We start from the raw sequence: 230,686 nt of genomic DNA, 5'->3' as shown, positions 1-230,686 counted from the left end.
TGAACATCACCCTGGCCAACAACGCCGACAACCTGGATTTCGGGCTGGTCGGCTGCCGGCGCAGCGTGCCGCATCTGCAGCGGATGCTCAGCCATCTGGAGGACTCGCTCAAGGCGCTGGAGGTCGCGTCCGGGGTCTGACGCCAAAAGGCGTAATGGGTAGACCAAATAGGGTTCGTCGCGCAAAATGGTCGCCGTGGCGGATGACGGCGGTGCCTACCTCGGCAGGATGCGGATCCTCGACGCGAAGCCGGTGAACCTCGACGGGTTCAGCGTGACCAACCCGGACCTGGGTCTGGTCGCGATGCGCAGCCCGCACGATCCGGAACCTTCGCTGGTGTTGCGTGACGGTCAGGTCGTCGAGATGGATGGCAAGTCCGCCGCCGACTTCGACGTGATCGACGAGTTCATCGCTCGTTACGGCCTGGATCTCGACATCGCACCCGAGGCCATGGCGATGTCCGATGTCGAGCTGGCCCGCAAGACCGTCGACCCCAATGTGCCGCGTGCCGAGGTGGTTCGGCTGATCGGCGGCACGACGCCGGCCAAACTCGCGCGCGTCATCGCGGTGCTGACACCGGTCGAGATGCAGATGGCCATGTCCAAGATGCGGGCCCGCCGCACGCCGAGCAATCAGGCCCACGTCACCAATCAGCTGGACGATCCGATGCTGATCGCGGCCGACGCGGCCAGCGCGGTGGCCTACGGGTTCCGCGAGGTCGAGACGACGGTGCCGGTGCTCGGCGACGCGCCGTCGAATGCGGTTGCGCTGCTGATCGGTTCGCAGGTGGGGACGCCGGGAGCGATGGCACAGTGCGCGATCGAAGAGGCGCTGGAACTGCGGCTCGGCATGCGTGGGCTGACCAGCTATGCCGAGACCATTTCCATCTACGGCACCGAGCAGGTGTTCGTCGACGGCGACGACACCCCGTTCTCGAAGGCGATCCTGACCAGTGCCTACGCGTCGCGCGGTTTGAAGATGCGGGTCACCAGTGGCGGCGGGGCCGAGGTGCTGATGGGTGCGGCCGAGAAATGCTCGATCCTCTACCTGGAGTCCCGGTGTGTGTCGTTGGCCCGGGCCCTGGGCTCGCAGGGCGTGCAGAACGGCGGCATCGACGGGGTCGGCGTGGTGGCCTCGGTGCCCGACGGCATGAAGGAGCTGCTCGCCGAGAACCTGATGGTGATGATGCGCGACCTGGAGTCCTGTGCGGGCAATGACAACCTGATCTCCGAATCCGACATCCGCCGCAGCGCGCACACCCTGCCGGTGCTGCTGGCCGGTGCGGATTTCATCTTCTCGGGGTTCGGTTCGATCCCGCGCTACGACAACGCCTTCGCGCTGTCGAACTTCAACTCCGACGACATGGACGATTTCCTGGTCCTGCAACGGGATTGGGGAGCCGACGGTGGGTTGCGCACGGTGTCGCCCGAACACCTCGCCGCAGTCCGGCGGCGGGCCGCGACGGCCGTGCAGGCGGTGTACCGCGATCTGGGCCTGGCCGATTTCGACGACGGCCACATCGAGGAGGTGGTGGTCGCCAACGGGTCGCGCGATCTGCCGCCCGGGGACCCGAAGGCGGTCGCGGAGGCGGCCAACGCCATCGAGGCCAAACAGCTCACCGTGTTCGACGTGATCGCTTCCTTGAAGCGCACCGGGTACGACGATGAGGCCGAGGCCATCATGCGGCTCACGGCCGAACGCCTTCGCGGTGACCAGTTGCAGACGTCGGCGATCTTCGATGAGCAGTTCCGGGTGCTGTCAAAGATCACCGACCCGAACGATTACGCCGGTCCCGGAACGGGTTACACGCTGACCGAACAGCGCCGGGCCGAGATCGACAACATCCGCCGGCAGCGCAACACCTCCGAGCTCACCGCGGACCAGGCTGCGCATGCAGGCCACATCACCGTCACCGACCTCGAACCCGCCCGGCAGGGCAGTGATCCGCGAGAAGTGGTGATCGGGTTGTCGCCGGCGCTGGGCCGTAGCGTGTGGCTGAGCCTGTGCGGCCTGCCCATCGGCGAGGTGATCCGACAGCTCTCCGCCGGGCTGGAGGAAGAGGGCTGTGTACCGCGGTTCGTGCGGGTGCGCTCGACCATCGACGTCGGCCTGATCGGACTGACCGCCGCCAAGCTGTCCGGATCGGGGATAGGAATCGGCTTGCAGGGCAAGGGCACTGCCCTCATCCACCGTCGGGACCTGGCGCCCCTGGCCAACCTGGAGCTGTTCAGCGTAGCCCCGCTGCTGACCGCCAAGAACTATCGCGACCTGGGCCGCAATGCCGCCCGCCACGCCAAGGGCATGGCGCCGGTGCCGATCCTGACCGGCGGCACCGACGAGTCGATCTCGGCGCGGTACCACGCCCGCGCGGTGGCTCTGGTGGCCTTGGAGCGTGAGTCCAGTGAGCCGGGCCAGGCGCCCGTCACGGTGGAGGTGAGGAGAGCATGACCGAGAAATTCACCGTCTCCGCGGCTGTCGACGGCAAGCTGGACTTGTCAGATCTTCGGATGGATCCGGCGGTGCTGGCGCACCAGGCTGTGGTCGCCGAGGAGAACGGCAATCCGCAGCTCGCCGAGAACTTCCTGCGCGCAGCTGAATTGGCGATCATCGACGATGAAGAGGTGATGGGCCTGTACGAGGCGCTGCGTCCGCATCGCTCCACGGCTGCTGAACTCGACGCGCTGCAGGCGTCGCTGGAAACCCGCGGGGCCGCGCGCTGCGCCGAACTGGTGCGTCAGGCGGCCACCGTCTACGCCCGGCGGGGCTTGTTGCGGTGAGGGTTGTCGCCGGGATCGACGTGGGCAACCACACCACGGAGATCGTGGTGGCCCGGATCATCGGCGGCACCGTCGAGCCCATCACTCACGGCCAGGCGCCGACCCGGGGCCGCAAGGGATCCCGCGACTCCTTGGAGGGTGCGGCGACGTTGCTGCACCGCATCGAGATCGACGCTCAGGTACGGGCTGATGAGCTGGTGCTCTCGAAGATCCGGCCGGTCGACACCGAGACAGCTCCGCTGGCACCCGCGCCGTCACCGCGTTCACCGGTGCGCAGCCTGCGCAAGCCCGACGCCAGCACCCCCGCCGGTGCCGGGTATGCGGTGGGCCGGCACGTGCCGCTGGGGGAGTTGGCTTCTGAACCCCAAGCAGATCCGGTGATCGTGTCCGTCGACGGCGACACCGATTTCGAGGACGCCGCGGCCGCGATCAGCGCCGGAGCAGCCCGTGGCTGGACCATCGTGGGCGTACTGGCCGCCCAGGACGATGCGGTGTTGATCCGCAACCGGATTCCGCTCGACATCCCCGTGGTCGACGAGGTGATGCTCGCGGGACTGGCGCCCGGCGCGCTGGTCGCGGTGGAGGTGGTGGCCGAGGGACGCGCCTACCGGGCGCTGGCCGATCCCATCGCGCTGTGTGCCGCACTGGAACTCGGCCATGAGCAGATTCACGATGTCGCCGAATTCACCAGGGAGCTTGCGGATTCGCCTGCCATCGCGGTGACGGCGCGGACCGAGGCGCCGGAGCCGCCCGCGGTGGACGACGACTATGTCGAGTTCCGGATCGATGGGCAGGTGGTCCGCTACTCACCTGCCGAGGCCCACGCCATCCTGCGGCGCGAGCTGCCGGGCAGCGTCGTGCGGATCCGGTTGCGCACCATCCCGACCGCTGACCATGAGATCGCCGTAGACGACGCCTTTTTCACCGATCTCGCCGCTCTCGACAGCGGCACGTGGCTGCGCCGCGGAGTGGCCGATGCCCGCGGCACGGTGGTGGCCCTGCTGGCAGCCGATCATGTCGAGGACGCCGCGACGACGCTTGCCGAGTTGACCGGACGTCCGGCCCGCACGATCTCGACCGAGCCCGACGCCGCCGCCCGCGGTGCCCGCACCACGCCGGGGCTGCCGCCGGACTCGGTGGTGTGCGACATCGGCGGCGGCACCATCGATCTGATCGGTGCGGATCGCACGGTCACCGCGGCGGGTGCTGGGGAGACCATCACCGTTGCGGTGGCCCGCATGCTGAACATCCCGCGGGCACTGGCCGAGCGGGTCAAGCGCACCCCGGCGATCCGGGTCGAGGGCCCACACGTCGCGCACGAGGAGGACGGGCGGCGCCTGTTCCTGGACTCACCGGCCCCGGCCGACGCGATCGGCCGGCTGTGCACCCGGGGCACGGCCGGGTTGGTGCCGTTCTCCACGAAATTGGCGGCCGAGGAATGGCGCAGTCTTCGCTTGGCGATCAAGCAGGAAACGGTGGCCGCGAACATCGCCCGCTGCCTCGCCGCGTTCGAGAAACCCCCGACCGCGTTGGTGCTGGCCGGCGGCGGGGCACTCGATGACGAGCTGCTGCGCACGGTCGGTGAATCCCTGCGCGGTGTGGGAGTTGTGGTGGGGCGAGCAAACATCGACGGCGTGCACGGGCCGCGGTTCGCGGTCGCGTCGGGGCTGGTGCACCGGGCCGCCGAATCCGCAAGCTAGCCGCGTCTGGCTGATCAGGCTCGCCCTGGCGGGTCAGACGCCTCGAGGCACTTAAACCTAGACCTAGAGCTCTGATCAATGTGAACGGTCTTGCCGCCCAACCAGATACCTGAACAGGCAGACACGACCTAGCCGGCCGTCGCCGGGCGCAGGAAGTCTCCGGAGATCTTCACCGCGGGCGCCGACGAGTCGCCGCCCACCACCAGAGTGGCGAACGCGATGTCACCGGCGATCCCGGCGAACCACCCGTGGGAGTGCGTGTTGTCGCCGAATTCGGCGGTACCGGTCTTGCCGCCGAGGTCGGGGATATCGCTCAATTGCCTTGCGGTGCCCTCGGTCACGGTCTTGCGCATCATGTCCCGCAGCGCCCCGGTGACGGCGGCAGGCAACTGCTCCGAGGGGGTATCGGCGGTCACCTTGTCGCCGTCGACCAGGTTGGGCAGGATGGTCGAGCCGTGCGCCAGGCTGGCCTCGGCGACGGCGAGCCCGAATGGGCTGACGGTCACCGTGCCCTGGCCGATACCGTTCTCCACGCGTTGTGCGGCGGTGTCGGCGTTGGGGACCTTGCCGGTCACCGTGGTCAGTCCCGGGATGGTGAAGTCCACCCCGATACCGAATGCGCGGGCCGTGTTGGTCAGCGCGTCGGCGGGCAGCTTGTCCGACAACGCCGCCATGCTGGTGTTGCACGAATGGGAGAACGCCGACGTCAACGGCACTGTGCCCAGGTCGAAGTCGTCGTCGTTGGGAATGGTGCGGTTCTCGATCGTCAACTGACCCGGGCAGGCCACCGGGGTATCCGGGGTCGCCAGGTTGGCTTCGAGCGCCGCAGCGGTGGTGATGGTCTTGAACGTCGAACCCGGCGGATAGAGCCCCGAAAAGGCAATGGCGCCTTGCGGGTCGGCAGCGGCATTCTGCGCGGCGGCCAGGATGCCGCCCGTCGAGCCGGAGATCGCGACCACCACGGAGGGCCGCGCCTCCTGGGCGACGGCCTGCTGAGCGAGCAGCTGCAACCGCAGGTCCAGGGTGGTGCGCATCGGGTCGGTGGGTGCCGGTGGTTGTGCGGCCAGCTTCTGTGCGGGTGCGCCGTCGGCATCGACCAGGTACACCGACCACCCGGCGGCCTTGGTGATCCGGTCGTGCCACAGCTGGGCCAGCCCGCCGATGGCGGGGGAGGACAGTTGGCGGTCGGTGGTCAGCAGGTCACCCTGCTCGGCCACGGTGACGCCGGGAAGCTGGGTCAGTTGGTCGCGCACCGCGTTGAGATCGTCCTCACGCAGCTTCATCACCGTCACCCGGTCATCGGTGTTCGACGCGAACTGCGCGTTGATCGATTCGGCGGTGGTGGTGGCATCGAACGGCGCGAGCAGCGCGGCGAGCGGGGCGGCCGAAGCCAGGTGGGCGCGTTCCAGGGTGATCACCCCCACCGTCTGCCACGTCATCAACGGCTGACCGGTCCGGTCCAGCACCGGGGTCTGCAGGTCGCTGTCGGTGCTGTACTGAAACCTCAAGCCGTCCCGCAGATCTCGGTGTAGCAGCGTCGGTGCCCAGGAGATGCGCCAGTCCTCACCGGTCTTCGCCGCGGAGCCGGTGGTGTCGTAGGCGAAGTCGTGGCCTTCACCCCAGGACCATTCGTACTTCAGCGTCGCACCGGCCTCGTTGCCGTCCTCGGGTTCGGCACTGACCTTGACCGAGGCGGCGTCGCCCATACCGTCGAACATCGACTTGATTGCCGCCTCTGCCGCCGCGGGGTCGCTGGTCTCCGCCGCTGCGGCGGGAGCGTCTTTGCGTTGCAGGGCATCGGCAAACGCCGCGAAGCGGTCAGCCGGGTCGGGAGACGACGAACATCCCACGAGCGGGAGCAACAGGCACAGCAGCAAGAACCAGGCGCGCCATTGAGTCATGCCCCCAGCATGACATCAGAAACTATGCGGCCTTGTCCGTGCCTGACTCGGTGTTGGGCTGGGCCTCGTGTTTCGGCCTGGGCTTGAGCGAATTCCTGACGTTCTTCGCGACGTCCGAGATGGCGTTGCGTACGTCGTCGCGCCGGTGGGCGGGCGTGCGCTTGACGGGCTTCTTGGGGACATCGGTCGCGTCGCTCGTCGTCTCGACCTTGGGGTCGGCGAGCTTCGGGGTGTCCTTCGCCGCGTTGCGGTCGCTGGGTCCCGACGTCGTCGAAGGTGATGCGGTAGAAGGCAATCCGTTCCGGAAGTTGTCCGCGCCCTGCTGGAAGGCGTCGGGCAGCTGCTCGATGGTCTCGGCGATCCGCTTGGGCGGCGTGATCAACGAGAAGCGGGTCGGCGTAGCGGGATCGGAATAGTCGCGGTCCGTGTAGCCCATGTCGACGCCGAGCTTGAGGGTGGGTTCGATCGCGCCGAGCACGGGCTCGCTGAATGCGGTGGTGTTCAGCGCCGTCGACACGTCCCGGAACGGCTGCAACAACGGCAGATGCTCGGTCTTGACCAGGATGTAGGTGTCATGGCCGCCACCCGGCTGGTCTACCGGCGTCACGATGATCGCGTCGGGATCGTTGAGGTCGGTAGCGTCGGGCGTCGGGTCACCGTGCAGGTAGATGAACCCTGCGGCGGCGTTGGCCAGTGACAGCGGGTTGGCGTAGGCCGGGAAGTCGCCGATCGGGTCGTATTCGATGGTGATGAAGGTTTCGTCGTAGGGCGACTGCTCCGCTGCCCCGGTGCTGGTGAATCCGAGTAGCCCGAGCGGTCCCGTATTCGGGAAGCGGGCGTAGATTCCGCCGTTGGGCACCGTGGGCGCCGCGATGTAAACGAACTTCAGGGTGTCGGCATTCTGGGCGCCGCCGGCATCGAGTTCGCGCTTGTACTTCTCGGCGACGATCGTTCCCTCGGAGTAACTGACGATGTAGATCTTTCCGCCCTCGCCGACGTCGTCGCGGGCAATGCCGACCTGCTCGATCAGCGGCGCGCGACCGTCGGCCACGCTCGAATCGATCGGCAGCGTGGCCGAATAGTGGACGGGGTAGTACCGATCGCCCGCCGGCCCGGCGTATCCGCTGCCATAGGGCACGTAGTTGCCGCCGAACTTGTTCGGGATCCGCACACCTTCGGTGTCGTCTTTCCCGCCCACCCCGACCACGGCATAGTCACCCGGCAGGGTGGCAGCGAGCGCGTCGGCAACGTGTCCGAAGGCGAGCACCGCGGTCATCCCGGCGGTGGCACTGGCGACCGCGACAGCCGATGAACGTGCGTGCTTCCGATGACTGGCCACTGTGCACCTCCGGGTCGTGCGGGTGAAGCGACTGAGAACGGAGTGTGGGCCCGGGTCAGTCCGGGCCCACACTATGCCAGATGTTTGCTAGATGTGAGTGTTTTGTTACGGGCAGGCCACCTCGAGCTCGAAAGGTTTGGTCACCTGGTTCATTCCGTCCATACCGGTGGCGTCGCCCTTGATCGTGTACTTGTTGCCATCTTTGGTGGCTTCTGCGCTGCCGCCGGGTACGCCGGGCGTGTAGGCGAGGCTGATGCCGTCGACATTGCCCAGCGCCACGGCGCTCACCGACGGCTTGTCGCCCTCACTGACGGTGGCGGTGACGGCGCTCATTCCCTGGCCGACTGTCAGGCTGACATTGCCCGCGACCGTCGCGCACACAACAGTGCCCTCCAGCTTGTGGTCCTTGCCGTCGATGGTGACCCGGGCGGTGCCCGAGCCGGTTGTCGCTTGGGCACCTCCGGCCTCGGCCGAAGCTGTTGCCGACGCCGTTGCCGTGGCCTTCGTGTCGCTGGAGGTGTCTTTCTTGTCGCTCGACGAACAGCCAGACAGGCCTGCGACGATGATCGCGCCGCCGCCGACGGCTACCAGGAACTCACGCTTCACCACTGCTCTCCTCACGGTTGCGCAGCCAGCCATGAGCGGCGGGCTGTCAGGCAGAAGTATGGAGTTTGCGCAGGTCGTGGACGTGGGTTTGGGCGAATTGTTCGCCACGGGCCCGGGGCAGCCGTAAGTTCAGCGTCATGCAGACGTTGCGTACACCGGAAGACCGTTTCTACGATCTGCCTGAATTTGCTTATCCGCCAGCATATTCCGATATCGATGACGCGGACGGCGGCCATCTGCGCGTGGCCTGGGTGCAGGATGGTCCGGCCGAAGCCGATCCCATCTTGTTGTTGCATGGGGAACCATCGTGGTCGTTTCTGTACCGCCGGATGATCCCGATCCTGGCCGGCGCGGGGTATCGCGTCGTCTGTCCGGATCTGGTCGGCTTCGGCCGGTCGGACAAGCCCACCCGCATCGAGGACCACAGTTATGCGCGGCATGTCGAGTGGATGCGGGCGCTGGTCTTCGACGTGCTGGACCTGCGGCGGGTGACGTTGGTCTGCCAGGACTGGGGTGGTCTGATCGGGCTCCGGTTGGCTGCCGAGCACCCGGACCGGTTCGCAAACATCGTCGTCGCCAACACGGGCCTGCCCACCGGGGATATCCCGATGCCGGAGATCTGGTGGCAGTTCCGCACCGCGATCCAGAACCTGCCGACGATCGACGTCGGGCGGTCCGTGGAGTCGGGATGCCGGCGCCCGGTCAGCGCCGAGGTCCGGGCCGCTTACGACGCCCCGTTCCCCGACGACTCGTACTGCGCGGGCCCTCGCGCGATGCCGGGCCTGGTACCCACCTCGCCCGACGATCCGGCGTCGGCCGCCAATCGGTCAGCGTGGAATGTGTTGGCGGCCAGCGAAACTCCGATGCTGGTGGCATTCAGTGACGGTGACCCGATCACCGGCGGCATGGCGCCCATCCTGAAGCGGGAGATGCGCGGCGCGCACGGCGTCGACCATCCGGTGATCCGCGACGCCGGTCATTTCCTGCAGGAGGATGCCGGCGAGGAACTCGCCGAGGCGATCGTCGAGTTCCTGGCCGACCGTTCGGCTACGGGCAGGTGACCGCGATGTCGAACGGCATGTCCACCGGTGCACCCGGCTGGTTGGGGTCGATGCCCATGCCGGTGCCGGTGATGGTGTAGCCCTTGCCGTCGCGTGCGGCCACGACCGGCGCGCCCGACAGGCCGGCGAGGTAGGTCAGCGACGACCCTTCGCCGTTCACGTCGCCGATGTTCACCGACTGCACCACCGGGGCCTCGCCGTCGGTCAGCGCCACCGAGGCCGGCATCTTGCCCTCGATGCCGATCGTGGTCAGCCCGTCCTTGGTCTCGCAGCTGACGCTGGTGACCGGGCCGGCGTCGTTGGGACCGAAGGTGACCCGGCCCTGGCCGGACTTCGTGGAAGAACCCGAATCCTGCGACGAGCATCCGGCGACGGCAGCCAGACACACAGCAAATCCGGTGGCGATGACAATGGGGCGGCTCATGACCAAATTCACGTCCGCAGTATGGTCGCGTCCGCCCCCATGACGGAAATCGGACGCGCATCCGGTTGAATACACAGTGTGGACCAGCCGTATTTCACCGTGGAGGCCGAATTGCCCGGCCGATTCGGCCGGGTCGGCACCATCCACACTCCGCACGGCGACATCCAGACCCCGGCGTTCATCGCGGTCGGCACCGCGGCCACCGTGAAATCGGTGCTTCCCGAGACCATGAAACAGCTTGGTGCCCAAGCGATTCTGGCCAACGCCTACCACCTGTACCTGCAGCCGGGCCCGGACATCGTGGCCGAGGCCGGCGGGCTCGGGGCGTTCATGAACTGGCCGGGCCCGACCTTCACCGACAGCGGCGGCTTCCAGGTGATGTCGCTGGGTGTCGGGTTCAAGAAGGTCCTGGCAATGGACACCGAGCGGCTGCAGAAAGACGACATCATCGCCAAGGGCAAGGAGCGCTTGGCTGTCGTGGACGACGACGGCGTCACGTTCCGCTCCCATCTGGACGGCTCGAAGCACCGGTTCACTCCCGAGGTCTCGATCGGTATCCAGAACCAGCTCGGCGCCGACATCATCTTCGCGTTCGACGAGCTCACCACCCTCGTCAACACCCGCGGCTACCAGGAGAGCTCGGTGCAGCGCACGCACGAGTGGGCGGTGCGGTGCCTGGCCGAGCACCACCGGCTGCAGGGACTGTCGCCGGAGCGGCCCCGGCAGGCGCTGTTCGGCGTGGTGCAGGGCGCCCAGTACGAGGATCTGCGCCGGCAGGCCGCCCGTGGGCTGGCAGAGATCGGGCAGGAGGCCGGTCCCGCCGAGGGACTGAGCTTCGACGGCTACGGCATCGGCGGTGCGCTGGAGAAGCAGAACCTCGCCACCATCGTCGGCTGGGTCAGCAGCGAGCTGCCTGCCGACAAGCCCCGTCACCTGCTCGGGATCAGCGAACCCGATGACCTGTTCGACGCGGTGGCCGCCGGAGCCGACACCTTCGACTGTGTGTCGCCGTCGCGGGTGGCGCGCAATGCGGCGGTGTACTCGGCCACGGGGCGGTTCAACATCACCGGTGCCAAGTACAAGCGGGACTTCACCCCGATCGACTCCGAGTGCGACTGCTACACGTGCGCCAACTACTCGCGCGCCTATATCCGGCATCTGTTCAAGGCCAAGGAGATGCTGTCGGCGACGTTGTGCACGATCCACAACGAGCGGTTCGTGATCCGGCTGGTCGATCAGATCCGGGCGTCCATCGTGGCCGGTGAGTTCGACGAGCTGCGGGCGCACGTGCTGGGGCGGTATTACGGGGTGCCCGCCGATGAGCGCTTGCGCGAAGAGCGAAAAGCCTGAGTGAACTGTCCTCATTTTCTACGCGTGCACAATAAGTAGATGGAGACCGTCACCGACGATCAGGCCCCGCAGGCCCTGCTCATGCAGCTGCTGGACCCGGCCTGCCGGGCCGATCCTTACCCGTCGTTCAACCGGATCCGCGAGCTCGGGCCGCTGCACCTGCCCGAGTCGAACCTGACGGTGTTCTCGTCGTTCGCCGACTGCGACGAGGTGTTGCGGCATCCGGCGTCACGCAGCGACCGGGCCAACTCCACCATCGCCCAGCGGCAACTGGAGGCTGATCCGGGACCGCGTCCCCGCGGCACGGCCAGCTTCCTGTTCCTCGACCCGCCCGATCACACGCGGCTGCGCAAACTGGTCAGCAAGGCTTTCGTGCCGAAGGTGATCCACGCGCTCGAACCGGACATCACCGAGCTGGTGACCGGGCTGCTGGACGACGTCGAGCGACGCGGCTCCTTCAACGTCATCGACGACCTGGCCTACCCGCTGCCCGTCGCGGTGATCTGCCGGTTGCTCGGTGTGCCCGTCGCGGATGAGCCGAAGTTCAGCAGTGCCTCGGCCCTGCTCGCCTCGGCGCTGGACCCGTTCCTGGCGTTGACCGGGCACACCTCGGATCGGTTTGACGAGCAGATGGCGGCCGGGATCTGGCTGAACGATTATCTGCGTGAGCTCATCGACGCCCGTCGCAGCGCCCCGGGCGAGGACCTGATGTCGGGGTTGATCGCGGTCGAGGAGTCCGGGGATCAGCTCACCGAGGACGAGATCGTCGCGACGTGCAATCTGCTGCTCGTCGCCGGGCACGAGACGACGGTGAACCTGATCGCCAACGCGACGCTGGCGATGTTGCGGCACCCGGCCCAATGGGCGGCACTCGGTGCGGACGCCTCCCGGGCCTCGGCGATCATCGAGGAGACCATGCGGTACGACCCGCCGGTCCAGTTGGTCGGCCGAATTGCCGGTGAAGACATGACAATCGGCGACATCACGATCCCGGCCGGCGACACCATGCTGCTGTTGCTGGCAGCCGCTCACCGCGACCCGGCGGCCAACGAGCGACCCGACGATTTCGATCCGGACCGAGAGAACATCCGGCACATCGGATTCGGGAAGGGGCCGCATTTCTGCCTGGGTGCTCCGCTGGCCCGACTCGAGGCCTCGGTGGCGTTGTCAGCGGTCACCGCCCGGTTCCCGCAGGCGCGTCTGGCTGCCGATCCGGTGTACAAGGCGAACCTGACGCTGCGGGGGATGTCGACGTTTCCGGTCGATCTGCGGCGCTGAGCAGTAGCGCGAGAGCGATCGTCGCGGCCGTCACGGCTGCGGTGGCCGGCCATCCCAGCCATCCCACCGCGGCTGTGCCGAACGCGGTGCCCAGGCTGCCGCCCACGAAGTACACCACCATGTAGGCGCTGTTGAACCGGGCGGGTGCGGTCGGGTCGATGGCCAGGACCGTGCTCTGATTGGCCACCTGGGCAGCGAACAGTCCGGCGTCGAACACTGCCAGGCAGACCAGGGTCAGTACGGGATTCGACAGGCAGCCCGCAAGAACGCTCGCACTGACGGCGGCCAGGACCAGTCCGATCGCTGTGACGCGTCGTGCGCCCACCCGGTCGGTCCACACCCCCGCGATGCGCGTCGCGACGATGCCAAGGAGACCGGCGAGCGCGTACAGGCCGATCCGTTCGGCCGAGTACGCGTACGGCGGTTGCGCCAAGGCGACGGCGAGTCCGGCCCACACCGCGCAGAAGGCGAAGAACCACAACGCGCCGCGGAGCGCGGCGAGGCGTAAGGTGCGGAATCGCAGGTACAGACCGGGCAGACCGCGCAGCGTCGCCAGGTAGCTGCCGGTCGCCGAACCGGCCGTGCCGGGGAGTACCCGGAATACGACGAGCGCGGTGACGGCGAATGCGACAGCGAACACAAGCAGACCGCCTCGCCATCCGAACGTTTCCGTCAGCCAGCCACCGGCGATGCGGCCGCCGATGATCCCGGCTGAGATGCCCGCCGTGACGATGCCCAGTGCGGTTGCCCGGCGGCCGTCGGGGCTGAAGCGTGCGGTGATCGAACTCAACTGCGCGCCGACGGTGGAACAGGCACCGATCACTCCGATGGTGAGCGCCAGCATCCACAGCGAGCCGGCGGCGGCGTTGGCTGCCATCGCTGCCGCCAGCACCCCGAACTGCGCGGCGAGTACGTGTTTGGGCGCAAATCGGTCGACGAGCGGCACCAGCAGCGCGAGCCCCGACAAATAGCCGATGGGTCCGCAGGCCAGTGCGATACCGACCTGGGCGATCGAGATGTCAAGGCCGCCAGCGACATCGGCTATCGCCGGTTGCAGTGGATAGATCGCTGCGGTACCGAGGGCGGCGGCAATCGCCATGAACCACACGGTGATTCGATGCAGATCGGGTTGTGCTGTCATGGATGTGACGTTATGAGTGCTCAGGTCAGCGTGCTGGCGGAAATCGGACCACGCGGTGTGGGAGAGTGACGGCATGCCGTTGTTCGCCCGTTCTATAGCGCCTGTGCGCCCGAGAGGTCTAACTTACAAGATGTAAGTTATCCGACGGAGGGGGCTGCGACGTGGGTGAGCGCTATGTGGTGATCGGTGGTGGGCTGGCGGGATTGGCCGCAGCGGTATGGCTGAGCGAAGCCGGAAAGAGCGTCGTCCTGCTGGAACGACGGGGTCAGCTCGGCGGGCGCACTCATGCGATGCGGGCCGAGATTGCCGACGACACACCTGACAACGGTCAGCACGTGGTCGCCAGCGGGTATCAGCACCTGTGGCGCTATCTCGCCAGTGTCGGCACCCGGCAGTTCATCGAGTTTCCCAAGAGTTCGACACTGCGCTGGCCCGATGGACGCAGCACCACCATGCAGACCACCGGCCTCGGTGCGCTCCGCGCTCTCTTCGGGGTCCATCCCGATGCCGGCGTCGCCGACCGGTTGCGAGCGGCACGCGCCACGCTGCGGTTGGGTTGGCAGGCGTTGCATCAACCGGCCGACCTGGCGGATCTCAGCACCGAGCAGTGGTTCCAGCGGGTGGGTATGCCTGCTCCGGCTCGAGAGGCATTGTGGGACTGGCTCGCGCTGGGGATCGCGGCCGAACCGGTGGCTCGTGAATCGGCCAAGGTGTTCGCCAACGTGATGGCCACCGGCTTCCGGCTCGGTGTCAAGCACCGCACCCCGGTCACGATCGGCTATCCCACGGTGGACCTCGACACGCTCTACATCACCGGGGCGTTGCGGGTGTTCGAGGAGCGCGGTGTCGATGTGCGGTACCGCTCGGTGGCCCGGAAGATCGTGATCGACGAGGGCAGGGTCACCGGCGTCACCCTGTCCGACGGCACACAGGTCCCCGCCGACGCCGTGGTCTGCGCAGTGCCCAACTCCAATATCGGCGGGCTGCTCGATGATCTCCCTGAGCATCCCGAAATCTATGCCGCGGCAGACAAACTCGGTTACACACCGATTGTCAGCACCAATCTCTACCTGGACCGGCCACTCGGGACCGAGTCCGCGTTCGAGGGTCTCATCGGCGGCACCGGGGTGATCGACGAGGTCTTCGACCGCCAGATCATGCATGGCCGCAGCACCGAGCGGGCCTGGCTGTACTGCCTGACCACCAGTGGGGCCTACGAGCAGATCCACAAGAGCAACGACGAGATCGTCGACGAGCAGCTGGCACTCCTTCGCCGGTACTACCCGGCGGCGGGTGAGGCCCAGGTGGTTCAAGCTCAGGTGGTCAAGATGCCCAAGGCGACCTTCTCGCAGGTGGTGGGAACCGATGCGCTGCGCCCGCCGCAACGAACCTCGGTGCCCACCTTGGTGCTGGCCGGCGACTGGACCGCCACAGACTGGTCGGCCACCATGGAGAGCGCCGTGCAGAGCGCCGCGAAAGCTGTCGACCTGTTACTCGGCCGGAAATGAGCCGGCGCCGCATGTCCGGTGCCGACCGCCGGGCCCAATTGCTCGATATCGCACGCGAGATCGTCGCCGCGGACGGTTACGCCACGTTGTCCATCGAGCGCGTTGCGAGCCAGTCCGGTGTCACCAGAACCGTGGTGTATCAGCAGTTCACCGACCTGGCCGGGCTGACTACCGCACTGCTGGACCGGGAGTCGGCGATCGCGTTCGCCGGTATGGGCACGGTGGACCAACCGGATCTGGATCCCGAGCAGCTTGGCCGCGGCATTCTCGACTACCTGCACGCGGCGCCGACTAGTTGGCGCATCATCCTGCGGCCGCCCGAAGGGGCACCGGCCGAGGTCCGGGAGCGCATCGAGCTGGGCCGCGCCTACGCCAGGAAGGTCAGTGCCAGACACTTGGCCGCCGCGGCAGGCGTGGACCTCGACGCGGACGGGACGACGGTTCGAATCCTGTTGTCCGCCATAGAAGAACTTGCCCGATTGCATCTGGAGGACCCTCATGGCCATCCCGACGAGGAAGTGCTGACCTATCTGCGGTCGCTGGTCGGGTGGGCGGTGGGAACCGCGCGAGAGACTACAGCGGGTTGAGGATCCGCTGCAGGAATTGGCGGGTGCGTTCTTCCTTGGGATCGCCGATCACCGCGGCGGGTGGGCCCTGCTCCAGGATCACTCCGCGGTCGGTGAACAGCACCTGATCGGAAACCTGCCGGGCGAACTGGATTTCGTGCGTGACGATCACCAGCGTCCAGCCCTCGACGGCGAGGTCGCGGATCACCGCCAGCACCTCACCGACCAGTTCCGGGTCCAGCGCCGAGGTCGGCTCGTCGAACAGCACCACCTTCGGTTTCAGCGCCAGCGCCCGGGCGATCCCGACGCGCTGCTGCTGGCCGCCCGAGAGTTGATACGGATACTTGTCCTGCTGGTCGGCCAGCCCCACCTGGCGCAGTAGCTCGGCGGCCTCGGCGAGCACCTCCTCGCGCGGGCGCTTCTGTACCACCAGCGGGCCTTCGGTGACGTTCTGAATCACGGTCTTGTGGGGAAAAAGGTTGTGGGACTGGAACACAAACCCGCTCTGCGCCCGGTAGCGGCGCAGCTGGTCCTTGGGCACCGGCTTGGAGAAGTCGAGTTCGGTGTCGCCGACCCGGATCACCCCTGAGTCCGCGACATCGAGGGCGTTCAGGGTGCGCAGCAGGGTGGTCTTCCCGGAACCCGACGGGCCGATGACGGTGGTCGCGGTGCCCCGCGGGACGGTGAACGAGACGCCCTTGAGCACCTGGAAGTCGCCGAAGGCCTTGTGCACATCGGTGGCGACGATCCGGTCTTCGCGTTCTGTGGTCATCGCGCAACATGCCTTTCCAGTCGGCGTTCCAGGCGACTCTGGCCGAACGACAGCACCAGGCAGATCACCCAGTAGTAGATCGCGGCGGTGCCGTAGAGCGCGAAGAACTCGAACGTCGGCGCCGCGACGATCTGGGCCTGTCGCAGGAGTTCGGTCACCAGGATCGTCGACGCCAGTGAGGTGTCCTTGACCAGTGAGATCAAAGTGTTGGACAGCGGCGGGACCGCGACCCGGGCGGCCTGCGGCAGGATGATGCGCCGCAGCGTGCCGGTGTAGTTCAGCCCGATCGTCTCGGCGGCCTCCCACTGCCCCTTCGGGATGCTCTGGATCGCCGAGCGGATGATCTCGGCGGCATAGCCGCCGACGTTGAGGCTGAACGCGATCACCGCGGCCGGGAACGGGTCGATCTTCACCCCGAACTCGGGCAGCGCGAAGAACACGATGAACAACTGCACCAGCAGCGGGGTTCCGCGGATGATCGAGATGTAGAACCGGGCGATGTTGCTCAGCACCACATTCGGCGACAGCCGGGCCAGCGCCACCGCCAGGGCGATCACCAGGCCGATGGCGAAGCTGATGATGGTCAACGGGATGGTCATCGTCAGCGCCGCTTTGGCCAGCGGCCACAGATTGTCGGCGATGAGCTTCCAGGTGGAGCGTGGGGCCGGAGCGCCTTCCGCGGGCGCGCCGGAGGCGTTGGCCTTGAGGTACTTCTGGGAAATGGCGGCCAGGGTGCCGTCGGCCCGCAACTCGTCGAGGGCGGTGTTGAGCTCGGGCAGCAGGCCGCTGTCCTTGCGCGCGGCGAAGCCCTGTTCGCTCTTCTCGCCGACGGTGCCCGCGATCTTCACCGACTTGTCGTTCGTCTCGGCCAGATACGCGTAGACGGCGATGCTGTCGTTGACCACGACATCGACCCGGCCCTGGTTGAGGAGCTTGATGGCCTGGGTGAATCCTTCGACCGCCTCCACGCGGGCCCCGGCATTGCGGGCGATCTCGGACCAGTTGCTGGTGGCGTTCTCCGCGGCGACCTTGCCCTTCAGATCGGCGAGGGACTTGATCGAGTTGTCGTCGGCGCGGGTGACGATGACGCCCTCGCCGATCGAGTACGGCTGGGACAGGTCGTATTTGGCCTTCCGCTCGGGCGAGATGGTGACCTCGTTGGCCACCACGTCGAACCGGTTGGCCTCGAGCGCGGCGAAGATCGAATCCCACGGTGTTTCGACGAATTCGACTCTGACGCCGATCTTGTCGCCGACCGCGCGGGCGACGTCGACGTCGTAGCCGACCAGTTGACCCGTGGCGGTGTCGTGGTAGCTGAACGGGGAGTACACACCTTCGGTACCGACCCGCAGCACACCGGCGGACTTCAGCGGTTCGTCGGTATTGCCGGCCTTTCCTCCGCACGCGGCCAGTATCACCGTGACGATCAGCAGAAGTCCGAGCAGCGGAATTCGTCGGGAGCGCACCGCCGGACGCTAACAGGGGCACGCCGGATTCGGCAGGCTTCTGCTCAGCCCGGGTGATAAATCCACGGATGCCGGGGCAGGGCGGTCGGATCGAACCGGGAGAGCATGCCGTCGAGATCCAGCGCCGGCCAGCCCAGTGAGCCGCTGATCTGTTCCAGCGCCCGCTCGACGCCGATCTCGGCCAGGGTGACCGCCCCGTCGCGTTTCGCCAGGCGGGCACCGTCTTCGTTGAGCACCAGCGGAACGTGCGCGTACATGGGTTCGGGGTAGCCGAGCAGCCGGGCCAGGTACGCCTGACGCGGGGACGAGCTCAACAGGTCGTCGCCGCGCACCACCTGGTCGACGCCGCCGGCGGCGTCATCGACGACCACGGCCAGGTTGTAGGCGGGCACCCCGTCGCCGCGGCGCACCACGAAGTCGTCGATGATTCCGGTGTAGCTGCCGTGCAGCAGGTCGGTGACGGTGCCGACGAACGTGTCGGTGCGCAGCCGCAGCGCGGGCGGGCGACCGGTTTCGGCGCGGCGCTGGGCGCGTTCGGTCTCGGTGAGGTCGCGGCAGGTGCCCGGGTAGGCGCCTTCCGGTGCGTGCGGCGCACGCGGAGCCTGGGCGATATCCTTTCGGCTGCAATAGCATTCGTACAGCAGTCCGCCCTCGAACAGCTCGCCGATCACCGCGTCGTAGCGGTCCTCGTGGCCCGTCTGCCATTGCACCGGCTCATCCCAGGTCAGCCCGAGCGCGGCAAGATCGGCCACCTGACGGTGCCCGATCTCGGGAAAGGTGCGGTCATCGAGGTCTTCGACCCGCAGTAGGAAGCGTCGCCCGGTGGACCGGGCGAACAACCAGGCCAGCACCGCGGTGCGCAGGTTGCCGATGTGCAGGTCGGCCGACGGGCTCGGCGCGAACCGCCCGGCGGGGGTTGGGCTCACGCCCGCAATCTAGCTAATCGCGGTTCCAGGGCGCCGTCTCGCCCATCTTCTCGTAGTACTTCGCCAGGTGGCTCTTCACTCGGTCGATGTCGCCCTTGGGGAGGTCGACGCCGCCGCGGGCACCGTCCATGATCCCGCCGGCCGCCATCACGCCGCGGGGCACGGCTTCGAGCTTGCCGCCGATCACGTCGGCGATCAGCAACTTGTAGGCGGTGAAGTTGTCCTTCTGGTCCTTGTCGTACCAGACGTGTGCGTCGCGGTACTTCTGGTTGGGTTCGTCCTGCGCACCGGCCCATTTGCGGACCCGTTTGTCGGCGGCATCGCCGTCCCACTCCCGGTCCCGGTCGGCCAGTGGCAGATCCTGAAATGCGGTTACAGACATGCTGTTGGCGTGCCCGAACCGGGCGGCCGGTAAACCCGCCACTCACGCAGTACACCGGCGCTCCAGCGCCTCGATCACGGCCGGGCAGATGTCGACTCCGTACAGATGCTCCATCGCCTGCAAGCCGCCAGGACTCTCGGCGTTGATCTCGATGACCTTGTCGCCGATCATGTCGATGCCGACGAAGAACATCCCATCTTGCTCGAGCTTGTCGTGCATCGCCTCGATCACCGCGCGCTGCTTCTTGGTGACCTCTTCGGGCTGAACCCGGCCGCCCTTGCAGATGTTGGCTCGCGGGTCGTTCCCCTCTGGCACCCGCCGGAAAGCGGAGGGATGTCCGTCGACCTCGATGAGCTCTCCGTCGAGCAGGAAGATCCGCATGTCGCCGTCCTCGGCGCCCTCGACGTACCCCTGGGCGTATATGTAGCCGTCTTCCAGCACCGCCTCCATCATCTGGTTCAAGTTGGGCTCGTCGTCGCTGACGATCATGAACACGTTCCGTCCCTGCGCGCCGCACAGCGGTTTGATGATGGAGCGGCCTTCGGACGCGATGAAGTTCCGGACGTCGTCCACGTTTTGCGTCACCAGAGAGCGCGGACGGATCTGCGCCGGAAACTCGTCGAGGTACACCTTCAACGCCGCACGCATGAGCACCGCTGGGTTGTTGACCACGGTGACGCCGTGAGCCACGAGTAGCTGCCCGAACATGGAACCCAAGCTGCTGGCCCACGGCCGATCCTGCCGATCCTCGACCGAGTCGTTCCGCAGAAACACGGCGTCGAGTTCGTCCATGCGGATGTGCTTGGCCGAACTCTCCTTCATGCGATCGATGAACGCGGTCAGCGTGTCCCTGTCCCGGGCGATGCCGGGACGTGCGTGCGCCCCGATCTCACCATCGGGCTCGCCGATACTGACGTCGCTCAGCCCGACGTACCAGACCTCGTGGCCCATAAGGGCGGCCGCCTTCGCGAGGCGGGTGGTCGCGTACTCGTCGACCTCGGTCTCCGCGCGATTGACCAGAAATGCAATCCTCATGCGGCCACATCCATTTCGAGTAGGTCGGCGGCGCTCATTCCGCCACGCATGTGTTCGAGTCGCACATCTGCCTTGGGCGCAGACAGCCAGCGTGGCCGCGCCCGCGGAGGTTCGAGAATCCCTTGCTGAATCAATTCCTCCACCAGCGGCGCATGGTCGAGTGAGAGCTTGCCGGCGAGTAGGGGATCGATGCTGCGTCCTTGGGCGAAGTATTCGAGGACTCGTTCGATACCGCGCAGGTAGATGATGTCCTTCGTCGACCCTCCGGCGTAGGTAACGCGGCTCGTCACCGACCACGCCGTGCGAGGCGCGAAGGCATGAGCCTCGGTCAGGTGTTTGAAGATCTCGATGAAATCCGCATGAGCCAACATCATCGATGCCGCCTCGACTCGCGCAGCGAGGACGCGCATGCGGCGGGGATCGAGTCCTCCTACGACGTACTCGGCCAGCACCGCAAGGCCTTCCTGCGTCTCCTCGTACAGCGGTAGCCCGACGGACAGGAGACCCAAGGGCTGCGCCTCGCCGTTGCGATAGGTGAGCACGTGGGTCCCGACCTCGTGCTGGATCAGTGGCTGTACCCGGTTCGCGCGGAAGGAGGCAGTGGCAGGAATGTAGAGCCTCCCGAACGACACCATCAGATCGGCGACGTCGTCCCGCACTTCGACCGCAACCGGAAACTGTGGATAGGCCGACTCCAGTTCCGCGCGTGCCGCTTCCGCGAAATCCGTGGCGGTGACGCTGGTCGACGTGATCGGCGGCGGATCGATGAGCTCGAGCAGTGAGCGAGCCGTGGTACACAGTGAGTCCCCCGGTTCTCCGTAGAGCTGAAGCGCGCCGTACCGAAACCGCGACGTGTCTCGGTCCTCGAGCAACGTGATCTGCCGGGCCATCTCGTCGCGTTTTGCACGGAAGAGAGAGTTGAGCGCCGGGTTCTCCACCAGCTCGATCTCCACGTCGTAGAGCTCGCGCCTGACCAGATCCGGGTCGAAGGCCAGCGGCCTGGACTGCAGCGTGGGTGATGACACGAACCCTGAGGAGGCGAAATCCCGCCACGCCTCCGCTCCATTGGTGGGCGTGACGTTGAGCAGGAAGTTGAGCTCGCGCTCGATCTCCGTCAGATGTGCATCGACGTCCAAGGCTTCCTGCGTAAGGGGCGAAGTTCGACCCACCTGCTATCGATACCCAATTGCCGCCCTCGTCAATCCGGTGTTCGAAGCTGTTCCCACTAACGTTCAGGAGATGGCAGAGCGGAGAATCGCCGGCGGCACGATCCAGGTTGAGCATCGAGACGGGCTGGTCCGCGCACGGGGCGTGCGCTACGGCAGCGCCAGACGATTCGAGATGGCCGTACCGCCTCCGGCCTGGTCGGGGGTTCGGGATGCAACCCAATCGGGCCCGGCGTGCCCGCAGCGGCCGTCGCGTCTGGCGTGGGTAACCGGTGACGCGCTGAAGGGCTTGTCGACGGACGAGAACTGCCTCGTGCTGTCTGTCACCGCACCGGCCGATGCGCGTCGGCTGCCGGTCATGGTGTGGTTCCACGGCGGTGCCTACGTCGCGGGCAGTGGTGAGTCGGCCAAGTACGACCCGAGTGCCCTGGCCCGCGCCGGGAATGTGGTGGTGGTCAACGTGAGCTACCGGCTCGGGATCTTCGGGTATCTGGCGCCACCCGGGGTCGGCGCGGACAACCTCGGACTGCGCGATCAGATCCTGGCGCTGCGGTGGGTCCAGGACAACATCGCGGCGTTCGGTGGCGACGCGGCCAATGTCACCGCGTTCGGTCAATCGGCCGGTGCGCATTCCGTCTGGTCGCTGATGTTGGCTGACGAGGCCGAGGGCCTGTTCCACCGCGCGATCCTGCAGAGCGCGCCGCTGGAGTTGGACGACGGGCGTGACGACATGGCCCATGCCATGGGCTCGGCGATGGCGACCTCGTTGGCCGGCGCCGACCCGGCCGAGGCGAGCGTCGAACAGCTGCTGGCCGCGGAAGGTGCCGCCGTTGCCGCTGCGCAGAGCTTCGGTTTACTCGGGGGACTGGCATTCGCACCGCGGCTCGGGCGGGGGCCGCTGCCGGCACCCGCGGACGTACCCGATGCCGTCGCCGCGGCCGCGGGCCGCATCGAGCTGCTCATCGGCTACACCAGGGACGACGCGGCACCGTTCGTCGCGATGGACCCTCGGGTGGCCCGGCTCAACCGGGTGCCCGTCCTCGGGCGTCTCGCGGTCCGGGCGGGTTCGAAGGCGATCACCAAACAGGCATTCTCCGGCCCGGCCGAGCGCCTCGCGCAGGCCTGGCGGACCCACGGCGGCCGGGTGGGAACGTACCGATTCGACTGGGCACCGTCCAACGCCCCGCTGGGTGCCTGCCACTGCATGGAGTTGCCGTTCCTGTTCGGCTCACCACAGACCTGGGCGGACGCCCCGATGCTCGGCCCACAGCGAACGATCGACCCTCAGCTTTCCGCCGAGATGCGCACTCGCTGGACACAATTCGCCTACCGCGGTGTCGACGCGCTGCCGGCGCCGACGCTGCGGTTCGGCTAGCGGGCGGGCGCCATCCCCGGGTTGAACACCGGTGGGGGCGGCGCCACGGACGTCTTGCCGGTCGGCGGGGGAGCGCCCTTCTCGATGTCGATCGTGCCGGTGTACTCACCGTTCACGTACTGATCGCTGTGCCAGCCGCCGTCGATGTCCTTGTAGTCGCAGCTGGAGTATCGCTGTCCGCCGGATGTCGAGGTGTTGTACGTGCCGCCGGCATCCTTGCACTCGGCCTTGATGGTGCCCTCCGGGATCGCATTCGCCGCCGGCGCGGTGAGCACGAAAGCGCCCAACATGACAGGCATCGCGGCCCATCGGAGTCGAGTTTGCTTGATTCTGCAAAAAGTGCTCGGTCCAGTCATGGTTGCCGCCCTCCGGCTTGTTACCGAACTGCTCAAACAGGCCGCCATCCGGCGTCGCTGCACAGGTAACCAACTATCGCACTGAATTTGCTCAGTGTTACCGGATGGATCAGTAATCGGCCGGATCGGGCCGTTCGACACTGCGTGGGGTCAGGCCCAGGCCGCGCACGTGTTGGGCGATGGCACCCAGGCTCGTCACCCACACGTCGTCGAATCCGCGCACGTAGGCGATCAGCTCCTCCAGCGCTTTGGCCCGGGACGGCCGGCCGGAGACGAACGGGTGGTTGGTCAGCACCCAGCAGGCCCCGGCGTCGCGCATCGCGTCGAACTCCAGGCGCCACACCTCGGTCGCCTTGACCGGGCTGTCGATCACGCCGGTGTCGTACAAACCCGGTACGAAGCAGTATTGCTGTATGTCGTCGAGGCCCCACCCGATGGGGATCTCGACCAGCGGTCCGCCGCCGTCGACCGCCAGCTCGTACGGATGGTCGGTGTCCATCAGGCTGCTGTCATAAAGAAAACCCTTGTCCCGCAGGAGCTTCGGTGAATGCCAGTTCAGCTCCCACATCGGGGCTCGATACCCGATGGGGCGCACGCCGGTGATCTGCTCCAGGGTGTCCGACGCCCGGTCGAGAATCGCGGCCTCCTCAGCTTCGCTCAGGCCGCGCAACGGCTCGTGCAGGTAGCCGTGGTGGGCGATCTCGTGGCCTGCGTCGACGATCGCCCGGGCCACGTCCGGGTAGCGGAACGCGGTGTAGCCGGGCATGAAGAAGGTGGAGGTGATGTTCTGCCGGGCAAGTATTTCCAGGAGGCGGGGCATCGCGGTCAGCGGTCCGTAGGCCTGGTGGCTGATCGCCGACATGCGGTCGGCATGGGCATGCGAGACGCCCAGCATCGCGGCTTCGGCGTCGACGTCGAACGTAAACGAGGCGGCGCATCGGGCACCGTCGGGCCACGGAACGGGTGCTGCTGGCGTGGTCATGGCGGCACAGTACCGGAGCGCCGAACATGTGCCGTATTGGTAAGGTTTCGGCAAAAATCGGACGCGGTGGTGTGATGGCGATGACGGGCGAAGGCCCACCCTTACGCGGGCGCGTCAGCGAATGTGCGGCACTCCGACAGCTGGTGTCAGCGGCAGGCTCGGGTGGCAGCGCGGTGCTGGTGGTTCGCGGTGAGGCGGGTGTCGGCAAGACGGCGTTGCTCGACTATCTGGTCCAGCAGGCGCCGGGCTTCCGGGTGACCCAGGTGGCCGGGGTCGAATCCGACATGGAACTCGCCTTCGCCGGATTGCATCAACTGTGCGCGCCACTGCTCGACCGTCTCGACCGGCTTCCCGAGCCGCAGCGCGACGCGCTCTCGGTGGCGTTCGGTCGTGGCGTCGGCCCGGTACCGGACCGATTTCTGGTCGGCCTGGCGGTGCTGAGCCTGTTGGCGGCCGCCGCCGACGACAAGCCGCTGCTGTGTGTGATCGACGACGCGCAGTGGCTCGACCAGGTCTCGATACAGACCTTGGGCTTCGTCGCGCGGCGGCTGCTGGCCGAGCCGGTGGTCCTGGTGTTCGGGGTCCGCGACAACCACGACGGAGCCGCCGCCGACGTCCTGCCCGGACTGCCCGAGCTGCGGGTCGAGGGCCTGTCGGACAGCGACGCCAGGGACCTGCTGGACTCGGTGGTGCTGGGCCGGCTCGACGAGCGGGTCCGTGACCGGCTCATCGCCGAATCCCGCGGCAATCCGCTGGCCCTGCTGGAAGTGCCGCGCAACGTCTCGGCCGCTGAGCGGGCCGGTGGCTTCTGGATCGTGGGGACGCGGCCGTCGGTCGGACAGGTCGAGGAGGGCTTTGTCCGCCGAATCCAGGCACTGCCCGCGGACACTCGTCAGTTGGCGCTGCTCGCGGCGGCGGATCCGGTCGGCGATCCGGTGGTGTTCTCGCGTGCCGCAGGGTATTTGGGTATCAGCATGGATGCGCTGGCGCCTGCCGAGGCCGCCGGGGTGATCGAGTTCGGCGCCCGCATGCGGTTTCACCACCCGCTGGTTCGGTCCGCGGCTTACCGCGCGGCGGACGTGGCCGACCGCCGTGCGGTACACCGGGCGCTGGCGAGGGCCACCGACCCGGTGTCGGATCCCGACCGTCGCGCCTGGCACGCCGCCAACGCCGCGGCCGGGCCCGACGACGCGGTGGCCGCCGAACTGGAGGCCTCGGCGTGGCGCGCGCACAGCCGCGGCGGAATAGCTGCCGCGGCAGTATTTCTCGAGCGGGCGGCGGTGCTGTCCGACGATCCGGCCCTGCGCAGTTCCCGGGCGATCGCGGCTGCCGAGGCCAAACGCGAAACTGCCGCTCCGGCAGCTGCTTACGAGCTGCTGTCCCTGGCCGAGCTGAACCCCTTGACCGACCTGCAGCGCGCCCAGGTGGACCGGCTCCGCGCGCAGATGGAGTTCACCCGCAGTCGGGGTGGGCAGCCAGGGGCACCGCCGGTTCGTCATGCCGCCGCGTTACTGCTCGACGCCGCCATGCGGCTGGAGAACCTCGACGACGAGTTGGCCCGGGAGACCTACATCGAGGCGATGGCTGCGGCCATGTTCGCCTCGCGCAGCCAGCCTCAGGCCCTGGTGCACGCTGCTGAGGCCGCACGTGCGGCGGTCGCGGGGATCACCGCGCCGACCCGGCCCATCGACTATCTGCTGATCGGCATGGCGAAGCTGGTCACCGAGGGACTGCCCGCCGCGGTCGACCACCTGCGTACCGCGCTGGAGCTGTGGGCTGAGCAGGCGCGCGGGCATGACGGCAGGGCGCTGCGCTGGCTGGCCCTGGCGTTCCCGATCATGCACGAATCGGTGGCAGGCGAGCTGTGGGATTTCGAGTCGAACGATCAGCTGGCAACCGCCATGGTCGGCTACGCCCGTGCCACGGGTGCGCTCGCCGTCTTGCCGTCGGCGATCGCCCACCAGGCCGGCGTGCATGTGATGGAAGGCGAATTCATCACGGCGGCAAGGCTTATGGAAGAATCCGACACGATCTCGACAGCCATCGGTCACCACCCGATGAAGTACCACAAGCTGGAGCTGGCGGCGTGGCGTGGAGATCTGTCCGAGGCCGGCGACCTCATCGAGGCGGGCATGGCCGAGGGCACCGCCAAGGGTGAGGGCCGGCTGCTCGGGATCAGCGGGTATGCCGCTGCAGTGCTCTACAACGGTCTGGGCCGGTACGAGGAAGCGTTGGCCGCGGCCCGGAAAGGCTGCGAATACGACGATCTCGGGTTCTACGGTTGGTCCCTGCTCGAGCTGACCGAGGCCGCCGCGCGCGTCGGCGAGCGGGATCTCGCCGAGGACGCGGTGCGCCGGCTGGAATCGGGTGCGGGCGCCAGCGGAACCGATTGGGGGCTGGGGGTGTTCGCCGGCGCGCGGGCCCTGGTGGCCGACGACACCGAGGCCGATGCGCTGTTCAAGGAGTCTCTGGAGCGCCTCGGCCGCACGCGCGTCAGGGTGCAGTTGGCCCGGACCCACCTGCGCTACGGGGAATGGCTGCGTCGGCAGAAGCAGCGCACCAGCGCGCGGGAACAGCTCACCATCGCGTACGACATGTTCACCAAGATGGGCGCGCATGCGTTCGCCGAGCGGGCCCGCCGCGAGCTGACCGCCACCGGAGAGAAGGTACGCAAGCAGCCGCTGGCCTCCGGTGATGAGTTGACCGCCCAGGAGGCGCAGATCGCGCAGCTGGCCCGCGACGGGCTGACCAATCAGGAGATCGGCGCGCAGTTGTTCATCAGCACCCACACCGTCGAATGGCATCTGCGCAAGGTCTTCGTGAAACTGGGAGTCCGCTCGCGCAGGCAACTGCGTTCTGTGTCGTGGAGCAGCTGAGACCACGGGTTTTCAAGGGTCCCAACCCTCACCGCGACGGCGAGGCTGGATCGCATGGCGACGATCCTGTTGCAGACCACGATCACGGCGAATCCCGACGACTGGGATGTCAGCCGGTTCTCGATGCTTGCTGCCGAGCTACGTGCGGACGGCCACGATGTGCTGGCCCGCAACCGGGCCGATCACGTTGATCCGGTGCTCAGCCATCTCGACGAACTCGGGTTCGACCAGCTGTGGTTGATGGCCGTCGACGTCGGCAATGGTCTCACTCCCGAGGAATGCGCGGCGATCGGCAGGTTCCGCGCGCTCGGTGGCGGGGTGCTCACCGCCCGCGATCACCAGGACCTGGGCAGCTGCCTGCGGGGGCTCGGTTCGCTGGGGCAGGTCAACGAGTTTCACGACGCCAGCCTGGCCCCGGTTTCGCGGTGCGACGACCAGGACAACCCGGACATCTCGTGGCCGAACTTTCACTCGGGGGCCAACGGCGACTACCAGCCGGTGCTGGCCGAGGCGCCGGTGCACCAGCTGCTGCGCACCTCCAGGACCGCGACGGGCCGCATCGAGTGGTTCCCGGCTCATCCCCATGAGGGTGCGGTCTCGGCCCGGGTGCCGTTCGCGACGGCCGTGGCGCGGGGCCGCAGCACCGCGACCGGCAGACAGTTCAATCTCGCGGTGGCCCTCGACGGTGAGCGCACGCCGGAGGGCAGGCCGATGGGACGGGCCGTGGCCGAGTCGACGTTTCACCACTTCGCCGACTACAACTGGGATCTGGGGTGCGGGGCCCCGTCCTTCGTGACCGATCGGCCCGGCCGGCAGATTGGCGCCGACCCATCGCGCCTGGGCGTGTTCAAGGATTACGTCCGCAACCTGGCGAGTTGGTTGCAACCACGGGACCACCACTAGTCGGGGAGCAGGCCCGGAACGATGTCGTTGAGCCGGAAGGTGACCGGCTGTTCCAGTTGGGCGTATGTGCATGACCGCGGGTCGCGGTCCGGCCGCCAGCGATTGAACTGGGCGGTGTGCCGGAAGCGTCTGCCCTCCATGTGGTCGTAGCGGACCTCGACGACGCGTTCGGGGCGCAACGGCACGAAGGACAGGTCCTTGCCGGCGTTCCAGCGTGAGCCGCCGCCGTATCGGCGGGCGAGGTCCGGGTCGGCGGCCACCTGTGCGGCCCAGTTCCAGGGGTGGTGGTCGAAACTGGTGACCAGGGGCTGCAATTCGCTGAACAGGGCCCGGCGTCGCGCCATCGGGAAGGCACCGATGACGCCGACGGAGGCCAACTCGCCGTCGTCGGTGTACAGCCCGAGCAGCAGCGAGCCGACCGCATCGGGGCCCGACTTGTGGAGGCGGTAGCCGACGACCACACAGTCGGCGGTCCGCTGATGCTTGATCTTCACCATGACCCGCTTGTCGGGCTGATACGTGAGTGCGAGCGGTTTGGCGATCAGCCCGTCGAGCCCGGCTCCCTCGAATTCGTCGAACCAGCGGCGCGCGGTCGCCAGGTCGGTGGTCGCCGGCGTGACATGGAACGACGGCCCTGAACCCAGCGCGCCGACCAACGCGGCGCGCCGTTCGCTGAACGGGCGGCCTGTCAGGTCGTCGTCACCCAGCGCGAGCAGGTCGAAGGCGATGAAGCAGGCCGGTGTCTGTTCGGCCAGCAGGCGCACCCGGGACGCCGCGGGGTGCAGCCGCAGTTGCAGGGCCTCGAAATCCAGGTCCCGGTCGGTGGGTAGCACGATCTCGCCGTCGACCACGCACCGCGGCGGAAGCTCTCCCTTGGCCGCCTCGACGAGTTCGGGGAAGTAGCGGGTCATCGGGCGTTCGTTGCGGCTGCCCAGCTCGACCTCGTCACCGTCGCGGAACACCACCGCCCTGAAGCCGTCCCACTTGGGTTCGTAGGAAGCGTCCGGCGGGATCGTCGCCGCCGGCTTGGCCAGCATCGGCGAGACGGGCGGCATCACAGGTAGCAGCATGGATCCGGATCTGGGGTGTGGATTGTGCGGGTTGCGGCTACTCAGTATGCGCGACACAGTCCGGCCGAGTCGCGAGACAAGAGCGGGAGCACCGGGTTTCAGGCGGCCCATCGGGTATGCGTCAAGCAGAGCGTGACTGGTCCCACCCGCCGCCGGCGTGCTGCGATGACTTTGCGGCCGCGCGGCGGTCTAGCTCCATGTCACCCCGATGAACCAGGATGGAGCCCGTGGACCTGCCCGTAGTGCCGCCGATCGAACCGATGCTCGCCAAAGCCCAGGTGAAAGTGCCCGACGAGGCCGGGGTGTGGTCCTACGAACCCAAGTGGGACGGCTTTCGCGCGCTGGCCTTCCGGGATGGCGACGAGGTGGTGTTGCAGTCGCGCAGCGGAAAGGAACTCGGGCGTTACTTCCCGGAGCTGCTCGACGCGCTGCGGGACGAACTCGCCGACCGCTGTGTCCTCGATGGCGAAGTGGTGGTGCCCCGCCCGATCGACGGCCGCGTGCGGCTGGACTGGGAGTCGTTGTCGCAGCGCATCCATCCCGCCGAGTCGCGGGTACGCATGCTCGCCGAACAGACGCCGGCGCACTTCATCGGATTCGATGCGCTGGCCACCGGTGACCGCTCACTGCTGGCCGAGCCGTTTGGGGTGCGCCGCGAGGCACTGATCGAGGCCGTCAACGCCAAGAAGTGGTGTCACGTCACGCGGACCACCACCGATCCCCAACTCGGCGCCGAGTGGCTGCAGACCTTCGAAGGGGCCGGGCTCGACGGGGTGATCGCCAAGAAGCTCGACGGCCCCTACCTGCCGGGCAAGCGCGAGATGGTCAAGGTCAAACATCACCGCGACGCCGACTGCGTGGCGATCGGCTACCGCATCCACAAGAGCGGTGAGGGCGTCGGCTCGATCCTGTTGGGCCTCTACCGCTCCGATGGTGAACTGCAGATGGTCGGTGGCGCGGCCTCGTTCAGCGTCAAGGACCGGCTCAAGCTGCTGGCCGACCTGGAGCCGCTGCGGGAGGGCGATGAAGTCCGCGAGGGCGACCCGAGCCGGTGGAACTCGGCGGCGGACAAACGCTGGATTCCGGTGCGGCCCGAGCGGGTGTGTGAGGTGGCGTATGACCAGATGGAGGGCAACACCGTGCACGGTAGGCGTTTTCGGCATGCGGTGAAGTTCCTGCGCTGGCGCCCGGACCGGGAACCGTCGAGCTGCACATTCGACCAGCTCGACGTGCCGCTGAACTACGACCTGTACGACGTCCTGGCGGGGGAGAGCTGAAATGGCAACACCGGCAACCGAACTCGACGTCGACGGCATCAAGGTCCGGTTCACCAACCCGAACAAGGTGTACTACCCGAAGCTGGGTAAGGACGGCACCAAGGGCAAGCTGATGGAGTACTACCTGTCTGTCGCCGACCGCATGGTCGCGCTGCTCAAAGACCGTCCCACCCATCTGCAGCGGTTCCCCGACGGCATCGAGGGTGAGGAGATCTACCAGAAGCGGGTGCCGCAGAAGCATCCCGACTATCTGGAGATCTGCGTCGTCACCTTCCCGTCGGGCCGGACCGCCGATGCGCTCAAGGTGACCCATCCGGCATCGATCGCTTGGGCCGCGCAGATGGGCACCATCACGTTGCACCCCTGGCAGGTTCGGTGCCCGGACACCGAGCATCCCGATGAGCTGCGTATCGACCTGGATCCGCAGCCGGGCACCGGATTCGCCGAGGCGGCCGCCGTCGCCTGCGATGTGCTCAAACCGCTGCTCGACGAGCTGGGCCTGGTCGGTTACCCGAAGACCTCCGGCGGCCGTGGCGTGCACATCTTCCTGCGGATCAAGACCGACTGGGACTTCATCGCGGTGCGCCGGGCCGGGATCGCGTTGGCGCGCGAGGTCGAACGCCGCGCCCCCGACGCGGTGACCACGTCGTGGTGGAAGGAAGAGCGGGGCGAGCGGCTGTTCATCGACTACAACCAGAACGCCCGCGACCGCACCTTCGCCTCGGCCTACTCGGCCCGTAAGACCCCGATCGCGACCGTGTCGACGCCGCTGTCGTGGGATGAACTGCGCACCGCCAACCCCGACGACTACACGATCGCCACCGTGCCGGATTTCCTCGCCGGACGCGAGGATCCGTGGGCCGCCATCGATTCGAAGAAGCAATCCCTGCAACCTCTGCTGGATCTGGTGGCCGCCGACGAGGAACGTGGGCTGGGCGATCTGCCGTACCCGCCGAACTACCCGAAGATGCCGGGCGAGCCGCCCCGGGTGCAGCCCAGCAAGAAAGTCGCCGAGCACTGGGACGAGGACGGCAACCGGCGTGCCTGAACGCGATCGGAAGTGACACAAACTCAGGGTTGATCCGGGTGTGTGGCGCACGCGCCGTGGACCCACACGCGCACCTTGTCATCGGCCCGCATCGAGGCTGCGAGGAACACCAGACCGATCAGAAGCGACGCCACCATCGGCGTCCACTGGGCCTGCAGACCGAATGCCGCTACAGCGCCGAACGTGGCGCTGGCGAAGGCGCCTTGCCGCTGCGCGGCGTGGAACAGGAGATCGAACTCGTCATATGTGGGCATCGGATCGGATTTCTGTCCACGTACGGCGCACCGGGCGCGCGGGTATCAGTCGCGGCCACCAGAAGAACGGGCCGAGAAGTCTGGCGATGGCGGGAGTGATGAACGAACGGACGATCAACGTGTCGAGGAGCAGACCCAGACCGATGATCGAACCCAGTTGGCCGACCGACGTCAGGTCGCTGGCAAGCATGGCCAGCATCGTCGTCGCGAACACCAAACCAGCTGTCGTGACTACCTTTCCGGAATTCGCGACTGCTCGGATCAAGCCGGTGTTCAGCCCGGCTTTACTCTCCTCCAGATAGCGGGCGATGAGGAGAAGGTTGTAGTCCGAGCCGACCGCGACCAAGATTATGAAGGTAATCGGCAAGTTGAGCCAGCTGATCGGAATGGCAAGGAAGTGCTGCCACACGAGTACTGACAGCCCGAAAGCTCCAGCGTACGAGAATGCAACAGTCCCGACGATGACGATCGCGGCAACGACGCTGCGGGTAATGAGCAGCATGACGAGAAAGATCAGGGCGAACGCCGCGATCGCGGCAATCAGGAGATCGATTCTGGTGGCATCCTGGATGTCCCAGTAAGTCGCGGCTGCCCCGCCGAGATACACGCGAGCGCCTGCGAGGGTGGTGCCTTTCAAGGCTTCTTTCGCCGCCGGTAGGTACGCCTGGCTGTGTTCGATACCTTCCGGCGAAAGCGCTTCGCCGTCGTGATAGACGATGAACCGGGCCGACTTGCCATCGGGGGCGACGAAGAACTTCAAGTCGATCTGAAACGATGGATTATCGAAGGCTTCTGGTGGGAGATAGAAGAACTCGTCGTTCTTGGAGCTGTCGAACGCCTGGCCCAGGTCGATCATCTGACGACCAAGTTCGTCCATCTGAGTGAGCATCGGCCAGGTGGTGCTCTGCTGGGCAAGCATGACTGCGCGCATCGACTGCAGCGCATCGGCGCTTTGGCCGATGAGTTCGGCCAACCGGGGCGTGACCGTGGCCTGGATCATCGAGGCCTCCACGTTGGCGTTCATCTCGTCGGCCATCTTGTCGAGTTGGTCCGTCATGTCGAACAGTGAGCGAAACGCCTGGCACATCGGAATGTCGAAGCAGTGCGGCTCCCAATAGAAGTAGTTCCGTATCGGCCTGAACTGGTCATCGAAGTCGGCGAAGTCATCGCGCATCGTGGCGGTGATGCCCTTCATGTTCTGGGCGAAGGTCGCGAGAATGTGGGCTGCGTTTGCCTGCTGGTCTGTCAACTCTTGTTGCCTGCGAAGAAGATCGGTCATCCGATCGGTTATCGCAACCATGCTGGTGACGCGGTTGTTGTAGTCGGTGAGGAATGGGATCAGCTCCTTGAGCTTTGTGCCCATGGCGCCCATTGTGAAGGTGAACGACGAGTGCTCGAGGGGGGTTCCCAGAGGGCGAGTGACACTTTGGATCATCCCGACACCCGGGGTGTGGAAAATGCTCCTGGCAACTCGGTCCAGAGCGATCATGTCAGTGGAATTGCGCATGTCGTGGTCGGCTTCCACAAGCAGCATGTCGCTGTTGAGCTTGCTCACCGGGAAGTGGCGATCGGCGGCCTGGTATCCCTGCTTGGCCGGCGTGCTATCCGGAACATAAACGCGGTCATCGTAATTGGGCCGGTAAGTGGGAATCATGGCGGCCCCGATGAGCATTACGATGCTGCTCGCGGCGAGGAGGCGCCCGGGCCAGCGAACGACGGAAGTTCCGACCTTTCGCCAGACGCCGGTGCTGCCCTTTGATTTCGGTTCGAACAGCCCGAAGCGACTTCCGATCGCCAGAAGTGCCGGCCCGAAGGTGAGGGCGGCGGCCACGGCGGTGAGCATCGCGACCGCGCAGGGAATTCCCATGGTGTTGAAGTAATTGAGCCGGGTGAAGGTGAGGCAGAACGTGGCCCCGGCGACGGCCAGGCCGGAGCCGAGGACGACGTGTGAGACGCCCTGTACTGCGGTGTAATACGCCGCCTCACGATCCTCACCCCCGTTTCGTGCCTCGTGGTATCGGCCTATCAGGAATATCGCGTAATCGGTTCCTGCCCCGAGGATCAACGACACCAGGATGTTGGATGCGAAGACGGATATGCCGATCAGCTGGTGGAAGGCGAGAAAGGAGACGATTCCGCGTCCGCAGGCTAGCTCGATCATCACCATGAACAGGCACAGGAAGGCAGTGCTGACCGATCGGTATACGACGAGCAGCATCACAGTGATGATGACGATCGTCGCGTACATCATCTTGATCATGCTTTCGTTGCCGACCTTGAGCATGTCCGACGACAACGCCGCAGCACCGGAGACGTAAACCTTCAGGCCGACCGGTGTTTTCGTGTCGGCAATCAGGTTGCGCACAGCCTTGATCGACTCGTCCGAGTGCGTTGAACCTTGATTTCCGGCGATCCGGACCAAGGTGTACGACGCCTTTCCGTCACTGCTCTGGACCCCCGCGGCGGTCGTTCCTTCGCCCCACAGATTCATGACGTACTGCACGTGCTCGGAATCCTGTTGGAGTTTGGCGGTCAGTTCGTCGTAGAACCGGTGGTCGTCGTCGCCCAGCGGTCGATCAGCCTCCAGGATGATCATGATGAGGCTGTTGCTGTCGGACTCGTCGAACCTGTCGCCGATGTGTATCAACGCTGCCGACGACGGCGCGTCAACGGGCACCATGGGCCCCTGGTTCGCGTCGGTGACCGGTTCTAACTGCGGAGAGATGACATTCACGACAACCGTGAGCGCGATCCAGGCCAGGATCACGGGGACCGACAGTTTCCGGATAGACCTGGCGAATATTGGCTTTCGCACGTGCTGCCCGGTCACGCCGACAGCACCTGACACCAGACAGCGGCATGCTCACCCGTGGCGGTTCGCTCAGATCGGATGATGCCGTCGACGATGATGCGGCAGCCGATGCTGTTACCCGCGGCTTGAGCGGTGATGTCTGCGATCGCGGTGGTGAGCACCGTCGTCTCGGTGTGTGACCACGGCAGGGCGGTGAGTACGACGTCGACGGCGTTGATGTCTGCGTCCCAATAGCTCACCCGCCCCCACCCGGCGAAGTCTCCGAACACCTCATACGTGATGCGCTTCGGGTTGAACTGAACGATCGCGAACTGCCCGCCCGGGCTATGGGTCCGATCCTCGGAGCCGAAGACGCCGTGAGCTGACTTGATGGCAGCGCCTGCGGTGGCTACGACGACGAGGCAGAGCATGGGCAACCACAGTCGGCTCGCCAGTCGATGGCTCCATGAAATTCCCATGTCCGGTCCCCTCCGCAGCAGTAGATTGCACAACAGTGTGCATGATTGCACAGCAATGAGCAATAGTGCTCAACACTGTGTGAGACACTGATCAGGGGGTATCGGGGTCCGTACGATCAGGAAGGCAGTGCGGCAGTGATCGAAGGGCAGTCGTTGCGACGGGATGCGGAATTACCTGCGTTAGGCGTTCGTGAGCGCAATCGCGTGCGAATCGTCGACGCTGCTCGCGAACTCTGGGCGCACAACCCTGATGCGACGATGGACGATGTCTCGCGGGCGGCCGGAGTGGTGCGTCGTACCCTCTACGGCTACTTCGCGACCCGTGAGGATCTCGTCATCGCGGTGGCGGAGCGCACCGCGGAAACCGTCAACAGCATTGCCGCTGAGGACCGTTCGGAATCCGGTGCGACGGAACGACTAGCGCGGATCCATCTCGATCTGTGGTCGGTCGGGCACCATGTGGGATTTCTGCAGATTGCTGCCGCCCAGGCCGACGCGAACAGTATTGAAGCGCTGAGACGGATGCGTGACACGGTTGCTGAGGTCATCGCCGACGGTCAGCGCACGGGGGAGTTCAGCAACCATCTGCCGCCGGAGGCGATCGCGCGATTGATCGAGTCCTCGGCGATCGGGCTGCATGCGGCAATCGCCGAAGAGAACTGGAATCTTGATTCCAGGCGGGTGGCTGCGGCCGCCTTGATCACCGCGGGGGTGGCACCGGCGACGGCTTTGGCTGTGGTGGAGAGCGTCTGAGGCGGGCCCGCGGCACCTCACCGAACTGTCCGGGCGTGAACCGGCGCGTAGCGGTCGCCGGCGATGCGCCCCGGTTCGAAGATTCCGGCCAGCAGGGCCACCTCGTCTGCGCTGATCGCAACGTCGGTGGCGGCGATGTTCTCTCGGACGAACGGGATCCGTTTGGTGCCGGGGATCGGCACCACATCCAACGGCTGGGCGAGCAACCAGGCCAACGCGAGTTGTCCTGGGCTGCAACCTTTCTCCGCTGCCAACGCCTGGAGTTTCTCGACGGGCTCGAGGTTGACCGCGAGGTTCTCGGCAGAGAATCTCGGGTTGGTGGCGCGGAAGTCGTCCGCAGCGAACGTGCTGCCGGATTTCAGGGAACCGGTGAGCGCCGAGCGGCCCAGCGGGCTGTAGGGAACCAGGGTGATGCCCAGCTCCCGGCATGTCGAGGTGATGCCGCCCTCGACCCGTCGTTCCCACAGTGAGTACTCGGATTGCAGCGCGGAGATCGGGTGTGTGGCGTGGGCGCGGCGGATCTGGTCCGGGCCGACCTCACTGAGCCCGATGGCACGGACCTTGCCCGCCGCGACGAGTTCGGCCATGGCTCCCACGGTTTCCTCGATCGGCACGCTCGGGTCGAGGCGATGGTAGTAGTACAGGTCGATGACGTCGGTACCCAACCGCCGCAGGCTTGCCTCACAAGCTGCCCGTACATACTCGGGCCGGCCGTCGATGGCGATCCCGTTCTCGGCGTCGTTGATCTTCGCCGCGAACTTGGTCGCCAGCACGATCTCGTCCCGGTGCCCGGCGATCGCGCCGCCGATCAGTTGCTCGTTGTGGCCGAAGCCACGAATCGGCACACCGAAGGTGATGTCGGAAGCGCCATAGACATCGGAGGTATCGAGGAAGTCGACCCCGAGTTCGAGGGCCGCGCGAATGGTCGCCACCGACTCGCTGTCGTCGGCGGGTCCGTAGAACTGCGACATTCCCATGCAGCCCAGGCCGACTGGGCGCACCGTCAGTTCGGAGTGTCCGAGGGTGACGGTCGCCGAGCCGAATGCGGGGCTTTGAGTCGTTGTTGTCATTTCACGGCTCCCAGCGGGTTGACCTGAGCGGCGGTGACGTCATCGGCTGCGGTGGAAAGGCTGAGGGCCTCCCACTTCTCGTCGTCGGCGAGTAGGTCGCGTCCCGCGGCGGTGGCGTAGCGGTAGGCATCGGGGCCGACGAGCAACCGCTTTGGGGGATCAGGCATCTCGGCGATGGACAGGACGAGTTCGGCCACCTTGGCCGGGTCGCTGGCGCCCAGGTTCTCCGGGGTGCTCTGGGCTATCGACGCACCGACGGTGTCGGCGTACTCGTCACGGACCGTGGCGACGCGCATCGACGACCCGGCCCAGTCGGTGCGCATGCCACCGGGTTCCAGGACAGTGACCTTGATTCCGAGCGTTGCCACTTCCTGCGCCAGCACGCCGGAGAATCCGGTGACTGCCCACTTGGCCGACTGGTAGGCGCCAAGGCCGGCGCGCACGAGTCGCCCGCCCACTGAGGAAATCTGGACGATATGGCCCGCACGTTGGGCGCGCATGACGGGTAGTGCGGCTTGGGTGAGTCGCACGACGCCGAAGAAGTTGGCATCGATCTGGGTGCGGAAGTCGTCGAAGTCGAAGTCCTCGATCGCGGCCATGTTCGCGTAGCCCGCGTTGTTGACCAGGACGTCCAGGCGTCCGAACCGCTCGACCGCCGTGGCTACGGCGGCACGCACCTGGTCGTCGTCGGTCACGTCCAGTTCGACGACGGCGAGGCGATCCGGTTGCTCGGCGGCGAGGTCGGACAGCGCCGTGGAGGAGCGGACGCCGGCCACGACGCGGTGCCCGGCACTCAGTGCGGCCTCGACGATCGCGCGGCCCAGGCCGCGGGACGCGCCCGAAACGAGAAATACAGATGAGGTTGCCGATGACTCGATATCCATGATGCGCTCCTATGTCTACGTACGTATACATCCGATGGGTATACATATGTAGACTTGTGGCCGGATATTCCCTAGCGTTCTTGGCATGGGTTCCTCCCGACCACGCAATGCGGCTGCCACCCGCGAGGCGATCCTGCAATCGGCGATCCGCCACTTTGCCCTGTCCGGGTATGACGGCGTCGGCGTTCGTGAGATCGCACGAGACGCCGGGGTCACCGCGATGCTGGTGAATCGCTACTTCGGGTCCAAGGAGCAGCTGTTCGCCGAGGCGGTCGAAACGTCGTTCGCGCCACCGACGATCGTGGCCGAGAAACCAGCCGCCCTCGCGCGCGACGCTGCCACCGCACTGGCCGACCGCTCCGATCCTGATGCCGACCCGCTGGAGCCTTTCCTGATCATGCTCCGCTCGGTTTCGAACCCGGTTGCGGTGAACATCGTGCGCGACGCGATCGCGCGCCACGTCGGCCGGCGGTTGGCCGGCCAACTGTCCGGGCCGGACCGTCAGCTCCGCGCCGACGCCATGTTGTCGGTGATGAGCGGGGTCCTGTTGATGCGCCGGGTGATCCGTAGCCCAGGCTTTGCCGACTGCGACACCGACCAATTGACCGATCTCTTCGAGCGCGTGTTCTCCGCGATCATCGAGCCAGCATGAGGTCCAGGAAGCGTTCGTAGCGGTCGGCGGCCGTCAGCGCGTCAGCTGAGTCCATGAGATGCAGCACGCCGATACCCGTGGCGAAGGTGGCCTGGCCGCGCAGGGCCGCGTCCTCGGGGGTGAACCCGTAGTCGAGGTAGGCCTTGGTGACGGCGACCAGAACCCGGTGATCGGCTGCGCGCACGTTGGCCGCGGCGATGTCGTCGGAGCGGGCCCACTCCCGCATCGCGCGCTCCAACGTCCAGTGCCGGGGGCTCAGCAGCTGCCTCATCATCTGCGACAGCCGTTCGCGCGGAGGCAGATCCTCGAGCTCGGCCAGCGCGCGACGGTCCTGCTCCAAGAACGCATTCCACGACGCCACCAGCGCCGCCCGGTAACCCTTCATGTCGGTGAAGTGCCAGTAGAAGCTGCCTCGGGTGGCGCCGATCTGCTCGCAGAGCCGCTCGATCTTCAGCGCCCGCATTCCGTCGGAGGCCAGCAGGGCGTACCCGGCTTGTATCCAGTCGTCGGCGGTCAAGCTACCGGGCGTGCCCTTGCGTTCGCCTGCCATTCACTCAGGTTAAGGCGCGGACCTCATGCATCCCGAACGGCACAGCGCTGATCAGCGTGACCGGCACGGCTTCGCCGCTGGGCACCGCGTACTGGCGCTGCTCGCCGGGGCGTGCGCCCACGATGGCCTCGCCCAGCGGCGAGTTGACCGAATAGACCTCCAGATCGCCGTATTCGGCGCCGCGGATGCCCAGCAGGAACGTCTCGATCTCCTTGGTCTGGTCGAAACGCACGGTCAGCACCATGCCCGGCTCGGCCACTCCGTCGTCGGGCGGATCCTCACCGACGACCGCGTTGAGCAGCAGATCGTGGATCTGCTGGATGCGCGTCTGGCGGGCCCGCTGAATGGCCACCTCGTTCTCGTCGGAATCCGATGCGGCCTCGGTCGAGATCAGTTCCCGCAGCGTCGACAGCTCGGTCTGTAGTCGTTCGTATGCCTGTGGAGACAACCAAACACGTTGGCTGACAGTCATTGTCGTTTCCTTCCGATATGCGGAGATGCCGTCAGGGGCGGGTTCGTGCGCCGCCCCTGACGGCTTGATGGCCCGTTAGGGCGATGTCTTGAGCCCTCAGCGCAGCGGGTCGAACTCCCGCAGGACCTCAGGCTGTTTTCCGGTGGTGATGTACTCGGCGAGGAGGCGGCCGGTGACCGGGCCATGGGCCAGGCCCCACATGCCGTGACCGCCGGCCACGTAGATTCCTTGTGCCACTTCACCGATCAGCGGACGTCCGTCGGGGGTGACCGGACGCGCACCCACCCACACATCGGTGCGGGCATCCCAGTCCACACCGTCGAGCAGTGGGGCGGCCGAAGCGATGATCGCGTCGACGCGCGCCGGCTGCAGCGGATCGTCGGGGGAGCGGAACTCCATGGTTCCGGCCACCCGCAGCCCGCCCTGGTACGGCGTGCAGGCCACGCGGGCGTCGGGCAGATAGATGGGCCCGAGGATCGGGCGCTGCACCGGCACGGTGAACGAGTAGCCGCGTCCGCCCTGGACCGGCGTGCGCACCCACGGCTTGGCGAGTTTCGACAGCCAGGCGCCGGTGGCGATCACGGCGGTGTCGGCCTTGAGGGAACGATCCGCCACGTCGACGCTGACGCCGGCGCCTTCGGCCCGCACATCGGTGACCTCGCCGATGACCAGCTCCGCGCCCCTGGCGACGACAGCCTCGCCGAGCGCATGCACGAACCGGCCCGGGTCCACGAAGCGCTGGCCCTCCACACTGATGCCCGCGGTGATGGCCGCCGACGCCAGCGGCACGTGCTCGCGCAGCGTCTCACCGGACAGCCCGGTGACAGTCACGGTCTGGCCGACGGCGGCCATCCGGCGCAGTTCGGTCATCAGGTGTTCGGCCTGGTGCGCGGTTTCGAACAGCGCCGTGATCGGTCCGTCGGTGGTGGGCACCGATACACCGTTGGCGGTCAGCACGTCGTAGGCCTCGAGGCATTCCTCGTTGAACGGCACGTTGGCCCTGGCGGCCCGCGTCCACGTCGAGAGCCGGCAGTTCATGGCGAACCGGGCCAGGAACGCCAGCAGCCGGGGGCCCGAGGTCAGCGGGATGTGCAGGGGCGCGGCCGGGTCGAACATCGACCGCAGGCCGTAGCGCAGCACCGCCGGATCATTGAGCGGGATGGTCAGCGTCGGCGAAATCCAGCCGGCGTTGCCCCACGATGCGCCCGCCGCCACTCCGCGGCGGTCGACAACGGTGACCTCGACTCCGCGCTCCTGAAGAAACCATGCCGTGGACAGGCCGACAATGCCTGCACCCACGACCACCGCTGACCGCGGTCCGCCGTCAATGCGCTCGACCCCATTCATGCTCCCATGGTGAGGCTGACCACGTGCTCCCGGTTTGCACGTTCTCGACAATCGGAAGGGTGGTGATTGTCGGCCTACGACAATTCCTCGGTGGCGGCCAGTTCGATCATCATCGCGAGCCGCTTGCGCGCATCGGCCAGATCGAGTTGCGTCAGCTCGATCATCTTGCGCAGCCGGTACCGCACGGTGTTCTCGTGGACGCCGAGCGTGCGTCCGGCCCCGGCCAGGTCGCCCTGGGCCTCCAACCAGGCCCGCAGCGTCGCCGCGTACTGCGTGCCGTTGGCCTGATCGTGGGCCCGCAACTCGGCGACCGGGCCGCGCTGCGGGGCGCGGCCGGAGCGGGCCGCGATCCGAAGCCGTTGCAGCAGGATCTCGTCCCAGGCCTCGTCGTACACCGGTGCCGGACCCTCACGCCGCACCTCGTGCAGCGCCAGACACTCGTCGGCCTCACTGCGGGCCAGTGCCAGCTCAGCGGCGGTGGCTGGACCGCTGATCCCGGCCAGCACCGTCACACGCTCGGGCAGCGCGGCGCGCAGTCCGGTCACCCAGCTGCCGGCGGCATCGGCCTCGGCGCCGGGCAGCACGGTGTACACGGTGTTGCCGGCCAGGGCGCTGCGGCCGGGACGTGACCAGCCGAAGCCGGCGGTCGCCCGCTCGAATGCCAGCAGCAGCGCGGCATGCCGTTCGTCGGCGGTCTGGGCTCGCAGCGCGATCACCCGCAGGGGTGTCTGCGGCAGCCCGAGCCGGCTGGCGGCTGTGGTGGAGTCCGCGGCGCCCTCGAGCAGGCGGATGACGAGCTCCGATTCCACCTGGCGTTCCAAGTCGGCGCTGGCGCGCGAACGCAGCAGGTGCAGGGCGACCATGCGGGCACCGTCGGCCAGCGCGGCTCGGCGGGCGTCGGGCAACGGCTCGGCGCACGTCACCCAGATCGAGCCGAGCAATTCGCGACCGGCCCGGGCAGCCACGACCATCCGCCCCGTCAGGCCGCGCTCGTCGTCGCCCTCGACGAACATCGGCTCGTCGGATTCGGCCAGATGCCGGAACACTCCGCGGGCTTCGAACAGGGCACGCAGCCGTTCCGGTGCGCCGCGGCTGAGGATCGTCTCGGCGCGGGCCGGGTCAGCGTGCTGTTGCAAGCGCGAATACGCCAGGACCGCGCTGCGCCGGTCCTCGATGGTGACCGAACCGCCCACCGCGTCGGCGACGCTGTCGGCCAGTGCGAACAAATCGGTTGGGCCGCGCCCGGACTCGGTCTCCCGGCCTTCCAGCACCACGCCGTAGACCACGGCCGCCAGCTCGCTCCAGGAGACTTCGGGATCCACTGTCATCACCGCGATGCCGTCGTCGGCCACCGACCCGTCATCGGTCGGCTCGTCGAACCCACGGACCAGCACCGCCACGGCGCGCGCCGCCGCGGCCCATCGCACGGCCTGGGCCACGGACTCGGCCCCGACCGCCAGCAGGACGTCGCCGATCACCTGACCGGGTTCGTGCATCACGACGCTGCGCAGCTCGGTGGAGCGTGGCGCCGGGCAGGCGCCGTTTGCCTGGGTGCGAAGCCGCACCCCGTAGCCGCCCAGAACGTTGATCAGGCGGTCCAGCGTGACCACGGATTACGGCCCAGCGGCCAGCGTGGCCTTGCCGGTGTGCTGCTGGCCGGCCTGGTCCTGCCAGGTCAGGCCGACGACGTCACCCGGGTAATGCTGGTCCAGCACCAGCGTCAGCGTGCGAGCCGAATTCAGCGGGGTGCCCTCGATATTGGTGAGCAGATCGCCGGACATCAGGCCGGCCGCTTCGGCCGGGCCGCCGGGGATGACGTCCTGCACGATCACGCCGCCGCTCTGGCGCTGCGCGGTGCGCACTCCGACGCCGAGCATGGTCGGCGGCCCGATGTGCACCGTGGCCGACGGGGTGCGGGCCCGGATCTGCCCGGCGATGCCCATCGCGTCATTGATCGGGATGGCGAATCCCTTGCCGCCGGGCCCCATCCGGAAGTTCACCGACGCGGCCGTCGTCATGCCGACGACCTGGCCCGCGTCGTTGACCACCGGGCCGCCGGAATCACCGGCGCGTACCGGTGCGGCGAACTCGAACAGTCCGTTGATCTCGTCGCTGGTGCCGGTGAGTTCGTCCTCGGCGTTGACGGTCCGGTTGAACGCGCTGACCGTGCCGATCTCCCGGGTCAGCGGCGCGCCGCTGCCTCCGGCGTTGCCGAGCGCGACCACCGGCTGGCCCGGTGCCAGCGCGGCCGAATCGCCGATCGGTGCCGGCGGCAGCCCGGCCGCACCGTGCAACTGCAGCACCGCGATGTCGTTCTGACGGTCATAACCGACCAGCTCGGCCCCGAACCGCTGCCCGCCGACCGTGGCACTGATCGAGTTCGCGCCCTGAACGACGTGATAGTTGGTCAGCACCTCCCCGCTGGGGGACAGCACGATGCCGGTGCCGATGCCGTAGGCCTGCTGGTAATCCACCCGAGTGTCGATGCGCGCCACCGAGGGTTCGATCTGAGAGGCCACTGTCTCCGGGTCACCCGGTGCGGCGCCGGCAGGCGCGGACGGGACGACGACGGCAGCCGCGGCGGTCAGTGCCGCCGCGAGAATCACTTTGAACGGATGTGAGCCCACTTTGCTCATATACCCATCTTGGCTGGGCAAGAACCCGATGTCGACGCGATCGGCGTTGCGTCAGTCTTCGGTGGCGACTTCGCCGCGTGAGCGCCAGCCCCGCCGCTTGGTGCCGCTCTTGCTCGACGGTCGCCGATTGCGCAGCGATGTGCCCGCCGATTCCTCGTCTTTGTCGTCTTCGGCAGCTTCTTCGGAGTCTGCCTCTGCCTCTTCGGCGTCGGTGTCTTTCGCGTCGGCCTCGGCAGTCTCCTCGACTGCTTCGGTCTCTTCGGTTTCCTCGGCGGCGGGGGATTCCTCCGCGGCCTCCTCGTCGGCAGCCTTCTTGCGTCCGCGGCGCTCGGCCTTCTCGCGGGTCTTGACCGGCTTCGGCGGCGGGGGCGGCAGTTCGGCGACGAAGGCCAGGTAGAAGGCCAAGATGCCGAGCAGGGCGATCGCTGCGGCGGCGCCGTAGATCCCGAACAGCCACGGCCCGAAGCTGTCCAGCGACAACCAGATCTCGGAGACCGCGGTGCCGACGATCAGCACGGCTGCCACGACGTGCAGGGAGATCGAGGCGGTCCGCAACCGCAGCGCGAGCTCCGGGGTGGACAGCTCGGGACGCTTGGTCCGCTGCAGGGTGAATACCACCGGCAGGGCCGCGACACCGATCAGTACGCCGGTGACGATCCGCAGGATCAGCCCCAGCGTCGGCGATGTCTGGCCCATGAGTTCGGGCCATCTGGGGAGGACGAAAAAGAAGAAGAGGCCGGCGGCCACGATCGAAAACGAAACGTGCCAGATCACCGCGACGGTGCGGCCCATACTCCTCCTCGGGTACTGAAATTGGGCCGGGGTGCGAACCGCTGATCAGGGTTGATTCAGCAGGTCGCACCCCGGACCCGAGCGCGGAGGATAGGGGATTTGAACCCCTGAGGGCTGTTAACCCAACCCGCGTTCCAGGCGAGCGCCATAGGCCACTAGGCGAATCCTCCGTCGGCAATCGTAACCGACGCTCGAACCACTCCCGTAAACGCCGGGGACAGGCGGGGTATTACACTCGCCTTCGGACCCCGCGCGGCGTCCATCCTGTGAACTCCCCCAGGGCCGGAAGGCAGCAAGGGTCAACGGGCTCTGGCGGGTGCGCGGGGTCCCCTTATGTCCAGCTCTCCGCTTCTGTGAAAGGCGCGCGGTGTCGTTCCAGTCTCTCGGCCGCGACGATCTGCTCGCGCAGCACGAAGTCCAACAGCGCAACTACGCGGAGCTGCAGGCCAAGAAGCTGAGCCTGGACCTGACCCGCGGCAAGCCGGCTCCCGAGCAGTTGGACCTGTCCAACGCGCTGCTGTCGCTGCCCGGCTCGGAAAAAGACTCCTTCCGGGACCGCGAAGGCACCGACACCCGCAACTACGGGGGCCTGCACGGCCTGCCCGAGCTGCGGGAGATCTTCGGCGAACTGCTCGGCATCCCGGTGCAGAACCTCATCGCAGGCAACAACGCGAGCCTGGAGATGATGCACGACGTCATCGTGTTCTCGCTGCTGCACGGCGGGGTGGATTCGGTGCGGCCCTGGATCCGGGAAGAGCAGGTCAAGTTCCTCTGCCCGTCGCCCGGGTATGACCGGCATTTCGCGATCACCGAGTCCTTGGGCGTCGAGATGATCCCGGTGCCGATGCGTGAGGACGGGCCGGATGTCGACCTCATCGAGGAACTCGTCGCGGCCGACCCGGCGATCAAGGGCATGTGGTGCGTTCCGGTGTACGGCAACCCCACCGGGGTCACCTATTCCTGGGAAGTTGTCCGGCGTCTCGTCCAAATGCGCACGGCGGCAAACGATTTCCGGTTGATGTGGGACAACGCCTACGCCGTCCACACCCTGACCGACGAGTTCATCCGTCAGGTCGACGTGCTGGGCCTGGCCGAGGCGGCCGGTAACCCGAACCGTCCCTTGGTGTTCGCCTCGACCTCCAAGATCACCTTCGCCGGCGCGGGGGTGAGCTTCCTCGGCGGCTCGCTGGGCAACATCGCCTGGTACCTGCAGCACGCGGGCAAGAAGACGATCGGGCCAGACAAGGTCAACCAGCTGCGCCACAGCCGCTTCTTCGGCGACGCCGACGGTGTGCGGCTGCAGATGCAGCGTCACCGCGAGCTGATCGCCCCCAAGTTCGCCTTGGTCGCCGAGATCCTCGAGGACCGCCTGGGGGAGTCGAAGATCGCGTCGTGGACCGACCCCAAGGGCGGATACTTCGTGAGTCTCGACGTGTGGCCCGGCACCGCCAAGCGGACCGTCGCACTGGCCAAGGACGCCGGGATCGCGGTCACCGAGGCCGGTTCGGCTTTCCCGTACCGCAAGGACCCCGAGGACAAGAACATCCGCATCGCGCCGACGTTCCCGTCGCTACCAGATGTGCGCGAGGCGATCGACGGCCTCGCCACCTGCGCTCTGCTGGCAGCGACCGAGTCGCTGTTGCGTTGACTTTGAACTGACGCCGCATTTGTGCGGGTAGCGGTGTGCGTGGGTTCAAAGTCAACAGCCGAGTTCCAGCGGCGGACCGGCCAGCGGTGGCCGGCGCGGCATGATCCCGAGCTCTGGCCGCCAAAGTCGGTCCCATTCGCGCTCCACCCGGGCGATGATGGCGGGTCGTCGGTGTCCCGCGGCCACTCTTACCTGGGTCCAGCCGACTCGCGTGATGTAGTCGGCACGCGAGATGTCATAGCCGAGCTGATCGGCGTGCTGCACACCTTCGTATTCGACCGCCAGCATCAGTTCCTCCCAACCCATGTCGAGGAAGTACCTCGGGTAGCCGTCGGGCCCGAGCACCGGTATCTGTGTCCGCGGCCGTGGAAAACCCGCGTCGATGAGCATCAGCCGCAGCCAGGTTTCTTTCGGGGACTGGCCGCCGGGGTCGAACAGATCCAGCGCCCGGTCGAGTTGCCGCAGGCCACGGGTGTGGCGATGGTGTCCGGCGAGCGTCATCACGTCGTCCGCCTTCAGCCCGGTGGCTCGGGCAAGAGCGTCGAGTCGCGCGACGGCCGCACCGATCGGCCCGCGGCGTCCGAGGTCAAAGGCAGTGCGCTCGACGCTCGTGACCGGCAGACCGTCGATGCGCATGACCTCGCCGTCGCAGATCAGATCCTGTCGAGTGATCACCTGCTCGGGTGGTTTGGTCTTGGCGCTGATCAACTCGATCGGAATGTCATCGCCCACCCACTTCGCGCCATGGAGCGCCGACGCGGCGGCGCCCGCGATCACCCCGTTACGACCCGACCACAACCAGGCCGCCGTGCTGCGTTGCCGCAGCGACACCGCAGTTCGCTTGTCCACGTAGATGTTCGGCAGGATCGCGCGGTGATGGCGGCTGAGCTGGTAGCGGTTGACGACGCCGGCCGCCAGGGCTTCGGTGCCGATGAAGGGCTCACTCATGCGGCGACAGTCGCCGGTGGCGGGGACACGGTCGGGCGGGTAAGCCGGTCTCGGCGTCGCCACCTGTGGATGAATCGTGCTCTGTGGAGAACTCTGCGTTGACTCGGAACTGACGCTGAATTTGTGCGGGTAGCGGTGTGCGTGGGTTCAAAGTCAACGGGCACCGGCGCGGCGTCAGACGCAGTCGGTAGCCTTCTTCCGTGGCTCTCTACCGCAAATACCGGCCGGCAACCTTCGCGGAAGTCGTTGGCCAGGAACATGTCACCGAGCCGCTATCAACCGCGCTGACCGCGGGCCGGATCAACCACGCGTATCTGTTCTCCGGGCCGCGCGGCTGCGGTAAGACGTCCTCGGCGCGCATCCTGGCCCGCTCGCTCAACTGTGAGCAGGGGCCCACGCCCACGCCTTGCGGGGTGTGCGCGTCGTGCGTCGCGCTGGCCCCCAACGGCCCGGGCAACCTCGACGTCACCGAACTCGACGCGGCCAGCCACGGCGGCGTCGACGACACCCGCGAGCTGCGGGATCGTGCGTTCTTCACCCCCGCGCAATCGCGGTACCGCATCTTCATCATCGACGAAGCGCACATGGTCACCACGGCCGGCTTCAACGCGCTGCTCAAGATCGTCGAGGAGCCGCCCGAGCACCTGATCTTCGTGTTCGCCACCACCGAACCGGAGAAGGTGCTGCCGACCATCCGGTCGCGCACCCACCACTACCCCTTCCGGCTCCTGGCCCCGCGCACCATGCGCCCGCTGCTCGAGCGCATCTGCGCCGAAGAGAGCGTCAACGTCGACGACGCGGTGTACCCGTTGGTCATCCGGGCCGGCGGTGGTTCGCCCCGCGACACGCTCTCGGTGCTCGATCAGCTGCTGGCCGGCTCGGAACAGAGCGACAGCGGCAACCACATCACGTATCAGCGGGCGCTGGCCCTGCTGGGGGCCACCGACATGGCGCTCATCGACGACGCGGTCGAGGCGCTGGCGGCCGGGGACGCGGCCGCGTTGTTCGGTGCGGTGGAATCCGTGATCGACGCAGGCCATGATCCGCGGCGGTTCGCCACCGATCTGCTGGAACGCTTCCGCGACCTGATCGTGCTGCAGGCCGTGCCCGACGCGGTCACCCGCGGTGTCGTGGACGCGCCGGCCGATGTGCTGGAACGGATGCGGGAGCAGGCTGCCCGCTTGGGCGCAGGCACCCTGACCCGCTACGCCGAGGTGGTGCACGCGGGCCTCGGCGAGATGCGTGGTGCAACCGCACCTCGGCTGCTGCTGGAGGTGGTGTGCGCCCGGCTGCTGCTGCCGTCGGCGCATGACACCGAATCCGCGCTGCTGCAGCGCATCGAACGCATCGAGACCCGGCTGGACCTGTCCATCCCGGCCGGCGAGGCCGCGGCCGCCCGCCCCGCCGCCGAGCCCGCCAAGACGTTCGTGCGCCGCAGTCAGGCCGCACCGGCCGCGGAGGCTCCTGCCCCGGCGCCCACCCCTGCTGCTGCGCCCGCCCCGCCGCCTGTGGCTCCCCCCGCGCCTGAACCACAAGCCGCGCCGGTGGCCGCTCCCGAGCCGGTGGCCGCGCCTGAACCGGTGGCCGCCCCCGAGCCGGTGTCCGCGCCGCCACCACCACCCGCTCCGGCCCCCGAGCCCGAGCCGCCGCTCCCGCCCGAGCCCGACTTCGAGCCCGAGCCCGCTCCGGAACCGGAGCCTGAACCCGAGCCGGCACCGGCCTCGGTAACCCCCGGCGGCGAGCCCAGCGCGGCCGCCGTGCGCTCGATGTGGTCGACGGTGCGGGAGAAGGTGCGGGAGCGCAGCCGGACCACCGAGGTCATGCTGTCCGGGGCGATCGTCCGCGCGGTCGAGGACAAAACGCTTGTGCTCTCCCATGATTCGCCGCCGTTGGCCAAGCGGCTCACGGAATCGCGCAACGCCGACGTGATCCGGGAGGCGCTGAAGGATGCGCTCGGCGTGGATTGGCAGATCCGGTGTGAGGTCGGCACGGCGGAGGCCGCGCCGCCGCCCCCGCCGAAGGCCGCGAAGCCGCCACCACGGGTGCCCACCCGACCTGGCCGCGTCATTCCCGAGCCGGAGCCGGAACCTGTTCCGGAGCCGCCGTCATCCCCGGAGCAGGAAGAGGCAGAGATGCTCGCCGAGGCTTCGCAGAGCGAGGCCGGGCCGCGTCGCGACCCCGAAGAGGTCGCCCTGGAGCTGCTCCAGAACGAGTTGGGTGCGCGAAAGATCGAGGGCTAGGGCGTCCACCACGGCCGCAGCGGCAGGCCGCCGTCGTTGCCGCGGTCGTCGAGTTTGACCGCCAGAACCTGGTGCAGCTGAACCACATTCGTCTCGAAGCCCAACCGGGACCCGGCCATGTACAGGCCCCACACCTTGGCGGTGGGCAGCCCGACCTCGGCGACCGCCTCGTCCCAGTGCTCGACGAGGTTGGCACACCAGTCGCGCAGCGTCATCGCGTAGTGGTTGCGCAGGTTCTCCTCGTGCATGACCTCAAGGCCGACGTCCTGCACCTCGGTGATGATGCGCCCCGAGCCGGTCAACTCGCCGTCGGGGAACACATACCGATCGATGAAACCTCCGGCGGCCGCGCCGCTTCGGTTGTCGTGGCGGGTGATGCAGTGGTTGAGCAGGAGCGCGCCGGGACGCATCTTCGACTTGAGGAAACCGAAGTACGACGGGTAGTTGTGCACCCCGATGTGCTCGGTCAGGCCGATCGAGGACACCGCGTCGAACCCGGTCTCGGTGATGTCGCGGTAGTCGCCGTGACGCACCTCGGCCAGGTCGCTGAGACCCTCCTTGGCGATGGCCTCCCGCGCCCACCGGGCCTGCTCTGCCGACAGCGTCACTCCGAGCGCCTTGACCCCGTGGCGGGCCGCGTAGCGCACCATGCCGCCCCAGCCGCAGCCGACGTCGAGCAAGCGGTCGCCCGGTTGCAGACGCAGCTTCTCGAAGACCAGCCGATACTTGTTGTCCTGCGCCTCTTCCAGGCTGGCATCGGCGTCCGGATAGCACGCGCAGGTGTAGGTCATCGACGGCCCGAGCACCCATTCGTAGAAGGTGTTCGACACGTCGTAGTGATGGTGGATGGCCTCGGCGTCACGGGTCTTGCTGTGCCGCAGGCCCTCCATCATCCGGCGCCACCGGGGCAGGGCCTCTTGTGGGGGAGGTGCGATCGGCTTGAGGTGTTCGATGCCGATGGAGCGGACGATGTTGGCGAGTACCCGGGCCGGCGGGCGCTTGAACGCCATCTTCTCCGCCAGCGCGCACAGCAGCGGGTACGGGTCGCCGGGATGAACGCCGTGCGGTTCCAGGTCGCCGGAGACGTAGGCCCGGGCCAGACCAAGATCACCAGGGGCGGTGGCGAGATACGTGGTGCCGCGCGGGGTCTTGAGGTCCAGGCCGAGCGTGGCGTTCTCGGGGCCGGCGCTGCTGCCGTCGTAGGCGGTGAATTTCAGTGGCTGCGAACCTGATGCGAAGATCTCCAGGATCTCGGCCAGGTTGAGCTTGTGATCGCTTGCGTGCGTCGAGTGTTCTTTGAAGGTGGTCATCGCTGTTCTCCGTTCATCGGCGCAAGACGGCTTTCGAATACAGGTCAAACAGGCGCGAATCGGGGTCGTAGGACTTCTTGACGGTCTTGTAGGTCTCGCCGCCGTAGAGCTCGTCGAAATCCTCACGGCGATAGTAGGAATCGGAATACAGGGACTTGTGTCCGTCGAGTTCGCCGACCTTGGCCTCGATCAGCTTGTTGGTGTGTCCCTCGACCGGGCCGACGGGCACCGACGACCAGAACCCGACGTTGACGTAGGTGTGGTGGGCGCGAAGGGGATACAGGGGCCAGGCCCCAGATATATCTGCGTCGTTGCGGCGATGCTCGCGTAACCGCAGCGGGCACAGCCAGATCGGTTCGATCGGGACGTTTTCCAGGAACCAGGTGAGGAACCGTTCGCAGTTCTCCAGGGGCACCTCGATGTCCTGTACCACCCGCTCCCGGGGCGGGCGGCCGTTCCGGATCTCGATCCGGTCGGCGATGTTGAACCGCTGGTCGTAGCCGACGAGTTTCCAGTAGAAGCTGCTGCGGCGCAGCCGGCGCGGCCAGAACCGCCGGATGGTGGGGTTCTGCGCGCCGAAGGCCCGGGAACACCAGAACCAGTCGGTGTCCCACCGCCACAGGTAGTCGTGAATGGTCAGGCGGTCGTGCTTTTCGCCCTGCGCGTGCTGGATCGAGCGGTAGTAGATGTCCTGACCGGTGTAGTCGCTGACCGGGCCCGGTGTCGTGGTCTTGAACCCGACGCACAGGTAGCTTTCGTCGGTGCTGAACACCACGCCGTCGAGATAATCGACCGGTTGGCCGTCGAGACCGCCCGTCTCGATGATTCGATCCATCGCCGCGATGAGTGCGGACAGCGAGTGAAAGCGCAGGTGGCGCAACGCCACAAAGGGGGTGACGGGTTCCAGCTCGATGCGGAGCCGGGTCGAATAACCCAGCGTTCCATAAGAATTGGGGAAGGTCCGGAAAAGGTCGGCATGCTGCTCGGGTGAGGCGGTGACGATCTCGCCTGCTCCGGTGAGAATGTCCATCTCCAGCACCGATTCATGCGGCAGACCGTTACGGAACGAGGTCGATTCGATGCCGAGCCCGGTGACCGCGCCGCCCAGCGTGATGGTCTTGAGTTGGGGCACCACCAGCGGTGCCAGAGCGTGCGGCAGCGTCGCGGCGACCAGGTCTTCATAGGTGCACATGCCCGCCACGTCGGCGGTGCGGGCTTCGGCGTCGACCGCGATCACATTGGTCAGGCCCGATACGTCCAGACCCTTGACATCGCTGCGATCTCGCGCACGGAAGAGGTTCGACGTGGGCTTGGCAAGCCGCACCGTCGAACTGGGCGGAATGGCGCGGTAACTGTCCAATAGGCGCTGCACGCCGAGGGCATGGACAGCTTGTGCGTCAGTCGTAACAACAGACACACATATACGCTAGTCGGAGGTTGCCACCGATGCGACCGCAGACACGAGCAACACGAGTAAAAGGAGTTTCAGACATGGGACAGGTCAGTGCGGTCAGCACGGTTCTGATCAACGCCGAGCCGGCCGCTGTGTTCGCCGCGATCGCGGACTACCAGACCGTGCGCCCGAAGATCCTTTCCTCGCATTACCGCGACTACCAGGTGCTCGAGGGCGGTCAGGGCGTGGGAACCGTGGCCAGCTGGAAGCTGCAGGCCACCGAGTCCCGGGTCCGCGACATCAAGGCGTCCGTGGATGTGGCCGGTCACACGGTGATCGAGAAGGACGCGAACTCCAGCCTGGTGACCAACTGGACCGTCGCCCCGGCGGGCACCGGCTCGTCGGTCAACCTCAAGACCAGCTGGACCGGCGCCGGCGGGGTCAAGGGCTTCTTCGAGAAGACGTTCGCGCCGCTGGGCCTGCGCAAGATCCAGGACGAGGTGCTGGCGAACCTGAAAAAAGAAGTCGAGAGTTAACGAGCCGGGGTACCGCCCTGGCTGCCCAGGTAGGCCGTGACGCCCCGGACGATGGCCTCGGCATACTTCTGCCGGCCGTCCGGGGTCTTCATCAGTGACGAGTCGACCGGGTTCTTCATGTTGCCGCACTCGACGAGGATCGACGGGAACTGCGCCAGGTTGAGCCCGGCGATGTCCGAGCGGGCGTCCAGACCGCCCGAACCGATGTAGGTGGCGGGCGGGATGCCCGACGCGGACAGCTGGTCGCGCATGGTCTTGGCGAACTGCACCGACGGTCCGGCCTGCACGTTGTTCAGCGGCGGGGACGAATAGAGCACGTGGAAGCCGCGGCCGTTGGCCGGGCCTCCGTCGGCGTGGATGGACACGATGGCGTTGGGCCGCAGGGCATTGGCCATCGAGGCCCGCTCGTCGACGCAGGGCCCCAGCGCGTTGTCGTTGCCGCGGGACATGGCGGTGCGCACGCCCATCTGGTTCAGGAGGGCGCGGACCCGCAGCGTGGTGTCCCAGGTGAAGGTGTGCTCGGGGAAGCCGTCCTCGGTGGAGGTGCCGCTGGCCTGGCAGTCCTTGGTGCCGCCGCGGCCGGTGGGCACCTGGCGGCTGATCGACGCGTCGTTGGCGCCGTTGTGGCCGGGATCGAGGAACACGATCATTCCGGCGACGTTCGGGGCGGCGGTGGCGTGGGGAGCATCGACGACGGCGGGGACGGCAGCGGCGATGAATACGCTGCTGACGAACGCCGTGCCGACACGCACGCAGGCTGGGACTCGCACGGGCGCCACGCTAGCCCCCGCGCCGACTAGGCTGAAAGTCCGAATCGCGCGCCGACAGGCGAGAGCAACCAAGTCGAGACCAAGACGCAATCAACACGGCAAGGGGACCACTCATGCAACCCGGAGGCACGCCCGACATGTCGGCCCTGCTTGCGCAGGCACAGCAGGTACAACAGCAGCTCATGGAGGCGCAGGAAGCGCTGGCCAATTCCGAGGTGCACGGCCAGGCCGGCGGCGGGCTGGTGCAGGTGACGGTCAAGGGCAGCGGCGAGGTGATCGCGGTGGCGATCGACCCCAAGGTCGTCGATCCCGAGGACGTCGAGACCCTGCAGGACCTCATCGTCGGCGCCCTCGCCGATGCCTCCAACCAGGTGACCACGCTGGCGCAGAGTCGCCTGGGCCCGCTGGCCGGCGGGTTGAGCGGGTTCGGACTTCCGGGGCTCTGAGTGTTCGAAGGCCCGGTACAGGATCTGATCGACGAGCTCGGCAAGCTCCCCGGGATCGGGCCCAAGAGTGCGCAGCGGATCGCGTTTCACCTATTGAGCGTCGAGCCGCCGGACATCGATCGGCTGACCGCGGTGTTGGGCCGCATCCGTGACGGCGTCACGTTCTGTGCGGTGTGCGGCAACGTCTCCGACGAGGAACGCTGCCGGATCTGCAAGGACCCCCGCCGGGACGCCTCCCTGGTGTGCGTGGTCGAGGAGCCGAAGGACGTGCAGGCCGTCGAACGCACCCGCGAGTTCCGGGGCCGCTACCACGTGCTGGGCGGCGCACTGGACCCGTTGTCCGGCATCGGGCCCGATCAACTGCGCATCCGAGAACTGCTGAACCGCATCGGAGAACGCGTCGACGGCGTCGACGTGGCCGAGGTGATCATCGCGACCGACCCCAACACCGAGGGGGAGGCCACGGCCACCTATCTGGTGCGGATGCTGCGCGACATCCCGGGCCTCACCGTCACCCGCATCGCGTCGGGTCTGCCGATGGGCGGTGACCTGGAGTTCGCCGACGAGCTCACCCTGGGCCGGGCGTTGGCCGGCCGCCGCGCCATGGCCTGATTTTTTTCGCCTGTTCGCCGAAACGGTATTCCAGCAGCAGAAGTACGAGTAGCTGCCTGCCGGAATACCGTTTCGGCGAGTTTGTCGCACCCCCCCGGCCAGGATCGGCACATGGGGGAGGTACTCGTGGGCAGCGAAGCCGTCGCCAACGGCGTCGTGACCCGACATGAGTTGCAGCGTTGGTATCGACCGATTTACCCGAATGTCCACACCCCTCGAAATCGTGTGCCGTCGCTGCGGGACAGGACTGTGGGTGCATGGCTGTGGAGCCATCGGGAAGGCGTCGTGTCAGGGGTTGCGGCGTCAGCCCTGCACGGAGCTGAATGGGTCGACGACGATGTCGAGATCGAACTCGTCTGGGACTGCACTCGTCCACCCGACGGCATCGTCGTCAGGAACGAACGCATTGCTGATGACGAGGTGACCTGTGTCTCGGGCATACCGGTGACGACACCTGCGCGCACGGCGTTCGACCTTGGGCGATTCCTGCCGCGGAGGAAGGCTGTTGAACGGCTGGACGCCCTGATGCACGCGTGCCCGTTCTCCGCTGAGGACGTCCTCATGCTTACCAAGCAGTACCGAGGTGCCCGCGGGGTGGCAAAGCTGAAAGCCGTGCTTCCGTTGGTCGACGGAGGCGCGCAGTCACCTCCGGAGTCTCGGCTGCGGCTGCTCTACATCGATGCCGGGTTGCCGCGGCCGACGACCCAGATCGCCATCGCCGACGAGTGGGGACGCGTGGTTCGCACAGTCGATATGGGCTGGGATGACTTCCAGGTCGCCTCGGAGTACGACGGTGGCCAGCACCAGACAGACCGTGCCCAGTACGTCAAGGATCTGCGAGTGTTGCCGAAGCTGGAGCAACTCGGTTGGGATGTCATGCGAGTCATCAAGGAGGACCGCGAAGCTCAGGTGGTCCAGCGGGCTTACCGGGCGTTGAAGGCACGTGGATGGGACGGCACCCTCCGCGAAACTGTATTCCAGCCGAGAAAGTGCGGGTAGGAAGCTGCCGGAATACAGTTTCGGCGGCTCCCGTGGCGAGCCAGTAACGTCGAGTCATGCCCGACCTACTCCAGATGGCGCCCTCGCTCTACCGTCTGCGCATCCCAGGTGGCCAGGCTCATCTACTCAACTGCTACCTGTGGACCGAACCCGACGGCGTGACGCTGATCGACGCCGGCTGGCCGGACAGCGCCGATTTGATCGCCGACGCCCTCACCGAACTCGGCCTGCGGCGGATTCACGTCAAGCGCATCGTCCTCACGCACTTTCACGAGGACCACAGCGGTGCGGCCGCCGAGATCGCGGACTGGTCTGACGTCGAGGTCATCGCCGGTGCGGCCGACGCCGGGTACGTGCGTGGCGAGCCGGGTCCGATTCCGGTGCTGACCGACTCGGAGCGGACGCTCCGCCCGGATCTCGTGGAACCGCCGAACGGCCCGGCATGCCAGGTGGACCGGGTGGTCGGCGACGGCGACGTTCTCGACTTCGCCGGCGGGGCAAGGGTGATCGGTGTGCCCGGCCATACTCCCGGCAGCATCGCGCTGTATCTCCCGGCGGCGGATGCCGTGCTCACCGGAGACACCGTCGCAGAGTTCAACGGTCAGGTGATCGCGGGTGTCTTCAACGTCGACCGCTCAGAGCTCACCGACTCGGTGTCCAGGATCGCCGCCACCGGTGCACAGATCGCCGGATTCGGCCATGGCGAGCCGATTCTCAGTGATGCCGCCGCCAAGATCGCCGCTGCGGTCGACGTTTTCGCCTGACCGCTACACCCGGCGCGGGGCGGCCAACCGCTCGCGACGCAGCAGATCGACCTCCGGCAGCTGCAACGGCGGCAGCTCGCCGACCACCTGCGACAGCAGATGATCGGCCAGTTCCGGGTTGCGGGCCAGGCACGGGCCGTGCAGGTAGGTGGCCACCACACTGCCTTGCACCGCGCCGTCGTAGCCGTCGCCCAAACGGTTGCCTGCCCCTTTGGTGACGGCGGCCAGCGGTCTGGCGTCCGGACCCAGAACCGTTCCGCCGCGGTGGTTTTCGAAACCGGTCAGCGGCTGGGTGAGGCCCTCGAGCAGGGGAGTGGAAGCCACCTCGCCGATGGTGCGGGTCTCCTGCGGCGACGTCGTGACGTCGAGCAGCCCAACACCTTCGACCCGCTCCCCGGCAGAGGTCTCGTACCAGTGGCCGAGCACCTGGATCGCCGCGCAGATCGCGAGCACCGGCGCACCACGCGAAACCGCTTGCTGCAGACCGGGATACCGGATCAGATGCTTGGTCGCCAGCCGCTGCGCGTAGTCCTCGGCGCCGCCGAGGGTGTACAGATCCAGCGAGTCGGGCACCGGATCGGCGAGCGTGATCTCCACGATCTCGGCGTCGATTCCGCGCAACCGCAACCGCTGCTGCAGCACCACGGCGTTGCCGCTGTCGCCGTAGGTGCCCATCACGTCGGGCAGCACCAGCCCGATCTGCACAGGGGCCTTGTTGCTCCTCGCGTGCGCGCCACTCATGAGATCCGCCGATTCAGTTGCAGGAAGGCCGTGTAGTTGGCGATCACCTCGACGTGCCCGGGCGGGCAGGAGTCGATCGCGGCGACGGTGTCGTGCACCAGGGAATGCTCGACGCCGGCGTACCCGAGCCGCACGGCCAGATCCGTCCCACGCTCCCCGGCGGCGACGACGACCGTGTCGTCGAAATGCTCGAACCGCACGTCCCACAGCCAGGACAGGTCCTCACCGTCGGGCACCTGCCCGTTGACCGAGATGACCACCCCGGCGCCGTGCTTGTCCACCATCGACAGGGCCTCCTGCCAGCCGGCCGGATTCTTGGCCAGCAGGATCCGCGCGGTGTGCGAGCCGATCTGCACGGTGCGGTACCGCCCGGCCACCTCGTCGACGCCGGAGACCGCGGCCACCGCGGCGGCGGGATCGGCGCCCAGCGCCACGGCCGCCGCGACCGCCTGGGTGGCGTTGCCGCGGTTCACGGCGCCCGGCAGGGCCAGAGTCATCGGCAGCGTGAGGCCGTCGGGACCGTAGATGTGGGTGTCGTCGAACCACCACTGCGGGCTGGGACGCTTGAAGTCGCTTCCGGTGGAGTGCCAGTCGCGTCCGTTGCGCTCGATGATCTCGCCGGACCGCGGGCAGCTGACCGAGTCGCCGGACCAGCTGCCGCCGGCAGCCACCCACACCACGTTGGGGCTGTCGTAGGCGGCCGAGGTCATCAGGACGTCGTCGCAGTTGGCCACGATCACCGCATCGCGATGACGGGCCAGACCGCCGCGCAGGGTGCGCTCGATGTGGTTGATCTCACCCACCCGGTCCAACTGGTCGCGGGACAGATTGAGCAGCACGATCACCGACGGGTTCACCGCATCGCTGACGTGCGGGACGTGCATCTCGTCGACTTCCAGCGCCGCCAGCGTGGCATCGCGGGCTCCGGCCAGTGCCGCCACCAGGCCGGCGTCCATGTTGGCGCCCTCGGAGTTGCTGGCCACCGGGCCCAGCGTGGCCAGGGCGGCCGCGGTCATCCTGGTGGTGGTCGATTTGCCGTTCGTGCCGGTCACGACGACGCTGCGGCGGTCCTGGCCCAGTTGACGCAGGATCGAGCGGTCTAGCGTCATCGCCACCAGCCCGCCGATCATCGCGCCCGCGCCGCGTCCGGTGACCCGCGACGCCCAGCGCGCGGTTGATCCGGCGGCCAGTGCGGCACGCCCGCGAAGGGTCAGCATTCCGGCGATTTTAGGGGCACGACACGCGTGTGTGCCGCCCGAGGTTGTCGGGCTCGCGTGCCATCCTGGCGATTATGAGCAGCGCGTGGGGCAGGCCGGCGTCCGAGCCGGGCACGGGCTGGGCCGTCGTCGACGTGGAGACCACCGGGTTCCGGCCCGGGCAGGCCCGCATCGTCAGCGTCGCCGCCCTTGCCGTCGGTGATGACGGCAATGTCGAGCGCAGTGTGGCTTCCTTGCTGAACCCTGGGGTCGATCCCGGGCCCACCCATGTACACGGACTGACGGCCGAGATGCTGGAGGGTCAGCCGACCTTCGCAGACGTCGTCGACGAGGTGAGCGACATTCTGCGAGGACGCACGCTGGTGGCCCACAACGTGGGCTTCGACTACAGCTTCCTGGCCGCAGAGGCCGAACTGGTCGGCGCGGAACTGCCGGTCGACAGCGTGATGTGCACGGTCGAGTTGGCCCGCAGGCTGGCGCTGGGCACCGAGAACCTGCGGCTGGAGACGCTGGCCGCGCACTGGGGCGTGAGCCAGATGAAGCCCCACGATGCCCTCGACGACGCGCTGGTGCTGGCGCAGATCCTCAAGCCCACCTTGGCCCGGGCTCGCGACCGCAAGGTCTGGCTGCCGCTGCGGGAGGTGAGCAGGCGCCGCTGGCCCAACGGTCACGTCACCCATGAGGAGCTGCGGCCGCTGAAGGTTCTGGCCTCGCGGTTGCCGTGCGAGTACGCCAACCCCGGCATCTACGTGCCGGGGCGGCCACTCGTCCAGGGCATGCGGGTGGCGCTGTCGGCGGAGGTGGCCCGCACCCATGAGGAGCTCATCGAGCGCATCCTGCACGCCGGGCTGGCCTACACGGACCTGGTGGACCAGCAGACCTCGCTGGTCCTCTGCAACGAGCCCGCACCCGATCAGGGCAAGGGCTACCAGGCCGTGGAGGTGGGGGTGCCGATCCTCGACGACGAGACGTTCATGGGCCTGCTGGCCCACGTCGTCGGCGGGGCGAACATCGAGGAGTTCGTCGACACCGCACCTGAAAGCGATCAGTACACGCTGTTTTAGCTCAGTGCCTTGGCCTTCAGCCCGTCGAACTCGGCCTGGCTGATGGTGCCGGCATCCAGCAGAGCCTTGGCGTCGGCGATCTCCTGAGCCGGGGACCGACCCGCGGCCTGGCGGATGTAGTCGTCGGTCTCTTTCTTGGCCGCCAGCGCAGCCGCCTGTGCCCGCTCGGACATGCCCTTGCCCCGGGCGATCAGGTACACCAGCGCGGTGAGCCACGGCAGCAGGATCAGGAAGACCACCCACACGGCCTTCACCCAGCCGGAGGTCTTGTGATCACGCCAGAACAGGTCGGTGAGGATCTGGAACAGGACCAGCAGGTATGCGATCCAGGCGAAGATGATCAGGAAATGCCAGAGGAAATCCCAAGTCGAACCCCAGTCCATGGACTGCTCCTTGTAGTTGACCGTGGCGTAGTGATCTACGCCAGCGTCAGCTAACCACGCGCCGCGCGGTTGACGGCAGATACGACGGCGCGAAGTGATGCAGTTGTGATCGAAGTCGCGATGCCGACGCCCCAGACCGTCCTGCCGCCGATCGACGCCTCGACATAGGCCGCGGCCTGCGCCTCTTCACCCGAGGACATGGCGTGCTCGGAGTAGTCCAGCACATTGATGTCGTAGCCGATGGCGCCGAGTGCATCGACGAAGGCCGCCAGCGGGCCGTTGCCTGCACCGACGATCTCGCGCTCGACGCCGTCGATCTTGACGATGGCGGTGATGGTGTCGGTGCCGCCGTCGATCTCGGAGGCCACCACCTTCTGGCGGATGCGTTCCAGCGGGGTGATCGGGGCCAGGTACTCCTCGGAGAACGCGTCCCAGATCTCCTTGGGCGACACCTCGCCGCCCTCGCCATCGGTGATCTGCTGAATGGCCTGGCTGAACTCGATCTGCAGCCGGCGCGGCAGCGACAGGCCGTGGTCGGCCTTCATGATGTAGGCCACGCCGCCCTTGCCGGACTGCGAGTTGACCCGGATCACGGCCTCGTAGGTGCGGCCGACGTCCTTGGGATCGATCGGCAGGTACGGCACCTGCCACAGGATGTCGTCGACGTCGGAATCTGCCTCGTCCGCCGAGATCTTCATGGCGTCCAGGCCCTTGTTGATGGCGTCCTGGTGGCTGCCGGAGAACGCGGTGTAGACCAGGTCACCGCCGTAGGGGTGACGCTCGTGCACGGGCAGCTGGTTGCAGTACTCGACCGTGCGCCGGATCTCGTCGATGTTGGAGAAGTCGATCTGCGGATCGACCCCGCGGCTGAACATGTTCAGGCCCAGGGTGACCAGGCAGACATTGCCGGTGCGCTCGCCGTTGCCGAACAGGCAGCCCTCGATCCGGTCGGCGCCGGCCTGGTAGCCCAATTCGGCTGCGGCAACGCCGGTTCCGCGGTCGTTGTGCGGGTGCAGGCTCAGGATGATCGAGTCGCGCGGGGTCAGGTGCCGGCTCATCCACTCGATCGAATCGGCGTACACGTTCGGGGTGGCCATCTCGACGGTGGCGGGCAGGTTGACGATCAGCGGCCACTCGGGGGTGGGCTTGACGATGTCGGCGACTGCGTTGCACACCTCGACGGCGTAGTCCAGCTCGGTGCCCGTGTAGGACTCGGGGGAGTACTCGAAGCGCCAGCGGGTCTGCGGGTACTTCTTGGCCTCCTCGACGCACATCTGGGCGCCGTCGGTGGCGATCTTCTTGACGGCGTCGCGGTCGGCGCGGAACACCACGCGGCGCTGCAGGATCGACGTCGAGTTGTAGAAGTGCACGATCGCCTGCGGGGCGCCGGCACAGGCCTCGAAGGTGCGCTCGATCAGCTCGGGCCGGCACTGGGTCAGCACCTGGATGGTCACGTCGTCGGGGATCGCGCCGTCCTCGATGATCTCGCGGACGAAGTCGTAGTCGGTCTGGCTGGCGGAGGGAAAGCCGACCTCGATCTCCTTGTAGCCCATCCGGACCAGCAGGTCGAACATGCGGCGCTTGCGCGCGGGGCTCATGGGGTCGATCAGGGCCTGGTTGCCGTCACGCAGGTCGACGGCGCACCACATGGGTGCCTTGTCGATGACGCGGTCCGGCCAGGTGCGGTCGAACGGGACGCCGGTGCCGAAGGCCGGGCTGCCGCCGGGAACCTCGTCGGCGAAGCTGCGATAGCGGGTGACCGGCATGGATGAGCCGCGCTGGGTGTTCCACACGGGCTGTCCGGGGTTGGGGGTGCCTGCCGGCGTCTTGATCTCGCGCACCGAACTGAAGGCATCTACAGAGATGTCGGGGGTGGTCATGGTTTTGCTCCGGGAGTTTGAAGGGGACCCGACCGGCGCATCGCAAAAACCCGCGACAGGAAGCCGGTCTGATCAGACCCCGTCGCGGCGTCCGAGAAGGAGCACCCGCTGCACGCGCTCAACTGTACTCCGCGGCAATCCCAGGCCAAAACTCGCGGTTGACGTGCACTGCCTCCGATCGGGGGAACGCAACTTCAGCAGCCTCATCGCCCGATCGCCGGACAGACCCGGGACCGTCTGGATCGCATTCTTGTCTCAGCGGCCGAACAAGCCGCAACAACAATCGAAAACCCAACTGAGACAGAAGGATTCACGATCATGACCAAGTTCACCAAGGCTCTGGCACTGCCCATCCTGTCCGCGGGCGTCTTCGGCGCCGTCGCGCTCGGCCTGGCCGGTACGGCCGCCGCCCAGGAGCCGCACGGCTCGGGCAACCTCTACAGCCCGGATACCTACGCGACCCCGGCTCCCGGCATGAAGCCCGGCTGGCACAACCACCACGGCCCGCAGCGGATTCTCAGCGTGTACGAGTGATGCCCACGGCGGTGTCACACCTGCGAATCGGGGAAGGCGATCACCGACAGGAACCGGATCGGCAGTTCGATCAGGTCCACCGGTCCGTGAGCGCCTTCCCCGTCGATCTGCAAGGAGTCGCCCGGCTGCAACCGGTAGACCGAGCGGCTGTGGCTGTAGTCCATGACGCCCTCGAGCATGTAGATGAACTCGGTGCCGGGATGCTGGAACAGCGGGTACGTCTGGCTCTTCTCGGTCAGCGTGACATGCAGGCATTCCAGCCGTTTGTGCTCGCCGCGCAGCGAGCTGAGCAGCTGATATTCGTGCCCCTGCTTGGTGCCGTTGCGCACGATCTCCGGACCGGTGCCCGCCTTGACGAAGGCCGCCGGACGTTCGACGTCGGCCCCGCGGAACAGGCTGGTCACCGGAACGTCGAGGCCTTTGGCGAGCAGCGCGAGGGTGGACAGACTGCAGGAGGTCTGGGCGTTCTCGATCTTGGAAAGCATCGCCTTGGAGATGCCCACCCGCGCGGCCATGTCGGCGACGGTGAGCCCATGTTGCTGGCGCAGTTGCCGGACGTTGCGCCCGATCGCTGCCTCGAACTCCAGTTCCTCGACGGGCGCGTGCGGATCGCGATCGCGGGCTGTGCCGGCATTGCGGAGCAGGTCGCTCACTGCACTCCCGTCTATCGCATCTCCCCGGCACCGACGTACGGATACCGGCTTGTGAGCAAATTGTCCTCTGCGAACCGGGTGAGCCGGAAATCTGACTCGGGGATCCGCGGGTCGCGGCTGTGTCCCTCGGTCACCAGGTCGGCGACCAGCCTGCCGACCGCCGGCGCGATCTTGAACCCGTGCCCGCTGAATCCGGCCGCCAGCAGCAGGCCGTCGATTCCGGTCGTGGAGATCACGGGATTCCAGTCCGGGGTGACGTCGTAACAGCCGGCGTAGCTGCCGGTGATCGCCGCGTCGGGGAATCCGGGAAATCGAGTGCCGACCTTGTCGACGGTCAGGTCGATGAAGCCGTCGGTGGCCCGGTTCAGGTAGTTGTCCGGGTCGGCGGGCTCCAACTCGGCCAGATCGGAATTTCCGAACAGCAGCTCGCCGTTCGGCTCGGGCCGGATGTACTGCAGCGATACCAGGTCGGAGAAGACCGGTACGGGGCCGGTGTCCAATCCGGGTTTGATCGTCACGATCTGTTCCCGGTGCACCCGGATCGGGACGTCGACGCCGTAGGGCGCCAGGAACGGCCGGGTCCAGACACCGGTGGCGACGACGACGGTGCCTGCCGTGACCCGGGTGCCGTCGACCAGCTCGACACCGGTGACTCGGTCCCCGTTGACGATCAACCCGGTCACGGTGGCGCCCTGGTGGATTCGTACCCCGGCGGCTCTGGCCGACACCGCGAACGCCTGCGCGGTCTGGTAGGCGTCGCCGTACCCGCCGCGGGCCTCCCACCCGAACGCCGCGAACGGTTCCAGATCGGCCCACGGCCACATCTTGGCCACTTCGGCAGCGTCGATCTCCTCGGTCTGCACCCCGACCTCGCGTTGGGCGGCCAGGCTCTTGCGCAGGTTGTCGACGTTGGGTGCCCCGACACCGACGACATAGCCGGGCTGCCGGAACCCGATGTCGGTGCCGAAGTACTCCTCGGCGTTCTCGAACACCTCTAGGCCGACGGTGGCCATCGCGGCCAGTGAGCTGACCCCGTAGTGGCAGCGCACGATCCCGCTGGATTTCCCGGTCATCCCGGCGCCGACGGTATTGCGCTCCAGCACAGTCACATCGGTGACGCCGCGCTGACTCAACGCCCACGCGGCCGCCGCGCCCTCCAGTCCGCCGCCGACGATGACGACGTCTGCGGTGGCGCTCACTGGCCCGGAATCCAGTTCGTGCCGGCCAGCGGTACCCGAGCCATCGCGGCCGCCTCGATGGTGACCGCCACCAGATCTTCGGGCTCCAGGTGACACACGTGGGCCTTACCGCAGGCCCTGGCGATGGTCTGGGCTTCCATGGTCAGCACTCGCAGATAGTTGGCCAGCCGGCGGCCGCCCTCGATGGGATCGAACCGGGCCGCCAGCTCCGGGTCCTGGGTGGTGATGCCGACCGGATCGCGGCCGTCCTGGAAGTCGTCGTAGAAACCGGCTGCGCTGCCGAGCTTCTCGTACTCGGCGGCGTAGCGGGGATGGTTGTCGCCCAGCGCGATCAGCGCGGCGGTGCCGATCGCGACGGCATCGGCACCCAGCGCGAGGGCCTTGGCCACGTCGGCCCCGGTGCGGATGCCACCGGACACGATCAATTGCACCTGTCGGTGGACGCCGAGCTCCTGCAACGCCTGCACGGCCTGCGGCACCGCCGCCAGGGTCGGGATGCCCACGTGTTCGATGAACACCTCCTGGGTGGCCGCCGTCCCGCCCTGCATCCCGTCGACCACCACCACGTCGGCCCCGGCATGCACAGCCAGCTTCACGTCGTAGTAGGTACGGGTGGCCCCGACCTTGACGTAGATCGGCTTCTCCCAGTCGGTGATCTCCCGCAGCTCGTTGATCTTGATGGTCAGATCGTCGGGGCCGGTCCAGTCCGGATGGCGGCATGCGCTGCGCTGGTCGATGCCTTCGGGCAGCGTGCGCATCTGGGCCACTCGCGGGGAGATCTTCTGCCCCAACAGCATTCCACCGCCGCCGGGTTTGGCGCCCTGGCCGAGCACCACCTCGATGGCATCGGCCTTGCGCAGGTCGTCGGGGTTCATCCCGTAGCGCGACGGCAGGTACTGGTACACCAGGTGCTTGCTCTGCCCGCGTTCCTCGGGGGTCATGCCACCGTCGCCGGTGGTCGTCGACGTGCCCGCCTCGCTGGCCCCGCGCCCCAGGGCCTCCTTGGCCGGCCCGGACAGCGCACCGAAGCTCATGCCCGCGATGGTGACCGGGATATCCAGGTGCAGAGGGTGTTTGGCGTGGCGACTGCCAAGGATGACGTCGGTGCCGCAGCGTTCCCGGTAGCCCTCCAGGGGGTAGCGCGACATCGACGCGCCCAGGAAGAGCAGGTCGTCGAAGTGGGGCAGGCGGCGTTTGGCGCCCCAGCCGCGGATGTCGTAGATGCCGGTCTCGGCGGCCCGTTGGATGTCGGCGATCGTGGATCGATCGAAGGTGGCGGATTCACGCATCAGTAGGCACTCGCATTGTCGACGTGGAAGTGGTAGAGGTTTCGGGCCGAGCCGTAGCGGGTGTAGCCCGCGGTGTCGTCTTCGCTGAAGCCGCTGGCGGACAACAACTCCGCGAGCTCGGCATGGTGCTCGGGGCGCATCGGTTTGGCGACGCAGTCGGCTCCCAGCGAGGCCACCTCGCCGCGCACGTAGATGCGGGCCTCGTAGATCGAGTCGCCCAGCGCCTCTCCGGCGTCGCCGCGCACCACGAGCCGGCCGGCCTGGGCCATGAACGCGCTCATGTGGCCGATGTTGCCGCCCACCACGATGTCCACGCCCTTCATCGAGATGCCGCAGCGCGCAGCGGCATCTCCCTCGATGACCAGCAGGCCGCCGTGCGCGGTGGCACCCGCGGACTGCGAGGCGTTCCCGGTGACGCGCACCGTGCCGCTCATCATGTTCTCGGCTACGCCCGTCCCGGCGTTGCCGTTGATGGTGACCTCGGCGAGCTGGTTCATCCCGGCGGCGTAGTAACCGACGTGGCCTTCGACCGTTACCCGCACCGGGGCGTTGAGGCCGACGGCCACATTGTGGGCGCCGTCGGGGTGGGCGATGACGTACTCACCTTCGACGCCCGGCTGATGCAGTGCGGCGTTGACCTCGCGCAAAGGCGTTGTGCGCAGGTCATATCCGACTAGCGTGGCTGCTATCTGGTCCATGCGTAGACCACCTCCGGTTCCGGTTCCCAAATTCGTGCCTGCTCGACCCCGGGCAGCCCGGCGAGGGCGCGGTACTCGCTGGCCATCGCCACCCAGTCGGCGGTTTCGGCGATCACCGCGGGCTTGCAGGCGATGGCGTCGCGGACCACCGCGAACGAGTCGTGATCGGAGACCAGCAGCGTGTAGAAGCCGTCGAAGGTGGCGCAGAGCTCCTTCAACGCGGTGGCTACGTCACGGCCGGCGGCCAGCTGTTCGGCGACGAACCGGGCGCCTACCTCGGTGTCGTTCTCGCTGTCGAACACCACCCCGGCCCGGCGCAGTTCGCGGCGGATGGTGGCGTGGTTGGCGAAAGATCCGTTGTGTACCAGGCATTGTCCGGGGCCGACGGTGTAGGGATGGCAGCCCGACGGCGTCACCGCCGACTCGGTCGCCATCCGGGTATGCCCGACGCCCTGCCAGCCCTGTGCCTTGGAAAGACCCCACGCCTCGGTGAGTGAGCGGGGATGGCCGACCCCCTTGAGCACCGCCAGATCGGGGCCGAACCCGGAGATCAGCGCGGTCGGGTAGGCAGCGCGCACGAGGGCCAGCAGCTCCTCGGACTCCATGTCTGCCGACAGCAGGTAGGTCGAATCGACCTGCACCACATCCACATCCGGGCCCAGATCGGGCTTCTCGGGAACATCGGTGACCGAGACGCAACCCTGCCCGTAGGGCGACCATTCGGGGTCCCCGTAGACCGCGATGCCCGCCGAGTCGGCGCCGCGATCCGACATCTCGCCCAGCATGGCGGCGAGCAGCTCGCCGAGGCGCGGATACAGCTCCGGTGTGCGCAGGTGTAGTCCCACGATCCCGCACATATGTTGTCTCCCTTCTAGAAGGCCGTCAGGTACTGGTCGATTTCCCACGGCGTGACGGTGCCGTGGTAGGCGAAGAACTCCTCGCGTTTGACGCCGGCGAAGTAGGAGGCGACGCCCTCGCCGGCGACGTCGAGCACGCCGGTGACGATCGGATCGGTCTCCAGTGATTCGACCGCGTGCAGCAGGGTGGGCGGCAGTGCCGCCCGTCCCTGGGCGCCCACCGCGCCCGGGTCGAGGCTGCGTTTGACGCCGTCGAGCCCGGCGCCCAGGGCCGCGGCGATCGCCAGATACGGGTTGGCCGAGCCGTCGCCGCCACGCAACTCGATGCGTTGACTGTCGGGCACCCGGATGTAGTGGGTGCGGTCGTTGCCGCCGTAGCTGGGCTTGCGTGGCGCCCATGACGCGCCCGATGCGGTCGAGGTAGCCCCGGTCCGCTTGTAGGAGTTGACGGTTGGGGCGACGACGGACTGCAGTGCGCAGGCGTGGTCGAGGATGCCGCCGATGAACGCGTAGGCGGTCTCGGACAGGCCGAGGCCCCGCTCGTCTGCCTCGGCTGGGAAGACCGGGGTCCCGCCGCTGGTCAGTGACAGGTGCAGATGCAGGCCGCTGCCGGTGCGGTCGCTGAACGGCTTGGGCATGAAGGTGGCCACCATGTCGCGCTCGGCGGCGATCATCGACAGCAGGTAGCGCAGCGTGATCACCCGGTCGGCCGTGGTCAGGGCGTCGGAGAACTCGAAGTTCTGCTCGAACTGGCCGTTGCCGTCCTCGTGATCGTTGGCGTAGTTGGACCAGCCGAGGGTGTTCATCGCCGTCGAGATCGCCGTCAGGTGCTCATACATCCGGGTGACGCCGCGCGCGTCGTAACAGGGCTGGGCGGCGGTGTCGGCCGCATCGGCGGTGGCCAGAACGCCATCGGCGTTGCGTCGCAATAGGAAATACTCGACCTCGGCGCCCACCCAGGGCTCGAACCCGGCGTCGGCGGCGCGCTGGATCAGGCCCTTCAGGATCACCCGCGGCGCATACGGCCACGGTGCGCCCCCGACATGGGGGTCGCAGTGCACCAGGGCCAGGCCCTCCTTGATGAACGGTATCGGGGTGAACGAGGCCGGATCGGGGATCGCGATCAGGTCGGGGTCTTTGGGCTCCTGGCCCATGGCGCCGACGGCGTAGCCGGCGAAGCCGACGCCCTCGGTGGCCAGGAGTTCGACGGATTCGACGGGAACCAGTTTGGCGCAGGGCTTTCCGCGCAGGTCCACGAACAACGCGAGGATGAACTTGGTGCCGGATTGTTCGGCGAGGGTGGCGAGATCGGAGGGCATAGCACCAGCACTTTCGTCTCTTGTTGAGAATCACGGTATCACGGTAGGAAACTTCGGCAAGTCGAGAAAACCCCGGTGACCGGCTGCCGTGGGAGCGGTCCACGGCAGCCGGGCCGGGGAATCATGGTTCAGATCAGGCGAATTCGAGCTCGTAGGCCGAATCGCGGTGGAACGCGGTGTCGATACCCTTCTCCTCTTCCTCGGCGGAGATCCGAATGCCGATGGTCTTCTTGAGCACGTAGGCGATGGCGAATGCGACCGCGAACGAGTAGGCGGCCACCGCACCCGCGGCGATCGCCTGCTTCCACAGCTGGTCGAGTCCGCCGCCGTAGAACAGGCCGCTGACCTTGCTCGGCATGGCCTCGCTGGCCAGGAAGCCGATCAGGAGAGTGCCGATCACGCCGCCGACCAGGTGGACACCCACCACGTCCAGCGAGTCGTCATAACCGAGCTTCTCCTTGAGGCCGACGGCCAGGATGCAGACCGCGCCCGCGATGGCACCCAGGATGATGGCGCCGACGGGAGTGACCGCGCCGCAGGCCGGGGTGATGGCGACCAGGCCCGCGATGGCCCCGGACGCGGCGCCCACGCCGGTGACGTGGCCGGTCTTGAGCTTCTCGACCGAGATCCAGGCCAGGGTGGCCGCGCAGGTGGCGACGAAGGTGGTCACCATGACGATCGCCGCGGAATTGCCCGCGGCCAGGGCGGATCCACCGTTGAAGGCGTACCAGCCGGCCCACAGCATGCCTGCGCCCAGCAGTGTCAGCGGGACGTTGTGCGGCTTGCGCAGCTGGCCGAACATGGCCGACTTGCCGAGCACGATGGCCACCGCCAGCGCTGCGGCGCCGGCGTTGATGTGCACCGCGGTGCCGCCGGCGAAGTCGATGGCGTGCAGCTTGTTGGCGATCCAGCCGCCCACGGAGTCGTCCGAGAACGTCTTGTCAAAGGCGAAAACCCAGTGTGCGACAGGGAAGTACACGAGGACCGCCCAGACGCCTGCGAAGATCATCCAGGCACCGAACTTCATCCGGTCGGCGACCGCTCCCGAGATCAGTGCCACGGTGATGGCCGCGAACAGCGCCTGGAAGAGGGAGAACAAGCTGACGGGCAGGCCGTTGACCGAGGTCATGGGCTCGACCAGATTCTTCATGCCGGCGAACTCGGTGATGCTGCCGAGCAGTCCGAGGTCGCCGTAGGACGTCCCGAACGCCATCGAGAATCCGAACAACACCCACAGCACGCCCACCAGGGCGACCGCGCCGAACGTCATCATCATCATGTTGGTCGAGCTCTTGACCGAGACCATGCCGCCGTAGAACAGGGCAAGTCCCGGGATCATCAGCGTGAGGCCGATGATGCAACACAGCATGAACGCCGTGGTTCCTGTATCCATCAACATCTCCTGGGGGTGGCGGCCCGGACGGGCCGATCACCGGCAGTAGATGATGTTTCTGTTACGTGGACCGACGCGTTGTGTTGCGGCGTCGTTAACGTCGCCGAGCGGCCGGTGAGGACCTCGTAACCCGAGCTTTATTTGCTGAAACGCAAGGGAAATCCGTATACCGCACCGTATACAGCCATGGATACAGCGTCATCCGCCCTCGGCGAGGAGTACGAGAACGAGCCCGTCCCGGTGTCCGCCCGCAAATCGCTTTTCGCGGTGTCGGCGGTGTGGGTCGGGTTCCCGATGATCATGACCTCGGCGGTGTTCGCCGGCATCGTGGTCTACAACCTCGGCTTCGTCACCGGGATGGCGGCGATCCTCGTCGGCGACCTGATCCTGATGGGCTATGTGGGCACGCTCAGTTACCTGGCCGGGCGCTCCGGCAAGAACTTCGCGCTCACTGCCGCGGACACCTTCGGCACCAAGGGTTTCCGCATCGTCTCCGCATTCCTGTCGGCGCTGGTGATCGGCTGGTTCGCGTTCCAGACCGGGATGGTGGGTTCGACGCTCAACCTGTCGATGGGCTGGAGCGCGCCGTGGATCACCTTGCTGGCCGGCGTGTTGTTCGTGGCGCTGACCTTCGTCGGGATCCGGGCGATCTCGTGGATCGGGGTGGTGGCCTCGGTGCTGTTCATCCCGCTCGGGGTGGTCGCCGTGGTGCTGGCCGCAGGCAGTGCCGGGCTCGGATCGGCCCTCAGCTATGGCGGCGGAGCCGGTGCGAGCGCGTTCAGCTTCGGCGTCGCCGTGACGATGGTGTTCGCATGCTTCGCCGATTCGGGCACCATGACAGCCGATTTCACGCGGTGGGCCCGCAACGGCAAGGAAGGTGCGCTGGCGGCGTTCGCCGCCTTCCCGGTCGCCTACTTCATCGCTCAGCTGGCCGGCGCGCTCGTGGTCGCACTCGGTGCCGCCGCCGCGCCTGGCACTGCCGGCGGCGATTTCCTGCATGTCCTGGTCAGCGCCGGGGGAGTCCTGGTGCCGCTGGCGATCGTGTTCGTCTTCGTCAACCTGGGCAGCGTATGTGCGCACTGCCTCTACAACGGGGCGGTCGGATTCGGCAATATCACCGGAAAGACCATGCGCCAGTTGACGATCGTGCTCGGCATCGTCGGTACCGTCGCCGCCGTCGCCGGCATCTGGTCGTACTTCGCGACCTGGTTGAACATCCTCGGGGTGCTGGTGCCCCCGATCGGCATCGTATTGATCCTCGACCAGCTGGTGTTCGCGCACCGGCGGGTCACCGCGGCACTGGCCTGGAAACCGTTCGCCGCGTGGGCAATCGGTGCAGGCGGAGCGCTGCTGACCCACTTCTACGCCCCTCAGCTGTCCGACGCGGTGGTGGCGATGGTGGTCGGCGGGCTGGCCTTCACCGTGCTGACGTACCTGCCGGCGCGCGCGTCGCAACCCGTCCTGGCGGGAGAGACCGCGTGATCACCATCGACGCCAACCCGTATGTCTGGCCCTACGACGGTGACATCCCCGCCGGCCACACCGCGTTGATCAACATCGACTGGCAGGTCGACTTCTGCGGCACGGGCGGATACGTCGACACCATGGGTTACGACCTGTCCCTGGTGCGCACCCCGCTCGGCCCTGCTCAGGAGGTGCTCGCCGCGGCCCGCGCCGCGGGGCTGTTCGTCATTCACACCCGCGAGGGTCACCGGCCCGACCTGTCGGACCTACCCGCCAACAAGCGCTGGCGTTCGGCTCAGATCGGGGCCGAGATCGGTTCGGCCGGACCATGCGGACGAATCCTCACCCGCGGCGAGCCGGGATGGCAATTGGTGCCCGAGATGGATGCTCTACCAGGCGAACCCGTCATCGACAAACCGGGCAAGGGCAGCTTCTACGCGACCGACCTCGACCTCGTACTGTGCAGCCGCGGCATCACGCACATCATCTTCACCGGCATCACCACCGACGTGTGTGTGCACACCACCATGCGCGACGCCAACGACCGCGGATATGAATGCCTCGTCGTCTCCGACGCCACCGGTGCCACCGACTACGCCAATCACGTTGCGGCGCTGAACATGATCACCATGCAGGGTGGGGTGTTCGGGGCGCATGCCGCCAGTGCCGACGTGGTGGCAGCGCTCAAGGAACTGCAATGACGTCGGTGCGGGTGGAGGAACCGGTCTCGCTGCGCGACCGCGTCTACCTCGACCTGGGCAAGAAGCTGATGGTCGGGGAGATCGACCACCGCACGCGGCTGGTCGAGTCCCAGCTGTGCGAGACGCTCAACGTGAGCCGGACGCCGCTGCGGGAGGCGCTGGTCCGGTTGCATGCGGACGGCATGCTCGAACGCAGGCCCGACGGGTACTACCCGATCGCGCTGGACATCCCGGGCGTCCGCGACCTCTACGAGCTGCGCATCACCATCGAGCTGCGCGGCATCACCCGGATCCTGGAAACCGGCGAGCTGCGCTACGACAAGGACCGGCTCGCGGCGTTGCGCGCAGAGTGGCTGGGGCTCAAGGCCAGCCCGCCCCCGCCGGACGGTGACATGGTGCTGCGCGACGAGTCTTTCCACGTCGAACTGTGCGCGGCATCCGGGAACAAGGCGATGGTCGCCACGCTCGACAACATCAACCGGCGGATCCGGTTGATCCGGATGTATGACTTCGTCACCGAGGAACGGGTGATCGCCACCATCGACGAGCACCTCCAGATCGTCGACCTGCTGCTCGACGACCAGCTCGACGCCGGCCGCACGGCCCTGCATGAACATGTCGGGGCGAGCTTCGAGGTGGTCGAACGTCGTGCCTTGCGGGCATTGAGCGCCAGGGCCCTTGGCCAGTCGGTCACCTCACTGGAGGCGCTCTGGAAGTAGGGGTGGCTTCAGCTACGGCCCTTGCAGTCGTTGGGGACGGACGTCGATGTGAATCGGTCGTTGATCCAAGTCATCGTCGTGGCGGAATCCAGCTGGGGTTGTGGGTCTTTGCGGATCGTGATGGTGTCGCCTAGCTTGCATGCCGCGTTGAGTGCCCGGTCGGTCCAGGCGGCCGGGCTGACCGGTTCGGTGCCGCTGTACGCGACCAGCATTGGAGCCCGTGTCGGCCCCTGCGGCAAGTTGACCTTTTGTAGGAATCCGCGCAGGGTGTCCAGGGCTTCTGCGGAGGTGGGTCGCAGATCTTCGGGTGGGATTTGGGCTGCGACCTGAACGGCGGTGGGTGCTGGTTGGCAGCCGAGCAGGTTGTCCCATTGCTGTTGGGCGACGCCGCGCCGGAAGTCGTCAAGGTCGATCGCCTCGGGATATGCAGCTTCCAGTCCGGCCAGGAATCGAGCGAGGACCACCTTCTGCTCGTTGTTCAACGTGGCGTTCTCCGCGGCGTCGGCGAGACCGTCGAGGTCGGTCATGGGCGACACGCTCACTGATCCCGCGAGTTCGAGCTCGTATGAATAGTTGTCGGCGAGCTCATTGGCGGCCCACGCGGCCTGGCCGCCCTCGGCTATACCCATCGTGAGCCATGCACCTGACGTTTGTGGGACTGCGATGCGCGCCGCCTGAGCTCCGTCGACCAAGTTGTACGCGGCCGTCGTCGAGTCCAAATATGGGTGGTACTGCGGTTCGGTGTCATCACCGGTGGAGGGATGGCCCAGCCCCTGGAAGTCCGGAACTGCCACGACGTATCCGGCTTTCAGCAACGCCACGACAGTCGGGACAACGCCGAGGAGGCTAGCGGAGAGAGACGGGGCGCATTCAGGAGCAGTCCCGGTGGCTCCGGGTGCCAGAGCGACGATCGGGAATCCGTCTTCTGGCGCGTCTCCTTTTGGGGTAAATACGGAAGTGGTGACCGTTGATTGGGTGTCGTCGATCCCCGATCGCGAGATATGGGTGATCAGATCGATCGACGCGGCAGCATCGCGGAGGGGTTCGGCAGCGTTCGTCGCAGGAACGGAACCGAGGTTATGGGGCGCTTCTTCCTCGGGCTGCTCGGTCTTGTCTGACGTTCCACACCCGGCGAACACCAGCGTGGCAGCCGAGAGTGCGACCAACCCTCTGTACCCCTTGCGCATCAGCAGATCTCTCCTCGTCCTAGGTCGACACAACAACATTCAGCGATGTCGACTGGTGCAGTCCTACTAGCCGGTGGCGCCGGGCAACTGCCGATCTCGCACACCCGGGGTGCCGAGCGTACTTGCCAGCCACGGCAGAGCTGCATCGAAAGCCGCGCTGGCCGATTGGAAGTCATGCGCGCCCTTGTAACCGACCACCGAGCATTCGATGTTGTAGCCGCTGAGCAGCGCACACAGCTTGTTCGCGTTGGGTGCGTGTTCTTCCGAGTAGGTGTCCCAGTCGGCGATCGAGTCCTCGGAAGGCGGCGTCGTGCTGGCGTCGCGGTGGACGGTCGGTGTGTCATCTGCGACGCCGAGCCATGCCGACAAGTCGTCGTACGGGCCGTGGCGGGTGATGATCGTCTTGGGGTCGAACGATTCCCAGGCATGTTCGTCGCCTCCGAAGAGCCGTGCGACAGTCTGGTCCTTCGTGCCCGCATTGGGACCCAATGTGCCGTCGAGCCAGACGAACGCACTGAACATGTCGGGGTTACGGACTGCGGTGAGCAGGGAGCAGGTAGCCCCCGTGGACCAGCCCACCAGCCCCCAGTTCTCCGGCTTCGAGCTGACCCCGAACCGGGAGATCATGTAGGGCACCACGTCTTTGGTGAGATGTGCTGCGGCGTTGCCGCGCACGCCGTCGACGCATTCGGTGTCGTTGTTGAATTTCCCTGAGATGTCCGGGAACACCACGATGGGAGCATTGCCGTGATGCAGTGCCGCGAAGTCGTCCAGCGTCTGAAGCGCTTCCGTGGACTGAAGCCAGTCGTTGGGATGGTTGAACTCTCCACCCATCATGATTACAGCGGGCAGTTGCGGTGGTGGGTTGCTGGAGAACCACGCCGGCGGGAGGTACACCACCTCGGTCCGGTGTGCGAAGCCCGAAGCGTCGGCGGGGATGTTCACCCGCACGACCGTGCCGCGGGTCGGTACCTCCCCCTTCTGCTGCAGCGCCGCGATTTCGGCTTCGTCGATCCATTGTTCCGGCTCAGTCTGGGTTACCCGCAGCCACGCTGCCCGGACGGTGGGAAAGTAACCGGTCGCCGTATTGAGCGCTGCGAACCCGCACACGACCACCAACACCACCGACAGAACCGCCACCAGCCGTCGCCACCATTCAGACCCGCGCCATCCTGCGATCAAGACCGTTGCAGTGAACCCGAGCATGGCAGTCCAGAACACCGTTCCGAACGCGATGGCGTCGGCCGACCAACCCTGATCGCGGACGATCAGTCGTGCGGCCGCCGCCAGGCCCACCCCAGCGAGTACCGCGACGAGCAGCCATCGCCGCAGCCATTCTCGGGACCGTCCACGTCCGATCGCGACCACGATCGCCACCAGTGCGAGAAGCTGCAGGGTTATCGGAATCAGACCGCTGGTCAGGGACAGGTTCATGAGATATGGCCCTCGCAATCACTTGGGGCGGGTGTCGATGTGAATCGGTCGTTGATCCAAGTCATCGTCGTGGCGGAATCCAGCTGGGGTTGTGGGTCTTTGCGGATCGTGATGGTGTCGCCTAGCTTGCATGCCGCGTTGAGTGCCCGGTCGGTCCAGGCGGCCGGGCTGACCGGTTCGGTGCCGCTGTAGGTAACCAGCATCGGCTTCATCGCCGGTGCCTGTGGCAGATTGACCTTTTGTAGGAATCCGCGCAGGGTGTCCAGGGCTTCTGCGGAGGTGGGTCGCAGATCTTCGGGTGGGATTTGGGCTGCGACCTGAACGGCGGTGGGTGCGGGTTGGCAGCCGAGCAGGTTGTCCCATTGCTGTTGGGCGACGCCGCGCCGAAAGTCGTCAAGGTCGATCACATCGGGATATTCGGCGTGCAATGCGGCGACCAAGCGAGCGAAGGCTACCTTCTGGTCGTTGTTCAACGTGCCATTCTGTGCGCTGTCTGCGAGACCGCTGATATCCGACAACGGCGAAACGCTCACCGAGCCTACGAAGTTCAGGTGATAGTCGTAGTTGTTGGCCAGTTCGTTGGCGGCCCAGGCGGCCTGCCCGCCCTCGCCGATACCGATTGCCAGCCACGAATCCGAGGTCTGCGACACCGAGGTACGCGCTGCCTGCGCCGCGTCGACCATGTTGTATCCAGCCGTCGTGGAGTCCAGATACGGGTTGTACGTATTCTTTCCGCCGCTGTTTGCGTCAGGCTTCCCCAGCCCTTGAAAGTCAGGAACGGCCACGACGTAACCGGCTTTCAGCAACGTGGCCACAGTCGGTGCCAAGTCGAGAAGAGTCGGTGAGAGGGACGGTGCGCAATTTGGCGTGGTTCCGGTGGTTCGATGCGCCAGTGTGACGATCGGAAACCCTCCTTCCGGAGGATTCCCCTTGGGGACGAAAATCGACGTATTGAACCGAGATTCGGTGTCATCGATGCCTGATCGCGAGATGTGGGTCTCGATGTCCATCGAGGCCGCGGCATCGCGTAGCGGCGCGGCGACTGTGGCCAAAGTGTTGGGACTGACGCCGGCGAGCCAGTCTTTGCCTGGGTCGGTGGTAGATGGGTCAGAATTCGCTGAGCCGGCTTTGGGGTCGATTCGTTGAGATTCTGTTCCGCAGCCGGTGAACGCCAACGCGGCTGCGGTCATCAGAGTAAGACTTCGACGCACGGCAGGTCCTCTCATGCTGTTTCCGGCTGATGCAACTAATTACGGGATCGGCGCCTCCACAGGAAAACTCCACCGATTGCTGCCGCCACTGCCAGCACGATGGCTCCCGCGATCTGGAGCCCGTGGCCACCGTCTGACTGTGCTAGTCCAGACTCGTTGGCGTCACTGCGAATTGACACATTGACGGGCGTCCCCGCTGCACCGGCTGCGACTACATCCCCGGTCAGCTGTGCCCAGTTGATGTCTGGCCTTTCGAGATAGTCGACCAATGGATCGACCAGAGACCATGAGTCGGTGGTCGTGACCAGTGCAACGGTACGGTTGCGTGGAGTGTCGGCGAAGACCTGAACTGATCCGAGGCCCTTGGATATGTCGGCGCGCAATTGCGTCGGCAAATCGACCGTGACGGCGGAGCCGGCACCGTTGAGTGGTGGGTTCAGGGCCGTGTGTTTGAGGGTGTCTGCGTTGGCCACGATCAGCGCAGCATCGGACGCCTCGGCCGCGGCTTTGACGTCCACGACCTGTGGTAGCAACTGAGCTTTCGTCTGGCGTGCGATGTCAGTGATGAGCCGCGTGGCGTAGCCGAGCTGGTTTGGGCTGGTTCCGTCAAGCGCGACATAGAACTTTGGGCTGAACTCTGATGGCAGAGCGCTGAATCCGCCAGGAGCTGATCCGCCGCGCTTCACGGTCAGGGTCGATCGAGGGTCGACCTGGAAGGTGAGTGGCGCGATCATGGGCCCGCATAGCTGACGCGGAGTGTAGGTGAGGGCGAAATCAAGACTTACCTGTTGTGTGAGTGCCTGCTTCGGTAGGTCGAAGGTTGCGTCGAGTCGGCCGGTCTGGTCGAGCGCCTGGGTGTGTACGACGATGCCGTTCGCGCGGACCATCACCGTTCCCGCATCGTCCTTCGCCACCGGTGTGTAGTCGGCAAGTAGGTGAACTTGGGCGTCCTGGATGCGACCGGCCCCCAAGGCAGCTCGATCGGTGCTGACGGACATTTCTCCGGATCGCAGCACCTCTGCCCGGCCTTTCATGCCGAGCTGGTCAAATGTCAGGGTGTCGCCAGTGGGAGTGGGGCCGATGCCGGCCTGGTACACCCTGGCAGTGTCTACCTGCGCCAACGACTGCAGGTCATTGACGATCAGCGAAGTCTGTGCGGTCAGTTCGTCGCCGCGACCAGAGAGTCGGAGATACGCACCGGGAGCCCCAGCGTTCGCTACGTTGAGGCCGGCGGGTCCGCGTTCGACGACGACCGCACGGGTCAACAGTCCGGTTGGCGGCGGCGTCGTTCCTCGCGGTTGATTCACCACGGCGATTCCGAGAGGTTGGGGCGCATACTCCCTCACCAAGGCCGATGCCAATGTGAGCACTGCTTGCTGCTCGGATGCGTCTGCGTCGTTGGGGGCGTAGATGACAACACGCTGTAGCACTGGGGGAAAGAACGTGCCAGCCGTCGCCGGCGCCGGCTCCGTTCCGGTGAAATCCACATCCAGATCGCTGATTTGAAGCTGCTGCATCGGCCCGCAGATCTGGCCGGTGCTGTCTACTTGTCGCGCTGTGAATGACAAGCCCACTGCCGCGGCTCGAACGCGGGCGGCCGAAATATCAACTGTGAACGGGGTAACCGCCTGATTGGCGGCCACCGGCGGCAGGTTCACCGCCCCTAGGAATCCGCCGCTCGGGTCCGAAACCTCCAAGAACCCGGGACCGAGATTCACGGGAGCGTGAATAACTCCGTGCACTCTGACAGGGTTGAGTCCTGTGGGCACCGGAACCGTGAAATCTTGGTTGCTGTTGGCGGCGTTGAGATTGATCGTGCGTGGTAAGCCGAGGGATGGCCACGACAGGTTGAGGGTGCTGGTCTCGGGATCTGCCGAGGCCGGCGCGGCAAGTGCGCTTGCCGCAACTACCAACGCTAATAGCAAGCGAATATTGGTTACTGCGAACATTAATCGGCGCCCGCGGTAGCGCCTCACCCGCTGCGGGTAATCCGAATCGGGTGAGGTCGGCGTGCTGACCGGATTCACGAAATTCCACCTTCGGTATCGCAGTTTGCGGACACCCACACTGGCGTCGGACTATACCGGCGTGTACGGGTGCGAGTGGGCGGGTTGCAATCACATTGCAACCATGGATAAGTGAGTCTGGGAGGCCAAACCGTTGTCCCGCCAGTACCTGGGCGCCATAATCACGGGGACACACGTGAGGATGGGAAGACTCGGTGGCCGTGATGCTAGCAAACACGCATCCGTCTGGATCGCGGGTCAAGATGAGGGACCTGCTCACGAATATGTCGGCTTCTCTGGTTCTGACCCGCTTACTGTGGAGCGCCTAATGAATAAGCGTCAGACTACGTCCACCGAAAAGAAGCCTGGCTCTTTTGGGGGCACGGATGTTTCACCCGCAATGGCACACGCTCAAGCCCGCAGGTGGCGAACCGCGTACGCCCGGCGCGTCTTGATCGCCGACGCCGTGACGCTCGCGGTGGTCATTGCGTTCGCCGAATGGGTAGGCACTTCGCTGGCGCACCGCCATTTCGCCAGCTTTACCACCGCTACGGCGTTTTCGATTGGGATTTATATCGGTTGGCTGGTAGCGCTGGGGTACGTGCATTCGCGCGATCTGACGCTAGTAGGGCAACAGGCTGAGGAGTACCGACTCGTCGGAATGGCGACCGCTTGGACGTTTGCGCTCGCTGCAGCTGCCGAGGTTTTTCTGGACATGCCGATATCGCGGATCCAGTTCGGCGTCACCTTTGGCCTTGGGCTGATCGGTCTGTTCGTGGTCAGGCACCTGCTGCGGGCCGACGTGCGTCGACGTAGGAAGCGGGGGAGCTACATCTCCCGTGTCGTTGCGCTAGGCAGTGTCGACGCGGCGCGCACGTTGTCGGAGTACTTCCAACGCTCACCGAGCGCTGGATACCAAGTGGTCGGCGTCTGTTTGCCGGATGCCGGCGACATGATCGGGCAGAACGTCGACCTGCCCACCGGTCCCGTCCCCGTTCTCGGTTTCAACAACGACAGCGAGGTCGAGGCTGCTGTGAAGTCATCCGGTGCGGACGCGCTGGCGGCGGTGTATGCCGGGGACTTCGGACCTGAGAAGGTCAAATTCCTGGCATGGCGAATGCAGGCAATCAACACCGAACTCATCGTGGTTCCGGGTTTGACCGAGGTCGCGACGCACCGGCTGCAGCTGCGGCCGCTGGAGAATTTGCCGCTGTTTGTGATCGAAGCACCTACTCACGATCGGGTGTCGATGATCTCCAAGCGGATACTGGACCTTGTGCTGGGAACCATCGGCACCATCATCGCGTTGCCGGTCATCGCGCTTGCGGGTTTGGCCATCAAACTCGATGACCGGGGTCCGGTTTTCTACCGGCAGGAACGGGTCGGCCTCGACCAGAAGACGTTCAGGATCTTCAAGTTGAGGACGATGCATGTGGGCACCGACAAATTGCCGCAAACCAATGAGCAGCATGCCGAGAGCATGTTCAACAAGCGCTCGTCGTCGTCCAGCGTCACCAAGGTCGGAAAATTCCTGCGGGCCACGAGCATCGATGAGTTGCCTCAGTTGTTCAACGTGCTGGGCGGCTCGATGAGCGTCGTCGGGCCGCGTCCACTTGTGCCGGGCGAAGCTGGCACGGACGTCGCATTCCTGGAACACAGAGAGCATGTAAAGCCTGGCATGACGGGGCTATGGCAGGTGTCCGGGCGTTCTGATCTGGAGGACAAGGACCGAGTCCGGCTCGATCGGTCCTATGCCGGCAACTGGTCCGTGATCGGCGACCTGGTGATCATCTGGCGTACAGTTGGCGCCGTTCTCAAGAGAAAAGGCGCCTACTGACGTATTTGCTACTTGGCGACTTGGCTAACAAAGTGGAAGGGCGGTGAATACCAGTTTTGCCCGGGAACGCGACGGCCTCACACACTGCTCTGACTGCCATTAAGAGGGTCGAAGCGCGCAATTGGATCACGCAGTTGCTCGCCGGAGCTCTTGTCGGTGCTTGTGTGTGCGCAGGACTTGGCAGCGTCCTGTTCAGCATGATGGCTGCGGACACCACTGCGACCGCGCTCGTGCGCATCGTCGAGCCGCCGGATCTGGTGGCGATAGCGGGTGGAGCTAGCCAAACTACGCCGCAGACCCAGGACAACACGGGTCGATATGTCGCAGGCGAGGTGGCCTATCTGTCAGGTGACGGGTTTGGCCAGGCTGTCGCAGCCCGGTTGGGTAAGAACAAGCCGCCAAAACTGAAGGTGGTGCAGGACGGGCAGTCGTCGGTTGTGGCCATCAGCAATACCGACTCTTCTCGTAGTGACGCGATCCGCGCCGTGCAGATGACTATCGACGTGTACGGACAGCAGCTTGCCGAGCGCACGGACCGACAGATGCAGTTGATTCTCCCGGCACTCTCGCAGTGGCAGCAGGCCGCGGACGGTCCTGGAGCAGTCGCGATTCAGGCGCTGCGGGACAGGATCCGTCTGCAAGCCACACAGTCGAGCAAGCTGCCAGTGCTGCAGGCCCCGACACCCGATTACGTCAGTTCTCATCGCGCGACCATCGGTGCGGCACTGGGGATTTTCCTGGGCGCCACTGTCGTGCCGTTGATCATGATGGCGCGTCGCAAGCGGGCCGGGCTGGTTTCGCTTTCGTCGGATGGCCCGGATATCAGCGACGCCGTCGACCGCATCCTTGTGCCGGTGATTGATCTCCGACAACCACCGCGGCCGGCCTGGGGGGACGATCAGATCGCGCTCGGCCGCAAGCTATACGCGCAACTGGGCGCACCCGACGCGGGCCGGACGATTGTTGTCGTCGGGGCCTCGCCCTCCTCGGGAGCATCGACCGTCGCGGCACTGCTCGAGCTGGCTGCTTCAGAGCACGGCCCTGTGCAGGTGACAAACGAACCGATCGTCAAACCCGATTCGTCCACCACCGTGATTGTCAAGGCCGGCACCGTTGGTTCATCTGGGTCGGTTCCGGCGGCGATCGCGTCGGCCACCGATCTTGTGCTCGTATGCCGCCCTGGTACTGACACCTCCGAACAGGTTCACCTCGCCTGTTCAGCAATGGCATCGAGTGCCGCGACGCGCAACGCGGTCTTCACGTCGCTTCCGTGGTGGAGATTCGGCCGGCACTCCGACGAGAAGCCGGAACCGCATGTAAACGGCGCGGACGTGACTTCAGCGGATGGCAAGACGATGACGAGGGATGCCATTGTCTGAAAGCCGGGCTTTGCATGCGGTGGTGCAGGTTATCGCCGGCCTGGGGTTGAACATCTTCCCCGCGATATTCATCGCCGTGTACGCCCGAATCGCCCCGATCGAGGTGCAGGGTTTCCTTGCCGTCGCGTTGACGGTCGGCGTATACGTGGCGCAGTTGATCAACGCGTTCATCATCGAAGGGCGACTCGCTACCCCCGGCGCGGATCAGGACTTCTGTCTGCCCGTGTGGATCGCGTTGTTGAGCCTAGGGGCAGGCGCCTTGCTCATCTTCGGCCCGACGGTCTCGTCGCCGGTCGTGTTGATGCTCAGTGCAACCGGGCTGATGACCGGCATGCTGGTGGGCCGCTCGATCGGGATGGTCAGCGGCAGGTGGCGGCGGGAAGCGGTGGCCTCCACGATTCTGATCATCTCTGGCGTGATCGCGCTCGTGCTGGCGGTCCAACACAGCGGACACAGTGTTCGGGTTCTGGCGGTGGGCGCCGTCGCCGCGATACTGATGCGGTACCTGCCGCGGACGCAGTTCGGGCGTTCGGGCATGCCGCCTGACATCGGCAAGGCGAGTTGGGTCACTGCGGAAACTGCGGTTGTCGGTGCCGTCATGCCGGCGATGACGTCGGTCGTGTTGTACGCGATGGGGCCGGCTTCTTCGGTGGCATTTCGAGTCATCTCGACGGTGTCTGGTGCGCTCGAGCCGATCATCTCGTACGGCAGATATCGACTTCTCGCGCGGGCGAACAAACGCGAGGCCGCAATTGTCGGAGTGATATTCCTGCTCGGGTTGGTGGCAGTCCTTGTCGCTGCGTTCGGTGGATTCGGACAGCTCGTTTTCGGACCGGCCTGGAGCAACGTCGGCGTGGTCGCCCTGTTGCTCGCCTGCGTCTGGAAGGGCTTGATGCTCCTCTCCACGGTTCCGTTCGCGGCTCTGCGCGCAGCGGGGGAGACCACGGCGGTTTTCTGGGGCCGTGTGGTGAGCACATTGGTCTACCTTGCACTCGGATTGGGATTCCTGTTCATCTGGCACTCGACCATCGCGATATTCCTCTCCTTCGTCATCGCCGAGATCTTCACCGGGATCCTTTACCGGACCGTGGCGCGCAGATACGTCCCCGACTTCGAGGGAGTTGTCGACGTGGCCGCCCGCCGACTGCGCAACGGCCGGCGGTCCACAGATGGCGGCAGTGGTGCTGCTTAGCGAGACGGAGTCGGTTTCAGTGACTCCGAGTCGGCATCGGAAGGCACCGATGCCTCCGTGGTTTACCCCGGGCCTGTTCATATTGGTTCCCGTCACGATGTCTTTCGTCGCGTGGTCGGCACTGGCTGCATGGCGGAACCGCGCATTTCGGAGCGGGCCGTTCGAGAAGCTCGCCGGATGGCCAGATCCGTCTCCAGTTGAACCGAAAGGCATTGTCTTATTGGTGATCTGGTATGCCACGATGGTCGCGGTAGCCACCATCGGATGGCGGATCGGATCAGCGGGTCGGCCACCGACTTCGAAGGTGATGGAGACGACGTCCACCCCGCAATTCGAGAAGCGCTATTTCCTCTTGATACTGGCGATCTCTCTGGTCGGTGTCGGCTACACCTATGTCCAGATCGCGAGCGCTACGTCGATCCTTGGTGCGCTGGGCTCTCAGCAAGCAAATGCGTTCAGCCAGTCGATATCCCAGTCTGCTGGTATCGGAACACTCCGTTATGCGCCGATTCTCGCGGCACCGCTGGGTGTTTACCTGTGGAGGAAGAAGACCGTCCGGTGGCCCCTGATGGTGGCCGGCGTACTCCTGCTGTTCTTGGACGCGGTGATTTCCAGCCGGCTCTCCTTGTTGATGGCAGCTGTCGTCTACCTGGTGATATGGGCAAAGACGGCGGTACCCTCCCGGCGTCCCGGTGCGCGGCGACGCCGATGGATGGCGATCATTGCGATCCTGCTGGTGGGATTCTCACTCTTGGCTGTGCTCAATTACTTCCGCAATGCCAACTACTACCGCGATGTCGGGGTTACGAGCCCGATCGCGATGAACTTCTTCCAGATGGGCGCATATCTTTCGGTACCGGCTCAAGTGCAGCTGGGTGCGTCGGGCGCGATCATGGAGGGGTCCTGGGAGAAGGACGGCGATCCGGTCGACTCGATCAACGCGATCGAACCCACCTTCCTCCAGTTCAACAAAGTGACCAAGGACAACAGCTGGAAAGGCGCCGAGGTGTACGGCTACTCGGCATCGTTCGGGTCCAGCTTCTTCACCAATTCCGTTTTCGCGGATATTTATTCAGACTTCGGGGCATGGGGCTGGTACTACACCTTCCTGCTTTACGGGTTGTGTGGATTTCTGCTGGCCAAGATTGTCCGGTACAACGTCGTGATCGCCGCTTCTGGCGGTGTCCTGGCCTATTGCTTCGCCGAGGTGTGGCGTATCCAGATTGTGAGCTACGGCTTCGTAATATTCCTCTTGTTGTCGACCCTGGCCTGCGCTGTGCTGGCAGCTCGGTGGCCATTTGGGAGGAAATCCATCTCAGACGCCCGAATAAGCGCAGTTGCCGGTACCTCGGACTAGGACCGGATCTCTCCGTGCGACCGCATTATGAGATGAGTAGATGCGACACTGTTTTTGACGGGGAGGGGTCCGTGATGAAATGCGGTTTTTGCCGTCACGCGCGTCTTGCCGGTGCGCTGTGAGTATTTCACGACGGTCTGCATTGTCAGCGATAGTCCTGGCGGGATTGGCGGGGTGCACGCGGGCAACAAAGGCACCTTCGATCAACGTGCGTGACTATGGCGCAACGGGAGACGGCAAGACCGACGATTCAGCTGCCATCCAGGCCGCGGTCAAAGCGTTGCGGGCGGGCGACACTCTGTACTTCCCGAACGGGAAGTACAGATTCGCCGAGCAGTACCCCAGCGGGGAGGCGGCGATATCGATCACCGGAATGTCGGATGTTGCCATCGAGTTCGATGGCAACGCGGAACTTGTCATGGACAACATCGACGAGGAAGAGGCCACCGGTACCAGCCACGGAGTCCTGATTCGCGGTCCGGCTTCGCGTATCACGTTGCGCAAGGTGAAGATTCGATGGGCGTCTCGGCCGCCGCGCTCATTGGGTGACGGCATCAGGATCGTCGGTTATCCGACGGGATTGAGCAGCGTGCTCCACGGGTGGCTCGGTTCGCCCGCACCGGTCAGCAACGTGGTCCTGTCCGACTGTGAGGTCCGGTCCAGCCCGCAGGCAGGTGTCATTCTCGTCGGCGTTTCCGATATCGATGTCACCAATCTTCAAGCACATGAGACGGCGGCCGACGGATTGCATTTCAACGCATGCCGACGCGCCAGCGTCAGCCGCCATACCGCGACCGACAACGGAGACGATGGTCTTGCCTTGGTTACGGAATATTCCGATCGACCCACGTTCGACGGGGATGCGCAGACGTTCGCGTTCCCTGACCTGACGGACTGGTCGAACTCGGATTTCGAAGTCACTGATGTCAGAGTTGCCGGCGGTCGGGCTAACGGCGTTCGGCTTTCAGGCGCGAACCGAGTGCTCCTGCGCAGGGTCGACGTGACAGGCAAGCGATCAGGTGCCGGCGTCATGGTCGACTCGACGGCGCAGATCACATCCGAAAGCGAGTGGCTGCACGTGGCATCCCGCGGCGTGCGACTCGAAGACGTCACCGTCGCTGATTGTGAGTTGGGTATCCACCTGCTGGGGCGTCCAGATCCAAAAGGGGACAATCGTTTCACCGATTTTGACGTGGCCGTGAGCGACGTGGGCATACGTAACTGCACGAACTGGGCCGTGCGTGTCGAATCACTGACCACACGGCCTGTCACAGGCTTCGAGCTCTCCGGATGTGATGTCGCTGCAACATCGATATCAGAGGGAAATGGTGGCGTAGGTTTCGGCAACACTCACGATCTGAACATCGACAAGGTTTTCGTCACTCATGCTCAACTCGCCGTCGTGTTCCTGGCGGAGAACTCACACCGGCTGAACGTCGGCGCCGTGAAGCTCTCGATAGACCAGACGAACGAGGCGGATGACGACTCGATACCTTGTGCGTACTTCGATAACAGCGATGGCACGATCAATGCGATGGACGTGAGTTGGCCTCAAGCCCCCGAGACGTGGGTCCCGGTGCAGTTCACCGCCGAGACTTTCAAGGCGCACTCACTGGCCATTCGGAAACTGTCAGTGACGCCGGATTCGGTCGTCAACCATATGGGTGTGGGCTAGGACCGACGGAACGGTTCGTCACCCCAGTACTTCGTCTAAAACTGTCTGCATCTTCGCGCGGAAGTTGGCTTCGGAAAATCCTTCGGCCCACTGCCGGATGCGAGACCCGTCGTATGCTGACGGGTCGAAAGCCTTTATGGCCGAGACGAATCCATCAATGACCTCCGGATCGCTGCCCAGCGGGACCAGCACACCCGTCGACCCGGGGACAACGCTGTCGAGTGCGCCCCCCGCCCCGAGTGCGATCACGGGGGTTCCGGTTGCCATCGACTCCACCGGGACGATCCCGAAGTCCTCGATACCGGGCATGAGCAATGCGCGCGCTCGCCGGTGCAAACTGAGCAACTCGTCATGAGTGACCCGGCCCAGAAATGTCACGTTCGGACCGGCCAGATCCTGGCATTGCTTCATCGATCGTCCGTCGCCGGCGACTATCAGTCGCACACCGGCTTTGGTGGCTGCGGCAATAGCGAGATCTGGTCGCTTGTATGGCACGAGCCTGCCCGCGAGGAGGAAGAAATCCTCCCGTTCGACCGATGGATCCGGGGTGAATCCGTCAGTGTCGACCGGCGGGTGCACGACAGTCGATTCCCGGTTCCACCACTCGGTAATTCGCTGAGCGACGGCCGTCGAGTTGGCGACGATGCGGCGCAACTTGGGGGCAGCTGCGCTCTCGCCCTTTTTCGCTATCCGGCCGAGCACGGCGAGCGCTGCGGCGCCCGCCGGCCCTCCGGCTTCTTGGGCCCGCATCGACGGTTCCCATGCCCATCGAGCAGGGCTGTGCACGTATGCGATCACCGGAGCATCCGTGGCGAAGACTGCCTGGGTGGCAAAGGCGTGATGGCTCACCACCACGACGTCGAAGTCGTGAAGATCCATGTGCCGGAACGCTGCTGGTATCAGTGGCGCCAACGGCGCATAGGAGCGCTGTCCGAGAAGGCGATAGCCGTAGTTCAGCCACGTCGCATGCGGAGGGTGCGTGATGCCGTCCGGGATGCTGCCAGGCTTGGTGATAGCCGCAAAGACCTCTGCGTCAGGCCATTGCAGTGCTAGTTGTTCGACGACGTTCTCCGACCCGGCGATCTCGGTGAAGCGTTCGTGGACTATGGCGATCCTGCTGTCCGACATCACCTGTCGCCTCCGATCTCGTGCGCAATCGTATGAAGCAGTGGACCCTCGAGCTGGCTGGCGAGATCGCGGAGCACCGGACCGTATTCGGGGTGGGCCAGGGCGAAAGCGAACTGGGCGACCAGGTAATCGGACGGATTGCCTGTATCGCACCAGTGGCCCTGGATGACTTGGCCGTAGACGGCATGGTCTTTGGCGTAGGCGTTGATCGAGTCGGTGAGGTAGATCTCGCCGGTCTGGGTACCCTCATGCCAGCGTCTGGTTTGTTCAGCCAGTTCGTCGACGACGCCCGGTGTGATGACGTAGCCACCAATCGCGGCGTAGTTGGAAGGGGCCTCGTTCGGTTGGGGTTTCTCGACGATTCCACTGATCCGCAGGAGGCCGCCATCCCGATCCTCCTTGATGACCGGCACTCCGTACCGGCGTGAATCTTCCGGGGCCATCGGCATCAATGCCAGCACCGGGGACGATGTCTGCTCATAGGCGTGGATCAGCTGCTGGGCCCGAGGCACTTCGGCGACGAACACGTCGTCTGGCCAGAGCACCAGGACCGGCTCGCCACCGAAAGATCGAGAGGCGTTGAGCACCGGAGTGCCATTGCCGTACGGACCGTGCTGGTGGAGGTACGTGATGTGTCCCCGCGCGGACAGTTCCCCGACCTCCTCGACGGCGTCGGCATACGCGTCCTTGCCGTCCGCGCGAAGTTGGTCGACGAGTGTGGTGTTGGGGCGAAAGTGTTCCTCTATCAGGTTCTTTCCACCAGAAACCACGATCGTGATGTCGGTGATGCCGGAGTTGACGAGCTCACGCACAGTGTGCTCGATGACCGGCTTGTCGCCGACCGGCAGCATCTCCTTGGGAATGGCCTTGGTCAGCGGCAGCAGGCGCGAACCGATACCGGCCGCGGGAATGACGGCTTTGCGGATGCTCTGTTGTGCCATGGGTCCCTCTCCGTCAGGTGCGGCCAGCAGGTCCTACACCGTACGCATGTGTTCGATGATTGAGCTCGGCTTCACCGAGAGCTTCCGGATTGCCACCGGTTGTGCCTTTGCCGTGATGTGAACCGGTGTCCAGGTCTCAGGGGCCTGTGGCCAATTGACATGCATTGCATTGATCGCGCCTTCACAGTTGTCGAAAAGTGCGCTCGGCGTCGAGTCGTCTTGTACCCCGTCGGTTTGCGTAACCGACAAATTCAGCGCGGAGATCGAGAGGTTTCTTGTGTCGGAGGCGCTGAAGGTGACGACTGGCTGAGAATGCGTTACCGAAATCTTGCCGAAGCTCAGATTCTGGGTGTTGCCCAGGCCAATGCCACCGTTTCCGCCCGTCGTCGAGGTGGCGTCAACAGTGCAATTGTCGAGCCGTAGTCCACTGACCGGTTGGGATGTCAGCGACTCCGCTCGGACGGCCCAGTTGCTGCAACTACGGATGTTCACGTCGGCTGCGGAGATGCCGAAATCGGTGAACTTGCGGTCGCCGTCGGCTCCCGGCCGTGCCAGCAGTTGGATGCCCATTTCGCAGTCGGCAACAGTGATGTGCTCAAGTCGCAGGCCGCGCGACGCCAGATATCGCCAATCTGCGCCGGAGTCGATATCCGCGGTCGAATCGACGACAATGCCTGCACCGGTTTGTTTTCCAGCCACGGTCAGGTCGCGGAGCGTGACGCCATCGGCGCCTGCGAATCGGACGCCGTTGGCCCGCCCGCCCGAAACAGTGATGTTTGTGATCGTGAAATCAGTATTGGACCAGGCGGTCAGTTCAGGGAATGCGAAGGTCTGTGCGGCGCTGTCGTAGGTTGGGCGGTCGGAATAATAGGTGACCAATGCCAAGCCGTCGTCCCCGTTGTCTGTGACCGTATAGCCGTCGACGTTGGCGCGCCGACACGCATTGAAGTGCAGCCCATCGGCCGCGGTGTCATACACACGCAGGTTGGTCACCTTGATATTGGAAACGCCCATGAGGATGACACCGGCCTGCGGACTGGAGCCAACCTCACAGTCGGCGATACGGATGTCGTTGACCGGTGCCGGCGGGCCGCTCCAGCCCGCAGGTGGATCGTCGGTGATTTTCGCGGGATAGCCGACGATCCGTATGCCGTCACCCAGCGATCGCGGTGCTTTTGTCGCCCACCGCAGTCTCACGCTATCCAGACTGATGTGCGACGCTGGACCTTGTATCAGGATTGCGTGGCCCGCTCCGACGCCGTCATCGAGGTTGTCCATGAGAAGTTCAGCGCCGGTGTCGAATTTGATGTCCACGTGCGAGATTCCGGTGATGGACACAGCGGCCCCGCCCTCCGGGTTCGGTGCGGCGAAGCGATAGCTTCCCTTCGGAAAGTGCAACGTCGCGCCTGACCTCAATGCCCGGACAGCGGCTTGGATCGCGGCTGAATCATCTGTGCTGCCGTCACCTTTGGCGCCGAAATCACGCACGTCGACGATGGACCGCACTGCGGAGGCTCTGGGCGCCAAACCCGCCATCGCCGTGAGGACCGGCAGTACTGAGAGCACCGACCGCCGGGGAATACTCACCGCCCTGCCCCGAGAAGCTCCGCGCATATGGTGTCCGCCGCGGTTGTGGACTTGATCTGAGACTGCCTGCTGTTCACGTGGGCCCACCCCCGGTCGACCAAACCTGACCTGGCGGTGTCGTCGCGACAGAATGTGCGGAGAAGCTCGGCCAGTGTTCGATAGTCGTAAGGGTCGAAGTACTCGGCGCCGTTGCCACACGTTTCCCGCAACGACGGGATACTCGATGCCAGAACGGCTGTGTGGGAGGCCATCGCCTCGAGCGGAGGCAACCCGGCGCCCTCGTACAGGGACGGCATCACCAAAAGATCTGCGCCTGCGACCATCGCCCGAAGCGTCTCGAAGTCCAATCGCCCGATCATCTGAACCCGGTCGGCCAGCTCGGTCGCGTAGCCCGCAAGGCGGTCATCGAAGTTGCGGACCGACTCGCCTGCGCCCGCGATCACCAGCTTTTGCGGGATCTCCGAGGCGATCTCTCGAAACGCCTCGAACAGGACCGGAAGGTTCTTGTGCCATTTGGCATTGCCGACGAAGAGGACGTACCTGCCGTCGATAGGTGTAAAAGCGGTGTCCGCAGGGGTGAGCCAGGCCTCGCCTACCGGGATCGGCGTCACCACGGTTTGCGCTTTTGGCGATACAGCGGCCAGCGCATCCGCCGTTGCCCGTGAAGGTGTGAAGATCTTGCTGCATCGGCGCGCATCCATCGTGATCATCGCGCGCGCGTATGCGCGGTAGGCGAATCCCTTGCCCGAGACGCTCTGCGGCTGGAGGTGCAAGATGTCGTGAATCGTGACAAAGAGTTTCGTGTGTTTGTTGCCAGGGCCGAGGATGGAAAGCGGAAAAGGGTAGTGCGGCAACCACAGTGCCCTCGGCCGAAGCCTTTTCAAGGCGTGGCGCCACACCTGCTGCTCACTCGTCGAGTACATCCCCGCGTTGGACGGACGAGCGAATGCCACTGTCGTGCTGTCGTCCAGTGGTGGCGCTTTGCCCTCGTCGACCAGTACACCGAACGAAAGTCCTTGCTGGGCCAGCGTCTTTTCTACGGTCGGCAACTCGGTCCGGATATATGTACCGATACCGCTCTGATTGATATGCCGAGCATCGAGCAATAGGTCGATGTGCTCTGCCATGGCCCCAACGGTAGCGTCATTTTCGTCTGAATTTGTCAGACGAGCGGAATTCCCCAGCGCCCACCAAAAGCAATCTGCTCCAATGGCAACCGTTCCCGGGGCCGACCGTCACGCTCGGCAATTTCCTCACCCATTTCGGAGTAGTCCCCGAGCATCCCCACGGCGATGACGGCCAGCGGCCGCACGCCGGTCGGGATACCGAACGCCGACCGGGCACCGTCGACGTCGAAGCCGGCCATCGGATGGGCGATCAGTCCACGGGACACCGCCTCGACTGTCATCTGCGCGATCGCGGCTCCAGCGTCGACGGCTGCGTACAAGGCGGTCCGCTCGTCCTCGCCTTCGTCGGCGCACACCAGGATCAGCGCCGAGGCCGCATGGGCGTAGCTGTTGCCGCGTTTGAGCAGGCCGGCGAGTGTGGTGAATGTCTCGTCGCCTCTCACACCGACGATGAACCGCACCGGTTGGCGGTGGCCCCAGCTGGCGGCCCACCGCGCGGCCTCCAGCAGCGCGGTGAGTTGGTCAGCGGTAATGACGGCATCGGGGTCGAACGCCCGGGGACTCCAGCGGGCCGCGAGATCGGGATGGATCGGCACGCTGGTGCTGGCCAGCCGGCCGTTCGGCGTGTCAGGCACGCCAGCCAAGCTACCGGCGGGGAAAATCCCGTGCGCGTCTCCCTTATCCTTGGTTCGACTCATTCCAGCGTTCTGAAGGGTTAGATAGTGGCGCTCGTCGTACAGAAGTACGGCGGATCCTCGGTATCGGATGCCGATCGGATCCGTCGCGTGGCCGAGCGCATCGTCGAGACGAAGAAGGCCGGCAACGACGTCGTCGTGGTGGTCTCGGCGATGGGCGATACCACCGACGACCTGCTTGACCTGGCCCGCCAGGTCTCCCCGGCCCCGCCGGCGCGCGAGATGGACATGCTGCTGACCGCCGGTGAGCGCATCTCCAACGCCCTGGTCGCGATGGCCATCGAGTCGCTCGGCGCGCAGGCCCGCTCGTTCACCGGGTCGCAGGCCGGCATCGTCACCACCGGCACCCACGGCAACGCCAAGATTATCGACGTCACCCCCGGTCGCCTGCGCGATGCGCTGGACGAGGGCGTCATCGTGCTGGTCGCCGGTTTCCAGGGCGTCAGCCAGGACAGCAAGGACGTCACCACCATGGGCCGCGGCGGCTCGGACACCACCGCCGTCGCATTGGCCGCCGCGCTGAAGGCCGACGTCTGCGAGATCTACACCGACGTCGACGGCATCTTCACCGCCGACCCGCGCATCGTGCCCAACGCCCGCCACCTCGACACCGTCTCCTTCGAGGAGATGCTCGAGATGGCCGCGTGCGGCGCCAAGGTGCTGATGCTGCGCTGCGTCGAATACGCCCGCCGCTACAACGTGCCGATTCACGTGCGTTCGTCGTACACGGACAAGCCCGGCACCATCGTCAAAGGATCGATCGAGGACATCCCCATGGAAGACGCCCTGCTGACCGGAGTAGCCCACGACCGCGGGGAGGCCAAGGTCACCGTCGTCGGCCTGCCCGATGTACCCGGCTACGCAGCCCAGGTGTTCCGCGCGGTCGCCGACGCCGACGTGAACATCGACATGGTGCTGCAGAACATCTCGAAGGTCGAGGACGGCAAGACCGACATCACCTTCACCTGCCCGATGGACAACGGCCCGACGGCCGTGGAGAAGCTCACCGGGCTCAAGGACGAGATCGGGTTCAGCCAGGTGCTGTACGACGATCACATCGGCAAGGTCTCGCTGGTCGGCGCGGGCATGCGCAGCCATCCCGGCGTCACGGCGAAGTTCTGCGAGGCGCTGGCCGAGGCGGGCGTCAACATCGACCTGATCTCCACGTCGGAGATCCGGATCTCGGTCCTGGTCAAGGACACCGAGCTGGACACCGCCGTCCGCGCGCTGCACGAGGCCTTCGACCTCGGCGGCGACGACGAGGCCGTGGTCTACGGCGGAACGGGGCGCTGAGATGGTCAACATTGGTGTAGTCGGCGCGACCGGCCAGGTCGGCCAGGTCATGCGCACCCTGCTGGAGCAGCGGAACTTCCCGGCCAGCTCGGTCCGGTTCTTCGCCTCGGCCCGGTCCGAGGGCAAGAAGCTGACGTACCGCGGCCAGGAGATCGAGGTCGAGAACAGCGAGACGGCCGATCCGTCCGGTCTGGACATCGCGTTGTTCTCCGCCGGTGCGACGATGTCGCGTGTGCAGGCCCCGCGCTTCGCCGCGGCCGGCGCCGTCGTCGTCGACAACTCGTCGGCCTGGCGCAAGGACCCCGAGGTCCCGCTGGTGGTCAGCGAGGTCAACTTCAAGCGCGATGCGGGTCAGCGGCCCAAGGGCATCATCGCCAACCCGAACTGCACCACCATGGCCGCCATGCCGGTGCTGCGGCCGCTGCACGAGGAAGCCGGGCTGACCCGCCTGATCGTGTCGAGCTACCAGGCCGTGTCGGGCAGTGGCCTGGCCGGTGTCGAGGAGCTCGCGTCGCAGACGCGCGCGGTGGTCGACGGTGCCGAACAGCTGGTGCACGACGGCTCCGCGCTGACGTACCCGGAGCCGGTGAAATACGTTGCGCCCATTGCGTTCAACGTTATTCCGCTCGCTGGGGCACTCGTTGATGACGGCTCCGGTGAGACCGACGAGGACCAGAAGCTGCGCAACGAGAGCCGCAAGATCCTCGGCATCCCCGAACTCCTGGTGAGCGGCACCTGCGTGCGCGTTCCGGTCTTCACCGGGCACTCGCTGTCGATCAATGCCGAGTTCGCCCAGCCTCTTTCGGTCGAGCGGGCCAAGGAACTGCTGGCCGACGCCCCGGGTGTGAAGCTGGTCGACGTGCCGACTCCGCTGGCCGCCGCCGGCGTCGACGAGTCATTGGTCGGCCGGATCCGCCAGGACCCCGGCGTGTCCGAGGGTCGTGGCCTTGCCCTGTTCGTGTCCGGTGACAACCTGCGAAAAGGTGCTGCGCTGAACACGATTCAAATCGCTGAACTGCTGGCCGCCGAGCTCTGATTCGCGGGTGAGCCCGGCCCGCAGGTTCGCCGTTGTCGCGATGCTTGCTGCGGCGGTGTGGCATGCCCCGGTCGCCCAGGCCACCCCGGGCTTCGGCGATCCGACCGTACCTCCGCTGGCTCCCGGCCAGGTATTGCGCATCGGGCCGAGTGCCGGAACCGGCACGCCCACCCGCGATTACGGCATCGGCGCCACCGACCTGTGCGAGTTCATGGAGTTTCCCAGCCGGGTACTCCAGGTGTGCGGTGACAGTTTCGCGGGGCAGGCGGTGGGCTTCGGTGGCTGGCACTCGCCGGTGGCGCTCCATGTCGACGCCGACTCCATCGAGGACGCGGGCGGTGTGCGCTACCGGGGCGTGACCGGAGTGGACAAGCCCCTGCTGGCCGACCCGACGCCTGCCGGTGCATCCCAGCTGCCGGCCGGTGTCATCTCCATCAACCGCGAGAACTACATGATGGTGACCACCACCAAGGATCTCCGGCCGCAGAGCTCCCGGTTGGTGAAAGCCGATGCGGCCCGGCCGAATTGGCCGACAGTGCCCGGGTCGGTGCGCGATGCCAAATACCAGGGCGGCGCCCAGTCGCAGATCACGGGTTATTACGACCCGGTCCCGGCTCCGGATTCACCGAGCGGGTGGGTCTACATCCTGGCCAACAATTTCGATCGCAGCAGTCCGCCGTTTCTGTACCGGGCCAGCCCGAAGACCTTCACCGACCGGGCCACCTGGCAGGGCTGGTCGGCATCGGGTGGCTGGGGCAAGCCGCCGACCGCCCTGTTCGCCGACCGGGTGGGGGAGATGAGCATCCGGCAGATCGACGGCAAGCCCGTGCTGTCGTACTTCAACGCCACCAACGGGAACATGGAGGTGCGGGTCGCCTACGACCCCACCGGTCTGGGCTCGGCGCCGGTGACCACGGTGGTGTTCGCGAGCGAGTGGCCGGACCCGGTCGACGCGTTGCCGCCGCCGGAGGTGAACCAGTTGGCCCAGCCCTACGGCGGCTACATCTCCCCGGGCTCGACGCTGGATCAGGTCCGGGTCTTCATCAGCCAGTGGAACACCATGGCCCGCGGCGGCACCCCGTACCGGGTGATCCAGTACGCGGTGAACCCGTTCAAGCCGTGGGAGCAGTAGCCCCGATTCGTCTGCGCGCCGTTTTCCCGTCCCGTCCGGCGCCGCTTTCCACCGCAGGGCTGTGGCTCGTGCGTGCGAGCAACCGTGGTGTGGAAAACGGCGCCGAGGGAGCGTCGTCCGGGCCTTTCACAGCTGATTCATAGCCAATTCTTGATCAGCACCTCACCAGCGCTCGCATGCTCGTGTCATGACTGAAACACCCCCCGATCCTGCGACGGAGCCCGTCGCTACCCCCGAGCCTGTGGCCGCCCCCGCCCCTGCCGCCCCCGTGGCCGCTCCGCCCGCCGAGAACAAGCCGAGCCGCCTCATGCAGGCGCTGGCCTGGGTCGGCATCGCGGCCGGCACCGTCTTCATCGTCGCGGTGGTCTTCGGCACTGGGTTCTTCCTCGGCGCGCATTCCGGTGGCGATGGCCATCACCACCGCGGCGGCCATGATCGCGGCGGCATGATGATGTTCCACCGTGGTGGACCGGATGGCGGGCCGGGGCAGATGGGCCCGCGGCACGGCATGATGCCGCCGTGGGGTCCGGGTGGGCCGGGCTCGTTCGGTCCGGGTGGTCCGGGTTGGGGACCTGGCCCGGGAAACGGCCCGGAGCGGCCTGAGACTCCGACGACACCGGCACCGCCTGCGCGACCATAATCACAGCCCGCTCTTTTGGACTGACTCCAAAGAGCGCGCATACTGGAGCCGTGACCACGGTGCATGAACACGACCCCAAGGCCCTGTTGCGGGCTGCTGGGCTGCGCGTGACGGCACCGCGGGTCGCGGTTCTCCAGGCGCTGGCCGACCATCCGCATTCGACTGCGGACGATGTGGCCGGCCTGGCTCGCGAGAGCCTCGGCTCGGTGTCGACCCAGGCGGTCTACGACGTCCTGCGGGCCTGTGTGACGGCCGGTCTGGTCCGTCGTATCGAACCCGCCGGTTCTTCGGCACGCTATGAGACCCGCGCCGGCGACAACCACCATCACCTGGTCTGCCGGGTGTGCGGTGCGGTTGCCGACGTCGACTGTGCAGTCGGGGAGACCCCGTGCCTGGAACCCTCTGACCTGGCCGGTTTCGCGGTTGACGAAGCCGAGGTCGTGTTCTGGGGAATCTGCGCGGATTGCCAGGCGGCAGCCCCCAACTAGACCACTCTGCAGCCCAATGGACGCCCCGGCCACTTCCCCTTGGTGGCCGGGGCTCCTTGCTTTTCGCCCAAGCATCGGGTGGGGTCCGGCGAATCGTGAGATTCTCGCTAACCATGACCCGCAATCGGCTGCTGGTTGCCGCACTGCTCGCAGTGCCGGTGCTGGCCGCCGGCTGCGGCACGGCCGCCGAACCCGGGCGCAGCGCGGCGATGGTCTTCGCGGTCGGCGATTGCGTCAGCGTCCCGGCCACCACACCTGCTGCCCCCGAAGTGACTCGGGCCGGCAAGGTGTCCTGCGACGTCGACCCGAGCTATACCGTCGGCGCCATCGCCGATGACACCGGGACCTGCCCGAGCGCCGAGTACCAGCATCTGCCCGCCCAGCTCGCCGATCCGTCGACGGCGCGGCTGTGCCTGGTCCCCAATCTGGTCGCCAGTCACTGCTACGAGCTCGGCATGCCCGCGGGCATGGTCGAACTCGCCGACTGCGCCGTGCGCACCGAACGCGGCCCGGGCGTGACGGTTCAGGTGACCCAACGGCTGGATGTCCGGGACGGGTCGGCCTGCCCTGCCGAAACAGGGCACTACGCCTGGCCGTACCCGTCGCCTGCGCGAACCTATTGCACGCGGACGGTTCACTAGCTGGCATGATCGAGGTCATGCGTGCCCTGACTGTCGGTTTCGGGCTGGCCGGTCTCGCACTGGCATTGGCTGCACCTGCGGGTGCGCGCCCCTCAGATCCCGGTGTCGTGTCCTATGCCGTCATGCCCAAAGGTTCGGTGGGCAACATCATCGGCGCTCCGATGACGTGGGAGTCCGAGTTCACCGCGCCTTTCCAGGGTTTCTCGGTGGAGAACCCGGTCTGCAACAACTGGGCTGACATCGGCCTGCCCGAGGTGTTCAACGATCCGGACCTGGCCTCGTTCAACGGCGCCACCACCCAGACCTCCGGTGACGACCAGGCCCATTACGTCAAGCAGGCGATCGGGGTGTTCGCGACGCCGGAGGCTGCCGACCGTGCCTTCCACCGCGTGGTGGACCGCACCAACGGCTGCTCGGGCCAGACCACCGCGATGCACCTGGACAACTTCGTGACGCAGGTGTGGACGTTCACGGGCGGCCCGGCGAGCGCCACCGACGCGGATTGGGTGAAGCAGGAGGCCGGCACGGACCGCCGGTGTTTCAACACCACCCGCAAGCGGGAAAACGTGCTGCTGCAAGCCAAGGTGTGCCAGTCCGGCAACGCGGGTCCAGCTGTCAACGTCCTGGCGGGTGCCATGCAGAACACGTTGGGTCAGTAGAACTTGTCGGTCCTATCTGGATGATGGAACAGAACCGAGCCGTTTGATCCGGTGAGGACCGGGAGGGGTGGTTGCCATGGCAGTACCCGTCAGGGCTGATGCGGCCCGCCTAGCTCCCGTCGAGTTCATCAGCGCCGAGCATGCCGCGGCGTACATCGAAGCCCGCTGCCTGGATGACGGGCCGGTCGGTCCGGTGGGCCTGGAGATCGAGGCGCACTGTTTCGACCTCGAGGATCCGCTGCGGCGTCCGGGCTGGGAGGAAATCTCAGAAGTCATCGCCTCGGTGCCCACGCTGCCCGGCGGCAGCCGGATCACCGTCGAACCCGGGGGCGCGGTCGAGCTCTCCGGCCCGCCGACCGACGGACCGTCAGCGGCCATCACTGCCCTGATGGCCGATCGGGCCGTGCTGCGCGCGGAGTTCGAACACCGCGGTCTGGGCCTCGTGCTGCTGGGCGCCGATCCGGTGCGGCCCACCCAGCGCATCAACCCGGGTCCGCGGTATCAGGCCATGGAACAGTTCTTCGCGGCCAGCGGGACAGCCGGTCCCGGCGCGGCGATGATGACGTCCACCGCCTCGGTTCAGGTCAACCTCGACGCCGGGCCGCGGGACGATTGGGCGCGGCGGGTACGGCTGGCGCACGCGCTGGGCCCGACGATGATTGCCATCACGGCGAATTCGCCGATGCTCGGCGGGCGGTTCACCGGCTGGAAGTCCTCGCGGCAGCGGGTGTGGGGCCAGCTGGATTCCGCGCGCTGCGGCCCGGTTCTGGGCGCCGACGGCGATGATCCGGCCAGTGACTGGGCGCGCTACGCGCTGCGGGCGCCGGTGATGCTCGTCAACAGTCCGGAGGCGGTCCCCGTGACCAACTGGGTGCCCTTCGCCGACTGGGCCGACGGACGCGCGGTGCTCGGCGGCCGTCGTCCCACCGATGCCGACCTCGAGTACCACCTCACCACGCTGTTCCCTCCGGTGCGGCCGCGGCGCTGGTTGGAGATCCGTTATCTCGACAGCGTGCCGGACGCCCTGTGGCCTGCGGTGGTGTTCATGCTGACCACGCTCCTCGATGATCCCGACGCCGCCGCGCTCGCCACCGAGGCGACCGCACCGGTCGCCACCGCATGGGACCGGGCCGCCCGAATCGGGCTCACCGACCGACGGCTGCAGGACGCGGCCATCGTGTGCGTGGCGGCTGCCGCGGAGCGAGCCCCTGCCGACCTGACGGAATCGATGGAGCGGTTGACGCGTTCGGTCCAGGAGGGACGCTGCCCGGCCGACGATTTCGCCGACCAGGTGGTGAGCCTTGGAATCGCTTCAGCGATGAGCCAACTGGTGAAGGGCGAGCTTTGACCACACGCGAGATGCTGGCGCAGCAGCTCACCCGGGCGCGGGAACGAACCTTGGGCCTGGTCGATTTCGACGATGCCGAGTTGCACCGCCAATACAGCCCGTTGATGAGTCCGCTGGTCTGGGATCTCGCTCATATCGGCCAGCAGGAGGAGCTGTGGCTGCTGCGGGGCGGCAACCCCGACCGCCCTGGCATGCTCGCTCCCGAGGTCGACCGGCTCTACGACGCCTTCGTTCACTCACGCGCCAGCCGCGTCGACCTTCCGCTGCTTCCGCCCACCGACGCGCGTACCTACTGCGCGACGGTGCGATCCCGCGCGCTCGATGCTCTCGATTCCCTTGACGCCGATGACTCCGGGTTCAACTTCGGATTGGTGATCAGTCACGAGAACCAACACGACGAGACCATGCTGCAGGCGCTGAGCCTGCGGACCGCGCCGCCCCTGTTCGACGCCGGAAGGGCGTTGCCTGCCGGTCGTCCGGGCGTGGCAGGCACCTCGGTGCTGATCCCGGGTGGCTCGTTCGTGCTCGGGGTGGACGAACTCACCGAACCGCATTCACTCGACAACGAACGTCCGGCGCACTCCGTCGAAGTGGCCTCCTTCTATATCGGCCGGGTGCCGGTCACCAACGGAGAATGGCGCGAGTTCATCGACGATGGCGGCTATCAGCAGTCCCGCTGGTGGTCGGAGCGTGGTTGGGCCCACCGGCAGGAGACAGGGCTGACCGCGCCTCAGTTCTGGGGGCCGGACGGCACCCGCACCCGGTTCGGTCACATCGAGACGATTCCGGCCGACGAGCCGGTGCAGCACGTCACGTTCTTCGAAGCCGAGGCCTACGCCGCCTGGGCCGGGGCCCGGCTGCCTACCGAAATCGAATGGGAGAAAGCCTGCGCGTGGGATCCGGTGGCCGGAAGCCGGCGCCGATTCCCGTGGGGCACTTCCGAACCCACCGAGGCGCTGGCCAACCTCGGCGGCGATGCGCGCCGTCCCGCCCCGGTCGGGGCATATCCGGCCGGCGCGTCGGCCTACGGCGTCGAGCAGATGTTGGGTGATGTCTGGGAATGGACCACGTCCCCGCTGCGGCCCTGGCCCGGCTTCACCCCGATGGTGTACGACCGCTACACCGAGCCGTTCTTCGACGGTGACTACCGGATCCTGCGCGGCGGCTCGTGGGCCGTGTCCGCCGACATCCTGCGGCCGAGCTTCCGAAACTGGGATCACCCGATCCGGCGGCAGATCTTCTCCGGTGTGCGTCTGGCCTGGGACGCCTGATGTGCCGGCATATCGGGTGGCTCGGCGCCCCGCGATCAGTGGCCTCGCTGGTGCTGGACCCGCCGCAGGGTCTGCTGGTGCAGTCCTATGCGCCGCGGCGACAAAAGCACGGATTGATGAACGCCGATGGTTGGGGCGCAGGGTTTTTCGACGGCGGCGTGCCCCGTCGGTGGCGCAGCGACAAGCCGCTGTGGGGTGACGCCTCGTTCGCCTCGGTGGCGCCGGCGTTGAGCAGTGGGTGCGTCGTCGCGGCAGTGCGGTCGGCGACCATCGGTATGCCCATCGAACCCTCGGCCTCGGCACCGTTCACCGACGGGCAGTGGCTGCTGTCCCATAACGGGGTCGTGGACCGTGCGGTGCTGCCGTTGACCGGGTCGGCCGAGTCGGTCGTCGACAGCGCTGTGCTGGCCGCACTGATCTTCCGGCGGGGTCTGGATGCGTTGGGGCAGACGATCGTCGAAGTCGGCGCGCTGGACCCGAATGCCCGGTTGAACATCCTGGCCGCCGATGGTGCTCGCATGGTGGCCACCACCTGGGGCGACACCTTGTCGATGCTCCGACTGCCGGACGGCGTCGTGCTCGCCAGCGAACCCTACGACGACGATCCCGGCTGGGCCGACATCCCGGACCGGCACCTGGTCACCGTGGCCGGCTCTGATGTCGAGCTCACCCCGCTGAAAGGTTCGGTATGACGCTCACCTTGTCCAATTATCTGGCGGCCGACTCGGCTGCCACCGCGCTGCGGCGCGATGTGCGCGAGGGGCTGACCCGGTCACCGAAGATGCTGCCGCCCAAGTGGTTCTATGACTCGGTGGGCAGCGACCTGTTCGATCAGATCACTCGGCTGCCCGAGTACTACCCGACGCGCACCGAGGCGCAGATCCTGCGGGATCGGTCGCCGGAGATCACCGCAGCTGCGGGTGCCGACACCCTCGTCGAGTTGGGTAGCGGTACCTCGGAGAAGACCCGCATGTTGCTCGACGCCATGCGCGACGGCGAGCAGTTGCGCCGGTTCATCCCGTTCGACGTCGACGCCGGTGTGCTGCGTGCTGCCGGCGACGCGATCGGCCAGGAATATCCGGGTATCGAAATCGATGCGGTATGTGGTGATTTCGAGGAACACCTTGGCAAGATCCCGGCGGTGGGGCGCCGCCTGGTGGCGTTCCTCGGGTCGACGATCGGCAACCTCACACCCGGTCCGCGAGCGGATTTCCTGGCGTCCCTGGCCGAGACCCTGCAACCCGGCGACAGCGTGCTGTTGGGCACCGACCTGGTGAAGGACGCGGGCCGGTTGGTTCGCGCGTATGACGACAGTGCGGGGGTGACTGCGGCGTTCAACCGCAACGTGCTCTCAGTGGTGAACCGCGAGCTCGACGCTGATTTCGATCTCGACGCTTTCGAGCATGTGGCGAAGTGGAATGCCGACGAGGAGCGGATCGAGATGTGGCTGCGCGCGGACTCGCCGCAGCAGGTCCGGATCGCCGCGCTGGATCTCGACGTCGCATTCGACGCCGGTGAGGAGATGCTGACCGAGGTGTCCTGCAAGTTCCGCCCCGACGGCGTGGCCGATGAGCTGGCGAAAGCCGGCTTGCAACAGACACATTGGTGGACCGATGAAGCCGGTGACTTCGGCCTGTCGCTGGCGGTGAAATGAGCCTCGCCCAGCAGTGGGCCGACGCCCGCCCCAAGGTCGCCGGGCTGCACCTCGACAGCGGCGCCTGCTCGCGGCAGAGCCTCGCCGTCATCGACGCCGTCGCTGCCCATGCCCGGCATGAGGCCGAGGTCGGCGGCTACGTGGCCGCGGAGGCGGCAGCGCCGGTACTCGCGGCGGGCCGGGCTGCCGTCGCGGCACTGACCGGGCTCGACGCCGCCGACGTGGTCTACACGTCGGGTTCCAATCATTCCCTGGATCTGCTGCTCGGCAGCTGGGCGGGGGAGCGCACGCTGGCCTGCCTGCCCGGGGAATTCGGTCCGAACCTCGCGGTCATGGCTGCCAACGATTTTCAGGTGCGGGCCCTGCCCGTCGATGGCGATGGCCGGGTCGTGGTCGACGACGTGGCCCGCCAGTTCGCGTCTGATCCACCAGCTTTGGTGCACTTCACGGCACTGGCCAGCCACCGTGGCGTGGCCCAGCCGTTGGCCGAGATGGTTGCGGTGTGCCGCGCTGCGGGTGTGCCGATCGTGGTCGACGGCGCACAGGCGTTCGGGCATCTGGACTGCAACGTCGGTGCCGATGCCATCTACTCATCGTCACGCAAATGGCTCGCCGGACCGCGTGGCGTCGGGTTCCTGGCGGTGCGGCCAGAACTCGTTGCGCGGCTACGGCGACGGATGCCGCCGGCCGAGTGGGATGTGCCGGTGACGGTGCTGCAGAGCTTCGAACACGGTGAGCACAATGCCGCGACCCGCATCGGGTACTCGGTTGCCCTCGGCGAACACCTCGCTGCCGGTCCGGAAGCGGTCCGCGGCCGGCTTGCCGAGGTGGGCCGCACGGCGCGGCAGGTGCTGGCTGAGGTACCCGGCTGGCGCGTCGTGGAAGCCGTCGACGAGCCCACCGCGATCACCACACTCGAACCCGTCGACGGTGCCGACCCGGTTGCGGTGCGGGCCTGGTTGATCGCCGAGCGTGGAATCGTCACCACCGCATGTGAATTGGCCCGGGCGCCGTTCGAGATGGCCAAACCGGTGCTGCGGATTTCACCGCACGTCGACAGCACTGCCGAGGATCTGGAGCAGTTCGCCGGGGTGTTGCGGGACGCGTCTTAGCCGTCCTCGCGGGTCGGGGCAGATTCACTCGCCGTTGATTTCTGATTCACCTTTGGCGGGAACCGCCGCCACCGCCTCCGCTGGACCCGGAGGACGCACCGTTCTGAATTGAACGGTTAGCCCAGGGTTGGAGTACTCCCTAGACGTTGGATGAGTCGAATGCTACGGTCGTGCCGAATCGTTTCGGCAGACGTAGAGAAAAGTGAGGAAACCATGACTGAAGTGACCGCGGGCTCATTCGACGAGACGATGTGGAGCGGGCTCCTGCACGGAGGACACGGCGGAACGTTCATGGGTGTGCCGAGCATCGAACTCGACCGCGACGTGATCAGGGCGTCCGGCACCAAGGCGGTGATCTACGGATTCCCGTTCGATGCGACGACGATCAGTAGGAGCGGGGCGAACTACGGTCCTCGCGCGATCCGCGAGACTTCGGTGCAGTTCACCAACTTCCAGGCGACCTACGATTTCGACCTGTTCGCGCATCTTCCGCTCGCCGACGGGGGCGACTGCAAAGTCGCTCTCGGCAACACCGTGAAGACCTTCGAGCGGGTGGAGGCCGATATCGCCGAGATCGTCGCAGGCGGAGCCATTCCCGTGGTGTTCGGTGGCGACCATTCGGTGAGCATTCCGGTCGGCAAGGCGGCCAAGCGGCCGGGTACGAGCCCGGGATGGGTGCAGTTCGACACGCACCTCGACGCCGCGCCGAACGTCGGGGGCGAGGAGCTGAACCACTGCTGCACCATCACCCGCGCGGTCGACAACGGCTACGACCCGTCGAAGATCGTGCTCGTCGGCATCAGCGGATGGATGAACCCGAAGACCGAGTTGAAGTACTGCCGCGACCACGGCATCAGGGTCATCTGGCTGGAGGAGATCTGGGAGCACGGTGCTGCATGGGTGGTCGATCAGATTCTTGAGCGGATCGGCGACGAAGGGTTCTACCTGACGTTCGACGTTGATTCGCTCGACGCCGCCTACGCGCCCGGGACCTGCGCCCCGACGCCGGGTGGCATGACCATGCGCGAGGCGCTGGAGATCACCCGCGGAATCTCGCCGGCGGGGCTGATCGGCGTCGATGTCGCGGAGGCGCTTCCGGCGCACGACCATTCGACCCGAACCCAGCTGATCGCTGCGCGTGTCGTACTGGAGGCACTGGCATTCCACGCGGGGTCGCCCCGCACGCCGGTAAGGGTCGGCTGAGGTCACGTGAGCGGGTGCGGGTTCGGGCGAGCTGGCCCGGGCCCGCACCCGTGTTTGTGCGGCCGGCTCCTACGGCTCGTACAGTTCGGGGCGACGCTGACCGAGCATGTCGATCACTCCGTCGCTGCGCAATCCGACTTCCACCTCGGCCGTCAGGCTGCCGGTCTCAACGCAGTCGAGTGATGCGAGCACGGAGCCGTCCCGGTCGATGATCCGGCTCGATCCGCAGAAGCTGTGTCCCGACTCGCTTCCGACCCGGTTCGCGTATGCCACCGGAACGCGGTTCTCCAGCGCGCGAGAACTGCTGGCGATGACATGGTCGCGCTCGTAAGGGTGCATGTTGGCCGACCCTGCGACCAGCAGGGTGGCGCCGCGGAGCACGAGTGTGCGGGATACCTCCGGGAACTCGAGCTCGAAGCAGTTCAGGACGCCAATCCTGGTGTCGCAGAGGGTGACCGGTTCGAGCACATCGCCGCTGAGAAATGCCTCGCGTTCGCTTCCGAAAAGGTGTGTTTTGCGAATGGATTTCTTGATGGCGCCGTCTCGGTCGATGGCCAGATAGGCATCGAAGAACCCGCCAGGGGCACGTTCGACGAATCCGGTCAGCAGGGCTGTTCCTGAGGAGCGGCACAGGTCCGCGAGCTCGGTGATACTCGCATCATCGAGCTGCAAAGCGATCTCGTCGAGGGCGGTGGTCTGGTACCCGGACAGGAAGAGTTCGGGGAAGACGACCAGGTCTGCACCGCGCGTCGCAGCAATGCTCTCTCCGACCCGGGAGATGTTGGCTTGGAGATCCCGTGGCTGGGGAGCCTCCTGAATGACGTTGAGGCGCAGTGTGTTCGGCGGCATCATGATGCTCTCCAGTATGTCTGAGGGGTCGGTGGGACCGTCGAGCATGAATCGTTTCGATCAACAATCACACTGTCACCAGCATTTTAACTTGGGTTGCCAAAACGTTTCGGCGCTCGTAGTGTGAGCGCCGTTACATGCCTTCACCTGTGAATCAAGGGAGCCCCATGGCCGAGGCGCCGATGGTGATGAAGAGAGAATTCACCACGTTTTCCGCTCTGTCTGTCGCGTTCGCATTCGTTTCGCCGATCGTGGCGGTCTACAGCGTCCTGGGTGTAGGGCTGGCGACCTCAGGGCCTGCGTTCATCTGGGGCGGCCTGATTCTCTATGCCGGCCAATTCGTCGTGGTGCTCACGCTGGGTGTGCTTGCCTCGAAGTGGGCGGATTCGGGCGGCATCTATCAGTGGTCTCGCCGGCTCCTGGGATCTCGTTACGGCTGGTTCGCCTCGTGGACCTACATCTGGACGCTGCTGATCACGCTTCCCGCTGTCGCGTATGCCGGTGCGGTGCTGATGCCGCCCATCTTCGGTCTCTCGGGCGTCGATCATGGGCTTGTCACGTGGCTCGCAGTAGCGATCCTCGCGTTCAGCACGCTGGTGAATCTCGCCGGTCGAGTGTTCATCAAGATCCTCATGGTCGCCGTGATCGCCGCCGAGGCGGTGGGATCCGTCGGGGTTGCGATCTGGCTGCTCGTGTTCGAACGTCACCAGAGCCTCGGGTACCTGTCGCCGGCGGCGCTTCCCGACCACCAGGGGGTGCTGTTCTCGGCACCACTCGTGATGGCCATCGCGTTCTCGAGCTACTTCGCGATCGGCTTCGAGAGCGCGAGTTCGATCGCCGAGGAGGTCAAGCGCCCGAAGCGGGCTGTGCCCCGAGCGATGGTGGTCTCGTTCTTCGCCATCATGGCGATCGTGGTGTTCAGCACGCTCGCGTTCACGCTCGCGGTGCCGAGCGACGACTTCCTGCGAAACCCCGAGAATGCCGCGGATCCGGCCGTCGCCATCATGGCCGGCGCGCTTCCCGAGCCGGTGTTCCGTGGCGTCCTGGCCCTTTTCGTCATCGCTTTCGCCGCGAGCCTGATGACCATTCAGATCACGGTCTCTCGCATCGTTTGGGCGACGGCGCGGAACGGGGAGCTGCCGTTCGCCCACACCCTCACGAGTCTTTCCGGAGCGACCGGGCTGCCGAGGAAGGCGGTGGTCGTCACGGCGATCATCGCGGTGCTGCTCTTCATCCCGTTCCAGAGCGAGGGCATCCAGATGGCGCTGATCTCCTTCTCCTCGGTGGGATTCTTCATCTCCTTCCTCTTCCCGATCCTCGGACTGGCCATCGCCCGCGTTCGCGGCCAGTGGCGCGAGGAGCCCGGCCTCTTCCTGGGGCGTGCAGGACGTCTGATCGGGTGGATTGCACTCGCGTGGCTGGCATTTCAGATCGTGAACGTCGCGTGGCCGCGGGAGACCGGCGGTGGCTGGGCCAGTGACTGGTCGACGATCATCGGGGCGCTGGCGGTCGGACTACTCGGTGTGGTGGTGGAGAACTGGGTACATCGGAGGAGACTGCACGCGGCCTCGACGGGGCAGACGATTGTGATCTTCGAGCGTGACGAGTCGGCCGACGAAGAAACCGACCTCGACCCGGAGTCAGAGTCAGGACGTGAGCCGTTGCGGAACTACAGCGCCAGCCCGGAGACGGTGTGAGCGGCTCGTCGACTCAGTCGGCGAGCGTCGACTCTCGAACGGTCAGCGACGCATTCACGAGTTCACGGCGACGGCTGGTTTCCCCGTCAAGCGCCGCGACCAGCAGATCGACTGCGACCTCGCCCAGTCGAACGGGGTGCAGATCGAGTGCGGTGATGGGTTTCTGCAGGCCGTAGTCGAGGTAGCGGCTGTCCGTGAGGCTGACCACCTGAAGGTCTTCGGGCACGGCCAGCCCCAGCATGTGCGCGCTGCGCTCGGTGGCGAATGCCAGAGTGTCGAGAGTGGCCAGCACCGCATCGAAACGGCGATCGGGAGAGGTGAGCGCGGCCCGGATCACCGGCTCGGCCTCATCGACCCGCGGGCCCGGAGAGCGAATGATGATCGGGTCGAGCGAGACGGTCGAGCACCAATCGAGATACGCGGACAGCTCGTCGCGCACGTAGGAGGAACTCGTCTCGCTCAGGAACAGTGCGGTTCGCGAACTGCGGACCGTGTTCAGATGGGCCAGAGCCGTTGTCGTGCCGGTGGAGAAGTCGTTGTCCACCCAGCTGAACTCGCCAGAGTTCCGACCGATGGTGGCGCAGGCCAAGCCGGTGCGGGCGACCTGTGTGAGCAGTTCGTCGTCATCGCTCGGGTCGACGACGATGAGGCCGTCGGCTGCGGAGAGGAACGCCTCCGAAGACAGGTGGGACGGGAGCATGGACAGGAGGAACCCGCGTTTGAAGGCTTCGGCGCTGGCCCCGTTGAGGACCCTGAAGTAGTACTCGATGTCCCATTCGGGCTGCAGGTCCGTGGTCGAAGACCTTACGGCCATGGGGGAGACGGTCAGCACGAGCGAGCCGGTCCTGCCCGCATTCAGGCTCTTGGCGATCCGGTTTGCCGTGTACCCCAGGCGATTCGCGACATCGATCACGTTCTGACGAGTGGCCGCGGCGACGCGTCCCTTGCCGTTCAGCGACTCTGACGCCGTGGCGATCGAGACGCCGGCTTCATTGGCGACGTCCTTGATGGTGATGCGGCGGGGTTTCACGGAGCTTCCGACTCGCAATCGGTGCTTGAGAACTGGTCAAGATTGGCCAGGACCGTGTCCACCGTGAGGTCGAGTGCCCCGGGTTGCTTCGCCGGGGGCAGCAACGTCCGGAATTCTTCGACCAGAGTGCCGATTCGCTTCTTCGTGTAGCGCAGTGTGCGATCCGAACCTGCTTCGTCGGCCAGAGCCTCTCGCAGCGAAGGGTCTGAGGCGGAACGCGTTTCGCCCAGGTCGACGAGGCGCCGATACGCGCTCCACAGGGGCAGCGTCGGAATTCCGTTGCGGAGATCGGCTCCGTGATCTTTGCCGAGGTTCAGCGCGTCGTCCCTGACGTCGAGAAGATCGTCGGTGAGCTGAAATGCGAGGCCGAGCCGCTCGCCCGACTCGCGGAAGCGATCCTGGAGTGCCGGGTCGTACGAAGCTGCCATGGCACCCAGTTCGAATGCCGCTCCGAAGAGGGCGCCGGTCTTGAGTGTCGCGTAGTCCTCGATCTCGGGTCGAGCCTCGTCACCCCATCCGAGCGCAGGTTCGAGAAGCTGGCCCTTGCAGAGCTGCCCGAAGGCGCGGGCGAGGGGGAGGACGGCGCGCTCTCCGAGGACTGCCGCGGTTTCGAACGAGACAGCGATGAGCAGATCTGCGACGAGGATGGCGGTGGCCTCGTCCGCGGCGGAGTGCAGTGATGGCAGCCCCCGGCGAAACTGAGACCTGTCGATGATGTCGTCGTGGACCAGTGAGGCGGTGTGCAGCAGCTCCAGGGCGACGGCGGCATCCGCGGCGAACCGCGGATCAGGCCCGCCGAACGAGTGCGCGATGAGTAACAGGGTGCGGGCGCGCAGGTGCTTCCCACCGCAGAGGGCGTCGATGACCGGCGATGGATCCTCAACCGGGAGCGGGATATTCGCAAGGCGCTCGGAGATCCGAGCCCTGAGACCGGCGGCCACGGAGGACACCTGGTCATCGATCGACTCAGGGGAGAACGGTTCCGTGTCTCCTGCGAGCGTGATCGGCGTCGTCACTCGGGTCCCTTCTCCGGTGGGTACGAGGAGTCCCACCAGGATACGGACCCGTGTGACGGGTGCCAAATCGATTCGGCACCGGGGTGCCAACCACCGTTCTGGCGCGTCGGCCTAGCTCAGCCCGCCTTGTGCGCGGTCAGCAGGAAGGCCGGGAACTTGATCCGGCCCTTCTCGTCGACGTCGTGCTTGGGCAACTCGACGGGCGCATCCACCGGCAATCCAGCGGCATTCGCGTGGATGAACGCCGGCCGGATCTCGTCGACCTCCCAGTACTTCGACACCGCCGCCCGCAGCTCGTCCTCGTCGACCTCGTTGGGCTTGGTCTCCAACTCGGCCGGGAACGCGCCCTTGGCGAACACCAGCACGTAGTAGTGCGCGCCCGGTGCCGAGGCGCGGTGGATGGATTTCAGGTAGCCGTCGCGACCTTCGACCGGCAGTGAATGGAACAGGGTCGAATCGATCACCGTGTTGAACCGGCCGTCATAACCGGTGAACGAAGTGATGTCGGCCTGGGCGAAACTCGCCGTCGACAACCCGCGCACCTGTGCGGCGTTGTTGGCCGCGGCGATGGCCGTCGGACTCAGATCCAGCCCGACAACTGTGAGGCCGTCGGACGCCAGCGCCAGCGACAACTCGGCATGTCCGCAGCCCGCGTCGAGCACATCGCTCTCGAACTTCCCGGCCCGGTGTAGCGCGGCGAGTTCAGGCTGCGGCTCCCCGATATTCCACGGTGGCGGGCCCTCGAAACCTGCTTCCCCCTTGTATGCGCCATCCCAGTCCAGGACCTGTTCAGATGTCATGGTTCCAACGTACGCGCCTCAATCCCAGGTATGGACGGGCTCATTACTGTGCATCCGCTGGACATACTCCCGCAACATTTCCGCCAGCGCTTTGGGCCTGGTCATCCCCTGTGACTGCAGTTTCTGCACCGTTGCCACCTGCCAGGTCGAACCCGTTTTTCCGGTCTTCGCGCGGCCTTCGATCACCCCGAGGTAGCGGTCGCACACTTCGCCGGCCACGCCCCAGCGGCGCAGCCCGTCGTGCGCCATCGGGAGCAGCTTGCGCAGCACCAGCTCATCGGGGGTCACCTCGCCCAGGCCGGGCCAGTACAGCCGGGCGTCCAGACCGTGCTGGGCGCCCTCGACGAAATTGTGGTGGGCCGCGGCGAAGCTCATCTTGGTCCACAGCGGCCGGTCCTCTTCGGACAGCGTGCGCAGCAGCCCGTAGTAGAACGCCGCATTGGCCAGCATGTCCACCACGGTCGGACCGGCCGGGAGCACGCGGTTCTCCACCCTCAGATGGGGAACGCCGTCGACCACGTCGTAAACCGGGCGGTTCCAGCGGTAGATGGTCCCGTTGTGCAGCCGCAGCTCGGCCAGCTGGGGTGCCCTGCCCGCCGCGAGTTCGGCGACGGGATCCTCGTCGGACAGCTCCGGCAGCAAAGACGGGAAGTACCGCACGTTCTCCTCGAACAGGTCGAAGATCGAGGTGATCCAGCGCTCGCCGAACCAGACCCGCGGTCGCACGCCCTGGGCCTTGAGCTCGTCGGGGCGGGTATCGGTGGACTGCGCGAACAGCTCGATGCGGGTCTCGGCCCACAGCTGATGACCGAAGAAGTACGGCGAGTTGGCCCCGATCGCGAGCTGCGGGCCTGCCAGCACCTGGGCGGCGTTCCAGTTCCGGGCGAAATCGGCGGGGGAGACCTGCAGATGCAGCTGCATGCTGGTGCACGCGGACTCGGGCGCGATGGACGCGGACTGCAGGCTCAGCCGCTCCGGCCCGGAGATGTCGATCGGCATGTCCTCGCCGCGGGCGGTGAAGATGGAATCGTTGAGGGCCTGATAGCGCGTCGACTCGCTCATCCAGCCGTCGGAGAGGTGCTCGGGCATCAGCGTCGGCAGGATCCCCACCATCACTATGTGTGCGCCGTCCTCGTTGGCCTTGATCTCGGCGGCATTGAGGCTGAGCCGCACCTCGTTCTCGAGGTCCAGCGCGGCCCGGCCCTGCAGCGGGCGCGGGGGGACGTTGAATTCGATGTTGTAGGCGCCCAATTCGGTCTGATAGGCGGGATCGGCGATGGATGCCAGTACCTCTTGGTTGGTCATCGCGGGCTGATATTCGTTGTCGACGAGGTTGCATTCGATCTCCATGCCGGTGAGCGGACGCTCGAACTCGAAACTCGACTGCGCCAGCATGGTTTCGAAGACGTCCAGGCACAGCTGGACCTTGCGCCGGTACTCCTGCCGGTGCGCGCGGCTGAACTCGGTGTTCTTGACCTCTTCACCCACACCGCGATGCAACAACGCGAATGGCGGTGCGCGCAGCAGAATGGCCAAATGGCCACGGAGGCGAGCCGACCAAGGAGCACGGCGGTGGAGGACGATCAGGGCGGGCTCGAGCAGATCGGGCACGCCGACCGGGTCGCCGCGCTGACCGGAGTGCGTGCGGTGGCTGCGATGACCGTGATGGGAACGCACGCCGCGTACGGCACCGGGCTGCTCTCCCAGGGCTACCTGGGCCTGATGAGCGCCCGCCTTGAGGTGGGGGTGGCGATCTTCTTCGTGCTCTCGGGTTTACTGCTGTTCCGTCCCTGGGTGCGGGCGGCCGCCTCGGGGGCCGACGCACCGAGCAGCCTGCGGTATGCCCGAAATCGGTTCCGCCGCATCATGCCCGCCTACGTCGTCACCGTCCTGCTCGTCTACGGCATCTACGAACTGCGGCCCGTCGAACCGAATCCCGGGCACACCTGGATCGGCCTGCTGCGCAACCTGACCCTCACGCAGATCTACAGCGACAACTACTTCACGGAATATCTGCATCAGGGACTCAGCCAGATGTGGAGCCTTGCGGTGGAGGTGGCGTTCTACGCGGTCTTGCCGCTGCTGGCCTATCTGCTGTTGGTGGTGTTGTGCCGCAGGCGTTTTCGTCCGGTCTTGCTGCTGGCCGGGCTGGCCGTCCTGGGCGCGGTGAGCCCGGTGTGGCTGGTGCTGCTGCACACCACCGACTGGATGCCGGTGGGCGGTGGCGCCTGGTTGCCCCATTACCTGGTCTGGTTCGTCGGTGGGATGGTGCTGGCGGTGCTCGGTGCGATGGGCGTGCGCTGTTATGCGCTGGCGGCGTTACCGCTGGCCCTGGCCTGCTACCTGGTGGTCTCGACGCCGATCGCGGGCGTCGTCACGGCTCCTGCCCTCAACCTGAGCGAGGACCTGTCGAAAACCCTGTTCTATGCGGTCATCGCGGCCCTGGTGGTGGCCCCGTTGGCGCTGGGTGGGGATGGTCTCTATGCAAGGGTGATGGGCAGCAGGCCGATGGTGGCCCTCGGCGAGATCTCCTACGAGGTGTTCCTGCTGCACGTGGTCGCCATGGACCTGGTGATGGAGTTCGTGCTGGGCTGGAACGTCTACACCGGTTCGGCCACCGTGCTGTTCATCGTGACGTTGGTGGCCACGGTGCCTGCGGCGTGGCTGCTGCATCGGCTGACTCGGCCGCGCGGTTAGTGGCCGGGCCGGCGCCCGCGCGTCCGGGCGGGGCCGCCAAGCCGTCGGACGGGGCCGGAGCCGCGGTGCCGGCCCGGCCGTAATCCTGTTGGGGTGAAAGCAGATCGGCGTAGTCGCCGTACTGGGGCGCCTGTTGGGTGGCCCGGGACTGGGCTTGAGAATGTCCGTAGCCCTGGGCGTGAGCCTGGCCGTAGGCACTGCGCTGCGCCGAATCCGGTTGCGCCACCGCGGCCTGCTGGTAGTACTGCTGCACGGCTTGGTTGTAGTAGTCGAGGTAGGCCTCGTATCCGCCGGCGGCGGAGGTCGCGGCGGGCGCTTCCGGTGCCAGCCACAGCACCGCGATCGCGGCCGCGGCCTGCAATCCGTTGAGCACCGCGATGCTGGTCAGCACCCACCCCGAGGCCTCTGACGCGGAAGTCAGGGCACTCGACAAGGCGTCGAGGAAACCCGCGGCGGCCAAGAGAGCGGGCAGCCACGGACGGGCAGTCTGCTTGGGCAGCAAGCCGATTGCCGCGGCAAGGCCGGCCAGTACGGCGAACCTGACATGCCAGTCGGTGCCGCCGCCGTCGGCCGCCGGGCCGAAACTCACGCCGTAGGCGGCCAGGCCCAGCACCACCACCGCGATCGACAGGTTGCGGTGAAGCGGATTGACCACGATCACTCCTTCACATCAGTCAATGCTGTTCGCGGATGCTCGCAGATAACGCATCTCATCGTCGGTGGCGACCATCGTGACCACCGCCGAGCCGGCCTGGGTGCTGACCTTGACGGTGTCGTGCTCCAGCGAGATCAGGTCCAGCACCACGTCGGCCTGGCCGGCGGGGGTGTTCGGCGGGGCCAGCACCATGGAGGTGACGCCGATCCGGACCGACTGCTCGGGAACACCGTCGAACATCTCGACGGTGTAATTGCGCTCGGCACCGGCCTGGATGGCTCGCCGGTTGAAGTCGGCTACCCACAGCAGGTCATGGCGTCCGACCACCTCGACCATGTCGCGCCAGAACGCCGGCCGCCGGGTGTGCACCAGCACCCGGGCGCCAAGGGCCAGCGAGCGCAGCACCACCTGCTGGGCCAGGTGCAGCGTCCCTACGATCTCCACCCGGCGAATCTGCGGGCCGAACACGGGGAGAGCGACGGCCCGCCCCTGCTCGTCGGCGCCGATCACCTGACCGCAGCCCGAGGCGGGCAGGGCCAGCTCACTCAACGCATCGCCGCGAAGGCCCGACGCCCAGTGCTCGATATGGTCGGCCCCGGGCACGGTCGGGATCGGAAGGGTGGCGGCGAGCGCGGCGAACTGCTGACCGTGCAGCGGAACGAGGCCGCGCAGTTGGGTGGGGACGCGCAAGTCGCTGTCGAAGCGGACCAATCCGCGAACCTGAACCAGGTCTTCCTCGGCAGCCTCCCGCAGTGACAGGCACACCGTGGTGGAGTAGCTCGGCACCGTCCACAACAGTCCGAGGCCCGGCGTGGTCAGCATGTCAGGTTCCACGGCGAAGCTGGACAGCCGGAAGTGGCCCTCGCGGCAGTCCTCCCAGGTTTCTTCGACGGTGCCGAGATTGACGCCGTCGCTGAGCTGGTTGGTGGCCGCCGCGATGCCGCTCGCGGACAGGAACTGGGGCTGCAGGCCGGCCTCGGCCAGCCGGTTGGAGACCCGGCGGGTCGCGGTGGTGGCGGCGCGCAGGATGCCGTCGCGGTCACCACCGCGGCGACGGACCGCCTCCGCGCAGCGTGACGGATTGAACCGCACGGCAATCCACACGGTGCGCTGGGCGATCGCGGGCAGCGGTCCCAGCACGGAGTCATAGACGGCGGCGACGTCGGTGTGACCGGCCGAGCGGGCGCCCTGGCTGATGATGTCGATGGACTCCAGGGTGATGTCGAACTGGCGCAGGGAGTCCAGCAGGGCCTGCACGGGAACCATCTCGCCGGAAACGGTCGCCCCGGGCTCCAAAACGGTCAACGCCCTGGGGTTTTCGTCGATCTTGAGCAACGACAGCAAAGTTGCGCCGTTCCAACGGAATCCGATCTGCAGACCGTCGGGGGTGGGGACGTCGAACGGTTCGGCAGGCAGGGAGCTCGACGCGGCCTTACCCGTGCGTCGCCGCCGGTTGCGCACAAATCTGCCGCGCAGCGCCAGCGCCCGGGGCGCCGTCGTCCCCCGCACGACCGGAGCAACCAGCAGCAGGGCCACCACCAGGCCCACGGCCGCGCCCTGCCAGCCGGGCCGGTCCAGTAACTGGGCGGTGACCATTCCGACGACGACGATAATTTGCAGGACGACCAGGTCGACCAGTGGGAAGACCCGCTGCGGGCCGGTATCGCCGGCGGTGCTCAGCTTTGCTGCGAAAGTCAATGGACGCATCGCTTTTCGAATAGGCGCTCGGACGTCATGTCGAGGTGGTGCGGACGTGCTAAACACTACGCATGCCAGCGCAAGTTACCACTCGCGCACAGGTGAACGGCTACCGTTTCCTGATCCGTCGCCTTGAGCACGCACTCATCCGGGGCGATTCGCGGATGATCCACGACCCGATGCGCGGTCAGATGCGGGCCCTGATCGTGGGGGTGGTGATCGCTGTCCTGATCACCGGGGCCTCGGCGGTGATGGCGTTCTTCAAGCCCACGCCCAGTATCGGCGACGCACAGATCGTGCTGAGCAAGTCCAGTGGTGCGCCCTTCGTGCGGATCGGCGAGCAGATCCACCCCGTGCTGAATCTGGCCTCCGCGCGGCTGATCGTCGGAAAGAACGACAGCCCCAAACAGGTTGACGACAAATTCCTCGACGCCGTACCGCGCGGGCCGATGGTCGGCATCGTCGGCGCACCCACGAGCATCAACCGCGGCGACGACCTGGCGATGTCGTCGTGGACCGTCTGCGACACCCTGCTCACGCCTGCCGTCACCGAAACCACCGGTACGTCGAGCCTGCAGACCACGGTGCTGGCCAACGATCCGGTGCTCGACGGCGGCATCCGCCCGGCCGAGTCCGACGAGGCGATCCTCACCGAAAGCGGCGGCACCACCTATCTGGTCTACCGCGGTACGCGGGCCCCGATCGACATGTCAGATCCGGTTCTGGTCAACGGGCTTCACCTCCAGGGCGCGGCTACCCGGCCCATGTCGTTGTCCGTGCTCAATACCTTCCCGCTGGTCGACCCGATCACTCCGGTGACCATCCAGGGTTCGGGGGAGCCGGGGCCGCTCGGACCTGAGCACCCGGTGGGCGCCATCGTGAAATCCGTCGACTCCCGCGGCGAACAGCTCTACGTCGTGTTGCGCGAGGGCCTGCAGCCGGTATCGCAGGCCACCGCCGACATCATCCGCTACGGCGCCTCCGGCGAGGAGACCACCGGGCAGGCCGCCGAGATCGCCCCGGCGACGCTGGCCGAGGTGCCGACCGTGCACCGGTTGGCGACCGACCATTACCCCATGCAGGCGCCCCGCATCGTGCCGCCCAATCCGGATCGGGTGGTGTGTATGGGCTGGCAGCGGTCCAACACCGACGCCCGCGCGAACGTGCGGCTTCTGGTGGGGCACCGGTTGCCCACCGCCGAGGGCGCGCAGATGGTCCGGCTGGCCAGTGCCGACGGCGGCGGTGCCGGGGCCGACTCGGTGTACCTGACGCCGGGGGCCGGGGAGTATGTGCAGGCCACCGGCAACGACCCGGACAGCCGCTCGACGGGGCAACTGTTCTACGTCTCCGATACCGGAGTGCGCTATCACATCAAGGATTTGCCGACGGCCGAGGTGCTCGGCGTCGCCGGCGTCAAGGTTCCCGACGGCCCGGCCAACGCCCCGCAGTGGGCACCGTGGCCGGTGCTGTCGCTGCTGCCGGCCGGGCCGGAGCTGTCCCAAGAAGCGGCGCTCGTCGCCCATGACGGCATGGCGGCCGACCCGGACAGCAGCAAGGTGGCGACGGGCAAGCCGTAGTCAGAGGCGCATCTCGCGGAAGAACGCGTAGACCCGGACGATCCAGAAGCACAGCGGGAAAAGCGATCCCACCGCGATGTATTCGAGTATCTCGACCTGGCGCCGCGCCACCGGGGAGAACTCGCGCAGGGGTGCGACCAGCCCGCAGGCCAGGATCAACACCATCAGGACGAGCAGCACCACCACGGCACGGGTCTGCCACCCCTCGACGTTCAGTGCGGTCTTGAGGACCACGGCGACGGCGATGGTCAGCCCGCTGCCGATGAGCGTGGCCGATTGCACCAGGTCATGGTGGCCGCGACCGCGCAGGCACAGTACCGTCGCCACCATGACGGCGAAAACGGTGCCCTGCCAATAGAACCCGTCGCTGACATCCACCGCCAGGTAACAGCCGACCAGGGCCGCGAGGGCGGCCGCGACGAGAATCCCGGTGAGGTGCTGATTGGCCCGCCGGACCCGCCTGATCAGGTCTTCTTCGGTGGGGATGATCTGCTTGCCGATCGCGTTGACGCCCTCGACAGTCGGACCGCCCTGGGTCTCGATGTCGTCGAGCGGCTCGCCGGCCGTCGGCACCCGTGGGATCGGGAGTTTCGAGAGTCCGATGGTCACCCGCGGGGCGAGGTAGACGACGATAACGGCGACGGTGGCGAGCAAAGCGCCCACCGCGCGGATGGGCGCGTGCCACAGCAACATCGCCGTCGAACTGACGCCGCCGAAAGCGCATGCCGCGATGATCGCGGTGTACACGGCCGATCCGGTGCCCGAGACAAGAAGCACCAGGAGCGCACCGAAAGCGGTCAGCGCGAAGGCCATCGGCAGCGATGTCGCGCCGGAACCGCCGGGCACCAGGTACAGCGAGCCCGCGAACACCAGCGGCGTCGACACGGCGGTGATCCAACCCGGCGCCGCGGCGGGCGCGGGCCGGTGCGCCACCAGGCAGGCCAGCACCATCCCCATCACGCCGAGGGCCAGCACCGCCGCGGGCACCGCGGGCTGGGCCGCCCAGTGCGCCACCACACTGGCCAGCGTGACCGCGGCGGCCGCCGTGACGCCGAAGCCCGCGAGCGCGTTCGCCTTGTCCGTGAGCCAACTGCGGACCGTGCCGGCCTCGGTGGCATGGGTGTCGTCGACGTCGTCGAACAGCAGTGGGCTGACCGGCTGGCCCACGGCGCAGATCATCAACAGGTCGCCGTCGTGGACCCCCGCCTCTCCGAGCGACAGGTGCGGGGCGATCGGTGCGCCGCCGAGCGGGGCCAGCGTCCACCGGCCGTCGGCGGCGTCGAACTCGACGATCGCGTCCTGGGTCGTGATCTGTTCATTCGCGATATCGATGACATCGGGAATGTATTGGGCGATGCTGACGTGTGCAGGCAGCCCGACGTCGATGTTCAGTTCGCCGACCACCAGGGTCAATCGGCTCAGCTCGGGTTCGGCTTCGGCTTCGAGCTCTGGCTCAAGTAGGGTCACAATCCAGTCGGCCTCCTGCGCAATGGGATTGCTCGACACGAACAATACCCAGCATCCGGCTCCAGCAGCTTCCGGGGAGGGAAGGTTGAGTACGCAGGGGTTCGTCCGCCGCTTACGGGTGGCGCCGCCGCGGATGCCCGGAGGCGAGGTCAACCTGGCCCCACCGCCCGAGGTGCCGCGGGCCATCCCCGGCAACCTGATGATGCGGCTGATGCCGTTCGTGATGCTGGTCGCGGTGATCGGCATGATCGCGCTGATGGTCACGGTCGGTGGCCGGGACATGGCCAGAAGCCCAATGTTCCTGTTGTTCCCGATGATGATGATCATGTCGATGGTCGGCATGTTCATGGGCGGCGGGAACCGCAATGGCAAAGCCGCCGCCGAGCTCAACGAGGAACGCAAGGACTACTTCAGCTATCTGGCGAATCTTCGCGAGGAAGCCGACACCACCGGCGCCGAACAACGCACGGCGCTGGAATGGAGCCATCCCGATCCGCGGGCGCTGAGCGACGTGGTGGGCACCCGGCGGATGTGGGAGCGACGGCCCAGTGATGCGGACTACTGCCACATCAGGGTAGGGATCGGGACCCACCGGCTGGCGACGCGGTTGATGGCGCCCGAGACCGGTCCGCCCGAAGACCTGGAACCGGTGTCGACGGTGGCGTTGCGCCGGTTCGTCAAGACCCATTCAGTAGTGCACGCACTGCCCACCGCGGTGTCGCTGCGGGCGTTCCCCACCATCACCTTCGAAGGGGAGCGCAAGCTCGCCCAGCAGCTGGTGCGCTCGATGGTGTTGGAGCTGTGCACTTTTCACGGGCCCGACCACGTGCAGGTGGCGATCGTCACGGCCAACCCGGACGGCGAGAACTGGAGCTGGGTGAAATGGCTGCCGCACGCGCAGCATGCGTCGACCCGTGACGGCATGGGTTCGATGCGGCTGCTGTTCCCCACGCTCGAGCTCATGGAGTCGGCGATGTCGGCCGAGCTGGCCGAACGCGGCCGGTTCACCCGCAACGCGCAGCCGACGCAGGGTCTCAAACAACTCGTCGTCGTGTTGGACGACGGATTCGTCACCGGCGACGAGCAGCTGATCACCGACGCCGGGCTGGACAGCGTGACACTGCTGGATCTCAATGGCCTGCGTGCCGGGGCCTCGGCCCGCCGCAGCCTGCAACTGGTCCTCGACGGTGACGACGTGGCCGCCCGCACCGCGGTGGGTGTCGAGCGGTTCGCGACCCCGGACACGATCACGATTCCCGAGGCGGAGACCACGGCGCGGCGGATCGGCCGCTACCGCCCGGCGAACGCCGCGCACATCGTCAGCCTGGAAGCCGATTCACGGGCAGTCGATCCCGGCCTGATGGCGCTGCTGAAGATTCCCGACGCGGCAGGCATCGTGCCTGAACAGGTGTGGCGGCAGCGGTCGCCGCGGGAACGGTTGCGGGTGCCGATCGGCATCACGCCGAACGGTCAGCCCATCGAACTCGACATCAAGGAGGCGGCCGAGGGCGGCATGGGCCCGCACGGGCTGTGTATCGGCGCCACCGGCTCGGGTAAGTCGGAATTCCTGCGCACCCTGGTGTTGTCGATGATCACGTCGCACTCACCCGAGCAGCTCAACCTGGTGCTCGTCGACTTCAAGGGTGGCGCCACGTTCCTCGGCCTGGACGGGATCGCCCACATCGCGGCCATCATCACCAACCTCGAAGACGAGCTGACGATGGTGGACCGCATGCGTGACGCGCTGTCGGGTGAGATGAACCGCCGTCAGGAGTTGCTGCGGGCCGCCGGAAACTTCCCGAACGTCACCGAATACGAGCGGGCCCGCGCGGCCGGGGCCGACCTCGAACCGCTGCCCGCCCTGTTCGTCGTGGTCGACGAGTTCTCCGAACTGCTGTCCCAGAAACCGGATTTCGCCGAGTTGTTCGTGATGATCGGCCGGCTGGGCCGCTCGTTGCACATGCACCTGCTGCTGGCCTCGCAGCGCCTCGAGGAGGGCAAGCTGCGCGGTCTGGACTCGCACCTGTCCTACCGGATCGGCCTCAAGACGTTCTCCGCGGGCGAGTCTCGCAGCGTGCTCGGCGTGCCCGACGCGTATCACCTGCCCAGCGTCCCAGGTTCGGCGTTCCTGAAATGCGACGCCTCCGAGCCGATCCGGTTCAATGCCTGCTATGTGTCGGGGGACTACGTCAAACCCAGGATCTCGGCGCGTACCGGGCGGGTGACCCATTTGGGGGCCCTGGCGCCCAAGCTGTTCACCGCGACGCCGGTCAAGAAGGATCCGGTGCCCCAGCGCGTGCCGCTGCCGCACGAGATGCCGGAGACCGAGCCGGAACGGGCGAGCTCCGGACCCACCAAGACGACGCTGCTCGACATGGTGGTCAGCCGGCTGCGCGGGCACGGCAGGCCCGCCCACGAGGTGTGGCTGCCGCCGCTGGACGACAGCCCTGCCGTGAACGAGCTTCTGCCCGAATCGGATTGGTCGTCCCCGCAGAACCTCAACGGCCGGTTGTGGATGCCGATGGGTGTGGTGGACCGGCCCTACGACCAGCGCCGTGACGTACTCATGGTCGACCTGTCCGGCGCCCAGGGCAACGTCGCGGTGGTCGGCGGGCCGCAGTCGGGCAAGTCGACCACGCTGCGCACCCTGATCATGGCCGCGGCCGCCACCCACACTCCCGAGCAGTTGCAGTTCTACTGCCTGGACTTCGGCGGCGGCACGCTGACCAGCCTGGCGAAGTTGCCGCACGTCGGCGGGGTGGCCGGCCGGATGGATGCCGACGCCATCCGGCGCACCGTGGCCGAGGTGGCCGGGGTGCTGCGCAGCCGGGAGCAGCTGTTCCGCGAACTCGGCATCGAATCCATGCGCGACTTCCGCCAGCGCAAGGCCCGGCTGGCCGCGCTACCGCCGGAAGAGGCCGCGCAGGATCCGTTGAGCCAGGACAACTTCGGCGACGTGGTGCTGGTCGTCGACGGCTGGGCATCGATCAAGAGCGACTTCGAGCAGCTCGACCCGGTGATTCAGTCGCTGGCGATCCAGGGCCTGTCCTACGGCGTTCACGTGGCGATCACCGCATCGCGGTGGATGGAGATCCGGCCGGCGGTAAAGGACATGCTCGGCACGCGCGTCGAGCTGCGCCTCGGTGACCCGATCGACAGCGAGGTGGCCCGGCGGTCGGCCGAACTGGTCCCGATCGGGCGGCCCGGTCGCGGCATCAACTCCGAGCGCCTGCACATCCTGATCGCGTTGCCGCGGCTGGACTCCAGTTCCGGCGTGGAGGATCTGCCGGCCGGGGTGGCAGGTGCCGTCGAGGCGGTGCGCGCCCACTACCAGGACCGCGAGGCGCCGAAGGTGCGGATGCTGCCGCACGACGTCAACCGCGACGACGTCGTCCGCGTCGCCCGCGATGCCGGCCAGCTCAGCAAGGCGCGAATCGCCATCGGCATCAACGAAGAAGAGCTCGCGCCCGTCATCCTGGATTTCGATTCGCAACCACACCTGGTGGCCTTCGCCGACACCGAATGCGGAAAGACCGGTCTGCTGCGCAACATCGCTGCCGGGGTGATGGAGAACGCCACCCCGGTGGAAGCCAAGATCATCCTGGTCGACTTCCGTCGCTCGATGCTCGGTGTCGTCCCCGACGAATACCTGGGCGGCTACGCCACGGCCCCGCAGTCGTGCACGGATCTGATGACCGCACTCGCGGGCGCGCTCAAAGATCGTCTGCCCCCCAACGACATCACCCAGCAGCAGCTCAAGGAACGGTCGTGGTGGTCGGGGCCGGATCTGTTCGTGATGATCGACGACTACGACCTGATCCCCGGTGGTTCGCTGAGCCATCCGCTCGGACCGCTGGTCGAGTATCTGCCGCAGGCCCGTGACATCGGCCTGCGCGTCATCATCACCCGGCGCAGCGGCGGTGCCGGACGGGCGATGATGGATCCGATCGTCGGACGTCTGAAAGACCTGTCCTGCAACGGTTTGGTGATGAGCGGAAGCAGAGACGAAGGCGGCCTGTTCGGCGGATACAAGGCCAGCGCCATGCCTCCCGGCCGCGGCATGCTGGTCTCGCGGACCACCCGCAGCGGCGTGGTTCAACTGTCGAGGATGCCCGACCTGTGACCGGGGTCGAGGAGCTTCGCCCGGTGCACGTGGTGTCCGCGGCACCCGAGGCGATCCGGGTGTCCGTGGTCGGCGGACGCACCCAGCTCGATGTCGCGTTGCCTGCCGACGTCCCGGTGGCGGCGTTCCTGCCCGAGTTGGCCCGGTTGATCAAGTCCCGCGACGACGAGCGCAGTGATGACCTGGCCGACCGCGACGAGCGGCGGACCTTCTGGGAGCTCAGTCGCGAGGGGCGGGCCGGCACCGGTGTGCTGCAGCCCGACCGCACGTTGCGTGAGGCCGGGGTGAAAAACGGCGAGCTGTTGCGCCTTTCGGCTCGTCGGGCGCTGTCGCCGCCCGCGTTGTACGACGACGTGGTGGACGCGGCGGCCCGGCTGAACCGGGCGTCATATGCGGCCTGGAGTGCCACGGCGGCGCGGATGATGGCCTTCGCCGGGTTGTGGCTGTGCGCGGCGGTGTGGGTGGTCCTGCTGCTGGCGCCGGCGTTGTCGGCGCACCGGGCGATGATCCTGGTGGCAGCAGCACTGATGCTGGTGACCCTGGTCGCCGGTGCGGCGCTGGCCCGCCGGGTGTTGGCCCGATCCGACATCGCCGCGGCGGCGGGTCCGCCGGTGATCGCCGTCGGCACCGCGGCGGGCTGGGTGCTTGCGGCCCCGCACGGTGCGGTCGGTCTGGCCGCTACCTGCGCAATATTGTTGGGGCTCACGGTGATCTGTCACCGGGTGATTGCCGCGGGTCATTGGACCTATGTCGCCGCGGCGGTGCTGCTTGGTTTCGGCACGGTGGCGTTCGGGGCCTACGCGCTTGGCGTACCGGTCCCCGTGGTGGCCACCGTGACCTCCGTGGTCGCGGTGTTCGCGTGCCTGGCGGTGCCGGCACTGACGGCGCGGCTGGACCAGTACCCTGTGGCATCCGTGGTGGCGTCCCGCGGGGACGATCCCTTCGCGGCGTCTGCCGCGACGGACGAACCTGGCACCCCGATGCCGAGCGCTGAGCAGGTGTGGGACCGGGTGCATTCCGCGGTGCTGACCCGCTCGGGGCTGCTGGCCGGTGCGGCGACGACCGCGCTGATCGGCACCGCCGCAGTGCTGCGGGTTGACCCTGACTGGGCGGCCTTCGCTTTCGCCCTCGGCTGCGGTGCGGTGCTGGCACTGCACAGCCGCCGGGCGGCGACCTGGCCGGAACGCGCCGCGCTTGCCGTACCCGCGGGTGCGCTCGTGCTGGCGGCCTGCGTGCAGGCCCAGTCCGGGGTGTGGCCACTGCAGCTCACCGGGGTGGTCGTGCTCGCGGTGGTGGCCGTCGGCGGGGTCGCGGCCCCGTACCTTCGCCGGTTCCGGGCGGCCGCCGGCTACCTGGAGTATCTGGCCGTGGCCGCGGTGATCCCGCTGGCCCTGTGGCCGCTCGGACTCTACGAACGGCTGGCCGGCTAATGACCGCCCGGCGGTACGCGGCGGTGGTGACCGTTGTTCTCACGGTGGCGCTGGCCGGCTTCGGCGCGCCCCCGGCCGGTGCGGTCACGCCGCCCGTCGTCGAACCCGGTCCGCCGCCGACCGGCCCCGTCGCACCGACACAGCCGACCGAGCAGAAGTCGATCTGCGGCGTCCCCACCGGCGTGCTGCCCGGTACCGACTTCACCAAGCAGACCAGCGCGGAGGCCATGCTCGAATACCGTAAGGCCTGGCGCTTTTCGCGCGGCGCAGGGCAGAAGGTGGCGGTGATCGACACCGGCGTCAACCGTCATCCGCGACTGCCCGCGCTCGAGCCGGGCGGCGACTACGTGTCGAACAGCGACGGACTGGTCGACTGCGACGCACACGGCACCCTGGTCGCCGGCATCATCGGCGCGGCGCCTGCCGACGGCGACAGCTTCGCCGGCGTCGCCCCCGAGGCGACGATCCTGTCGATCCGGCAGAACAGCGGGGCCTACAGCGTCGCGGGCACGAGCAGCGGCCAGAACGACGACCCCAACGCGACATCGGCCGGTTACGGCAACACGCGCACGCTGGCACTGGCGATCGCCCGAGCAGTCGACCTCGGCGCCACGGTGATCAACCTCTCGGAGGTGGCCTGCGCTCCGGTGGCGGCCGGAATGGACGATCGCGAACTCGGGCGTGCGGTGCGCTACGCGTACGAACGGAACGTCGTGGTGGTGGCGGCCGCGGGCAACTTCAACTCCCAGAGCATGTGCAGTGCGCAGAACAACATGAACGACCCGAACCAGCCGTTGCACACGGGCTGGAACAGCGTCAGCACCATCGCCAGCCCGGCCTGGTTCTCCGACTACGTGCTGACCGTCGGCGCCGTGACCACATCGGCCACCCCGGCCGACTTCAGCCTGCACGGGCCGTGGTTGGCGGTCGCCGCCCCCGGCGAGCGGGTCACCTCATTGGATGCCGGCGGGCCAGGGCTGAGCAACGCACAACTCGGCCAGCAGGGCCTGGCCCCGTTGAACGGCACCAGCTTCGCGGCGCCGTTCGTCTCGGGCGTGGTGGCGTTGATCCGCTCCCGCTACCCCGCGCTGACCGCCGGTGAGGTCAAGGATCTGGTCGAACGCACGGCCCGCACCCCGGGGAATGGACCCAACCAGGCCACGGGTTATGGAGTCGTGGACCCCGTCGCGGCACTGACGTACCAGCTCACGCCCGGGACCACCGAGCGCGATGTCACCGCCGGGTCACCGATCAGCGGGCCACCGCAACCTGATGCGGGTAATGTGCGGGCGCGCAGGATCGTCTTCACCGTCACCGCGGCGTGTCTTGCGTTGATGGTGGCGGCGGTGGCGGTGGCTGCTGCCCGGCGGCGGACCAGGTGAGTTAGGGGGAAGATGCCGGACGAGAATCGGCCGAACGTCGAGCCCACATCGCTCGATGACTTGGCTCCTGGGGAATTGGACGAGGTGGAGGCCCGGGCGGCCGCGCTGCTGGAACAGATTGCGGCGCAACGCACAGCCAGGCAGAACCACACCGCCGCGTCGCCGGCAGACGACACCACCGATGCGTTCGTGGTGTCTCCTCCGCCTCCGCCTCCGCCTGCGGCTGAACCGGCTCCTGAGCCGCCCCCGGCCGCGCCGGTCCGCCGGCTCGCCCCGCCCCCGTGGCAGATGCACAGCGCGATCGGGTCACGGGAGTTCGCCGAACGATTCGAGCTCGACCAGCCGGAACCGCAGCGCAGTCCGGAACCTGAGCCTGAGCCTGAGCCTGAGGCGGCGGCTCCTGAGCGCCCGGAACCGCCGAACGGCTTGATCCCGATTCCGCCCCTGCGGCCACGGCATGCCCTGCCGCCGGATGCGGGGCCTCAGCTGCCCGCGCCGTTGCCGCCGCCCCCGCCTCCGCCGCTGCCCCCGCTGCCGTTTCCGCCGCCGGGATTCATGCCTCCGCTGATGCCCCCGCCGGGCACGGCTCAGCCGCCGCAGTATTCGCCGGTACCGCCGTCGCTCGACGACGCCGGGATCATCAACCGGGCTCGCAACGCACCCCATTCGGGATGGCGCCGGGCCGTGCACCTGGCGAGTGCTGGCAGACTCAACCCCGGTGAATCACGCAAGGAGCGTGAGCGGGACGATCTGCTGGGCCAGATCCGTCAGCCGATCGCCGGCGACTTCCGGATCGCCGTGTTGTCGATCAAGGGCGGGGTCGGCAAGACCACCACCACGTTGGGGCTGGGTTCGGCGCTGGCGATGATGCGCAACGACCGGGTGATCGCGGTGGACGCCAACCCGGACCGTGGGACGTTGGCCGAGCGGGTGCGGGATGCGTCGAGCCAATCCACTGTGCGAGATCTGTTGTCGGATCCGGACATCCAGCGTTATGCCGACGTCCGCAGCCACACCCGCATGGCGGGCAGCCGACTGGAAGTCCTGGCCAGCGAGCAGGAACCCGCGGTGTCGGAGGTGTTCGGCGAATCGGACTACCGCCGCACCGTCAGCATCCTGCGTCGCTACTACAACATCATCCTCACCGACTGCGGCACCGGCATCATGCATTCCGCGATGGCCGGTGTGCTCGACCTGGCGCATGCGATCGTGCTGGTCAGTTCGCCTGCCATCGATGCGGCGCGCAGCGCATCGGCGACGCTGGACTGGCTGATGCAGCACGGTCACTCCGCGCTGGTCCGCGAAGCGCATGTGGTGCTCAGTGCCTCACGACCAGGATCGGCGAAGCTCAAACTGGACAAGGTCTACGAACACTTCGAAGCTCGGTGCCGCTCGGTGCACATGATCCCGTTCGATCCGCACCTGGCCGAAGGTGCCGATGTCGACTTCGACCTGCTGGACCCCGCCACCCTCCAGGCGTATCTGGAACTGGCTGCAGCAGTGGCGGAAAAGTTTCCGCGACTGCGGGGCGCGCCCCAGTACCGCTGACCGCACCGGTACTGATCGTGTGTGGAGGCAAAGAACGCGCGCCCCGGTGCAGGGTGTGAGAGCTATCGGCGGCCGACACGGACTGTCGAGTAAACCTTGGTTATCTACGCGCGGGTGGCAAATTGAGGCGTGAGTGCCATTGCAACGATGGCAATTTCGCAAACGTAATTGTTCGTGCACTCAAATATGGTCGGCCATAATCGAATTCGGCAAAGAACGTGGCGGGGCGTTTGTGAATCTGGAACACTGATCGGAATGAGCAACGATGCCCTCCGGCATCAGATGACCGAGGTGCTCGCCTTGGTCTCGGAGCAGATGGCCGATATTGCTGCGGTGCAGCGCGAGCAGGCGCAGCTCACCGCAAGTGCTGAAGAGGCCGATGGCTTGGTCGCGGTGACGGTCGACGCCCGGGGCCATGTCATCGAGACCGTGATCGACGAGTCGTATCTCGAAGAGTACGAACTCGAAGAACTCGGTGGCCATGTCACCGCCGCCGCGCAGGCCGCGGCGCAACTCGTGGCGCAACGGTCGGCTGCCCTGATGATGCCGATCGAAGAACGCCGCAAGCAGTTCCCGTCGTTTTCGGACTTCGTGGACGGCGCGCCGGATCTGCGCGAGATGACGCAGGCGGTATTCGACCATGCGACCGCGGTTCCCCAGACAGACGACCGCCCGGATCACGACGGCGCGGACGAGGCTGCGTTCCCCACCGTGAGGAGATGATCGATGGCTGACGAGTTAGGTGTCGGACCTTCTGACCTACGGGCGACCTCGAGGAACCTCAGCGATGTCAGCTCCAGGATGAAGAACGTGCTGTCTACACTCCAAGCCAATCTGGCGGCTGAGGGTGCGCCGTGGGGTGACGACAAGATGGGGGATGAATTCGCCAAGGGGGAATCTGGTCACCTGTCTCAGCGGCACTGGGTCGATGGTTCCGTAGCGGCCAAGACTGACCTGCTCGATTACTACTCGGGTGGCCTTCGGGGCGCGGCGAACTCCTTCGAACAAGACGACCAGGCATAGCGTCCCCTCCTCCGGACGACGGTACCCACACATCCTTCATGGACATCGAGATTCCGCCTGGGCTCCAATGGGTCTCGTATCTGGCTGGCGGGGAATGGCCGCAGGGCAGTGAAACCCGGACGCGCCGCCTGAGTGAGTATTACCAGAACGCTGCTGAAGAGTTGGAAACCCTTATCCCGGAGCTGAACCGGGTTCGCGGGGAGACACTGTCGGTGCTCTTCGGCGACACCGCCGACGCCGCCGACAAGCAATTCGCCATGTTGTTCGATGGTGACTACGCGGTGGACAAGCTTGTCGACGGTTTGGCCGCGATGGGCGACGGCGCCAGCTACTTCGGCACCGAGATCGAATACAACAAGCTGTCGATCATCGTCGGTCTGATTCTTGCGGCAGCCGAAATCAGCTGGTGCCTGGCCAATGCAGGCCCGACAGCGGGAGCTTCATTGTCGGCGATCCCTGCCGTCGAAATGACGACCGCCGCGTTGATACGCCGACTCATCATGGAGGCGTTGGAGCGCATCTTGATGCAGATGCGAGCGATGCTCACCCGGACCGGGATCAAAACCCTGCTGCCGCACATGCTGAAGGAAGGCTTCAAGGAAACGGGCCAAGAGCTCGCCCAGGGTTTGCTCCAGGAGGGAATCGTCCAGGGCATCCAAGCCCAGGAGGGACATGCCGACTACCGATGGGATCGGTTCCGGCAGACCGCGATCGCTTCGGCGGTGGGTGGTGGCACGGGCGGAGCATCGGCAGTGCCGGTTGCCTTCGGGCTGAGTGGGTCTCGCACCAAGCTGGGCAATCGCCTCGCTGGAGTGACGACGATGTTCACCGCCGGGATCACCGGGAACATCGCCGGATCCCTGTCAGTGGGTGGCGGATTGGACACGGTGTCCATCCTCGCCGGTGCAACGTCGACCAGCATCGGCGGCATCAAAGGTATGGGCGGGGGGCGTACCAATGGCACCGACCCCGAAAACGGGCCGAATAATGCGCCGAATGACCCGACCTCGCCAGCTGAACCATCCGGGCCGACGCCAGACGACTTGGCCGATGTTGACCCGGATGCCAAAGTCGACGAGTCGACGGACACGACCGGCGAACAAGATGACACCCGTGACGATACCGAAGGCCGGCAGTCGTCGGGTGGTGCTCGGGCCACGCCCACTTCTACCAACACGACTTCCGTCAAAGGTGCTGTAGCCCAGCATGATCCGTCGGCATCGGGACAGGGTGAAAGCGCCGATCAGAGGGCTGCTGTCGACGACAGTCCAACAACATCTTCGCCCGAATCCAGTGCGCCGCAAACTGGCGAGGTCGGCGACAGAGCCAACCAGGAGCCAGACCATGCAGCTCCCGACGATTCCCATCACGCCGAGCCGTCCACTCAGTCGCCCGACCACGCTGCGCCCACCCGCGAAGCCAACGACCAACCTCAACAGCCGCCAGAACACGCTGCGCCAGATAATCCGGTAACCGACAGTCCTGCAGCGCAGAACGGGCATGTGCCGGAAAGCCATGATCCGGCTACGTCCGATCCGTCGACGTCCGATCCCACAACGGTCGCCGAGACCGGTCCTGAAACCACGATTGAACCGGCCGCCGACACTGTTATATCGGGCGACCTGTCAACCGACACAACTGTCGACACCACCGACGCTGCGCAGATTCAGCATCCAGTCACCCCGGCTGCGGCGACACCGCCGGCTCCTGCGAATGCCGCAGCGCCGATACCGGTCTCTAATCCACCCATCGCGCCGACGACGCCGACGCCGAAGCCGGCCGCTGCATCGGGCCCAGTCCAATCCCGGGATTCGACGGCGGCGGAAGAAACGCCCGAAGCGAGTGGTGACACACCGGTTGCGGCAGCATCGAGCACAATCGCGTCGCCCTCCGAGAATGCCGGAATTCCTGCCGCGCGCATTCACGACAGCGCGGCCACACCAGAGCAGTCGACAGCCCAGCAAGACGGAGAGAGCAGGGTTGCGGCGGCCCGCGCCGATGGCACCGACACTGCCACCGACAACCCGAACGGCGAAACGCGATCCTCGCCGCCAGCAGAACCGGCGACCGACAATCGACCACCACCAAACGCCAACTGCGCCAACAATGTCGCCGACCGCTTGACCAACAGATATCGCCGCTTCGGTCGCATCTTCCGGATCAGGGCAGAACCCACTTCGCGAGGTGTACGGGCCAGGGCGTTGTTCGAGGCAGCCGGCTCGAGCGCGGAGTTCGCAACGTACGCCGATATCGAGGCGAAGCTGAAGAGCGATGAGCTGGGGCCTGGCTCGGCTGCCATCATCACTTCCGCGTGGGCCGGTGGGCCGAATCAAGGCGGGCACGCCTACCTCGCAGTGAATGACGGTGACGGGATCTACCTGCTCGACGGCGAGACGGGTGAGCGATTGGGTTGGCCACCGTCGTGGGGTAGGTCCGCGGTGTCGCTGACGGCGGTCGGCTACCTGGACGCGCACGGTGAGGCAGTGTCGTCGGCCGGCAACGGCCCGACAGGGCTGGCCGCTGCGGATGCGGTGGGCTACGTCCGCGGCCATCGAGATGATGGTGACACCTCGAACGACGGTGGGCGTGACCCAGGGGACCGCTGGCGTGACGCGGTGCCGCCAGACAGGCGGGCCGGGGGGGCGCTGGGCCGGCGAGTGCCGCCGTTGGATGCCGACCACGTCGACCAGTTGCGCAACCCGCTGGGCTCGATGGAGGCCGCCGACGCGCGGGCCCGGAGCAACGCCACCTGGTGGGCCAAATTGACGGGTGACGAACAACGTGCGTTGATCGACACCTACCCTCGGCACATCGGCAACGCCGAAGGCATCCCGGCAGATGCTCGCCACGAAGCGAACAAGCGCTCGCTCGACCAGTCTCGACGCCAGTTGCAGGCCTTGCGAGACGATGGTCATCGGCTGAGCCGGAGTCAGCGCAAGCTGCTGGCTCGCCTCGATCGAATCGACCAGGCGCTGAACCGGTCTGACCATCTTGCCCAGCAGGCCGGTGTCGGGGGCCCGCGACTACTTGCCTTTGATTCCACGGCATTTGGCGGCGACGGCCGGGCGGTGGTCAGCTTCGGTGCGGACCCGTATCGCGCACAGTCGGTGTCCTGGCACATTCCCGGCCAGGGCATGACGATCGATCAGCTCGGCTACTGCATGGGCGACGCGCTCAACCATCTGCGGTCGACCATGCAAGAGAACCCAGAGTTGAGCGCGGCGTCGATCGCCTGGATCGGTTACGACACGCCGAGCGGCCTGAGCAGTTGGCGTGCAGCCGGTCACAGTCTTGCCCGGCAAGGGGGCGCGAACCTCTACAGCGACATCCGTGCCTTCAATGCGGCTCGCGACACCTGGGCCGGGGATGACAGTCATTTCAGTGAGAACCACGTGTTCGCGCATTCGTACGGATCGACAGCAGCCAGCTATGCCGGACGAGATGGGCGGCTGGCCAACGATATTCGCACCATCTCCCTCGCGGGATCTCCGGGAACCGGTCCAGTGCGGACGGCGAGCGAGTTCGGTCTGGGCGACAACGTCTACGTCGCATCATCGTCGCGGGATCCGTTCACCGCCCTCGGTGGACGAACTCCCGGTTCACGCGGCCGCATCTTCGGTATCGGTCTCGGTGTCGATCCCGCGATGGATACCTTCGGCGGCCAACGTGTTACAGCCGAATTCTCGTCGGATATGGACCGAAGACAAAGCCGTGGCACGCACAATTCCTACTACCGATTCGCCAACCGCGGAACAGACCCGCCAGTTCGCAGCGAATCATTGGCCAACTTCGGCCGAATCGCGGCCGGGCACGTTGACCGCATCGATACCGAACAACACCGGACCGCCGACGAGCAGCCCCGGCGGTTCTTCGGCACACGCCAGCGCACAGTCGAACCAGCGGCGGGCCGGCCGCTGCGGCTTGACGGTGAAGCGAGTACCCGGGGTGACCGTGAAACCCGGCGGTGGTGGAATCCACGATGGGCCAATGAGGTTCAGTCGACGGACGCAGCGCAGCTCGAACCACGTACTCCCGAACAGGTCGCGCAGGACGCACTTGAACAGCGAGGAGTGGCAGCTGCCGCTGACCTGGTGAGCCCGGCTGATCACGACGTCCCGGTGCGTGAGGCGGTGGCCCGCGCGCGCAGGAACGCTCAGTGGTGGGCGAGTCTGTCGCGTGATCAGCAGCAGGCGTTGATCAACACATATTCGCGAGAGATCGGCAATGCCGAGGGAATTCCTCCGATGGCCCGAGATGAGGCCAATCAGAGGATGTTGCGGAGGTACCTGGCGCATCGCGATCTGCTCGTGTCACGACGTGACAACGGCGTGGCGCTGAGCCCCGGACAAGAGCGCTATGTCAAGTTGATGAACGAAATCGATGCGGCGATGCGCACGGCTGAATGCAATGTCGAGAAGTTCGGTATGCGCGACCAGGGGCCGTATCTCTTGGCGCTCGATCCGCAGGCGTTCGGCGGCGTGGGCCGCGCGATCGTGAGCTTCGGCGCGGACCCCTATACGGCACAGTCGGTGTCATGGTACGTACCGGGTATGTCGACGACGATCGACAAACTTTCGCTGATCACCAGTCGGGCATTCAATCAGCTTCGCTCCGTACAGCAGGAGAATCCGGATCTGTCGGTCGCGTCGATTGCCTATATCGGATATCGAGCGCCCGGCAGCTGGGATGCAAAGGTGCTGTCACAGCGGTTGGCCCGCGAAGGCGGCGAGATCTTCTGCAGCGACATCTCGGCATTCAACGCCGGCCGTGACGTATTCACCGGGGACGGTAGTCATTTCAGCGGCAACCATGTGTTCGCCCATTCCTATGGCTCGAGCACGGTCAGCCATGCCGGGAGCGGGCGTCGGCTGGCCGACCAAGTGCGGACCATCACTCTCATCGGTTCGCCGGGCGCCGGGCCGATGCGCCACGCCAGCCAGTTCGGTATCGGGGACAACGTCTTCGTTGCCGCATCTTCGCGCGACCCGGTCACCGGTTTCGGCGGTGAGCGTCCGGGTCTGCGAAGTCGATTCAGCGGTCGCACTGGGCAGGGAATGGACCCGGCCATGCATGAGTTCGGCGCGAGGCGGATCACCGCGGAGTTCCCCGTCGCGGTCGACCATCGTGGCGCAGGGTCGCGTATGACCCATAGCTTGTACTGGGCGTACATGGACCCGGGTACAACGCAGGTTCGCAGTGAATCGCTGACCAATTTCGGGCGCATCGCCGCCGGGCGTACCGACCAGGTCGACACGGAAGACCATCGCACCATCGACCGACAGCCGCGGCGCTTCTTCGGCGGTTCTCGTGAACGGACTTTCGAACCGGCGATCGGACGACATCTCCGGCTCAGTGACGACCCGAACGCTCACCATCCTGTCGACGGCCGACATATCTGGAATCCGCGGTTCCGTAACTCACCGGAGACAGCCACCACACTGACGGAGGCCCGCGCAGCCGCGGCCGAACCGACCTTGCTCGGGTTGCCCGACAACGCGTTGAGCGATGTCGAGCAAGAACGTGCACGGGATAAGGCTCTGGCCACGGCTGCACTAAAGGCCGGAAGACTCAACCCGAGCGATCTGGTGAGTCCGGCTGATCACAAGGTTCCGGTGGCTGACGCAGTGGCCCGGGCGCGCAGGAACGCTCAGTGGTGGGCGGGTCTGTCGCGTGATCAGCAGCAGGGGTTGATCAACACATATTCGCGAGAGATCGGCAACGCCGAGGGAATTCCTCCGATGGCCCGGAATGAGGCCAATCAGAGGATGTTGCGGAGGTACCTGGCGCATCGCGATCTGCTGGTCTCGCGACGCGAGAACGGCGTGGCGCTGAACTCCGCCGAGGTGCGCTATGTCAAGCTGATGCACGAGATCGACAACGGCCTGCTGGCTGCCGAACGCAGACTCGCGCAGTTGGGCTTGCACGACCAGGGTCCGTACCTGTTGGCCCTCGATCCACGCGCGTTCGGTGGTGCGGGCCGTGCGATTGTCAGCTTCGGCGCGAATCCCTATACCGCGCAGTCGGTATCGTGGTACGTGCCGGGCATGACGACCAACATCGAGAAGATGCGGGCGATGGCGCTGCGTGGAATCAACCAGCTGCAGTCCACGTTGCAGGAAAACCCCGACCTGTCGGCTGCTTCGATCACCTACATCGGGTACCGGGCGCCGGGCAGCTGGGATCCTCGTGTTGGATTCCAGCGGATGGCCCGTCAGGGTGGCAATATTTTCTGCAGCGATCTGTTGTCCTTCAACGCAGGTCGTGACGTATTCACCGGGGACGGTAGTCATTTCAGCGGCAACCATGTGTTCGCCCATTCCTATGGCTCGAGCACGGTCAGCCATGCCGGGAGCGGCCGACGGTTGGCCGGTCATGTGCGGACCATCACCATGATCGGCTCGCCCGGTGCGGGGCCGCTACGCACCGCTCGCGATTTCGGCATCGGCGACAATGTCTTTGTTGCCGCGTCATCGCGGGACCGCACCACAGGGCTGGGCGGCGACCGTCCGGGTGCACGCGGACGGATATTCCGGGGGATGGGCCAAGGGATAGACCCAGCGATGGACATCTTCCGTGCCCGCCGGATCACTGCGGAATTCCCTGCGGTGCTGGACCATATGGGTGCGGGTTCGCGGATGACTCACAGCCTGTATTGGGCGTACATGGATCCGGGAACCACTCGGGTTCGGAGTGAGGCGCTGACGAATTTCGGGCGCATCGCGGCCGGACGTGCCGACCAGGTCGACACCGAGGGACATCGCACTCTGGATCGGCGACCGCGGCGCCTGTTCCCGGGCCTGCGGGAACGCTCGGTCGAACCTGCACTCGGACGGCCGCTACGACTCGCCGATGATCCCAACACGTACCATTCGGTTCACGGGCGAAACCGCTGGAATCCAAACTTCCTGCGCAGCAACAACTGCGCTCAGTTCGTCGTCGACGAGCTCAACCGGCGTTATCCAGACCGCAATTTCGCACTGCCTACCGAGCCGTCAGCACGGGGAGTGCCGGCGCGCAGCCTGTTCCAAGCCATCGCGTCGAGCGCCCGGTTCACCACTTATGACGAAATCCCGTCCATGCTCGAAGGACTCGGCATCGGCTCATCCGCGGTGTTGGTGTCGCGCTGGAGCGGCCGAAGCCAGGGCGGTCATGCGTACTTCGCGGTCAAAGTCGGCCCGGAGATCAACGACATCATCGTGGTCGACTCGCACAGTGGTGAAACAACTGGTTGGCCCCCGAAATGGGGTGAAGGCGCGGTCAGGCGGACAGCGGTGGGTTACCTGCGTGCCGATGGCTCCGCACTGGAAACCCTCACCGGTGACACCGGGTTGTCTGCTGCCGACCGCATCGGTCACGTGCAGGGGTCGCCCGCCGTCGACGACAATCTGTCACCGGCCGAACAAGCATTGGCACTTCGGGTCCCACGCGTGCAGCCCGACGAGTTGCGCAACCCGCTAGGGAACGCCGAGGAAGCCGCGGCCCGGGCCCGCAACAACGCCACCTGGTGGCAGCGCTTGTCCCCTACTCAGCGCCAGGACGTCATCGATGCCTATCCTGAGCACATCGGCAATGCCGAAGGCATACCAGCCAAGGTTCGCGACGAAGCCAATCGCAATGTGGTGAAGCAACTTCGAGACCGCGCCGACCGGATTCAAACCAAGATCGATGAATTCGAACGGCCGACCCGTGCGGAACGGCAGTTCCTGGCCAAGTTCAACCGTCTCGACCAGGCCCTGCAGAAGGCGACGACTGACGCGCAGCAGGCCGGGCAGGACGCGCCGCTGTTGCTGGCGTTCGACCCCGTGGAGTTCGGTGGGGACGGACGCGCGGTCTTGAGTTTCGGCCACGACCCATACACGGCGGATTCGGTGTCCTGGCATGTGCCTGGCGTGCAGACGACGCTGAACTCGCTCTTCGGGTTCTACACGCACTCCGCGCTGAACCACCTGCAGTCCGTTCAACAGGAGAACCCGGGACTGAAGGCATCGTCGATCGCGTGGATCGGCTACGACACGCCCAGTGGCCTGAACCTTTGGCGCGCGGCCGGCCACAAGCTCGCACGCGTGGGCGGTGACACTCTCTACAGTGACATCACCGCATTCAACGCGGTCCGAGAGGCTGCGGATGGCAGCGCATTCACCGGTAATCACGTGTTCGGCTACTCCTATGGGTCGACCACCACCGGCTACGCCGGCCGTGACGGGAGGCTCGCCGGTCACGTCAGCACGATCTCGCTCGTGGGATCGCCGGGTGTCGGCCCGGTGCGACACGCGTCGGGATTCGGCATCGGTGAACACAACGTCTTCGTCGCGTCCTCGTCGCAGGACGTGGTGACCATGCTGGGCGGTCGGACCCCAGGTTCGTCCGGCCGGATTCTCGGCATCGGGCTCGGAATAAATCCGGCGATGAATTCTTTTGGCGCGGTGCGGATGACGGCCGAGTTCCCGTCGACGATGAGTCACCTGCGTACCGGTGGTACCCATCACGCTTACTATCTGCGCACGGGTACCTCGGAACGCACCGAGTCGCTGGCCAACCTCGGCCGGGTCGCGGCTGGGCACCCCGAACGGGTCGATGTCGAACAACACCGCACCGCCGGTCGTTGGCGCACCGTCGAACCCGCAACCGCACGTCGGGTTGACGGGCAGCTCACGTCACGGCAGACCTCGGAGACCGAGCAACCATCTCGTGTCGAAACCCGCCCCGAACCACCGCCTCCTGAAAGCTCGCCACCGCGTGCCGACGGCGCGACCGTAGCCGAACGCGCGAAAGCCGCTTTGGCCCAACGGGGTGTGCGAGCAGCCGATCTGGTCAATCCGTTGGGTAAGGCGGAGCTGGCCGAAGCCCGAGCGGCCGACAACGCCACCTGGTGGGCCGGGCTGGAGGAACAGCAACGGCAAGATCTGATCGCGACGTTCCCTCGGCAGATCGGCAACGCCGAAGGTATCTGGGCGGCGCATCGTGATCAGGCGAACCGCGCTATGTTGGACCGTTATCGGGCTCGGGCCAACGAGATTCAAGCAAGGCTGAATCGCGGTGAGCGCATCAACGAGGCGGAGCTCGACTATCTGCGGCGGATCAACAAGATCGATAGCGGGTTGAATGATGCGGCTGAGGCCGCCAAGAAGGCGGGTGTGGGCGGCCCCTTGCTCCTTGCCTTCGACCCGTTGGCATTTGGTCGTGATGGACGTGCCATCGTCAGCTTTACCAGTGATCCCGACAATCCGAAGAATCCGGACCCGTACCAGGCGAAGTCGGTGTCCTGGATTGTGCCCGGCATCCGGAGCACGATCGAGACTCTCAGCGGCTTCTATATCCAGGGCGCGCTCAACCACTTGCTGTCGACGATGCAGGAAAACCCGACGCAATCGGCGGCCTCGATGCTGTGGATCGGATATGACGCGCCCAACGACGCGCATGAGTGGCGTGCTGCCGGGCACAAGTTGGCGCGCGAGGGCGGTGACATTCTCTACAGCGACGTCCGGGCGTTCAACGCCGCGCGCAATACGTGGACCGGCGAAGGCAGCAAGTTCACCGGCAACCATATCTTCGGGCATTCCTACGGATCGACCACGACGAGCTACGCGGGGCGTGACGGGCGTCTGAAGGGCTACGTCAGCACAGTCACACTCATCGGGTCTCCGGGGGCCGGACCACTCAGCAACGCAAGTGAATTCGATATCGGCGATGGAAACGTCTTCGTCGCGTCGTCGTCGTACGACTTCATCACAGCGCTGGGTGGACGAACTCCCGATCAGGACGGTCGGGTGCTCGGTCGCGGTCTGGGTATCGACCCGGTGATGGACGCCTTCGGCGCAGTCCGGGTGACCGCCGAGTTCCCGGCTGCGATGAACACCTGGGAGAGCTACGCGACGCATCGCGACTACTTCGCCCATGTCGACGCTGGTCAAACGATCCGCACCGAGTCTCTCGCGAACTTCGGTCGGATCGCCGCGGGGCATGCGGAACGGCTGGACCTCGAATCGCACCGGACGGACGCCGGCAGGTCCGGCCGCGGACTGCGTTTGCGCACCCGAGAACCAGCGGCAGGGCGGGTACTGCGCCTCGAAGGCGACACCGGTGCCGAGTACTCGGGCAACCGTTTCAGTCTCGAACGTTGGAACCCACGCTGGCTGCCCGGTGCAGACTGTGCACTGCAAGTCGCGCATGCGTTGTCAGTGATGTTCGGGCGCAGTATCACTATCGACGCCGAGCCGACGTCCAGGGGTGTTCCCGCCAGAAGCCTGTTCGAAGCGATCAATTCGAGTGCCCAGTTCGCCACTTACGAGGAAATCGAGAACGCATTACTCGACCCGGATAACCCCGCCACAGTGGCGGTGCTGGCGTCGAGCTGGACCGGCCGAGGTCAGGGTGGCCATGCGTATCTCGCGGTCAACGAGGGTGGCAAGGTCTATCTGGTCGACCCGCACAGCGGCAAACGTTCTGGGTGGCCGCCCTATTGGGGTGAGGATGCCGTCAAGCGCACGGCGGTGGGTTACCTCAGGTCGAATGGCAAGCCCGTCGTCGAGCTTCACGGCGATACCACTGGTCAGCTGGCCGACGCCGACAAAATCGGCCACGTCCAGGGACACCGCGATACCTCGGACTTCGCGCGACTGCAGGCGGAGTACCGCGCGCAGAATCCCACTACTCGTCATGTCGACACCCGTTATGCCCAACCGGTCGGCGAGGTGGTGGACAACACCGGGGACCTGGCTTCGGCCCGGCAACTCGCCGAGGACCTTTCGGGTGTCTATGGCCCGTACCGGATTGAATTGGAGGCCTTGAGGTTCGGCAGCGAAGTCAGGCTGACCGGCAAGATCTTCAACGGCGATACCGAGATCGGAACCATCCAGCGGATATTCGACCGCGACGGAAATGGGAAACTGGTCGCCTATCACACCGGACTAGTCATCAAGGACACGCAACTGCAGGGCCAGGGTTTCTCCCGGTCGCTGTCCTCGGAGCTGGAACGCTTGTACGTGGACTCCGGTGTGGACCGCATCGAATTGACGACCCATGCGCAGGGGGGCGCGGCTTGGGCCGACCGTTACACCTGGAACCCTGATCCGGGCCAGCTCCAAGAATCGCTCGACCGCGTCAAGATGGCCGCCAGCCGGCTCTCCCATACCGTCAGCGACCAGGCCAAGGCGTTGCTGGGTGAGATCGTCCAGCGGTTGGAGCCCAATCACCCACGTTTGCCCGAACCTGTTGAGCTGCGACGCCTTGCCACTGCCGCCGAACCGAAACTGGGCAGGCGCCTGTTGGCGAGCGTCGGAAATATCAGGGGCAATGACAATCTGCATTACGTCCGATACATGCCGGTCGCAGAGGAAACCCCGCAGCCGCGCACCGGCTTCTTGGCTCGGCTGAAGGGCTCGCTCGGATTCGGGAACAAGTCGCAGAACTGTGCGCACCGTGTCGCCGCCGCGTTGTCGACCAGATATCCGGGACGCGACTTCCGGGTCGCTGTGGCGCCGTCGCGCACGGGGGTGCCGGCCTGGGCCCTGTTCCAAGCCGTCGGCTCGCGCGCCGAGTTCACGTCGTACGACGACGTGCGTCAGGCGTTGCTGTTCGACGAGGAACTGGGTGATGGTTCGTCGGCGGTACTGACGTCGAGGTGGGCAGGCGGACGTCAGGGCGGCCACGCCTATCTGGCGGTCAACGACGGCGGCGAGGTCTATCTGCTCGATCTCGAGACGGGGCAGCGTTCGGATTGGCCACCGTCTTGGGGTGAAGGTGCGGTCGATCGAACGGCGGTCGGGTACATCCGCCCCAATGGAACCGCCTTGCACGGGCTGGACAACTCGCCGCTGCAAGTGGCGCTGGCCCACGCCGACGCCGTCGGCGATGTCCAGGGCGTGCCGTCCGATCCGGATTTCCTTGCCAGACAAGCTGAGTACCGGGCGCAGGATCACAGAACCCGACGGGTGGACACCCGCTATGCCGAACCGTTGGGCGAGGTGGTCGACGGCCTCGACCCGGCTAGGGCCCGGCGGTTCGCCGACGACCTCTCGGGCGTTTACGGACATCACCCCGTCGAGATGTTCCGCGCGGAAGTCGACGAGCAGTTCAACGAAATCATCGTCGGCGGTCACATCATGAGTGGTGACGAGCCCATCGGGTTCGTGCAGCTGACCTTCAACCATGACAGCGACGGCAACCGGGTCGCGCACGTGAATGTGGTCGAGATCTTCGACAAGAACCTACGCCGCGCAGGATTCTTGACGGCGCTGATGGCGGAACTGGAACCCTGCCTGACGCGCAACGGGTTCCATCGCATCGAATTGCGCACCGAGCAAAACGGCGGCTACGCATTCGCCCGGCTCGACTTCACCTGGAACCCCGACCCGCAGAAGCTGCAACGGTCGCTGGACAGCATCAAGAGCTCGGCCGATCAACTGCGGAATCAGGTCAGCGCCGAGGGACAGGCCGTTCTCGATGACATCGTGCAACGGCTGGAGCCTGGACATCCGAACCTGCCGAAGCCCGCCGAGCTCGCGGTACTCGCTACCCGGGACGAGCCCGATCTGGGCCGAGATCTGCTGACCGGCACTTACTGGAACGGCGTCAAGTACCTACGTGCCGATGACCAAGTCGCGCGCTATCCCTCTCCGGATGACGTGGAGCTGGCGGGGTTCTGGGACCGGATCGGCGGCTTGGACTCGGCTGCATTGACACCTGAGATGCTCGTCGACGCGGTCTATCAGTCCGTGCCAACGGATACCGTCACGGGCTTTTACGAAGGGCGTATCTCGGGGTTCAAGACCGGTGAGGTGGTCCGCGCGCAGCAGCATGTCGCCGACACCCTCGACAACGCATTCTTCCTGTCCGCCGACATCGCCAACCTTCGTGGCCTGAATCAAGCCTGTGCGGACCGCGCAGAGGCCAATGCGCACTTCGCGGGCCTGTCCGCCATTTTCCGTGCAGTACTGGAGGAATCAGGGCTTGTCGTCGTACCGATGCGGATCGGCGGCGACGAACTGGGCGCGGTGGTCGTCGGTGATGTGGACGAGACGCTGATCGAATCTATGGTGGCCCTGACCCGTGCTCGGGTTGCCGAATACGCGCAACGGCACAACCTGGCCGATATCGCCCACCCGAAACATCCAGGGCAGCCGCAATACAACGGTGTCGGGCTACATATCGGCTATGCCGAGGTGCTGCCCGGCCTAGAAGTCCGTGACATCGTCGATGCCGCGGACTTGGGTGTGGATCGCAGTAAGACAAGGAGCAGTGATGTCACAGGAGGACAGGGACGAGCGACTGGGACTGACGGGGCTGAGTCCGGAAGAACGGGCACGTCGGATCGAGGAGCTGGAACGCGAACTGGCCGAGAAGCGGCAGGCGGCGAAAGCGAAGTTGCAGGCAGCACGGGCAGAGAAGATCAAGGAGCGCGACAGCCGCTGAGCGGCAGTGGGTACTCGCAGCCGGATGAGGTCAAACGCGCAGCGTTCGCGGCCGAGGCGGAACGGGTCTGCGGCCAGGGCACCCAAGCGTTGGCCGGCCTCTTTGAGCCACTGCGCCGTGATGAGGTCTCGGGGTTCTATGACGGTCGTAGCGCGCACTTCAAGACCTCAGAGGTGGCGCGGGCACGTGCATGGATGGCCGAGACCGGTCAGCCCGGGTTCTTCGTCTCGGCCATGCTGTCCAATCTGTCGGGGCTGAATCAGCATGTGCAGAACCGGGCCGAGGCCGCCAACGGGCACTACCGTGCTATCACCGAGATGTTCCTCGCGGCCCTCGAGGCGACTGGGGCGGCGATCGTCCCGATACGGACTGGTGGTGACCGACTCGACGCCGTCGTGGTAGGCGAAATTGACTCTGCTGCAATAGATGACGCGATGACCGCGGTCGCCGAAATGATCGCAATCTACACTCAGGACGAGGGCCTGGCCGACATCGCCAACCCGTCAAATGCCGGTCGGCCCGGTGTCCACTTGAACTTGGGGTACGCCGACATCGCGTCGCACGGCGATGTCGAGGACGTCATCCAAGTCGCCGAACAACAGATGTTCAACGCCGCTGACTCCGCAGACCTGGCGGACCAGGCCTTGGCGCAACGAGATTCGCAGTTCGAAGGCACAGATTTGGTGCATTCCGTCGGCGACGCGGAGGCGGCGGCCGAATCGGCCCGAGCCAATGCGGTGTGGTGGAACGGGTTGAGCGACGCCGAGCGGCAGGCGCTGATCGACAAGTATCCCGCACAGATCGGCAATGCCGAGGGAATCCCACCGCTCGACCGCCACGAAGCCAACACCCGCGCACTCCAGGACTGGCTGCGTGACCGCGACGAGTTGCAGGCCATGAAGGACCGCGGGGTCCGCTTGGGCCACGTCAAGTCTTCGCAACTGGAGCGCATGAACCGGGTCGATGACGCGCTGCAACGAGCTGCCGATGCGGCCCGAGAGGCACAAGTCGAAGGTCCGTATCTGTTGAGGTTCGACCCGGATGCGTTCGGCGGCGCGGGAATGGCCATGGTCAGCTTTGGCGCGGATCCGCACCTGGCGGAGTCGGTGTCCTGGCACGTTCCCGGGCGGGGCACGACGCTCGATCACCTCGGTGCCTGCATGGGTTCCGCGCTCAATCATTTGCGGTCCGTACGGCATGAGGACCCGACGGTGGCGGCGGCCTCGATGGCCTGGATCGGCTACGACACGCTGGCCGACGACGCGCCACAAGCGGGTGGCCACGCCCTGCACCGTGACATCCGTGCATTCAATGCCGGACGCGACGCGCTGGCTGAAGGCGGCAGCCGCTTCAGCGCTAACCATGTATTCGGACATTGCCAAGGTTCGACGGTCTCTGGTCATGCGGGCGAAGGCGGTCGGCTGCGAGGACAGATTCGCACCGTTACGCTGATCGGCTCACCTGGTGTGCCGATGGATCACGCGAGTGAGTTCGGTCCGGGAGTAGACGTCTATGTGGCGGCCTCTTCGCTCGACGATTTCACTTGGGACGGAGGTAGAACCCCGGGTGCGCGCGGCACGTTCAGGGACGGTTATGGCGTCGATCCGACCATGGAGTTCTTTGGTGCACAACGGATTACCGCTGAATACCCGCTCAGCCTTGTCGCGATGGGGCACGAATTCGACGCCCACAACTCGTATTACCGGTTCGTCGACAAGAGCACCGGTCAACGCAATGAATCGCTCGCCAATTTCGGTCGCATCGCCGCGGGGCATCCCGGGCGCTTGCAGTTCGAGGCCGACCGTTCCGTTGCCACCAGGGCCGACGGAACGACATCAATCGACGACCCGGCAGCGGTCCGCGCGGTTGAAGTCGAGGATCCTGGTCCGCCCGCTGCGGAGGCGAACCACAGCGACGATCGCGATACTCTGGCGGCCCAACAGGAGTACCGCAACCAGGCCCGTGCCACTCGCACGGTGGACAGCCGCTACGCCGAGCCGTTGGGCGACATCATCGACAACCTTGATGAGCCGCGGCTGCGCCAACTCGCCGAGGATCTCTCCGGGGAGTACGGGCCGTATCGAGTCGAACTGTTCCCCGAATTCGACAGTGAGGGGCGTGCTGGGTATCTCCACGGCGTGATCTATAGCGGCGACACGGAAATCGGCTATGTCGATCGGTCGTTCTACCGGGACGATGACGGGAAACTGGTCGTCTACAACGGCCTGCTGGAAATCACGAATGAGGATTACCGGGGCAAGGGTTTCTCCAAGGCGTTTGCAGCCGAACTCGAGCGCTATTACATACGCAGTGGTGTCGACCGCATCGAGCTCACCTCGTCGTGGCAGGGGAGCAACGCGTGGGCGCGTCAGGGCTTTACCTGGAAGCCGGGTGATACTCCGCTGCAACGGTCACTGGATGCGGTGAAGAGATCGGCGGAGCAGTTGCGTCCGCGGCTCAGCGCTGAGTCTCAGGCTGTTTTGGATGAGATGGTGGCACGGTTGGAGATTGGGCACCCCCGGTTGCCGGAGCCGATTGATCTAGCGCTTCTGGCCACTGCTGATGAGCCGAAGCTGGGCCAGCGTCTGCTCGACAACACCTCGATCTATTTCGTGAAGTATCTGCCTGCACCGGTTGATGTTTCGTCGGGTCCGTTCGAAGGGGACGTGCAGGAGTCCGCGTCGCAGAACTGCGCTCATGGGGCTGCCGATCTGCTGTCGGAGCGGTACCCCGGGCGCGATTTCACGGTGGGGGCGGAGCCCTCGCGCACGGGTGTGCCTGCGCGGGCGTTGTTCGAAGCGGTTGGCTCGGCGTCGCGGTACGCGACCTACGCCCAGGTCGAGGCGACGTTGAAGCACGAGGAGATGGGCGATGGTTCGTCTGCGGTGGTGGTCTCGCGGTGGCGGGGCGGCCGGGCGGGTGGTCACGCGTATCTGGCGGTCAATGACGGCGGCGAGGTCTATCTGCTCGATCCTGAAACGGGGGAGCGATCGGGTTGGCCACCGCACTGGGGTGAGGACGGAGTCGACCGGATCGCGGTGGGCTACCTCGACTCCGACGGTAACCCAACAATTCCGCTCGACGATGTGCCGTTCCGGCTTAACGCCGCCGATGCCGTCGGCGATGTGCGAGGGATGCCATCGCAGGATCCGGATTACGTGTGGCAGCAAGAGGATTACCGCGATCAGGATCGTTCTACCCGCTGGGTGGATACCCGATACGCCGATCTCCTGGGCGATGTGGTCGACGCGGTATCTTCGGACCGGAGCCGGCAGCTGGCCGAGGATCTGTCCGGCATGTACGGGCCGTATCGTGTTGAGCTCGAGGTGCTTTCGCATGGCCGGCAGCGAGTCGTCCTGGAAGGCGACATCTTCGTAGGAGATCGCAACGCCGGCGCCATGACATTGACGTTCGATCGCGACAGCACGGGCAACCTGGTCGTACATGACGACATCCACATCCTCGACGGCGAGGCGCACGGCAGAGATCTCTACGACGCGCTGAACTCGGTGCTGGGGCCGCACTACGCGGACTCTCACGTCGATCGCGTCGTGTCGACCACCGACGCCACGAGTGCCTACGGCGCTGTCAACATCGATGGGACCTGGGATCCGGATCCGGCAAGATTGCAGGAGTCGCTGGACAATCTCAAACTGTCGGCTGACCGCTTGCGACCGACCGTCAGCGACGAGGCCAAGCGCGTTCTTGACGATATCGTCGCTCGGTTGGAGTCCGACCATCCCCGGCTGCCGGAGCCCAGTGACCTGGCGGCGCTCGGCACCCGCGACGAACCCGATCTGGGCTCTCGGCTGCTCGACGGAATACCGGACGACGGTGCGCAGATGAATTACGTCAAGTACCTGTGGGACACGGGAATTCAGCACACCCAGAACTGTGCCCACTGGATTGCGGGAGCCGTGTCGGCCAGGTATGGCCTTGAAGTCGCGCTGGACGCGGAGGTGTCGGAGCGCGGTGCACCGGCTCGCGCGTTGTTCGAGGCGTTCGGGTCTCGCGCCCAGTTCGCCGACTACGCCGACATCGAGCGGGAATTGCTGGCCATGGACTTGGGCGAACCCGGGGAGCCGGGTCCGGCGGCGATCGTGGTGTCGTCGTGGACCGCCGGCCGGTCCGAGGGCGGGCACGCCTATCTCGCGGTCCGTGACGGCGACCATGTCTTCCTGGTGGATCCGTTTACCGGTGAGCGTTCGGGCTGGCCGCCATTTTGGGGCGAGGGTGCGGTGGCGCGTACCGCGGTCGGCTATCTCGATACTCGCGGCGAGCCGACACAACGACTCGATGGCCGCCCGGACGAGTTGAGTGCCGCCGACGCCGTCGGCCATGTGCAAGGGGGCGTGCCCGGCGATCCGCTCGCCGCTCTCGGCCTGCCGGACTACACGCCGGGCTCGCTGTCCGAGCGGGAAGCCGTCACGGTGTTCAGCCACGGCGAGCACGGGATGCGCGAGCTCAACGAGCAGTTGATCCGCGAGGGCGTCGGTGCCGAGGAACGAGCCAGGCAGCTGTCCGATATCCGAAATTCGCTGCGGGCCCGCACGTATGAGCTGATGAGCAACCGAGCCGCGGCGGATTGGCTGGCGGCCCACACTCCCAATCCGACCTTCGAGGAACTGGTCGGCCGGAACCAGGAGAGGGGCCTCGTCGGAGACGAGGTCTTTGAAGCGATCATCGAGACCGCGACGCACAGCCACTTTGCCCCCGGCACCCTCTCGGATATCGAGACGACCGAGCTGTACTCGCAGTTCGAGCTCGGCTTGCGCGCGCTCAACGAGCAGATGATCCGCGACGGGCTCAGTGCCGAGCAGCGGGCCAGAGAATTGTCCGGGCTGCGCAGCTCGCTACGTGCCTGGACGCGTGAACTGATGGAGAACCGGCCCGCTGCGGAGTGGATGGCGGCCTATGAAAGCAACCCGACCTTCGACGACCTGGTGGCGCGGTATGAGCGCAAGGGGTTGTCCGGCGATGCCGTCTATGAGGCCATCATCGACGGTGCCACCCACAGCCATTACGCGACCGCCACGCTGTCCGACGAGGAGACCCGCACCGTCTACACCACATTGGAACTCAAGATGCGGGAGATCCGGGACAAGCTGCTGCGCGATGGTGTCGGCGCGGAGGAGAGAGCCAGGACGATGTACGGGCTGCGGGCCACCATACGCAGCTGGACGCGTGCGTTGATGCAGAATCGCGAGTTGGCGGACGACCTCAACGCGAACGAGCGCAACCCAACCTTCGAGGAGTTGGTGGAAAAGAATCGGGCAAGAGGAAAGGTTGGCGACGAAATCTATGAAGCGATCGTCGAGAGCTCGACCCGCAGCCGTGGCAGTGTGAACGAGTCGTTGGGCATCGACCCGGAGAATCCACCCGATCTGCCTCCGATGCGTGGGCCGGCCGACCCTGATGGAGATACCGGAGAGGACAGCTATGACCGATGATCTGAGACCGCTGCGCTACGACCAGTCCGGTTTGCGAGGTAAGCGGGCTCGCGTGCTGGTCGACGAGCCGACCGACGAGATCGACTGGCCGGCCGACCTGCCGGCCGGGATCAAGACCGTGGTTATCGTGGACGACACTCCGAACCCACATCACACGCTGCGCGTGCACCCGCCGGACGACCCGGAAAGGGTGGCTTTGGTGGTGTTCGACCAGCTCGCCCTTTGCGAGGATTAGGCATGGACCCACGACGGATCGAGCTCAACCGCAGACACAGCCGTGAGATGGGCGCGCTGTTCTCGCGGTTCCTCGCCGACCACCCGGATGTGGAATCCGAAGTCAGCGATGCCCAGATGACACCGGAGCAGGACGCGGCTTGGACCGCCTACAGCGCGGAACTGCTGGCACGACAACAAGCCGAGCGCTCCGCGCTGGCCGATCAAATCGAAGCCGAACAGCGGCAGGGCACGGAAAGGCAGGCGTAATGGAAGCGGCACAAGCGATTTCATTGGTGGCGGATTGGATCCGGTCGCGCAACTTGGACTATCCGACTGACGGATTGGAGGCAGATCGCTTCGAGGTCGGCTGGAGCGTGTACGCACCGGTCGACGTCGACGAGAGCGACCCGATGGCCTTTCTGGACATGCCGGTCGGGCGGTCGATCTTCCTGGTGGGCGACTCCGGCCGTATCCAAGAGGTGACGTCGTCTGTTCCGCCCCAACAGGCCCGCGACCAGTTCGCCGCGCAGGAACTCGCCACGGCGCCCAAGAACACCGCCGCGCCCGATGACGCGTCCGATGAGGCTGCGTTCATGGCGGAGTTCGAGCGGCAGTTCAACGAGGCAGCGGAGGGCGGTGCGCCGGCGATCGCTGATTTCACCGTTGTCGACACTCCGCCCGAGCAACCGGCCGATGAGGACTTCGCTGACGACGACAGGATTGCGGAAGAAGCATCGCAACTGCTGGAGCCGATCGCGCAGCAGCTGGCTCAGCTCGGTCCGACCGGCTGGGAGGAGTTCACGGCTGAGTTCGCATTCACGGTGTCGTCCCAGATTGCCCAGTTGCAGTTTTATTCCGGTGACCGATCCGGCCTGGTGCCGGTGCCGCAGTCCATCGCCGATCTGGTCCAGCACCAACGAGAAGTCTCGGCGCGGATGTCGGCGGGCCCGTGGTGGCGGCTGCTGTTGAACGTCACCAACGCCGGCGAGATGGCGGTGAGCTACGACTACGGCGACGAGCCATTTCCCGAGGACCAGCTGGTTGCCCCAGAGGCATACCGCAATGATCTGGAAACCTATCCTCGTCCACAGCTGCCGGTCTGGCTGGCCGGCTATGTGGCTGGGGCCGACGCACAGGGCCGCGATGCGCGGCAGGCCGCGCAGGCGGCGACCGCGGACTCCATCTCCGGCCGAACCGCGACGCCTAGCGAGGATGTCCCGCCGCTGCACGATCTGCTGGCGCGGTGGGCGGTGTTGTCGGCCGCCTATGCCGGCGCCGGCTCCGGCTGGGGACCGCGCATCTATCCGGGCTACTGCTGGTACGAGAGTGATCGCCGCAGTGGGTCGACATTGTTCCTGCTGCCCGGCGACCGCGCGGTGCTCTCCGGCGGCAAGTGGAACTCTGAGCTGCTGGAGGCCGCTTACAACGGCGATGGCCAGCTGCCCGACCTGTACACCGGAGCTCCGGCGTGGGTCAACGACGCCGTGCTGAACACCCGAAATCGCAACGGTCTGCTGAGCTTTTGCTTCTGGTGGGCGGACGGTCAGTGGTACCGGGGCGGGACCGACACATCCGGCGAACTCGACGTGCCGATTCCGGCCATCTGGACGCCGGAGGAGACCGTCACCGCGATGGCCGATCAGATCGATCCCGGCGTGACCGATCAGTGCCGGGCGCTGCTGACGGCCGCCACCCAGCGCAACGCCACCATCGACGATGTGGCGGCTCTGTTCAGCGGACAACCTGACGCGAAGGTATACGACGCGGCCAACCAGCTGAGCTTGGCGGGTCTGCTGACCTAGAACTGGCGGGTAGCTGAACTCTCGGCGAACAAGGCCGTCAGAAATGGCGGTCTGCGGTATCGCGCAATAGCGTGAATTGCGATGCTGCATGGAAGTTTTCGTCGATGGGGGATCGCGTGACCCTGCAGATTCCCGGTCCATTGCAATGGGTGTCCTATCTCGTCGGCTCGCAATGGCCGAAGGGCGACGAAGATGCCATGTACCGCATCGGCGGTGAATGGGGGGATCGCGCCGAACAATTGAGAGATCTGATACCCGAACTGAATCGGATGCGGGCCAGCACGAGTGCTGTCCTACAGGGTGTGACCGCCGGCACCGCCGACCAGCAGTTCGCGTTGCTGTTCGACGGTGATGCCACGGTCGACAAACTCGCCGATGCGATGGCGGCGCTCGGTGAGCTCGCCGAAAGTACCGGCAAGAACATCGAATACACGAAGCTGCAGATCCTGACATCGCTGGCGATCGCGGCGTTCGAGATCTCCTGGGCACTGGCTCAGACCTCGGTCACCTTCGGCGCATCGGCGGCTGAGATCCCGCTCATCGAGGCTTCGACCTCCGCCGCGATCCAGCGGATGGTGTCGGTGGCGCTCAAAGACCTCATGACGGACCTGGGCAAGGCGATGACGAAGACGACGGTGCACCGCATCATCAAGAAGTCCGGCGTCGAGGCTGCCGAGGCTCTCGGGCAGGAACTGTTCATCCAGAACATCCAGCAGTCCAAGGGACACCAGAACGGCTACGACTGGAACCGGCTGGGAACCGTCGCACTCGCCAACTCCGTCGGCGGGGCCACGCAGGGCACGGTCAGCATCTACGGCCAGCGGCTAGTGGGTAATTCGACGGTCAAGGGGGCGGCCGTCGGATACGTCGCGGGCATGTCGAAGAAGGTGACCGGAGCACTGGCCACCGGCAGCGAGATCGACCCTGTTTCCGTCCTCGGATCGGTTCCCACCGCCGTCACCGGTGGGGTGCGCGGCCGAGCCGCAGCGCACAGCAGCAAGGCGTCGACGGCGGACGGGGGCGGTGCCGCGGCGGCGTCCAGCGGGGGAGACGGGGACTAGACGTGGACAACGACGCGGCACGCCACGAACTCATCGATGCGCTTGCGCTCGTGCAGGAACAGTTCGCCGATCTGGCTGCGGTCGAGGAGGAGCGGGCAGCCTTGTCATCAACGGCCACGAGCGCCGATGGCAGCGTCACGGTGACCGTCGACTGCGACGGCGTCGTCATTCACACGGCGGTCGGCGAAACCTATTTGGACGACCACGATCTGGCCGATCTCGGACGGCACATCACCGACGCCGCCCAGGCCGCCACCCGCGACGTCGAGCAGAAGGTGGCGGAACTGCTCGCCCCGCTGGCGCAGCGCCGTGAGCAGATGCCCTCGTTGTCCGACATAGTCGAGGGCGCTCCCGACATCAGAGATCTGCTGTCGACCCCGGCGGCCGGGCCGCAGGGCTGTATCCGATCAGGACGGGCCGAGGATACCGACGACTATCCGACCGTGAGGAGTGTGCGATGACCGTACCGCTGGGCGTCACGCCGGCAGACTTGCGTGGCACCGCGCGATACCTCGCCTCTGTCAGCAATGACATGAAAGCCGTGCAGTCGGCGCTGATGCAGATGCTCAGCGGTGAAGGTGAAGCCTGGGGGCACGACAAGATCGGCAAGCAGTTCGCCGACGGCGCCAAAGGCTATAAGGCGCAGTTGGACTGGGTCGACGGATCGATCACCGCGAAGACCGACCTGCTTGACTACTACGCCGACGGTCTGCACCTCACCGCCGACGCTCTGGAGAAACAAGACAAGCCCTGAGTCACTCTGAGCGACCCGGTGTGAAATGCGGCGACTGGGGCTGTCGCGCCGGACTGGGCTGGACGGCCGAATCGGGCTGCCAGGTGGTGCCTCCGCGCTGCGGAATACGGCGACGGGGCTCGGCCTTGTCAGCAGGCGATTTCTCCTGCTGCTCCGCTTCCTCGTCGGCGCCGACCACCGGCACCGCTGCCTCGGCGTCACCGATGACGTCCTTGCCGTTTTTCTTCCGTCGCAGTGCCTTGTTGACCTGGTGGCCCTTGCCGTTCTGATCGCCGGCGCGCTGGCCCGCAGCCGGAGCTCCTGCGCCGGGGCTGCCTGCCCCTGAGCCGAGACCGGCACCGGCCCCGGCCGCCGCAGCAGGCATCTTCGCCGCGGCGGTCGCGGGTGCGCTGCTTGACAGACCACTCGGCATGCCGCGCAAGGGAATTCCACCACCGGCCCCGCCTGCGCCCTTGCCGGCGCCTGCCCCGGCGCCGAGGCCCTGCGGCCCGAGCCCGAGGACACCTTCAGGCGGCCCCTTCGGCATGTCGCCCAGCGGGTTCTGTTGAGCGGCGTTCTTAGCGGCATCCATCGCCTGGCCGATCGCGTCCTTGGCGGCGTTGGTCGCCGTGTCCATCGCCGACTTGGTGGGATCGGTCAGACTGTCGAGAGCATCCTTGGTGGGATCAGTAGTGAGATCCTTTTGGTCGATGGGCTTTTGGTCGATTGGTTTGAGCTTGTCGAAGTCGGTCGGTTTGTTGGCGTTCAGCTTGTCGAGGGCCGACTTGTCGAACGGCTTGATGCCTCCACCGCCGCCACCCGGAGTGAACGGGCTCGTACCACCCGGTCCGCCTGGCCCGCCTGGGCCGGTCGGATCGGTGGGAGCTTCGAATTTCATGTTCGGCAACGGAGGAAGATTGGGGAAGCCTTGGGCTACCGCTACGATGGCGGGCTGGTACGTGCCTTCAAAGAGTTGCACCGCGTCGGTGTAGTCCCTGATCGATTGTTCGACGCGCTGCTTGTCCTTGACTGCGGTGTCGACGTTCACATACTGTCCATTGTCGAGCCTGAGGGCGCCGTCGGAGTCGAAATGGTATCTGTTGTTGTATGCATCGACCTCGGCATTGACACCCTGCAAATTCTTCGAATCAAAATCCTTGACCACGTCGTCGCTCGCCGAGTTGGGGAAATGTTGTTGGACGTAGTCGAATGCAGTGTGGAGCACCCCTAGCCGGTCCGCGATCTCTTCCGACGACGGCGTGAAATCGTAGATCGAGGTCTTGGTGACCTGTTTGGATGCGGCCTCCGCCGCCGTCGCGCTGTCGCCGGACCACTTACCCTCGATTGCCTTGTCGACTTTGTCCCTGAAGGTCTCGGCCGTTTCTTTCAGGTTGGACCCGTGAGTTTTCCAGGCCTCGGCCAGGTTATTGATCGCGGTGAGGTTCGACTTCAACGTGGACTTTTCGTCGCGGAGTTCTTTGAAGGTCCAGCTCTCGAAGTTGATCTTCCTGCCGCCGGTGGTCGCGGCAGTCACCGCATCCTGAACAGTACGGTCTGGGGTCATACCCGGAATTGTGTCGAGCGTGGAAGTGTCTGGCTCCCTCTCTTCCGTCTCGATTGTCTCTTTCTTGTCCATCTGCTGGACGGGCTTGTTTTCAAATTCGTCGGTGTCGCCCGTAGGCTGCTCCTTGTCCCCCATCAGCGTGTTCCACTCTGATTCGGTCCAATAGGGGGCATAGGAGGTGTAATACTCGCCGCCGAAGATGGCACCGACGGTATTTCCGAAGCCGCTCATGGCTAGTCGGCCTCGTTTTCCTTCAGCGCTTTGGCCGCGTCGTGCGCCGTCTTGATGAAATCCTGTGTCTGGGCCAGCTGTTCCCTGACATAGTCGGTGAGCGCCTTGCCTTTTGCATTGAAGGCGGTCTCCATCGCCTTTGCCAGCTCGTTCTTCTCATTTGCTCCGAAGTAGCCCGTGGTGTCGTCCAGGGCATTGTCGATGATCGCCTGCAACTTTTCCTCGTAAGGTTTGAAGGCAGTCGTCTCGAGGTTGGTGACAGCATCCGGCTCGAGGTGGAGATAGAGCTTTCCGTCAGCGGTAGCGGCGTCCAGGCCGCCCCAGGGACTAGTCATGATTCTCCTCTGACGCGATCGTTACGGTTGTGCTGGGTCTGATTGTGCTGCATTGAATGGCAACGTCACCTCGTTCTCGATTCGGAGCAGTACCGCGGCCGAGTTGACGAAATTCCCGGCCGCGAACAGCATCACCAGGTCGCCGGGCTTGGCGATCTTGTGGTTCATCAGATAGGCGAGGCTCACCCCGAAGTCCGAGACGGTCAGGTGCCCGAACTGGGCCGCGAAGTCACGCAGACCGGGGGCCGGCCGGAGTCGGGCGTGCATGGCGAGAGCGTCCGTCACCTGTCTCGGCTCGATGAATGACGGTGCGAACCAATCGATGTCGTCTGGCTTGATACCGGCACGTTCGTAGCATTCGATCACGGTTCCGACGGCCACCCGAAAACTGGCTATTGCATTGTCTTTCACCGTCCCGGAACCCCGCCGGTCATAGTTCTCCCACCGGGCGATCCAATCCGCCAAGGTCGGGAACGTCGGATCGTCGATGGCGCCGTCAGTCCTGCCGTGCATCATGCCGGCCGACGGATTGTGCGAACGGGCCGCGGCGGACACGATGCGAGCGAACCCTTCAGTCCTGTTCAGAAGTGCGCAGAAACCGCTGTCGCCCAGCAGCGAACCTTCGGTCGCCGGACTGGCCGCATACTCATGCCGGTCGAAGTAGAAGATGCTGTCGCCGCCGGTCACCATCGCGTTGTCCCCGGCCCAACCCGCCTGTAGCACCGCGTCGGCGAGCATCACGCCGTACAGCCCACCCGAACAGAACTGCCGGATCTCGGTCGCCGAACCGGCAGACGCCCTGCCCAGCACGGACTGCTGGATCGAATTCGTGATCGGCCAGAAATGTTCGCCCTGATACAGGGTGCCGCAATGAAAGGATGCCGCCATGCTGTCGGCTGCCGTGGACAATGTGGAGTTGTCGATCTGCTTCCCGGCAGCTTCCACCATCTCGTGGACCGACTGCATCTCCGATGCCGCGGTCGCAAGATGTTTCGGGCGACCAGCGCTGTCAGTGCCGCCGGGTATGTAGGTCGAAACGGTACTAAGGAAGGCCATTGAACTCTTGTTCTGATCGCGCTGCGGCGAGTCGTTCCTCCGCCGTCTTGACGTGTGCAGTCTCGATCTTCTTGAAGGCGGAGAGGAGGTTGGGCACGGTGGCCGGAATGATCTGAAACGAACTGACGCCCTCGTTCACCACGTACGCGCCGTCGTCGGCGACATTTATCAGCGTCAGATGGTTCTCGTTGCGCAGGGCGTAGTCCTTGGTGAATGCCGAGGAACCAGACAGCAGAATCGAACCGGTGATTCGCACGTCGCGCAGCACCTGCGCCGGCGTCTCTTCCTCGAACAGGCCGTCCTTGCGTGGCCTGCCACCAGGCGTGTAGTCGGGCAGGGCCTCGAGGACGACCTGCGGGAAGTCCACGTTCACGCACCCGATGATCTGCACGTCCTCGCCGAAGATGGTCTCCTGGCTGGGATCCTGCGTGATGACAGCGCAGTAACCCGACGCTCCGATCACACCGAACAGGCGATACAACCGCGTCCCAGTGCCGTCCTCGATCTGTCCGAACCCCTGCAGCAGAAATACCGGCGAGCGCAGCGCGTCGAGTATGCCGAGTCGAGTGGGCGTCATACCGGCGCGCTGCCGGGCCAGAGCAGTCTGCCTGTCGGCCTCGAGGTCATCCTGGTACCGCTGCTTGCTGTTTCGATAGGCCAGAGGGAACGGCAGCCGGTCGAGGCCGATCACCTCGCACAAGCACCGGAAGTCGAAGCCACTCATGAACCACGGTTCGACGTCATGGCGAATCGGGGCCACTTTGTCGGTGATCACGTTGAGCCCCTTTCACTCTGGCTGCCGGAAACGGAACGCGTAAGCGGGCTCGGTCGCGATAGAGCCATCGACCGAGCCCGCCGACGAACGGCCTGGCTAGAAGCCGCCCGCAAGATGCCTGTCGAGTGCCGCGGCGTCCTCCTGCGACTGATTTCCCCCGGAGCGGGTCTGGGTGATCTCGTTGAGGATCGCGTCCATCTGCTGCAGGATCTGCGTCTGCTGCGTGTGCAGTGTTGCAGCGGCCTCGCCTTCGTACACGCCCTGCAGCGCAGCGAAGACCTGGCTTACCTCTTCGCGCATGGCCTGCGCGTTGTTGGTCGCGCCCTGAATGTCGTCCAGGGACGCGTAGTTGGATCCGTACTGGTACCGAATGCTATCCGTATCCATTGATCAAACCTTTCGATTACTAGTCGGCGTCGTGGCTGACAAGCGCGTTGATGTCGGACTTACCCTTGTCGACGATGTGCTGCAGGTTGTTGATGACGTAGTTGAAGTCCTCGTGGTGCTGCGTCATGATGCCGCGGAACTTCGCGGCCTTGCCGCCCGTCCATGAGCTGGCGGTCATCGCCTCGGTTTGATCGAGGATCTGGGAAGCCAGCCGCCGGACATCCATCATCTGTTTGTCGATGTTCTCGATCTTGCTCTGGGCTTCCGCGGGCGTCAGATGGAGCGTCATGCCTTACCTCTCTTTGTCAGTCCCGGCGCGAATGGCCGGATGGTGGTTGAGAATTCGCTGGTGAACACGGAGCGGATCTAGCGGTCCCCCCATCTGTAGCCGGACAGCTCGACAAGCTGGCCGATGGCCTGCCTGATCGTGTGGTCCGACCCCGGTTTGAGGGTGGTCCACAACTGGCCACTGGGTGAGGCGCTCGGAGCGCCCACGATCCGCCCGCGCTTGGTGTAGAAAATGCCGACCGCCCCGGCGGATCGCGAGACCCGGTCGACATCGTCGTCTAGTGCGTAGTAGACGATCTCGGCGAACGCCAGCCGCGAGGACAGGGCCGAACCCAGCGTCATGGCGGTGCGGGTATCGGCGCCGAGCGCCCGGATCCGGTCGGACAACTCGGTGGAGTCATGGGTATCCGACAACGCGTGGCTGACGTCGGCGAGCGGAGCGCCGACCGGGACGATCTCGGCGGGGGCGGATGCCGGCAGGCGACGCAGCAACGCAGCCGCCGCACTGGACGCGCTCGCCCCGTCGTCGATCGTCTCCAGGGTGATGTCATTTCCCACCCGGCAGGCCGAAATGCACTGCGCGCCATACCGCACGACCGTGACACGGGCCAGGCCGTCAGGGGTGACCAGGCGCATGGCGAGCTCGCGGTCCGGCCGCTGCAGCGACTGCACGACGGCGGAGAGTTCCGTGCCGACCTCACCGGCCGACAGTAGGCCGCGCTCGGTGAGGCTCCGGGTGGCCTGCCCGAGGGCCTCGGCACGCGCGGTCTCGGTGGGGTGTCGCGTGCGCAGGTCCAGCACCAGCGGCAGCGCCTGGACCCCGAGACGGGCTGCCAGGACGTGCAGTTCGTCATCGGTGACGACGAACTGTGGCGCGAGTGAGGCTGTCATAGGTTGAGCCCCCGGTCGACGCCGATCACGGGAGGCGTGACCCAGCGGTTGTCCACCTGCTCGAGAGTGCGCTCCGGTTCGTCGGCGAAGCCCTCGCCCGCGGGTACCTCTGGCGCGGCCAGTTCATCGAACACCGCGGTATCGGGACCCCAACTGACATTCGACACCATGAACGGTGCGTCGTTCTGCTGCGCCGTGGGAAGCCAGGCCTGCCCGGCATCGGAAACCCCGGCACCCGGTTCGCCCGCGCCGTCCAGAACCGCCGCTGGTTGCACGGATTCGTACTCACGGTGCTGGTCGTTACGGCCCATGGCGCCCATCGGCGCATAGGGCGCGCCGCTCATGCCGGTGCCCGAGGAACCCCCCGCACCGGTGAATCCGGTCTTCTGCAGCGACTTCGGATCAGCGCTCGACTTGACGCCCGGAGCGAACATCGGCGCCAGCGGCGGTGGTGGCACCGCTGCGGCCCCGCCGGCCGCGCCGCCGCCCGCGCCGGCGGCTCCTTCGCCGCCCTGTTCGGCCTTGAGCGCATTGCCCTTTGACACCTCCGGCGGCGGAGGCTGTTCCCACGGTTGGGCCAGGGGAGCGGCGGCTTCTTCGTACTGCTGCATGACGGCCGCGGCGTTGGCCTGGTCGGCGGTGGCGGCCGCGTCGAACTCGGCGAACGTCCCGTTCAGCACGGCCCCGTTGTACGCGGCCAGCGAGGCCATCATGTCCTGGGCGGTCTTAGCCTCGACGGCCTCCGACACGCTGGGCATCGCGAGCACTGCCACGGTGTTGGCGACGGCGGCCTCCTCAGCGCGCTGACCGTTGCCGGCCGCGCTGAGGCTGATCGCCTGCAACCATTTGCCGAACTCTTCCAGGCGCTGCGCTGCCGCGTCGGAGGCCTGGCTGTCCCAGACCGTCCGCAGGCGTGCCACCAGCTTGTCGAAATCGATGGAGACGTTCGCCAATTCGTTGGCAACCCGGATCCAGGCCGCACCGGCTCCGCCGACCGACGCCGGACCGGGCCCCTCGGTGAGGTCGCGAGCCAGCTGCTCGGTGCTGCGTGACTCCCACGCAACGTCGGTGAACCCCACGCCCGGAAACCTCCCCTCGTCGACAGAAAACAGATGGCCGTGTGACGGTCAGCCGGCGAAGTCCTCGGAAGCCGCGATGTTGGACGAATGGCCGCGCAGTGTCGCTGCCACCTCGTGGATCTCCGTCATGCCCTGATCGGCGGACGCGCCGAAGGTGGTGTGAACCTCGTTGAGGGTCTGGGCAACTCGCTGCGACACCTCGTCCCGGGCCGATGGCGTCACGGTGAGGTTGGGTGCCTCGTCGGCCATCACCCGCTGAACGCGGTTGGCGAGCTCGTCGAGTTGGTTGCTGATCTCCTGGACCTCGGCGGGCTGGATGGACATACCGGCGTTGTCGGCCATGACGGTTCTCCTAACGGGCTGGCTAGATCCGGAGTTCGACGTCCGGGGTCTGATACGGGTCGGCCTCCCCGAGGACCGGGGGTGCCGCAGTGCCGAGATCGCCGACGATCTCGCTGCCTTGGTCGGTGGTGTGCAGGAACGATGCCGACGTGTGGTTGTTGCTCGATGAGGCATTCGCGCCCTGTCCGGCACCCATCGCTCCCATGGGTGCACCGCCCATCATGCCGGGCGAGGCGACTCCGCCCACCCGTGGCGCGGCCGATTGGGTTGGTGCACTGGCACTTTCCGCCTGGATCATCGATGACATCGGTAGCGAGCGGGGTGGCAGCGCGCCGCTGCCGATCCCACCGCCACCGCCACCGCCGCCGGCGCCCAAGGCCCCACCCGCGAGCGCGGGGTCGCCTTCACCTTCACCCGCTGCGTCGGCGGCCGGGTCCATCGGATCGATCGCGGGATTCGCGGCGGACTGGCTGGCCGCCGACGCCGCACCGGTGCCTGCCTGCACGCCCGCCTCGGCGCCCTTGACCGCCATCGGCATCAGCTGGGCCAGGCCGGCCAGCGACGAAGCGCCCTCGGGTGCTGCGGTGATGCCCACCGGCGCACCGGCCGTGGTGACCTGAGCGGCCTGGGTGGCCAGCGAAGTCTGCAATTCGGTCATCACTTCAGCCGTGGTGGCAATTGCCTTGTTGGCGGCGGCAATTGCCGCCGCCCAGCCCCACGGGAAGATGATCATGGGTCCGATGGCGGCGATCGTCGCGGCGAATTCGGTGATGATCTCGATGAGCCGGACCCGAGCCTGGCCGACATTGGTCGCGGCCGCGGTCAAACTGGTCCTGAGTGCGTCGGATTGTGCGCCGACCTCGGCGCCGTCGGAAATCGCCGCGGTCGTCTTTGCCGCCGCGGCGGTACCGGAGGCGCCCTGCCACGCGTCGCCGGCCGAACTGACCGACTTGGCCATGGACCCGCCGGTGGAGTCGAACATCTTGGAGATGGACTGCAGCATCGTCGTCGGGTCGACGCCGTCGAACATCCCGCTGCCCAATGTGCTGAGCGCGTCGGTGACCGGGCTGATCAATGCGCTCGGATCCATGGGATTGGCAGGCGGCTGCTGCTCTGGCTGGCTCTCGGGCGGCGGCTCTTCGGCGGGCTTTTGATCTGCAATTGGTGGCAAACCCAAGCGCTCAAGAATTTGTCGTACTGGCAAATTCAGAAAATCTTGCAGGCTCTGTTCTTGAGCAGCGATAACCGGGGTGGCGTCGTAGCCGGGAACTTGCTGAGCCAACTGTCCAACCGGGGTTACCGGCCGGGGAGGCAAAACTGTGGGCATATCGCGTCAGACCTAGGCGTCGTCGTTCGACAGCACCGCGGAACGGGATGCCTCGGTGGCGGCACCGGTGGCGGCATGTACCCCGCCGACCAGCAGTGTCCCGGCCAGATTATTGGCCTGAGCTGGGCCGAAGGCGGCTAGATAGACCGCTCCGATCGGGCCGAGGGCGGCCGCCGCTGACATGAGCATCGCCGCTGAGTCGGCGGAACCGACCGCGGTTATCGCGGATCCGGCTGCTTCGTTGGCCGCGGAAAAGGTTGCCATCCCCGAGGGCTGGGCGGCGAAAATGTCGCTCATCGTGCTAATACCTTTCCGGCTGGAAGCGGGGGTTGTGTGGGCACGAGACCAATAAACTATAGCGGCGTGAGTGGCCCGCAGCTAACTGAATTTTGTGCGAATTATGCGTGTAGATCGTTCGTATTGGTAATTAGCGCAACGGCAAAAATTGCTGGATAACCGATTCTCGTCTGTATCGCGCCGGTGCGGTGGGGGCTGGTTCGCAGTTCAGGGGTCAACCGGTTGGTCGGGGATGCCGCCAGGCGCCTGGTTTGCCCAGCGGGTGTCGCTAACGCTCCGGTTGGAACGTGCTGCCGTCCCATCGCGTCAGCGGAGCCTCGCTCAGTTCCTGCAGGCGCGCCGCGAACTCCTGCGACAGGAACTGTTGCCGGGCCGCGGCCACCTGCGCGGCGGCGCCGGCGGTCTCGATGATGAGCTTGGCCAGTGCGTCGGCGCCCAGCTTGTGTGCGGCGGGCCCGAGCCACAGCCCGGTCATCGCACCAAGGCCGTCGACCTCGGCGCTGACGTTCCCGTCACGACTGGTGACCCGGGCCGAAATCGATTGGCAGTGCTCATCCATGGCTTGCACCAGGTCACGCTCTTTGCGGATGCGGCCGATCAGCGAGTCGGCGAGACCGGTCATACCGACCTGCCCCAGGTCGTCGGGAGGTCGTCTTCCGCGCCGAGGACCTCATCCTCCGCGCGGGCCAGCTCGTCTTCGGTGGCCAGCTTCAACGGGTCGATAACCGATGCGCTGTAACCGTTTTCGGCCAGCTCGCGTCTGCGCGCGACCTGGGCACGGGCCGCGGACAATCGGCACAGCGCCATGATCTCGTCAGCGAGTTGCGCAGGTGGTTTCTTCAACTCGACGGGGTCGAGGCGTAGCGCGACGGGCAGACCGCGTTCGGTGGTGGACACCGCGATCGTTCCGCCAGCTGACTGCACCGGCTGTGCCATTCTGGTCAACTTAGTACACTCGCGGTCGAATCGCGGCCGAGGCTGCAGTGAGGAGATGTGTCACCTCCGATGAGTGGATCTACCGATGCGCAGCGGGTTTTCGATGCCGGAGTGCTGTCGCTCGGCATTCCCATCGACGGGTTGGAGACCGAGCGCGACCTGCCGTACGCGGCGCTGGCCTTCCGCCGGGCCACCGAGTACGACCCGGACATGTGTGATGCGTGGCTGGGCCGGGCCGCGACCGGTGACACCAGTCCCGAGGTCGTCTACCACCTGTACCGAACCAGCACACTCTCGTTGTTCCGTGAACAGCGTCGACTCGGGCTGCCGCAACGGGCGTTGAGCGGACGCTTCCAGACCGGCCTGTACCTCGACTACCCGTTGAGCACCAGGACCGAGATGTGGCTCGCATATGCGGCCAGCATGATCGCCGCCAAGGATTTCGACGAGGCCGAGCAGGTGCTCGACAAGCTCGATCAGACCACGACAGCCCAGGACGGCGACACCGGTGAGATCCGCGCGTACATCCGTGGCGTGCTGCACTTCACCACGCAGCGCTGGCCTGACGTCCTGAGCGCGCTGAGCAAGTCGGGAACATTCACCGACAGCTACATCGGCGCCGGTGCCGACCTCATGGTCGGTTCGGCCTGCGCTCAGATGGGCCTGTTCGGCGAGGGCATCCGCCGGCTCGACCGGGCCATCGAAGGTCCGGTCCCCGGAGCCCGGCGGGCAGCGGAATTCTGCAAGGGGCTGACGCTGCGGGAGATGGGCGAAGAGCAGGAAGCCCGGGTCATCTTCGAACGGATCTACAGCGAGGATCCCGGATTCGAGGCGAATGCCGCAGCGCTGGCCGATCCGAAGTACCGCCTGGTGGTCACCTCGAAGGAGATCGTCGACTCACGCACCGACCGGTGGGACCCGACCAGCGTGCCGTCTGCGGAAGACCTGATGGCCGACGACCTGTCGGAGCGCGGCAACGAATACCTGCGGGCAGCGCAGGAGGAACTGGACCGGCAGATCGGCCTGTCGGAGGTCAAACTTCAAGTCGCCAAACTCAAATCGGCGGCCATGCTGGCAAAGGTGCGCGGTGACAAGGGGCTCAGCTCCGCGGCGCGCAGCCTGCACCTGGCGTTCACCGGACCGCCCGGAACCGGCAAGACCACGATCGCCAGGGTGGTGGCGCAGACCTACTGCGGGCTGGGCCTGCTGCGGACCCCGAACATCGTCGAGGCCAAGCGGCACGACTTCGTCGGCCAGCATCTCGGCAGTACCGCGATCAAGACGACCGCACTGATCGACTCGGCGATGGACGGAGTGCTGTTCATCGACGAGGCGTACACGTTGATCCAGACCGGGCTGTCCGGCGGCGACGCGTTCGGCCGTGAAGCGGTCGACACCCTGCTGGCCCGCATGGAGAACGACCGCGACCGCCTGGTCGTCATCATCGCCGGCTACGACGCGGAGATCGACCGCTTCCTGGCTTCCAACGACGGTCTGGCATCGCGGTTCACCAAACGGATCCGGTTCGGTTCCTACGGCCCGACCGAACTCGGGGACATCGGAAAGCTGGTAGCCCGCACCAGAGATTCGGAACTGTCGGCGGCCGCCCACGAAGAACTCGTCAACGCGTGCGTCACGCTGTGTCAGAGTGAGGCGATCGACCAATCGGGACAACTGCGCCCCGGCATCGACCTGGCAGGCAATGGCCGGTTCGTACGCAATGTGATCGAGGCGGCCGAAGAGGAACGCGAGTACCGGCTCAGCGAGATCCACGGCACGAACCTGGCCGAACTCGATGAGACGCAGCTGATGCGGATCGAACTCGCGGACATGCAGGCGGCACTCAGGCAGGTGCTCGGCATGACGGCCTCGAGTTGACGGAAGGAGCAGCCATGACCGACCGCGATGACGAGCGGCTCACGCTCGGGCCTCCGGAGCAGACCCCGTTCACCTCCAGCCAATCCGGGAACGGGGCGAGTCATCGTCCCTCGGTGGTGCCCAGCAACGGCGATCTGGGGCTGGTCCGGGCTGCGCCGACCCCGAAATCCGGCTGGCGCAAAGCGGTTTACCGGGCCACGGGTATCAACCCTGGGGTCTCGGAGCAGGAGGCCAGCCGAAAGTCGCTCATCGACCGGGTGAACCAGCCGGTGGTCGGCGGTCCGTTCAACATCGCCCTGCTGTCCCAGAAGGGTGGGGTGGGCAAGACCACGACCACCGTCGGGTTGGGTGCCACGCTGGCGGCGACCCGCGGCGACCGGGTGATCGCGGTGGACGCCAACCCCGACTTCGGCACCCTGGCTCAGCGCGGACCCAACGAGTGCGATTCCACGGTGCGCGATGTGCTCCTCGACGACGGCATATCGCGCTACTCCGACATCCGGCGGCACACTTCCCAGAGCACGAGCCGGCTGGAGATTCTGGCGTCCGAACGGGACCCGGCCACCTCGGAAGCCTTCTCGGAGTACGACTATCGCGGAGTGCTGAGTGTCCTGCAGCGCTTCTACAACATCATCCTGACCGACTGCGGCACCGGGCTGGTGCACTCGGCGATGGCAGGCGTGCTCGACGCCGCGGACGCCATCGTGATCGTGGCCTCGCCCGCCATCGACTCGGCGCGAAGTGCGCTCGCCACGTTGGATTGGCTTGAGCGCAACGGTTATTCGCACCTGGTGCCGAAGGCGATCGTGGTGGTCAGCGCGTCCCGGCCGGGTGCGCTCGGTCTCGACATGGGCCAGCTGTCCAACCACTTCCTGCCCAGGGTGCGGGCATTGCACGTGATCCCGTTCGACGATCACCTCGCCGAAGGAGCCGAGGTGGACCTCGGCTTCCTCGGCGGGCCGACCCGGCAGGCCTTCCTGGAGCTGGCCTCCACCGTGGCCGACCTGTTCTCGGTGGCGCCGCAGGTCAAAAGGCGCGCCTGACGCGATTCACCTTGCGCGCCTTGCGATGACGATCTGAGGTTCAGTCAGGCCGCTGCGCAGTGTGAGCTCGATCGACGGGTCGGCATGACGGGCGAGGCTGCGCAGCGCCGAAGGGCTGTAGCTGCGCAGCGAGCTGATGACACCGTCGTGCGCGAACGGCAGCAGCACGGCCGCAGGCAGCATCGTGGCGAGGCGTAACAGGTGCAGCGGGGCCGGCGGGCGCGGCAGGTCGATGATCAGCAGGGTGTCAGCCACCCGGGTGCCCTCGGCGAACACCTTTGACGCCTGGGCCGGGCGCAGGTGGTGGAACGACAACGCGAACAGCACCAGGTCGTAACTGCCGTCGGCGGCGTCGATCGCGGTGGCGTCCATCTGGCGGACCTCGGCCCGGGGATGGCTGCCGAGATCAGTCGCGGCGATGCGGGCCACCGATTCCGCGTCGATGTCGGTGACGGTGACGTGCGCCGACGGGTGATCGGCCAACAGTTGGCGCGAAACCCCGCCGTGTCCGGCGCCCAACTCCAGGATCCGCGGATCGGGTACGTCGGCGATCAGATCGAGCGCTATCGCGGCGAAACGCTGATGGTTCTTGAAGAACCGGCCGGTCCAGTCCAGTGCCCCGATCACCTGACGCTTGGTGGATTCGTCGACGTCGTCGCGGTCCAGATATTCCAACCGATCCGTCTCGAGCAGCCGGTCCAGGCACGACGCCCGGAATCCGCCCCGTGGCATCCGGTCGATATCTGAAGGGTCGGTGGCCATGTAGGCCATCATGTACGAATGTCCGCGGACTTCGTAGCTGCAATCGATCAGGGCACCACCAGCACCCGCTGCATGATCTTCGATCACGCCGGCGCCGAGGTGGGGCGACATCAGCTCGAGCACCAGCAGATCCTGCCCAAGGCCGGGTGGGTGGAACACAACCCGGTCGAGATCTGGGAACGCACCTCCGTGGCGATCATGACCGCGCTGAACAAGACCAATCTCGTGGCGGGCGACCTCGCCGCGCTGGGCATCACCAATCAGCGGGAGACCACGCTGGTCTGGAACCGCCACACCGGCAGGCCGTACCACAACGCGATCGTCTGGCAGGACACCCGCACCGACCGCATCGCCGCCGCACTGGACCGCGACGGCCGCGGTGACGTGATCCGGCGCAAGGCCGGCCTGCCGCCCGCGACGTACTTCTCGGGCGGCAAGATCCAGTGGATCCTCGACAACGTCGACGGAGTGCGGCGCGACGCCGAGAACGGCGACGCGATCTTCGGCACGCCCGACAGTTGGGTGACCTGGAACCTCACCGGCGGCTACCGCGGCGGCGTACACGTCACCGACGTCACCAACGCCAGCCGCACCATGTTGATGAACCTGGAGACCCTGGACTGGGACGACGAACTGTTGTCGTTCTTCTCGATCCCGCGGCAGATGCTGCCCGAGATCAAGCCGTCGTCGTACCCGGAGTCGTTCGGCATCACCCGCGACGACGGTCCCCTGGCCGGTCAGGTGCCGCTGACGGGGATCCTGGGTGACCAGCAGGCGGCGATGGTGGGGCAGGTGTGCCTCGAGCCCGGCGAGGCCAAGAACACTTACGGCACAGGCAATTTCCTGCTCCTCAACACGGGCGAGAAGATCGTGCGTTCGGACAACGGATTGCTCACCACCGTGTGCTATCAGTTCGGTGACGCGAAACCTGTTTACGCCCTTGAAGGTTCGATCGCGGTGACCGGGTCGGCGGTGCAGTGGCTGCGGGATCAGCTGGGCATCATCAGCGGTGCCGCGCAGAGCGAGGCGCTGGCCCGGCAGGTGACCGACAACGGCGGCGTCTACTTCGTCCCGGCGTTCTCGGGGTTGTTCGCCCCGTACTGGCGCTCGGATGCCCGGGGCGTCATCGTCGGGCTGTCCCGTTTCAACACCAACGCTCACCTCGCCCGGGCCACCCTGGAGGCGATCTGCTATCAGAGCCGCGACGTGGTGGAGGCCATGGAGGCCGATTCCGGTGTGCACCTTGAGGTTCTGAAGGTCGACGGCGGTATCACCGCCAATGCGCTGTGCATGCAGATCCAGGCGGATGTGCTGGGGGTCGACGTGGTCAAGCCCGTGGTCGCCGAGACCACCGCGCTGGGCGCGGCGTACGCGGCCGGGTTGGCGGTCGGATTCTGGGAGAGCACCGACGACCTGCGGGCCAACTGGCAGGAGGGCCGGCGCTGGAGCTCAGACTGGGACGATGAGGCCCGCCGATCCGGTTACGCCGGCTGGAAGAAGGCGGTGTCGCGCACCCTGGACTGGGTGGAGATCTAGCGCTTCACCTGGATCTGGCACTTCACCAGGATCGGCCGCAGTTCGTCTTCGTACTGCTTGCCGAGCAGGGCGTGCTGGGCCTTGTCGTTGTTCCTGACGGACTCGGCGATCTGTCCGGCCAGCTCACCCATGCGGTGCGCGTGCTGCCCGACCTCACCGTCGGTCACCTGGTCGGCCTGCTCGCGAATGATCTTGGCCCAGTCCGTGAAATCGCCCACGGTCGGTCCCTGGTTTCCCTGCATCGTCGGCATGAGTGCGCCCCAGCTGTCGAGACTGGACTGCACCAGCGGATCGACCTGACGGCAGCCCTTGTTGCCGGTGTAGGTCAGCGTGGTCATACCGGCGATCAGCAGTACGGCGCACGCGGCCGAGGCCGTCGCGATGGCCTGGATCCGGGGTTCGGCGTCGGGGACACGTCGGCGCCACATCACATGGGCGATGACCACGGCGGCCACGCCGACCACCGCCATCACGGTGGCCTCCAGCAGGCTTCCGACGCCGGATGCCGAGCCGATGGCGCCCAACGTCGCGGCGGCGGCGAGCAGGACCAGAAGCCACTGCCAGATGCCGCGCCGGCGCTCGTAAGCGTCGACGTCGCGGAATTCGAGTCCGATGACCGCGCCGGCCGCGGTCAGGACTGCGACGACGGCCGGCGCGATGGTTGTGACGAGGCTGCTCACGAGGGCAGCCTACGGGCTGCTACTCCTCGCCGAGGATCTGGTAGATCTCGCGGCGGGCGTTGTTGACCACGTCGAGGATGCGTTGCTGCTGGTCCTCGCCTGCGGCATAGGACGACTGGGTGACCGCAACCATCAACTGGCTGACGGCGGAATGCAGGTTGAGCGCAGCGGGATCGGCATCTTCGGCGATCTGTGCCCACGGCGGGGTCTGGATCTCGGCCGCGGCCTGCCTGCCCTCTTCGGTCAGCTCGAAGGTCTTCTTGCTGCCCTCGGATTCGGTCGGGACGATCAGTCCCTCGTCGACCAGCAGTTGCAGCGTCGGATACACCGAGCCGGGGCTGGGCTTCCACAGGTTGTTGCTGCGGGACGCGATCTCCTGCGTCATCTCGTAGCCGTGCATGGGCCGTTCGGCCAGCAGGGTCAGGATGGCGGCGCGGACATCGCCGCGTCGTCCGCGTCGCCCGCCGCGGCCACGGTGTCCGCCGAACGGTCCGCCCATGGGGCCGCCGAGCCCTCCCGGCCCGAAGCCGAAGCCGAAGCCTCGTCCGCCGCGCGGGTCGAAGCCGAATCCGGTCTGGCAAGTGGGGTCGACGCCCTGTTCGCGGGCTGCCTCGACTTGGGCGCGAAGCTGCTCACGCAGGTCACGGCGCCCTTGACGGGCCTGACGGAACATGGTGCGAGCTTCTTCCCGGCCGAAAGGCACGAATCCGAAGCCGCCTGGTGAATTGAATGGGTGAGTCATTGGAGTGATTCCTTCGTTGTCGTGGAGGAGCGCTGTTCGCGCTTCCGATGCGTCAACGATATATCGGAATCTATCGGTTGTCGATAGTCTCCGTGAGCCAACGTGCCCACTGCGCCTGCATGGCGTTAAAGCGCAGGCCGTATTCGAGGGCCGCGTGCCCGTAGAGGTCCTCGTCCGAGTCGGACCAGGGGATGGATGCCTCCAGTCCTCTGAGTCGTTCGACCTCGGCGTCGGCGTGGGAAGCGAGTGCCGCCAGGTGGTCGAGGGCCTGGTCGCGGGGTAATTCGCCGAGTAGGAACACCCGCAACAGCCCGGCGCTGCGCTCGGGCGGATCGTCGGCGGGATTGGTGATCCAGCGATTCAGTTCGGTGCGGCCGGCGGGAGTGATGCGGTACTCCTTGCGACCGCGCGGGCCGATTGCCGACACCTCGATCAGGCCGGTGTGGGCGAGCTTGTTGAGCTCGCCGTACAGCTGGCTCTGGGTTGCGGGCCAGACATTGGCCATCGATTTCTCGAACCGTTTGAGCAGGTCGTAACCGCTACCGGGGTGCTGGGCCAGCAGGCCGAGTGCCGCCATTCGCAAACTCATGCCCGGAGTCTACCGTCCACTATTGACATGTCAGTTGTGGAATGTCACCGTTGGGTGCATGACTTCAGCCCTGCCCATCGGCGAAACCGACTTCTTCCGGCGCGGCAACTACGCCCCCGTTGCCGACGAACTCACCGAATACGACCTGCCCGTCGACGGCGCCATCCCCGCCGAACTCGACGGTTGGTACCTGCGCAACGGCCCGAACCCACGCCAGGCGACCGAGCACTGGTTCACCGGCGACGGGATGATCCACGGCATCCGCATCGAGAGCGGCGCCGTGAAGTGGTACCGCAACCGCTGGGTGCGAACCGACAGCTTCATCAAGGACTTTCCGCTGTACAACAAGGACGGCACGCGCAACCTGCGGTCCGCGGTGGCCAACACCCACGTGGTCAACCACGCGGGCCGGACCCTGGCGCTGGTGGAGTCCTCACTGCCCTACGAGATCACCAACGACCTGGAAACCGTTGGCGCCTACGACTTCGGCGGCAAGCTGATCGACTCGATGACCGCGCATCCGAAGATCTGCCCGACGACCGGCGAGCTGCACTTCTTCGGCTACGGCAGCATCTTCGAGCCCTACGTCACCTACCACCGCGCCGACGCTGCCGGTGAGCTGAGCATCAACCAGCCGGTGGATGTCAAGGCGCACACCATGATGCACGACTTCGCGATGACCGCGGACCATGTGATCTTCATGGACTTGCCCGTGGTGTTCGACCTCGACATCGCACTCAAGGGCGAAGGCGACATGCCCTACCGGTGGAGCGACGACTACGGCGCCCGGTTCGGGGTCATGCGCCGTGACGATCCGTCCGCCCCGGTCCGCTGGTTCGACATCGACCCGTGCTACGTGTTCCACGTGGCGAACGCCCACGATGACGGCAATTCGATTGTGCTGCAGGCAGTTCGCTACCCCGAGCTGTGGCGCGACAACGGTGGTTTCGATGTCGAAGGCGTGTTGTGGGAGTGGCGGATCGACCTGGCCGCCGGAACCGTCCGCGAACGTCAGCTCGACGATCTCGGGGTGGAGTTCCCCCGCATCGACGATCGGCTCGCCGGCTTGCCGGCCCGGTACTCGGTGTCCGTCGCGGACAACGCCTGGATCCGCCACGACCTGAGTACGGGTTCCGGTGTCCGCCACGAGCTCGGGTCGGGCGGACCGGGGGAGGCGGTGTTCGTGCCCGGCGAGGGCCCGGCCGACGAGAGCAACGGGTGGTACCTCGGCTACGTCTACAACCCCGAGCGGGACGGCAGCGACCTCGTGATCCTGGATGCGTCGGACTTCGGCGGGAAGCCCGTCGCGACCATCAAGCTGCCGCAACGCGTGCCGTACGGGTTCCACGGGAACTGGATAGGGGCCTAGTCAGAGGCGGTTTTTGGGGCCGCCGTCCGCAGTGCGTCCGCAGGAGGATTGAGAGCCTCGGCTAGGAGTTCGCCGGCAGAGCCCCATGCCCGGGTCTGGCATCGCTTCCGGCCACCCGTAGGAACGTATCTGTGTACGGGTTCCCAGGTTTCGAACCGCACGCGCGGTTTGGAGGAGTAATCCCTTGTGGGGCATTAGAAGGCCAGCTTTGGTGCCGTGCGGTTGGTGCGGCGAGAGAGTGCCTGAAACGATCTCGGGCAGGCGACGCCGTTGGTGCTCAGATGCCTACCGCATGAAGTCCTACCGGGCGCATCGGCGGCGCAGTAATGGTTTGTCGCGTTAGACGGCGTAGGTGACGAAACCGCCGACGCCTTGCATCATGACGGGGCGCCCGGGCTTTCCATTCATGATTCGGCGAGACTCTTCGCGCAGGATGGTTTTGAGGGCACCCATTTCCTGCTTCGAGTCCGTCCAGAAGAGCCGAGGCTTCGACATGTCGATAATCTCGGCGTCGGCTTCGACTGCTGCCAGGTAGCGATCCATCAGTTCGGCGCCTTCGCGGTAAGGGATGTCATCGGCTAGTTCCAGGTAGGCGACCAGCGGGAGTCGTTGTTGGCCGGGTGATGACAGAACTTGACCCGATCCCGCGGGGATCAGCAGTCCGAGGTCCCGGAATCCCATCACGGCGGCTCGCTTCCCGCGTTCTGCGCCGGGATTGATGACACTGTCTTTTCCGAGGCGCCCGTTGGTCCGTAGGTAGGGGCACACGATGGCCGAGTAGAGCATGCACGACTTGTGCAGTGGTCCTGCGTTGTCGTGAGATGCCTCGCGTTCGTACAGACGCATGTGGATGGCATCGGAGAGGGCGAATCCGCGATAGACGAGGCTGCCGACTGGCATTTCGTAGCCACACACGGCGCAGGATCGGCGTGCCACGAGGGTGATGGTTCGCTCGACGGAGAACTTGCTGAAGATTGGCTTCCCGGATTCCCATCCCGCCTCTGCGGGAACGTGAAACCCCCGGTCGTCCTTCGGGAGATCCGCGATCCAGGGCGGTGGTGTCGGAAACTCAAACGGCATGCTGGTCATCCCCCCAAAATTGTCTGCGGCGTCAAAACACGACGAGTGTAGAGAACCGGTGCGACAAAGACTCACGAATTCGCTATTGCAGTCCGCAAGCCCGGGTGCGTCGTTGTCAGGCGTACCGTTCTGGCCCATGACGACCGACCTCACATGGTTCTACAGCCTTCCTCCTGCCGACCGAATCAGCCTGCTGCGCGACCCGCGCCAGCGATTGACCGGCGATCTCGCGAAGCGGTTGTTCCTGCAGCAGGAGGCATTCATGACCCAGTGGTTGTCGAACGATGGCGGCGGTTCGGTTGAGTTGTCTGCCACCGCGGTGCAAACTCTCCTCGCCGTTCGAGCGCAGCTTGACCATTGGTGGCAGAGCCTTGACGGCGACCAGGTGGATTACATCGTGCAGAACCGGGACGGCGAGTTGGACGGCAGTTACCGCAGCGTGGTTCAGGCCGCGAGCCTTGATCCGGTCACGCACGCTCCACATGGGCAACTGGTGGTAACGGTCGCGGACAACAAGACGGGTCGGTTCAGGTTGCCGGAGCTGATCCGAATCTATGTAGATGTTCGCCAAGGAGTTCATCCACCAGCCTGACGCTAGGTCGGTAGTCCAGTCCGCAGCGCGTCCGCAGGACCATCACAAACCACCGTTTGCCGCAAACGTAACCAACGCTGTTGACCAGCCGCTGCCAGCGTGATCTATCGCTATCAACGTTGCCAAACTGCCTGGATTGGGTTCCACGGGAACTGGATCAGCGCCTAATGTGAGCCGGTGGCCGGGTTCGGGTTCGACACGTTGGCGTTGGTCGCGGTCGTCGGCCTGGCCGGACCGGCCCTGGCCGCGGTGCCGCGGCTGCGTGTCCCGGTGGTGATCGGCGAGCTCATCGCCGGGATAGTCCTCGGCAGAACCGGATTCGGCATCGTCGATCACACCGACCCTACCTTCACCCTGCTGGCCAACATCGGCTTCGCCCTGGTGATGTTCGTCGTCGGCACCCATGTGCCGGTGCGCGACACCACGCTGCGCAGCGCGATTCCGAGGGCGCTGCTGCGGGCGGTGTTCGTCGGCGCGGTGGCCGCGGTACTCGGGGTGGTGATCGCCCGTGCCTTCGGTACCGGGCACGCGGCACTGTATGCCGTAGTGATGGCCTCATCGTCAGCCGCACTGGCGCTGCCGGTGATCGACGGCCTGCGCCTGCAAGGACCACCTGTGCTGTCCGTGACGGCGCAGATCGCGATCGCCGATGCCGCATCGATCGTGTTGCTGCCGTTGGTGATCGACCTCCAGAGGGCACCGCGCGCGGCGCTCGGGGCACTGGCAATCGCCGGGTGCGCGGGCGTGCTGTTCCTCGTGTTGCGGGCGGCCTATGCGCGGGGACTGCGCAGGCGCCTGCATCACTACTTGGAGAAGCACAAGTTCGCGCTCGAGCTCCGGTTCAGCCTGATCTTCCTGTTCGGGCTGTCGGCGGTCGCGCTGGCCACCCACGTCTCGATCATGCTGGCGGGTTTCGCGCTGGGGCTGGTGGTGTCGGCGATCGGGGAGCCCCGCCGGCTGGCCCGGCAGCTGTTCGGCATCACCGACGGGTTCTTCGGCCCGTTGTTCTTCGTCTGGCTCGGCGCCTCACTGCAGGTGCGTGAACTCGGCGACCACCCCGAATTCATCGCGCTCGGTGTGGCTTTGGGTCTCGGTGCGGTACTCGCGCACAGCGCGGGCGGGTTGTTCGGCCAGCCGATGACGCTGGCGGTGTTCTCCGCCGCCCAGCTCGGGGTCCCGGTCGCGGCCGCCACGCTGGGCACCGAGCAGCACTTGTTGGCGCCGGGCGAGCCCGCGGCCCTGATGCTCGGAGCGCTGCTGACCATCGCCACCACGTCGATTGCCGGCGCGCTGGCGGCGCGCCGGGCCGCAGGTGCGCCGCCAGCGCCGTCGGCGTCGGCATCACGAGAGTGACACCACGGTCGTTGCGCCGCGTGGACAGCGACCATTGCGTCACTTTCGCGATCACCCCGCCCGATGTTCATTCGGGCTGATCCCGTAGGACCGCTTGAACGCGCTGCTCAACGCGAACGGGGTGGAATACCCGACCTGCCGGGCCACGGCGGCGATCGTGGTGTCACTGCCACGCAACAGGTCGGCCGCCAGCGCCAGCCGCCAACCGGTGAGAAACGCGATCGGTGGCTCGCCGACCTGATCGGTAAACCGCCTGGCGAATACCGCGCGCGAACATCCCACTGCTGCCGCAAGATTGGCTACCGTCCAGGGATGGGCCGGATTGTTGTAGATCAGCTTGAGCGCGGGCCCGACGACCGGATCCTGTTCGGCCTGCCACCAGGCGGGCGCATTGCCGTCCCGGTCGAACCACGTGCGCAGCACGGCGATCAGCAGCAGGTCGAGCAGGCGGTCGAGGTAAGCCTCCTGCCCGGGGCCGTCGCGCCCGGCCTCGATCGACAGCAGATCGATCAGCGGGGTGTCCCACTCGTCGGCGCGCAGTACCAGGATGGCCGGCAACGCTTCGAGTAGCCGGGCGCTGATCTCGCTGCGGCCCTCGTACGCGCAGACGATCGACTCCGATATCCCGCGCGCGCTGTTGCCCCAACTGCGCAGGCCCAACGACATCTCGAAATGCAGATCCTCACCGGACAGGGTCGTGCATTGCTGGCCGGGATTGATGATGACGCTCGGCGCAGTGGCCGGATCGTCGGCGAAGACATAGTTTTCGGTGCCGCGGGTCAGGGCGACGTCGCCCTCGCCCAACCGGAAGGTGCCGCTGCGGTCGGCGACTATCACGGCCTCGCCCCGGGTTTGGCAGATCAGCGCCAGCGGAGCTTCGTCGCGGATGGCGAGCGACCACGGTGGATCCATGCGCAGCCGCAGCACGAACGCGCCCCGCGCGCGTACGCCGTCGAGCAGTCCGACGAGGGCGTCCACGACCGTAGGGTAACGCTCAACCCGGCTTGCGCGCCTCGATCAGGTGCCGTGACGAGTGCGCGACGAACGAGCCGTCGGTCAGGATCTGATGATGCAACGCGGCCAGTCGGTCCCGGTTGGCGGCGACGGTGAAGCCCGGCACGATCCAGATGACCTTGCGCAGGAAATACACCACGGCACCGATGTCGAAGAACTCCATCCGCAGCCGTTCTGCACGCAGGTCGACGATCTCGAGCCCCGCGGCCCGCGCTCCCGCTGCCTCGATTTCGGGATCGCGCGCCCGACGCGCCTCGGGCTGTGGTCCGAGGAAGAATTCGGTCAGCTCGAAAACGCTTGCCGGGCCGACGTGTTGGGCCAGATAGGTGCCGCCGGGCATCAGTACCCGGGCGATCTCGTCCCACCACACGGTGGCCGGATGCCGGCTGAGAACGAGCTCGAACGCCGCGTCGGCGAACGGCAGGGGCGGCTCGTCGGGATCGGCGACCACGACGACACCGCGGGGACCGAGCAGCCGGGTCGCGCGGTCGAGGTTGGGCGGCCAGGATTCGGTCGCTGCCATGGTCGGTGGGAACGTCGTCACTCCGGCGAGCACCTCGCCACCGCCGGTCTGGATGTCCAGTGCCGAGTCCACCGTCGCCAACCGTCGGCTCATCAACTGCTGATAGCCCCACGACGGCCGCGCCTCGGTGGCCCTGCCGTCCAGCCATGAGAAGTCCCAGCCGTCGACCGATGCTGCGTCGCCCTCGGCGATCAACTCGTCGAACGTCATGGATCCATCTTGGCAGGGTAGGCGGGCGAGACGATCGCGTATGTAATCGGGATTCTGGGCGATGGAAGGTCTCACTTCGACATCGTTGACTGAAGCCATGACCATCAGCCCCGTCGTTGTCCTCACCGCGGCCGCAGCTCTCGGCAGTGCCGCCGCCGGTGGAATCTTCTACGCGTTCTCCACGTTCGTGATGCGCGGCCTCGACCGCACCGGCCCCGTCGACGCGGTCACCGCCATGCGCGGCATGAACGCCGAAGCCAACGCCAACGCTCCGTTCCTGCTGTTCCTGCTCGGCTCGGCCCTGCTGTCGGCGATCGTCGGGGTGACGGCGGTGGCTCAGATCGGCCGGCCGGGCAGCTGGTTCCTGTTGGCCGGCGCGATCTTCGGAGTCCTGGGCATGGTGATCACGATGGCGTTCAACGTGCCGCTCAACAACCACCTCGACCAGATCGACCTGGCCGATGCGGCCGCCGAATGGCAGGCCTACCTCACCAGCTGGACGGCCTGGAACCACGTGCGCACCGCGTCGGGTTTCATCGGCGCGGTCCTGCTGCTGATCGGCCTGCGCTACCGCTGAGCGCCGAGTGGCCAGTTGTCGCACGCAATTCTGCGGATCACGTGTCGTAACTGGCCACTGGGCGTCAACTCCGCTGAGCCTGCCTACGGAACGCTGCCGCCACGATCGCGGCCGCCGTCAGCGCCAGAGCCGCCGCGATGACGGCTGTCGGCGCGATGCCGGAGTCGAACGCCGTGCGGGCCGAATCCATCAGGCGCTGACCGATTTCGGCAGGCAGATCCGCGGCCACCGAGGTGGCACCGCCGATGCTCTCACCGGCATCGGCGGCCTGCGCGGGGGTCAGCCCGGCCGGAATCTGGATGTTGTTGCGGTAGAACGCGGTGAAGATCGTTCCGAGTGTCGCGGTGCCCACCACCGCGCCCAGCTCGTACGCCGTCTCCGAGACAGCGGACGCTGCACCGGCTTTCGCCGCGGGTACCGACGCCACGATGGTGTCGTTGGACACCGTCTGTGAGACGCCGACACCCAGCTCCAGCACCACGAACGACGCGATCACCGCGGCCACCGACAGGTCGTGGCGGAAGGCCAGGATCAAGGCGAAGCCGGCCGCGACGAACACCAGACCGAAGATCATCAGCTTGTCCGGCGCGAACCGCTTGGCGGCCTTGACCACCGCCAGACCGGCGATCATCGACACCACGGCGCCCGGCAGTGTCACCAGACCGGCCGCCAGCGGCGACAGGCCGAGTACCAGCTGCAGGTGCTGCGAGATGAAGAAGATGAACCCGATCAGGCCGACGATCGACAGGAAGTTCGCCAGGATCGACGCGCTGAACGGCGCGTAGGAGAACAGGCCCATGTCGAGCATCGGTGTGGCACTGCGGTTCTGCCTGCGCACGAACAGCACGCCGGAGACGATGCCGATCGCGAACGCCGCCACCACGCTGCCCGAGAAGCCGTCGTGGGCCGCGCTCTTGATGGCCCACACGAACGGCAGCATCGCGGTGAACGACAGCGCCACGCTCGTCAGATCCAGCGGGCCCGGATTCGGGTCACGCGACTCCGGGACCAGCCGGGGCCCCAGCACCAGCAGCGGCAGCAGGATCGGCACCGCCACGAGGAACACTGAGCCCCAATGGAAATGCTGCAGCAGCGCGCCGCCGACGATCGGGCCCAGCGTGGAGCCCGCCGTGAAGCACGAGGCCCAGATGGCGATCGCGAGCCGGCGCGACGACGCCTCGGTGAAGATGTTGCGGATCAGCGACAGCGTCGACGGCATCAGCATCGCGCCGAAGACGCCGAGGGCAGCGCGGGCGGCGACCAGGTAGGCCGCGCTGGGCGCGAAGGCCGCGGCGGCCGACACGAGGGCAAAGCCCGTGGCACCGATCAGCAGCAGGCGGCGCCGGCCGAAGCGGTCGCCGAGCCCGCCCATGGCGACCAGCAGCGCGGCCAGCACGAGGGAGTAGACGTCGACGATCCACAGCTGGGTGGACGCCGCGGGGCGGAAATCTTCGGCGATCGCAGGCAGCGCGAAGGCCAGCACGGTGTTGTCGATCGCGATCAGCAGGACCGGCAGCATCAGGACCGCAAGCGCGATCCAGGCACGTTTCGGGGTCGGCGTCACAGCCGGACTGCCGTCGAGGCAGGTGGACATGGGTTTTGCTCCAAGGACTTGAAAAGTTGTGGTCAGCCGCGCGGGAGTTTGATGGTGCCCGCGGTCAGGCTGGTCATGATGGCGTCGACGATTTGGTGGCGGGGGGTGCCGTCCTGCTTGGCGGCTTCATAGCCGGCGTCAAGCAGGGCCCAGAACACCCGCCGGGCCCACCCTGGGGGGTATTCGGGCCTGTCGACTGACGCTCGGTTGAGCACCTCGACGATCGCGTCGTCACCGGAGTCGAGGTAGGCCGCCAACTCGGGATCGGCCAGGATCGTCGGTTCGCTGTAGACGAACAGCACGATCGGCCCCAGATCGAGTTGGCTTTCCACCACCCGGCGCAGAGCCGCGTCGACGGGACCGTGCATCGGATCGGCGCGGTCGATCGCGGCAATGGTGAGTTCGTGGACATGCCGGGCCAGGGCGCGCAGAAGATCGGAACGCTCCGGGTAGTACCGGTGCACGGTGCTGCGGCCGACGTCGGCAGTGGCAGCGATATCGGAGAGCGACGCCGTCGGATTGTCGGCCAGGACCGTCATCGCGGCATCGAGAATCGCCTTGCGGGTGCGCTCACGCGGCCCGCTGTGCGTCGATACCGAATTGGTCATGGATCAAAATGTAGCACGATCGGGCCAAAATGAGACAGTGATGTCCCACACCCTAGCTGGGTGGAGTGAAGCCGCTGGTCGGAGGCGGTGGCGGATAGCTCGGATAGGGCGGCGGGTAGGCCGCCGGAGCCTGCGGCATCAGCCGGGCCAGCGCACGACGATGCCGTTCTGCCAGCACCGCGGCCAGCACATACTCGGCCGGCGCGCCCGGAGGCGGCGGGGGCGAGATGCGTGAGGCGACCTCAGCGAAGATCCGGCTGCCCATCTCGTGGCGTATCCGCGGATCGAGCTGCGCCGAGCGCGACAGGAACTGCCTGGCCAACTCGGCCTGCTCGGGACCCAGGCCCGACAGTTCCAGCGAGCCGGCCCACCACGCCAGCGCCGGCGGCATCACCGGGGGCGGATTCAGCTTGGGTCCGCGCTCGCTGATCACCACGGTGCCCGCGAAGATGTCGCCGAGCCGCTTGCCCTTGGCCGACACCAGGCTGCAGAGCACCGCCGGCCCGCCCGTCAGCATCCAGATCTCGACGAACCCGGCCAGTCCGCGGAACAGGGCCTGACGAAAGCGCTCCGGGCCGCCGTCCTCGGCCACCACCCGCAGCCCCAACGCCATCTTGCCCAGCGACCGGCCCCTGGTCGCGGTCTCCATCAGCACCGGATAACCCACCAGGGTCAGCACCGTGAAGATGATCAGGATCGCGGCCGACAACGCGTCGTCGAACTGGGTCAGGGTGATCGACCACAACAGCAACCCCACCACGTACCCGACGGCGATCACCACGATGTCGATCAGCGCGGCCAGGGTGCGCACCGGCAACTGGGCGATTGCCACGTCGAGGACGACGGCGTCCCCGGTCACCACCGGCGCGGGCTGCCAAACCATACCGAGACACGCTACCGACTACGCTTTGCCAGGTGGATGTCGATGCGTTCGTTGTGGCCCATCGCCCCACCTGGGACCGGTTGGAACAGTTGGTGAAACGCCGCAGGCGGTTGACCGGTGCAGAGGTCGACGAGCTGGTCGACCTCTATCAACGGGTCTCCACCCATCTGTCGATGGTGCGATCGTCCTCGCAGGATTCGGTACTGGTCGGGCGGTTGTCGGGACTGGTGGCCAGGGCACGGGCCGCGGTGACGGGTGCGCACGCCCCGCTGTGGCGGGAATTCGTGCGGTTCTGGACGGTGTCCTTCCCGGTGGTGGCCTACCGCTCGTGGCGCTGGTGGCTGGGATCGGCGGTGGCGTTCTTCATCGTCGCGGTGGCGATGGCGCTGTGGATATCGGGCAACCCCGCGGTGCTCTCGGCCATCGGAACCCCCAGCGAGATCGAGGAATTGGTCAACCACGACTTCGAGTCGTACTACAGCGAGCACCCGGCCGGCTCGTTCGCGCTGCAGGTCTGGATCAACAACTCCTGGGTGGCCGCGCAGTGCATCGCCTTCGCGATCCTGCTCGGGCTGCCCATCCCGTACGTGTTGTTCCAGAACGCGGCGAATCTCGGCGTGAACGCCGCGCTCATGTTCAGCGCGGGCAAGGGGGACCTCTTCCTCGGCCTGATCACCCCGCACGGACTGCTCGAGCTGACCGCCGTGTTCCTGGCCGCGGCCGTCGGGATGCGGCTCGGTTGGACAGTGATCGCCCCCGGTGACCGGCCGCGCGGGCAGGTGCTGGCCGAACAAGGCCGGGCCGTGGTCGCGGCAGCGATCGGGCTGGCCGTCGTGCTGCTGGTGTCGGGTCTGATCGAGGCGCTGGTGACACCGTCGCCGCTGCCCACCTGGATGCGGATCGGCATCGGCGTCGTCGCCGAACTGGCCTTTCTTGGTTACGTCTTCCACTTCGGGCGCAAGGCCGTCCGGGCGGGCGAGAGCGGCGATTTGGAGGACGCCCCCGACGTGGTGCCGACGGGTTAGAGCTTGCCGGCCGCCTTCATCGACAGATAGTGGTCGGCCAGGGCCGGTGCCAGGTCTTCGGGACGGGCATCGACCACATCGACACCGTGTCCGCGCAGCCGCGACGCGATGGCCCGGCGGTCGTTGCGGGCCCGCTCGGCGGCCGCGGCGTCATACACCTGCGCGGCGTCGGAGCGGCCGGCTGCCAACTGGTCGACCCGTGGATCGGAGACCGCCGCCAGCAGTACCTGATGGCGTGCCGACAGTTGCGGCAGCACCGTCATCAATCCCTCGTCGAGCGCCGAGGCATTCAGATCGGTCAGCAGCACCACCAATGCCCGGCCCCGCACCCTGCGAAGCACCGCCGAAACCATCGCGGTGGCATCGGATTCCACCAACGCCGGCTGCAACGGTGCCATCGCCGCCACCAGCGAGGCCAGCAGTTCGGTGCGGGAGGCGCCCCACACTCCGGCACGGGCGACTCGATCGATGGCCAGGAAATCGACATGGTCCCCGGCTCGCGAGGCCAGGGCCGCCAGAAGCAGCGCCGCATCCATCGACCAGTCCAGTCGCGGCCACCCGCCGGGATCCAGAGCGGTGGGGTCCACCCCGACCCGGCCCGCCGACGTGCGTCCGGTGTCGAGCACGATCACCACACGTCGGTCGCGTTCCGGGCGCCAGGTGCGTACCACGACGTCGGCGCGGCGCGCGGTGGCCCGCCAGTCGATCGAGCGGACATCGTCGCCGACGACATATTCACGCAGCGAATCGAATTCGGTGCCCTGGCCGCGGATCAACACCGGGATTGCGCCGTCCAGTTGTCGGAGCCTGGCCAGCCTGGACGGCAGGTGCTTGCGGGACAGAAACGGCGGCAGGATGCGGACCTGGCCGGGCAGTCGCTGCGACCGTTGCCGGCCGGCCAGTCCCAGCGGGCCGAGCGAGCGCACCGTCACCAGCTCGCTGCGCTGGTCGCCCCGGCGGGCCGGGTGCAACCGGGTGGCGAGGGAAACCTGCTGTCCCGCACCGATATTCACCTGATGCGCGCGGGGCTGCGCCGACGCGCTGGGCGGCCAGGCGTCGCGAATCGCGCCGCGCACCGGGCGGCGTCCGGTGTTGTGCACGTCGAGCACGGCATCGGCCGGCTGACCCAGGCGCGCGGTCGACTCGCCGCCACGGGCCAACTGCAGCCCCCGGATCCGGCCGGCCAGCACGACGTCGACGGCCACAGCCACGGCCAGCAGCGCCGCCAGCACCGCGAAAGCCGTTGCCGGCCACGGGGCCAACGCGATCGGCAGCACGCAGACCAGTGCCACCAGACCTGCGCGGCCGGTGAGAACCATCAGCGCGGCACCGGAACGGCGGCCAGGATGCCGTCCAGCACCCCGTCGGCGGTGGCGCCCTCCAGCTCGGCCTCCGGCCGCAGTGCCACCCGGTGGCGCAGGGTGGACCGCGCCATCGCCTTGACATCGTCGGGGGTGACGTAGTTGCGCCCGGAGAGCCACGCCCACGACCGCGACGTACCCAGCAGTGCCGTCGCCCCTCGCGGTGACACTCCGAGCTGCAGCGACGGGGAATGCCTGGTGGCCCCGACGATGTCGACGATGTAGCCCAGCACCTCGTCGCCGGCCAGCACCTGGCGCACCGCGTCGCGGCCCGCCGCCAGCTCAGCCGCGCCGGCCACCGGCCGGACCGCCGACAGGTCACGCGGATCGAAACCGTGAGCGTGCCGGCCCAGGATCGCGATCTCCTGATCCCGCGGTGGCAGCGGCACCGTGAGCTTCAACAGGAACCGGTCCAGCTGGGCCTCGGGCAGCTGGTAGGTGCCCTCGTACTCGATCGGATTCTGGGTGGCCGCCACGATGAACGGATCGGGCAGCGGGCGGGGCGAGCCGTCGACGCTGACTTGGCGCTCCTCCATGGCTTCCAGAAGTGCCGCTTGGGTTTTCGGCGGTGTCCGGTTGATCTCGTCGGCCAGCAGCAGGTTGGTGAACACCGGGCCGGAGCGGAATTCGAACTCGGCGGTCCGTGCGTCGTACACCAGGGAGCCCGTGACGTCGCCGGGCATCAGGTCCGGGGTGAACTGCACCCGCTTGAACTCCAGCTGAAGGGCCGCGGCCAACGTGCGCACCAGCAGGGTCTTGGCCACCCCGGGCACCCCCTCGAGTAGCACGTGCCCGCGGCACAGCAACGCCACCACCAGGCCGCTGATCACCGCATCCTGACCGACCACCACCTTGGCGATCTCGTTGCGCAGGGCCAGCAGGGCTTCACGGGCATTCTCGGAGGTGGGCTGAGTCACGAGTGTGCGACCTGCCTTTCGATGTCGTCGAGTTGGTGTGCGAGATGGACGAGTTCGGCATCGGTGGCCGGCGGCGGGCCGAACAGGAGGTATCCGGCCGAGTTGGCATCGCCGCCGGAGCGCGCGGCGACGGCGGCCGCGACGGCATGCGGCGGGGCCGCGGTGTTCAAGCCGAGCCTCGGCAGCAGCCGGCCCAGCGTCGCGGTGCGCAACGCATCGGCGGCGCGGCCACGTGCCCGCCGGGAGCGGTACAACCGTCCGCGCCCCTCGACGGTCTCCGAGGCGCGGACCACGACCGGCAACGATTCGGCCACCAATGGGCCGAGACGCCGCGCCTGCGCCACCGCCACCAGCGCCACCACCAGGCACAGCTGCAGCACGATCCACCGGACCTGCGGCGGCATCAGATCCGACAGCTTGCCGTCGCCGGCCGAGCTGGCCTCGAAATGCTGTGGTGCATACCAGATCACCCGCGGCGCGGCGCCGGCCAGATTCATCGCCAATGCGGCGTTGCCCGCTTTGAGCAGGCCCGAGTTCGTCATGAAGTCGCCAGTGCCGACCACGGTCACGGTGCGCGGCCCATCGTGGTAGCGGGCCAGCGCGCCGCCGTAGCAGAGGCTCACCGGGGTATCGCCTGCGGCGGCAAAGGTGTCGGTGGTGCCCAGCTGCGCTTGGCCGGCCCGGTTCGCCTCGGGCAGTTCGCATTCCGGCTCACCGCCGCCGAACTCGGTCGGCTTGCCGGGCCGGACCTGCGGGGCCAGCTTCTCCCGGGTGAGCCCGATGGGGGCCACGAGCAGCACGTCGCCGGGCAGATCGCTCAACGCGTCAACGGTTTTCTCGCTCGCCAGGAACATCGTCTGGGCCACCACCAGCAGAGTGCCGGGCCGGGCGGCGCGCTGCACCTCGTCGACGTTGGTGGCGGTGATCACCTCGACACCGTGGTCGCGCAACAGGCTGACCAACGCGTGTGTCCCTTCCGGCGAGGTGGACTCGGGATCCATCGCCCCGCCCGGGCGCGGTGCGGTCAGAAGCACTGTCAGCACCGCGACCGCGACGATGACGGCGAAGGCCAGCAGTACCCAGCGGGCCGTGCGAAGGCGGCCCCTCATGCGGGGACGACTTCGTCGAGGGCCGCGATCGCCCGATACGCGGATTCGGTACCCGGTCGCTCACCGTAGGTGACGTCGTTGAATGCGGTTGCCGCGCTGAACAGTTCGGACGACAGGGCGGGCAGTGCCGCCGCCGCGTCGCGCGCGAGTTCGGTGGCGGTACGGCCCGGGACCGCATCGAGTACCCCGGTTTCCTCGAGGTGGCGGGCCAGGGCGCGGACCCGGTGCCGGATCGCGGCCGACCAGTCACCTTGTGCGGCACATTGTTCGGCGATCGCGCGGTGCTGGGCAGCGCTGAGCTCCTGACTGCCGAACAAGGCATGTTCCGCGGTGCGGGCGGTGCGCATCGTGCGCCGTGCGATGCGCACCGCCACCACAACCGCCACCACCACGAGGATCACCAGCACCGAGATGGTGAACCAGCCACCGGGGATCGTGGAACCCGCGGCGGTGATCCGGTACAGCAGGTCCTTGAGCCACTCGCCGATCTGTTCGGTCGGGGATGCCCGCGGGTAGATCGGCTTGGACAGCTCGTTCTGCGCGGCGTCATGCGCCGCGTCACGGTCGATGTCGATGTTCGTCACCTCAGATGTACCGGCGCAGCCATAGTTGGTCGGCGGTCTCGACCGGTGCACCCGCACCCGTCTGCAGCATCAGGTCGAACGCCTCGGCCCGGAACCGGCGATCGGCGTACAGCAGCACCACCACGCCCGCGCTGAACGGCGCGGTGACGATCTGCCCGATCGCCGCGCCGACGGCGGTCAGGATCAGGGCCGGCAACGTGGGACCGTCGGCGACCATCGTCATGATCTGCCCGGCCACGTTGAACGGCGCGCCCACGCCCCAGCCGATCACCCCGGCCACGATCGTGGACAGCACCCAGATGCCGAACACTCGCCAGAAATCCTTGTTCACCAACGTGAATGAGCGTTTGATCGCCTCCACGATGCCGAGATGCTCCAACACGATCACCGCGGGAGCGAACAACAGCACCGTCGACACGTAGAGCACGCCCAGAAGCGCGAGCGGCACCAGCAGCACGCCGGCCAGGAATGCGGCCACCCCGCCGCCCACCGAACCCGCCCCGACGATCACGATGGTGACGCCGCCTGCGACGACGATCAACGCCAGGGCCTGCAGCGCGGTCAGCCCGATCAGCGCGGGCAGCCGGCCGCGCAGCCGCTGCCAGGCCTCACCGACGGTGATGCGGCCGCCGAACACCGAGCGGCCGATCACCACCGTGAGCATGCCGCTGAGCAGCAGTGAGGCCAGCGTCGTCACCACGATCCCGGTGAACGCACCCGCAGCGAACACCACGATGGTCCCCGACGACGGCGCCTCGCCCTGCAGCGTGGAGTCGAATTCGCCCAGCGCGGACAGCGGCCCGACTTGCAGTGCGAGCGAGACGATCTGCGAGGCGAGCACCACCACGGTCGCCAGGCCCAAGGTGGCCTTGGGGTTGGTGCGGATGTAGGCGACCGCGCCGTTGAAGATGTCGGTCAGGCTCAACGGACGTAGCGGGATGACGCTCCCGAAATGTGGCCGGCCGCTCGTCATGCGTTCCATCCTGTCCTCCCGGCTTGCCGGACAGCAACTACGGTGAGGACATGCCGACCGAGATCATCGTGCGTGGATCGTTCTCCGCCTACCGGCCGCCCGAGCGTGCGACGGTCCATGCCACCCTCGGTTACGAAGGCCCGGCCATCGAGCCGGTGTACGAGCGGGTGGTCCGTGACCTGGACGCGGTCAAGTCCACGGTCACCCCGCTGCACGACCCCGACGGCGGCCCGGTCACCCGGTGGTCCACCGGTCAGGTGCGCACCTGGGCCAACCGGCCATGGAACAACGAGGGCAAGCAGCTGCCGCTGGTGCACCACGCCAGCGTCGACATCGAGGTCAGGTTCAGCGATTTCACCGCGCTGTCGCGGTGGATCGGCGGCCACGTCGCGGAGACCGGCAGTTTCGCGCTGTCCCGGATCGAATGGGCGCTGACCGCGGCGCATCGCGACGAGCTGGTCGCCGAGGTACACACCGCCGCCGTGCGGGACGCGGTGGCCCGCGCCCAGCGATACTCGGACGCACTGGGCCTCGGGCAGGTCCGGCCCGTGGCGATCGGCGATGCCGGCATGTTGAGTCGCGCACCCGAGGATTCGCCCCCGCGGATGATGCGCGCGATGGCCATGCCCGCGGGCGGCGGCGCGCCTGAGCTGGAGTTGGTTCCCGCCGATATCGAGGTGTCGATGTCGGTCGATGCGAAATTCGTGGCGGGCGAGGAGTAATCGCAGCGTAGGTTGACGCTATGGCCGAGCTCAAGGACAAGCTGCGCGCGGATCTGACCAGCGCGATGAAGTCGCAGGACAAGCTGCGCACCGCGACCCTGCGAATGATGCTGGCCGCGATCCAGAGCGAGGAGGTCTCGGGTAAGCAGTCCCGGGAGCTGTCCGACGCCGAGGTGATCGCGGTGCTGGCTCGCGAATCGAAGAAGCGCGGCGAGGCGGCCGAGATCTATACCCAGAACGGCCGGGGCGAACTGGCGGCCAACGAACACGCCGAAGCCCGCGTCATCGACGAGTACCTGCCCACCCCGCTGACCGACGCCGAACTCGCCGACGTCGCCGACACCGCCATCGCGCAGGTCGCCGAGCAGCTCGGGGAGCGCCCGGGCATGCGTCAGATGGGCCAGGTGATGAAGGCCGCCACGGCCATTGCCGCGGGCAAGGCCGACGGTGCGCGGCTTTCGGCGGCCGTCAAGGCGCGGCTGTAGGTCAGTCCGGTTGAAACCCGAACCAACGGGTATCTCAGTCAGATGCCAACGGGTAAGGGGATCTACGACGAAGAGCACCGCGAACACAGCGGTGACAAGCCGGACAAGGGTGCCCGGGCCAAGAAGGTGCCGGAGGACACCCCGGATGTCGACACCACCGAGAGCTCGAGCCACGAACCGCCCGACTAGACCCGCTCAGTCCGTCGGGATCCGCCAGAGCGCTTCCTGGCTGACGCTGGCGATCAGCGTGCCCGCAACGTCGTAGAGCGAGCCGCGAGCCAGCCCGCGGGAATCGTTGTGGTTGGCGGACTCCAGTTCGTAGCGGTGCCAGACCCGGGGTACGAACGGCCGGTGAAACCAGATCGAGTGGTCGAGGCTGGCGGCGAAACCGAGGTCGGACCGCAGCGGGACCGACGGCGGAAGCGCCGAGGGGACCGGTCCGAGGTCGGACAGAAAAGTCAGGGTGCAGGCCCGGATCAGCGGATCGTCCTCGATCTCGTCCTGCGTGCGGATCCAGAACGGCGAGATCGCGAACTCGGAGTTGTCCGAGGGCATGGTCCGCAGGTCGAACTTGTCGCCGAAATCCATGACGTCGCGCTTGGGGGCGGCCGCGTCGAACTCCAGCATCGGCGGTGCGTCGGGCGACCAGTCCAGGCCCGGCTCGGGCTGATGGAACGAGGCCATCATCTCCAGGATGATCTTCCCGTCCTGGCTGGCGGTGACGTGCCGGGTGGCGAATGCGCGTCCGTCGCGGGTGCGGTCGACGTGGAACTCGACGTCGGCGTTGTAGCTGCCGCCGCGGACGAAGTAGGCGTGCAGCGACTGCGGCAGCTTGCCGTCCACGGTGGCCCCGGCCACCGCCAGCGATTGTGCCGCGATCAGGCCGCCGAACAGCCGCTCGGTCGCGCCTCGGCGCGGTTCGCGAATGCGGAAGTCGTCGCCGTCACGGTCGAACTGCAACAGCTGGGCGATCCAGCTCGGCGCGGCGGCGCCGTCTTGCCTGGTGCAGGCATCCTCGACTGCGGTCATCGATCGGACCCTACCGACTGTTTGGTTGGCTAACTAGGCAAAGTGACCAACGTCGCCTGCCCGGCGATCAGGCCTGCTTGGCGAAATACCGCTGGCCATCGGCGGCCAGCCGCCCGAACGCCGCCTTGAGCACCAGCGCGACGCCTTTGAACGGGATCGCGAACAGCGGCTTCGGCTCGATCGCCACGATCCAGGTGAACTGGGTCTGCCCGTCGCCCGCGGGCTCGACAAGGTAGTCCTCGGCGAACCGGCGCAGCGACGGAATGTTCGCGTGGTCCACCGTGAACGAGTAACGCCGGCCTTCCTCCCAGCGGAAGAAGGTCTCGTGCACACGCACCACCCCGGGCGCCAGGGTCACCTCGCGCGAGCTGCCGACGCCGAAGGGCCTCGGCGTCAACCAGTTCACCTTGGTGACTGATGGACCCCACGCGGCCAGGGACTCATCGGACACCAATGATTCCCACACCTTTTCGGGCGGTGCGGCGAAACGCTTGTGATAGGCGAAGATGTGCGGGGCCGTCGTGAAGAAATCGGCGTCGGCGGATTCCAGTGCGAACCGGGGCATGGTGTCAGCATGCCGCAGAACGGCACTGCGGGATACTGGCTAGAGGCTCACTCCGGAGAGGGGAACTATGACGGCGGCGCTCGGCGGCCGCTACGAGCTACGCGGCGTGCTCGGCCGCGGCGGCATGGCCGAGGTGCACGATGGCTGGGACACCAGGCTGTCGCGTCCGGTCGCGGTCAAACTGCTCTACCCGGCGCTCGCCGCCGATGAAGTGACGCGTCGGCGCTTCGAGAACGAGGCGCGCGCCGCCGCGGCGCTGAACCACCCGAACATCGTCGCGATCCACGACAGCGGTGAAGACCACGGGACGCCGTACATCGTCATGGAACGGCTGCCCGGCCCCACCCTGGCCGAGGAGATCGCGGCCGGACCGCTGTCTGCCGACCGCGTGCGCTGGGTGCTGAGCGACCTGCTCGGAGCGTTGACCGCCGCGCACGACGCGGGCATCCTCCATCGCGACATCAAGCCCGGCAACGTCCTGATCACCAGGTCCGGGGCCGCCAAGCTCGCTGACTTCGGCATCGCCAAGACCGACGGGGCCGCCCACACCCGCGTCGGGATGGTCTTCGGTACCGCCAATTACCTGAGCCCGCAACGGATTACCGGGAAGCCGGCGGCGCCGTCGGATGATCTGTACGCGCTCGGCGTCCTCGGCTACGAGGCGTTGACCAGGCGGCTTCCGTTCGAGCGGGACAACCCGGTGGCCACCATGCGAGCGGTGCTCGAAGAGCCGCTGACCCCGATCGGGGTGCTGCGTCCCGACGTCGATCCGGCGCTGATCCACGTGCTGGAACGCGCGATGTCGCGGGATCCGGCATACCGCTTCGCCAGTGCCGCCGAGATGCGGGCGGCGCTGCAGCCGGCACCGGTGCCCCAGGTGCGGCCCACGCCACCGGCGACGCTGATGCTGCCCCCGTCGCCTCCGCCGCGGCGTTCCCGCGTCCAGATGACCCTGCTGACCGCAGGCCTGTTGGCCGGCATCGTCCTCGCCGCCATCCTGTTGATCTCCGACCCGCCGCCGCAGCACGCGCCGGTCACGCCGGTGACCACGTCGGTCGAGCCGACCGTGCCGGCCGCCACCAGCGTGCCGACCTTCACCCCGACCGTGCCCGAGGACGAGTGGGATCAGGGCCCCGGGATCGGCAACGGCCATGGAAATGGCAAGGGCCACGGTAAGAAAGGGCATCCGCACGACTGAGGGAATAGATGCCGGAGCCACAACGTTTTCTATTGCATAGAAGTTCTATGTTTTCAATGGAGTGGTTCGATATGAGTAATTTCGGCATCAAGTTCTCGGCCGCGGTCGGCGGATGCGCTGCGGTTGCATTGGGTGTGCTCGGGGCCGTCGGAGGGCAGCAGAGTAATCCCGTTTCGCTTCTCGGGTCCGAGCCGTTGTCTCCGATGCAGACCGGAGTAACCATCACGCCGTCCAACCCGGCGCAGGCGCCCGAGGTCCCCATGGCCACTCCGGGTATCAAGGGACCTGCCCCGCTACCTCTGGAAGAACAAGGGCTGCCGGGCTAGGCAAGCCGGACCAGTTGTCGACCGGCACGGGAAAGGCCCAGACCGGATTTCTCTGATCTGGGCCTTACTCACATTGTCGGGGTGGCGGGATTCGAACCCACGACCTCTTCGTCCCGAACTCGACGACCTGGGCGTTTGCTGGAGTTGGTCGCGTTTGAGTTGATGAATATGAGCAGCTCAGACCGTTGATCGCGTTGATTCTTTACGGTCACTGCTTGAGCTACTGCGGACGAACTGCGGACGCGGCATGCCTTCCGCAGTCTGCGGTCTGAAGTCGGCCCACTTGGCGAACGGCACCTGTCGCGGCGTCTCGGGGAGCGCAGCCGGTTTGTCGGCCCACCGGGCCCGGCACTGGGCCAGCAACGTGGGACAGCCGAGCTGGTGCCGGACGATCGCGAGCGGGCCGGAGGCCTCGGCCGCGGCGCCGCAGTGCTGGCACGCGAACACGTCCACGGAGCTCCCTACTCGCGCGCTCTCTTGCTCTTGAGCGCCACGACGCCGGCGCCGACCGCCACCGACAGCGCGAACCAAGCAATGCAGGCCAGCCAGCTTAGCGACACCGTCAGCCCGAAGAATCCCGCGAGGAACGCCAGGACTGCGGGGGCGACACCGATGAGAACTGCGTACTTCATGGCGCGGAGCTTACTTGCTCAGGGTGGTGGCGGGAATGAAAAACGCCCTGCCATCAGTACCTATCCACCTTCGATGCAATCCTGATCTGTTCCTGTTTCCGCGCCTCGATGAACGCGTCCTCGGTCAGCGCGGTGCGAATGTTGTAGTTCACTGTCGGCCCGGGCTTCTGGCCGGCCTGAGCGCCGTGCATGGCGCCACTCGGCAGTGCAGCCGGAGCGGGAGCGGGCGGCGCGGCCGGCGCAGCGCCACCGAACAGCGAACCCGCGTCGCCGAACGTGCCGCCGATGTTGCCGCCGTCGAACACCTTCTTGCCGTTCTTGTCCGACACCGAGATCCCGCCGACGAAATCAGATATGCCCTTCAGCCAGCCGGGAGAATCATTGACACCGAACACGCCGAGCGCCGAGGACACCTGGCCACTGACTGCGGCGCTCACAGCCTTGGGGAAGTACTTCGGCGCCAAGGGGTCTCGATGCCCCTCACTTGAGGTATGCCCGGCAGATATGGCATCACCACCCATGCCCGCCAGTCCGGATATCGACGACGCCAGACTGACACCGCCACTGCCCGACCCTCCAGAGTTCACGGCGGCCGTCACCGCATCGGTAGTACTGGCAGCCGGTATTCCGCCCGTCGCCGGTCCTTCCCCCGTGATCTGCCCGTCACCGGAGGCTGAGCCCTTGCCTACGAGGAGGTTCAAGAACATGTGACGGTCGAACGAGGAGTCTTCGCCGCCACGTGCTCCTGCACCGAGCGTGAACACACGGTTGCGTCCACCCGCCTCGGCGTGCGTGCCGTCCGACAGTGTCATTGCCATGTGGCCGTCGTTGGGATTGGGGCCGCGGTCGTACCAGCCCACGGTGATCGCTCCGGGTCCACCGGTGCCCGAGCGGAAACCCAGTGCGGACAGCCACTTGTCGGCGGTCTTCGTGGTCATCAGGCCGCCACTCTTGCCGAGGGATTGCAGGATGACGCGCGACACCATGCCCGAGCAGTCTGTGCGGTTGCCCTGGCTGTACGGGATGCCGGCGAGGGCTTTGGCCACCGACACGTCGGGTCCGACCAGGCCCCCATCTTTGTATCCGTTCAGCGCGTCCAGGAGGCCGGGCGCCTTCGACTGCAGGGCGTCGGTGGCCGACTTGCGGATGACAAACTCGCCGCCGTGCACCACACCCGCGATCTTGTCGACCGGGAAGTTACCGGTGTAGCCGCCGTCGCCGAATGTCCCTTCACCGCCCGAATAGACCCGCTCCTCCTTTTTCCTGAATCCTTCCCACTTCGACACATCGGGCGGCGTGATACCCAAGTTGTCAATGACCCACTGCCTCACACCCGCACCAGCCTCAGCTGGCTTGTTGGCAATGACGTCCTTAGCAACCCCCATCCCAGGGATCTTGTTCAGTGCCTCTTCGGTTTTCGGGTCATTCAACAAGTTGATCAGCGCTTGGGCGTTGCCCACCATGCCCGCCAGATTCCCGGCGTGGCCGCCGACCTTGCCCAGTGCGCGTTCAAGTCCGCTATCGCCGTTCTTGTCGAACCCGGACAGCACATCCGAAATGTTCTTGAGGCCATTTTGAACCGGCCCAACATCGACGCTATTAAGAGCACCCTTCAGGCCCGTAATTTCCCCAATGGCGTCTGTGGTGGTCGCCAGGATGGCCTTCTTGACATCGGCTGTGGCACCGAAAATTTCACCGGAGCGCAACGCATTCGCGATACCGCTCGACCACTCACCCACGCTGCCCCGGATCGCCGGCCCAATGCCGGTAATCGTCGGCAGGATTGCATCCTTGATCGTCCCGCCGACGTTGCCCGACTTGAGGCCGTCGCTGATGGTGCTGAGAATCGTCTTGCTGACGCCGCCCTGATCGATGCCCTGCTTCACACCGTCAGCCAGGCCGTCGACGAACTCATCGACGAGCGGACCGCCGCGCAGCTCATCCTTCACGCCGTCGGCGATGCCATCGACGAGAACCTTCGCCAGATCCTTGCCGGGGCTGGACTTCTCGACCGTCTTGGTGATCTCGTCGCCGAGGTCCTTGCCTGCCTGCTCGGCGGCCCGCTTGTCGACCTTCGGCTGAACCTTGACCTCAGTCGTCTGCTTCTCGACGGTCTCCCGGGTCTCCTTGGCCGCGGCCTCGGTCGCGCGCTGATCAACCTTCGGCTTGACCTGGATCTCAATAGCCTTGCCGTCGATCTGGCTCTCGATTGCCTCAGTCACGCCGCGAAGCGACGGGATGATCTGCAGAACCGCGGTGCCGATAGTCGTCACGTTGTTCTCGCTTCCCCTGCTTGGGACCGCGGCGGGCGTCGGGTGCTGTCGGGGAGGAGATGCCCCGCCGCCGCCCGCCGCGGTCCGGTCTATGCGGCGGTCAGGTCACCCTTGACGACACCCAGCGGCGAGTAGACGGTGGTTGCGAACCTTCCCTCCATACGAGCGCGCACGAGGTTCTTCGCAAAGTCGTCGGCGTTGCTGGTCTCGCTCCACTGCAGCAGAACACCCGCGGTGTCGGTATCGAGCTCGACGACGCCCTTCGCGACGGTGTGAGAGACACCAACGGCCTGCGCAGTGCTGACAATCACGGGGACGCCAAACAGCCGGCGCGCGACCGGGTCGAACGGCAGCGATCGATAGTCGAGGGCTTCCTGAGTCAACAGCGTGAGCTCCAACGCTTCCCAGTCGGTCGGGTGAATCAAGAACCACGCCGGCACATAGCCCAACACTTCAAGCTTGGTCACCGACTTGCGCAGCGTTTCAAGCACACTGCTCGAGTAGGCCTGAGTCTGGATACCTACGGTGGCGTTGATGTCCGCCAGCGCCTTCGCCTCGACCTTCAGACCGATGCCGTACGCCAGCTCGTTGCTCAGAAACTGCTGCATCGAGGTGTTGTCGAAAAACCAGTATCGGGGCACGCCTTCGCTCAAGTGCGCGATGATAACCAGAGAGTTCTCGACTTCGACAACGGAGTAGACCGACGTCGGTTTCGTGGCCCCATCGGCTACCACGTCGGCGTTATTCGTTCTGGCGCTCTGCCGCAAGTACTTCCAGCTCGGGGTCGAGTGCTGTCGCACCGGCAACGCAGCCAGCAGTGTGTTGGCCGGCTTCTCCATCGTGATCGGTGACGGCGAAAACTCCTGGCCGACCAGGATGTTCCCCGACGTGGCGAGGGCCTTCTGACCAGCCGGCATGACCTTGGCCGCCGCAACCTCGGCCATTTTCGCGCCGAAGCTCAACATCTTGCCGGGCTCCAGAGCACCCAGAACCGGCGCCAACTCACCGCCGCCACCGGGCTGCGGCGAGGGGCCGCCGGAGGCCATCGCGTCGAGCTGGCCAAGGATGCTCTTCGACCGCGCCTCATCGGCCAGGATCCCGTTCAGCGATTTGACCTCGGTAATGCGGGTTTCAATCTCCCGCTGCTCGTCGGCGGTGAGCATGTCTCGGCCCTCAGCCCGAGCCTTCTCGGCGATCGTCCGAGCTTCTTTGACCAGCAGGTTCCGTCGTTCACGTACGTCCATTTCGGGCGCCTCCTAAGCGCAATCCGAGCGCGCAAGCACGCAACAGTAAGGGTGGATTCGCTTGGGAGACGGACGGATTCGGCGTGGTCAGCACCAGTCTTGCTGGAGCGACGGTTCCATTACCGCTGGTCAGAGGCCAAGTCTTATCTCCGAATCGAGTAACGGAAGTGGCTTGACCGCCGGTCAAATCGAGCGCCGGGATGATCCGACCTCGGGACGGGACGGGTTGACGCCACTGCCGCGCCTCGCACAAGAGACACCACGAAGCATAGCCCACTCGGCGCAGATTTGGATGTGACGCGCGGCCAGGGCGAGTGCGAGCCCGACGAGCCCATCCGCTCGCTTCGCTTCCTCGATGACTGCCCCGACTCCAGGTACATCTTCGGCGGCCATCGCGGCGGCGAGGCGCGCGGCGCGTGCGACGTCGTTCGCCATTTCAGCACATCCCCTCGTTTGCGGGCTCCATGCATAAACCATGCATGGCTATACAGTCACCCTCATCTCCGGGTTTGCTGGACAGGACTTTGCTGCGACATTTTCGCGGGGGGAGAGGACCCCTACCGCGGGGGAGGTTGCCATCGGTGCTGGTCAGAGCGATTTTGACCTCCCTGCCCGCGTTTTCGCAGGTCAGAGGCCTGAGTCGACCGGAGCGTGCCGCCGGGGTCGATGTTTGCTGGAGTTTGCCGGCACGGGCGGCGATGGATATGCATTGCATAGTTATGCACCCACGGAGTGGTGTTCACAGCGTTGGCCGGGCTGGCTGACAACCTTCCGGCACGGGTTGCCCCGACAGTTCGGACGGCCGCACCTCGGCACCGCATGTCGACCTCGACGCTGTGGTGCGCTGAAGGGCGCCACGTCGGGCCCGTCGCCCGCCGGTGATGTGGACGTGTTGACGATTCCGGCGATGACTCCGCAGGGCCGTTGGTGGTCAGGCAGGTGCTCGAACCAAGTTCGGCAGCCGGCCAGTGCTGGGCAGGCCCGACACTGGCTCAGAGCCGCCTGGTGGCGGTACTCGACGACGTCGGGGTCCTCGTCTTGATGAGGTGGGTCGAACAATGCACTGCGGCCACGACACTGGGCACCGGGCAGCGCTGGGGCCTGGCTGATGGCCGCGAGCAGATCGTCGAACGCACTCACCTGCCGGTCGCCTGGTCGTAGGCCGCGATGGCTCGGCGCAGTAGCTCGATGTCCGCGCGGTTCAGGTCGTACGGTCCGAGTTCGATGTGCCAGCCTTGGCCCTGGTCGTGCGCCAGCCGCAGCGGCATGGAGCGCCAATCGTCGGTGTCGGGCAGGTAGGGCTCCAGGTGGCCGAACCAGTCCATCACCATGCGGTGCAGCTCTTCGTTAGCGAATGTGCGTGGCGAGTCGGCGATCTCGAACTCCGGGCATATCTGGGCGGCTAGCTTCTCGGCTGCGATGCGGATGCGGATCTCCTTGTCGTCGGTCATCAGCTTTCCTTGTGTGGGTGTCGGGGTTCGGTGAAGTCGATCTCTGCCTGTTCGCCTTGGTCGTCGGCGAACTCGACGTAGAGCGGCTGTTGACAGCGCTTGATGCACGGCACGTGCCGGTAGTGGGTTCGGCCGTTGTCATCGATGCGCGTACATGGGCAGTCGATAGCCGCACCGCACGTCGGGCATGGATGGTCGAGTGCTTCAGCCGCGACGTAGGCCTGATGCACCGCGGGAATCTTGCGACTCATGCTGTCCTCCGGTGGTCGCACTTCTTGATGGGTTCGCCGTCGTCGTCGGTGATCCAACTCTGGATGCCCTGGCAGTCGGGACAGTTCTTGAGCAAGGCCGCCCGTTCGGCTCGCTCCTGCTTCTGAACCGCTTCCTCGCGGTCGTCAACGGCCTTGGCTGCGAGTCGGGCGTCGCGGCAACCGGGACATGCGGGTGGATCCGGGACGTTGTGCTCGGGGTCCGGACAACGCGGCCCGTAAGGTCCGCGGATCCAGTTCACCGCTTTGCCGTTAGCTGATTGCGGAGAAACGGCGGGGTTGGCGGCCAGGCGGCGCGAGCCGGCCGCTTCTCCCTCCTTCTCCAAGTTCTCTATAGGTAGTGCAGAGTCCGAATCGGGACAGGGGTCAGTCCCATTTGGGACTCTGCAGTGTCCGTTCTCGGACTCTGGTTGTCCCGATCTGGACACTGGCTGGTCAGCGCTGTCCGTTTTGGGACTCTGGCTGGTCAGTGCATTGCCGTCTGCCGCCACCCGATAGGCGCGGGCCTGATTCGCCAACGGCGGGAAATGCTTTGCTGGGACCAGCTCACCGAGTGCCTTCAGCGCCGCCATGACTGCCTTGCGGGACAGCCCGACTTCCTCACCGAGGTCCTGGTGCGAGACGCGCCACCACCTGTGGCCCTCGCGCTGGAGTCTGCCGGGTCCATCAGATGCGCACCGGTATCGGATGTGTGCGAGCACGATCGCTCCGGCCGGGCCGTGTTCTACGACCTCGGCCGGAACGACCCTGATGAATTCCACAGCGAATTCCGACTTCCCCTACTCAGTGGACGGTTGCGGCCGGTTGAGGTAGTCGAGCTCGGCGGCCGCCACGATCAACAACGCGGCGTACTCGCGGAGCTGCGCCGACGTAACCGCGTCGTCCTTCGTCTCGGCGGCCGCCGACCAGACCACCGATCCATCGGGGGACTGAACGCCGCTGATGCACACCGACAGCGGGCCCACCGTGCGACGGGTGCCGTCGACCAGTCGAGTCCAGGTGTCGTCGACGCTGTCCTCCCAGAGGCCGGCGCCCTGCGCTGCGGCCGGCAGCGGCACGTGAGCAAAAGGGATCTGGTCGCGGGCTTCTTGCAGCATGATCGCCTGGTCCCTCCGGATCACCTCGGCGGGATCCTCCTGGGGGAAGGCCAGCGGCCCATGCAGCTCAGTCAATCGTTCGTGCCGCTCGAAGCGTTGAACGACGTGTGGCGGGAGTTGATCCGCGAGGTCGCGCCAGCTCTGAGCGGTGTCGCTGTTTGGGGTTACCATGATGATGCCTTTCGGTTCAGGAGAGTTGATTGGCGGCGGCGGTCTCCGGCCCGGTGTTCGCGCACCGGGGTTCAGCGGGGACCGTTTCGCTGTTCGAGATCAGGACCACTTGGGCCCGGTATTCGCGTTTGGTGCCATCGGGATCCGTCACGGTGATGAGCACCGCGGGCCCGTCGACCTCGATGTGGGCGGCTGAATCCCGTACTCCGTCAACGGTTGCCGGTATCGGGAACCACGGCGAGGCAGCCAGCCGGTTGGCGATCACGTGGGCCTCTTCTGGGCGCTCCACTAGACCGCTGCCCGGCCGCCGCGAACGGTCGCGGCCTCCTGCTCTTCGACCCAGCGTTCGAGTTCGTTGCGGCGGTAGACCACTCGCCCGCCGAGCTTGAACGACGGCGGGCCTTCGTCGGTGTGGCGCCAATACCGAAGGGTCGCTTCGGGAATTCCTAGGAGCGAGCTTGCCGCTCGTGTACCCAACAGCTCCATGGTGCTCCAATCACACTGCGGTGTTGATTTGACAACAAATAGATTGACCCTGTTGGTGATGCTTGTCAAGCACTAAGGTGTGGAATGTGCAACATGAACCAGACGGCGTCGCACGCAACTTCGGGAAGGCCGTTCGCCAACGACGGTCCGCCATCGGCGTATCCCAGCGAAAGCTCAGCGAGCTGCTACTCGACAAGACCGGGGTCAAACTCGACGCCTCGGCAATCACGAGAATCGAGAAGGGGCAGCGCGATCTAAAGCTGGCTGAGGCTGCTGCGATAGCGAACGTTCTGGGGGTGGGCATCGACCAGCTAACTCGGGAAATCGAGGAGGCGGAGCCAGCCGGCCTGATCGAGATCCGTGACGCATACCAGGAATTGCGCAAGAGGCACGCAGTGGTCAAAGCGCAGATTCAGGCGTACTACGCCGACGCCTATGCGTTAGCGGTGCCGCTCGCAGCCGACGCCGATGCGCGCAACATGTTGCCGCCAGACGAGCTGCGGAAGATGTCGAACGATGTGATACGGGCGACGGATGCGGCTCGGAAACTACTTGCCGTATTTGGTGATTCGCCTCCAAAGTTTGGGAATATGACCCATGAACGGCTCGGCAATATCCCCTTGGGTTTCGGTGAAGCTCTGAAAATTCTGAGTCAGATACATAGCCAGGCGGCTGAGGATGCAGAGGCGTAATCGTCGCAGCGGCGTTGAGGACCGCTGGACGAAGACGACCCGGGCGGCGGACGGGAGTACGCAGACGGTTCCGAGCGCAGCCTATGGCAAGGGAAAGCGTTGGCGGGCAAGGTATGTCGATACCGATGGCCGCGAGGTCGCGAAGGGGTTCGCCCGGAAGGTCGACGCGGCCGAGTGGCTGGAGGGCGTCACGTCGACGATCGTGACCGGAACCTACGTCGCCCCCGGCGCGGGCTCGGTCACAGTCGGTCAGATGCGCGAGCAGTGGTTGAAACACCAGGCGCACGTGAAGGATTCAACGAAAGCAGCTCGCGCATCAGCGTGGACGGTACATGTCCAGGACCGATGGCAGGACGTTGCAGTGGTTGATGTGCAGACGTCTGCGGTGCGTGCATGGGTTGACGAAATGCACCGCCCACAAGACGACGGTGGCAGCGGCGCTGAGGCTGCGACGATCGAGAACGCGCTCGGCGTGCTACGTATGGTGCTGGCCCTGGCCGTCGAGGACCGACGGATACCGCGCAACCCGTGCGACGGGGTGAAGGCGCCGCGGCGGAAGCACTCAGTGCGCGCGTATCTGACCCATCGGCAGGTCGCCGAGCTGGCCGCCGCGATGGCCCGAGACGCGCTCGTTGTGCGGTTCCTGGCCTACACCGGCCTGCGGTACGGCGAGATGGCCGCGCTGAAGGTGCAGAGCTTCGACATGCTGCGCCGCCGGGTCAACATCCGTGAGTCCGTGACGGAGGTGTCGGGGAAGCTCGTCTGGTCGACTCCGAAGAACCATGAACGGCGATCGGTGCCGTTCCCGAAGTTCCTCGTTGCCGACTTGGCCGCCCGGATGGAAGGCAAGGGCCGCGAGGATCTCGTGTTCTCCGCGCCGGCCGGGGGAGTGCTGCGCATTGCGACGTTCCGCACCCGCGTGTTCAACAAGGCTGTCGACCAGCTGCGCGGGCTCGGCGATGACGGTGAGCCGACGACGGACTGGCCGCGGCCGACGCTGCATGATCTGCGGCACACCGCGGCCTCGTTGGCGATCAGCGCCGGGGCCAACGTGAAGGCCGTTCAAACGATGCTGGGACACAAGTCGGCGGCCCTCACTCTGGACACCTACGCGGACCTGTTCCCGGACGATCTCGAAGCCGTGGCGGACGCCTTCGATGCAGCAGTCGAGGCACTGGCGAAAACTACTGCGGACGCACTGCGGACGGAGACCGGGAGTGGCCCCAGATAGCAAGAAGGCCCTGACCGGAAATTACTGGTCAGAGCCTTACTCACACTGTCGGGGTGGCGGGATTCGAACCCACGACCTCTTCGTCCCGAACGAAGCGCGCTACCAAGCTGCGCCACACCCCGTGTGAAGCTCCGACAGCGTATCGCACCGGGTACCTCGAAAGCCAAACGGCTACCTCTGCGCCCACGGCGCCATCAACCTGCGTCGGTTTCTACCTGACGGTCGCCCCAAAACGCGAGTCACAGCCCAGGCGTGGAAAGCGGCGCAAAGGCTTTGCGGCGTCGTTCGCCGGTTTCTACCTGACGGTCGCCCCGAAACGCGAGTCACAGCCCGGGCGTAGAAACTGGCGGGCAACGGGAAGCAACCCAGGCCTCGGCGGCGTTATACGACGCATGACCGTGTTGGGCGCCTTCATCTACCTGGGGTTCTTTGCCCTGGCAGCGCTGTGGCTGTTCCTGACGGCCGAGACGGATCAGGATCAGGATCAGGATCAGGACCAGCTGCCCGAGCGCTCGAACTCCGAGAGCACTTCGGCGGACCCTGAGGTGTCCAGCCCCTGGGCGCTGAGCCAGTCCGCATCGAAGTAGGTGTCCGCGTAGCGGTCCCCGCTGTCGGCCAGCAGGGTCACCACCGACCCGCTGCGGCCGTGCGCGATCATCTCGGCCAGCAGCTGGAACGCGCCCCACAGATTGGTTCCGGTCGACGGCCCGACCCGCCGTCCCAGCACCCGGCTCGCGTGATGTGCCGCGGCCACCGACCCGCTGTCGGGTACGGCGATCATGCGATCGACCACCCCGGGCAGGAACGACGGCTCCACCCGCGGCCTTCCGATGCCCTCGATGCGTGAGGACGCGCCGGTGACGATGTCATCGCGGCCCTGCGCGTAGCCGGGGAAGAACGCCGAATTCTCGGGATCGACGACACACAACTGGGTGGCGTGCCTGCGGTAGCGGATATAGCGGCCGATGGTCGCGCTGGTGCCACCGGTGCCCGCCCCCACCACGATCCATTCCGGGACCGGATGTGGCTCCAGCCGCATCTGCTCGTAGATCGACTCGGCGATGTTGTTGTTGCCGCGCCAGTCGGTGGCCCGCTCGGCGTTGGTGAACTGGTCCAGATAGTGCCCGCCGGTCTCTTCGGCCAGGCGGTGCGCCTCGGCGTACACCTGTGACGACTCGGCGACGAAATGGCAGCGGCCGCCCTGGGCCTCGATCAGGGCGATCTTCGAACCGCTGGTCGACGCGGGCACCACGGCGATGAACGGCAGACCCAGCAGCGCCGCGAAGTACGCCTCGGACACCGCCGTCGACCCCGAGGACGCCTCGATGATGGTGGTGCCCTCGCCGATCCAGCCGTTGCACAACCCGTACAGGAACAGGGAACGGGCCAGCCGGTGCTTCAGGCTTCCGGTGATATGGGTGGACTCGTCCTTGAGATACAGCGCGACGTCCACGTCCTCGCGCCATTTGACGGGCAGCGGATACCGCAACAGGTGGGTATCGGCGCTGCGTTTGGAATCAGCCTCGATCAGCCGCACCGCATTGTCGACCCACCGGCGTGGCCGGGGGTGCGACGCGGTATCGGCCGGCCGGCTCACCGGGCCGAGACGGTCGGGCTGGATTGCCCGGCCCTGGTCCCGACGTGCCCGCCACCGGTAGGCGCCGCGACGAGCGTCAGCAGGGTGGCCTCGGGGCGGCAGCAGAACCGCACCGGCGCGAACGGCGACGTACCGATCCCCGCCGACACATGCAGTTGCATGTGCGAGCCCCACTTCGAGGCGCCCTTGGCCCGAGACCGGTCCAGCTCGCAGTTGGTCACGATGGCCCCGTAGAACGGCAGGCACAACTGCCCGCCATGGGTGTGCCCGGCCAGCACCAGCTGATAGCCGTCGGCGGCGAAGCGGTCCAGCACGCGAGGCTCAGGGGAATGGGTGAGCCCCAACGTCAGGTTGGCCGCGCCGTTGGCCCGCCCGGCGATGGTGTCGTAGCGGTCGCGCTTGAGGTGCGGATCGTCGACGCCGGCCACCGAGATGTGCAGCCCGGCCACCTCGACATCGCGACGGATGTGGGTCATGTCGAGCCAGCCGCGCTCGGTGAAGGCCGCGCGCAGGTCCTGCCAGGGCAGCGGCTCGCCGTGCGAACGGTGCTGCGGGTTGGTGAGGTAGTTCAACGGGTTCTTCAGCCGCGGTGCGAAATAGTCGTTGCTGCCGAACACGAACAGGCCGGGGGCGGAGAGCAGGTCGCTCAGGGACTGCACGACGGCGGGCACGGCCTTCGGATGGGCCAGGTTGTCACCGGTGTTGACCACCAGATCCGGCTCGAGGCGGGCCAGATCACGCAGCCAGGCCTGCTTGCGGCGCTGGTTGGGACGCATGTGCAGGTCGGACAGATGCAGGACGCGCAGGGGCGAGGAGCCCGGGGCCAGTACCGGCATGGTCGCTTCGCGCAGCACGAACGCGTTGCGCTCGATCAGGGACGCGTAGCCGATCCCGGCAACCAACGAACCGGCGGTGACGGCGGCTGCCTTCTTCACTGACATGCAGGCAAGCCTACTGCGAACCGGTCCTCACGGGGGTGGTGGAGGCCCGAGCACCGGCACGGTGATGGGCGGCAGGCCCGGGATCTCGACCACAGTCTGGCCGATCTCGGGTGGTGGGCCACCCGGCATCGGGAACGCGATCGGGGGCGGCGGTGGGGCAGGCGGGATCCCGTTGCTGACCTGGATCGTGACGATCGAGCCCGGAATGGTCTGCCCGGAAGGCGCGGTGCCGACCACCGTGCCTGCGCGGGAGCTGCTGTTGACCGAGGCGGCACCGTCGGCCACCTGGAATCCGGCCTCCTTGAGCCGCTGGCGCGCGACCGGCTCGTCCAATCCGTTGACCGTGGGCACCACGGAGCCGGGACCGCCGTCGACGTAGCGCGGATCGGTCGGCGGCATCACCACGGGCCCGAAGTTGTTGGCGATCGGCTTCAGCGCGGTGAACCAGGTACGAGCCGGTTCGTTACCGCCGAACAGGTCGCCGTCGCCACACTGGCGCAACGGGAACGAGCACAGCTCGCCGGGGCTGGTGGAGTCGTCGTAGATGTAGTTGGCCGCGGCGTACTGGTTGGTGAAGCCCAGGAAGCCCGACGAACGGTGCGCTTCAGTGGTGCCGGTCTTGCCCGACATCGGCAGATCCCAGCCCACCGAACCGGCCGACCCGGAGGCGGTACCGCCGGCCTGATCGTCCTTGCTCATCGCATTGGCCAGGGTGTTGGCCAGGCCCTCGGGCACCGCCTGATCGCACGTCTCGGTGGTCACCGACACCTCATTGCCGTGCCGGTCGAGCACCTGGGCGATCGGGTTGGGCGGGCACCAGGTCCCGCCCGAAGCCAACGTGGCCGCCACATTCGACAGCTCCAGCGCGTTGACCTCGATGGGGCCCAGGGTGAACGAGCCGATGTTCTGGCGCTTGACGAAGTCGGCCAGGCTCTCGTTGCTCTCCGGGTCGTAGTCGCGGGCGGTGCCGGGCAACGCGTAGGACCGCAGCCCCAGCCTGACCGCCATATCCACCGACCGCTGCACGCCGATCTGCGAGATGAGCTTGGCGAACGCGGTATTCGGCGAGGTGGCCAGGGCATCGGTGACGCTCATCGAGCCCCGGTAACCGCCGGCGTTCTTCACACACCAGGTGTCCTTCGGGCATCCCGGGGTGTCACTGCTGCCCAGCCCCTTGGCCTGGAAGAACCCGGGCACGGCCAACTGGGTGTTGATGCCCATCCCCATGTCCATCGCCGCGGCGGTGGTGAAGATCTTGAAGATCGACCCGGCGCCGTCACCCACGAGTGAGAACGGCTGCGGCTGCATGGTCTCGCCGGCATCGGTGTTCAGGCCGTACGTGCGATTGCTGCCCATCGCCAGGACGGGATGCGATTCCTTACCGGGCTTGATCACGCTCATGACGCTGGCGATGCCGGGGGCGTCGGGCCGGGCGATGCCGTCGATCGCCGCCTTTACCGAGCCCTGTACGTCCGGGTCCAGCGTGGTCTTGATCAGATAGCCGCCCTTGGCCACCTGCTCCTTGGACAGGCCGGCGCGGGCCAGGTACTCCAGCGCGTAATCGCAGAAGAACGCGCGGTCGCCGGCGGCGATGCAGCCCCGGGGCAACTCGTTGGGCTGCGGCAGGATGCCCAGCGGCTGCTGCTTGGCGGCCCGCAGTGCCTCGGCTTCCTGCGGGATGTTCTCGATCATGGTGTCCAGCACCAGGTTCCGCCGGGCCAGGGCGCCGTCAGGGTTGGTGTAGGGATTGAGCGCGCTGGTGGACTGCACCATGCCGGCCAGCAGCGCGGACTGCTGCCAGTTCAGCTCAGAGGCGTTGATGCCGAAATAGGTCTGGGCGGCGTCCTGAACGCCGAACGCGCCGTTGCCGAACGAGACCAGGTTGAGATAGCGGGTCAGGATCTCGGGCTTGGTGAACGTCTTGTCCAGCGTGAGCGCCATGCGGATCTCGCGCAGCTTGCGGGCCGGGGTGGTCTCGATCGCGGCGCGGCGCTCGGCGTCGGTCTGGGCGACCACCAGCAGCTGGTAGTTCTTCACGTACTGCTGCTCGACCGTCGAACCGCCGCGGGTATCCGCGTCGCCACGCATATAACCGGTCAGACCCGTCAGGGTGCCCTGCCAGTCCACGCCGTTGTGTTCGGCGAACCGCTTGTCCTCGATCGAGACCAGGGCGAGCTTCATGGTGTTGGCGATCTGGTCGCTGGGCACCTCGAAGCGGCGCTGTGAATACAGCCACGCGATCGTGTTGCCCTTGGCGTCGACCATGGTCGAGACCTGCGGGACCTCGCCGTCCACCAGGGCCGCCGAGCCGTTGGCCACCACATCGGAGGCCCGGTTGGACATCAGGCCGAATCCACCCACGACCGGGAACATGAACGTGGCCACCAAGACGCTGGCCAGCAGGCAGCACCAGGCCAGTTTGATGATGGTGACCGCTTGGGGTGGCTGCGCGGGCGGTCGAGTCGGCTGCTCCGGCATGGGTACAGAGTAGCTATCTGTCTCAGCGGCGCTTCCCGCGAGCGGGGCTCACCGACATATCCCACTTGCCTGCAGAAATACCTCGGTGCGCCCAGATAGCGCCCAGACGGCACGGCCGTCCCAAAAAAGTGGTTCGCAAACTGTTGCGTTAATACCCTCTGACCACCTAGCTTGGACACACAGTGCGATCCAGGTAACACAGGCTGGCGCAATGTGGCGTAGATCGCAACGGCGTTCTACACCGGAAGGTTCAACGCCCGCCATCTGGGGAGATGGCTGGAACGAAGGGATCGCTGGTGTCAGGTACAAGAACTGTCGCAGACAAGATGAACGCTTCCGCCCCAGCCGCCAACCTGGTCCATCGAGGCGAGGGTGAAGCCCGGATTGCCTGGGTGTCCCAGGCCCGATGCCGCCAGGCCGATCCGGACGAGCTGTTCGTCCGCGGTGCTGCGCAACGCAAAGCCGCCGTGATCTGCAGGCACTGCCCGGTGATCCTCGAATGTGGCGCCGATGCCCTCGACAATCGCGTGGAGTTCGGAGTCTGGGGCGGAATGACCGAACGTCAGCGCCGTGCCCTGCTCAAGCAACATCCCGAAGTCATTTCCTGGGCCGAGTTCTTCGCCGCCCAGCGCAAGCACCACCGCAGCGCGGTCTAGCGTCCGTGCCGTTCGGCGGGCTGATCCGGCCCGCGCGCGCCAAATTACAGCCGACGGTAGTGTATTCGGTTGTGGCACATGGTAATCAGCGGCAGTGAGTGAGGCTGCCAGCGTTCTCCCGTTGTCGGCGATGGTTTCTGGCGCCGCCGGCATGTTGATGCCGCTGCCCGCGGCCGAAACCGGCGACGACCCGCTGTTGAGTGACGTCGCCCTGCATGAACCCGGCGTCCGTGGGACCGACTACAGCGGCACCATCGTGTTGGTCAGCGCCCGCGTCGAGGATCGCTTCGCCCTCGGGTCGTTGCTCGATGAAGTGGGAACTGCTGCGGCCGTGGTGCTTCCACCCGACGCGACAACCGACGTGTCGATGTTGCCCGGCCACGCCACCCGGCTGTTCCGGCGTTCGCCGTGGGTGGGCTGGAGCGAGCTGTTCCGCGCCCTGATCCGGCTGCTCGGTGCGGGCCAGATCGTCAGCCCGGCCCCGCAGGTGGACAACCTGCAGGCCCTCGCCCGGTGGATCAGCGGTCAGACCGGCGCTCCGGTCACCGTAGAGGACCTGGATTCCCGCGTGCTGGCGTATGCGGTCGTCGGGCCCGGTGTCGATCCGATTCGAAACCAGACGATCCTGGGCGGCGCGGTACCCGCCTGGCGGGTCGAGCGGCTGATGTCCACCGGATTCCTGCCCGCAGTCTGGCGATCCGATGACGTGGTCGTGCGCAACGCCGAGGATGACGACCCGGCCCGCATGGTGGTGGCGATGAAATCGGGCACCGAGACCCTTGGCACGATCTGGGCGGCGCTGGACGACGACACCGATCGCGAAGCGCTACGGCAGCTGCTGTTACAGGTGCGCCGGACCGCCGCGGCGATGATGTTGCGGGAAGTTCACCGCGACCAGTACGAACGGCGACTGCAGGAGTCGGCGCTGGTCGACCTGCTCTCGCGCGGGGTGGACCCAGGCGTCCCGGGAGCCTTGCTCGGACTGCAACCGGACAGCAGACACGCTGTCCTCGCCCTGGGAGCCGATACGCCCGCGTCCCGCTCCCTGATGTTCCATGTGCAGGCCCTCCGGGCCGGCGCCCGGACGGCGCGGGTCAGCGACGGTCTGCTCGTCGTGCTGCCGGTGCTGGACGAGGAGTCGACAGCGGCGGATCTGGCCGACAATCTGTCGGCGCACCTGTCCCGGGTATCGCCTGCCCACGCCGGGCCGGTCGCGGTCGGTCCCGTCGTCGAGGCCATCGCCGACCTGCGCGACTCGGCCATCGTCGCGCGTCAGGTCCTCGACGCAGCCGCACTCGATGCCGCGCACCCGCCGCATGACCGGCGGCCGGTGCTCACGGCCGCCGACGTGCCGGACGCGCTGACCCTGGTCCGGGCCGCCGACCTGCTCGGTCCGATGGCCGACGCGATCACCGCACCGCTGACGGCCCTGCGCAAGCACGACTCCGACCACGGCACCGCATTCGTCGCCACCGTCGCCGCGGTGCTCGACCACCCGGGCAGTCTGACCGGAGCCGCCCGCCAATTGGGCATCCACGCCAACTCACTGCGGTACCGCCTGGACCGGATCCGGGCAGTTTCCGATATCGATCTGCAGTCGCAGGCGGCCCGGCTCCGCGCGTCCCTGTCTCTGCTGATCTGGGAACGGTGCACCGGCACTCCCGTCGACATCGACAAGAATCCTGGATCCGGTTAGTGCATTTCGGAGAAACCGTCACCAGTGTCTCGGGGGCTTCCTCTGAATCCGACGAAGATCCGCGCGGAATTCCTCAGCTCGCAGGGCTCTCACCACCAACCGCTGCGTTCATAGGGTTTATCTGTGATTGATGCACCGCCGCGGAACCGGGATGCCCTGCCGACTCCGGACACACTGCTGCGCCGCCGCGAACAGCTGGTCGCCGACGTCGCCAGGCAGGAATACATCGACGATCTGCACCCGCTGTGCGGAGTCATGGACCTGGACACACTGGACGAGCTGATGCGGTCGCTGAGCCAGGCTTACCCGGCGGGCATGCCGGCTCTGCACACCATTGCGGCCAAGGCGATCACGTTGCGTCCGGTGCTGGCACGCTTCGCCCAGGCGGGATTCGGCTGCGAGGTGGCCAGCCCCGGCGAACTCCGACTCGCACTGGCCGCAGGCTTTCCGGCCGAACGCATCGTGTTCGACTCCCCGGCGAAGACCACCACCGAGATCGAGCAGGCACTCGAACTCGGCATCTCGTTCAACATCGACAACTTCGAAGAACTCGCGCGGGTGGACCAGGCCATCGCCCGGGTGGGTGTGCCGCGGTCGGTCATCGGCGTGCGGCTGAATCCGCAGACCGGGGCCGGGGCCATCGGCGCCATGAGCACGGCGACCTCGACATCCAAATTCGGGATCGGACTGGCCGACCACCGCGAAGCGGTCATCGCCGCATTCGCGGTCCGGCCCTGGCTGACCCAGCTGCACGTACACAGTGGCTCGCAGGGCCTGAGCCTGGAACACGCTGCCGAAGGCGTCCGGCTGATCACCGATCTCGCCGCCGAGATCACCGCCCGCACCGGGCACCAGCAGGTTCGCCGGATCGACATCGGCGGCGGGTTACCGGTCAACTTCGGCTCAGACGACATCACCCCGACCTTCGCCGACCACCGCACTGTTCTTGAGCGCGTGGCGCCCGAATTGTTCGATGGCACATATGGTTTGGTCACCGAGTTCGGCAGGGCGCTGACCGCAAAGGCCGGCACCATCGTGGCCAGGGTCGAGTACACCAAGGTCACCGGTGGCAGGCAGATCGCCATCACGCACGCCGGTGTGCAGGTGGCGACCCGCACGATCTTCGGGCCGGGGGAGTGGCCGCTGCGGATCGACGTGTACGACGCACAGGGGCGGCGCCGGGGCGAGCAGCCCCAGCTACAGGATGTCGCGGGCCCGGCCTGCTTCACCGGCGACATGCTGGCCGTCGGCCGCGAACTGCCCTTCGTGTATCCGGGTGACCTGGTGGCCGTTCCGGATACCGGCGGCTACTACTTTTCAACCCACTTCTCCTACAACGCATTACCGCGGCCCGCGGTCTACGCGGTGGAGACCGGCCCGGACGGCGGCCGACGCTGGTCGCTGGTCCGGCGTGCCCAGACGATCGAAGAGATAGTGACCGAAGCCGGCGAACCCTCGCTCGTGCCCCTGCCCATCCGCCCCTGCGACTGATTGCGAACCGCCCACATGCTCGAATCGGAACCCCAGTTGTCCTCCGCCGACGAACCCCGCTCCGGATTGGCCAGATCGCTGAAAACGCGGCACATGACCATGATCGCGATCGGCGGGGCCATCGGTGCCGGGCTGTTCGTCGGTAGCGGCGCGGTCATCAAGACCGCCGGTCCGGCCGCGATCCTGTCCTACGTCCTGGCCGGCGCGCTGGTGCTGTGCACCCTGCGCATGCTGGGCGAGATGGTGGTCGCCAAGCCGAGGACCGGCGCGTTCGCCGACTACGCCAGGATGGGGATCGGGCCGTGGGCCGGCTTCACTCTCGGGTGGTTGTACTGGTACTACTACGTGATCATCATCGCGGTGGAAGCCGTTGCGGGAGCCAAGATTCTGTCCGTCTGGGTCGGCTTGCCGCTGTGGATCATGGCCATGCTGCTGATGGCGGTGATGACCGTGACCAACCTGATCTCGGTCCGCTGGTTCGGTGAATTCGAGTTCTGGTTCTCCGGCATCAAGGTCGCCGCCATCGTGTCCTTCATCGTGCTGGGCCTGCTGTGGGTCCTGGGACTGTGGCCGGGCGACACTGGCGGGCTGAGCAATCTGGTGGCCCACGGCGGTTTCGCGCCCAACGGCGTCGGGTCGATCCTGGGTGCCGTGGTGGTGGTGATCTTCGCCTTCGGCGGAGCCGAGATCGTCACCATCGCCGCCGCGGAGAGCGCCGAGCCGGCGAAGTCGGTGGCCCGGGCCACCACCGGAGTCATCTGGCGGATCATCCTCTTCTACGTCGGGTCGATCTTCCTGGTCGTGTGCATCCTGCCGTGGAACGACGCATCCGTGCTGTCGAGCCCGTACGTGGCCGCCCTGGACAAACTCCAGATCCCCGGCGCCGGCGTGATCATGAACTTCGTCATCCTCACCGCCGTACTCTCCGTGCTGAACTCGTCGATCTACACGTCCTCACGCATGTTGCGTGTGCTCGCGTCACACGGCGACGCGCCAGAGTGGTTGGTGCGCACCAACTCCCGCGGCGTCCCGACCCGGGCCGTGCTGGCCAGCACGGTCATCGGCTGGATCTCCGTGGTGCTCGCCTACATCGCCCCCGATTCACTGTTCCTGTTCCTGGTGAACTCGTGCGGCGTGGTCGCGATCTTCATGTACGTGATGATCGGCGTCTCCGAACTGAGGGTGCGCCGGGCCATCGAACGGGACGATCCGTCCAAGCTGACGCTGAAGATGTGGTTCTTCCCGTACCTGACCATCGTGGTGATCGCCTGCTTCGTACTGGTCTTGCTGGCCATGCTGTTCGACGTCGACCAGCGCGTACAGCTGTTGGCCAGCGTGCTGAGTCTGGTCGTGGTCGTGGTGGCCTACGCCCTGCGTAAGCGGTTCGGACGGGTGCCCGTGGATGCTGACGTCGCCGAAGTGGCATGAGCGGCTTCTTCTCACAGGCATCGTCCTGGCTGACCGACATGGCGACCTGGTCCGCCCGCATCACGGATCTGACCACCGGCCGGACCTTGTGGGAGCACACCCCGCACCGCGTGCTCAAGACCGCCAGCGTCGGGAAGGTCTTCCTGCTTGCCGAGGTGGCGCGGCGGTTCGACGACGGGACGCTGGACCCCGGCGAAGTCGTCGCCAGCACCGCCGAGGACCAGGTGGCCGATTCCGGCATCCTCTACCTGTTGCGGCAGCAGGACCACCGGATCGATGACCTGTGCCTGCTCATCGGTGCGGTCAGCGACAACATGGCCACCAACATGCTGCTCCGGCGGCTTGGGCTCGACGCGGTGCAGCGCGCCACGCGCGACCTCGGATTCACGGTGAGCGGACTACGAGACCGGGTGCGGCTGAACCGGTCCCAGGACGATCCGCTCACCCTGTCCACGGGAAGCGCCGCAGAACTGTGCGAATTCGTCGCCCGTCTGTACGCGGGTGACATCCACGGCGCCGCGGTGTCCGAGCGGCTGCGGCGCTGGCTCGGGGTGAACACCGACCTGTCCATGGTGGCGCGGGCCATGGGCCTCGACCCGCTGGCCCACACCGAGCCCGACGCCGGGTTCGAACTCTGGAACAAGACCGGGACCATTTCCGATGCGCGGATCGACATCGGATGTGTCGGGCACCCGGGCAGCGGACGCCGGGTGGGCTACGCCGTCCTGGCCAACTGGGCCTGGGGCGAGGAGCATCGCGATCCGGTACTGGAAACGATGGGACGGCTGGGGACCGAGATCCGCCGCTATCTGGAAGGCGCCGGTCAGGCGGCGCCGACGGCCTCTCCGGTGATCTGATCGGCGATCGCGCGCAACGCTTCCAGATCGGACACATCGAACGGCAGCGACGGCACCCCGACGATCGCCACGTGCGGATTGGCCCCGGTGAAGCGGGACAGCAGCCGTACTTCGCGCTTGGCGGTCTGGGCCCGATCGGCGTGGATGCGCAGCACTGCCGCGGCCAGCGATTCCGGATCCTCGGCCGCCAACTCGTCGGCGGCTTCCTCGGCCTTCTCGGCATGCAGATCGCACAGCGTCGGGTGGGTGCGGTTCAGGATCAGCCCGGCCAGCGGCATGTGCTCATTCGACAGCCGGTCGACGAAGAACGAAGCCTCACGCAGCGCATCGGGCTCGGCCGCCGACACCACCACGAACTGGGTGCCGCGCCGCTTGAGCAATTCGTAGGTGCGGTCGGCCTTCTCGCGGAACCCACCGAACGTGGCATCCAGTGACTGCACGAAACCTGCTGCGTCGGAGAGCATCTGCGATCCCAGCACGGTGGACAGGGCCTTCATGGCCAGCCCGACCGCGCCCGTGACCAGTCGTCCGATGCCGCGTCCCGGCGCCAGTAGCATCCGCCACAGCCGGCTGTCCATGAAGCTGCCCAACCGCTTTGGCGCGTCGAGGAAGTCCAGCGCGTTGCGCGACGGCGGGGTGTCCACCACCACCAGGTCCCACTTGTCCTCGGCCAGCAGCTGGCCGAGTTTCTCCATCGCCATGTACTCCTGCGTGCCCGCCAGCGACGTCGCCACCGTTTGGTAGAACTGGTTCTCCAGGATGGAGTCGGCCCGGTCCGCCCCCGAGTACTGCACCACCATCTCGTCGAACGTGCGGCGCATGTCGAGCATCATCGCGTGCAGCTCACCGGTCACCTCCGGCGCCAGCGGAACCCGCTGCGGGGTGTTGCCCAGATCCTTGATGCCCAGGGCCTGGGCCAGACGCTTGGCCGGGTCGATGGTGAGCACCACGACGGTCCGGCCGTATTCTGCGGCCCGCAGCGCCATCGCGGCCGCGGTGGTGGTCTTGCCGACTCCGCCTGCGCCGCAACAGACTACGACGCGGTTGGCGGTGTCGGACAGGATCGAGTGCATGTCAAGGGCTGGCGGTTTGGCGCTCACTATCGGACCCCCTGCTGTTCAAGTGCTTCGGCGAGTTCATACAGGCTGCCCAGATCGACTCCATCGGCCAGCGACGGCAGCTCGAGGCGGGGTACGTCGATGGCGTCGAGCAGCTCTGCACTCTCGGCGCGGGCCGCGATCCGGGTGGCGTGCTGGATCGACTCGGTGAGCAGTCCGGCGAAATCGTTGTCGGTCAACGTGATTCCGGCCTTGTCCAGGCCGGCGCGGACCGCGTCGGCATCGATGTCGCCCTCGGCGGCCTTGGCCAGATCCTCGGCGGGCAGGTACGCCGGGATGTTGCGGTTGACGATGACGCTCCCGATCGGCAGCCCCATCTCGGTGAGCTCCTCGATCGCCTCCAGTGTCTCCTGGATCGGCAGCGCCTCCAGCAGCGTCACCAGGTGGATGGCGGTCTGCTCGGAGTGCAGCAGCTTGACCACGCCGTCGGCCTGCGAGTGCACCGGCCCGCCCTTGGCCAGGTCGGAGACCGCCTTGGTGACGTCGAGGAACCGCGGAATACGGCCCGTGGGAGGCGAATCCACCACCACGGCGTCGTAGACGCCGCGCTTGCCCTTGGCGTCCTTCTTCTCACGGGTCACGATCTCTTTGATCTTTCCGGTGAGCAGCACGTCGCGCAGACCGGGTGCGATGGTGGTGGCGAACTCGATGGCCCCGATGCGGCGCATCGCCCGGCCCGCCAGGCCCAGGTTGTAGAACATGTCGAGGTATTCCAGGAACGCGGCCTCGATGTCGATGGCGAGCGCGTTGACCTGACCGCCGCCATCGGCAGTGGCGACCTTGACTTCCTCGTACGGCAGCGGCGGCACGTCGAACAGCTGCGCGATGCCCTGGCGCTCCTCGACCTCGACCAGCAGCACCTTGCGGCCCCCGGCGGCCAGGGCCAGGGCCAGCGCCGCAGCGACAGTGGACTTGCCGGTACCGCCTTTACCCGAAACGAAGTGCAGTCGGGCCTTGGTCAGCCGCGACGGCCAGCCGACATGTTTGGCGCCGCTCTCAGTGGTTGCCACCAGTGCATGCTAACCAAGCCTGGATGTCCGACCGATAAGCTCGGGCCATGAGCGAAGGAACTAGGTGAGCGGCGTGAGCGAAGCGATCAAATGGGAGTACGCCACGGTGCCGTTGCTGACCCACGCGACGAAACAGATTCTCGACCAGTGGGGAGCGGACGGCTGGGAGCTGGTTTCCGTGCTTCCCGGGCCGACCGGCGAGCAGCACGTCGCCTACCTGAAGCGGCCGAAGTGACCGCCACCGCGCGCCTGGCTGAACTCGGCATCGAGCTGCCCGGCGTGGTCGCGCCGCTGGCCGCGTACGTGCCCGCGGTCCGGACCGGCAATCTGGTCTACACCTCTGGTCAGCTCCCGATCCAGGACGGCGAGCTGCTGGCCACCGGCAAGGTCGGCGCCGAGATCAGCCCCGAGCAGGCCAACGAGCTCGCCCGGGTCTGCGGCCTCAACGCGCTGGCCGCGGTGCACGCGTTGGTCGGCATCGACTCCGTCGTCAGAGTCGTCAAGGTGGTCGGATTCGTGGCCTCCGCGCCCGGATTCAACGGGCAGCCCGGCGTCGTCAACGGCGCCTCGGAGCTGTTCGGAGAGGTCTTCGGCGAGGCGGGTGCTCATGCGCGTTCCGCCGTCGGCGTGTCGGAACTGCCGCGCAACGCGCCGGTCGAAGTCGAGATCATCGCTGAGATCGCGTAAGCGATCGAGCATCAGGAGAGGCAATCGCGTCGTCATGCAACACCCGGCCTACGGGCTGCTGCGGCCGGTCACCCAATCGGCCTCGGTGCTCCTCTGCGACAACCCCGGCCTGATGACGCTGGAGGGCACCAACACCTGGGTGCTGCGGGGGCCTGGCAGCGACGAGATCGTCATCGTGGACCCCGGCCCCGACGATGAGGCGCACATCGCCCGCATCGCCGAACTGGGCACCGTCGCGCTGGTGTTGATCAGTCACAAGCACGAGGACCACACCGGCGGGATCGACAAGCTCGTCGACCTGACCGGGGCCACCGTCCGTTCGGTCGGCAGCGGATTCCTGCGCGGCCTCGGCGGCCCGTTGACCGACGGCGAGGTGATCGACGCTGCCGGCCTGAAGATCAAGGTGATGGCCACCCCGGGGCACACCGTCGATTCACTGTCGTTCGTTCTCGACGACGCGGTGTTGACCGCGGACACCGTGCTGGGCCGCGGCACCACCGTCATCGACACCGAGGACGGCAGCCTGCGTGACTATCTGGAATCGCTGCACCGGCTACAGGGTCTCGGCGCCCGCACGGTGCTTCCCGGCCACGGACCGGACCTTCCCGATCTTGAGGCAGTGACCGCGATGTACCTGGCCCACCGCGAGGAGCGGCTGGCCCAGGTGCGGGCAGCGCTGGTCGAACTCGGGGACGACGCCGGGGCTCGACAGGTCGTCGAGCACGTCTACACCGACGTCGACCAGAAGCTGTGGGATGCCGCCGAGAAGAGCGTGCAGGCCCAGCTGGACTATCTGCGGGGCTAGCCGCGAGAAGACATGAAAGTGCCCCTTTTCGTCGGAAAAGGGGCACTTTGCGTCTGCTGGGCAGAGGACCTAGCGCGCTCGGCGGGCCAGCCGCTCGCTGTCGCTGATCAGCACGCTCTTGCCCTCCAGCCGGATCCAGCCGCGATGGGCGAAATCGGCCAGTGCCTTGTTGACGGTCTCGCGCGACGCGCCGACGAGCTGGGCGATCTCCTCCTGCGTCAGGTCGTGCGTGACGCGCAGCGCCCCGCCCTCCTGGGTGCCGAACCGCTGGGCCAGCTGCAGCAGCTGCTTGGCCACCCGGCCCGGAACGTCGGTGAAGATCAGGTCGGCCAGGTTGTTGTTGGTGCGACGCAGACGACGGGCGAGCACGCGCAGCAGCTGCTCCGCGATCTCGGGACGGTCGGCGATCCACGCGCGCAGCGCGTCACGGTCCATCGACACCGCGCGCACCTCGGTGATGGTGGTGGCGCTCGAGGTGCGGGGCCCCGGGTCGAAGATCGACAGCTCACCGAACATGTCCGACGGGCCCATGATGGTCAGCAGGTTCTCGCGGCCGTCAGGCGACCGGCGGCCGATCTTCACCTTGCCGGAAATGATGATGTACAGGCGGTCGCCGGGCTCGCCCTCGGCGAAGACCGTGTGCCCGCGCGGGAAGTCGACGGGCTGCAACTGCTTCGTCAGCGCCGATACGGCGGTCGGTTCGACGCCCTGGAAGATTCCGGCCCTGGCCAGGATCTCGTCCACGTTGCCCCTTAAGCTATTGGGTGTGTTGTCCTCTTACTGATACTTCCTGCTCAGTCTAGAGGTACGCGGTTTCGCGACTAGCCCACGCTACACACGATTGACAGGTCGAGACGCAGGAAACCCGGGATTCATGGCCTGCGGCTCGTAGTACCGCGTCGGCAAACGCTCGCTGTCGAGGTCCATGGTGACCGGCTTGGGCGGCGGCATGACGGCCGCCGGGGCCGGTTCTCGGGCCAAACCGGATTCGAGTCTCTCGAGCCCGAACGCCGCCAGCATCAGCAACCCCGGGATGAGTGCTACCAGCAACCACGACACAAGGCAGTAGTTAACACGGCGTAGGTCTCAGTGGGGTCACGAATCATCACCGGTCCGCGCAGGAGATTGTCCGTCGAGGTCAGTACGCTGATTGTCGTGACTGAGCCTGCCGCCCCGACTGGGAAAACGCGCCGGTCCAAGAAGTGGGACACCGAAACCCGCCTGGGCCTGGTTCGTCGGGCTCGACGGATGAATCGTGAACTGGCCCGGGCCTTTCCACATGTCTACTGCGAGCTGGACTTCACCAACCCGCTGGAGCTGACGGTGGCGACAATTCTGTCGGCGCAGAGCACGGACAAGCGCGTGAACCTGACGACGCCCGCCCTGTTCCTCAAATACCGCACGGCACTGGACTATGCGCAGGCCGACCGCACCGAGATGGAGGAGCTCATCCGGCCGACCGGGTTCTACCGGAACAAGACCAACTCGCTGATCCGGCTGGGTCAGGAGTTGGTGGCCCGGTTCGACGGCGAGGTGCCCGACAACCTCGACGACCTGGTGACCCTGCCCGGGGTTGGGCGCAAGACGGCCAACGTCATCCTCGGCAATGCCTTCGACATCCCAGGGATCACCGTCGACACCCACTTCGGACGGCTGGTGCGGCGCTGGCGCTGGACGGCCGAGGAAGACCCGGTCAAGGTTGAGTTCGCCATCGGTGAGCTCATCGAACGCAAGGAATGGACCCTGCTGAGCCACCGGGTGATCTTCCACGGCCGCCGGGTCTGCCACGCGCGCAAGCCCGCGTGCGGGGTGTGTGTGCTGGCCAAGGACTGCCCGTCGTTCGGGCTCGGCCCCACGGACCCGGAGACCGCCGCGGCCCTGGTCAAAGGCCCCGAGACCGACCATCTGCTGGCGCTGGCAGGGCTGTGACCACGCGATGACCAGATCGGCCCGCTGGACCGTGGTGGTCCTGGTGATCCTGGTGGCGCTGGGTACCGCGTTCTGGATGGAACTGCGCGACGAGCCGGCACCGCAGCCCGGGGCAGCGGGGCAGTCCACGTCCCGCGACCACCGCGACGCCGATACGCCCGAAGCCCTGGCCGGTCCCCGCGCCCGCGCGGACCTGCCGCCCTGCCCCGGGCCAGGCCAGGGGCAGGGGCCTGAAGCCTTGCGCGGCATCACCCTGGAATGTGCGGGGGACGGGCAGCCGGTAGACGTGGCATCGGCGCTCGCGGGCCGCACCGTGGTGCTCAACCTGTGGGCCTATTGGTGTGGGCCGTGTGCCGACGAGTTGCCCGCGATGGCCGAATACCAACGCCGGGTCGGGCACGACGTGCTGGTGGTGACCGTGCACCAGGACGAGAACGAGACGGCGGCGTTGGTGCGCCTGGCCGAACTCGGAGTGCGGCTACCGACCCTGCAGGACGGCCGGCGGCTGATCGCGGCGGCTCTCAAGGTGCCCAACGTCATGCCTGCGACGGTGGTACTGCGCGCGGACGGTAGCGTGGCCGGGACCCTGCCCCGCTCGTTCGTCAGCGCCGACGAGATCGCGGCGGCGGTCGACGAGAAGATCCGCTCTAGCCGATAGGAGCACCCGGGGTGAGATCGACGCGCGACGGGCTGTTCCCGGATGCCGCCCCGGCCTGGCTCAAGCCACTGGTGGACAACCTCGACCGGGTGCCGGACGCCTATCGCAGGCGGGTGCCCTCCGACGTGCTGGCCGGAATCGTCGAAGCCAACAACCAAGCCGCCCAGGCCGGCGCCCTTCGCGACGCCGCGGTGCTGGTCCTGTTCTCCGGCCCGGCCGAGGGGGCGCCCCCGCTGCTTCCCGAGGACGCCGACCTGTTGGTGACGGTCCGCGCCTCGACCCTGCGCCACCACGCCGGACAGGCCGCGTTCCCCGGTGGCGCCACCGATCCCGGCGATGACGGCCCAGTCGGCACGGCCTTCCGCGAGGCGTGGGAGGAGACCGGCATCGACACCAGCCGGCTGTACCCGCTCGCCACCTTGGAGAAGATGTTCATCCCGCCATCGGGATTCCACGTCGTACCGGTGCTGGCGTACTCACCCGACCCGGGCCCGGTGGCCGTCGTCAACGAATCCGAGACCGCCGTCGTGGCGCGGGTTCCGGTGCGGGCCTTCATCAACCCGGAGAACCGGCTCATGGTGTACCGGGAGGCCAACACCAGCCGCTTCGCCGGCCCGGCCTTCCTCCTCAACGAGATGCTGGTGTGGGGTTTCACCGGCCAGGTCATCTCGGCGATCCTCGACGTCGCGGGCTGGGCCAAGCCCTGGAACACCGAGGACGTCCGCGGACTCGATGACGCAATGGCCCTCGTCGGGCATGACAACGGTTACGGTGAAGCCCCATGTTGAAGTGGATATAGATGACACCCTCGGTCTGGCTCGATTTCGCAATCCTCGGCATCGGCTTCGTCGCAGCCATCTCAGGCTGGCGCTCCGGCGCGCTCGGCTCCCTGCTGTCGTTCATCGGTGTGGTGCTCGGCGCCGTGGCAGGCGTGCTGCTGGCGCCGCACGTGATCCCGCACGTCAGCGGCGACCGCACCAAACTGTTCGCGACGCTGTTCCTGATCCTCGCGCTGGTGGTGATCGGTGAGATCGCCGGTGTGGTGCTGGGGCGCGCTGTGCGCGGCACCATCCGCAACCGCCTGTTCCGGGCCTTCGATTCGGTGGTCGGGGTCAGCCTCATGCTCGTCGCGGTCCTGGTCGCGTCCTGGCTGCTGGGCAGCCTGCTGACCTCCTCGGACCAGCCGAATCTGGCTGCCGCAGTGAAGAATTCGCGGGTGCTGTCCGAGGTCGACAAGGTGGCGCCCGACTGGATGCGCTCGGTGCCCAACCGGTTGTCGGCCCTGCTGGACACCTCCGGGTTGCCCGATGTGCTCGAACCGTTCGGGCGCACCCCGATCGTCAACGTCGACGCCCCCGACGCATCGCTGGCCACCGATCCCATCGTCACGACCAGCCGGCCCAGCGTGGTCAAGATCCGCGGCATCGCGCCGAGCTGCCAGAAGGTGTTGGAAGGCAGCGGATTCGTGGTGGCGCCCAACCGCGTGATGTCCAATGCCCACGTGGTGGCCGGCGCCGACAGTGTCACCATCGAAGCCGACGGCAAGACCTACGACGCGGGCGTGGTCTCCTACGACCCCAACGCCGACATCTCGATCCTCGACGTGCCGAACCTGCCGATCACCCCGCTGCAGTTCGCCGAACAGCCGGCGCCGAAGGGGACCGACGCCGTGGTGATGGGCTACCCGGGTGGCGGTGACTTCCTGGCCACCCCGGCGCGCGTCCGCGAGATCATCGAACTCAACGGACCCGACATCTACCGGACCACCACCGTCACCCGCGAGGTCTACACGGTCAGGGGCACGGTGCGGCAAGGCAATTCGGGCGGGCCGATGATCAACCGGGCCGGCAAGGTGCTCGGCGTGGTGTTCGGTGCGGCAGTCGACGACGCCGACACTGGATTCGTGCTGACCGCCAAGGAAGTCGAGCGGCAGCTGGCCAGGGTCGGCAACACCCAGCGGGTGGCGACCGGAACCTGCATCAACTCCTGATCGTCAGGCGTGCAGCTGGGCCAGGAACCGGCCCAGCTGCTCGTTGACCGCCTCGGGCTGCTCTTCGTGGCCGAAATGCCCTGCGCCGGTGATCGATACGTAGCGGCCGTGCGGCGCATAGCGTTGGGTCCGGTGAACCGGATCGGTGAGAACATAGGGGTCCGCGTCGCCGCGCATGTGCAACACCGGCACGCTGATCGGACGTTTCATCGACCGCATGAACCGCAGCCCCTCACTGCGCAGCTGGCTGCGCACCGCCCACCGCTGGTATTCCAGTGCGCAGTGCGCGGCCCCCGGAATCTGGATGGCCTTACGTAGATGGCCCATGGTGTCGGAGAAGTCTTGACTGGTTTGCCATTTGGCCCCGGCTCGGCTGCGGACCAGGCGTTCCAACTCGGCGCCGTCGTGGCGCGTCAGCGTGTGCTCGGGCCACGCGGGCAACTGGTAGCGCAGCATCGACGGCAACAGCGCCCGGCCCTGGTCACGGCGGGTCAAGGTGGAAGTCCGCAGCGCCACCGGGTGCGGTGAGCTGACGAGGGCGATCGCGTTGACCACACGCGGGTGCAGCACCGCCGTCGCCCAGCACACCAGGCCGCCGTCGGCGTGGCCGACCAGCGTCGCAGTCTTGTGCCCCAGCGCCCGCACCAGCCCGGCGGTGTCCCCGGCCAGGGTCCAGCCGTCGTAGCCGCGCGGTGGTTTGTCGCTGTCTCCGTAGCCGCGCAGGTCGACTGCCACGACTCGCGCGCCGGTCAGTCCGGTGAGTTGATGACGCCACGACCACCAGAACGAGCCGAACCCGTGCAGAAGGATGACGAGTGGGCGGTCCGGCTGCGAGCTCTCGCATTCGCCCTCCACGACATGGAAGCGAATGCCGTTGGCATGCACCTGCAGATGCCGCCATGGCCCCTCGATCCTGGTGATCGACGGGTCGGGTGGGGGCATTACCAGCCTGACGGGTCGGTGGCCGGCTTGGCCTGGACCGCAGGCACCGCGGACTCGTGGTGGCCCGGCGTCAGCGCCTCGCGGGTCTCCTTGACCGATTCGATGGTCTGCTGCGGACCCTTGATGCGTCGCACCTTCAGGAAGCCGAACACCGCCAGCGCCCCGGTGGTCAGCACCATCAGGCCGAACACGATGAGGAACGCCACCCAGCGCCAGAGCCAGGTGTCGAGCAGTTCGGCCAGGAAGAAGAAGAAAAAGAAGGTCGAGTAGAACAGGACCACCAGCGCGGCGATGAAGAACACGCTGCCGGTCAGGCCCTTCTTCACGTCCCGGGTGATCTCGGCCTTGGCCAGTTCCACCTCGGCGCGCAGCAGGGTGGAGACCTGCGCGGTGGCGTCCTTCACCAGGTCGCCGATCGAGGGGTCCGGCTTGGGGGCGTGCGGGTCGACGAGCGGAATCGAGGTCACCGTCGTCGGAACGCCGTCCCTGCGGTCGCCTGTGCTCATGGCGTTCATGTTGCCATGCGGCGAAGCCGTTAACGATCCCGGCCGACATCCGGGTCTTAGTAGACTGACCGCATTCTTGGGTTGCGCGGGTCGGGCGCGTCGATTGGAGGACACTTGACGGGCAGACGCCGCTGGCAGTGGCTCATTGGCGCACCGATCATCGCCGTCGTGGCGATGCTGGCCCCCGCCCCGGCACACGCCGATCCGCCGGTGGTGCTGGGCGGTGGCTCGGGCATCGTGGTCAACGGTGACGCGTTCTGCACTCTCACCGCCATCGGGCACGACAATGCCGGCCGCCTGATCGGCTTCACCTCGGCACACTGCGGGGGTCCGGGCGCCGTGGTGTCCGCCGAGGGTGCCAACAGTGCCGGAGTGCTCGGCAAGATGGTGGCAGGCAACGACCTGCTCGATTACGCGGTGATCGAATTCGATCCCGCCAAGGTGACGCCGACCAACAACGTCAACGGTTTCCAGATCGACGGGCTCGGGCCCGATCCGGTGTTCGGCGACGTGGCCTGCAAGTTGGGCCGCACCACCGGCTATTCGTGCGGCGTCACCTGGGGCCCCGGCCAGGACCCCGGCACCATCGTCAACCAGGTCTGCGGTCAGCCGGGCGACTCGGGCGCGCCGGTCACCGTCAACAACAGGCTCGTCGGCATGCTCCACGGCGCCTACACCGAGGAACTGCCGACCTGCGTGGTGAAGTTCGTGCCGCTGCACACGCCGGCCGTGACGATGTCGTTCAACACGCAGCTGGCCGACATCACCGCCAAGAACCGACCGGGAACGGGTTTCGTCCCGGTCGGTTAGCGGCCTCTTACTTGCTGGCGCGGATCGCCTCGAACACGCTGGGGTCGACCAGGGTCGAGGTGTCACCGAGCTCGCGGCCCTCGGCCACGTCGCGCAGCAACCGGCGCATGATCTTGCCGCTGCGGGTCTTTGGCAGCTCGGGAACCACGTGGATCTCCCGCGGCTTGGCGATCGGGGAGATCTCGGTGGCCACCTGGGCACGCAGCTCGTCGATCATGGTGTCGGCCCCGCCGTGCGCGGAGGCCTTGAGGATGACGAACGCGCAGATGGCCTGGCCCGTGGTGTCGTCGCTGGCGCCGACCACCGCCGCCTCGGCCACCCCGGAATGTCCGACCAGGGCCGACTCCACCTCGGCGGTCGAGATGCGGTGCCCCGAGATGTTCATGACGTCGTCGATGCGGCCCAGCACCCAGATGTTGCCGTCCGAGTCGTAGCGCGCGCCGTCACCGGCGAAGTACCAGCCCTGCTCGGCGAACCGCGACCAGTAGGTGTCCTTGAACCGCTGCGGGTCACCCCAGATGCCGCGCAGCATCGACGGCCACGGCTGGTCGAGCACCAGGTATCCGGTGACGTGCTCGGCCTCGTCGGCGCCGGGCACCAGCTCGTTGCCCTCGTCGTCGACGATCTTGGCCGAGATGCCGGGCAGCGGGGTCATCGCCGAGCCGGGTTTGGCCGCGGTGACACCGGGCAGCGGAGAGATCATGATGGCCCCGGTCTCGGTCTGCCACCAGGTGTCGACGATCGGAGTCTTGTTGGCGCCGATGACTTCCCGGTACCAGCGCCAGGCTTCGGGGTTGATCGGCTCGCCCACCGAACCCAGCAGCCGCAGGCTCGACAGGTTATGTGCCGACGGGATCTGCCTGCCCAGCTTCATGAACGTACGGATCAGCGTGGGCGCGGTGTAATAGATTGTGACGCCGTACTTTTCGATGATCTCGAAGTGCCGGTGCTCGGTCGGTGAGGTGGGGGTGCCCTCGTAGACCACCTGGGTTGCGCCGTTGGCCAGTGGGCCGTAGGTGATGTAGGTGTGCCCGGTCACCCAGCCGATGTCGGCGGTGCACCAGTACACGTCGGTCTCGGGTTTGAGGTCGAAGACGTTGTAGTGGGTGTACGCCGCCTGGGTGAGGTAGCCGCCCGAGGTGTGCACGATGCCCTTGGGCTTGCCGGTGGTTCCGGAGGTGTACAGCAGGAACAGCGGCTGCTCGGAGTCGAAGGCTTCCGGGGTGTGCTCCGGGGAGGCGACGTCGACGGTCTCGTGCCACCACAGGTCGCGGCCGTCGGTCCAGTTGACGTCGATTCCGGTGCGCCGCACCACCAGCACATGCTCGACCGACGGCTGATCCGCGACGGCCTCGTCGACCGCATCTTTGAGCGAGGCGGCCTTGCCGCGCCGGTACTGGCCGTCGGTGGTGATGACGAGCTTGGCCGCCGCATCCTCGACGCGCGCCTTGAGTGCGGACGCGGAGAACCCGGCGAAAACCACACTGTGCATGGCACCGAGCCGGGCGCACGCCAGCATCGCCACGATCGCCTCGGGCACCATCGGCATGTAGATCGCGACTCGGTCGCCTGCGGTCAGGCCGAGTGCGGTCAATGCGTTGGCGGCCTTGCTGACTTCGTCCTTGAGCTGGGCGTAGGTGATGTCGCGGGCATCGCCGACGGGCTCGCCCTCCCAGTGGATCGCCACCCGGTCGCCGTTACCGGCCTCGACGTGACGGTCCACGCAGTTGTAGGCCACGTTGAGCTTGCCGCCGACGAACCACTTCGCGAAGGGAGCGTCGGACCAGTCGAGGACCTCGCTGAACGGGGTCTGCCAGCTCAACCGGTTGGCCTGGGCGGCCCAGAACGCCAGCCGGTCTTGCTCGGCCTCGGCGTACAACTCGCCCGTCGCGTTGGCGTTGGCCGCGAAATCGGCAGGCGGCGGATAGGCTGACGGAACTTCGGTAGACGTCGCTGGCGCGTTTGACATGGGTGTGAGCCTAGTCACCAAAGGTTGCAGCGGCGTTGGGACCTCACAAGCCGGTGGCCGGGCGGCGGTCCTGATGCGCCCAACGGTCGGCGAGATGACGTTCAGCGGTCGGCTAGCGTTTCGCATATGACGGATCCACTCGCGCCGCTGGTCGACCTGCCCGGTGTTTCCGCGGCCAGCGACGAGGCGCGCGACGCCTTGGGCCGGGCGCATCGACACAAGTTCAATCTGCGCGGGTGGCCGCAGACCGCTGCCGAGGCGGCCCTGCGCGCGGCACGGGCCTCGGCGGTGCTCGACGGCGGGGCTGTCCAGCTGTCCGCCGACGGTGAGCCCGACCCGGTGACCGCGGGCGCGATCCGGGTGGCCGAGGCGCTCGAAGGCGGCGCCACCGCGCTGGTCGGGGTGTGGCAGCGGGCCCCGATGCAGGCACTGGCCCGGCTGCACTCGCTGGCCGCCGCCGATCTCACCGATGACGAGCACCTTGGCCGGCCGCGGACCGATCCCGATGTCGGTCGTCGTCTTGAGCTGTTGACCGAGATCCTGGCCGGCGGCTCCAAGGTTCCCGCCCCCGTGCTGGCCGCCGTCGCGCACGGCGAACTCCTCAGCCTGGCTCCCTTCGGTACCGCCGACGGTGTGGTCGCCCGGGCGGTCTCGCGCCTGGTGACGATCGCCACCGGTCTGGACCCGCACGGACTCGGCGTCCCCGAAGTGCACTGGATGCGGAAGTCGGGGGAGTACCGGGCTGCCGCACGGGGATTCGCCTCGGGCACGCCCGACGGCCTGACGGCATGGCTGCTGCTCAGCAGCGAAGGCCTGAAGGGTGGAGCGCGGGAAGCACTGCAGATCGCCCAGTCGGCGGCGGGTTGACGCTCCCGCTCGAGGGGCTTTCAGCAAACGAAAGCGGGCGACGGTCCGAAACGATGTCTCGGCTCGTCGCCCGCTAGCACGGATACCGGTTACCAAGCGTGCCAGATGGGTTGCGTGGGTGGCCTCGGCGTCCTTGCAATGCGCTTCGGCTGCAACCCTACCCAAAGGGCCGTCGTAGCCGTCCGCTCTTCGCAATCACGCAGGCCCGCAACACTTTTGCCTATTCCGCGGCATGTGCTCCGCGTGGGTGCCGGAACCCGTGCTGGGGAGCCTGGTTCGGGAGATTTAGCCTTCTCTTCCGGCTAGACCTTGGCCTCATCCAAGCTTCCGTGGTTCCTTTGTACTACGTGACCACGGTCACAGCAAGGGTGAAATGCACCCGACTTCTGATCGTTACGCCGGGGTGTCAGCTACTACATGCGGTAGGTCAGGAAGTGAAGCGGCGCAGGAGTGAATACGTCAGTGCGCCGGCCGCGAGGGCGCTGATTCCGACCGCCGCGGTGGTCGCCACGGCCGCACCCGACGGCGCCGGAATCCGGTCCCGCAGCGACACCGGCCTGGTGAAGGTCAGCACCGGCCAGCCGCGAGAGGCGGCTTCCTTGCGCAGTCCGCGGTCCGGATTGACCGCGGTGGGGTGGCCCACGGATTCGAGCATCGGGATGTCGGTGATCGAATCCGAATAGGCGTAGCAGTGGTCCAGCGCGTAGCCCTCGCGGGCGGCAAGGGCGCGGATCGCCTCGACCTTGCCCTCGCCGAAGCAGTAGAAGGCGATGTCGCCGGTGTAGCGGCCCTCTTCGACCACCATCCGGGTGGCCATGGCATGGGTGGCGCCCAGGGCCCTGGCGATCGGCGCGACGATCTCCTCGCCCGAGGCCGACACCACAACGACATCGCGGCCGCACAGCTTGTGGTCGGCGATCAGCTCGGCCGCCTCGGCGAACACCAGCGGGTCGACGATGTCGTGCAAGGTCTCGCCGACGATCGACTTGACCTGTTCGACATCCCAACCCGTGCACATGTTGGTGATGTAGCTGCGCATCCGGTCCATCTGGTCGTGGTCGGCGCCCGACATCAGGAACAGAAACTGGGCGTATGTCGACTTGAGGACGGTGCGCCGGTTCAGCAGTCCCTGATTGAAGAAGGGTTTGCTGAAAGCAAGGGTGCTGGACTTGGCGATGACGGTCTTGTCGAGGTCGAAGAAGGCCGCCGTGCGCACCGGCTGACCGTCGTGCGGCCCGGATTGCTGTGCGATCGACTCCCCGGCAACCCGATCGGATGCGGTCACAAGCGCCAGCATAGAGGCGGTGCCTCGCCATATCCGAGTGCCAGTGCAAAATGGCAGTTCACGACACATTCTGCCGGACGCGACTCCCGGCATCCCGGTTGGTAGCCCGCACAGGTGTCTCTTGCATGTTTTGGCAGTTCCGTGTGTATAGTGAGCATTACTCGGCTTATGCCGAGGGTGTATCAGCCCGACCCCCCGGGGCTGATACACGACGACCTCCGCCTCCTCCCCCCCTGGCGGGGGTCGTCCCTTTTCTGGGGAAGAATCCTCGGCGACCGGGCCTCGTTGGTTGCGGAACCGTATTTTCAGCGTGCCGCCCCGGCGTGATCTCCGCGTCCCGGGCCCGCGATTGATCCACAGGCCCGACTTCATCCACAATCCGCGAATTGGTGATGGTGCCGGCCCGGTGGTTGCCCGCAGGGTGGGCATATGGCCACTCCCAACGCCTCGATCGCGCCCACCGGCACCGTGCTGGCCCTGATCGGCGACCCGCTGCTGCGGGATGACGTGTCCCGGGTGGCCGCGGCCGCCGGCGTCGCCCTCGTCGTCGTCGACGAACCCTCCGGACGCAAGGCCTGGATCGCGGCATCCGCGGTCCTGCTCGACGCTGCGGCCGCGCAGCGCTGCGTCGCCCGGGCGCTACCTCGACGCACCCGCGTGATCCTGGTCGGTCACACCGACCCGCGGCCGGACGACTGGCAGGCCGCGATCTCCGTCGGCGCGCAACACGTGGTGACGCTGCCCGCCCAGGACTCCGATCTCGTCGCGGCCCTGTCCGAAGCCGCCTGCCACGACGATGCCGGCCGCGGCCCGGCGGTGGCGGTGGTCGGCGCGCGCGGGGGAGCCGGGGCGTCGGTGTTCGCGGTGGCGCTGGCGCAATCGGCGTCCACCGCGCTACTGGTCGAGGCGGATCCGTGGAGTGGCGGGATCGATCTGGTGGCGGGCAGTGAGGAGCTGGCCGGGGTGCGCTGGCCCGATCTGGCTCTGCAGGGCGGCCGGCTGGGTTATCCGGCGTTGCGCGACGCGCTGCCCCGTCGCGACGGGGTCAGCGTGCTCTCCAGCGGGCGCTCGGGCACCGATATCGAGGCCGGGCCGCTGGGTGCGGTCATCGACGCGGGGTGCCGTGGGGGTGTCACGGTCGTGTGCGACGTGCCGCGCCGCGCCACCGAAGCGGCCGAGACCGCTTTGGACGCGGCCGATCTGGTGGTTCTGGTGACGCCCGCCGACGTGCGGTCGTGTACCGCGGCGGCGGCCGCGCGACCGTGGGTGCTGGCCTGCAATCCGAATGCCGGTGTGGTGGTCCGGGGTCCGTCCCCCGGCGGGCTGCGAGCCGCCGAGGTGGCCCGCATCGTGGACCTACCGCTGCTCGCGGCGATGCGGCCACAGGCCGGCCTCGCCGAGGTCTTGGAGCGTGGCGGGTTACGGGTGCGGCCCCGGTCGCCCTTGGGCTCGGCGGCGCGACGGGTGCTGTCGGTGCTGGCCGGTCATCCCGCGCAGGAAACGGGGGCAGCATGAGCGCCTCGCTGATCGACCGGGTCCGCGAACGGCTGGTGGCCGAGGCGTCCCCGCTGAGTCCCGGTGTGGTGGCCGCTGCGATCCGGGCCGAGTCCGGCGGTCTGCTCGGCGACACCGAGGTGTTGAGCAACCTGCGGCTGCTGGAGACCGAGCTGACCGGAGCCGGGGTCCTTGAGCCGCTGCTGTGTGCGCCGACCACGACCGACGTTCTGGTGACGGCCCCCGATGCGGTGTGGGTGGATGACGGCAGCGGGTTGCACCGCAGCACAGTGTCTTTCCCCGATGAAGGTGCCGTCCGCAGGCTGGCCCAGCGGTTGGCGTTGCTGGCCGGTCGCAGGCTCGACGAGGCGCAGCCGTGGGTGGACGGTCAGCTCACCGGCATCGGACCGTTCGCCGTGCGTCTGCACGCGGTGCTGCCGCCGATCGCCGCAGGCGGCACCTGCCTGTCGCTGCGGGTGTTGCGCCCGGCCACCCAGAATCTCGACGCACTCACCCGGTCCGGGGCGATCCCGCCGCAGGCCGCCGAACTCATGCGCGCGATCATCCGGGCCCGGCTGGCGTTTCTGATCTCGGGTGGCACGGGTTGTGGCAAGACCACCCTGCTGGCGGCCGCGCTCGGCGCCGTCCCGGCTCACGAACGCATCGTGTGCGTCGAGGACGCCGCCGAACTGGCTCCGCCGCACCCACATCTGGTCAGGTTGGTGGCTCGCGGTGCCAACGTCGAAGGCGTCGGTGAGGTCACGGTTCGCGACCTGGTCCGGCAGGCATTGCGGATGCGTCCCGACCGGATCGTCGTCGGTGAGGTTCGCGGGGCCGAGGTGGTGGACCTGCTGGCCGCGCTCAACACCGGGCATGACGGCGGGGCGGGCACCGTGCACGCCAACAGCCCGGCGGAGGTACCGGCCCGGTTGGAGGCGCTCGGAGCGCTCGGCGGATTGGACCGCGCCGCGCTCATCAGTCAGCTGGCGGCCGCCGTGCAGGTGCTGTTGCACGTGGGGCGGGACGGCGCCGGGCAGCGCAGGCTCGCCGAGATCGCGGTGCTGCACCGCGGCGCTCGAGGTGATCTTGAGGTGGTGACGGCCTGGCGTGCCGATGCCGGATTGGATTGCGGCGCAGACGCTCTCAATGCGTTGGTGGAACGGCGGGTGACGCCGTGACGGTGAGCGCACTTGCGCTGGCCGCCGCGCTCGTACTCTGGCCGGCCACGCCCCGGCGGACGGCGGCACTGCGCCGGGTGGATTCCCCGGTCCGCCGGATGCGTGCCGCGCCGGTTGTGGTGCCTGCGGGTGTCCTTCTGGCCTGGGTGATGCCGCTGCCGGTCGCCCTCGCCGCGGCGGTGGTGGCGGGCACCGTGGCGATCCGTCGGCGACGCCGCATGGCCCGGCGCCGGCGACAAGAGGAATCGGCGGCGCTGCAGGCCGCTCTGGATGTGTTGGTCGGCGACCTGCGCACCGGAGTGCACCCGGTCACCGCTTTCGCGACCGCCGCAGGCGAAGTGTCCGGGCCGGTGCACCGCGGGATGAGTGCGGTGGCCGCCCGCGCGCGGCTGGGCGCTGACGTCGCGGCCGGGCTCGACGATGTCGCGGCGGCCTCACGACTGCCGATGCACTGGCAACGGCTCGCGGTGTGCTGGCGCCTGGCTCACGCATACGGGCTGTCGATCGCCACGTTGATGCGCACCGCACAGCGCGACATCGTCGAGCGCGAACGCTTTTCCTCACATGTCGAGGCGTCGATGGCGGGCCCGCGGGCCACGGCGGCGGTGCTCGCCGGGCTGCCGGTGGCCGGAATCGCGCTGGGCCAGTTGATCGGTGCGCGGCCGCTGGCGTTCCTGTTCGGTGCGGGTGTCGGCGGCTGGCTGCTGATGGTCGGAGTGCTCCTGGCCTGTGCCGGCTTGATGTGGGCGGACCGGATCACTGAGCGGGTGCTGAGATGACCTGGGCTGCAATGTTTCTCGCGGTAGCACTGCTCGTCGGTGCGGATCCGGTCCGAGTGCGCAATCGCGCCGCGCCGGCCCGGGCGCGACGGGTCAATCTGAAGCAACCGCCTTCCGATGGCCCGCTCGCTGCCGCCTCGACGTTCGATCTGTTCGCCGCATGTCTGGCCGCCGGTATGGCGGTGTCGACCGCGGCGGCCGCGGTCAGCCCGTCGGCCCCGCCGTCGTTGGCGCCGCTGCTGCGCCGGGCGGCTGAACTGCTGGCACTCGGGGCGGACCCGGCGCGGGCGTGGGCAGGTGGTGCCGACGGCAATACTGCTGTGCCCCAGGACAAGAATGCTGAAGCGTTGTTACGCCTGGCTCGTCGGTCGGCCGCTTCGGGTAGTGCCTTGGCCGATGGCGTGGCGGAGCTGGCCGCCCGGACGCGGCACGAGGCCGCCACGTCCGCAGACGCGGTGGCAGAACGCGCGTCCGTTCTGGTCGCCGGCCCGCTCGGGCTGTGCTTCCTGCCGGCGTTTCTGTGTCTGGGCGTCATACCTGTCGTTGCAGGCCTGGCCGGTGACGTATTGGGCTCAGGGCTGTTGTGAAGACACATCGCAGAGGGAGGAAACACCATGGCAGGAAACATGTTTCGGCACGCGAACGCCAGGGCGACGCTGTTGATGCTCGACGAGTCGGGCATGAGTACCGTCGAATACGCGATCGGCACCATTGCCGCGGCGGCGTTCGGGGCGATCCTGTACACCGTGGTCACCGGGGATTCGATCGTGAGTGCGCTGACCAACATCATCAGCCGGGCGCTGAACACCAACGTCTAGGTGGCCGCCTGGATGACCGGGGTGCCGTCACCGTCGAGGCCGCGTTTGCGATCGCGTCACTGGTGGCGGTCCTGGTGGTGTGCCTCGGTGGACTCAGTGCGGTGGGCATGCAGATCCGGTGTATCGATGCCGCACGGGAAGCCGCTCGGTTGGCGGCCCGCGGTGAGGGCGAAGCGGCGACGGCGGCTGCTCGCCGGGTCGCCCCGCCGGGGGCGGTGGTGCATGTCGGGCAGGACGGCGGATTGGTGGTGGCCCGGGTCAGCGCAGCCACGGTGCTGCCGGGGCTCACCGTGTCCGCCGACGCGGCAGCGGCTCCCGAGCCTGGCGTCGGGTGAACGGGGATCGGCCACGCTGGTGGCCGCGGCCCTGATCGCGATGGTGATCGCGTTCGCGGTGGGCGGCGCCTACCTCGGTGCCGCGGTGGCGGCCCGGCACCGCGCCCAGACCGCGGCCGACCTGGCTGCCCTGGGCGCGGCGGCGGCCGTGGTGTCCGGCCCCGACGCGGCGTGCCGGCAGGCAGCTGACATCGCGGCCCGGATGCGTTCGGTCCTCGGAGATTGCCGGATCGACGAGCTCGACGTCGTGCTCGAGGTGGCGGTTCCGGTCCGGCTCGGGCGTTGGGGAGTCGGTCCGGCCCGGGCGGCCGCGCGTGCCGGGCCGGTGGAGGCGGCCGGTTAGTCGAGTTCGTCGAGGTCTGCCGCGGCGACCTCGTCGTCGGTCGGCAGCCGAAGCGCGATCAGCCCGGCGAAGGTGTCGTCATCGAGCTCGATCCGGTTGATCGTCATGTGCACGGGCTGCCAGCCCCCGTCTTCGGCGCGCATCCGCAGCACGGCCGTGGCGATGCCGTCGGAGAAATCCGTGGTCATCCGGGCCATGTGCCGGGCATCGGCCGGGTGGATGCGGGCGGGCCCGCCATCGCGGTTGCGCCAGTCGAAGAACGGTGCGGGTTCGTCGAGCCATTTCAGCAGCTTCCAGTCGTCGAGGCCGACCAGTGCCCGGTGCACGCCGGGCCGGGCCAGCCCGTCGAGGATGCGCTGGGCCAGATTGTCGGGGCGCACCGCGGGCTTTTCGCGCTCGCTGCGCCAATTCATCGCCCGGCAGATCAGCCGCTCCGAGCCGTCGTCCTGAGGCTCGAGTGCCACGCGCGCCACGAATCCCACTGTGATGAGCTCTCCACGGTGGTCGGTGACATCCCAGGTGGTGCACAAAGTGTTGCCGACGACGGGCTTGATCGTCATGGCCAGCACCTTGGCTTCACTGCTGTTGAGGTCCTTGGCGGGCAGATCATCGGCGAACGCCCGGTCGTGGGTGGCTTCGGTTTCCGGGTTCATTCCGCTGTTGAGCAACGATTCGGCGGTATCGGTGGCCACGCCCGTCGTCAGGTCCCAGACCAGCGGGCCCGGAACTGGGCGTTGTGGCGGCTCGGCATCGGTCGGCCCGATCCAGACGTGCACCCCGTGGATCTGTCCGTCGGACATCCGCACCACCTCGGTGCGGATTACGCGGTCATTCTTGGGTGTGATGCTGCTGAGGCCCTGGCCGGCCTGCACGGTTTCCCTGATGGCGCTCTGAATTGCCATCAGGTGCGGATTTCGGCGTAGAAACACACTGATCGGGACGAGGTTCTTCGTTTGCAGACCTCGTGCGACCACCACAGGCTCGCTACCCAGTGTCTCCACGAGCAGCCAGTCGTGGGTCATGCGCGGCATTTTACCGGCGATGCCCGTAGCTGCCCGGACGCCGGATGGCGGACCCGACGGCGACGGAATCCGCACCGGAAAACTGCGGATTACGGTCACAGGTATCCGAACTTGGGGCTGTCGGCTTGCAAACATGAGTGAGTTCACGTAATTTGCCACTGCGCCCGGCCTCCGGGATTGGGAACGGATCGCGTTGTCCGACCGTTCGTCGCAACGTCTGTGTGTTCGGCGTGGCCGAATGCAGCCACGTAGTTGTCGATCCGTGTCGTCGGCCGTCGAGGGGTCGGTCGTCAACGCGGTCGGGGGATCGCTGAGGACGTACTCAGCGCGCCGAGCACCAGGCGGAGCACTTTTACCGCGCCCGTTTTGTCCAGCGGGTCGTTGCCGTTGCCGCACTTCGGTGACTGCACACACGAAGGGCAACCCTGCGGGCACTTACACGCCTCGATCGCATCGGCGGTCGCGCCCCACCAGGTACTCAGATTGCGGAATCCGCGGTCTGCGAAGCCGGCGCCCCCCGGATATCCGTCGTAGACGAAGATCGACGGCAGACCGTCGACCGGGCCCACGGCCGTCGATACCCCGCCGATGTCGCCCCGGTCGCAGCTGGCCACCAGCGGTAGCAGCCCGATCGATGCGTGTTCGGCGGCGTGCAGACTCCCCGGTACGGACAGTGGGCCAATGCCGCTGTCCTGCAAGGCTTCCGGGGTGATGGTGCACATCACCGCCATGGTGTCCAGGGTGCTCGGCGGCATGTCCAGCTCCACGAAATCGATGACCTCGCCGTCGATGCGGCGGCGCAGGTAGCCGACCACGGTGTTGGTCACCGACACCGGAACCAGACCCACCGTGACCGGCCCGAACGTTTTTCGTTCTCCGGGCCCGGTGACGGATATGTCGGTGAGTTCCCTGGCGAACGTGCTGTAGCCGGGATCGGCGGCGTAGACGAACGCGACGCCATCCTCGAACGACAGCGAGTCGACCAGGTACGTCTCACCCTGATGCAGATACACCGCGCCGGGATGCAGAGAGGCTGCCGCCCGGCCGGCGCCGGTGCTGCCCAGCATCCGTCCCGTATCGGCTTCCAGGATCGCGATCTGGCCTCCGCTGGAGCCGCGGATGTCGACCGCCGGGTGCGGATCCACGCCGGGAGCGGGGAAGTAGCCGCTCGGACGCTTGCGCAACAACCCGTCGTCGACCAGGGTCTCGGCCACCGCCTCGGCGTTCCACAGCCGGACCTCGGCCGCGGTGAGCGGCAACTCGGCCGCGGCACAAAGTAGTTGTGGGCCCAGCACGTGCGGATTCGTCGGGTCGATCACCACCCGCTCGATCGGCTTGTCCAACAATGCAGCCGGGTGGTGCACGAGGTAGGTGTCCAGCGGATCGTCACGGGCGATCAACACGATCAGTGCGCCCTGGCCGCGCCGGCCGGACCGGCCTGCCTGCTGCCAGAACGAGGTGACGGTGCCGGGAAAACCGGCCAGCACCACCGCGTCCAGTCCGGCGATGTCGATACCGAGTTCCAGCGCGTTGGTGGTGGCGAGCCCACGCAGCCGGCCGTCGGTCAGCGCGTGTTCCAACTCGCGCCGGTCCTCGGCGAGATATCCGGCGCGATAGGAGGCCACCTGTTCGGCCAGCTCCGGTGCGGTGTCCTCCAACCGGGCCCGTGTTCCCAGGGCGGTGAGCTCGGCGCCGCGCCGGGACCGGACGAACGTCAGGGTGCGGGCGCCCTCGGTCATCAGATCGGCCATCACGCGGGCGGCCTCGGCGCCGGCCGAACGCCGGACCGGCGCGCCGTTCTCGCCGGTGAGATCGTCCAGCAGGGCCGGTTCCCACAGCGCGATCGTGCGGGCACCCTGCGGGGAGCCGTCCTCGGTCACCTCGGCGACCGTCTGGCCGATCAGCTCGGCGGCGGTCTCGGCCGGTGACGCCGTGGTGGCACTGGCGAAGATCACCGTCGGGCCGGCGCCATCAGGTGCGTACCGCGCACACAACCGCAGCAGCCTGCGCAGCACCATCGCCACGTTGGAGCCGAAAATGCCGCGGTAGTAATGACATTCGTCGACGACGACGAACTTCAGGTGGCGCAGGAACACCGCCCAGCGGGCATGGTTGCGCAGCAGCGACAGGTGGATCATGTCGGGGTTGGAGAAGATCCAGCGGGATCGTTCCCTGGCGAACCGGCGCACCTCGGTGGGGCTGTCACCGTCGTACGGGGCCGGTGCGACGTCGCGCAGCGCGGTCACGGTCTCGGTCAGCTGCTGCGCGGTGCGCAGCTGGTCGTGGCCGAGTGCCTTCGTCGGTGACAGGTAGAGCACCCGGGCCTGCCGGTCCTCGGCCAGCGCCGACAGGATCGGCAGTTGGTAGGCCAGAGACTTGCCCGACGCGGTTCCGGTGGACACGACGACGTGGCGTCCGTCGTGGGCCAGCTCCGCGGCGGCGAGCTGATGCGACCACGGGGCGGCGATCCCACGGTCGGTCAACGCCTGAACAACCTCCGGATGGGCCCATTGCGGCCACTGTTGTGGTTTGCCCTGCCGCGGAGGGATATCCGCAACATGGCGTAGCGGATCTTCGCCGGCCGGGGTGCCGTCGACGGCGCAAGCTAGCAGCTCACGGCCGAAATCTGACCCCTGATCCAGCACCGTTTGTCCTCCTGCGATCTAGCCCACCGACATGGAGTCGGATTTGTAAACGAATTGTTCACCACGCGCCGGACGCCAAGACTGTCGCAGCCGACCCGAACATGGTTGACTGATCACGGTCGCAGCTTCTGTGTTTGTACTCGCACTCGCAGGATCGTCGTTGCGATCGCGGTTCCTGCGAGGGTTGTAGGTCGGGTCAGTTCCGGGCGACGCCACGAAGGATGGCGGTCGGAACGGGCCCGGTACATCGGAAGTCGGTGGACCGCACCCGGTTGAAAGAGAAGGAAAGAACAAAAGATGCCACAGGGAACTGTGAAGTGGTTCAACGCGGAAAAGGGCTTCGGCTTCATTGCTCCGGAGGACGGCTCTGCCGACGTGTTTGTCCACTACACGGAAATTCAGGGCAGCGGATTCCGCACCCTGGAGGAGAACCAGAAGGTTGAGTTCGAGGTTGGCCAGAGCCCCAAGGGGCCGCAGGCCACGGGTGTTCGGGCCATCTGAGCCAAACAAACCCAACGAGACACCCCCGTGTGAGTCCGCATCGGACACCGCGGGGGTGTTCTCGTTTTTGCGGCTCTCGCTGGCTTAGTGTCAATTCGTGAGCCAGCTGTCCTTCTTCTCGGCCGAGTCGGTGCCGCCTGCGGTGACCGACCTGACCGGGGTGCTCGCCGGGCCCGGACAGGTGGTGCTGGCGAGCCAGGGCGGTCAACAGGCGGCCCGGATATCGGTGGTCGTCGATGAGCTCTGGCGCGCCCGGGGTCTGGCCGAGATGATCAGCGACGCCGGCTTGATATCGGAGATATCGCGGACCGACGAGAACAACCCGCTGGTGCGTACCGCGCTGGACCCGCAGTTGATGCTGATCGCGGGGGACTGGACCAGGGGCGCGGTCAAGACGGTTCCGGCCGGATGGCTGCCCGGTGCTCGCGAGCTGCGGGCCTGGGCGCTGGCCGCGGGCACGTTCGAGGCCGACGACCGCTATCTGCTCGGGCTGGACCCACATGCGCCTGACACCCACCCGGCGCTGGCCGCGGCCATGATGCGGGTGGGGATCGCGCCAACCTTGATCGGGACCCGAGGGTCGCATCCGGCCCTGCGGATCAGTGGGCGCCGACGCCTATCACGCCTGGTGGAGAACGTAGGGGAACCACCAGGGGACGCCGCGGCGTTGGCGCATTGGCCCCGTATTTAATGATGAACACGCGGAGAGCCGGTTTGCGTAGGCTCTCGCGTAATGCGAAATTGTCAGTTGCCGGGCGTGGCGCGGCAACTATAGAAGTGGAGCGTAGGCACAGTTGGCTGGCGATAGCGGCAGCGGTAGCAAGGGAAACG

General features: G+C 66.6%; 209 protein-coding genes, 2 tRNA genes, 1 other RNA gene and 1 pseudogene (2 of these 213 only partly in view). 103 read left to right on the top strand and 110 right to left on the bottom strand.

The genetic code is table 11. The annotated features are described in order from the left end of the window. The 4 genes from G6N57_RS04070 to G6N57_RS04055 all read left to right on the top strand — a co-directional run. Positions 1-140, top strand: partial view of a WS/DGAT/MGAT family O-acyltransferase gene (locus G6N57_RS04070; protein ID WP_077740607.1) — the final stretch only. 1,216 nt of this gene lie to the left of the window's left edge; the window shows 140 of its 1,356 coding nt (coding positions 1,217-1,356); its start codon lies off the left edge, out of view; the stop codon is at positions 138-140. Between the two features lie 88 nt (positions 141-228). After that, positions 229-2,448 carry a propanediol/glycerol family dehydratase large subunit gene (locus G6N57_RS04065; protein ID WP_077741916.1) on the top strand — a complete coding sequence of 740 codons (2,220 nt, stop codon included), beginning with the start codon at positions 229-231 and terminating at the stop codon, positions 2,446-2,448. After that, complete coding sequence (locus tag G6N57_RS04060; RefSeq protein WP_077740606.1) at positions 2,445-2,777, top strand: diol dehydratase small subunit; 333 nt, start codon at positions 2,445-2,447, stop codon at positions 2,775-2,777. The genes G6N57_RS04065 and G6N57_RS04060 overlap by 4 nt, the downstream gene beginning before the upstream one ends. Continuing rightward, positions 2,774-4,477, top strand: coding sequence for a diol dehydratase reactivase ATPase-like domain-containing protein (locus G6N57_RS04055; RefSeq protein ID WP_077740605.1), 1,704 nt, complete (start codon positions 2,774-2,776; stop codon positions 4,475-4,477). The genes G6N57_RS04060 and G6N57_RS04055 overlap by 4 nt, the downstream gene beginning before the upstream one ends. Before the next feature lie 128 nt (positions 4,478-4,605). On the opposite strand, the gene G6N57_RS04050 is transcribed toward G6N57_RS04055, so the two are convergent. The 3 genes from G6N57_RS04050 to G6N57_RS04040 form a co-directional block, all read right to left on the bottom strand. Further along, complete coding sequence (locus tag G6N57_RS04050) at positions 4,606-6,378, bottom strand: penicillin-binding transpeptidase domain-containing protein (RefSeq protein WP_077740604.1); 1,773 nt, start codon at positions 6,376-6,378, stop codon at positions 4,606-4,608. Positions 6,379-6,400: 22 nt separating this feature from the next. Continuing rightward, positions 6,401-7,717 carry a PE-PPE domain-containing protein gene (locus tag G6N57_RS04045; RefSeq protein ID WP_133118377.1) on the bottom strand — a complete coding sequence of 439 codons (1,317 nt, stop codon included), beginning with the start codon at positions 7,715-7,717 and terminating at the stop codon, positions 6,401-6,403. Between the two features lie 105 nt (positions 7,718-7,822). Beyond that, the gene (locus G6N57_RS04040) at positions 7,823-8,323 is read right to left on the bottom strand and encodes a lipoprotein LpqH (protein ID WP_077741915.1); all 501 of its coding nucleotides are present in this window, start codon (positions 8,321-8,323) and stop codon (positions 7,823-7,825) included. A 137-nt stretch (positions 8,324-8,460) separates the two neighbouring features. Between G6N57_RS04040 and G6N57_RS04035 the strand changes: the two genes are divergently transcribed. Next, a complete protein-coding gene (locus tag G6N57_RS04035; RefSeq protein ID WP_077740602.1) occupies positions 8,461-9,384 on the top strand; it encodes a haloalkane dehalogenase in 924 nt (307 codons plus the stop codon). Here the strand turns inward: G6N57_RS04035 and G6N57_RS04030 are convergent. After that, complete coding sequence (locus G6N57_RS04030; protein ID WP_234815835.1) at positions 9,371-9,808, bottom strand: lipoprotein LpqH; 438 nt, start codon at positions 9,806-9,808, stop codon at positions 9,371-9,373. The genes G6N57_RS04035 and G6N57_RS04030 overlap by 14 nt on opposite strands. A 78-nt stretch (positions 9,809-9,886) precedes the next feature. Between G6N57_RS04030 and tgt the strand changes: the two genes are divergently transcribed. Continuing rightward, a complete protein-coding gene (tgt, locus tag G6N57_RS04025; protein WP_077740600.1) occupies positions 9,887-11,158 on the top strand; it encodes a tRNA guanosine(34) transglycosylase Tgt in 1,272 nt (423 codons plus the stop codon). Between the two features lie 39 nt (positions 11,159-11,197). Beyond that, complete coding sequence (locus G6N57_RS04020) at positions 11,198-12,436, top strand: cytochrome P450 (RefSeq protein ID WP_077740599.1); 1,239 nt, start codon at positions 11,198-11,200, stop codon at positions 12,434-12,436. On the opposite strand, the gene G6N57_RS04015 is transcribed toward G6N57_RS04020, so the two are convergent. Beyond that, positions 12,333-13,577 carry an MFS transporter gene (locus tag G6N57_RS04015; RefSeq protein ID WP_077740598.1) on the bottom strand — a complete coding sequence of 415 codons (1,245 nt, stop codon included), beginning with the start codon at positions 13,575-13,577 and terminating at the stop codon, positions 12,333-12,335. The genes G6N57_RS04020 and G6N57_RS04015 overlap by 104 nt on opposite strands. A gap of 161 nt (positions 13,578-13,738) precedes the next feature. On the opposite strand from G6N57_RS04015, the gene hpnE reads away from it, so the two are divergent. After that, positions 13,739-15,085, top strand: a complete 1,347-nt coding sequence (hpnE, locus tag G6N57_RS04010) for a hydroxysqualene dehydroxylase HpnE (protein WP_077740597.1) — start codon at positions 13,739-13,741, stop codon at positions 15,083-15,085. 11 nt (positions 15,086-15,096) lie between these two features. After that, the gene (locus tag G6N57_RS04005; protein ID WP_077740596.1) at positions 15,097-15,672 is read left to right on the top strand and encodes a TetR/AcrR family transcriptional regulator; all 576 of its coding nucleotides are present in this window, start codon (positions 15,097-15,099) and stop codon (positions 15,670-15,672) included. On the opposite strand, the gene G6N57_RS04000 is transcribed toward G6N57_RS04005, so the two are convergent. Genes G6N57_RS04000 through G6N57_RS03975 form a run of 6 tightly spaced genes read right to left on the bottom strand, consistent with a single transcriptional unit; the run spans position 15,659 to position 21,368 of the window. Next, positions 15,659-16,423, bottom strand: a complete 765-nt coding sequence (locus G6N57_RS04000) for an amino acid ABC transporter ATP-binding protein (protein ID WP_077740595.1) — start codon at positions 16,421-16,423, stop codon at positions 15,659-15,661. The two genes, G6N57_RS04005 and G6N57_RS04000, sit on opposite strands and share 14 nt — an antisense overlap. Then, the gene (locus tag G6N57_RS03995) at positions 16,420-17,889 is read right to left on the bottom strand and encodes an ABC transporter permease subunit (RefSeq protein ID WP_077740594.1); all 1,470 of its coding nucleotides are present in this window, start codon (positions 17,887-17,889) and stop codon (positions 16,420-16,422) included. The genes G6N57_RS04000 and G6N57_RS03995 overlap by 4 nt, the downstream gene beginning before the upstream one ends. 44 nt (positions 17,890-17,933) lie before the next feature. Further along, the gene (gene gluQRS, locus G6N57_RS03990; RefSeq protein ID WP_077740593.1) at positions 17,934-18,815 is read right to left on the bottom strand and encodes a tRNA glutamyl-Q(34) synthetase GluQRS; all 882 of its coding nucleotides are present in this window, start codon (positions 18,813-18,815) and stop codon (positions 17,934-17,936) included. Positions 18,816-18,828: 13 nt separating this feature from the next. Then, on the bottom strand, positions 18,829-19,197 hold the full coding sequence (locus G6N57_RS03985; protein WP_077741914.1) for a hypothetical protein: 369 nt from the start codon (positions 19,195-19,197) through the stop codon (positions 18,829-18,831). Between the two features lie 42 nt (positions 19,198-19,239). Continuing rightward, positions 19,240-20,232, bottom strand: coding sequence for an ATP-grasp domain-containing protein (locus G6N57_RS03980; protein WP_077740592.1), 993 nt, complete (start codon positions 20,230-20,232; stop codon positions 19,240-19,242). Further along, positions 20,229-21,368 (bottom strand): peptidase MATCAP family protein, encoded by a 1,140-nt coding sequence (locus G6N57_RS03975; protein ID WP_197908784.1) that lies wholly within the window; start codon positions 21,366-21,368, stop codon positions 20,229-20,231. The genes G6N57_RS03980 and G6N57_RS03975 overlap by 4 nt, the downstream gene beginning before the upstream one ends. Before the next feature lie 103 nt (positions 21,369-21,471). On the opposite strand from G6N57_RS03975, the gene G6N57_RS03970 reads away from it, so the two are divergent. Then, complete coding sequence (locus G6N57_RS03970; protein WP_077740590.1) at positions 21,472-22,773, top strand: carboxylesterase family protein; 1,302 nt, start codon at positions 21,472-21,474, stop codon at positions 22,771-22,773. On the opposite strand, the gene G6N57_RS31775 is transcribed toward G6N57_RS03970, so the two are convergent. Beyond that, entirely contained in the window at positions 22,770-23,063 is a 294-nt protein-coding gene (locus G6N57_RS31775) for a hypothetical protein (protein WP_174814455.1), read from the bottom strand. The genes G6N57_RS03970 and G6N57_RS31775 overlap by 4 nt on opposite strands. Positions 23,064-23,238: 175 nt before the next feature. Then, positions 23,239-24,111, bottom strand: coding sequence for a polysaccharide deacetylase family protein (locus G6N57_RS03960; protein ID WP_077740589.1), 873 nt, complete (start codon positions 24,109-24,111; stop codon positions 23,239-23,241). 74 nt (positions 24,112-24,185) lie between these two features. On the opposite strand from G6N57_RS03960, the gene G6N57_RS03955 reads away from it, so the two are divergent. Next, entirely contained in the window at positions 24,186-26,987 is a 2,802-nt protein-coding gene (locus tag G6N57_RS03955) for a helix-turn-helix transcriptional regulator (RefSeq protein ID WP_097926387.1), read from the top strand. A 54-nt stretch (positions 26,988-27,041) separates the two neighbouring features. Then, positions 27,042-27,890, top strand: a complete 849-nt coding sequence (locus G6N57_RS03950; protein ID WP_077740588.1) for a hypothetical protein — start codon at positions 27,042-27,044, stop codon at positions 27,888-27,890. Here the strand turns inward: G6N57_RS03950 and G6N57_RS03945 are convergent. Continuing rightward, positions 27,887-28,960, bottom strand: a complete 1,074-nt coding sequence (locus G6N57_RS03945) for an ATP-dependent DNA ligase (protein WP_097926389.1) — start codon at positions 28,958-28,960, stop codon at positions 27,887-27,889. The genes G6N57_RS03950 and G6N57_RS03945 overlap by 4 nt on opposite strands. 218 nt (positions 28,961-29,178) lie before the next feature. Between G6N57_RS03945 and G6N57_RS03940 the strand changes: the two genes are divergently transcribed. Further along, positions 29,179-30,237 (top strand): ATP-dependent DNA ligase, encoded by a 1,059-nt coding sequence (locus G6N57_RS03940; protein WP_077740586.1) that lies wholly within the window; start codon positions 29,179-29,181, stop codon positions 30,235-30,237. Position 30,238: 1 nt separating this feature from the next. Beyond that, complete coding sequence (gene ligD / locus G6N57_RS03935; protein ID WP_077740585.1) at positions 30,239-31,285, top strand: non-homologous end-joining DNA ligase; 1,047 nt, start codon at positions 30,239-30,241, stop codon at positions 31,283-31,285. A 23-nt stretch (positions 31,286-31,308) separates the two neighbouring features. On the opposite strand, the gene G6N57_RS03930 is transcribed toward ligD, so the two are convergent. Genes G6N57_RS03930 through G6N57_RS03920 form a run of 3 tightly spaced genes read right to left on the bottom strand, consistent with a single transcriptional unit; the run spans position 31,309 to position 34,809 of the window. Further along, a complete protein-coding gene (locus tag G6N57_RS03930; protein ID WP_077740584.1) occupies positions 31,309-31,539 on the bottom strand; it encodes a hypothetical protein in 231 nt (76 codons plus the stop codon). Then, complete coding sequence (locus G6N57_RS03925; RefSeq protein WP_165777800.1) at positions 31,526-34,354, bottom strand: MMPL/RND family transporter; 2,829 nt, start codon at positions 34,352-34,354, stop codon at positions 31,526-31,528. The genes G6N57_RS03930 and G6N57_RS03925 overlap by 14 nt, the downstream gene beginning before the upstream one ends. Before the next feature lie 11 nt (positions 34,355-34,365). Next, positions 34,366-34,809 (bottom strand): MmpS family transport accessory protein, encoded by a 444-nt coding sequence (locus tag G6N57_RS03920; protein ID WP_077740582.1) that lies wholly within the window; start codon positions 34,807-34,809, stop codon positions 34,366-34,368. A 135-nt stretch (positions 34,810-34,944) separates the two neighbouring features. On the opposite strand from G6N57_RS03920, the gene G6N57_RS03915 reads away from it, so the two are divergent. Continuing rightward, positions 34,945-35,562, top strand: a complete 618-nt coding sequence (locus G6N57_RS03915) for a TetR/AcrR family transcriptional regulator (protein WP_162563941.1) — start codon at positions 34,945-34,947, stop codon at positions 35,560-35,562. A gap of 17 nt (positions 35,563-35,579) precedes the next feature. On the opposite strand, the gene G6N57_RS03910 is transcribed toward G6N57_RS03915, so the two are convergent. Both G6N57_RS03910 and G6N57_RS03905 read right to left on the bottom strand, forming a co-directional pair. Further along, complete coding sequence (locus G6N57_RS03910) at positions 35,580-36,632, bottom strand: aldo/keto reductase (RefSeq protein ID WP_077740580.1); 1,053 nt, start codon at positions 36,630-36,632, stop codon at positions 35,580-35,582. Beyond that, the gene (locus G6N57_RS03905) at positions 36,629-37,516 is read right to left on the bottom strand and encodes an SDR family NAD(P)-dependent oxidoreductase (RefSeq protein WP_077740579.1); all 888 of its coding nucleotides are present in this window, start codon (positions 37,514-37,516) and stop codon (positions 36,629-36,631) included. The genes G6N57_RS03910 and G6N57_RS03905 overlap by 4 nt, the downstream gene beginning before the upstream one ends. A gap of 85 nt (positions 37,517-37,601) precedes the next feature. Here G6N57_RS03905 and G6N57_RS03900 point away from each other — a divergent pair, with 85 nt between their 5' ends. After that, complete coding sequence (locus tag G6N57_RS03900) at positions 37,602-38,168, top strand: TetR/AcrR family transcriptional regulator (RefSeq protein WP_077740578.1); 567 nt, start codon at positions 37,602-37,604, stop codon at positions 38,166-38,168. Here G6N57_RS03900 and G6N57_RS03895 read toward each other — a convergent pair. The 7 genes from G6N57_RS03895 to G6N57_RS03865 all read right to left on the bottom strand — a co-directional run bounded on the left by G6N57_RS03895 (position 38,152) and on the right by G6N57_RS03865 (position 44,135). After that, positions 38,152-38,718, bottom strand: coding sequence for a TetR/AcrR family transcriptional regulator (locus G6N57_RS03895; protein ID WP_077740577.1), 567 nt, complete (start codon positions 38,716-38,718; stop codon positions 38,152-38,154). The genes G6N57_RS03900 and G6N57_RS03895 overlap by 17 nt on opposite strands. 4 nt (positions 38,719-38,722) lie before the next feature. Continuing rightward, complete coding sequence (locus tag G6N57_RS03890) at positions 38,723-39,190, bottom strand: GreA/GreB family elongation factor (protein WP_077740576.1); 468 nt, start codon at positions 39,188-39,190, stop codon at positions 38,723-38,725. A gap of 96 nt (positions 39,191-39,286) precedes the next feature. Further along, on the bottom strand, positions 39,287-40,537 hold the full coding sequence (locus G6N57_RS03885) for an NAD(P)/FAD-dependent oxidoreductase (protein WP_077740575.1): 1,251 nt from the start codon (positions 40,535-40,537) through the stop codon (positions 39,287-39,289). A 74-nt stretch (positions 40,538-40,611) separates the two neighbouring features. Further along, the gene (locus tag G6N57_RS03880) at positions 40,612-42,147 is read right to left on the bottom strand and encodes a PucR family transcriptional regulator (protein ID WP_097926390.1); all 1,536 of its coding nucleotides are present in this window, start codon (positions 42,145-42,147) and stop codon (positions 40,612-40,614) included. A gap of 3 nt (positions 42,148-42,150) precedes the next feature. Next, a complete protein-coding gene (locus G6N57_RS03875; protein ID WP_077740573.1) occupies positions 42,151-43,173 on the bottom strand; it encodes a S1C family serine protease in 1,023 nt (340 codons plus the stop codon). 51 nt (positions 43,174-43,224) lie between these two features. Then, complete coding sequence (locus G6N57_RS03870; protein ID WP_077740572.1) at positions 43,225-43,965, bottom strand: lipid uptake coordinator LucA; 741 nt, start codon at positions 43,963-43,965, stop codon at positions 43,225-43,227. An 84-nt stretch (positions 43,966-44,049) separates the two neighbouring features. Next, positions 44,050-44,135: transfer RNA gene (locus G6N57_RS03865), tRNA-Ser, on the bottom strand. 70 nt (positions 44,136-44,205) lie between these two features. Here G6N57_RS03865 and ffs point away from each other — a divergent pair. Together ffs and G6N57_RS03855 are read left to right on the top strand one after the other, a co-directional pair. Further along, positions 44,206-44,300, top strand: an RNA gene (gene ffs, locus G6N57_RS03860) — signal recognition particle sRNA small type. 32 nt (positions 44,301-44,332) lie between these two features. Continuing rightward, positions 44,333-45,613: an aspartate aminotransferase type Ic gene (locus G6N57_RS03855; protein ID WP_077740571.1), complete on the top strand. Its 1,281-nt coding sequence runs from the start codon at positions 44,333-44,335 to the stop codon at positions 45,611-45,613. Between the two features lie 51 nt (positions 45,614-45,664). Here the strand turns inward: G6N57_RS03855 and G6N57_RS03850 are convergent, their stop codons facing one another. Further along, a complete protein-coding gene (locus G6N57_RS03850; protein ID WP_077740570.1) occupies positions 45,665-46,561 on the bottom strand; it encodes a DUF559 domain-containing protein in 897 nt (298 codons plus the stop codon). 200 nt (positions 46,562-46,761) lie between these two features. Here G6N57_RS03850 and G6N57_RS03845 point away from each other — a divergent pair, with 200 nt between their 5' ends. Continuing rightward, positions 46,762-48,801, top strand: coding sequence for a DNA polymerase III subunits gamma/tau (locus G6N57_RS03845; protein WP_163646592.1), 2,040 nt, complete (start codon positions 46,762-46,764; stop codon positions 48,799-48,801). Here the strand turns inward: G6N57_RS03845 and G6N57_RS03840 are convergent. Further along, complete coding sequence (locus tag G6N57_RS03840; protein WP_077738549.1) at positions 48,798-50,111, bottom strand: class I SAM-dependent methyltransferase; 1,314 nt, start codon at positions 50,109-50,111, stop codon at positions 48,798-48,800. The two genes, G6N57_RS03845 and G6N57_RS03840, sit on opposite strands and share 4 nt — an antisense overlap. A 13-nt stretch (positions 50,112-50,124) precedes the next feature. Beyond that, positions 50,125-51,528, bottom strand: coding sequence for an FAD-binding oxidoreductase (locus G6N57_RS03835; RefSeq protein WP_077738550.1), 1,404 nt, complete (start codon positions 51,526-51,528; stop codon positions 50,125-50,127). Positions 51,529-51,602: 74 nt separating this feature from the next. Between G6N57_RS03835 and G6N57_RS03830 the strand changes: the two genes are divergently transcribed. Beyond that, positions 51,603-52,040, top strand: a complete 438-nt coding sequence (locus G6N57_RS03830; RefSeq protein ID WP_077738551.1) for an SRPBCC family protein — start codon at positions 51,603-51,605, stop codon at positions 52,038-52,040. Here the strand turns inward: G6N57_RS03830 and G6N57_RS03825 are convergent. Continuing rightward, positions 52,037-52,819 carry an Rv3717 family N-acetylmuramoyl-L-alanine amidase gene (locus G6N57_RS03825; RefSeq protein WP_077738552.1) on the bottom strand — a complete coding sequence of 261 codons (783 nt, stop codon included), beginning with the start codon at positions 52,817-52,819 and terminating at the stop codon, positions 52,037-52,039. The genes G6N57_RS03830 and G6N57_RS03825 overlap by 4 nt on opposite strands. A gap of 104 nt (positions 52,820-52,923) precedes the next feature. On the opposite strand from G6N57_RS03825, the gene G6N57_RS03820 reads away from it, so the two are divergent. The 4 genes from G6N57_RS03820 (at position 52,924) to G6N57_RS03805 (ending at position 55,631) form a co-directional block, all read left to right on the top strand. Then, positions 52,924-53,256, top strand: coding sequence for a YbaB/EbfC family nucleoid-associated protein (locus tag G6N57_RS03820; RefSeq protein ID WP_065462900.1), 333 nt, complete (start codon positions 52,924-52,926; stop codon positions 53,254-53,256). Beyond that, positions 53,257-53,868: a recombination mediator RecR gene (recR, locus tag G6N57_RS03815; protein WP_075923608.1), complete on the top strand. Its 612-nt coding sequence runs from the start codon at positions 53,257-53,259 to the stop codon at positions 53,866-53,868. Between the two features lie 111 nt (positions 53,869-53,979). Then, on the top strand, positions 53,980-54,867 hold the full coding sequence (locus G6N57_RS03810) for a type IV toxin-antitoxin system AbiEi family antitoxin (protein WP_077738553.1): 888 nt from the start codon (positions 53,980-53,982) through the stop codon (positions 54,865-54,867). Positions 54,868-54,923: 56 nt separating this feature from the next. Further along, positions 54,924-55,631: an MBL fold metallo-hydrolase gene (locus G6N57_RS03805; RefSeq protein WP_077738554.1), complete on the top strand. Its 708-nt coding sequence runs from the start codon at positions 54,924-54,926 to the stop codon at positions 55,629-55,631. A gap of 3 nt (positions 55,632-55,634) precedes the next feature. Here G6N57_RS03805 and G6N57_RS03800 read toward each other — a convergent pair whose 3' ends face one another. Both G6N57_RS03800 and G6N57_RS03795 read right to left on the bottom strand, forming a co-directional pair. Then, positions 55,635-56,372: a type 1 glutamine amidotransferase gene (locus tag G6N57_RS03800; RefSeq protein ID WP_077738555.1), complete on the bottom strand. Its 738-nt coding sequence runs from the start codon at positions 56,370-56,372 to the stop codon at positions 55,635-55,637. Beyond that, a complete protein-coding gene (locus tag G6N57_RS03795) occupies positions 56,369-57,589 on the bottom strand; it encodes a Mur ligase family protein (protein WP_065515444.1) in 1,221 nt (406 codons plus the stop codon). The genes G6N57_RS03800 and G6N57_RS03795 overlap by 4 nt, the downstream gene beginning before the upstream one ends. 74 nt (positions 57,590-57,663) lie before the next feature. On the opposite strand from G6N57_RS03795, the gene G6N57_RS03790 reads away from it, so the two are divergent. Then, positions 57,664-58,653, top strand: a complete 990-nt coding sequence (locus G6N57_RS03790; protein ID WP_077738557.1) for a DEDDh family exonuclease — start codon at positions 57,664-57,666, stop codon at positions 58,651-58,653. Here the strand turns inward: G6N57_RS03790 and G6N57_RS03785 are convergent. Together G6N57_RS03785 and leuA are read right to left on the bottom strand one after the other, a co-directional pair. Then, on the bottom strand, positions 58,650-59,036 hold the full coding sequence (locus G6N57_RS03785) for an SHOCT domain-containing protein (protein ID WP_077738558.1): 387 nt from the start codon (positions 59,034-59,036) through the stop codon (positions 58,650-58,652). The genes G6N57_RS03790 and G6N57_RS03785 overlap by 4 nt on opposite strands. Positions 59,037-59,086: 50 nt before the next feature. Beyond that, a complete protein-coding gene (leuA, locus tag G6N57_RS03780) occupies positions 59,087-60,916 on the bottom strand; it encodes a 2-isopropylmalate synthase (protein ID WP_077738560.1) in 1,830 nt (609 codons plus the stop codon). Between the two features lie 318 nt (positions 60,917-61,234). On the opposite strand from leuA, the gene G6N57_RS03775 reads away from it, so the two are divergent. Beyond that, positions 61,235-61,450 (top strand): hypothetical protein, encoded by a 216-nt coding sequence (locus G6N57_RS03775; protein WP_075923599.1) that lies wholly within the window; start codon positions 61,235-61,237, stop codon positions 61,448-61,450. Positions 61,451-61,464: 14 nt separating this feature from the next. On the opposite strand, the gene G6N57_RS03770 is transcribed toward G6N57_RS03775, so the two are convergent. From G6N57_RS03770 to G6N57_RS03740, 7 genes are all read right to left on the bottom strand, one after another. Beyond that, positions 61,465-62,103 carry a type II toxin-antitoxin system RelB family anti-toxin gene (locus G6N57_RS03770; protein WP_075923597.1) on the bottom strand — a complete coding sequence of 213 codons (639 nt, stop codon included), beginning with the start codon at positions 62,101-62,103 and terminating at the stop codon, positions 61,465-61,467. Between the two features lie 11 nt (positions 62,104-62,114). After that, positions 62,115-63,302 carry an NAD(P)/FAD-dependent oxidoreductase gene (locus G6N57_RS03765; protein WP_077738561.1) on the bottom strand — a complete coding sequence of 396 codons (1,188 nt, stop codon included), beginning with the start codon at positions 63,300-63,302 and terminating at the stop codon, positions 62,115-62,117. Then, on the bottom strand, positions 63,299-64,591 hold the full coding sequence (locus G6N57_RS03760) for an FMN-binding glutamate synthase family protein (protein ID WP_077738563.1): 1,293 nt from the start codon (positions 64,589-64,591) through the stop codon (positions 63,299-63,301). Before G6N57_RS03760 ends, G6N57_RS03765 begins: the two co-directional genes overlap by 4 nt. Further along, on the bottom strand, positions 64,591-65,289 hold the full coding sequence (locus tag G6N57_RS03755; RefSeq protein WP_077738565.1) for a GltB/FmdC/FwdC-like GXGXG domain-containing protein: 699 nt from the start codon (positions 65,287-65,289) through the stop codon (positions 64,591-64,593). Before G6N57_RS03755 ends, G6N57_RS03760 begins: the two co-directional genes overlap by 1 nt. Further along, positions 65,277-66,146: a class II glutamine amidotransferase domain-containing protein gene (locus G6N57_RS03750; RefSeq protein WP_077738567.1), complete on the bottom strand. Its 870-nt coding sequence runs from the start codon at positions 66,144-66,146 to the stop codon at positions 65,277-65,279. The genes G6N57_RS03755 and G6N57_RS03750 overlap by 13 nt, the downstream gene beginning before the upstream one ends. 14 nt (positions 66,147-66,160) lie before the next feature. Then, complete coding sequence (glnT, locus tag G6N57_RS03745; RefSeq protein ID WP_077738569.1) at positions 66,161-67,465, bottom strand: type III glutamate--ammonia ligase; 1,305 nt, start codon at positions 67,463-67,465, stop codon at positions 66,161-66,163. 133 nt (positions 67,466-67,598) lie between these two features. Then, on the bottom strand, positions 67,599-68,858 hold the full coding sequence (locus G6N57_RS03740) for an ammonium transporter (RefSeq protein ID WP_077741628.1): 1,260 nt from the start codon (positions 68,856-68,858) through the stop codon (positions 67,599-67,601). A gap of 186 nt (positions 68,859-69,044) precedes the next feature. On the opposite strand from G6N57_RS03740, the gene G6N57_RS03735 reads away from it, so the two are divergent. Genes G6N57_RS03735 through G6N57_RS03725 form a run of 3 tightly spaced genes read left to right on the top strand, consistent with a single transcriptional unit; the run spans position 69,045 to position 71,742 of the window. Continuing rightward, positions 69,045-70,340, top strand: coding sequence for a cytosine permease (locus G6N57_RS03735; RefSeq protein WP_077738571.1), 1,296 nt, complete (start codon positions 69,045-69,047; stop codon positions 70,338-70,340). Next, positions 70,337-71,023, top strand: a complete 687-nt coding sequence (gene biuH, locus G6N57_RS03730; RefSeq protein ID WP_077738573.1) for a biuret amidohydrolase — start codon at positions 70,337-70,339, stop codon at positions 71,021-71,023. Before G6N57_RS03735 ends, biuH begins: the two co-directional genes overlap by 4 nt. Continuing rightward, positions 71,020-71,742 (top strand): GntR family transcriptional regulator, encoded by a 723-nt coding sequence (locus G6N57_RS03725; protein WP_077738575.1) that lies wholly within the window; start codon positions 71,020-71,022, stop codon positions 71,740-71,742. Before biuH ends, G6N57_RS03725 begins: the two co-directional genes overlap by 4 nt. An 8-nt stretch (positions 71,743-71,750) precedes the next feature. On the opposite strand, the gene G6N57_RS03720 is transcribed toward G6N57_RS03725, so the two are convergent. The 4 genes from G6N57_RS03720 to G6N57_RS03705 form a co-directional block, all read right to left on the bottom strand. After that, positions 71,751-72,929, bottom strand: coding sequence for a lipase family protein (locus G6N57_RS03720; protein ID WP_220098784.1), 1,179 nt, complete (start codon positions 72,927-72,929; stop codon positions 71,751-71,753). Between the two features lie 66 nt (positions 72,930-72,995). Beyond that, positions 72,996-74,363, bottom strand: coding sequence for an alpha/beta hydrolase (locus G6N57_RS03715; RefSeq protein ID WP_077738577.1), 1,368 nt, complete (start codon positions 74,361-74,363; stop codon positions 72,996-72,998). Continuing rightward, positions 74,360-75,553, bottom strand: coding sequence for a lipase family protein (locus G6N57_RS03710; protein WP_162563889.1), 1,194 nt, complete (start codon positions 75,551-75,553; stop codon positions 74,360-74,362). The genes G6N57_RS03715 and G6N57_RS03710 overlap by 4 nt, the downstream gene beginning before the upstream one ends. 56 nt (positions 75,554-75,609) lie before the next feature. Next, positions 75,610-77,601 (bottom strand): hypothetical protein, encoded by a 1,992-nt coding sequence (locus G6N57_RS03705; protein ID WP_234815901.1) that lies wholly within the window; start codon positions 77,599-77,601, stop codon positions 75,610-75,612. A 430-nt stretch (positions 77,602-78,031) separates the two neighbouring features. On the opposite strand from G6N57_RS03705, the gene G6N57_RS03700 reads away from it, so the two are divergent. The 5 genes from G6N57_RS03700 to G6N57_RS03680 all read left to right on the top strand — a co-directional run bounded on the left by G6N57_RS03700 (position 78,032) and on the right by G6N57_RS03680 (position 85,020). Further along, the gene (locus tag G6N57_RS03700) at positions 78,032-79,417 is read left to right on the top strand and encodes a sugar transferase (protein ID WP_162563890.1); all 1,386 of its coding nucleotides are present in this window, start codon (positions 78,032-78,034) and stop codon (positions 79,415-79,417) included. A 197-nt stretch (positions 79,418-79,614) separates the two neighbouring features. After that, positions 79,615-80,796, top strand: a complete 1,182-nt coding sequence (locus G6N57_RS03695; RefSeq protein WP_133118411.1) for a hypothetical protein — start codon at positions 79,615-79,617, stop codon at positions 80,794-80,796. Next, positions 80,783-81,988 carry a hypothetical protein gene (locus tag G6N57_RS03690; RefSeq protein ID WP_133118410.1) on the top strand — a complete coding sequence of 402 codons (1,206 nt, stop codon included), beginning with the start codon at positions 80,783-80,785 and terminating at the stop codon, positions 81,986-81,988. The genes G6N57_RS03695 and G6N57_RS03690 overlap by 14 nt, the downstream gene beginning before the upstream one ends. Then, positions 81,966-83,345: an O-antigen polymerase gene (locus G6N57_RS03685; RefSeq protein ID WP_174814454.1), complete on the top strand. Its 1,380-nt coding sequence runs from the start codon at positions 81,966-81,968 to the stop codon at positions 83,343-83,345. The genes G6N57_RS03690 and G6N57_RS03685 overlap by 23 nt, the downstream gene beginning before the upstream one ends. A 208-nt stretch (positions 83,346-83,553) precedes the next feature. Continuing rightward, the gene (locus G6N57_RS03680) at positions 83,554-85,020 is read left to right on the top strand and encodes a glycosyl hydrolase family 28-related protein (protein WP_162563891.1); all 1,467 of its coding nucleotides are present in this window, start codon (positions 83,554-83,556) and stop codon (positions 85,018-85,020) included. Between the two features lie 18 nt (positions 85,021-85,038). Here the strand turns inward: G6N57_RS03680 and G6N57_RS03675 are convergent, their stop codons facing one another. The 5 genes from G6N57_RS03675 to G6N57_RS03655 form a co-directional block, all read right to left on the bottom strand. Then, the gene (locus tag G6N57_RS03675; RefSeq protein ID WP_077738585.1) at positions 85,039-86,148 is read right to left on the bottom strand and encodes a glycosyltransferase; all 1,110 of its coding nucleotides are present in this window, start codon (positions 86,146-86,148) and stop codon (positions 85,039-85,041) included. Continuing rightward, on the bottom strand, positions 86,148-87,089 hold the full coding sequence (locus tag G6N57_RS03670; protein WP_077738586.1) for a UTP--glucose-1-phosphate uridylyltransferase: 942 nt from the start codon (positions 87,087-87,089) through the stop codon (positions 86,148-86,150). Before G6N57_RS03670 ends, G6N57_RS03675 begins: the two co-directional genes overlap by 1 nt. Positions 87,090-87,122: 33 nt before the next feature. After that, positions 87,123-88,595: a glycosyl hydrolase family 28-related protein gene (locus tag G6N57_RS03665; RefSeq protein WP_162563892.1), complete on the bottom strand. Its 1,473-nt coding sequence runs from the start codon at positions 88,593-88,595 to the stop codon at positions 87,123-87,125. A gap of 77 nt (positions 88,596-88,672) precedes the next feature. After that, positions 88,673-89,803 (bottom strand): glycosyltransferase family 4 protein, encoded by a 1,131-nt coding sequence (locus G6N57_RS03660; protein WP_077738588.1) that lies wholly within the window; start codon positions 89,801-89,803, stop codon positions 88,673-88,675. 35 nt (positions 89,804-89,838) lie between these two features. Continuing rightward, entirely contained in the window at positions 89,839-90,438 is a 600-nt protein-coding gene (locus G6N57_RS03655) for a nitroreductase family protein (RefSeq protein WP_077738589.1), read from the bottom strand. 87 nt (positions 90,439-90,525) lie between these two features. On the opposite strand from G6N57_RS03655, the gene G6N57_RS03650 reads away from it, so the two are divergent. From G6N57_RS03650 to speB, 13 genes are all read left to right on the top strand, one after another. Further along, a complete protein-coding gene (locus G6N57_RS03650; RefSeq protein WP_077738590.1) occupies positions 90,526-91,791 on the top strand; it encodes an aspartate kinase in 1,266 nt (421 codons plus the stop codon). A 1-nt stretch (position 91,792) separates the two neighbouring features. Continuing rightward, positions 91,793-92,827: an aspartate-semialdehyde dehydrogenase gene (locus tag G6N57_RS03645; protein ID WP_077738591.1), complete on the top strand. Its 1,035-nt coding sequence runs from the start codon at positions 91,793-91,795 to the stop codon at positions 92,825-92,827. A gap of 40 nt (positions 92,828-92,867) precedes the next feature. Further along, positions 92,868-93,959: a DUF4185 domain-containing protein gene (locus G6N57_RS03640; protein ID WP_179968390.1), complete on the top strand. Its 1,092-nt coding sequence runs from the start codon at positions 92,868-92,870 to the stop codon at positions 93,957-93,959. Positions 93,960-94,146: 187 nt separating this feature from the next. Further along, positions 94,147-94,599 (top strand): hypothetical protein, encoded by a 453-nt coding sequence (locus G6N57_RS03635; protein WP_162563893.1) that lies wholly within the window; start codon positions 94,147-94,149, stop codon positions 94,597-94,599. A gap of 50 nt (positions 94,600-94,649) precedes the next feature. Beyond that, positions 94,650-95,087, top strand: a complete 438-nt coding sequence (locus G6N57_RS03630; protein WP_077738594.1) for a Fur family transcriptional regulator — start codon at positions 94,650-94,652, stop codon at positions 95,085-95,087. A gap of 113 nt (positions 95,088-95,200) precedes the next feature. Further along, the gene (locus tag G6N57_RS03625) at positions 95,201-95,728 is read left to right on the top strand and encodes a hypothetical protein (RefSeq protein WP_077738595.1); all 528 of its coding nucleotides are present in this window, start codon (positions 95,201-95,203) and stop codon (positions 95,726-95,728) included. Between the two features lie 17 nt (positions 95,729-95,745). Then, complete coding sequence (locus tag G6N57_RS03620; RefSeq protein WP_165777813.1) at positions 95,746-96,387, top strand: sensor domain-containing protein; 642 nt, start codon at positions 95,746-95,748, stop codon at positions 96,385-96,387. A 76-nt stretch (positions 96,388-96,463) separates the two neighbouring features. After that, positions 96,464-97,735, top strand: coding sequence for an ergothioneine biosynthesis glutamate--cysteine ligase EgtA (gene egtA, locus G6N57_RS03615; RefSeq protein ID WP_077738597.1), 1,272 nt, complete (start codon positions 96,464-96,466; stop codon positions 97,733-97,735). Then, positions 97,732-99,006, top strand: a complete 1,275-nt coding sequence (gene egtB / locus G6N57_RS03610) for an ergothioneine biosynthesis protein EgtB (RefSeq protein WP_077738598.1) — start codon at positions 97,732-97,734, stop codon at positions 99,004-99,006. The genes egtA and egtB overlap by 4 nt, the downstream gene beginning before the upstream one ends. Beyond that, a complete protein-coding gene (egtC, locus tag G6N57_RS03605) occupies positions 99,006-99,698 on the top strand; it encodes an ergothioneine biosynthesis protein EgtC (RefSeq protein ID WP_077738599.1) in 693 nt (230 codons plus the stop codon). Before egtB ends, egtC begins: the two co-directional genes overlap by 1 nt. After that, a complete protein-coding gene (gene egtD / locus G6N57_RS03600) occupies positions 99,695-100,660 on the top strand; it encodes an L-histidine N(alpha)-methyltransferase (protein WP_077738600.1) in 966 nt (321 codons plus the stop codon). The genes egtC and egtD overlap by 4 nt, the downstream gene beginning before the upstream one ends. Further along, positions 100,657-101,772 (top strand): ergothioneine biosynthesis PLP-dependent enzyme EgtE, encoded by a 1,116-nt coding sequence (egtE, locus tag G6N57_RS03595; protein ID WP_097926509.1) that lies wholly within the window; start codon positions 100,657-100,659, stop codon positions 101,770-101,772. The genes egtD and egtE overlap by 4 nt, the downstream gene beginning before the upstream one ends. A 213-nt stretch (positions 101,773-101,985) precedes the next feature. Next, positions 101,986-102,975 carry an agmatinase gene (gene speB / locus G6N57_RS03590; RefSeq protein WP_077738601.1) on the top strand — a complete coding sequence of 330 codons (990 nt, stop codon included), beginning with the start codon at positions 101,986-101,988 and terminating at the stop codon, positions 102,973-102,975. A gap of 69 nt (positions 102,976-103,044) precedes the next feature. Here speB and G6N57_RS03585 read toward each other — a convergent pair whose 3' ends face one another. Beyond that, entirely contained in the window at positions 103,045-103,827 is a 783-nt protein-coding gene (locus G6N57_RS03585) for a nitrilase-related carbon-nitrogen hydrolase (protein WP_162563894.1), read from the bottom strand. Positions 103,828-103,991: 164 nt separating this feature from the next. Between G6N57_RS03585 and G6N57_RS03580 the strand changes: the two genes are divergently transcribed. Beyond that, entirely contained in the window at positions 103,992-105,521 is a 1,530-nt protein-coding gene (locus tag G6N57_RS03580) for an APC family permease (RefSeq protein WP_077738603.1), read from the top strand. 13 nt (positions 105,522-105,534) lie between these two features. On the opposite strand, the gene G6N57_RS03575 is transcribed toward G6N57_RS03580, so the two are convergent. From G6N57_RS03575 to G6N57_RS03560, 4 genes are all read right to left on the bottom strand, one after another. Continuing rightward, positions 105,535-106,551: a LacI family DNA-binding transcriptional regulator gene (locus tag G6N57_RS03575; protein ID WP_162563895.1), complete on the bottom strand. Its 1,017-nt coding sequence runs from the start codon at positions 106,549-106,551 to the stop codon at positions 105,535-105,537. Further along, positions 106,548-107,567: a polyprenyl synthetase family protein gene (locus G6N57_RS03570; RefSeq protein WP_162563896.1), complete on the bottom strand. Its 1,020-nt coding sequence runs from the start codon at positions 107,565-107,567 to the stop codon at positions 106,548-106,550. Before G6N57_RS03570 ends, G6N57_RS03575 begins: the two co-directional genes overlap by 4 nt. Before the next feature lie 116 nt (positions 107,568-107,683). Continuing rightward, positions 107,684-108,367: a class I SAM-dependent methyltransferase gene (locus G6N57_RS03565; protein ID WP_077738606.1), complete on the bottom strand. Its 684-nt coding sequence runs from the start codon at positions 108,365-108,367 to the stop codon at positions 107,684-107,686. Positions 108,368-108,385: 18 nt separating this feature from the next. Continuing rightward, positions 108,386-109,855 (bottom strand): glutamate-cysteine ligase family protein, encoded by a 1,470-nt coding sequence (locus tag G6N57_RS03560; protein WP_077741629.1) that lies wholly within the window; start codon positions 109,853-109,855, stop codon positions 108,386-108,388. Positions 109,856-109,903: 48 nt separating this feature from the next. Here G6N57_RS03560 and G6N57_RS03555 point away from each other — a divergent pair, with 48 nt between their 5' ends. Then, positions 109,904-111,064 carry an acyltransferase family protein gene (locus G6N57_RS03555; RefSeq protein WP_097926510.1) on the top strand — a complete coding sequence of 387 codons (1,161 nt, stop codon included), beginning with the start codon at positions 109,904-109,906 and terminating at the stop codon, positions 111,062-111,064. Here the strand turns inward: G6N57_RS03555 and G6N57_RS03550 are convergent. Both G6N57_RS03550 and eccE read right to left on the bottom strand, forming a co-directional pair. Beyond that, entirely contained in the window at positions 110,994-111,719 is a 726-nt protein-coding gene (locus G6N57_RS03550) for a DUF5336 domain-containing protein (protein ID WP_133118401.1), read from the bottom strand. The two genes, G6N57_RS03555 and G6N57_RS03550, sit on opposite strands and share 71 nt — an antisense overlap. A gap of 15 nt (positions 111,720-111,734) precedes the next feature. Continuing rightward, positions 111,735-113,426: a type VII secretion protein EccE gene (gene eccE, locus G6N57_RS03545; RefSeq protein ID WP_077738608.1), complete on the bottom strand. Its 1,692-nt coding sequence runs from the start codon at positions 113,424-113,426 to the stop codon at positions 111,735-111,737. Positions 113,427-113,488: 62 nt separating this feature from the next. On the opposite strand from eccE, the gene eccB reads away from it, so the two are divergent. Next, positions 113,489-114,994, top strand: a complete 1,506-nt coding sequence (gene eccB, locus G6N57_RS03540) for a type VII secretion protein EccB (RefSeq protein WP_077738609.1) — start codon at positions 113,489-113,491, stop codon at positions 114,992-114,994. Here eccB and eccD (G6N57_RS03535) read toward each other — a convergent pair whose 3' ends face one another. Continuing rightward, the gene (gene eccD, locus G6N57_RS03535; RefSeq protein WP_235680583.1) at positions 114,995-116,500 is read right to left on the bottom strand and encodes a type VII secretion integral membrane protein EccD; all 1,506 of its coding nucleotides are present in this window, start codon (positions 116,498-116,500) and stop codon (positions 114,995-114,997) included. A 46-nt stretch (positions 116,501-116,546) separates the two neighbouring features. Here eccD (G6N57_RS03535) and eccCa point away from each other — a divergent pair, with 46 nt between their 5' ends. The 13 genes and pseudogenes from eccCa to G6N57_RS03470 all read left to right on the top strand — a co-directional run bounded on the left by eccCa (position 116,547) and on the right by G6N57_RS03470 (position 148,660). After that, on the top strand, positions 116,547-120,584 hold the full coding sequence (gene eccCa / locus G6N57_RS03530) for a type VII secretion protein EccCa (protein ID WP_077738611.1): 4,038 nt from the start codon (positions 116,547-116,549) through the stop codon (positions 120,582-120,584). Next, positions 120,581-122,014, top strand: a complete 1,434-nt coding sequence (eccD, locus tag G6N57_RS03525) for a type VII secretion integral membrane protein EccD (protein WP_162563898.1) — start codon at positions 120,581-120,583, stop codon at positions 122,012-122,014. Before eccCa ends, eccD (G6N57_RS03525) begins: the two co-directional genes overlap by 4 nt. Continuing rightward, a complete protein-coding gene (gene mycP / locus G6N57_RS03520) occupies positions 122,014-123,396 on the top strand; it encodes a type VII secretion-associated serine protease mycosin (RefSeq protein WP_077738613.1) in 1,383 nt (460 codons plus the stop codon). The genes eccD (G6N57_RS03525) and mycP overlap by 1 nt, the downstream gene beginning before the upstream one ends. A gap of 153 nt (positions 123,397-123,549) precedes the next feature. Next, positions 123,550-124,944, top strand: a pseudogene (locus tag G6N57_RS31930) (MinD/ParA family ATP-binding protein); the annotation flags it as partial. Between the two features lie 255 nt (positions 124,945-125,199). Beyond that, on the top strand, positions 125,200-125,667 hold the full coding sequence (locus tag G6N57_RS03510; RefSeq protein WP_077738614.1) for a YbaB/EbfC family nucleoid-associated protein: 468 nt from the start codon (positions 125,200-125,202) through the stop codon (positions 125,665-125,667). A 3-nt stretch (positions 125,668-125,670) separates the two neighbouring features. Beyond that, positions 125,671-125,967 carry a hypothetical protein gene (locus tag G6N57_RS03505; RefSeq protein ID WP_077738615.1) on the top strand — a complete coding sequence of 99 codons (297 nt, stop codon included), beginning with the start codon at positions 125,671-125,673 and terminating at the stop codon, positions 125,965-125,967. A 38-nt stretch (positions 125,968-126,005) separates the two neighbouring features. Continuing rightward, positions 126,006-144,827, top strand: coding sequence for an alpha/beta hydrolase (locus G6N57_RS03500; RefSeq protein WP_163646588.1), 18,822 nt, complete (start codon positions 126,006-126,008; stop codon positions 144,825-144,827). Beyond that, the gene (locus tag G6N57_RS03495) at positions 144,817-145,062 is read left to right on the top strand and encodes a DUF7161 family protein (protein WP_077738617.1); all 246 of its coding nucleotides are present in this window, start codon (positions 144,817-144,819) and stop codon (positions 145,060-145,062) included. The genes G6N57_RS03500 and G6N57_RS03495 overlap by 11 nt, the downstream gene beginning before the upstream one ends. A gap of 2 nt (positions 145,063-145,064) precedes the next feature. Continuing rightward, positions 145,065-145,310, top strand: a complete 246-nt coding sequence (locus G6N57_RS03490) for a hypothetical protein (protein WP_077738618.1) — start codon at positions 145,065-145,067, stop codon at positions 145,308-145,310. After that, the gene (locus G6N57_RS03485; RefSeq protein ID WP_077738619.1) at positions 145,310-146,845 is read left to right on the top strand and encodes a hypothetical protein; all 1,536 of its coding nucleotides are present in this window, start codon (positions 145,310-145,312) and stop codon (positions 146,843-146,845) included. Before G6N57_RS03490 ends, G6N57_RS03485 begins: the two co-directional genes overlap by 1 nt. Positions 146,846-146,961: 116 nt before the next feature. Further along, positions 146,962-147,906 (top strand): WXG100-like domain-containing protein, encoded by a 945-nt coding sequence (locus G6N57_RS03480; protein WP_077738620.1) that lies wholly within the window; start codon positions 146,962-146,964, stop codon positions 147,904-147,906. A gap of 2 nt (positions 147,907-147,908) precedes the next feature. Continuing rightward, on the top strand, positions 147,909-148,367 hold the full coding sequence (locus G6N57_RS03475; RefSeq protein ID WP_077738621.1) for a YbaB/EbfC family nucleoid-associated protein: 459 nt from the start codon (positions 147,909-147,911) through the stop codon (positions 148,365-148,367). Further along, the gene (locus tag G6N57_RS03470; RefSeq protein ID WP_077738622.1) at positions 148,364-148,660 is read left to right on the top strand and encodes a hypothetical protein; all 297 of its coding nucleotides are present in this window, start codon (positions 148,364-148,366) and stop codon (positions 148,658-148,660) included. Before G6N57_RS03475 ends, G6N57_RS03470 begins: the two co-directional genes overlap by 4 nt. 1 nt (position 148,661) lies before the next feature. On the opposite strand, the gene G6N57_RS03465 is transcribed toward G6N57_RS03470, so the two are convergent. The 13 genes from G6N57_RS03465 to G6N57_RS03405 all read right to left on the bottom strand — a co-directional run bounded on the left by G6N57_RS03465 (position 148,662) and on the right by G6N57_RS03405 (position 158,147). Next, a complete protein-coding gene (locus G6N57_RS03465) occupies positions 148,662-150,434 on the bottom strand; it encodes a hypothetical protein (RefSeq protein WP_077738623.1) in 1,773 nt (590 codons plus the stop codon). Positions 150,435-150,436: 2 nt separating this feature from the next. Next, entirely contained in the window at positions 150,437-150,769 is a 333-nt protein-coding gene (locus G6N57_RS03460) for a hypothetical protein (RefSeq protein ID WP_077738624.1), read from the bottom strand. A gap of 21 nt (positions 150,770-150,790) precedes the next feature. Then, a complete protein-coding gene (locus G6N57_RS03455; RefSeq protein ID WP_162563899.1) occupies positions 150,791-151,735 on the bottom strand; it encodes a 3-oxoacyl-[acyl-carrier-protein] synthase III C-terminal domain-containing protein in 945 nt (314 codons plus the stop codon). 76 nt (positions 151,736-151,811) lie between these two features. Continuing rightward, entirely contained in the window at positions 151,812-152,600 is a 789-nt protein-coding gene (locus tag G6N57_RS03450) for a hypothetical protein (RefSeq protein WP_077738626.1), read from the bottom strand. A gap of 96 nt (positions 152,601-152,696) precedes the next feature. Then, positions 152,697-152,987 carry a hypothetical protein gene (locus tag G6N57_RS03445; RefSeq protein ID WP_036442719.1) on the bottom strand — a complete coding sequence of 97 codons (291 nt, stop codon included), beginning with the start codon at positions 152,985-152,987 and terminating at the stop codon, positions 152,697-152,699. Between the two features lie 19 nt (positions 152,988-153,006). Then, on the bottom strand, positions 153,007-153,276 hold the full coding sequence (locus G6N57_RS03440; protein WP_003883841.1) for a WXG100 family type VII secretion target: 270 nt from the start codon (positions 153,274-153,276) through the stop codon (positions 153,007-153,009). A 77-nt stretch (positions 153,277-153,353) separates the two neighbouring features. Continuing rightward, positions 153,354-154,166, bottom strand: a complete 813-nt coding sequence (locus G6N57_RS03435; protein WP_077738627.1) for an ESX secretion-associated protein EspG — start codon at positions 154,164-154,166, stop codon at positions 153,354-153,356. Then, positions 154,163-155,245 carry a PPE domain-containing protein gene (locus G6N57_RS03430; protein ID WP_097926133.1) on the bottom strand — a complete coding sequence of 361 codons (1,083 nt, stop codon included), beginning with the start codon at positions 155,243-155,245 and terminating at the stop codon, positions 154,163-154,165. The genes G6N57_RS03435 and G6N57_RS03430 overlap by 4 nt, the downstream gene beginning before the upstream one ends. Positions 155,246-155,293: 48 nt before the next feature. Next, positions 155,294-155,587: a PE domain-containing protein gene (locus tag G6N57_RS03425; RefSeq protein WP_077738628.1), complete on the bottom strand. Its 294-nt coding sequence runs from the start codon at positions 155,585-155,587 to the stop codon at positions 155,294-155,296. 22 nt (positions 155,588-155,609) lie between these two features. Further along, positions 155,610-156,764, bottom strand: a complete 1,155-nt coding sequence (locus tag G6N57_RS03420; protein ID WP_133118333.1) for a hypothetical protein — start codon at positions 156,762-156,764, stop codon at positions 155,610-155,612. A 162-nt stretch (positions 156,765-156,926) separates the two neighbouring features. Continuing rightward, a complete protein-coding gene (locus G6N57_RS03415; protein ID WP_077738632.1) occupies positions 156,927-157,211 on the bottom strand; it encodes a hypothetical protein in 285 nt (94 codons plus the stop codon). Between the two features lie 268 nt (positions 157,212-157,479). Beyond that, positions 157,480-157,833 (bottom strand): YbaB/EbfC family nucleoid-associated protein, encoded by a 354-nt coding sequence (locus G6N57_RS03410; protein WP_077738633.1) that lies wholly within the window; start codon positions 157,831-157,833, stop codon positions 157,480-157,482. Further along, on the bottom strand, positions 157,830-158,147 hold the full coding sequence (locus G6N57_RS03405) for a hypothetical protein (RefSeq protein WP_077738634.1): 318 nt from the start codon (positions 158,145-158,147) through the stop codon (positions 157,830-157,832). The genes G6N57_RS03410 and G6N57_RS03405 overlap by 4 nt, the downstream gene beginning before the upstream one ends. Before the next feature lie 69 nt (positions 158,148-158,216). On the opposite strand from G6N57_RS03405, the gene eccA reads away from it, so the two are divergent. Together eccA and G6N57_RS03395 are read left to right on the top strand one after the other, a co-directional pair. Then, entirely contained in the window at positions 158,217-160,025 is a 1,809-nt protein-coding gene (gene eccA, locus G6N57_RS03400) for a type VII secretion AAA-ATPase EccA (protein WP_077738635.1), read from the top strand. A 14-nt stretch (positions 160,026-160,039) separates the two neighbouring features. Next, entirely contained in the window at positions 160,040-161,068 is a 1,029-nt protein-coding gene (locus G6N57_RS03395) for a MinD/ParA family ATP-binding protein (RefSeq protein WP_077738636.1), read from the top strand. Between the two features lie 6 nt (positions 161,069-161,074). Here the strand turns inward: G6N57_RS03395 and G6N57_RS03390 are convergent, their stop codons facing one another. Then, entirely contained in the window at positions 161,075-161,839 is a 765-nt protein-coding gene (locus G6N57_RS03390) for a class I SAM-dependent methyltransferase (protein ID WP_077741630.1), read from the bottom strand. Positions 161,840-161,848: 9 nt separating this feature from the next. Between G6N57_RS03390 and glpK the strand changes: the two genes are divergently transcribed. Next, positions 161,849-163,366 (top strand): glycerol kinase GlpK, encoded by a 1,518-nt coding sequence (gene glpK / locus G6N57_RS03385; protein WP_077738637.1) that lies wholly within the window; start codon positions 161,849-161,851, stop codon positions 163,364-163,366. Here glpK and G6N57_RS03380 read toward each other — a convergent pair. The 3 genes from G6N57_RS03380 to G6N57_RS03370 all read right to left on the bottom strand — a co-directional run bounded on the left by G6N57_RS03380 (position 163,363) and on the right by G6N57_RS03370 (position 165,377). Then, positions 163,363-164,046 (bottom strand): hypothetical protein, encoded by a 684-nt coding sequence (locus G6N57_RS03380; protein WP_077738638.1) that lies wholly within the window; start codon positions 164,044-164,046, stop codon positions 163,363-163,365. The two genes, glpK and G6N57_RS03380, sit on opposite strands and share 4 nt — an antisense overlap. A gap of 19 nt (positions 164,047-164,065) precedes the next feature. Continuing rightward, positions 164,066-164,788 (bottom strand): PadR family transcriptional regulator, encoded by a 723-nt coding sequence (locus G6N57_RS03375; protein ID WP_097926131.1) that lies wholly within the window; start codon positions 164,786-164,788, stop codon positions 164,066-164,068. Between the two features lie 70 nt (positions 164,789-164,858). Beyond that, on the bottom strand, positions 164,859-165,377 hold the full coding sequence (locus G6N57_RS03370) for a PadR family transcriptional regulator (RefSeq protein ID WP_077738640.1): 519 nt from the start codon (positions 165,375-165,377) through the stop codon (positions 164,859-164,861). Between the two features lie 58 nt (positions 165,378-165,435). On the opposite strand from G6N57_RS03370, the gene G6N57_RS03365 reads away from it, so the two are divergent. Continuing rightward, positions 165,436-166,746 (top strand): carotenoid oxygenase family protein, encoded by a 1,311-nt coding sequence (locus G6N57_RS03365; RefSeq protein WP_077738641.1) that lies wholly within the window; start codon positions 165,436-165,438, stop codon positions 166,744-166,746. 339 nt (positions 166,747-167,085) lie between these two features. Here the strand turns inward: G6N57_RS03365 and G6N57_RS03360 are convergent, their stop codons facing one another. After that, a complete protein-coding gene (locus G6N57_RS03360; RefSeq protein ID WP_077738642.1) occupies positions 167,086-167,835 on the bottom strand; it encodes a hypothetical protein in 750 nt (249 codons plus the stop codon). Positions 167,836-167,962: 127 nt separating this feature from the next. On the opposite strand from G6N57_RS03360, the gene G6N57_RS03355 reads away from it, so the two are divergent. Both G6N57_RS03355 and G6N57_RS03350 read left to right on the top strand, forming a co-directional pair. Further along, positions 167,963-168,418, top strand: coding sequence for a hypothetical protein (locus G6N57_RS03355; RefSeq protein WP_077738643.1), 456 nt, complete (start codon positions 167,963-167,965; stop codon positions 168,416-168,418). A 177-nt stretch (positions 168,419-168,595) separates the two neighbouring features. Beyond that, positions 168,596-169,771: a cation:proton antiporter gene (locus G6N57_RS03350; RefSeq protein ID WP_097926130.1), complete on the top strand. Its 1,176-nt coding sequence runs from the start codon at positions 168,596-168,598 to the stop codon at positions 169,769-169,771. Positions 169,772-169,822: 51 nt separating this feature from the next. Here G6N57_RS03350 and G6N57_RS03345 read toward each other — a convergent pair whose 3' ends face one another. Together G6N57_RS03345 and G6N57_RS03340 are read right to left on the bottom strand one after the other, a co-directional pair. Further along, positions 169,823-170,749 carry an AraC family transcriptional regulator gene (locus G6N57_RS03345; RefSeq protein ID WP_097926129.1) on the bottom strand — a complete coding sequence of 309 codons (927 nt, stop codon included), beginning with the start codon at positions 170,747-170,749 and terminating at the stop codon, positions 169,823-169,825. A 16-nt stretch (positions 170,750-170,765) separates the two neighbouring features. Continuing rightward, on the bottom strand, positions 170,766-171,518 hold the full coding sequence (locus G6N57_RS03340) for a methyltransferase domain-containing protein (protein ID WP_097926128.1): 753 nt from the start codon (positions 171,516-171,518) through the stop codon (positions 170,766-170,768). Between the two features lie 97 nt (positions 171,519-171,615). On the opposite strand from G6N57_RS03340, the gene G6N57_RS03335 reads away from it, so the two are divergent. Further along, positions 171,616-172,095, top strand: coding sequence for an anthrone oxygenase family protein (locus G6N57_RS03335; RefSeq protein ID WP_097926127.1), 480 nt, complete (start codon positions 171,616-171,618; stop codon positions 172,093-172,095). Positions 172,096-172,159: 64 nt separating this feature from the next. Here G6N57_RS03335 and lfrA read toward each other — a convergent pair whose 3' ends face one another. The 3 genes from lfrA to G6N57_RS03320 are packed head-to-tail and all read right to left on the bottom strand — an operon-like array spanning position 172,160 to position 175,180. Beyond that, positions 172,160-173,689 carry an efflux MFS transporter LfrA gene (lfrA, locus tag G6N57_RS03330; RefSeq protein ID WP_097926126.1) on the bottom strand — a complete coding sequence of 510 codons (1,530 nt, stop codon included), beginning with the start codon at positions 173,687-173,689 and terminating at the stop codon, positions 172,160-172,162. 32 nt (positions 173,690-173,721) lie between these two features. Beyond that, a complete protein-coding gene (locus G6N57_RS03325) occupies positions 173,722-174,297 on the bottom strand; it encodes a TetR/AcrR family transcriptional regulator (protein ID WP_077738644.1) in 576 nt (191 codons plus the stop codon). 52 nt (positions 174,298-174,349) lie between these two features. Continuing rightward, complete coding sequence (locus tag G6N57_RS03320) at positions 174,350-175,180, bottom strand: RDD family protein (RefSeq protein WP_077738645.1); 831 nt, start codon at positions 175,178-175,180, stop codon at positions 174,350-174,352. A gap of 32 nt (positions 175,181-175,212) precedes the next feature. Between G6N57_RS03320 and G6N57_RS03315 the strand changes: the two genes are divergently transcribed. Next, positions 175,213-176,205, top strand: a complete 993-nt coding sequence (locus tag G6N57_RS03315) for a stage II sporulation protein M (protein ID WP_077738646.1) — start codon at positions 175,213-175,215, stop codon at positions 176,203-176,205. On the opposite strand, the gene G6N57_RS03310 is transcribed toward G6N57_RS03315, so the two are convergent. The 5 genes from G6N57_RS03310 to G6N57_RS03290 are packed head-to-tail and all read right to left on the bottom strand — an operon-like array spanning position 176,202 to position 181,149. Next, the gene (locus G6N57_RS03310; protein WP_097926125.1) at positions 176,202-177,524 is read right to left on the bottom strand and encodes a DUF58 domain-containing protein; all 1,323 of its coding nucleotides are present in this window, start codon (positions 177,522-177,524) and stop codon (positions 176,202-176,204) included. The genes G6N57_RS03315 and G6N57_RS03310 overlap by 4 nt on opposite strands. Beyond that, entirely contained in the window at positions 177,524-178,483 is a 960-nt protein-coding gene (locus G6N57_RS03305; RefSeq protein ID WP_036442675.1) for an AAA family ATPase, read from the bottom strand. The genes G6N57_RS03310 and G6N57_RS03305 overlap by 1 nt, the downstream gene beginning before the upstream one ends. Then, a complete protein-coding gene (locus G6N57_RS03300; RefSeq protein ID WP_097926124.1) occupies positions 178,480-179,592 on the bottom strand; it encodes a DUF4350 domain-containing protein in 1,113 nt (370 codons plus the stop codon). The genes G6N57_RS03305 and G6N57_RS03300 overlap by 4 nt, the downstream gene beginning before the upstream one ends. Beyond that, positions 179,589-180,176 carry a DUF4129 domain-containing protein gene (locus G6N57_RS03295; RefSeq protein WP_077738647.1) on the bottom strand — a complete coding sequence of 196 codons (588 nt, stop codon included), beginning with the start codon at positions 180,174-180,176 and terminating at the stop codon, positions 179,589-179,591. Before G6N57_RS03295 ends, G6N57_RS03300 begins: the two co-directional genes overlap by 4 nt. A gap of 1 nt (position 180,177) precedes the next feature. Further along, positions 180,178-181,149: a DUF7847 domain-containing protein gene (locus G6N57_RS03290; RefSeq protein ID WP_077741631.1), complete on the bottom strand. Its 972-nt coding sequence runs from the start codon at positions 181,147-181,149 to the stop codon at positions 180,178-180,180. Between the two features lie 50 nt (positions 181,150-181,199). Between G6N57_RS03290 and G6N57_RS03285 the strand changes: the two genes are divergently transcribed. From G6N57_RS03285 to G6N57_RS31620, 3 genes are read left to right on the top strand one after another with little or no spacing between them, the layout of a single operon-like run. Then, positions 181,200-181,871 (top strand): SIMPL domain-containing protein, encoded by a 672-nt coding sequence (locus G6N57_RS03285; RefSeq protein WP_077741632.1) that lies wholly within the window; start codon positions 181,200-181,202, stop codon positions 181,869-181,871. A 20-nt stretch (positions 181,872-181,891) separates the two neighbouring features. Further along, on the top strand, positions 181,892-182,356 hold the full coding sequence (locus G6N57_RS03280; RefSeq protein ID WP_077738648.1) for a GatB/YqeY domain-containing protein: 465 nt from the start codon (positions 181,892-181,894) through the stop codon (positions 182,354-182,356). A 42-nt stretch (positions 182,357-182,398) separates the two neighbouring features. Continuing rightward, on the top strand, positions 182,399-182,545 hold the full coding sequence (locus G6N57_RS31620; RefSeq protein WP_097926123.1) for a hypothetical protein: 147 nt from the start codon (positions 182,399-182,401) through the stop codon (positions 182,543-182,545). A 6-nt stretch (positions 182,546-182,551) separates the two neighbouring features. Here G6N57_RS31620 and G6N57_RS03275 read toward each other — a convergent pair whose 3' ends face one another. Next, positions 182,552-183,385, bottom strand: a complete 834-nt coding sequence (locus G6N57_RS03275) for an acyl-CoA thioesterase (protein WP_077738649.1) — start codon at positions 183,383-183,385, stop codon at positions 182,552-182,554. A gap of 67 nt (positions 183,386-183,452) precedes the next feature. Continuing rightward, complete coding sequence (locus G6N57_RS03270) at positions 183,453-183,950, bottom strand: SRPBCC family protein (RefSeq protein ID WP_077738650.1); 498 nt, start codon at positions 183,948-183,950, stop codon at positions 183,453-183,455. 67 nt (positions 183,951-184,017) lie between these two features. On the opposite strand from G6N57_RS03270, the gene G6N57_RS03265 reads away from it, so the two are divergent. Both G6N57_RS03265 and G6N57_RS03260 read left to right on the top strand, forming a co-directional pair. Continuing rightward, complete coding sequence (locus G6N57_RS03265) at positions 184,018-185,148, top strand: serine/threonine-protein kinase (RefSeq protein ID WP_077738651.1); 1,131 nt, start codon at positions 184,018-184,020, stop codon at positions 185,146-185,148. Between the two features lie 71 nt (positions 185,149-185,219). Further along, a complete protein-coding gene (locus tag G6N57_RS03260) occupies positions 185,220-185,474 on the top strand; it encodes a hypothetical protein (protein ID WP_077738652.1) in 255 nt (84 codons plus the stop codon). Positions 185,475-185,651: 177 nt separating this feature from the next. Here the strand turns inward: G6N57_RS03260 and G6N57_RS03255 are convergent, their stop codons facing one another. From G6N57_RS03255 to G6N57_RS03240, 4 genes are all read right to left on the bottom strand, one after another. After that, the gene (locus tag G6N57_RS03255; RefSeq protein ID WP_163646586.1) at positions 185,652-185,927 is read right to left on the bottom strand and encodes a hypothetical protein; all 276 of its coding nucleotides are present in this window, start codon (positions 185,925-185,927) and stop codon (positions 185,652-185,654) included. Positions 185,928-185,935: 8 nt separating this feature from the next. After that, on the bottom strand, positions 185,936-186,106 hold the full coding sequence (locus G6N57_RS03250) for a hypothetical protein (protein ID WP_162563900.1): 171 nt from the start codon (positions 186,104-186,106) through the stop codon (positions 185,936-185,938). 53 nt (positions 186,107-186,159) lie between these two features. Next, a complete protein-coding gene (locus tag G6N57_RS03245; protein WP_077738653.1) occupies positions 186,160-188,379 on the bottom strand; it encodes a hypothetical protein in 2,220 nt (739 codons plus the stop codon). Positions 188,380-188,468: 89 nt separating this feature from the next. Further along, positions 188,469-189,623 (bottom strand): phage major capsid protein, encoded by a 1,155-nt coding sequence (locus G6N57_RS03240; RefSeq protein WP_077738654.1) that lies wholly within the window; start codon positions 189,621-189,623, stop codon positions 188,469-188,471. Between the two features lie 939 nt (positions 189,624-190,562). Here G6N57_RS03240 and G6N57_RS03235 point away from each other — a divergent pair. Then, positions 190,563-190,784, top strand: coding sequence for a hypothetical protein (locus G6N57_RS03235; RefSeq protein ID WP_162563901.1), 222 nt, complete (start codon positions 190,563-190,565; stop codon positions 190,782-190,784). Here the strand turns inward: G6N57_RS03235 and G6N57_RS03230 are convergent. The 5 genes from G6N57_RS03230 to G6N57_RS03210 all read right to left on the bottom strand — a co-directional run bounded on the left by G6N57_RS03230 (position 190,760) and on the right by G6N57_RS03210 (position 193,097). Then, entirely contained in the window at positions 190,760-191,074 is a 315-nt protein-coding gene (locus tag G6N57_RS03230) for a hypothetical protein (RefSeq protein WP_077738655.1), read from the bottom strand. The genes G6N57_RS03235 and G6N57_RS03230 overlap by 25 nt on opposite strands. Further along, positions 191,074-191,325, bottom strand: coding sequence for a hypothetical protein (locus G6N57_RS03225; protein ID WP_133118332.1), 252 nt, complete (start codon positions 191,323-191,325; stop codon positions 191,074-191,076). Before G6N57_RS03225 ends, G6N57_RS03230 begins: the two co-directional genes overlap by 1 nt. A 797-nt stretch (positions 191,326-192,122) precedes the next feature. Next, positions 192,123-192,515 (bottom strand): hypothetical protein, encoded by a 393-nt coding sequence (locus G6N57_RS03220; protein WP_133118331.1) that lies wholly within the window; start codon positions 192,513-192,515, stop codon positions 192,123-192,125. Between the two features lie 112 nt (positions 192,516-192,627). Beyond that, positions 192,628-192,900, bottom strand: a complete 273-nt coding sequence (locus tag G6N57_RS03215) for a hypothetical protein (protein ID WP_077738658.1) — start codon at positions 192,898-192,900, stop codon at positions 192,628-192,630. Then, entirely contained in the window at positions 192,900-193,097 is a 198-nt protein-coding gene (locus tag G6N57_RS03210; protein WP_077738659.1) for a helix-turn-helix transcriptional regulator, read from the bottom strand. Before G6N57_RS03210 ends, G6N57_RS03215 begins: the two co-directional genes overlap by 1 nt. An 86-nt stretch (positions 193,098-193,183) precedes the next feature. Here G6N57_RS03210 and G6N57_RS03205 point away from each other — a divergent pair, with 86 nt between their 5' ends. Both G6N57_RS03205 and G6N57_RS03200 read left to right on the top strand, forming a co-directional pair. After that, complete coding sequence (locus G6N57_RS03205; protein ID WP_162563902.1) at positions 193,184-193,789, top strand: helix-turn-helix domain-containing protein; 606 nt, start codon at positions 193,184-193,186, stop codon at positions 193,787-193,789. Between the two features lie 406 nt (positions 193,790-194,195). Continuing rightward, on the top strand, positions 194,196-195,020 hold the full coding sequence (locus G6N57_RS03200; protein ID WP_234815715.1) for a tyrosine-type recombinase/integrase: 825 nt from the start codon (positions 194,196-194,198) through the stop codon (positions 195,018-195,020). 48 nt (positions 195,021-195,068) lie between these two features. On the opposite strand, the gene G6N57_RS03195 is transcribed toward G6N57_RS03200, so the two are convergent. The 4 genes from G6N57_RS03195 to ponA2 form a co-directional block, all read right to left on the bottom strand. Further along, positions 195,069-195,142, bottom strand: a tRNA-Pro gene (locus G6N57_RS03195). A 368-nt stretch (positions 195,143-195,510) separates the two neighbouring features. Further along, positions 195,511-196,617, bottom strand: a complete 1,107-nt coding sequence (gene cds1 / locus G6N57_RS03190) for an L-cysteine desulfhydrase Cds1 (RefSeq protein WP_077738662.1) — start codon at positions 196,615-196,617, stop codon at positions 195,511-195,513. Beyond that, positions 196,614-197,558, bottom strand: a complete 945-nt coding sequence (locus G6N57_RS03185) for a metallophosphoesterase (RefSeq protein ID WP_077738663.1) — start codon at positions 197,556-197,558, stop codon at positions 196,614-196,616. Before G6N57_RS03185 ends, cds1 begins: the two co-directional genes overlap by 4 nt. A 27-nt stretch (positions 197,559-197,585) precedes the next feature. Next, positions 197,586-200,036, bottom strand: coding sequence for a transglycosylase/D,D-transpeptidase PonA2 (gene ponA2 / locus G6N57_RS03180; RefSeq protein ID WP_077738664.1), 2,451 nt, complete (start codon positions 200,034-200,036; stop codon positions 197,586-197,588). A gap of 326 nt (positions 200,037-200,362) precedes the next feature. Between ponA2 and G6N57_RS03175 the strand changes: the two genes are divergently transcribed. From G6N57_RS03175 to G6N57_RS03155, 5 genes are all read left to right on the top strand, one after another. Beyond that, a complete protein-coding gene (locus G6N57_RS03175; protein ID WP_003883813.1) occupies positions 200,363-200,692 on the top strand; it encodes a WhiB family transcriptional regulator in 330 nt (109 codons plus the stop codon). Between the two features lie 94 nt (positions 200,693-200,786). Next, complete coding sequence (locus tag G6N57_RS03170) at positions 200,787-202,388, top strand: PucR family transcriptional regulator (protein ID WP_077738665.1); 1,602 nt, start codon at positions 200,787-200,789, stop codon at positions 202,386-202,388. Between the two features lie 123 nt (positions 202,389-202,511). Then, the gene (locus G6N57_RS03165) at positions 202,512-203,879 is read left to right on the top strand and encodes a type III PLP-dependent enzyme domain-containing protein (RefSeq protein WP_077738666.1); all 1,368 of its coding nucleotides are present in this window, start codon (positions 202,512-202,514) and stop codon (positions 203,877-203,879) included. 93 nt (positions 203,880-203,972) lie between these two features. Beyond that, positions 203,973-205,307, top strand: coding sequence for an amino acid permease (locus tag G6N57_RS03160; RefSeq protein ID WP_234815714.1), 1,335 nt, complete (start codon positions 203,973-203,975; stop codon positions 205,305-205,307). Then, the gene (locus tag G6N57_RS03155; protein ID WP_077738668.1) at positions 205,304-206,164 is read left to right on the top strand and encodes a serine hydrolase; all 861 of its coding nucleotides are present in this window, start codon (positions 205,304-205,306) and stop codon (positions 206,162-206,164) included. Before G6N57_RS03160 ends, G6N57_RS03155 begins: the two co-directional genes overlap by 4 nt. On the opposite strand, the gene G6N57_RS03150 is transcribed toward G6N57_RS03155, so the two are convergent. Both G6N57_RS03150 and G6N57_RS03145 read right to left on the bottom strand, forming a co-directional pair. Continuing rightward, complete coding sequence (locus G6N57_RS03150; protein WP_077738669.1) at positions 206,131-207,264, bottom strand: ATPase BagB; 1,134 nt, start codon at positions 207,262-207,264, stop codon at positions 206,131-206,133. The two genes, G6N57_RS03155 and G6N57_RS03150, sit on opposite strands and share 34 nt — an antisense overlap. Beyond that, positions 207,264-208,295, bottom strand: coding sequence for an ATPase BagA (locus tag G6N57_RS03145; RefSeq protein WP_174814542.1), 1,032 nt, complete (start codon positions 208,293-208,295; stop codon positions 207,264-207,266). The genes G6N57_RS03150 and G6N57_RS03145 overlap by 1 nt, the downstream gene beginning before the upstream one ends. A 70-nt stretch (positions 208,296-208,365) precedes the next feature. Here G6N57_RS03145 and G6N57_RS03140 point away from each other — a divergent pair, with 70 nt between their 5' ends. From G6N57_RS03140 to G6N57_RS03130, 3 genes are read left to right on the top strand one after another with little or no spacing between them, the layout of a single operon-like run. Continuing rightward, entirely contained in the window at positions 208,366-208,527 is a 162-nt protein-coding gene (locus G6N57_RS03140) for a Sp36 family protein (protein ID WP_097926142.1), read from the top strand. Next, positions 208,524-208,979, top strand: coding sequence for a RidA family protein (locus G6N57_RS03135; RefSeq protein WP_065462823.1), 456 nt, complete (start codon positions 208,524-208,526; stop codon positions 208,977-208,979). Before G6N57_RS03140 ends, G6N57_RS03135 begins: the two co-directional genes overlap by 4 nt. A gap of 34 nt (positions 208,980-209,013) precedes the next feature. After that, positions 209,014-209,784: an MBL fold metallo-hydrolase gene (locus tag G6N57_RS03130; protein WP_077738671.1), complete on the top strand. Its 771-nt coding sequence runs from the start codon at positions 209,014-209,016 to the stop codon at positions 209,782-209,784. Positions 209,785-209,853: 69 nt separating this feature from the next. On the opposite strand, the gene crp is transcribed toward G6N57_RS03130, so the two are convergent. Continuing rightward, positions 209,854-210,528 carry a cAMP-activated global transcriptional regulator CRP gene (gene crp, locus G6N57_RS03125; RefSeq protein ID WP_003883807.1) on the bottom strand — a complete coding sequence of 225 codons (675 nt, stop codon included), beginning with the start codon at positions 210,526-210,528 and terminating at the stop codon, positions 209,854-209,856. A gap of 411 nt (positions 210,529-210,939) precedes the next feature. Between crp and nth the strand changes: the two genes are divergently transcribed. From nth to marP, 4 genes are read left to right on the top strand one after another with little or no spacing between them, the layout of a single operon-like run. Then, positions 210,940-211,713 (top strand): endonuclease III, encoded by a 774-nt coding sequence (nth, locus tag G6N57_RS03115; protein WP_097926141.1) that lies wholly within the window; start codon positions 210,940-210,942, stop codon positions 211,711-211,713. 7 nt (positions 211,714-211,720) lie between these two features. Further along, positions 211,721-212,371: a TlpA family protein disulfide reductase gene (locus tag G6N57_RS03110; protein ID WP_077738673.1), complete on the top strand. Its 651-nt coding sequence runs from the start codon at positions 211,721-211,723 to the stop codon at positions 212,369-212,371. A gap of 11 nt (positions 212,372-212,382) precedes the next feature. Beyond that, the gene (locus G6N57_RS03105; protein ID WP_077738674.1) at positions 212,383-213,159 is read left to right on the top strand and encodes an NUDIX hydrolase; all 777 of its coding nucleotides are present in this window, start codon (positions 212,383-212,385) and stop codon (positions 213,157-213,159) included. Positions 213,160-213,170: 11 nt separating this feature from the next. After that, positions 213,171-214,361: an acid resistance serine protease MarP gene (gene marP, locus G6N57_RS03100; protein ID WP_077738675.1), complete on the top strand. Its 1,191-nt coding sequence runs from the start codon at positions 213,171-213,173 to the stop codon at positions 214,359-214,361. A gap of 3 nt (positions 214,362-214,364) precedes the next feature. Here the strand turns inward: marP and G6N57_RS03095 are convergent, their stop codons facing one another. Further along, complete coding sequence (locus G6N57_RS03095) at positions 214,365-215,303, bottom strand: alpha/beta fold hydrolase (RefSeq protein WP_077738676.1); 939 nt, start codon at positions 215,301-215,303, stop codon at positions 214,365-214,367. Next, positions 215,303-215,809: a phage holin family protein gene (locus G6N57_RS03090; protein ID WP_077741634.1), complete on the bottom strand. Its 507-nt coding sequence runs from the start codon at positions 215,807-215,809 to the stop codon at positions 215,303-215,305. Before G6N57_RS03090 ends, G6N57_RS03095 begins: the two co-directional genes overlap by 1 nt. A 114-nt stretch (positions 215,810-215,923) precedes the next feature. On the opposite strand from G6N57_RS03090, the gene G6N57_RS03085 reads away from it, so the two are divergent. Continuing rightward, the gene (locus G6N57_RS03085; protein WP_077738677.1) at positions 215,924-216,619 is read left to right on the top strand and encodes a S1 family peptidase; all 696 of its coding nucleotides are present in this window, start codon (positions 215,924-215,926) and stop codon (positions 216,617-216,619) included. Between the two features lie 7 nt (positions 216,620-216,626). Here G6N57_RS03085 and acs read toward each other — a convergent pair whose 3' ends face one another. Next, a complete protein-coding gene (gene acs / locus G6N57_RS03080; RefSeq protein ID WP_077738678.1) occupies positions 216,627-218,588 on the bottom strand; it encodes an acetate--CoA ligase in 1,962 nt (653 codons plus the stop codon). A gap of 126 nt (positions 218,589-218,714) precedes the next feature. Here acs and G6N57_RS03075 point away from each other — a divergent pair, with 126 nt between their 5' ends. Continuing rightward, positions 218,715-219,455: a Fic family protein gene (locus G6N57_RS03075; protein ID WP_036442623.1), complete on the top strand. Its 741-nt coding sequence runs from the start codon at positions 218,715-218,717 to the stop codon at positions 219,453-219,455. Positions 219,456-219,882: 427 nt separating this feature from the next. On the opposite strand, the gene G6N57_RS03070 is transcribed toward G6N57_RS03075, so the two are convergent. Continuing rightward, positions 219,883-220,740: an HAD-IB family hydrolase gene (locus G6N57_RS03070; protein ID WP_407665961.1), complete on the bottom strand. Its 858-nt coding sequence runs from the start codon at positions 220,738-220,740 to the stop codon at positions 219,883-219,885. Between the two features lie 429 nt (positions 220,741-221,169). Here G6N57_RS03070 and ssd point away from each other — a divergent pair, with 429 nt between their 5' ends. The 7 genes from ssd (at position 221,170) to G6N57_RS03035 (ending at position 225,687) form a co-directional block, all read left to right on the top strand. After that, on the top strand, positions 221,170-222,255 hold the full coding sequence (ssd, locus tag G6N57_RS03065) for a septum site-determining protein Ssd (RefSeq protein ID WP_077738680.1): 1,086 nt from the start codon (positions 221,170-221,172) through the stop codon (positions 222,253-222,255). Next, positions 222,252-223,412, top strand: a complete 1,161-nt coding sequence (locus G6N57_RS03060; protein ID WP_077738681.1) for a TadA family conjugal transfer-associated ATPase — start codon at positions 222,252-222,254, stop codon at positions 223,410-223,412. The genes ssd and G6N57_RS03060 overlap by 4 nt, the downstream gene beginning before the upstream one ends. Beyond that, complete coding sequence (locus G6N57_RS03055) at positions 223,409-224,191, top strand: type II secretion system F family protein (protein WP_097926121.1); 783 nt, start codon at positions 223,409-223,411, stop codon at positions 224,189-224,191. Before G6N57_RS03060 ends, G6N57_RS03055 begins: the two co-directional genes overlap by 4 nt. Further along, positions 224,188-224,778 (top strand): type II secretion system F family protein, encoded by a 591-nt coding sequence (locus tag G6N57_RS03050; protein WP_077738683.1) that lies wholly within the window; start codon positions 224,188-224,190, stop codon positions 224,776-224,778. The genes G6N57_RS03055 and G6N57_RS03050 overlap by 4 nt, the downstream gene beginning before the upstream one ends. A 27-nt stretch (positions 224,779-224,805) precedes the next feature. Then, the gene (locus tag G6N57_RS03045) at positions 224,806-225,009 is read left to right on the top strand and encodes a DUF4244 domain-containing protein (protein WP_077738684.1); all 204 of its coding nucleotides are present in this window, start codon (positions 224,806-224,808) and stop codon (positions 225,007-225,009) included. A 62-nt stretch (positions 225,010-225,071) separates the two neighbouring features. After that, entirely contained in the window at positions 225,072-225,344 is a 273-nt protein-coding gene (locus G6N57_RS03040; RefSeq protein ID WP_234815713.1) for a TadE family type IV pilus minor pilin, read from the top strand. Between the two features lie 19 nt (positions 225,345-225,363). After that, the gene (locus G6N57_RS03035; protein WP_322790647.1) at positions 225,364-225,687 is read left to right on the top strand and encodes an Rv3654c family TadE-like protein; all 324 of its coding nucleotides are present in this window, start codon (positions 225,364-225,366) and stop codon (positions 225,685-225,687) included. On the opposite strand, the gene G6N57_RS03030 is transcribed toward G6N57_RS03035, so the two are convergent. Next, entirely contained in the window at positions 225,684-226,709 is a 1,026-nt protein-coding gene (locus G6N57_RS03030) for a PAS domain-containing protein (RefSeq protein ID WP_097926119.1), read from the bottom strand. The genes G6N57_RS03035 and G6N57_RS03030 overlap by 4 nt on opposite strands. Positions 226,710-226,999: 290 nt before the next feature. After that, entirely contained in the window at positions 227,000-229,354 is a 2,355-nt protein-coding gene (locus G6N57_RS03025) for a DNA 3'-5' helicase SftH (protein ID WP_097926118.1), read from the bottom strand. A 297-nt stretch (positions 229,355-229,651) separates the two neighbouring features. On the opposite strand from G6N57_RS03025, the gene G6N57_RS03020 reads away from it, so the two are divergent. The 3 genes from G6N57_RS03020 to topA all read left to right on the top strand — a co-directional run. Beyond that, on the top strand, positions 229,652-229,855 hold the full coding sequence (locus G6N57_RS03020; RefSeq protein ID WP_003882601.1) for a cold-shock protein: 204 nt from the start codon (positions 229,652-229,654) through the stop codon (positions 229,853-229,855). A 97-nt stretch (positions 229,856-229,952) separates the two neighbouring features. Next, positions 229,953-230,546, top strand: a complete 594-nt coding sequence (locus G6N57_RS03015) for a hypothetical protein (RefSeq protein ID WP_077738685.1) — start codon at positions 229,953-229,955, stop codon at positions 230,544-230,546. 103 nt (positions 230,547-230,649) lie between these two features. Then, on the top strand, positions 230,650-230,686 hold the 5' portion of the coding sequence (gene topA, locus G6N57_RS03010; protein ID WP_077738686.1) for a type I DNA topoisomerase. The gene runs 2,789 nt beyond the window's last position; the window shows 37 of its 2,826 coding nt (coding positions 1-37); it begins with the start codon at positions 230,650-230,652; its stop codon lies off the right edge, out of view.

Origin of the sequence: Mycolicibacterium boenickei (assembly GCF_010731295.1) — a bacterium.
GTDB lineage: Bacteria > Actinomycetota > Actinomycetes > Mycobacteriales > Mycobacteriaceae > Mycobacterium > Mycobacterium boenickei.
The sequence above is the reverse complement of the archived record's forward strand: the minus strand, read 5'-3'. Positions and strand labels throughout refer to the sequence as shown.

Excerpts from the sequence above, each read along its gene's own strand:
- G6N57_RS04065 (WP_077741916.1), top strand. The coding sequence starts at position 229 with ATGCGGATCCTCGACGCGAAGCCGGTGAACCTCGACGGGTTCAGCGTG.
- G6N57_RS04060 (WP_077740606.1), top strand. The coding sequence starts at position 2,445 with ATGACCGAGAAATTCACCGTCTCCGCGGCTGTCGACGGCAAGCTGGAC.
- G6N57_RS04050 (WP_077740604.1), bottom strand. The coding sequence starts at position 6,378 with ATGACTCAATGGCGCGCCTGGTTCTTGCTGCTGTGCCTGTTGCTCCCG.
- G6N57_RS04035 (WP_077740602.1), top strand. The coding sequence starts at position 8,461 with ATGCAGACGTTGCGTACACCGGAAGACCGTTTCTACGATCTGCCTGAA.
- G6N57_RS04030 (WP_234815835.1), bottom strand. The coding sequence starts at position 9,808 with ATGAGCCGCCCCATTGTCATCGCCACCGGATTTGCTGTGTGTCTGGCT.
- G6N57_RS04020 (WP_077740599.1), top strand. The coding sequence starts at position 11,198 with ATGGAGACCGTCACCGACGATCAGGCCCCGCAGGCCCTGCTCATGCAG.
- G6N57_RS04015 (WP_077740598.1), bottom strand. The coding sequence starts at position 13,577 with ATGACAGCACAACCCGATCTGCATCGAATCACCGTGTGGTTCATGGCG.
- G6N57_RS04005 (WP_077740596.1), top strand. The coding sequence starts at position 15,097 with ATGTCCGGTGCCGACCGCCGGGCCCAATTGCTCGATATCGCACGCGAG.
- G6N57_RS04000 (WP_077740595.1), bottom strand. The coding sequence starts at position 16,423 with ATGACCACAGAACGCGAAGACCGGATCGTCGCCACCGATGTGCACAAG.
- G6N57_RS03985 (WP_077741914.1), bottom strand. The coding sequence starts at position 19,197 with ATGTCTGTAACCGCATTTCAGGATCTGCCACTGGCCGACCGGGACCGG.
- G6N57_RS03980 (WP_077740592.1), bottom strand. The coding sequence starts at position 20,232 with ATGAGGATTGCATTTCTGGTCAATCGCGCGGAGACCGAGGTCGACGAG.
- G6N57_RS03970 (WP_077740590.1), top strand. The coding sequence starts at position 21,472 with ATGGCAGAGCGGAGAATCGCCGGCGGCACGATCCAGGTTGAGCATCGA.
- G6N57_RS31775 (WP_174814455.1), bottom strand. The coding sequence starts at position 23,063 with ATGTTGGGCGCTTTCGTGCTCACCGCGCCGGCGGCGAATGCGATCCCG.
- G6N57_RS03960 (WP_077740589.1), bottom strand. The coding sequence starts at position 24,111 with ATGACCACGCCAGCAGCACCCGTTCCGTGGCCCGACGGTGCCCGATGC.
- G6N57_RS03955 (WP_097926387.1), top strand. The coding sequence starts at position 24,186 with ATGGCGATGACGGGCGAAGGCCCACCCTTACGCGGGCGCGTCAGCGAA.
- G6N57_RS03950 (WP_077740588.1), top strand. The coding sequence starts at position 27,042 with ATGGCGACGATCCTGTTGCAGACCACGATCACGGCGAATCCCGACGAC.
- G6N57_RS03945 (WP_097926389.1), bottom strand. The coding sequence starts at position 28,960 with ATGCTGCTACCTGTGATGCCGCCCGTCTCGCCGATGCTGGCCAAGCCG.
- G6N57_RS03940 (WP_077740586.1), top strand. The coding sequence starts at position 29,179 with ATGGAGCCCGTGGACCTGCCCGTAGTGCCGCCGATCGAACCGATGCTC.
- ligD (WP_077740585.1), top strand. The coding sequence starts at position 30,239 with ATGGCAACACCGGCAACCGAACTCGACGTCGACGGCATCAAGGTCCGG.
- G6N57_RS03930 (WP_077740584.1), bottom strand. The coding sequence starts at position 31,539 with ATGCCCACATATGACGAGTTCGATCTCCTGTTCCACGCCGCGCAGCGG.
- G6N57_RS03920 (WP_077740582.1), bottom strand. The coding sequence starts at position 34,809 with ATGGGAATTTCATGGAGCCATCGACTGGCGAGCCGACTGTGGTTGCCC.
- G6N57_RS03910 (WP_077740580.1), bottom strand. The coding sequence starts at position 36,632 with ATGACAACAACGACTCAAAGCCCCGCATTCGGCTCGGCGACCGTCACC.
- G6N57_RS03905 (WP_077740579.1), bottom strand. The coding sequence starts at position 37,516 with ATGGATATCGAGTCATCGGCAACCTCATCTGTATTTCTCGTTTCGGGC.
- G6N57_RS03900 (WP_077740578.1), top strand. The coding sequence starts at position 37,602 with ATGGGTTCCTCCCGACCACGCAATGCGGCTGCCACCCGCGAGGCGATC.
- G6N57_RS03895 (WP_077740577.1), bottom strand. The coding sequence starts at position 38,718 with ATGGCAGGCGAACGCAAGGGCACGCCCGGTAGCTTGACCGCCGACGAC.
- G6N57_RS03890 (WP_077740576.1), bottom strand. The coding sequence starts at position 39,190 with ATGACTGTCAGCCAACGTGTTTGGTTGTCTCCACAGGCATACGAACGA.
- G6N57_RS03885 (WP_077740575.1), bottom strand. The coding sequence starts at position 40,537 with ATGAATGGGGTCGAGCGCATTGACGGCGGACCGCGGTCAGCGGTGGTC.
- G6N57_RS03875 (WP_077740573.1), bottom strand. The coding sequence starts at position 43,173 with ATGAGCAAAGTGGGCTCACATCCGTTCAAAGTGATTCTCGCGGCGGCA.
- G6N57_RS03870 (WP_077740572.1), bottom strand. The coding sequence starts at position 43,965 with ATGGGCCGCACCGTCGCGGTGATCTGGCACGTTTCGTTTTCGATCGTG.
- G6N57_RS03850 (WP_077740570.1), bottom strand. The coding sequence starts at position 46,561 with ATGAGTGAGCCCTTCATCGGCACCGAAGCCCTGGCGGCCGGCGTCGTC.
- G6N57_RS03840 (WP_077738549.1), bottom strand. The coding sequence starts at position 50,111 with ATGACCACCTTCAAAGAACACTCGACGCACGCAAGCGATCACAAGCTC.
- G6N57_RS03830 (WP_077738551.1), top strand. The coding sequence starts at position 51,603 with ATGGGACAGGTCAGTGCGGTCAGCACGGTTCTGATCAACGCCGAGCCG.
- G6N57_RS03820 (WP_065462900.1), top strand. The coding sequence starts at position 52,924 with ATGCAACCCGGAGGCACGCCCGACATGTCGGCCCTGCTTGCGCAGGCA.
- G6N57_RS03810 (WP_077738553.1), top strand. The coding sequence starts at position 53,980 with ATGGGGGAGGTACTCGTGGGCAGCGAAGCCGTCGCCAACGGCGTCGTG.
- G6N57_RS03805 (WP_077738554.1), top strand. The coding sequence starts at position 54,924 with ATGCCCGACCTACTCCAGATGGCGCCCTCGCTCTACCGTCTGCGCATC.
- G6N57_RS03800 (WP_077738555.1), bottom strand. The coding sequence starts at position 56,372 with ATGAGTGGCGCGCACGCGAGGAGCAACAAGGCCCCTGTGCAGATCGGG.
- G6N57_RS03795 (WP_065515444.1), bottom strand. The coding sequence starts at position 57,589 with ATGCTGACCCTTCGCGGGCGTGCCGCACTGGCCGCCGGATCAACCGCG.
- G6N57_RS03790 (WP_077738557.1), top strand. The coding sequence starts at position 57,664 with ATGAGCAGCGCGTGGGGCAGGCCGGCGTCCGAGCCGGGCACGGGCTGG.
- G6N57_RS03785 (WP_077738558.1), bottom strand. The coding sequence starts at position 59,036 with ATGGACTGGGGTTCGACTTGGGATTTCCTCTGGCATTTCCTGATCATC.
- leuA (WP_077738560.1), bottom strand. The coding sequence starts at position 60,916 with ATGACCACCCCCGACATCTCTGTAGATGCCTTCAGTTCGGTGCGCGAG.
- G6N57_RS03775 (WP_075923599.1), top strand. The coding sequence starts at position 61,235 with ATGACCAAGTTCACCAAGGCTCTGGCACTGCCCATCCTGTCCGCGGGC.
- G6N57_RS03760 (WP_077738563.1), bottom strand. The coding sequence starts at position 64,591 with ATGCGTGAATCCGCCACCTTCGATCGATCCACGATCGCCGACATCCAA.
- G6N57_RS03755 (WP_077738565.1), bottom strand. The coding sequence starts at position 65,289 with ATGGACCAGATAGCAGCCACGCTAGTCGGATATGACCTGCGCACAACG.
- G6N57_RS03750 (WP_077738567.1), bottom strand. The coding sequence starts at position 66,146 with ATGTGCGGGATCGTGGGACTACACCTGCGCACACCGGAGCTGTATCCG.
- glnT (WP_077738569.1), bottom strand. The coding sequence starts at position 67,465 with ATGCCCTCCGATCTCGCCACCCTCGCCGAACAATCCGGCACCAAGTTC.
- G6N57_RS03740 (WP_077741628.1), bottom strand. The coding sequence starts at position 68,858 with ATGGATACAGGAACCACGGCGTTCATGCTGTGTTGCATCATCGGCCTC.
- G6N57_RS03735 (WP_077738571.1), top strand. The coding sequence starts at position 69,045 with ATGGATACAGCGTCATCCGCCCTCGGCGAGGAGTACGAGAACGAGCCC.
- G6N57_RS03725 (WP_077738575.1), top strand. The coding sequence starts at position 71,020 with ATGACGTCGGTGCGGGTGGAGGAACCGGTCTCGCTGCGCGACCGCGTC.
- G6N57_RS03720 (WP_220098784.1), bottom strand. The coding sequence starts at position 72,929 with ATGCGCAAGGGGTACAGAGGGTTGGTCGCACTCTCGGCTGCCACGCTG.
- G6N57_RS03715 (WP_077738577.1), bottom strand. The coding sequence starts at position 74,363 with ATGAACCTGTCCCTGACCAGCGGTCTGATTCCGATAACCCTGCAGCTT.
- G6N57_RS03710 (WP_162563889.1), bottom strand. The coding sequence starts at position 75,553 with ATGACCGCAGCCGCGTTGGCGTTCACCGGCTGCGGAACAGAATCTCAA.
- G6N57_RS03695 (WP_133118411.1), top strand. The coding sequence starts at position 79,615 with ATGATGGCTGCGGACACCACTGCGACCGCGCTCGTGCGCATCGTCGAG.
- G6N57_RS03690 (WP_133118410.1), top strand. The coding sequence starts at position 80,783 with ATGCCATTGTCTGAAAGCCGGGCTTTGCATGCGGTGGTGCAGGTTATC.
- G6N57_RS03685 (WP_174814454.1), top strand. The coding sequence starts at position 81,966 with ATGGCGGCAGTGGTGCTGCTTAGCGAGACGGAGTCGGTTTCAGTGACT.
- G6N57_RS03675 (WP_077738585.1), bottom strand. The coding sequence starts at position 86,148 with ATGTCGGACAGCAGGATCGCCATAGTCCACGAACGCTTCACCGAGATC.
- G6N57_RS03670 (WP_077738586.1), bottom strand. The coding sequence starts at position 87,089 with ATGGCACAACAGAGCATCCGCAAAGCCGTCATTCCCGCGGCCGGTATC.
- G6N57_RS03660 (WP_077738588.1), bottom strand. The coding sequence starts at position 89,803 with ATGGCAGAGCACATCGACCTATTGCTCGATGCTCGGCATATCAATCAG.
- G6N57_RS03645 (WP_077738591.1), top strand. The coding sequence starts at position 91,793 with ATGGTCAACATTGGTGTAGTCGGCGCGACCGGCCAGGTCGGCCAGGTC.
- G6N57_RS03640 (WP_179968390.1), top strand. The coding sequence starts at position 92,868 with ATGCTTGCTGCGGCGGTGTGGCATGCCCCGGTCGCCCAGGCCACCCCG.
- G6N57_RS03635 (WP_162563893.1), top strand. The coding sequence starts at position 94,147 with ATGACTGAAACACCCCCCGATCCTGCGACGGAGCCCGTCGCTACCCCC.
- G6N57_RS03625 (WP_077738595.1), top strand. The coding sequence starts at position 95,201 with ATGACCCGCAATCGGCTGCTGGTTGCCGCACTGCTCGCAGTGCCGGTG.
- G6N57_RS03620 (WP_165777813.1), top strand. The coding sequence starts at position 95,746 with ATGCGTGCCCTGACTGTCGGTTTCGGGCTGGCCGGTCTCGCACTGGCA.
- egtA (WP_077738597.1), top strand. The coding sequence starts at position 96,464 with ATGGCAGTACCCGTCAGGGCTGATGCGGCCCGCCTAGCTCCCGTCGAG.
- egtC (WP_077738599.1), top strand. The coding sequence starts at position 99,006 with ATGTGCCGGCATATCGGGTGGCTCGGCGCCCCGCGATCAGTGGCCTCG.
- egtD (WP_077738600.1), top strand. The coding sequence starts at position 99,695 with ATGACGCTCACCTTGTCCAATTATCTGGCGGCCGACTCGGCTGCCACC.
- egtE (WP_097926509.1), top strand. The coding sequence starts at position 100,657 with ATGAGCCTCGCCCAGCAGTGGGCCGACGCCCGCCCCAAGGTCGCCGGG.
- speB (WP_077738601.1), top strand. The coding sequence starts at position 101,986 with ATGACTGAAGTGACCGCGGGCTCATTCGACGAGACGATGTGGAGCGGG.
- G6N57_RS03585 (WP_162563894.1), bottom strand. The coding sequence starts at position 103,827 with ATGATGCCGCCGAACACACTGCGCCTCAACGTCATTCAGGAGGCTCCC.
- G6N57_RS03580 (WP_077738603.1), top strand. The coding sequence starts at position 103,992 with ATGGCCGAGGCGCCGATGGTGATGAAGAGAGAATTCACCACGTTTTCC.
- G6N57_RS03565 (WP_077738606.1), bottom strand. The coding sequence starts at position 108,367 with ATGACATCTGAACAGGTCCTGGACTGGGATGGCGCATACAAGGGGGAA.
- G6N57_RS03555 (WP_097926510.1), top strand. The coding sequence starts at position 109,904 with ATGGCCACGGAGGCGAGCCGACCAAGGAGCACGGCGGTGGAGGACGAT.
- eccE (WP_077738608.1), bottom strand. The coding sequence starts at position 113,426 with ATGCGTCCATTGACTTTCGCAGCAAAGCTGAGCACCGCCGGCGATACC.
- eccB (WP_077738609.1), top strand. The coding sequence starts at position 113,489 with ATGCCAGCGCAAGTTACCACTCGCGCACAGGTGAACGGCTACCGTTTC.
- mycP (WP_077738613.1), top strand. The coding sequence starts at position 122,014 with ATGACCGCCCGGCGGTACGCGGCGGTGGTGACCGTTGTTCTCACGGTG.
- G6N57_RS03510 (WP_077738614.1), top strand. The coding sequence starts at position 125,200 with ATGAGCAACGATGCCCTCCGGCATCAGATGACCGAGGTGCTCGCCTTG.
- G6N57_RS03505 (WP_077738615.1), top strand. The coding sequence starts at position 125,671 with ATGGCTGACGAGTTAGGTGTCGGACCTTCTGACCTACGGGCGACCTCG.
- G6N57_RS03500 (WP_163646588.1), top strand. The coding sequence starts at position 126,006 with ATGGACATCGAGATTCCGCCTGGGCTCCAATGGGTCTCGTATCTGGCT.
- G6N57_RS03495 (WP_077738617.1), top strand. The coding sequence starts at position 144,817 with ATGACCGATGATCTGAGACCGCTGCGCTACGACCAGTCCGGTTTGCGA.
- G6N57_RS03490 (WP_077738618.1), top strand. The coding sequence starts at position 145,065 with ATGGACCCACGACGGATCGAGCTCAACCGCAGACACAGCCGTGAGATG.
- G6N57_RS03485 (WP_077738619.1), top strand. The coding sequence starts at position 145,310 with ATGGAAGCGGCACAAGCGATTTCATTGGTGGCGGATTGGATCCGGTCG.
- G6N57_RS03470 (WP_077738622.1), top strand. The coding sequence starts at position 148,364 with ATGACCGTACCGCTGGGCGTCACGCCGGCAGACTTGCGTGGCACCGCG.
- G6N57_RS03465 (WP_077738623.1), bottom strand. The coding sequence starts at position 150,434 with ATGAGCGGCTTCGGAAATACCGTCGGTGCCATCTTCGGCGGCGAGTAT.
- G6N57_RS03460 (WP_077738624.1), bottom strand. The coding sequence starts at position 150,769 with ATGACTAGTCCCTGGGGCGGCCTGGACGCCGCTACCGCTGACGGAAAG.
- G6N57_RS03455 (WP_162563899.1), bottom strand. The coding sequence starts at position 151,735 with ATGCAGTCGGTCCACGAGATGGTGGAAGCTGCCGGGAAGCAGATCGAC.
- G6N57_RS03445 (WP_036442719.1), bottom strand. The coding sequence starts at position 152,987 with ATGGATACGGATAGCATTCGGTACCAGTACGGATCCAACTACGCGTCC.
- G6N57_RS03440 (WP_003883841.1), bottom strand. The coding sequence starts at position 153,276 with ATGACGCTCCATCTGACGCCCGCGGAAGCCCAGAGCAAGATCGAGAAC.
- G6N57_RS03435 (WP_077738627.1), bottom strand. The coding sequence starts at position 154,166 with ATGACAGCCTCACTCGCGCCACAGTTCGTCGTCACCGATGACGAACTG.
- G6N57_RS03425 (WP_077738628.1), bottom strand. The coding sequence starts at position 155,587 with ATGGCCGACAACGCCGGTATGTCCATCCAGCCCGCCGAGGTCCAGGAG.
- G6N57_RS03415 (WP_077738632.1), bottom strand. The coding sequence starts at position 157,211 with ATGAGCGACATTTTCGCCGCCCAGCCCTCGGGGATGGCAACCTTTTCC.
- G6N57_RS03410 (WP_077738633.1), bottom strand. The coding sequence starts at position 157,833 with ATGACCGGTCTCGCCGACTCGCTGATCGGCCGCATCCGCAAAGAGCGT.
- G6N57_RS03405 (WP_077738634.1), bottom strand. The coding sequence starts at position 158,147 with ATGGCACAGCCGGTGCAGTCAGCTGGCGGAACGATCGCGGTGTCCACC.
- eccA (WP_077738635.1), top strand. The coding sequence starts at position 158,217 with ATGAGTGGATCTACCGATGCGCAGCGGGTTTTCGATGCCGGAGTGCTG.
- G6N57_RS03395 (WP_077738636.1), top strand. The coding sequence starts at position 160,040 with ATGACCGACCGCGATGACGAGCGGCTCACGCTCGGGCCTCCGGAGCAG.
- G6N57_RS03390 (WP_077741630.1), bottom strand. The coding sequence starts at position 161,839 with ATGGCCTACATGGCCACCGACCCTTCAGATATCGACCGGATGCCACGG.
- glpK (WP_077738637.1), top strand. The coding sequence starts at position 161,849 with ATGTCCGCGGACTTCGTAGCTGCAATCGATCAGGGCACCACCAGCACC.
- G6N57_RS03375 (WP_097926131.1), bottom strand. The coding sequence starts at position 164,788 with ATGACTCACCCATTCAATTCACCAGGCGGCTTCGGATTCGTGCCTTTC.
- G6N57_RS03370 (WP_077738640.1), bottom strand. The coding sequence starts at position 165,377 with ATGAGTTTGCGAATGGCGGCACTCGGCCTGCTGGCCCAGCACCCCGGT.
- G6N57_RS03365 (WP_077738641.1), top strand. The coding sequence starts at position 165,436 with ATGACTTCAGCCCTGCCCATCGGCGAAACCGACTTCTTCCGGCGCGGC.
- G6N57_RS03360 (WP_077738642.1), bottom strand. The coding sequence starts at position 167,835 with ATGACCAGCATGCCGTTTGAGTTTCCGACACCACCGCCCTGGATCGCG.
- G6N57_RS03355 (WP_077738643.1), top strand. The coding sequence starts at position 167,963 with ATGACGACCGACCTCACATGGTTCTACAGCCTTCCTCCTGCCGACCGA.
- G6N57_RS03340 (WP_097926128.1), bottom strand. The coding sequence starts at position 171,518 with ATGACGTTCGACGAGTTGATCGCCGAGGGCGACGCAGCATCGGTCGAC.
- G6N57_RS03335 (WP_097926127.1), top strand. The coding sequence starts at position 171,616 with ATGACCATCAGCCCCGTCGTTGTCCTCACCGCGGCCGCAGCTCTCGGC.
- lfrA (WP_097926126.1), bottom strand. The coding sequence starts at position 173,689 with ATGTCCACCTGCCTCGACGGCAGTCCGGCTGTGACGCCGACCCCGAAA.
- G6N57_RS03325 (WP_077738644.1), bottom strand. The coding sequence starts at position 174,297 with ATGACCAATTCGGTATCGACGCACAGCGGGCCGCGTGAGCGCACCCGC.
- G6N57_RS03320 (WP_077738645.1), bottom strand. The coding sequence starts at position 175,180 with ATGGTTTGGCAGCCCGCGCCGGTGGTGACCGGGGACGCCGTCGTCCTC.
- G6N57_RS03310 (WP_097926125.1), bottom strand. The coding sequence starts at position 177,524 with ATGGTTCTCACCGGCCGCGCAGGTCTGGTGGCACTGGTCTGCGTGCTG.
- G6N57_RS03300 (WP_097926124.1), bottom strand. The coding sequence starts at position 179,592 with ATGAGGGGCCGCCTTCGCACGGCCCGCTGGGTACTGCTGGCCTTCGCC.
- G6N57_RS03290 (WP_077741631.1), bottom strand. The coding sequence starts at position 181,149 with ATGACGAGCGGCCGGCCACATTTCGGGAGCGTCATCCCGCTACGTCCG.
- G6N57_RS03285 (WP_077741632.1), top strand. The coding sequence starts at position 181,200 with ATGCCGACCGAGATCATCGTGCGTGGATCGTTCTCCGCCTACCGGCCG.
- G6N57_RS03280 (WP_077738648.1), top strand. The coding sequence starts at position 181,892 with ATGGCCGAGCTCAAGGACAAGCTGCGCGCGGATCTGACCAGCGCGATG.
- G6N57_RS31620 (WP_097926123.1), top strand. The coding sequence starts at position 182,399 with ATGCCAACGGGTAAGGGGATCTACGACGAAGAGCACCGCGAACACAGC.
- G6N57_RS03275 (WP_077738649.1), bottom strand. The coding sequence starts at position 183,385 with ATGACCGCAGTCGAGGATGCCTGCACCAGGCAAGACGGCGCCGCCGCG.
- G6N57_RS03270 (WP_077738650.1), bottom strand. The coding sequence starts at position 183,950 with ATGCCCCGGTTCGCACTGGAATCCGCCGACGCCGATTTCTTCACGACG.
- G6N57_RS03265 (WP_077738651.1), top strand. The coding sequence starts at position 184,018 with ATGACGGCGGCGCTCGGCGGCCGCTACGAGCTACGCGGCGTGCTCGGC.
- G6N57_RS03260 (WP_077738652.1), top strand. The coding sequence starts at position 185,220 with ATGAGTAATTTCGGCATCAAGTTCTCGGCCGCGGTCGGCGGATGCGCT.
- G6N57_RS03250 (WP_162563900.1), bottom strand. The coding sequence starts at position 186,106 with ATGAAGTACGCAGTTCTCATCGGTGTCGCCCCCGCAGTCCTGGCGTTC.
- G6N57_RS03240 (WP_077738654.1), bottom strand. The coding sequence starts at position 189,623 with ATGGACGTACGTGAACGACGGAACCTGCTGGTCAAAGAAGCTCGGACG.
- G6N57_RS03230 (WP_077738655.1), bottom strand. The coding sequence starts at position 191,074 with ATGACCGACGACAAGGAGATCCGCATCCGCATCGCAGCCGAGAAGCTA.
- G6N57_RS03225 (WP_133118332.1), bottom strand. The coding sequence starts at position 191,325 with ATGAGTCGCAAGATTCCCGCGGTGCATCAGGCCTACGTCGCGGCTGAA.
- G6N57_RS03210 (WP_077738659.1), bottom strand. The coding sequence starts at position 193,097 with ATGGAGCTGTTGGGTACACGAGCGGCAAGCTCGCTCCTAGGAATTCCC.
- G6N57_RS03200 (WP_234815715.1), top strand. The coding sequence starts at position 194,196 with ATGCACCGCCCACAAGACGACGGTGGCAGCGGCGCTGAGGCTGCGACG.
- G6N57_RS03185 (WP_077738663.1), bottom strand. The coding sequence starts at position 197,558 with ATGTCAGTGAAGAAGGCAGCCGCCGTCACCGCCGGTTCGTTGGTTGCC.
- ponA2 (WP_077738664.1), bottom strand. The coding sequence starts at position 200,036 with ATGCCGGAGCAGCCGACTCGACCGCCCGCGCAGCCACCCCAAGCGGTC.
- G6N57_RS03175 (WP_003883813.1), top strand. The coding sequence starts at position 200,363 with ATGAACGCTTCCGCCCCAGCCGCCAACCTGGTCCATCGAGGCGAGGGT.
- G6N57_RS03160 (WP_234815714.1), top strand. The coding sequence starts at position 203,973 with ATGACCATGATCGCGATCGGCGGGGCCATCGGTGCCGGGCTGTTCGTC.
- G6N57_RS03155 (WP_077738668.1), top strand. The coding sequence starts at position 205,304 with ATGAGCGGCTTCTTCTCACAGGCATCGTCCTGGCTGACCGACATGGCG.
- G6N57_RS03130 (WP_077738671.1), top strand. The coding sequence starts at position 209,014 with ATGCAACACCCGGCCTACGGGCTGCTGCGGCCGGTCACCCAATCGGCC.
- G6N57_RS03110 (WP_077738673.1), top strand. The coding sequence starts at position 211,721 with ATGACCAGATCGGCCCGCTGGACCGTGGTGGTCCTGGTGATCCTGGTG.
- marP (WP_077738675.1), top strand. The coding sequence starts at position 213,171 with ATGACACCCTCGGTCTGGCTCGATTTCGCAATCCTCGGCATCGGCTTC.
- G6N57_RS03095 (WP_077738676.1), bottom strand. The coding sequence starts at position 215,303 with ATGCCCCCACCCGACCCGTCGATCACCAGGATCGAGGGGCCATGGCGG.
- G6N57_RS03090 (WP_077741634.1), bottom strand. The coding sequence starts at position 215,809 with ATGAGCACAGGCGACCGCAGGGACGGCGTTCCGACGACGGTGACCTCG.
- acs (WP_077738678.1), bottom strand. The coding sequence starts at position 218,588 with ATGTCAAACGCGCCAGCGACGTCTACCGAAGTTCCGTCAGCCTATCCG.
- G6N57_RS03075 (WP_036442623.1), top strand. The coding sequence starts at position 218,715 with ATGACGGATCCACTCGCGCCGCTGGTCGACCTGCCCGGTGTTTCCGCG.
- ssd (WP_077738680.1), top strand. The coding sequence starts at position 221,170 with ATGGCCACTCCCAACGCCTCGATCGCGCCCACCGGCACCGTGCTGGCC.
- G6N57_RS03060 (WP_077738681.1), top strand. The coding sequence starts at position 222,252 with ATGAGCGCCTCGCTGATCGACCGGGTCCGCGAACGGCTGGTGGCCGAG.
- G6N57_RS03050 (WP_077738683.1), top strand. The coding sequence starts at position 224,188 with ATGACCTGGGCTGCAATGTTTCTCGCGGTAGCACTGCTCGTCGGTGCG.
- G6N57_RS03045 (WP_077738684.1), top strand. The coding sequence starts at position 224,806 with ATGGCAGGAAACATGTTTCGGCACGCGAACGCCAGGGCGACGCTGTTG.
- G6N57_RS03030 (WP_097926119.1), bottom strand. The coding sequence starts at position 226,709 with ATGACCCACGACTGGCTGCTCGTGGAGACACTGGGTAGCGAGCCTGTG.
- G6N57_RS03020 (WP_003882601.1), top strand. The coding sequence starts at position 229,652 with ATGCCACAGGGAACTGTGAAGTGGTTCAACGCGGAAAAGGGCTTCGGC.